Source organism: Iodobacter fluviatilis, from assembly GCF_900451195.1.
Lineage (GTDB): Bacteria > Pseudomonadota > Gammaproteobacteria > Burkholderiales > Chitinibacteraceae > Iodobacter > Iodobacter fluviatilis.
Genome location: NZ_UGHR01000001.1, coordinates 2,073,500 through 2,304,185, shown reverse-complemented (window position 1 = coordinate 2,304,185; position 230,686 = coordinate 2,073,500). Strand labels below are relative to the sequence as shown.

Annotated in this window: 209 protein-coding genes, 4 tRNA genes and 2 pseudogenes (2 of these 215 cut by a window edge); 123 read left to right on the top strand and 92 right to left on the bottom strand. The window is 49.1% G+C overall.

Annotation, left to right across the window (positions count from 1 at the left end; all coding sequences use genetic code 11):
- From DYD62_RS10550 to frdA, 6 genes are all read right to left on the bottom strand, one after another.
- Positions 1-1,195, bottom strand: the 5' portion of a protein-coding gene (locus tag DYD62_RS10550; RefSeq protein ID WP_115227299.1) for a phospholipase D-like domain-containing protein. It extends 629 nt beyond the left edge of the window; only the first 1,195 of its 1,824 coding nucleotides appear in the window; its start codon is at positions 1,193-1,195; its stop codon lies beyond the left edge, outside the window.
- A complete protein-coding gene (locus DYD62_RS10545) occupies positions 1,192-4,158 on the bottom strand; it encodes a type VI secretion system Vgr family protein (RefSeq protein WP_115227298.1) in 2,967 nt (988 codons plus the stop codon). The genes DYD62_RS10550 and DYD62_RS10545 overlap by 4 nt, the downstream gene beginning before the upstream one ends.
- Before the next feature lie 254 nt (positions 4,159-4,412).
- Positions 4,413-4,778: a fumarate reductase subunit FrdD gene (frdD, locus tag DYD62_RS10540; protein ID WP_115227297.1), complete on the bottom strand. Its 366-nt coding sequence runs from the start codon at positions 4,776-4,778 to the stop codon at positions 4,413-4,415.
- Positions 4,778-5,182, bottom strand: a complete 405-nt coding sequence (locus tag DYD62_RS10535) for a fumarate reductase subunit C (protein WP_115227296.1) — start codon at positions 5,180-5,182, stop codon at positions 4,778-4,780. Before DYD62_RS10535 ends, frdD begins: the two co-directional genes overlap by 1 nt.
- Positions 5,179-5,931, bottom strand: a complete 753-nt coding sequence (locus DYD62_RS10530) for a succinate dehydrogenase/fumarate reductase iron-sulfur subunit (RefSeq protein WP_115227295.1) — start codon at positions 5,929-5,931, stop codon at positions 5,179-5,181. Before DYD62_RS10530 ends, DYD62_RS10535 begins: the two co-directional genes overlap by 4 nt.
- Positions 5,928-7,706 carry a fumarate reductase (quinol) flavoprotein subunit gene (gene frdA, locus DYD62_RS10525; protein WP_115228270.1) on the bottom strand — a complete coding sequence of 593 codons (1,779 nt, stop codon included), beginning with the start codon at positions 7,704-7,706 and terminating at the stop codon, positions 5,928-5,930. Before frdA ends, DYD62_RS10530 begins: the two co-directional genes overlap by 4 nt.
- Positions 7,707-7,945: 239 nt before the next feature.
- Here frdA and DYD62_RS10520 point away from each other — a divergent pair, with 239 nt between their 5' ends.
- Both DYD62_RS10520 and DYD62_RS10515 read left to right on the top strand, forming a co-directional pair.
- Positions 7,946-9,082, top strand: coding sequence for a glycerophosphodiester phosphodiesterase (locus tag DYD62_RS10520; RefSeq protein ID WP_115227294.1), 1,137 nt, complete (start codon positions 7,946-7,948; stop codon positions 9,080-9,082).
- 237 nt (positions 9,083-9,319) lie between these two features.
- Complete coding sequence (locus tag DYD62_RS10515) at positions 9,320-10,462, top strand: glycerophosphodiester phosphodiesterase (RefSeq protein WP_115227293.1); 1,143 nt, start codon at positions 9,320-9,322, stop codon at positions 10,460-10,462.
- Positions 10,463-10,736: 274 nt separating this feature from the next.
- Here DYD62_RS10515 and DYD62_RS10510 read toward each other — a convergent pair whose 3' ends face one another.
- Positions 10,737-11,897: an iron-containing alcohol dehydrogenase gene (locus tag DYD62_RS10510; RefSeq protein WP_115227292.1), complete on the bottom strand. Its 1,161-nt coding sequence runs from the start codon at positions 11,895-11,897 to the stop codon at positions 10,737-10,739.
- Between the two features lie 183 nt (positions 11,898-12,080).
- On the opposite strand from DYD62_RS10510, the gene DYD62_RS10505 reads away from it, so the two are divergent.
- Both DYD62_RS10505 and DYD62_RS10500 read left to right on the top strand, forming a co-directional pair.
- A complete protein-coding gene (locus DYD62_RS10505) occupies positions 12,081-12,494 on the top strand; it encodes a nuclear transport factor 2 family protein (protein WP_115227291.1) in 414 nt (137 codons plus the stop codon).
- Between the two features lie 204 nt (positions 12,495-12,698).
- Entirely contained in the window at positions 12,699-12,962 is a 264-nt protein-coding gene (locus tag DYD62_RS10500; protein ID WP_207916373.1) for a hypothetical protein, read from the top strand.
- A gap of 107 nt (positions 12,963-13,069) precedes the next feature.
- On the opposite strand, the gene DYD62_RS10495 is transcribed toward DYD62_RS10500, so the two are convergent.
- Both DYD62_RS10495 and DYD62_RS10490 read right to left on the bottom strand, forming a co-directional pair.
- Complete coding sequence (locus DYD62_RS10495) at positions 13,070-13,531, bottom strand: hypothetical protein (protein WP_115227289.1); 462 nt, start codon at positions 13,529-13,531, stop codon at positions 13,070-13,072.
- 42 nt (positions 13,532-13,573) lie between these two features.
- Positions 13,574-15,934, bottom strand: coding sequence for a serine/threonine protein kinase (locus DYD62_RS10490; protein ID WP_115227288.1), 2,361 nt, complete (start codon positions 15,932-15,934; stop codon positions 13,574-13,576).
- 67 nt (positions 15,935-16,001) lie between these two features.
- On the opposite strand from DYD62_RS10490, the gene pnuC reads away from it, so the two are divergent.
- The 9 genes from pnuC to DYD62_RS10445 all read left to right on the top strand — a co-directional run bounded on the left by pnuC (position 16,002) and on the right by DYD62_RS10445 (position 24,334).
- Positions 16,002-16,571 (top strand): nicotinamide riboside transporter PnuC, encoded by a 570-nt coding sequence (gene pnuC / locus DYD62_RS10485; protein WP_165928626.1) that lies wholly within the window; start codon positions 16,002-16,004, stop codon positions 16,569-16,571.
- Entirely contained in the window at positions 16,568-17,080 is a 513-nt protein-coding gene (locus DYD62_RS10480) for an AAA family ATPase (RefSeq protein ID WP_115227286.1), read from the top strand. Before pnuC ends, DYD62_RS10480 begins: the two co-directional genes overlap by 4 nt.
- A gap of 101 nt (positions 17,081-17,181) precedes the next feature.
- Complete coding sequence (locus DYD62_RS10475; protein ID WP_115227285.1) at positions 17,182-17,826, top strand: LysE family translocator; 645 nt, start codon at positions 17,182-17,184, stop codon at positions 17,824-17,826.
- Between the two features lie 80 nt (positions 17,827-17,906).
- Positions 17,907-18,515 carry a membrane protein insertase YidC gene (yidC, locus tag DYD62_RS10470; protein WP_172476490.1) on the top strand — a complete coding sequence of 203 codons (609 nt, stop codon included), beginning with the start codon at positions 17,907-17,909 and terminating at the stop codon, positions 18,513-18,515.
- Positions 18,516-18,759: 244 nt separating this feature from the next.
- Positions 18,760-18,924, top strand: a complete 165-nt coding sequence (locus DYD62_RS23610; protein WP_172476489.1) for a hypothetical protein — start codon at positions 18,760-18,762, stop codon at positions 18,922-18,924.
- Positions 18,925-19,029: 105 nt separating this feature from the next.
- Positions 19,030-20,958 carry a RecQ family ATP-dependent DNA helicase gene (locus DYD62_RS10460; protein ID WP_115227282.1) on the top strand — a complete coding sequence of 643 codons (1,929 nt, stop codon included), beginning with the start codon at positions 19,030-19,032 and terminating at the stop codon, positions 20,956-20,958.
- A gap of 113 nt (positions 20,959-21,071) precedes the next feature.
- On the top strand, positions 21,072-21,638 hold the full coding sequence (locus tag DYD62_RS10455; protein WP_115227281.1) for a thymidine kinase: 567 nt from the start codon (positions 21,072-21,074) through the stop codon (positions 21,636-21,638).
- A gap of 239 nt (positions 21,639-21,877) precedes the next feature.
- Positions 21,878-23,482, top strand: a complete 1,605-nt coding sequence (locus tag DYD62_RS10450; RefSeq protein WP_115227280.1) for a methyl-accepting chemotaxis protein — start codon at positions 21,878-21,880, stop codon at positions 23,480-23,482.
- A 183-nt stretch (positions 23,483-23,665) separates the two neighbouring features.
- Positions 23,666-24,334, top strand: a complete 669-nt coding sequence (locus DYD62_RS10445) for a peptidoglycan DD-metalloendopeptidase family protein (RefSeq protein WP_233702904.1) — start codon at positions 23,666-23,668, stop codon at positions 24,332-24,334.
- Positions 24,335-24,364: 30 nt separating this feature from the next.
- Here the strand turns inward: DYD62_RS10445 and DYD62_RS10440 are convergent, their stop codons facing one another.
- Entirely contained in the window at positions 24,365-25,333 is a 969-nt protein-coding gene (locus DYD62_RS10440) for a hypothetical protein (RefSeq protein ID WP_132038627.1), read from the bottom strand.
- A 104-nt stretch (positions 25,334-25,437) separates the two neighbouring features.
- Between DYD62_RS10440 and DYD62_RS10435 the strand changes: the two genes are divergently transcribed.
- On the top strand, positions 25,438-27,345 hold the full coding sequence (locus DYD62_RS10435; RefSeq protein WP_115227278.1) for a UvrD-helicase domain-containing protein: 1,908 nt from the start codon (positions 25,438-25,440) through the stop codon (positions 27,343-27,345).
- A gap of 125 nt (positions 27,346-27,470) precedes the next feature.
- Here the strand turns inward: DYD62_RS10435 and DYD62_RS10430 are convergent, their stop codons facing one another.
- Positions 27,471-28,241, bottom strand: a complete 771-nt coding sequence (locus DYD62_RS10430; protein ID WP_165928624.1) for a substrate-binding periplasmic protein — start codon at positions 28,239-28,241, stop codon at positions 27,471-27,473.
- Positions 28,242-28,475: 234 nt separating this feature from the next.
- Between DYD62_RS10430 and DYD62_RS10425 the strand changes: the two genes are divergently transcribed.
- From DYD62_RS10425 to DYD62_RS10360, 14 genes are all read left to right on the top strand, one after another.
- Positions 28,476-30,101, top strand: coding sequence for a DUF2138 domain-containing protein (locus DYD62_RS10425; RefSeq protein ID WP_115227276.1), 1,626 nt, complete (start codon positions 28,476-28,478; stop codon positions 30,099-30,101).
- Positions 30,102-30,543: 442 nt separating this feature from the next.
- A complete protein-coding gene (locus DYD62_RS10420) occupies positions 30,544-31,185 on the top strand; it encodes a DUF1175 family protein (protein ID WP_207916371.1) in 642 nt (213 codons plus the stop codon).
- Complete coding sequence (locus tag DYD62_RS10415) at positions 31,113-35,642, top strand: alpha-2-macroglobulin family protein (protein ID WP_165928623.1); 4,530 nt, start codon at positions 31,113-31,115, stop codon at positions 35,640-35,642. Before DYD62_RS10420 ends, DYD62_RS10415 begins: the two co-directional genes overlap by 73 nt.
- Positions 35,623-36,144: a DUF2300 domain-containing protein gene (locus DYD62_RS10410; protein WP_207916369.1), complete on the top strand. Its 522-nt coding sequence runs from the start codon at positions 35,623-35,625 to the stop codon at positions 36,142-36,144. The genes DYD62_RS10415 and DYD62_RS10410 overlap by 20 nt, the downstream gene beginning before the upstream one ends.
- A 217-nt stretch (positions 36,145-36,361) precedes the next feature.
- A complete protein-coding gene (locus DYD62_RS10405) occupies positions 36,362-37,138 on the top strand; it encodes a YfaP family protein (RefSeq protein ID WP_115227272.1) in 777 nt (258 codons plus the stop codon).
- A 119-nt stretch (positions 37,139-37,257) separates the two neighbouring features.
- A complete protein-coding gene (locus DYD62_RS10400; protein WP_115227271.1) occupies positions 37,258-37,920 on the top strand; it encodes a hypothetical protein in 663 nt (220 codons plus the stop codon).
- 15 nt (positions 37,921-37,935) lie between these two features.
- Positions 37,936-38,691, top strand: coding sequence for a hypothetical protein (locus DYD62_RS10395; RefSeq protein ID WP_115227270.1), 756 nt, complete (start codon positions 37,936-37,938; stop codon positions 38,689-38,691).
- Positions 38,666-40,207: a YiiX/YebB-like N1pC/P60 family cysteine hydrolase gene (locus DYD62_RS10390; RefSeq protein WP_115227269.1), complete on the top strand. Its 1,542-nt coding sequence runs from the start codon at positions 38,666-38,668 to the stop codon at positions 40,205-40,207. The genes DYD62_RS10395 and DYD62_RS10390 overlap by 26 nt, the downstream gene beginning before the upstream one ends.
- 65 nt (positions 40,208-40,272) lie before the next feature.
- Positions 40,273-40,974, top strand: a complete 702-nt coding sequence (locus DYD62_RS10385; protein ID WP_115228268.1) for a glutathione S-transferase family protein — start codon at positions 40,273-40,275, stop codon at positions 40,972-40,974.
- A 63-nt stretch (positions 40,975-41,037) separates the two neighbouring features.
- Positions 41,038-42,255 carry a DUF1615 domain-containing protein gene (locus DYD62_RS10380; protein ID WP_233702903.1) on the top strand — a complete coding sequence of 406 codons (1,218 nt, stop codon included), beginning with the start codon at positions 41,038-41,040 and terminating at the stop codon, positions 42,253-42,255.
- Positions 42,256-42,929: 674 nt separating this feature from the next.
- Positions 42,930-43,454 carry a hypothetical protein gene (locus DYD62_RS10375; protein ID WP_115227268.1) on the top strand — a complete coding sequence of 175 codons (525 nt, stop codon included), beginning with the start codon at positions 42,930-42,932 and terminating at the stop codon, positions 43,452-43,454.
- On the top strand, positions 43,451-45,067 hold the full coding sequence (locus tag DYD62_RS10370; RefSeq protein ID WP_115227267.1) for an ATP-binding protein: 1,617 nt from the start codon (positions 43,451-43,453) through the stop codon (positions 45,065-45,067). The genes DYD62_RS10375 and DYD62_RS10370 overlap by 4 nt, the downstream gene beginning before the upstream one ends.
- Before the next feature lie 335 nt (positions 45,068-45,402).
- Positions 45,403-45,846, top strand: a complete 444-nt coding sequence (yiaA, locus tag DYD62_RS10365) for an inner membrane protein YiaA (protein WP_099397744.1) — start codon at positions 45,403-45,405, stop codon at positions 45,844-45,846.
- Positions 45,847-45,931: 85 nt separating this feature from the next.
- Entirely contained in the window at positions 45,932-47,356 is a 1,425-nt protein-coding gene (locus DYD62_RS10360) for an alpha/beta fold hydrolase (RefSeq protein WP_115227266.1), read from the top strand.
- 9 nt (positions 47,357-47,365) lie between these two features.
- Here the strand turns inward: DYD62_RS10360 and clsB are convergent.
- From clsB to DYD62_RS10340, 4 genes and pseudogenes are all read right to left on the bottom strand, one after another.
- Positions 47,366-48,409 (bottom strand): annotated as a pseudogene (gene clsB, locus DYD62_RS10355) (cardiolipin synthase ClsB); the annotation flags it as partial.
- A gap of 365 nt (positions 48,410-48,774) precedes the next feature.
- Positions 48,775-49,584: an endonuclease/exonuclease/phosphatase family protein gene (locus DYD62_RS10350; protein WP_115227265.1), complete on the bottom strand. Its 810-nt coding sequence runs from the start codon at positions 49,582-49,584 to the stop codon at positions 48,775-48,777.
- 133 nt (positions 49,585-49,717) lie between these two features.
- The gene (locus DYD62_RS10345; RefSeq protein WP_115227264.1) at positions 49,718-50,989 is read right to left on the bottom strand and encodes a Y-family DNA polymerase; all 1,272 of its coding nucleotides are present in this window, start codon (positions 50,987-50,989) and stop codon (positions 49,718-49,720) included.
- Positions 50,989-51,429 carry a LexA family protein gene (locus DYD62_RS10340; RefSeq protein WP_115227263.1) on the bottom strand — a complete coding sequence of 147 codons (441 nt, stop codon included), beginning with the start codon at positions 51,427-51,429 and terminating at the stop codon, positions 50,989-50,991. The genes DYD62_RS10345 and DYD62_RS10340 overlap by 1 nt, the downstream gene beginning before the upstream one ends.
- On the opposite strand from DYD62_RS10340, the gene DYD62_RS10335 reads away from it, so the two are divergent.
- The 3 genes from DYD62_RS10335 (at position 51,428) to DYD62_RS10325 (ending at position 54,015) form a co-directional block, all read left to right on the top strand.
- On the top strand, positions 51,428-51,613 hold the full coding sequence (locus DYD62_RS10335) for a hypothetical protein (RefSeq protein ID WP_115227262.1): 186 nt from the start codon (positions 51,428-51,430) through the stop codon (positions 51,611-51,613). The two genes, DYD62_RS10340 and DYD62_RS10335, sit on opposite strands and share 2 nt — an antisense overlap.
- Positions 51,614-51,668: 55 nt before the next feature.
- Positions 51,669-52,757 carry a glycerol dehydrogenase gene (locus DYD62_RS10330; RefSeq protein ID WP_115227261.1) on the top strand — a complete coding sequence of 363 codons (1,089 nt, stop codon included), beginning with the start codon at positions 51,669-51,671 and terminating at the stop codon, positions 52,755-52,757.
- Between the two features lie 508 nt (positions 52,758-53,265).
- Positions 53,266-54,015, top strand: coding sequence for a substrate-binding periplasmic protein (locus DYD62_RS10325; protein WP_115227260.1), 750 nt, complete (start codon positions 53,266-53,268; stop codon positions 54,013-54,015).
- Positions 54,016-54,050: 35 nt separating this feature from the next.
- On the opposite strand, the gene DYD62_RS10320 is transcribed toward DYD62_RS10325, so the two are convergent.
- On the bottom strand, positions 54,051-55,448 hold the full coding sequence (locus tag DYD62_RS10320; RefSeq protein WP_115227259.1) for a pyridoxal phosphate-dependent decarboxylase family protein: 1,398 nt from the start codon (positions 55,446-55,448) through the stop codon (positions 54,051-54,053).
- 7 nt (positions 55,449-55,455) lie between these two features.
- A complete protein-coding gene (locus tag DYD62_RS10315; protein ID WP_115227258.1) occupies positions 55,456-56,253 on the bottom strand; it encodes a 2OG-Fe(II) oxygenase in 798 nt (265 codons plus the stop codon).
- Between the two features lie 307 nt (positions 56,254-56,560).
- On the opposite strand from DYD62_RS10315, the gene DYD62_RS10310 reads away from it, so the two are divergent.
- Positions 56,561-58,027: an alanine/glycine:cation symporter family protein gene (locus DYD62_RS10310; protein ID WP_115227257.1), complete on the top strand. Its 1,467-nt coding sequence runs from the start codon at positions 56,561-56,563 to the stop codon at positions 58,025-58,027.
- A 67-nt stretch (positions 58,028-58,094) separates the two neighbouring features.
- Here DYD62_RS10310 and DYD62_RS10305 read toward each other — a convergent pair whose 3' ends face one another.
- Positions 58,095-59,234: a pyridoxal-phosphate-dependent aminotransferase family protein gene (locus tag DYD62_RS10305; protein ID WP_115227256.1), complete on the bottom strand. Its 1,140-nt coding sequence runs from the start codon at positions 59,232-59,234 to the stop codon at positions 58,095-58,097.
- A gap of 409 nt (positions 59,235-59,643) precedes the next feature.
- Between DYD62_RS10305 and DYD62_RS10300 the strand changes: the two genes are divergently transcribed.
- The 6 genes from DYD62_RS10300 to DYD62_RS10270 all read left to right on the top strand — a co-directional run bounded on the left by DYD62_RS10300 (position 59,644) and on the right by DYD62_RS10270 (position 67,378).
- A complete protein-coding gene (locus tag DYD62_RS10300) occupies positions 59,644-60,447 on the top strand; it encodes an arylamine N-acetyltransferase family protein (protein WP_115227255.1) in 804 nt (267 codons plus the stop codon).
- 387 nt (positions 60,448-60,834) lie between these two features.
- The gene (locus DYD62_RS10290) at positions 60,835-62,451 is read left to right on the top strand and encodes a flagellin N-terminal helical domain-containing protein (RefSeq protein ID WP_115227253.1); all 1,617 of its coding nucleotides are present in this window, start codon (positions 60,835-60,837) and stop codon (positions 62,449-62,451) included.
- A gap of 302 nt (positions 62,452-62,753) precedes the next feature.
- Positions 62,754-63,827 (top strand): diguanylate cyclase domain-containing protein, encoded by a 1,074-nt coding sequence (locus DYD62_RS10285; protein WP_115228266.1) that lies wholly within the window; start codon positions 62,754-62,756, stop codon positions 63,825-63,827.
- A gap of 445 nt (positions 63,828-64,272) precedes the next feature.
- A complete protein-coding gene (locus DYD62_RS10280; RefSeq protein ID WP_115228265.1) occupies positions 64,273-65,205 on the top strand; it encodes a dihydroorotate oxidase in 933 nt (310 codons plus the stop codon).
- A gap of 153 nt (positions 65,206-65,358) precedes the next feature.
- Positions 65,359-66,426 carry a type II asparaginase gene (locus DYD62_RS10275; RefSeq protein WP_115227252.1) on the top strand — a complete coding sequence of 356 codons (1,068 nt, stop codon included), beginning with the start codon at positions 65,359-65,361 and terminating at the stop codon, positions 66,424-66,426.
- A gap of 178 nt (positions 66,427-66,604) precedes the next feature.
- Positions 66,605-67,378, top strand: coding sequence for a type 2 periplasmic-binding domain-containing protein (locus tag DYD62_RS10270; protein WP_115227251.1), 774 nt, complete (start codon positions 66,605-66,607; stop codon positions 67,376-67,378).
- Positions 67,379-67,407: 29 nt separating this feature from the next.
- On the opposite strand, the gene DYD62_RS10265 is transcribed toward DYD62_RS10270, so the two are convergent.
- A complete protein-coding gene (locus tag DYD62_RS10265) occupies positions 67,408-68,235 on the bottom strand; it encodes a LysR family transcriptional regulator (protein ID WP_115227250.1) in 828 nt (275 codons plus the stop codon).
- 165 nt (positions 68,236-68,400) lie between these two features.
- Here DYD62_RS10265 and DYD62_RS10260 point away from each other — a divergent pair, with 165 nt between their 5' ends.
- Positions 68,401-69,123: an SDR family oxidoreductase gene (locus DYD62_RS10260; RefSeq protein WP_115227249.1), complete on the top strand. Its 723-nt coding sequence runs from the start codon at positions 68,401-68,403 to the stop codon at positions 69,121-69,123.
- A gap of 423 nt (positions 69,124-69,546) precedes the next feature.
- On the opposite strand, the gene DYD62_RS10250 is transcribed toward DYD62_RS10260, so the two are convergent.
- A complete protein-coding gene (locus DYD62_RS10250; protein ID WP_115227247.1) occupies positions 69,547-70,446 on the bottom strand; it encodes a LysR family transcriptional regulator in 900 nt (299 codons plus the stop codon).
- A 128-nt stretch (positions 70,447-70,574) separates the two neighbouring features.
- On the opposite strand from DYD62_RS10250, the gene DYD62_RS10245 reads away from it, so the two are divergent.
- Both DYD62_RS10245 and DYD62_RS10240 read left to right on the top strand, forming a co-directional pair.
- Entirely contained in the window at positions 70,575-71,111 is a 537-nt protein-coding gene (locus tag DYD62_RS10245; RefSeq protein ID WP_115227246.1) for a carboxymuconolactone decarboxylase family protein, read from the top strand.
- 490 nt (positions 71,112-71,601) lie between these two features.
- The gene (locus tag DYD62_RS10240; RefSeq protein ID WP_115227245.1) at positions 71,602-72,009 is read left to right on the top strand and encodes a DoxX family protein; all 408 of its coding nucleotides are present in this window, start codon (positions 71,602-71,604) and stop codon (positions 72,007-72,009) included.
- A 35-nt stretch (positions 72,010-72,044) separates the two neighbouring features.
- On the opposite strand, the gene DYD62_RS10235 is transcribed toward DYD62_RS10240, so the two are convergent.
- Positions 72,045-72,929 carry a LysR family transcriptional regulator gene (locus DYD62_RS10235; RefSeq protein WP_115227244.1) on the bottom strand — a complete coding sequence of 295 codons (885 nt, stop codon included), beginning with the start codon at positions 72,927-72,929 and terminating at the stop codon, positions 72,045-72,047.
- 70 nt (positions 72,930-72,999) lie between these two features.
- Between DYD62_RS10235 and DYD62_RS10230 the strand changes: the two genes are divergently transcribed.
- From DYD62_RS10230 to DYD62_RS10215, 4 genes are all read left to right on the top strand, one after another.
- Complete coding sequence (locus DYD62_RS10230; protein WP_115227243.1) at positions 73,000-73,683, top strand: glutathione S-transferase family protein; 684 nt, start codon at positions 73,000-73,002, stop codon at positions 73,681-73,683.
- Between the two features lie 202 nt (positions 73,684-73,885).
- On the top strand, positions 73,886-75,463 hold the full coding sequence (locus tag DYD62_RS10225; RefSeq protein WP_115227242.1) for a 2Fe-2S iron-sulfur cluster-binding protein: 1,578 nt from the start codon (positions 73,886-73,888) through the stop codon (positions 75,461-75,463).
- A 26-nt stretch (positions 75,464-75,489) separates the two neighbouring features.
- Complete coding sequence (locus DYD62_RS10220; protein ID WP_115227241.1) at positions 75,490-76,104, top strand: glutathione S-transferase family protein; 615 nt, start codon at positions 75,490-75,492, stop codon at positions 76,102-76,104.
- A gap of 24 nt (positions 76,105-76,128) precedes the next feature.
- Positions 76,129-76,602 carry a nuclear transport factor 2 family protein gene (locus DYD62_RS10215; protein WP_115227240.1) on the top strand — a complete coding sequence of 158 codons (474 nt, stop codon included), beginning with the start codon at positions 76,129-76,131 and terminating at the stop codon, positions 76,600-76,602.
- A 302-nt stretch (positions 76,603-76,904) separates the two neighbouring features.
- On the opposite strand, the gene astE is transcribed toward DYD62_RS10215, so the two are convergent.
- From astE to astA, 4 genes are all read right to left on the bottom strand, one after another.
- The gene (gene astE / locus DYD62_RS10210) at positions 76,905-77,927 is read right to left on the bottom strand and encodes a succinylglutamate desuccinylase (RefSeq protein ID WP_115227239.1); all 1,023 of its coding nucleotides are present in this window, start codon (positions 77,925-77,927) and stop codon (positions 76,905-76,907) included.
- A 212-nt stretch (positions 77,928-78,139) separates the two neighbouring features.
- Entirely contained in the window at positions 78,140-79,477 is a 1,338-nt protein-coding gene (astB, locus tag DYD62_RS10205) for an N-succinylarginine dihydrolase (RefSeq protein ID WP_115227238.1), read from the bottom strand.
- A gap of 69 nt (positions 79,478-79,546) precedes the next feature.
- Positions 79,547-81,007: a succinylglutamate-semialdehyde dehydrogenase gene (gene astD, locus DYD62_RS10200; RefSeq protein WP_115227237.1), complete on the bottom strand. Its 1,461-nt coding sequence runs from the start codon at positions 81,005-81,007 to the stop codon at positions 79,547-79,549.
- Positions 81,008-81,009: 2 nt separating this feature from the next.
- The gene (gene astA / locus DYD62_RS10195; protein WP_115227236.1) at positions 81,010-82,029 is read right to left on the bottom strand and encodes an arginine N-succinyltransferase; all 1,020 of its coding nucleotides are present in this window, start codon (positions 82,027-82,029) and stop codon (positions 81,010-81,012) included.
- A gap of 696 nt (positions 82,030-82,725) precedes the next feature.
- Here astA and DYD62_RS10190 point away from each other — a divergent pair.
- The 7 genes from DYD62_RS10190 (at position 82,726) to DYD62_RS10160 (ending at position 90,428) form a co-directional block, all read left to right on the top strand.
- A complete protein-coding gene (locus tag DYD62_RS10190; protein WP_165928622.1) occupies positions 82,726-83,043 on the top strand; it encodes an STAS domain-containing protein in 318 nt (105 codons plus the stop codon).
- 48 nt (positions 83,044-83,091) lie between these two features.
- A complete protein-coding gene (locus tag DYD62_RS10185; protein ID WP_115227234.1) occupies positions 83,092-85,287 on the top strand; it encodes a chemotaxis protein CheA in 2,196 nt (731 codons plus the stop codon).
- Position 85,288: 1 nt separating this feature from the next.
- Positions 85,289-86,860, top strand: a complete 1,572-nt coding sequence (locus DYD62_RS10180; RefSeq protein ID WP_207916365.1) for a methyl-accepting chemotaxis protein — start codon at positions 85,289-85,291, stop codon at positions 86,858-86,860.
- Positions 86,861-86,896: 36 nt separating this feature from the next.
- Positions 86,897-87,466, top strand: coding sequence for a chemotaxis protein CheW (locus tag DYD62_RS10175; RefSeq protein WP_115227233.1), 570 nt, complete (start codon positions 86,897-86,899; stop codon positions 87,464-87,466).
- Positions 87,467-87,484: 18 nt separating this feature from the next.
- Positions 87,485-87,952, top strand: coding sequence for a chemotaxis protein CheD (locus DYD62_RS10170; RefSeq protein ID WP_115227232.1), 468 nt, complete (start codon positions 87,485-87,487; stop codon positions 87,950-87,952).
- Positions 87,953-88,053: 101 nt separating this feature from the next.
- A complete protein-coding gene (locus DYD62_RS10165; RefSeq protein WP_115227231.1) occupies positions 88,054-89,208 on the top strand; it encodes a protein-glutamate methylesterase/protein-glutamine glutaminase in 1,155 nt (384 codons plus the stop codon).
- A gap of 5 nt (positions 89,209-89,213) precedes the next feature.
- Positions 89,214-90,428 carry an EAL domain-containing response regulator gene (locus tag DYD62_RS10160; protein ID WP_233702901.1) on the top strand — a complete coding sequence of 405 codons (1,215 nt, stop codon included), beginning with the start codon at positions 89,214-89,216 and terminating at the stop codon, positions 90,426-90,428.
- A 36-nt stretch (positions 90,429-90,464) separates the two neighbouring features.
- Here DYD62_RS10160 and DYD62_RS10155 read toward each other — a convergent pair whose 3' ends face one another.
- Complete coding sequence (locus tag DYD62_RS10155) at positions 90,465-91,937, bottom strand: DNA recombination protein RmuC (RefSeq protein ID WP_115227229.1); 1,473 nt, start codon at positions 91,935-91,937, stop codon at positions 90,465-90,467.
- A 68-nt stretch (positions 91,938-92,005) separates the two neighbouring features.
- On the opposite strand from DYD62_RS10155, the gene flgA reads away from it, so the two are divergent.
- From flgA to DYD62_RS10050, 21 genes are all read left to right on the top strand, one after another.
- The gene (gene flgA, locus DYD62_RS10150) at positions 92,006-92,680 is read left to right on the top strand and encodes a flagellar basal body P-ring formation chaperone FlgA (RefSeq protein ID WP_165928621.1); all 675 of its coding nucleotides are present in this window, start codon (positions 92,006-92,008) and stop codon (positions 92,678-92,680) included.
- Positions 92,681-92,822: 142 nt separating this feature from the next.
- Positions 92,823-93,776 carry a bifunctional riboflavin kinase/FAD synthetase gene (locus tag DYD62_RS10145; protein WP_115227227.1) on the top strand — a complete coding sequence of 318 codons (954 nt, stop codon included), beginning with the start codon at positions 92,823-92,825 and terminating at the stop codon, positions 93,774-93,776.
- Between the two features lie 67 nt (positions 93,777-93,843).
- Positions 93,844-96,711 carry an isoleucine--tRNA ligase gene (gene ileS / locus DYD62_RS10140; RefSeq protein WP_115227226.1) on the top strand — a complete coding sequence of 956 codons (2,868 nt, stop codon included), beginning with the start codon at positions 93,844-93,846 and terminating at the stop codon, positions 96,709-96,711.
- Positions 96,704-97,198 (top strand): signal peptidase II, encoded by a 495-nt coding sequence (lspA, locus tag DYD62_RS10135; RefSeq protein WP_115227225.1) that lies wholly within the window; start codon positions 96,704-96,706, stop codon positions 97,196-97,198. Before ileS ends, lspA begins: the two co-directional genes overlap by 8 nt.
- Complete coding sequence (gene ispH, locus DYD62_RS10130) at positions 97,195-98,118, top strand: 4-hydroxy-3-methylbut-2-enyl diphosphate reductase (protein WP_115227224.1); 924 nt, start codon at positions 97,195-97,197, stop codon at positions 98,116-98,118. Before lspA ends, ispH begins: the two co-directional genes overlap by 4 nt.
- A 248-nt stretch (positions 98,119-98,366) precedes the next feature.
- Positions 98,367-100,772: a heavy metal translocating P-type ATPase gene (locus DYD62_RS10125; protein WP_115227223.1), complete on the top strand. Its 2,406-nt coding sequence runs from the start codon at positions 98,367-98,369 to the stop codon at positions 100,770-100,772.
- On the top strand, positions 100,773-100,979 hold the full coding sequence (gene ccoS, locus DYD62_RS10120) for a cbb3-type cytochrome oxidase assembly protein CcoS (RefSeq protein WP_115227222.1): 207 nt from the start codon (positions 100,773-100,775) through the stop codon (positions 100,977-100,979). It begins immediately after the preceding gene.
- Between the two features lie 209 nt (positions 100,980-101,188).
- A complete protein-coding gene (gene ccoN / locus DYD62_RS10115; protein ID WP_115227221.1) occupies positions 101,189-102,610 on the top strand; it encodes a cytochrome-c oxidase, cbb3-type subunit I in 1,422 nt (473 codons plus the stop codon).
- A 30-nt stretch (positions 102,611-102,640) separates the two neighbouring features.
- Positions 102,641-103,255 carry a cytochrome-c oxidase, cbb3-type subunit II gene (gene ccoO, locus DYD62_RS10110; RefSeq protein ID WP_099397746.1) on the top strand — a complete coding sequence of 205 codons (615 nt, stop codon included), beginning with the start codon at positions 102,641-102,643 and terminating at the stop codon, positions 103,253-103,255.
- Positions 103,256-103,261: 6 nt separating this feature from the next.
- A complete protein-coding gene (locus DYD62_RS10105; protein WP_099397690.1) occupies positions 103,262-103,429 on the top strand; it encodes a cbb3-type cytochrome oxidase subunit 3 in 168 nt (55 codons plus the stop codon).
- A gap of 19 nt (positions 103,430-103,448) precedes the next feature.
- On the top strand, positions 103,449-104,357 hold the full coding sequence (gene ccoP / locus DYD62_RS10100) for a cytochrome-c oxidase, cbb3-type subunit III (protein ID WP_115227220.1): 909 nt from the start codon (positions 103,449-103,451) through the stop codon (positions 104,355-104,357).
- A gap of 150 nt (positions 104,358-104,507) precedes the next feature.
- Positions 104,508-105,944, top strand: a complete 1,437-nt coding sequence (gene ccoG / locus DYD62_RS10095; RefSeq protein WP_115227219.1) for a cytochrome c oxidase accessory protein CcoG — start codon at positions 104,508-104,510, stop codon at positions 105,942-105,944.
- A 1-nt stretch (position 105,945) separates the two neighbouring features.
- Positions 105,946-106,449: a FixH family protein gene (locus DYD62_RS10090; RefSeq protein ID WP_115227218.1), complete on the top strand. Its 504-nt coding sequence runs from the start codon at positions 105,946-105,948 to the stop codon at positions 106,447-106,449.
- Positions 106,450-106,730: 281 nt separating this feature from the next.
- Positions 106,731-107,474, top strand: coding sequence for an acetoacetate decarboxylase (locus DYD62_RS10085; RefSeq protein WP_115227217.1), 744 nt, complete (start codon positions 106,731-106,733; stop codon positions 107,472-107,474).
- Positions 107,475-107,657: 183 nt separating this feature from the next.
- The gene (locus tag DYD62_RS10080; RefSeq protein ID WP_207916362.1) at positions 107,658-108,413 is read left to right on the top strand and encodes a sterol desaturase family protein; all 756 of its coding nucleotides are present in this window, start codon (positions 107,658-107,660) and stop codon (positions 108,411-108,413) included.
- The gene (locus DYD62_RS10075) at positions 108,403-109,272 is read left to right on the top strand and encodes a fatty acid desaturase (RefSeq protein WP_115227216.1); all 870 of its coding nucleotides are present in this window, start codon (positions 108,403-108,405) and stop codon (positions 109,270-109,272) included. Before DYD62_RS10080 ends, DYD62_RS10075 begins: the two co-directional genes overlap by 11 nt.
- Positions 109,272-111,131 carry a StlD/DarB family beta-ketosynthase gene (locus DYD62_RS10070; protein ID WP_115227215.1) on the top strand — a complete coding sequence of 620 codons (1,860 nt, stop codon included), beginning with the start codon at positions 109,272-109,274 and terminating at the stop codon, positions 111,129-111,131. The genes DYD62_RS10075 and DYD62_RS10070 overlap by 1 nt, the downstream gene beginning before the upstream one ends.
- Positions 111,132-111,515: 384 nt before the next feature.
- Complete coding sequence (locus DYD62_RS10065; RefSeq protein ID WP_115227214.1) at positions 111,516-112,382, top strand: DUF6999 family protein; 867 nt, start codon at positions 111,516-111,518, stop codon at positions 112,380-112,382.
- A gap of 463 nt (positions 112,383-112,845) precedes the next feature.
- Complete coding sequence (locus tag DYD62_RS10060) at positions 112,846-114,171, top strand: M23 family metallopeptidase (protein ID WP_115227213.1); 1,326 nt, start codon at positions 112,846-112,848, stop codon at positions 114,169-114,171.
- Between the two features lie 42 nt (positions 114,172-114,213).
- Positions 114,214-115,308: an anhydro-N-acetylmuramic acid kinase gene (locus DYD62_RS10055; RefSeq protein ID WP_207916357.1), complete on the top strand. Its 1,095-nt coding sequence runs from the start codon at positions 114,214-114,216 to the stop codon at positions 115,306-115,308.
- A gap of 172 nt (positions 115,309-115,480) precedes the next feature.
- A complete protein-coding gene (locus tag DYD62_RS10050; protein WP_115227211.1) occupies positions 115,481-117,361 on the top strand; it encodes an MFS transporter in 1,881 nt (626 codons plus the stop codon).
- Between the two features lie 51 nt (positions 117,362-117,412).
- Here DYD62_RS10050 and DYD62_RS10045 read toward each other — a convergent pair whose 3' ends face one another.
- The 14 genes from DYD62_RS10045 to rpoE all read right to left on the bottom strand — a co-directional run bounded on the left by DYD62_RS10045 (position 117,413) and on the right by rpoE (position 129,696).
- A complete protein-coding gene (locus DYD62_RS10045; protein WP_115227210.1) occupies positions 117,413-119,119 on the bottom strand; it encodes a cyclic-di-GMP receptor FimW-related protein in 1,707 nt (568 codons plus the stop codon).
- A gap of 11 nt (positions 119,120-119,130) precedes the next feature.
- The gene (locus DYD62_RS10040; RefSeq protein WP_115227209.1) at positions 119,131-119,505 is read right to left on the bottom strand and encodes a SpoIIAA family protein; all 375 of its coding nucleotides are present in this window, start codon (positions 119,503-119,505) and stop codon (positions 119,131-119,133) included.
- A gap of 317 nt (positions 119,506-119,822) precedes the next feature.
- Positions 119,823-120,542 (bottom strand): DNA repair protein RecO, encoded by a 720-nt coding sequence (gene recO / locus DYD62_RS10035; RefSeq protein WP_165928620.1) that lies wholly within the window; start codon positions 120,540-120,542, stop codon positions 119,823-119,825.
- Between the two features lie 5 nt (positions 120,543-120,547).
- Positions 120,548-121,474 (bottom strand): GTPase Era, encoded by a 927-nt coding sequence (era, locus tag DYD62_RS10030; RefSeq protein ID WP_099399359.1) that lies wholly within the window; start codon positions 121,472-121,474, stop codon positions 120,548-120,550.
- Positions 121,471-122,238, bottom strand: a complete 768-nt coding sequence (rnc, locus tag DYD62_RS10025) for a ribonuclease III (RefSeq protein WP_115227207.1) — start codon at positions 122,236-122,238, stop codon at positions 121,471-121,473. Before rnc ends, era begins: the two co-directional genes overlap by 4 nt.
- A gap of 2 nt (positions 122,239-122,240) precedes the next feature.
- The gene (locus DYD62_RS10020) at positions 122,241-122,615 is read right to left on the bottom strand and encodes a DUF4845 domain-containing protein (RefSeq protein WP_115227206.1); all 375 of its coding nucleotides are present in this window, start codon (positions 122,613-122,615) and stop codon (positions 122,241-122,243) included.
- Positions 122,616-122,626: 11 nt separating this feature from the next.
- Positions 122,627-123,586: a signal peptidase I gene (gene lepB / locus DYD62_RS10015; RefSeq protein WP_099399362.1), complete on the bottom strand. Its 960-nt coding sequence runs from the start codon at positions 123,584-123,586 to the stop codon at positions 122,627-122,629.
- A gap of 20 nt (positions 123,587-123,606) precedes the next feature.
- The gene (gene lepA, locus DYD62_RS10010) at positions 123,607-125,400 is read right to left on the bottom strand and encodes a translation elongation factor 4 (RefSeq protein ID WP_115227205.1); all 1,794 of its coding nucleotides are present in this window, start codon (positions 125,398-125,400) and stop codon (positions 123,607-123,609) included.
- 67 nt (positions 125,401-125,467) lie between these two features.
- Entirely contained in the window at positions 125,468-125,713 is a 246-nt protein-coding gene (locus DYD62_RS10005; protein ID WP_115227204.1) for a glutaredoxin family protein, read from the bottom strand.
- Entirely contained in the window at positions 125,710-127,119 is a 1,410-nt protein-coding gene (locus DYD62_RS10000; protein ID WP_115227203.1) for a DegQ family serine endoprotease, read from the bottom strand. The genes DYD62_RS10005 and DYD62_RS10000 overlap by 4 nt, the downstream gene beginning before the upstream one ends.
- Positions 127,116-127,589 (bottom strand): SoxR reducing system RseC family protein, encoded by a 474-nt coding sequence (locus DYD62_RS09995; RefSeq protein ID WP_115227202.1) that lies wholly within the window; start codon positions 127,587-127,589, stop codon positions 127,116-127,118. The genes DYD62_RS10000 and DYD62_RS09995 overlap by 4 nt, the downstream gene beginning before the upstream one ends.
- A 9-nt stretch (positions 127,590-127,598) precedes the next feature.
- Positions 127,599-128,570, bottom strand: a complete 972-nt coding sequence (locus DYD62_RS09990) for a MucB/RseB C-terminal domain-containing protein (RefSeq protein WP_115227201.1) — start codon at positions 128,568-128,570, stop codon at positions 127,599-127,601.
- On the bottom strand, positions 128,571-129,056 hold the full coding sequence (locus tag DYD62_RS09985) for a sigma-E factor negative regulatory protein (protein WP_115227200.1): 486 nt from the start codon (positions 129,054-129,056) through the stop codon (positions 128,571-128,573). It lies immediately after the preceding gene.
- Between the two features lie 28 nt (positions 129,057-129,084).
- Positions 129,085-129,696, bottom strand: a complete 612-nt coding sequence (rpoE, locus tag DYD62_RS09980; protein WP_505712073.1) for an RNA polymerase sigma-E factor — start codon at positions 129,694-129,696, stop codon at positions 129,085-129,087.
- 153 nt (positions 129,697-129,849) lie between these two features.
- Between rpoE and nadB the strand changes: the two genes are divergently transcribed.
- Entirely contained in the window at positions 129,850-131,433 is a 1,584-nt protein-coding gene (nadB, locus tag DYD62_RS09975) for an L-aspartate oxidase (protein WP_115227199.1), read from the top strand.
- Between the two features lie 41 nt (positions 131,434-131,474).
- On the top strand, positions 131,475-131,690 hold the full coding sequence (locus tag DYD62_RS09970) for a DUF1653 domain-containing protein (RefSeq protein WP_115227198.1): 216 nt from the start codon (positions 131,475-131,477) through the stop codon (positions 131,688-131,690).
- Positions 131,691-131,777: 87 nt separating this feature from the next.
- Here DYD62_RS09970 and DYD62_RS09965 read toward each other — a convergent pair whose 3' ends face one another.
- The gene (locus DYD62_RS09965; RefSeq protein ID WP_115227197.1) at positions 131,778-132,197 is read right to left on the bottom strand and encodes a hypothetical protein; all 420 of its coding nucleotides are present in this window, start codon (positions 132,195-132,197) and stop codon (positions 131,778-131,780) included.
- A 483-nt stretch (positions 132,198-132,680) separates the two neighbouring features.
- A complete protein-coding gene (locus tag DYD62_RS09960) occupies positions 132,681-133,475 on the bottom strand; it encodes an outer membrane protein OmpK (RefSeq protein WP_115227196.1) in 795 nt (264 codons plus the stop codon).
- A gap of 596 nt (positions 133,476-134,071) precedes the next feature.
- On the opposite strand from DYD62_RS09960, the gene purT reads away from it, so the two are divergent.
- The 3 genes from purT (at position 134,072) to DYD62_RS09945 (ending at position 137,553) form a co-directional block, all read left to right on the top strand.
- On the top strand, positions 134,072-135,268 hold the full coding sequence (gene purT / locus DYD62_RS09955) for a formate-dependent phosphoribosylglycinamide formyltransferase (RefSeq protein WP_115227195.1): 1,197 nt from the start codon (positions 134,072-134,074) through the stop codon (positions 135,266-135,268).
- A 2-nt stretch (positions 135,269-135,270) separates the two neighbouring features.
- Complete coding sequence (locus DYD62_RS09950; RefSeq protein ID WP_115227194.1) at positions 135,271-135,660, top strand: group II truncated hemoglobin; 390 nt, start codon at positions 135,271-135,273, stop codon at positions 135,658-135,660.
- Positions 135,661-135,921: 261 nt separating this feature from the next.
- Positions 135,922-137,553 (top strand): methyl-accepting chemotaxis protein, encoded by a 1,632-nt coding sequence (locus DYD62_RS09945; RefSeq protein WP_115227193.1) that lies wholly within the window; start codon positions 135,922-135,924, stop codon positions 137,551-137,553.
- A gap of 69 nt (positions 137,554-137,622) precedes the next feature.
- Here the strand turns inward: DYD62_RS09945 and DYD62_RS09940 are convergent, their stop codons facing one another.
- On the bottom strand, positions 137,623-137,820 hold the full coding sequence (locus DYD62_RS09940) for a DUF3460 family protein (protein WP_115227192.1): 198 nt from the start codon (positions 137,818-137,820) through the stop codon (positions 137,623-137,625).
- A gap of 33 nt (positions 137,821-137,853) precedes the next feature.
- Positions 137,854-138,630 (bottom strand): inositol monophosphatase family protein, encoded by a 777-nt coding sequence (locus DYD62_RS09935; protein ID WP_115228262.1) that lies wholly within the window; start codon positions 138,628-138,630, stop codon positions 137,854-137,856.
- Between the two features lie 348 nt (positions 138,631-138,978).
- Between DYD62_RS09935 and bfr (DYD62_RS09930) the strand changes: the two genes are divergently transcribed.
- The 3 genes from bfr (DYD62_RS09930) to DYD62_RS09920 all read left to right on the top strand — a co-directional run bounded on the left by bfr (DYD62_RS09930) (position 138,979) and on the right by DYD62_RS09920 (position 141,183).
- On the top strand, positions 138,979-139,449 hold the full coding sequence (bfr, locus tag DYD62_RS09930; RefSeq protein ID WP_115227191.1) for a bacterioferritin: 471 nt from the start codon (positions 138,979-138,981) through the stop codon (positions 139,447-139,449).
- An 11-nt stretch (positions 139,450-139,460) separates the two neighbouring features.
- Positions 139,461-139,928 (top strand): bacterioferritin, encoded by a 468-nt coding sequence (gene bfr / locus DYD62_RS09925; protein ID WP_115227190.1) that lies wholly within the window; start codon positions 139,461-139,463, stop codon positions 139,926-139,928.
- 193 nt (positions 139,929-140,121) lie between these two features.
- A complete protein-coding gene (locus DYD62_RS09920; protein WP_115227189.1) occupies positions 140,122-141,183 on the top strand; it encodes a GGDEF domain-containing protein in 1,062 nt (353 codons plus the stop codon).
- Positions 141,184-141,258: 75 nt separating this feature from the next.
- Here DYD62_RS09920 and dut read toward each other — a convergent pair whose 3' ends face one another.
- The 6 genes from dut to DYD62_RS09890 form a co-directional block, all read right to left on the bottom strand.
- Complete coding sequence (dut, locus tag DYD62_RS09915; RefSeq protein WP_115227188.1) at positions 141,259-141,708, bottom strand: dUTP diphosphatase; 450 nt, start codon at positions 141,706-141,708, stop codon at positions 141,259-141,261.
- A gap of 4 nt (positions 141,709-141,712) precedes the next feature.
- Positions 141,713-142,894, bottom strand: coding sequence for a bifunctional phosphopantothenoylcysteine decarboxylase/phosphopantothenate--cysteine ligase CoaBC (gene coaBC, locus DYD62_RS09910; RefSeq protein ID WP_115227187.1), 1,182 nt, complete (start codon positions 142,892-142,894; stop codon positions 141,713-141,715).
- Positions 142,895-143,122: 228 nt separating this feature from the next.
- A complete protein-coding gene (locus DYD62_RS09905; RefSeq protein WP_172476488.1) occupies positions 143,123-144,220 on the bottom strand; it encodes an agmatine deiminase family protein in 1,098 nt (365 codons plus the stop codon).
- 236 nt (positions 144,221-144,456) lie between these two features.
- Complete coding sequence (locus DYD62_RS09900) at positions 144,457-144,870, bottom strand: protein YgfX (RefSeq protein ID WP_115227186.1); 414 nt, start codon at positions 144,868-144,870, stop codon at positions 144,457-144,459.
- The gene (locus tag DYD62_RS09895) at positions 144,867-145,577 is read right to left on the bottom strand and encodes an SIMPL domain-containing protein (protein ID WP_115227185.1); all 711 of its coding nucleotides are present in this window, start codon (positions 145,575-145,577) and stop codon (positions 144,867-144,869) included. The genes DYD62_RS09900 and DYD62_RS09895 overlap by 4 nt, the downstream gene beginning before the upstream one ends.
- A 354-nt stretch (positions 145,578-145,931) precedes the next feature.
- A complete protein-coding gene (locus DYD62_RS09890) occupies positions 145,932-146,291 on the bottom strand; it encodes a hypothetical protein (RefSeq protein WP_099396899.1) in 360 nt (119 codons plus the stop codon).
- 122 nt (positions 146,292-146,413) lie between these two features.
- Here DYD62_RS09890 and DYD62_RS09885 point away from each other — a divergent pair, with 122 nt between their 5' ends.
- Entirely contained in the window at positions 146,414-146,758 is a 345-nt protein-coding gene (locus tag DYD62_RS09885; protein ID WP_115227184.1) for a hypothetical protein, read from the top strand.
- Positions 146,759-147,253: 495 nt separating this feature from the next.
- Here DYD62_RS09885 and rnr read toward each other — a convergent pair.
- A pseudogene (gene rnr, locus DYD62_RS09880) lies at positions 147,254-149,737 on the bottom strand (ribonuclease R); the annotation flags it as partial.
- Between the two features lie 135 nt (positions 149,738-149,872).
- Here rnr and DYD62_RS09875 point away from each other — a divergent pair.
- The 7 genes from DYD62_RS09875 (at position 149,873) to DYD62_RS09845 (ending at position 155,864) form a co-directional block, all read left to right on the top strand.
- A tRNA-Leu gene (locus DYD62_RS09875) sits at positions 149,873-149,957 on the top strand.
- A gap of 89 nt (positions 149,958-150,046) precedes the next feature.
- A tRNA-Leu gene (locus tag DYD62_RS09870) sits at positions 150,047-150,131 on the top strand.
- Between the two features lie 70 nt (positions 150,132-150,201).
- Positions 150,202-150,286 (top strand) — tRNA-Leu (locus DYD62_RS09865).
- 70 nt (positions 150,287-150,356) lie between these two features.
- Positions 150,357-150,441, top strand: a tRNA-Leu gene (locus tag DYD62_RS09860).
- A 269-nt stretch (positions 150,442-150,710) separates the two neighbouring features.
- The gene (locus DYD62_RS09855; protein WP_115227182.1) at positions 150,711-152,357 is read left to right on the top strand and encodes a response regulator; all 1,647 of its coding nucleotides are present in this window, start codon (positions 150,711-150,713) and stop codon (positions 152,355-152,357) included.
- Between the two features lie 104 nt (positions 152,358-152,461).
- Positions 152,462-153,589, top strand: a complete 1,128-nt coding sequence (locus DYD62_RS09850; RefSeq protein ID WP_115227181.1) for an ATP-binding protein — start codon at positions 152,462-152,464, stop codon at positions 153,587-153,589.
- 667 nt (positions 153,590-154,256) lie between these two features.
- A complete protein-coding gene (locus tag DYD62_RS09845) occupies positions 154,257-155,864 on the top strand; it encodes a methyl-accepting chemotaxis protein (RefSeq protein ID WP_115227180.1) in 1,608 nt (535 codons plus the stop codon).
- Between the two features lie 281 nt (positions 155,865-156,145).
- Here DYD62_RS09845 and DYD62_RS09840 read toward each other — a convergent pair whose 3' ends face one another.
- Together DYD62_RS09840 and DYD62_RS09835 are read right to left on the bottom strand one after the other, a co-directional pair.
- Positions 156,146-157,123, bottom strand: coding sequence for an ankyrin repeat domain-containing protein (locus DYD62_RS09840; RefSeq protein WP_165928619.1), 978 nt, complete (start codon positions 157,121-157,123; stop codon positions 156,146-156,148).
- Positions 157,124-157,452: 329 nt separating this feature from the next.
- Complete coding sequence (locus tag DYD62_RS09835; RefSeq protein ID WP_115228260.1) at positions 157,453-157,932, bottom strand: aminoacyl-tRNA deacylase; 480 nt, start codon at positions 157,930-157,932, stop codon at positions 157,453-157,455.
- A gap of 136 nt (positions 157,933-158,068) precedes the next feature.
- Here DYD62_RS09835 and DYD62_RS09830 point away from each other — a divergent pair, with 136 nt between their 5' ends.
- The gene (locus DYD62_RS09830; RefSeq protein WP_115227178.1) at positions 158,069-159,517 is read left to right on the top strand and encodes a protein adenylyltransferase SelO; all 1,449 of its coding nucleotides are present in this window, start codon (positions 158,069-158,071) and stop codon (positions 159,515-159,517) included.
- Positions 159,518-159,671: 154 nt separating this feature from the next.
- Complete coding sequence (locus DYD62_RS09825; RefSeq protein WP_373280369.1) at positions 159,672-161,093, top strand: inorganic phosphate transporter; 1,422 nt, start codon at positions 159,672-159,674, stop codon at positions 161,091-161,093.
- A 33-nt stretch (positions 161,094-161,126) separates the two neighbouring features.
- Here the strand turns inward: DYD62_RS09825 and DYD62_RS09820 are convergent, their stop codons facing one another.
- Entirely contained in the window at positions 161,127-163,157 is a 2,031-nt protein-coding gene (locus tag DYD62_RS09820) for a hypothetical protein (protein ID WP_115227176.1), read from the bottom strand.
- A gap of 273 nt (positions 163,158-163,430) precedes the next feature.
- Entirely contained in the window at positions 163,431-164,363 is a 933-nt protein-coding gene (locus DYD62_RS09815) for a histone deacetylase family protein (RefSeq protein WP_233702900.1), read from the bottom strand.
- Positions 164,364-164,568: 205 nt separating this feature from the next.
- On the opposite strand from DYD62_RS09815, the gene DYD62_RS09810 reads away from it, so the two are divergent.
- The 7 genes from DYD62_RS09810 to DYD62_RS09780 all read left to right on the top strand — a co-directional run bounded on the left by DYD62_RS09810 (position 164,569) and on the right by DYD62_RS09780 (position 173,045).
- Positions 164,569-165,480, top strand: coding sequence for an AAA family ATPase (locus DYD62_RS09810; protein ID WP_115227174.1), 912 nt, complete (start codon positions 164,569-164,571; stop codon positions 165,478-165,480).
- Between the two features lie 74 nt (positions 165,481-165,554).
- Entirely contained in the window at positions 165,555-166,448 is an 894-nt protein-coding gene (locus tag DYD62_RS09805; protein ID WP_165928618.1) for a DUF58 domain-containing protein, read from the top strand.
- Positions 166,445-168,385, top strand: a complete 1,941-nt coding sequence (locus DYD62_RS09800; RefSeq protein WP_115227172.1) for a transglutaminase TgpA family protein — start codon at positions 166,445-166,447, stop codon at positions 168,383-168,385. Before DYD62_RS09805 ends, DYD62_RS09800 begins: the two co-directional genes overlap by 4 nt.
- A 28-nt stretch (positions 168,386-168,413) precedes the next feature.
- On the top strand, positions 168,414-169,514 hold the full coding sequence (gene hemH, locus DYD62_RS09795) for a ferrochelatase (protein WP_115227171.1): 1,101 nt from the start codon (positions 168,414-168,416) through the stop codon (positions 169,512-169,514).
- Positions 169,515-169,581: 67 nt separating this feature from the next.
- The gene (locus tag DYD62_RS09790) at positions 169,582-170,280 is read left to right on the top strand and encodes a response regulator transcription factor (protein ID WP_099396974.1); all 699 of its coding nucleotides are present in this window, start codon (positions 169,582-169,584) and stop codon (positions 170,278-170,280) included.
- 49 nt (positions 170,281-170,329) lie between these two features.
- Positions 170,330-171,655 (top strand): sensor histidine kinase, encoded by a 1,326-nt coding sequence (locus tag DYD62_RS09785; RefSeq protein ID WP_233702899.1) that lies wholly within the window; start codon positions 170,330-170,332, stop codon positions 171,653-171,655.
- Between the two features lie 100 nt (positions 171,656-171,755).
- Positions 171,756-173,045: an ImmA/IrrE family metallo-endopeptidase gene (locus DYD62_RS09780; RefSeq protein ID WP_115227169.1), complete on the top strand. Its 1,290-nt coding sequence runs from the start codon at positions 171,756-171,758 to the stop codon at positions 173,043-173,045.
- Positions 173,046-173,058: 13 nt separating this feature from the next.
- On the opposite strand, the gene gspK is transcribed toward DYD62_RS09780, so the two are convergent.
- The 8 genes from gspK to DYD62_RS09740 form a co-directional block, all read right to left on the bottom strand.
- A complete protein-coding gene (gene gspK / locus DYD62_RS09775) occupies positions 173,059-173,979 on the bottom strand; it encodes a type II secretion system minor pseudopilin GspK (RefSeq protein WP_115227168.1) in 921 nt (306 codons plus the stop codon).
- On the bottom strand, positions 173,976-174,575 hold the full coding sequence (gene gspJ / locus DYD62_RS09770) for a type II secretion system minor pseudopilin GspJ (RefSeq protein ID WP_115227167.1): 600 nt from the start codon (positions 174,573-174,575) through the stop codon (positions 173,976-173,978). The genes gspK and gspJ overlap by 4 nt, the downstream gene beginning before the upstream one ends.
- Positions 174,562-174,933, bottom strand: coding sequence for a type II secretion system minor pseudopilin GspI (gene gspI, locus DYD62_RS09765; protein ID WP_165928617.1), 372 nt, complete (start codon positions 174,931-174,933; stop codon positions 174,562-174,564). Before gspI ends, gspJ begins: the two co-directional genes overlap by 14 nt.
- Positions 174,926-175,432, bottom strand: coding sequence for a type II secretion system minor pseudopilin GspH (gene gspH / locus DYD62_RS09760; protein ID WP_115227165.1), 507 nt, complete (start codon positions 175,430-175,432; stop codon positions 174,926-174,928). Before gspH ends, gspI begins: the two co-directional genes overlap by 8 nt.
- Before the next feature lie 37 nt (positions 175,433-175,469).
- A complete protein-coding gene (gene gspG / locus DYD62_RS09755; RefSeq protein ID WP_115227164.1) occupies positions 175,470-175,895 on the bottom strand; it encodes a type II secretion system major pseudopilin GspG in 426 nt (141 codons plus the stop codon).
- Positions 175,896-175,945: 50 nt separating this feature from the next.
- Entirely contained in the window at positions 175,946-177,142 is a 1,197-nt protein-coding gene (gene gspF, locus DYD62_RS09750) for a type II secretion system inner membrane protein GspF (protein ID WP_115227163.1), read from the bottom strand.
- Positions 177,143-177,296: 154 nt separating this feature from the next.
- The gene (purU, locus tag DYD62_RS09745; protein WP_115227162.1) at positions 177,297-178,148 is read right to left on the bottom strand and encodes a formyltetrahydrofolate deformylase; all 852 of its coding nucleotides are present in this window, start codon (positions 178,146-178,148) and stop codon (positions 177,297-177,299) included.
- Positions 178,149-178,230: 82 nt separating this feature from the next.
- The gene (locus DYD62_RS09740) at positions 178,231-178,593 is read right to left on the bottom strand and encodes a hypothetical protein (RefSeq protein ID WP_115227161.1); all 363 of its coding nucleotides are present in this window, start codon (positions 178,591-178,593) and stop codon (positions 178,231-178,233) included.
- Between the two features lie 90 nt (positions 178,594-178,683).
- Here DYD62_RS09740 and trmL point away from each other — a divergent pair, with 90 nt between their 5' ends.
- Entirely contained in the window at positions 178,684-179,148 is a 465-nt protein-coding gene (gene trmL / locus DYD62_RS09735) for a tRNA (uridine(34)/cytosine(34)/5-carboxymethylaminomethyluridine(34)-2'-O)-methyltransferase TrmL (RefSeq protein ID WP_115227160.1), read from the top strand.
- 69 nt (positions 179,149-179,217) lie between these two features.
- On the opposite strand, the gene oppF is transcribed toward trmL, so the two are convergent.
- The 22 genes from oppF to ndk form a co-directional block, all read right to left on the bottom strand.
- Entirely contained in the window at positions 179,218-180,207 is a 990-nt protein-coding gene (oppF, locus tag DYD62_RS09730; RefSeq protein ID WP_115227159.1) for a murein tripeptide/oligopeptide ABC transporter ATP binding protein OppF, read from the bottom strand.
- Complete coding sequence (locus DYD62_RS09725) at positions 180,200-181,192, bottom strand: oligopeptide/dipeptide ABC transporter ATP-binding protein (protein WP_115227158.1); 993 nt, start codon at positions 181,190-181,192, stop codon at positions 180,200-180,202. Before DYD62_RS09725 ends, oppF begins: the two co-directional genes overlap by 8 nt.
- A gap of 92 nt (positions 181,193-181,284) precedes the next feature.
- Positions 181,285-182,184: an ABC transporter permease subunit gene (locus DYD62_RS09720; RefSeq protein WP_099396929.1), complete on the bottom strand. Its 900-nt coding sequence runs from the start codon at positions 182,182-182,184 to the stop codon at positions 181,285-181,287.
- Positions 182,185-182,198: 14 nt separating this feature from the next.
- A complete protein-coding gene (gene oppB, locus DYD62_RS09715; RefSeq protein WP_099396930.1) occupies positions 182,199-183,119 on the bottom strand; it encodes an oligopeptide ABC transporter permease OppB in 921 nt (306 codons plus the stop codon).
- Between the two features lie 133 nt (positions 183,120-183,252).
- A complete protein-coding gene (locus tag DYD62_RS09710) occupies positions 183,253-184,860 on the bottom strand; it encodes a peptide ABC transporter substrate-binding protein (protein ID WP_207916354.1) in 1,608 nt (535 codons plus the stop codon).
- A 124-nt stretch (positions 184,861-184,984) separates the two neighbouring features.
- Positions 184,985-186,013: a porin gene (locus DYD62_RS09705; protein WP_115227157.1), complete on the bottom strand. Its 1,029-nt coding sequence runs from the start codon at positions 186,011-186,013 to the stop codon at positions 184,985-184,987.
- 757 nt (positions 186,014-186,770) lie between these two features.
- Positions 186,771-188,066 carry an adenylosuccinate synthase gene (locus DYD62_RS09700; protein ID WP_115227156.1) on the bottom strand — a complete coding sequence of 432 codons (1,296 nt, stop codon included), beginning with the start codon at positions 188,064-188,066 and terminating at the stop codon, positions 186,771-186,773.
- 102 nt (positions 188,067-188,168) lie between these two features.
- The gene (locus tag DYD62_RS09695) at positions 188,169-189,329 is read right to left on the bottom strand and encodes an ATP phosphoribosyltransferase regulatory subunit (RefSeq protein ID WP_115227155.1); all 1,161 of its coding nucleotides are present in this window, start codon (positions 189,327-189,329) and stop codon (positions 188,169-188,171) included.
- A gap of 89 nt (positions 189,330-189,418) precedes the next feature.
- Positions 189,419-189,604 carry a DUF2065 domain-containing protein gene (locus DYD62_RS09690; protein ID WP_115227154.1) on the bottom strand — a complete coding sequence of 62 codons (186 nt, stop codon included), beginning with the start codon at positions 189,602-189,604 and terminating at the stop codon, positions 189,419-189,421.
- A complete protein-coding gene (gene hflC / locus DYD62_RS09685) occupies positions 189,601-190,470 on the bottom strand; it encodes a protease modulator HflC (protein WP_115227153.1) in 870 nt (289 codons plus the stop codon). Before hflC ends, DYD62_RS09690 begins: the two co-directional genes overlap by 4 nt.
- A gap of 12 nt (positions 190,471-190,482) precedes the next feature.
- Positions 190,483-191,646 carry an FtsH protease activity modulator HflK gene (hflK, locus tag DYD62_RS09680; RefSeq protein WP_115227152.1) on the bottom strand — a complete coding sequence of 388 codons (1,164 nt, stop codon included), beginning with the start codon at positions 191,644-191,646 and terminating at the stop codon, positions 190,483-190,485.
- Entirely contained in the window at positions 191,633-192,757 is a 1,125-nt protein-coding gene (gene hflX / locus DYD62_RS09675) for a GTPase HflX (protein ID WP_115227151.1), read from the bottom strand. The genes hflK and hflX overlap by 14 nt, the downstream gene beginning before the upstream one ends.
- A 135-nt stretch (positions 192,758-192,892) precedes the next feature.
- Positions 192,893-193,162, bottom strand: a complete 270-nt coding sequence (hfq, locus tag DYD62_RS09670; RefSeq protein WP_115227150.1) for an RNA chaperone Hfq — start codon at positions 193,160-193,162, stop codon at positions 192,893-192,895.
- Between the two features lie 254 nt (positions 193,163-193,416).
- Positions 193,417-194,811, bottom strand: coding sequence for a ribosome biogenesis GTPase Der (gene der, locus DYD62_RS09665; RefSeq protein WP_115227149.1), 1,395 nt, complete (start codon positions 194,809-194,811; stop codon positions 193,417-193,419).
- Positions 194,812-195,942, bottom strand: coding sequence for an outer membrane protein assembly factor BamB (gene bamB / locus DYD62_RS09660; protein ID WP_115227148.1), 1,131 nt, complete (start codon positions 195,940-195,942; stop codon positions 194,812-194,814).
- Positions 195,942-196,574, bottom strand: coding sequence for a YfgM family protein (locus DYD62_RS09655; RefSeq protein ID WP_115227147.1), 633 nt, complete (start codon positions 196,572-196,574; stop codon positions 195,942-195,944). The genes bamB and DYD62_RS09655 overlap by 1 nt, the downstream gene beginning before the upstream one ends.
- Positions 196,575-196,577: 3 nt before the next feature.
- Positions 196,578-197,858 carry a histidine--tRNA ligase gene (gene hisS / locus DYD62_RS09650; protein WP_115227146.1) on the bottom strand — a complete coding sequence of 427 codons (1,281 nt, stop codon included), beginning with the start codon at positions 197,856-197,858 and terminating at the stop codon, positions 196,578-196,580.
- A gap of 215 nt (positions 197,859-198,073) precedes the next feature.
- Entirely contained in the window at positions 198,074-199,351 is a 1,278-nt protein-coding gene (ispG, locus tag DYD62_RS09645) for a flavodoxin-dependent (E)-4-hydroxy-3-methylbut-2-enyl-diphosphate synthase (protein WP_115227145.1), read from the bottom strand.
- Between the two features lie 23 nt (positions 199,352-199,374).
- The gene (locus DYD62_RS09640; RefSeq protein WP_115227144.1) at positions 199,375-200,262 is read right to left on the bottom strand and encodes a RodZ domain-containing protein; all 888 of its coding nucleotides are present in this window, start codon (positions 200,260-200,262) and stop codon (positions 199,375-199,377) included.
- A gap of 13 nt (positions 200,263-200,275) precedes the next feature.
- Complete coding sequence (pilW, locus tag DYD62_RS09635) at positions 200,276-201,013, bottom strand: type IV pilus biogenesis/stability protein PilW (protein WP_115227143.1); 738 nt, start codon at positions 201,011-201,013, stop codon at positions 200,276-200,278.
- Positions 201,013-202,170 carry a dual-specificity RNA methyltransferase RlmN gene (rlmN, locus tag DYD62_RS09630; RefSeq protein WP_099396947.1) on the bottom strand — a complete coding sequence of 386 codons (1,158 nt, stop codon included), beginning with the start codon at positions 202,168-202,170 and terminating at the stop codon, positions 201,013-201,015. The genes pilW and rlmN overlap by 1 nt, the downstream gene beginning before the upstream one ends.
- Positions 202,171-202,312: 142 nt before the next feature.
- Positions 202,313-202,738: a nucleoside-diphosphate kinase gene (gene ndk, locus DYD62_RS09625; RefSeq protein ID WP_099396948.1), complete on the bottom strand. Its 426-nt coding sequence runs from the start codon at positions 202,736-202,738 to the stop codon at positions 202,313-202,315.
- Between the two features lie 360 nt (positions 202,739-203,098).
- Between ndk and DYD62_RS09620 the strand changes: the two genes are divergently transcribed.
- Entirely contained in the window at positions 203,099-203,839 is a 741-nt protein-coding gene (locus DYD62_RS09620) for an SPOR domain-containing protein (protein ID WP_115227142.1), read from the top strand.
- On the opposite strand, the gene DYD62_RS09615 is transcribed toward DYD62_RS09620, so the two are convergent.
- Positions 203,799-204,161, bottom strand: coding sequence for a GNAT family N-acetyltransferase (locus tag DYD62_RS09615; RefSeq protein ID WP_165928616.1), 363 nt, complete (start codon positions 204,159-204,161; stop codon positions 203,799-203,801). The genes DYD62_RS09620 and DYD62_RS09615 overlap by 41 nt on opposite strands.
- An 18-nt stretch (positions 204,162-204,179) precedes the next feature.
- Positions 204,180-204,335, bottom strand: a complete 156-nt coding sequence (locus DYD62_RS23605; RefSeq protein WP_165928615.1) for a hypothetical protein — start codon at positions 204,333-204,335, stop codon at positions 204,180-204,182.
- A gap of 492 nt (positions 204,336-204,827) precedes the next feature.
- Between DYD62_RS23605 and DYD62_RS09605 the strand changes: the two genes are divergently transcribed.
- From DYD62_RS09605 to DYD62_RS09595, 3 genes are read left to right on the top strand one after another with little or no spacing between them, the layout of a single operon-like run.
- Positions 204,828-205,841 (top strand): phospholipase C/P1 nuclease family protein, encoded by a 1,014-nt coding sequence (locus tag DYD62_RS09605; protein ID WP_115227139.1) that lies wholly within the window; start codon positions 204,828-204,830, stop codon positions 205,839-205,841.
- Between the two features lie 53 nt (positions 205,842-205,894).
- Positions 205,895-207,205 carry a peptidylprolyl isomerase gene (locus tag DYD62_RS09600; protein WP_115227138.1) on the top strand — a complete coding sequence of 437 codons (1,311 nt, stop codon included), beginning with the start codon at positions 205,895-205,897 and terminating at the stop codon, positions 207,203-207,205.
- Position 207,206: 1 nt separating this feature from the next.
- Complete coding sequence (locus tag DYD62_RS09595; protein ID WP_115227137.1) at positions 207,207-207,731, top strand: hypothetical protein; 525 nt, start codon at positions 207,207-207,209, stop codon at positions 207,729-207,731.
- A 10-nt stretch (positions 207,732-207,741) separates the two neighbouring features.
- Here the strand turns inward: DYD62_RS09595 and DYD62_RS09590 are convergent, their stop codons facing one another.
- The 5 genes from DYD62_RS09590 to DYD62_RS09570 all read right to left on the bottom strand — a co-directional run bounded on the left by DYD62_RS09590 (position 207,742) and on the right by DYD62_RS09570 (position 213,260).
- Positions 207,742-208,263, bottom strand: coding sequence for a GNAT family N-acetyltransferase (locus DYD62_RS09590; protein WP_115227136.1), 522 nt, complete (start codon positions 208,261-208,263; stop codon positions 207,742-207,744).
- Between the two features lie 45 nt (positions 208,264-208,308).
- Entirely contained in the window at positions 208,309-209,082 is a 774-nt protein-coding gene (locus tag DYD62_RS09585) for an SDR family NAD(P)-dependent oxidoreductase (RefSeq protein WP_115227135.1), read from the bottom strand.
- An 80-nt stretch (positions 209,083-209,162) separates the two neighbouring features.
- The gene (locus DYD62_RS09580) at positions 209,163-210,200 is read right to left on the bottom strand and encodes an ABC transporter ATP-binding protein (RefSeq protein WP_115227134.1); all 1,038 of its coding nucleotides are present in this window, start codon (positions 210,198-210,200) and stop codon (positions 209,163-209,165) included.
- A gap of 221 nt (positions 210,201-210,421) precedes the next feature.
- On the bottom strand, positions 210,422-212,017 hold the full coding sequence (locus tag DYD62_RS09575; RefSeq protein ID WP_115227133.1) for an ABC transporter permease: 1,596 nt from the start codon (positions 212,015-212,017) through the stop codon (positions 210,422-210,424).
- A 256-nt stretch (positions 212,018-212,273) separates the two neighbouring features.
- Positions 212,274-213,260, bottom strand: coding sequence for an extracellular solute-binding protein (locus tag DYD62_RS09570; protein WP_373280362.1), 987 nt, complete (start codon positions 213,258-213,260; stop codon positions 212,274-212,276).
- A 540-nt stretch (positions 213,261-213,800) separates the two neighbouring features.
- On the opposite strand from DYD62_RS09570, the gene DYD62_RS09565 reads away from it, so the two are divergent.
- The 20 genes from DYD62_RS09565 to DYD62_RS09465 all read left to right on the top strand — a co-directional run.
- On the top strand, positions 213,801-214,118 hold the full coding sequence (locus DYD62_RS09565) for a c-type cytochrome (protein ID WP_115227131.1): 318 nt from the start codon (positions 213,801-213,803) through the stop codon (positions 214,116-214,118).
- Between the two features lie 44 nt (positions 214,119-214,162).
- A complete protein-coding gene (locus tag DYD62_RS09560; RefSeq protein ID WP_115227130.1) occupies positions 214,163-215,404 on the top strand; it encodes a molybdopterin-dependent oxidoreductase in 1,242 nt (413 codons plus the stop codon).
- Between the two features lie 8 nt (positions 215,405-215,412).
- Complete coding sequence (locus DYD62_RS09555) at positions 215,413-215,736, top strand: hypothetical protein (protein ID WP_115227129.1); 324 nt, start codon at positions 215,413-215,415, stop codon at positions 215,734-215,736.
- 96 nt (positions 215,737-215,832) lie between these two features.
- Entirely contained in the window at positions 215,833-216,858 is a 1,026-nt protein-coding gene (locus DYD62_RS09550; protein WP_115227128.1) for a YncE family protein, read from the top strand.
- Positions 216,859-216,938: 80 nt separating this feature from the next.
- A complete protein-coding gene (locus DYD62_RS09545; RefSeq protein ID WP_115227127.1) occupies positions 216,939-217,358 on the top strand; it encodes a nuclear transport factor 2 family protein in 420 nt (139 codons plus the stop codon).
- A gap of 9 nt (positions 217,359-217,367) precedes the next feature.
- Positions 217,368-217,874: an RNA polymerase sigma factor gene (locus DYD62_RS09540; RefSeq protein ID WP_115227126.1), complete on the top strand. Its 507-nt coding sequence runs from the start codon at positions 217,368-217,370 to the stop codon at positions 217,872-217,874.
- 8 nt (positions 217,875-217,882) lie between these two features.
- Positions 217,883-218,698: an anti-sigma factor family protein gene (locus tag DYD62_RS09535; protein WP_115227125.1), complete on the top strand. Its 816-nt coding sequence runs from the start codon at positions 217,883-217,885 to the stop codon at positions 218,696-218,698.
- 244 nt (positions 218,699-218,942) lie between these two features.
- On the top strand, positions 218,943-219,851 hold the full coding sequence (locus tag DYD62_RS09530) for a recombination-associated protein RdgC (RefSeq protein ID WP_115227124.1): 909 nt from the start codon (positions 218,943-218,945) through the stop codon (positions 219,849-219,851).
- A 590-nt stretch (positions 219,852-220,441) separates the two neighbouring features.
- Positions 220,442-223,021: a TonB-dependent receptor gene (locus tag DYD62_RS09525; protein ID WP_115227123.1), complete on the top strand. Its 2,580-nt coding sequence runs from the start codon at positions 220,442-220,444 to the stop codon at positions 223,019-223,021.
- Between the two features lie 524 nt (positions 223,022-223,545).
- A complete protein-coding gene (locus DYD62_RS09520) occupies positions 223,546-224,049 on the top strand; it encodes a lecithin retinol acyltransferase family protein (RefSeq protein WP_115227122.1) in 504 nt (167 codons plus the stop codon).
- Complete coding sequence (locus DYD62_RS09515) at positions 224,049-224,444, top strand: hypothetical protein (RefSeq protein ID WP_115227121.1); 396 nt, start codon at positions 224,049-224,051, stop codon at positions 224,442-224,444. Before DYD62_RS09520 ends, DYD62_RS09515 begins: the two co-directional genes overlap by 1 nt.
- Positions 224,445-224,558: 114 nt before the next feature.
- Positions 224,559-225,008, top strand: a complete 450-nt coding sequence (locus tag DYD62_RS09510) for an SMI1/KNR4 family protein (RefSeq protein WP_115227120.1) — start codon at positions 224,559-224,561, stop codon at positions 225,006-225,008.
- A 96-nt stretch (positions 225,009-225,104) separates the two neighbouring features.
- Positions 225,105-225,533 carry a hypothetical protein gene (locus DYD62_RS09505; protein WP_132038624.1) on the top strand — a complete coding sequence of 143 codons (429 nt, stop codon included), beginning with the start codon at positions 225,105-225,107 and terminating at the stop codon, positions 225,531-225,533.
- An 81-nt stretch (positions 225,534-225,614) separates the two neighbouring features.
- Complete coding sequence (locus DYD62_RS09500; RefSeq protein ID WP_115227118.1) at positions 225,615-226,118, top strand: DinB family protein; 504 nt, start codon at positions 225,615-225,617, stop codon at positions 226,116-226,118.
- A 73-nt stretch (positions 226,119-226,191) separates the two neighbouring features.
- Positions 226,192-226,599, top strand: coding sequence for a hypothetical protein (locus DYD62_RS09495; RefSeq protein ID WP_115227117.1), 408 nt, complete (start codon positions 226,192-226,194; stop codon positions 226,597-226,599).
- Positions 226,600-226,667: 68 nt separating this feature from the next.
- Positions 226,668-226,916, top strand: a complete 249-nt coding sequence (locus tag DYD62_RS09490) for a hypothetical protein (RefSeq protein ID WP_115227116.1) — start codon at positions 226,668-226,670, stop codon at positions 226,914-226,916.
- A 208-nt stretch (positions 226,917-227,124) separates the two neighbouring features.
- Positions 227,125-227,364 carry a hypothetical protein gene (locus tag DYD62_RS23430; protein WP_132038623.1) on the top strand — a complete coding sequence of 80 codons (240 nt, stop codon included), beginning with the start codon at positions 227,125-227,127 and terminating at the stop codon, positions 227,362-227,364.
- Between the two features lie 624 nt (positions 227,365-227,988).
- Positions 227,989-228,528, top strand: a complete 540-nt coding sequence (locus DYD62_RS09475; RefSeq protein WP_115227113.1) for a GNAT family N-acetyltransferase — start codon at positions 227,989-227,991, stop codon at positions 228,526-228,528.
- Positions 228,529-228,575: 47 nt separating this feature from the next.
- Complete coding sequence (locus tag DYD62_RS09470; protein ID WP_115227112.1) at positions 228,576-228,929, top strand: peptidylprolyl isomerase; 354 nt, start codon at positions 228,576-228,578, stop codon at positions 228,927-228,929.
- Positions 228,930-229,659: 730 nt separating this feature from the next.
- Positions 229,660-230,686, top strand: partial view of an EAL domain-containing protein gene (locus DYD62_RS09465; protein ID WP_115227111.1) — the start only. Its footprint extends 2,828 nt past the window's final position; only the first 1,027 of its 3,855 coding nucleotides appear in the window; the start codon lies at positions 229,660-229,662; the stop codon falls past the right edge of the window.

Sequence of the window (230,686 nt, the reverse complement as noted above, 5' to 3'; positions counted from 1 at the left end):
TTTCATATGTTTTAAGCGTCCCCGGCCCAACGCCTTCATCACTCGAATTAGTAATTACAAACAGATATAGGTAATCATGCTCACTCGGGTCACGACCAAAATCAGCCTGAGCTTTTGCAGCCTTTTTAATTGCTTCTGCAAAGGGTGGCCAGCGAAAATATTGATTCTCAATATAAATAAAGCTGCTTGCATTATTGATTGCTTGCAAGTAAATCTTTTCAATATCGCGCTTATTATCCTGAGCTTGAGTACGTAATATCTGAGCCATAAGCTGGGTTTCCCCATCATCAGATCTAGGGGTAAACAACAAAGCAGTCTCTTTTGCCCGACGCAAGCTCAACAAATCTTCTTTTGTTTCCCTTTGCCAAGCCGTAGCAAAATTATGATGTAAATGTTCTAAAATTGGGCCATTTACTTTACTAGAAATATCCTGACGTGGTTTACTGCCATTAGCCCCTAAATGGCCGGGAAAACGCTGTACGCTATGTGTGCTGTTATCCCAGTATTCGTCAAGCATATTATGCCCCATTACAAAACCGACGGCAGTCTCAGGACTTTCGTAATCAATTAACACCATTTTTTGATGATGTGTAGCTGTTGAGGCCAATACAGCACTCATTGTCTTGCTAATTTTATGATCGAGACTATTTGTACGTGAATAATTAAAAATCTCTGCGCGATCCGATGCATCAAATCCACGCCCAACAAAACGCAATGAAATATCCTTGCGAGCCTCAGAATATTTGCTAAACCATTCCACATCTGTAGCATAAACTTCATCACTTGTTTGCTGCATAGCCCGGTCACCCAAGCGAATTTTTTTATACCCTGGAAGATTAGACTCCCCTCCTAACCCAGATACATTTACCCCTACAGGAACCATGCTCCAACCCAACACTCTTACTTGCACTTTATCCTCTTTAGCCTTTTTCTCAAGCAAAGCGCCAATCGAGAGATGTTTACCATCACGAATAAAATGCATAGATGGCTGAAACCCCCAGCAAACAATATCAATTGATTTAACTGCCTTCGCTATTTCTTCGTAAACAGCTTTGAATGTTTCCTCCCCATTAATCAGCGGCTGATAAGCAGCAGGCACAGGGTGGTATTCAGTCTCTTGTACAAACCATGGAGAAGTTAAAGTAGCAGTACTTGTATTTGTTGTAGAAAGAGGAACCACAATTGGTTTACTCATTTTGCTGTTCCTTTAGTGGTAGTTATCCCTTTAATTAGATCGGTATAAATCTGACGATGATCCGTATGTCCTTCGGGCTTATTCACATCGGAGTCTGTTTTCGAACGATGGCTTTGAAAACCTTTGTTCGCCAAAACCCCTTGTTCAGGATTGCGATATTCACTTGGCACAGGAAGCTGATAAACAATTCCATTTGCCAGTTCAATCTTATAATTTTGGGTCACAATCTCATGTTCGACAGGAAGTTGACCTGAAGCATCTAATACTCCATGTTTAATAGTCACCCCGTCAGCGTATAATTTATAGGGCATACCAGCCCAACCAAAACCATTCGCGTTCGGCGCTTGCTGTATTTGAAATATTAAACTTTGCTTTGGCACTCCCTTTGGAAAGGCTGGATGCTGTGCTGTCATCTTATCCGGACCGCTCACATCATGATTAGCGCCTTTCACCGTAACCGTCCCTGGGCAATGGATCTCGATATTGCCGCCTTTTAGCCGGATATAGCCGCCCCCAGCGGTGACCAGAATTTCGTCTTTAGCAACGACGTGGATGCTTTCTTTGCAGGCGGTGATTTTTAAATCTTTGTCACCGGTAATTTCAATATCGTCGCTTTGCGCCTGCAGCTGGATTTTGCCTTTGGCGGCGATTAGTTTGAGGGCGACTTGGTCTTTTACCCCAGCCACAAACAGGCTGATGTGTTGACCAACGTTATGTATCCAGCGGCGGCCGGAGGTTTGGTTGGTGTCTCTTTGGGCAACCAGATCTAGGTTGGTGCCTGCGGCAAGGGTCTGGCTTTGCGGGCTGGTGATCGCTACGCCGTCTTCCCCGTGCAGCAATATAATTTTTTGTTGGCCAGCCTGATCTTTGGATTTGCTCTTGCCGTCTTTATCGGTGTTGCTGCCCGCTTCAAAGCTTTTGCTGGCGTGCACATGGTGGTGCAGATGGCCGGTGGTGGCTTTGTCGCCTGCACTGTTGTCGGGCTTAACGGTTTTATCGCCTTCACCGGTTTCTATGGTGTCGGCGAGCTGATTGGTGGCCGTTTCACCCAAGCTTTGGGCGAGTGCCAGCGCGGATTCCAGCTGGCTTTGTGCGGGGCTGTGGTCGAGCTGTTTGCCGCTGGCCCCGCCTTTGGCTTCAGTACTGATGAGTAAGCCATTGGCGCGGATTGCGCCCTGGTTATCGGTGCACAGCTCGAAGCCTTCGCCGCGTGGCTCACCCTTGCCGTCGGCTCTTGGGTGGATTAAGTAGCCGAGGTTGAGCTGGGTTTTGCCATGCTCACTGGATAATTTGGTACGGACTTCGCCCTTGGTGTCGTCAAACAGCAGCTCGCCATACTGGCCGCCTTCATGCTCTTTGGTTTTGATACCGGATAGGGTTTTGTTGGCGGGCAATGCACCTGCGCCGCTGAATGCGGGTACGGGGTGGCTGCCGTTATAGACCACGCCAGTGATGATGGGCCGGTCGATGTCGCCTTCGATAAAATCGACTAAAACTTCCTGGCCGATGCGCGGGATAAACTGGTGGCCCCAGCTTGCGCCTGCCGATGGGTAGGCGACGCGGATCCAGCAGGAGGATTTGTCATCCAGATTGACACCAAACTCGGGATGCTCTGCGCCCCGCTGCCAGTGGAACTGCACCTTAATTCGGCCTTGTTCGTCGGTATGCACCTCTGCACCAGCGGGGCCGACCACGGTGGCCGTTTGTACGCCACGGCTTTTGGGTTTGCTGTGCTCGATATGGGCAAAATCAGGCGTAATCGGCTGGCCGCGCCTTTGAGCGGTGAAGTGGGCTTCATAGGGTTTGGCGGCATCGGAGGCCAAAAGGCTGGGCGCGACCAAGCCCAGTTGCTGGCTTAAATCCACGGGTAGATTATTTTGCGCGGTGAATGTCAGCCCGGTAACGGCAAATTCGCGCTGCTCGGCGCTGTCCCACTCATGTGCGGGGTGGTCTTCCAAGCGGAACCACTGCCCGGCCTGCAAGGCACGCAAAGTGCCAGAGCCGGTAAAGGATTTCTTTTGCCCATCATGCGCCTGCTGACGCAATTGGGCGTAGTGGCTGAGCCCTTCGGCATCACTAGCGTAATAAAGGGCTTGCGGGTCGTAATCTTCAAAACTGGCCTGCAGCTGCTGGCCGCCATCGCCCTGGTCGATACGGCTTTCATCAAAGCTTTGGCTGGTGCTGGTGGCTTTGTAATCAAAGCTCGCCAAAGATACGCTGCTGCTGCCCACCTGGCGCTGGCTGTTCCACTCGGTGAGCGCGTCAGATTCTTCTGTGGCATCGGCGCGGTGGAAGCGCACCTGCATTTCTTGTGCTTCGGGTAGCGCAAAAGCATCGTCAAAAATGACCAGCTGCACCTGCGGATTGTCGCCCGGCAGATGTTCGAATCTCCATGCCAAACCTTCCTCGGCTAATAATCGCGTCAGAAAATCGAAATCGGATTCACGGTATTGTAAGCAGTAAGAGCGCGGGCCGTGTGTGCCAGAGAGTTTGAAATCCAGCGTTTGCACGGCGGCAAACACGGGGTTTTTAGCCTGGTGTTCGGCTAAAACTTGTTTAACGATATCGGGGACGGATAGGTCTTGAAATACGCGAGAAGTGCGGCGGTAGCGGAGTAAGGCAAAAGGCGGTTCTGCCGTCAGTGCGTATTTAGCAAATCCCCCATCTGAGCCCAACAATTGCGCTTGCGAGATGACACCACAGCGCTCAACCGCATCGCCATTGGCATCAGCCACCGATAAAACAATGGGTAAACCGAGTAAGGATTTAAGCTCTAAAGCGCCATCAGGGGATAAGCAATCGATCTGATAGCGGTAAGCCTGGTTAATCCCTTCGCTGCCATCCACCCGCTGAGGTAAAAGCTGCTCACCCCATGCGGCACCATCGCCCAGCTGCAGAGAAATAAGCCGCTGGTTTTGTGAGAAAGCAGCGGCAAAGGAGGCGAGCAAATCATTTAGGTTCATAATGAATCAAGGGCTTACGCGAAGTTCACAATATTACACGAAACTTTACTTCGGCATGCACATGTATTATTTATGCCTTACCCTAAAAATAAATAGCTCACCCTATTGATAAAAAAGACGCCAGATTTTGCGCCAAATAAAAACAACTTTTATAGGTGACGTGGCTCACACATGGCATTATTTACCCCAAAAACCATCAGAGTAAGGCTGCATTTCCAGCCACAAAAGAGCGCAACTGCAACACCACCCTGCCATCAAAAACCGATAGCCAATATCGCCCACAGTGTTGCCACTGTACCGACAAAGGCAATACCGTAGCAAAGCAGCCGCGCCACGGGGCCAGCGTGAATACCAACATCGTGCAGGCTATGAAAAATACGATGTACCGCATGCCATAAAAACAGCGCAATAATAGCCAGAATCAAAGCTTTGCCCACAAGGTGCTGGGCAAAGCCCTGCATATTTGCGTAAGAAAAGAGTTCTGCAGGCAGCAAGCCTAGCGGTACCGCAAAGCTGGTAATGAAGACCAGCACGGCCCCAATCAGCGCAGACAACATACCGCCCGCACCAAAAAGCAGCCAGAAGATCGGCTCGTTAGAGCGCTTTAAATTGGCTTTCATCACATTCCCCTCGCTAAAAACCACAGCACTGCAAACACCAGCGCACTCGCACCCACAGCAGCAGCAATGCCTGCCGCTGTAATAGTGGCTGCTGCGACTTTTTGTCCGCCAATTTTCATCGGCGGCAAGGTGCGCGGCATGATTTTGAACCATGTGTAGCCGTGGTAAAGCATCGCGGCAAAGATTGCCAGATTAATGATCAGTATCGGCCCGCTCGCCATAAAGGCACGATAGCTATTCCATGCAGCCTCGCCTTGTGTAAGGCAAATCAGCCCCGCGAGTAGCTCCAGCGCGTAAGCCAGCACAAAAAAGGCCGTGCCTTCGTGCACCATATACTCAATAAAAAAAGGATTGCGCTGCCACCAGCCGGCCATAGGGCGGATATAGGGTTTTCTGGCATTCATTTGCAGCCGCCTTTTTGATCAGGTGAAGGCAAAAAGCGAAAGAAAAAGTCGCGTGCGCTTGCCATCTTATTGATATTCACCGCATTGGCCGGGTCAACCATTTTTGGGCAGACCTCGGAGCAATACCCCACGGCAGTGCAGTTAAATACGCCGACTTGCGAGTTAATCAAAGCCATGCGCTCGTCTGCACCGCCATCACGCGAATCTAGGTTGTAGCGCTGTAACAGCGCAATGGCACCGGGGCCGATAAAGTCGGGATTTAGCCCCACCTGCGGGCAGGCTGCGTAGCACAGCATGCAGTTAATACAGCCTGCAAATTGCGAGTACACATCCATTTCGGCAGGCGTTTGCAGGTATTCCCCTTCCTGCAAAGATTTGGCTTCTTTCGGGATAAGGTAGGGCTTCACGCTTTCCAGCTTTTCGATAAAGCTGTCCATCACCACGACCAAGTCTCGCTCGATCGGGAAATGCGCCAGCGCTTCGATTTTGACGCCCTTTGGGTAATCCCTCAGAAAGGTTTTACACGCCAAGGCAGGCTTGCCATCCACCATCATGCCGCAGCTGCCGCAAATGGCTTGCCTGCAAGACCAGCGAAAGCTTAATGTGCCATCCAGCTCGTCCTTGATATAGTTCAGCGCGCCCAGCACAGATAAATCATCGCTAAAGGGCACCGCATAATCTTGCCAGACCGGATGCTCGTCTTGCTCCGGGCGGTAGCGAAGGATGGATACGGTTACTTGGGTATTCATGCGTTTTTCTCCATCTTTTCGGCGGCTTCCCCAGCCGCGCCATAGGCACGCACTTTGGGTGCTGAGCGGGTGATTTTTACATCGCTATAAGTGAGTGTTGGCGCTGCGCTGCCTTGGTAATGCGCAAGGGAATGCTTCAAGAAATTCACATCGTCGCGCGCTTCATAGCCATCAAGGCGCTGATGCGCGCCGCGTGATTCTCGCCGGTGCAGCGCTGAGTGCGCCATGGCTTCGGCCACATCCAGCTGATAGCCCAGCTCGATGGCCAGCAGCCATTCGCTATTCCATACGGTGGATTTATCTTCAACGCGGATATTTTGATAGCGCTGTTTTAGCTCAGCCAATTTATGGCAAGTGGCTTGCATGCTGGCTTCTAAGCGATAAATCCCGCAACCGTCTTCCATGGTTTGCGCCATTTCACGGCGAATATCGGCCGCACGCTCGCTGCCCGTCTGCTGACGGATTTGCAAAGCAGGCAAGGCAGCCGCTTCGGCTAATTTTAGTAAGGCATTGCTGTTTCTTGGCCCTGCTGATTGGGCATAGCGCGTGGCGGATTCGCCCGCTACTTTGCCAAAAACAGAAAGCTCGGCAAGGGAATTAGAGCCAAGACGATTCGCACCATGAATCCCCACGCTAGAGCATTCGCCTGCAGCAAATAGACCGGGCAGAGATGCCGCACAGTGGATATCCACCGGAATGCCGCCCATGGTGTAATGCACCGCAGGGCGCACAGGAATCGGCTGAGTTACTGGGTCGATATCCATAAATTCGCGCGCCAGCTCGCAAATTTGCGGCAGACGCTCGTGCAGTGTTTTTGCGCCCAAGTGGCGTAAATCCAGATGCACTACCGCGCCATAGCGGCCTTCAATGGTGCGATTCTTTTGCATTTCATGCCAAAACGCTTGCGAAAGCCTGTCTCGCGGGCCAAGCTCCATCGCCTTATTGCGCGGCTTATCTTCGGCGGGGCCTAGGCCATAATCTTGCAGATAGCGATAGCCCTCTTTATTCACCAGTAAGCCGCCTTCACCACGGCAGGCTTCGGTAAACAGCAGGCCCGTGCCGGGCATACAGGTAGGGTGGTATTGCACGAATTCCATATCGCGCAGCGGCACGCCGTGGCGATAAGCCACTGCCATACCGTCACCAGTCACAATCCCACCATTGGTATTTTCGCGGAACACCCGCCCAGCACCACCGGTAGCCATCACGACCGCGCCCGCTTCGATCAGAATAAATTCACCGCTGGCAATTTCGATCGCCAGGATGCCCTGCACGCGGCCATCGGCCACGATTAAATCGACCAAAAAATACTCATCAAAACGCGTAATTGAAGGGTATTTCATCGAGGTTTGAAACAGCGTGTGCAGCATATGAAAGCCTGTTTTATCTGCCGCAAACCAAGTGCGCTCAATTTTCATGCCGCCAAAGGGGCGCACATTGATATGGCCGTCTTCCTTACGGCTCCACGGGCAGCCCCAATGCTCCAGCTGCACCATTTCGCGTGTGCATTCGCCCACAAAATAATCGACCACATCCTGCTCGCACAGCCAATCACCACCAGAAACCGTGTCATTGAAATGATGCTCAAAGCTATCATGCGCCTGCACCACGCCAGCCGATCCGCCCTCTGCCGCCACCGTGTGGCTGCGCATGGGGTAAACCTTAGACAGCAGCGCCACCGTTTGAGTTGGGTCGGCCTCTGCCGCAGCAATCGCCGCCCGCAAACCAGCACCACCTGCCCCTACAATCACCACATCAGCTTTAAATACCCGCATATCACTTCGCTTACGCCATGCTTGGCGAATCAAATCAGAAGCCATCAATGTAAGGGAGTTGTACTGAAAGCGGCTTGATCCTGATCATCTGCAAGACAAGTCGCAATTGTCATAGTACTGAAAGAGCCGTGACAAGCAGAGCTAGTGCAAAAGTGCACTACCCTCGTAGGGAATGAAAGCCTTAGAATCCTTTTAAAAACACAGCACGCTGACTTCTTAATTACATGGGTTAAATATTGATGAAAAAGTACTTGGCACTCGCCGCCATCATAGCCGCGATAAGCGCCGCCTATGCAGCGCCCACCCTGACAGGCAAAGCGCCTTTAGTGATTGGACATCGCGGTACATCGGGTTATTTGCCTGACCATACGCTGGCAAGCTATCGTATGGCGATCGAAATGGGCGCAGATTATATCGAGCCAGATTTAGTCTCAACCAAGGATGGCATATTGATTGTGCGGCACGAAACCACGCTAAAAGACAGCAGCGATGTGGCATCCCGCCCCGAATTTGCCTCCCGTAAGCGCAAATTCAAAATCGATGGCATTGAAAAAGAGGGCTGGTTTACTTTTGACTTTACGCTGGCAGAAATTAAAACCCTCAGGGCTATTCAGCCCCGCTCAGACCGATCTCAGGCCTATAACGGGCAATTTCAAATCATGACTTTTGATGAATTACTCACGCTACGAGAGGAAAAATCCAAAGAAACTGGCCGTGAAATTGGTATTTACCCAGAAACCAAACATTCCACCCTGCATCAGCAACTAGGCCTGCCGCTTGAAGAAAAGCTCGTTGCCGCACTGACTAAACACGGTTTAAACCACAAGGATGCGCCCGTTTTTATTCAATCCTTTGAGACGCACAGCCTTAAAATATTACGCAAACTAACCCCCGTAAAATTAGTGTTCTTAGTCGATGGCCACGATGTGCGCCCGGATGGCAGCATTGCTGCAAACCGGCCCTACGATTATGTAATCAGCGGCGACCCGCGCAGCTACGCCGAGATGATGACGCCAGCGGGGCTGCATGAAATAAGGCAATTTGCAGATGGCATAGGCCCGTGGAAAGCTTATTTAATCGGGTGGAAATATAAAACAGGAGCCGATGGCAAAATCATTGATTTAAATGGCGATAAAGAAATTGATCAGCGTGATGCCGTGCTCTTAGCACCCACCAATCTGGTGCATGAAGCACATAAGGCCGGGCTGCTGGTCCACCCCTTTACTTTCCGTAACGAGGCGGGGCTTTTAGCCTCCGATTACAAAGGTAAGCCTGAAGCAGAATACCTTGCTTATTTTGCACTGGGTGTTGATGGCGTGTTTTCTGACTTTAGCGATACGGCCGTTGCGGCCAGAAAGCACTTTTTAACGCACTAAACAACGCCAGCCTCTACACCGCTTTAGCCTGAACGTTTTGCCAGAAAAACCTTTAAGGCTAAAGCTCTTTCACAAAAACAGCCCCCGGATAGAAACAAGACTAATCCCTGACATTCCCCAACGGATACAGACCTCCCTCATTGTGGATTTAAGCAATAGCCTCCTTTCATAAAAAACACAACACTGTTGCTTTGCGTTGTTTTTTGTTGATTTATTGTTTTTTAAACGGGGTAAGCAATGAAGAAATGGTCTGTTTTAGCCATCATGATCGCAGCAAGCGGAGCCGGGCAAGCCTTTGCGGCCCCCACATTAACGGGCAAAGCGCCCCTTGTACTGGGGCATCGAGGCGCAGCAGGATATTTGCCTGACCACACGCTAGCCGGATATAGCAAAGCCATTGCCATGGGCGCTGATTATATTGAGCCTGATTTGGTTTCCACCAAAGATGGTGTACTCATCGTGCGCCATGAGCCCAATATTAAAGACACCAGCGATATTGCATCGCACCCTGAATTTGCTGCACGTAAACGCAAATTTAAAATTGATGGCGTAGAGGAAGAAGGCTGGTTTGTTTTTGACTTTACCCTCGCCGAAATCAAAACACTCAGAGCGATTCAGCCACGCGCTGACCGCTCTGCCGCCTATAACGGCCAGTTTGAGATTGTGACTTTTGATGAGGTACTGGCCTTGCGCGCCGCCAAATCAAAAGAAACCGGCCGTGACATCGGTATTTATCCAGAAACCAAGCACCCCACTCTGCACCAGCAACTCGGCCTGCCGCTAGAAGAAAAACTGATTGCGGCACTCAAAAAACACGATCTCAACCACAAAGATGCCCCCGTTTTTATTCAATCATTTGAAACCAGCAATCTTAAAACACTACGTAAGCTCACCCCCGTCAAGCTGGTCTTTTTAGTCGATGGCAACGAGGTGCGCGCAGATGGCAGTATAGATTCGGGCAAGCCTTACGATTTTGTCGTAAACGGCGACCCACGCAGCTTTGCCGATATGCTGACCCCGGCAGGACTCAAAGAAATCAAGCAGTTTGCAGATGGCATCGGCCCTTGGAAGCCTTATTTGATGAGCTGGAAATTTAAAACGGATGCAGAGGGCAAAAAGATCGATGTAAACGGCGATAAAGAAATCGACCAGCGTGATGCAACACTTCTACCACCATCTAGTGTGGTGCAGGATGCGCACAAAGCAGGGCTATTTGTACACCCGTTTACTTTTCGCAATGAAGCCAAATTATTAGCCTCAGACTTCAAAGGCAACCCTGAAGCAGAATACGAAGCTTACTTCGCACTGGGTGTAGACGGCGTATTTTCTGACTTTAGTGATACAGCCCTTGCCGCCAGAAAACACTTTCTAGCTAAGTAAATCAGCACATTTTTCAAAGCCTTGATCGTAGTTTAAGGGGCCGCCTCTGCTGTAAAACAAATCGATCAAGGCTCTCTGCAATAGCACACAATCCGAACTAGGGTTCAATAAATTTACTCATGATCTAATCGCTTGATTACAGTGTTTTACTGATAGAGCCGAAGCACGTAAAACGAGGCGAATAAGGTAATCAATATCTCTTTGACTTCCTTAGCCGCCTCAATATTCACTTCAGTTTAAGATGTAATGCAATTGCACAACACATCATTACGCCCTAACCCGCCGCCCGCACAATCGCCATACAATCGGCCAATGTCAGCCTGCCACGCTCCCCCAGCGGGAAAGCCTTATGCTTAGGCAGTAAATCACCAACAGCCAGCGCCACTTCATCTGCATTCAGCCCGTATGCTGCCAGATGCGTGAGCAAACCCATACGCTCAAAGAAATCGACCGTGGCATCAATCGCAGCATGGGCCACTTCGTTGTCACTACCAGTCAGCCCCCACACGCGGCGGCCATATTGGGCGAGTTTAAGTAATTTATCGTCAAAGCAATATCGCAGTAAGCTTGGCAGCACCACCGCCAGCGTCTGGGCGTGATCCATATCGTAAAGCGTAGTCAGCTCGTGCCCGATGGCGTGACTTACCCAATCCTGTGGCTGCCCAACGCCAACCAAACCAAACAAGGCTTGATTGGCACACCACATATAGTTAGCCCGAGCGTCGATATCTTCGGGATAAGCCAGCGTGGTCGGCCCGACCTCGATCAGCGTGGATAAAATTCCTTCGGCCAATCTATCCTGTAAACGCGCTTCGGCTGGGTAAGTCAGGTATTGCTCGGTCGTATGGATAAACGCATCGACTACGCCATTACTGATCTGGCGCGGAGGCAAGCTTTGCGTCAGCGCCGGATCAAGCACCGCACAGCGCGGGAACACCATGGCATTTTTAAACGACATTTTATCTTGCGTAGCACGGCGTGAAATCACCGAAGCAAAATTACTCTCAGCCCCTGTAGCAGGTAAAGTCAGCACCACAGCAATCGGCAAGGCGCGCCGGACCGGGGTGCGATTACCCACAATCAACCAAGGATCAATCTCCTTCTCCAGCAACGCGGCTGCCGCAATAAACTTAGCGCCATCGATAACCGATCCCCCACCCACGGCCAGTACCCAATCCACTTCAGCGTCTTTCGCCTGAGCCACCGCCAGCATCAGCGTTTCGTACTCTGGGTTAGCCTCAATACCTGCAAATTCAAAGATTTCATGCTGGTGCAAAGCCGCAATCACCTGCTGATAAACGCCATTTTTCTTAATGCTGCCACCACCAAAAACCAAAAGCACCCGACTGCCCGCAGGAATCTCCCCCGCCAGTTGCGACACCTGCCCCTGCCCAAAATGAATACGTGTGGGCGCGTAGAAACTAAAATTCTGCATGATGATCCTCCCAAGCCAAGTGCAAAGCTTACACCCACTCTAGAGCGCAGGCAGCATATTGGCAGGAATGCCGCAAGCAGGGCATAGATTAATCGTTCACCGTACCATCACAGACATTACAATGACATCAGCACGCAATATGATCAGATCTAAGCTATCGCATCTCACTCACGAGCCCCTGCCATGACTACTCAGAACGTTGCCAACCATATTCGTCAAACAGAACACGCCCGATTATCCGCCCTAGTTCAGGGCCATATCGAAGCGGCTAGCGCCCTGCATGCGCCGGATTTTCAGCTGATAACCCCTGTGGGCGACACGCTGAGCAAGGCCCAATATTTGGGGGCAATTGCTGGCGGGCAAATCAAATACCTAAACTGGGAACCATCCACAATCGACGTGCGCGTATTTGGCTCTGCCGCCATCATCCGCTACCGCTCCAGCCTGTCAGTTATTTTTGGTGGCTATACCGTGCCGCCTGCACAATACTGGCATACCGATTTTTACGAGATGCGCGACGACATCTGGCAAGTTGTCTGGTCTCAGGCGACTGAAATTCGCCCTGTCAGCTCAAGAGGCGAAGTGCTTACGAGCTAAGGCCACTGAGTGGCATGCGTATTCAAGCAGGCCTGAGCTGCGTAAACTGCGCGGCTCAGTAAAATTAAGGCGTTGAACATGTCACTCAAAGCAACCTAGTATCAGGACAAGCTGAAGAAAAAAGCCAAACGCGGCTTTCAAGGCTATCCCATCGCAACCGTTACTTTTTATGGACCTGACAATCAGCTTGCCAGCAAAGTTTCTGTGGGCATTATTCAGGAAGAAGGCGGCGAAGTAACAGCAATGGAGCGCTGGCTAGATGAGGAGAGTGATATTCGCAAGAATGGCGCCGTTATTGCAGAAGTACTGGCCTTCATCGCCAGCCACGATGCGTTTTCAGTGATCTCGCCTGAGCGCATTTTGGGCTGCCCGCACGAAGAAGGCAGCGATTATCCCGCTGGCGAAAAATGCCCGAAGTGCGATTATTGGGCAAACCGGGACCGGTTTACGGGTAAGTTGCTTGCTTAATTAATATCAAGGGGAGCACAAAGCGTGTTCCCCCTAAAGCATATAACGCTTACAAATTGATAAAAACAATTCAAAAAATATAAACAAAACCTGTAAAGACATCTTAATCACATAAAATTCAGCCCGCCATGACAACGCTGAACTTGAAAAGTCTCTTGAGAAAAACCACGCTCAGTCATGCATCGGTCAAAAAAGAGACCTTCAGCATATTTTTTTGAACGCTGATTTAATTGCTCCCGCTCTTCGCCCAAACATTTTTCATAAAGTCTTGATCGAAATGCAATTAATTGAGGACTTTGATTATCCAGGACCTTTCCTGAGCGGGAAACAAAGGTCATTTGTTCCTTGCTGTTTATCTCAGCACAAAGTTGTTCCTGCGTTTTTAAGTTATGTTTCTTCTCCTCTTGCTCCGCAAGCTGCAGTGCCTCGCTCTGGCATCGCAGCTCTGCTCTTGCTAAAGGCTCACTTGCACGATCAGTCACCCATCGTGTTTCGTTAACCGTTGTTTGATAGCTGCAACACCCGGAAAATATAAAAACAATACTTATAAACAATAGATATTTATACATTTCATTCCAGAAAAAATTCTAATCTAAATTTGATTTTACCTGCTATAGCCCCATCTGCTTTTGCCTGATCGCAAGCAAAGCCTGGTTTCTAAGCGTTTTGAGCAAATTTAATTCCTTACCCGCTATTTTTAAATTGCCCGCCTTGGTTTTGTCGGCATAAAGCAAACCAATGGTGCGTTTCTCCAGCACAAGGGGGAAAATAATAAAGGTTTGCGATGTTAGCGCACTGCGATACCAGGACGGAATACGAGTTTTGATTGAATCCATATTGATATCTTCAATAAAAATATCTGCGTTTCTTTCCATTGCCACCTGAAAAACATCCACGGCCTTATCTAAATCTATTTGAAAACGCGGAATAATTTCGCCGATATCTGTACCAAAACCAAAACGCCCTACGATCTGATTTTTTTTAGGATCACGCGTCGCAATTAAAACATGCTCAAAGCCCATACTCCGATACATGGTTTCTAAAATCATTCTTAATAAATCATTTAATTTAAAACTCGTCACTAGCGTGTTTGTAATATCCTGCACTCCCGCTGATAAAGATTCCGCAGCAGGCCGTATGGATTCATCCGGCGTCACCGTTTCTGAATTGGAATCAAACTGGCCTGTGCGTAATTGCGCTCTTTCTAAGGTATCTGCCACCTGCGGCGCATTCTTTTTATCGGTCAGTACGCCCGTCAGCATGCGCAGCTGATTGGCAAAATCACTTTGCTGAATATCTACCCCTAAAATACCCAAATACCCCAAATAAGCCGATGCCGAATCCTTCAGTAGATCGCCCAATTCACGTGCACTCCAGGCATAGGCGGGCCTGATCCTTTTCTCAACCTCATGGAGGCCGCGCTCTGCAGCAGAAGGGGGCAAGTGGATCAAAGGCACAAGCGCCGCACCAATATTGGCAAATAAACGCAGCCGTTCGGTTTGATTTTGCGGCGGTTTCACCGGCCCTTCAGGCAGATGACGCATACTGACCAGCATACGCTCAGGGAAATTCCAGCTTTGCGCCACACCCATGCCCAGCTCTCTGAAGCTTAAGCCCAGCACCTGCACCGATGCGTGCTCTTCGTTACCACCTGCCTGCACCCGTTTATTAATTTCAATATTTTCTTCATGAAAATAATAAACCGTCAGCAGCTTACCCAGCGCCGTAAACATGCCGCAAATCAGGGCTTCTTCTACATCCCGCGCGCCGCTTTTTTTACCCAGCTCACGCGATAAAACGCCACCAAAAAAGGCACTCAGCACGGCATCTTTCAGCGTAATAGCCTGTGCCTTATTGTGCATATGCTCAAACAGCAGCAGCGTAATCGCTAAATTACGAATGGCATCAAAACCCAGAATCACAATTGCTCTGGAAATCGTGCTGATGGTGCCGCCAAAATGCCCAAAGCTGGCAGAGTTCACAATTCGGAGTAATTTATTGGTCAGCGAAAAATCCTGCAAAATCACCTCAGATAAAACCTGTAAGCGCTCTGCATCGCCCTCGTTAATTTTATTGATGGCCGTTACGGCTTGCGATAAGGCAGGAAAATCAGCGGTATGGCGCATGCGCCTGAGCAAAAAATCCAGCGTACTGTTGCCGCTGCCCTCGCCGCTTTCAGGCTGATTCTGCCCACCCAGCCATTCACGCAGCGCCAGCAACATCGCCTTGGCATCGTGATAACGCTCTTGCGGGTTTTTAAACAGGGCCACCATCACGAGGTGATCCAATTTTTCATCCACGCTGTCTTTCAGACTGGATGGCGGCACAAACGGCTCGTTGGCCACACGGTGTAAAATGGTATAAACCGACTCCCCTTCGGCTGCCGATCTGCCCGTCAGCATCTGGTACAGCGTCATCCCCACCGCAAACACATCAGCTTCGGCATCTACGGGCAAATTCTGCATCATCTCCGGCGCCATATAGCCGGCTGTGCCTATCATCTCGCCCGGCTCTTTATTACCACGCCTGGCGGCAATCCCAAAATCCATCAACCGTGGGCGGTTCTGCTCATCGAGCATCACATTGTGTGGCTTGATATCACGGTGAATCAGCCCTTCGGCATGGGCATAGGCCAGACCTTCCAACAGACCGCAGATGATTTCCACGGCTTGCACCGGCTGCATGGCCCCTTCTTTAGCCAGAAGCTGAGCCAGTGTCTGACCATGAACATACTCAAACACCAGACAGGGATGACCATTGCTGATCAGGGTATCGTAGAGCGCAACAATATTGGGGTGCTGCAAGCGGCTGACTATTTTGGCTTCGTCAACGCTTTTAGCAGAATGGCTATGCAATACTTTAATCGCAACCAATCTATCCAACTGCGTATCATTCGCAAGAAACACCAAGCCCTGCGCACCTTGCCCCAGCTCTTTAACGACTTTAAACCGGCCCCCTCCAAATTCTTTCATAACGACGCTTTCCTTTTTCTTCTTAGCAATATAGCCTTAGCGCGCTTAAATCTGGAGCCTATTGTCTGTGTCTACACTAGAAATCATTGGTTTTATCGCATCTTTACTTGGAATCTGGCTGGCAACCCGCAGCCATGTGCTGACCTGGCCTCTACAGCTGATCGCCAGCTTACTGTATGTATGGCTTTTTTTTGATGCTAAGCTTTTTGGCGAAAGCCTGTTGCAATTTGTCTATGCCGCTCTGGCCCTTTATGGCTGGTGGATGTGGAAACGCAGTGCAGCGGATCATTCACTGCCCATCAGCAAACTCAGCCGCCGCGAATGGCTACTGATTAATGGCGGCGGCCTGCTGCTCACACTACTGGTCACCCGCTTTCAAGTGCAGTTTTTACCTACCGATTTACCCCTACTTGATTCAGGCATCTTTGTGTTTGGCCTGATTGCCCAGTGGATGCAGGCGCGCAAAAAAATTGAAAACTGGCCGTATTGGATTGTCCTTGATCTGATTGCCTCGGGTGTTTACGCCTATAAAGGCCTGCACCTCACCGCCGTGCTCTATGTGATTCTGACCGCCCTGGCCATCTCTGGCTGGATAAGCTGGCGTAAAGAGCTCGTAAACAAGACGGCCAGCGTATGAGAATCGCCATTGTCGGCCCGGAATCCAGCGGAAAATCCACTCTGGCGCAAGATCTGTCCATGGCGCTCAGTGCGCCATGGGTGGCCGAATACGTACGCGAATACTTTGCCCAAAAAGGCAGCAATGATTATCAGCTCAGCGACATCATCGCCATTGCCCAGGGCCAGCTTGCCGCCGAAGCCGCCTGTGGTGATGCCCCGCTACTTATCTGTGACACCACGGCACTGGTGTGCAGAATCTGGGCAGAGGTGCGCTACGGCCACTGCCCTAACGCACTCACCACCCTCTACCGGCCCCAAGACTACGCTATCCATCTGCTCACCCGCCCGGATATCCCTTGGGAGCCAGACCCCCTACGCGAAAATCCTAATGACAGAGATCAGCTATTTGATCTTTACGAAGCAGATTTAAAAGCAAGCGGCGCAAATTATACGGTGGTGGCAGGCGCAAGAGCTGTGCGGCTGACAATGGCGCAGGAAGCGATCAGGGCACTTAAAGAAACGGATTAAACGCCCAATAATCAATCCACACTCACTCGCAGCAGCCCTTGCTACACGGCCACCTGCTGCAATAATATGCGCGCCTTAATTTAAAAAATTAAGGCGCGCATATGTTTGGCATTCACGATCTGGGCTTGTTTATTGTTTCCGGTCTTTTACTGAATATGGCCCCGGGGCCAGATTCTTTGTTGATTGTTTCACGCAGTGCAGCGCAGGGCTGGCGATCTGGCTCGGCCGCGGCGCTTGGAATAGGCAGCGGCACTTTGGTGCACATTTTTGCTGCAGCACTGGGGCTCTCTGCGCTATTAGCTACATCGGCGATGGCATTTACGATGGTGAAATACATCGGTGCAGCCTATTTAATCTATATGGGTGGCAAGCTTTTATTAAGCAGGCCAGCCGCGCCAGCGATCAGCCAGCCAGTGCAAGTGCAAGTGCAAGTGCTGGCTTACCGGGCGGTTTTTCTGCAAGGCTTCTTCTGCAATTTACTTAATCCCAAAATCGCACTCTTCTTCCTCGCCTTTGTGCCGCAATTTATTTCTGATCATTCCCCCTCCAAAGCTCTTGCATTTATCTTACTTGGCTGCATATTCAATGCGAATGGCATGCTGTGGTGCCACTTTTTAGCCATCTCATCGGCAAAAATTAGCCAGCGCATTCGAATCAGCAACGCTTTTACTTGCTGGACAGACAGAACCATCGGGGCGATTTTTATTTCTTTTGGAATCAAACTCGCTTTATACAGCCGCAATTAAAACCAGCCACTCAATACATAATGGAGATAAAAATGGACCTTTGGGCCTTATGGACGAATGTATTTACAACAAGCATCAGCATGTTGACATCCCATCTAGGTATTTCTGAAGCATTCTCCATTATGCTGCTGACGCTCTGCATGCGCGCCGCCATGATGCCGCTGTCGCTCGCCTCGGCGCATCAAATGCATAAAAACAAGCTGGCTATGGCTGAACTCAAACCCATGCAGGCCAAACTCAGCGAGCAGCACAAGAGCAATCCAAAGGCACTCATCAAGCAAAGCATGGCCTTGTATCGTGAGCATGGCATTTCATTTATTACAAAGGCAATGCTCGGCAATATGGCCACGCGCAGTGTATTTGGCATGGGGTTGTTCCACGCTTTAAGCAGCATAAGCTTTACATCAAAGTGTCTATGGCTCGCCAGCTTAGCCAAGCCAGATTTTATTTTGAATCTCTTGACAGGCGCGCTCATGTTTTCAGGCTTGATTCTCATGCCCGGCGCAGCAAGCGATACCACCAGCATGCTCGTTCTAATGATTCCGGTGATTGTTTCTATCATCGCGCTGAGTTCCTTACCCGCCGCGATCGGCATCTATTGGGCAAGCACAAATGCAGCGACGATTGTGCAAGCCTTATTACTCAGAGGCATGATCAAGCGTGCGGAGCAACGTTTGTCAGCGCTCTAAAAAACTCATCACTGCCGATTAAAAATTCAAATCAATCAAAGCACACCTACTCTTCATTTATTTTTTAATAATTCAATTAAAAGCGACTTAAGAAGCAATGTGTTCTCATTTACCAGCAAGACTGATCTGCTTTTCCATCCCTGCAGCGCTTGGAGTCTACCGGCTTAGTCAAGGCATTAATGATCACCGCATTGAGCTCATCCTGCTTGGGACAGGTTTTTTGCTCTTTGCGATTTTTTATTTTATGCAGCCCATTTTATTCAAAAAAAGCCTATTCTTTGGCGCCTTAAGTAAAGCCGCCCATCAAACCGAAGCCACTGCACTGGGCCATCAAAAACTGAGGCTTGGTTTACATTACACTGCACTGGCTTTCATTATTGCCAGCGGTCTATTTGGCCTCGGCATTTAAACCCCCATCGATAACTCGGCAAAAATCTTACGCCTCTGTTAATATTCGGCCCCGCCACACTGAAATGTTTCAACTTGTTATCTTGCACTCTGGAATCAAAGTCTTATGCTCAACGCCGTACCGCTTTCTGAACAACTTCAACATTATTTCGGTTTTAGCCAGTTTCGCAATGGTCAGCGTGAAGTCGTTGAAGCACTGACAGACGGACATTCGGCAATGGCGATTTTTCCTACCGGGTCGGGCAAATCATTGTGTTACCAGCTTGCAGCATTACAGATGCCCCACCTTACACTGGTGATTTCCCCCCTCTTGGCCCTGATCCGCGATCAGCTGGCATTTTTGCAAAGCAAGGGCATCGTATCGGCCGCTATTGATTCCAGCCAAAGCCGTGAAGAAACGCAGCAAGTCATGAAAGATGCGCAGGAAGGCAAGCTGAAGATTTTAATGGTGTCCGTTGAGCGTTTAAAAAACGAGCGGTTCCGGCGTTTCATCGCACAAATCCCCGTATCACTGATGGTGATCGACGAGGCGCACTGCATTTCCGAATGGGGCCATAACTTTCGCCCGGATTACTTAAAACTACCCGATTACAAGCGCGAATTAAAAATCCCACAGGCGCTATTACTCACGGCCACAGCCACACCGGCGGTGATTAAAGACATGGCCGCCAAATTTGCCATCAGCGACCAGCACGTCACTGTTACGGGCTTTTATCGCGCCAATTTACACCTGCATATCCGCCCCACCGAAAGCGCTCAAAAAGACGCCACTTTGGTCCATGTGCTGGGCAAAACGCCCAACGCCCCCTGTGTGGTGTATGTCACGCAGCAAAACACGGCCGAAGTGGTAGCCGCCATGCTGCAAAACAAGGGATATAAAGCGACGGCCTATCATGCCGGGCTGGATAATGTGGTTCGCCAGCAAATCCAGGATGATTTTATGCGGGGCGAGTCACAAGTGATTGTGGCGACCATTGCCTTTGGCATGGGCATTGATAAAAGCGACATCCGCCAAGTAATTCATTACGACCTGCCTAAATCAGTAGAAAACTACAGCCAGGAAATTGGCCGCGCCGGGCGGGATGGCGAAAAATCGCTTTGTACCCTGCTGGGCAGCCAAGATGGATTAAATCTGCTGCAAAACTTTGTTTATGGCGATACGCCAGAGCGGGTGTCTATTGCCAGTGTTTTACAAAACATGGCTGAAAACACAGAAAATGACCAATGGGAAATGACGCTTTACGATTTATCATCGCAAAGCAATATTCGCCAGCTGCCTTTAAAAACATTATTAGTCTATTTAAATATGCTGGGCATTATTCAGCCGCTTTACAGCTATTACAGTGAATACCGTTTTGTATTACAAATGAGCGAAGCCGATTTACTGGGCAGCTTTAAAGAAGAGCGCCGCGAATTTATTGCCTCGTTGCTCAAGCACTCCAGACTGGCACGCACATGGTACAGCTTTGATTTTGATTCTTTCCTTTCAGCGTTTCCTGATCAGCGCCAGCGTGCCGTTACTGCATTGGAATACCTTGATGAAAGCGGATATCTGCGCCTTGAAACCAAGCAAATGACCGACGTTTATCAAGTACTCGCCACCATTGATATTGAGCACTTATCTGCACAGCTTTATCGCCAATTTAGTGACAAGGAACAAAAAGAGATTGGCCGACTAAGCCAGATGCTGTCTCTTTTTGAAAGTAAAAAATGCCTGAGTCATACCCTGGCGGTGTATTTTGGCGACGAAAACGCACCCGCAGCCTGTGGCCATTGCAGCGTATGCCACGGCAAACCTGCCACCCTCCCCGCGTCGCCAGCGTTGGTTCCGGTTAATGATTTAGATCTGGAAGCCATGTGTGCAGATCTATTGAATAAAGCGGGCAAACCACTGAGCGCGCATATATTAAGCTGCTTTCTTTGCGGTATTACGCTGCCCATCCTGACCAAATACCGCGCCAGCAAAATGGCTTACTTTGGCAAGCTGGCAGATTATCCCTTTGCCGAAGTCAGGGCGGCGTTTGCTGCTATTTGATTACATTTAAGCAGCCGTAAGCTGTGCAGGCTTGCGGCTAAAACATCGTAAAGCCTGCTCGCAAGCACGCTTTTTACGGCGTAGAATGCGGCCTTTTTGCCGAGACCCCGCCCATGGCCAAATTATATTTTCGCTACTCCGCAATGAATGCGGGTAAATCAACGGCCATGCTGCAAGTTGCTCATAATTATGAGGAGCGTGCCATGAATATTGCGCTCTTCACCGCAGCAATTGATGACCGGCACAGCGTTGGCACGGTGGCATCCCGCCTAGGGGTTACGCGCCAGGCCGACATATTCAGCGCCGAGACCAATTTCAGCCAATTATTCGAGAATAGAAAAGTCGCCTGCATTTTAATAGACGAAGCGCAATTCTTAAGCCCCGATCAAGTCAGGCAATTACATATTCTGGCGCATCAGCATAATTTGCCTGTAATTTGCTACGGCCTGCGCGCAGACTTCTTAGGCATGCCCTTCCCTGGCTCGGCCTTTTTACTGGCCCTTGCCGATGATTTGGAAGAAATGAAAACAATCTGCCTCTGCGGCAAAAAAGCCACCATGAATGCGCGAATTAATGCTCAAGGCTTCAGAGAGATATCAGGCGAGCAAATTGTGATTGGGGGCAATTCAAGATATTTAGCCATGTGCGCTAAATGTTATTACGCTGCAAAAACAGTTTAACTATTCAATATCCACCTTGCGTGCTTTACCTCATTAGAAAGTAGTCATTTTAGAGAAAGCAAGGCGCAATAGACCCCTCGGCACCTCTTTACAGGGGTGCTGTTTTTTTATATTTCACATAAGTTAAAATACTTATACAAATCATACCAGTAACAATAATCATTGTTATTTATATGCCATTTTTATGCACTTAGGGCTATGATCCGCCCCTCGTTTGGCATAAAACATAAAAGACCGGTATGACGATTTCTAAAAGACTCATTATTCTTATTGCGCTGGCCCTCAGTGCTTCATTACTCATTGCCAGCATCGCTTGGCAACTATTAAATGATGCAAATCAATCCATACAAACCATCGCCGAGCAGAATATTCCTGCTATTAACACACTAAACCAAATTAGCCTGTCATTTAAAGAACGGCGCGTGCAGCTTTATCAGCACGTAATGGCTCACGATGCCGAAAGCAAAAAGAAACATGAACCCCGTATTCAGGAATTAACGCAGGAAATTGACGAAGCTATTCAGAAATTAAAATTAAATCATTGGATAAACAACACCACCGCACTCAGCGCTGCACTGGATGCCTATTACCCGGTATTTACTGAAGTACTGAAGCTTTCAAAAGAAAACAAGGAAGAAGAAGCCCAAGCCTATGTGCAGCAATATGGCACCAGTGTGGGCATGCAAGTAAATATCGAATTAAAAAAATCAGCCGATGAAAATGCCCGGGCCATCGCGCAAGCGCGTGAATCTTTTAATAGCCAGCAGCAAAAGGCTAAAATCGTTTTTTTGAGTATTGTGATCATCAGTTGTATTTTATTACTTGGTTTTGGCAGTTATATTTACTTGCAAATCCGCAGGCCATTGCAAGATACCGTCAATACCATGCAAAATATTGCCAGCCATTTAAATCTTTCCTTGCGTATTCCGCAGAACAGCCACGATGAAATTGGTGAAATGGTCAGAACCATTAATCAGGTATTCATTCATATCCAAGGCTCTTTCCAGCAAATTCAAAAAAACAGCAGGGATGTTAATCAGGCAGCAACGGCACTTGCACAAATGGCCGGGCAGCAGTCTGTTAATGCGGAAACAGCCAGTGAAATGGCCTCTTCGATGGCTGCCAATATTGAAGAAGTCAGCAGCAGCATTAGCCTGATTGCCGGGCGCAGCCATATCACGCATAGCGTAAGCCAGACAGCGCATGCACAGGCCGAGATGGGCATTACCATCATCGACAATACCGTTGAGCAAATTTATGGCATCGCGGCCCAAGTGAATGAAGCCTCACGCGAGCTTGGTGAGCTGCAGGAGAGCAATAAAGAAATCCAAAGCATGGTGCAAATCATTAAGGAAATTGCCGATCAAACCAGCTTACTGGCACTGAACGCGGCCATTGAAGCGGCCCGCGCTGGCGAAGAAGGCCGAGGCTTTGCCGTAGTAGCCGATGAAGTACGTAAACTAGCAGAGCGCACAACACGTTCTACCCGGCTGATTGTGGATTCTGCAGACCGCATCCATCAGGGTGCAAATCGTGCCGCGGAGCGAATGCTGGATGTGGTGGGCCGGGTTGATCAGGGCGTATCACTCGTGGGCGAAGCGGGCGATGCCATGCGTGAAATTCGCAGCGCCGCGCACTTGGTCGTGGAGCAGGTCAGTGATATCGCGCTGGCCATCAATGAGCAAAGCGCAGCCAGCAACGCCATGGCCTTGCAGGTTGAGCGCAGCGCCAGCATGGCAGAAGAAGCACATGCTGCAGCAATACACGAGGCAGCATCAGCCAAAGAATTACGCAAGCTGGCAGACACCATGCAAAAAGAAGTCAGCCGCTATCGTTTAAGCTAGTGCCTAGCCGGGCTCACAACCTCGGCGACGATGGGCATGAAGGTGTAGCTAAGAAATACTGATTGAGAATCGGGCATCTGCAGAAAGCGCCGGATGCCCGGCTGAGCACCAAGACAGTATTAGGCAAGCCCCTTGCGTATTCCAATTAATACCCTGAGCAGTCCTTACACAGGATGTTAAAATATGCGCATGCCTATCTGCCCATCCCTTTCCTCCTGCCGCGCTCTATTGCTGCTTTTGCTCATCAGTGCCTGCGGCACAGCCCCGCTTGGTGACGGCTTATACCAAGTTAAATCCGGGGATACGCTCTATAGCATCGCCAGAAGCACCGGACGCAGCGTCAGTGAGCTTCAGCGCTTAAACCAGCTGAGCGATAACACCATTCAAATTGGGCAGATTCTTAAAGTGGGGTCTGGCAGCCCTGGCCCCCAAGCCAGCACCCCGGCAAAACCCAAACCTACGCCCCCGCCTGCAGCCCCTCCCGCAAAGGCACCTGCTATAGAGCTGGCTTGGCCCAATAAAGGCCCCGTCTTGCAGGGTTTTAATGGCAAAACAAATAAGGGGATTAATATTGGCGGAACCGCCGGATCAGCTATTTACGCGGCCGCCAGTGGAAAAGTCATTTATGCAGCGCAAGCGCGCGGCTATGGCAAGCTATTAATTATTAAGCACAATCAAGACTACCTGACCGTTTACGCCCACAATCAGCAGATTCTGGTAAAAGATGGCGAGAGCATTAAGCAGGGACAAAATGTCGCCCAAATGGGCAATACAGACAGCGATAAGGTGATGCTACATTTTGAATTGCGCTTTAAGGGCACTGCAATCAACCCCTCACCTTATCTACCCTAAGCAAACAGCAGCATTTCTGCTGCTGTTTGTTTAAAACGAATAGCCCAGCCCCAGCAAAATAACGTCAGTGTCTTTATCATACGAAGTTACCGTGCGGTTCCACGCCACACGGGCGCGCCAGTGATCACTGAACCGGTAGCTTGTTGCGAGCGTAATCAGGCCTGAAACTGCTTTTTTCTCTTCATCCGGGCGATTATTCCGGTAGCGTTTACCCAAAGAAAAATAAGGCCCCACCCCTAGCCCTACGCTGAACTTATCGTCAAAAAAACTGGGCTCATACCATGCCTGAAAGGCAACACCGCTGCGACGCAAACGATTCGTTTCACCTTCTTGGATGAACTCAGCCGAGGCTTTTACCCCCGGCGCAAAAGCATAGCGATATTCTAAAGCAGCGGCATCGGCCACTTCTGAACCAAAACTGTTTACAATGGTCTGACCCAGATAAAGCACTACCTCCTGCCTACCCCTAGCACCAGGCCAGCTGATATCGTCAAAAGCCATGGGAGTCAGCTGATACCCCATCCCCAGCATGATTGAATTGGTATCAATGCTATGAGGGGTTTCAATATGATTAAAGCGCAGCTGATATTGCCAGTTACTTTCACCTTGCCAGGTCGCCTGCAAACTAAAAATGCCCCCCCAGCCATGCTCGTTTAAATAACCACGGCTTTCTGAGGTTCGCCGCGTGGTATCAAAATAACGATAGGGGCCTAAGCCTGCCGCCAGCATGACATTGGGATGCAGCGCCTTGGTTTTTCCCCACAACTGAAAGGTATGCCCGTCTCGATGATGATCATCCACATGGCCTTCATTCAGCCAGGAAAAACTAAGAGCAAGGTCTTCGTTCAGATCATGCATATAAGACAACGTCCATGCATAGGATGTCTGATCACTTTGAGCGCTCTTCATCCCCCCAGCAAGAACCGACAAGTTGTCTGCCTGAGCACATGGCACACAGAACGCCACAGAAGCAAGACTGCATTTAACCCAATTACGCATATCCATCCTGATTTATCATGCAGGCCAGTGTAAAAAACACTTGCGCCCAGCGAGTATTATTTTAAAATCCCGCGTATTTTACGCAGCACTTACAGAAGAACATCATGCACGAGTTGGAATGGGATAGTGAACATCAGGCCATTTTTAATTGGCTAGAACACCCTCACCCCTCCTGCGGACTCATTTGCGCCCGTGCAGGCACAGGAAAAACCACCACACTGGTCGCTGCTTATAAAAAACTGCACAGCCAAGGCCATAGCCCGCTGGTACTTACTTTTTCCAACAGCGGGCGGGATACCTTTATCAAACGCTGCCGCAGCCATTTTCCAGAGCTGCCACCGCCGCAATCCTATACCTTCGATGGCTACGCCCTGCGGGTGTTTGCACAGCACTCCGGCCGCTCCAGACTCAGACCGAGGCGACAGCGGCCCGATGTGCTCGCCAATTTAATTGACCTAGCCATGAACGAAGCTATCGGCATCCTGAACGATAGTCTGCTTGAGGACGAAGTGCGTATCCCGAGCGACAGCCAGTCTTTAGCCATGCTGCATCAGTTTATCGACGATGCAAAAGTTAGTCTGTCATTTAATACCCCTCCTTTCGCGTTGTGGGGCGAGCTGGACGAGGAAGAAGATGAATTCGATGTGGACGATGCGCTGATGCGCCTTGGCCTTAGCCGTCAGCGTTACCGTCTGTTTAAACGCTTTGAAAATGCCCGTGAGCGTTTAGAATTTCTGGCCCCCGGCGATGCCGCATTTGATTTACTGCGGGAGCCAGAGATGATAGCCAAAGACCTGAAACAGCTTGGCATACGCTGGGTACTGGTGGACGAATTTCACGATACCAAGCCAGTGCATGAGCAAATCTTGCGTCATATGCAAGCAGCTGGCGTACGCATGCTGATGGTGGGAGATGATGCACAGGATATTTACGAATGGCGCGGCCTGACCACGTTTTCGGCATTTAAAGCATGGGAAGCGCAATCCACACCCTTTGGCTTATCCCGCTCATTTCGCTTTGGCCGCCCCCTTGATCAGATTGCCACCCGTCTGATTAAACCACTGGGCAGCCCGATTGAAGTGCGCTCCAAAGCCAGCCATTACACGCGCCCCAAGCTGCGCAAAACTGAGCATGAAGCCGACGCCAGCGCACTTCTGGAAGATTGGCAGGCCACTGGCCGCAGCCTCAGCGAATGCGCCATCCTTGTGCGTGAAGCCGATGCATCCAAGCCCATAGAAGATGCGCTGTTTAAAGCGGGCATCGCCTACCGGATGGAAGGCAGTCGCCCCTACTTTTTGCGCCAGGCAGCGCTACTTTGCCAAGCCCTCTGCTACTTGGCCAGCAGCACACCCATCGTGCATGACAGCAGCGATATCGATGCGTTTTTAGCACTGATCCAATCGCCAGCATGGGAAATCAGCGAAGAGCAAATCAGCAACTTTCAAAAAGAACTGATCAGCACAGATCATGAAAACAAACCCCTGTACCGCCTGGACTGGCTGCCCGATGCCTACGCTATTTTAAAAGGACTCATCCCCGCGCCAATGGCGCACCTAGCCTTTGTCAGAATCAAAGAAGAAAAAGTGCCTTTAGCCCAGCGCCTTGAAGAACTCTCAGAGCAGCTTAATTTAAAGCCGCTCGTCGCCCTTACCGCCCCTACAGCCCGTGCGGCCAAAGCACGTCTGCATCTGCTTAAAACACTGATCGCCGAGCTAGGTAACGCTGGCCCGGCGGCATACTGTAAAGAGGGGCTGAAGCGCCGCCAGCGCTATCAGCAATTTAATAAGCAGCGCGTGGTGGTCAGTAGCGTGCAGCAAGCCAAGGGCCGCGAATGGGCGCATGTGATTTTGCCGCAGCTGGGTGATTGGGTACTGCGGGACAGTGCAGATGCCGCCAATGAACGCAGGCATTTTTATGTAGCCATCACCCGTGCGCGCGAATATTTAACGCTGCTGGCCAATGAGCAAAGCCTTGCACAAAGCCCTTGGCTGGCAGAAATAGGGATTAAATAAGCGAAAACACAAAGTGGCAAAGAAGCCTGGCGATAAAAGACGATGTATTTAATATTTGAGAGTCCTGCGCCCGCTTTTATCTAACGCCAATCAATCACAAAGGCATCAAACATCCAATTCACTCCTTAGCGAAACTGAGAAACTTTTCTTTTAAATTCAGAAGATTCCCGCACTTTAGCTAACGTGAGCCAGATCTGTTGCGATAAGCTGGTGTTGTTTTTATAAAAATCATGAGACAACACCAGATAGTAATTTTTTTCAATTAAAGGCGGCATAATTCTTTCTATCCGCTTAGAGAAATCTGCTTTTAAACTCAGCTCCATATCACCCTCATTCGTATGTAAGGCGACGGCAGCCAGCCGGCCGGCTATTAATTTTTTAAAATTGACTTCAGCACTGCGTGACTGGTCATCCACAGGCACACCCAACTCTTTTAATTGGGTAATAATCGTAAATCCGGTTTGCGCACCAATCACCCCTCCATTTAAATGGCTGATTTTTTCACCATTCCAATTCACGGCACTGCCTTTTATTTTATAAAGGCTATAGCTGTCTGAATGCAGCCTTTGTGCAATATTGGGCTTATCTTCCAACATAGGGTACTGGCCAAGCACCAAACGATCCGTACTGAAACTCAGCTTAAATGCACCATCAACATGATTGTTTTTTAATTCATGCAAGCAACGCACCCAGGGCAAGGGGCGCATTTGAAGCTTTATATTTAATTTTTTAGCTACCTTATCTAATAACACCAGATCAAGCCCGAGCCGGTCTTTCAAAATCCAAGGGTAAGAGTCTTCTTCTTCGTGGCACAAAACCATCGTCGCTACGGTGGGCTCCGCATAACACACGAGGGCCAGCATCCATAGCATTATCAGCGTTATCAGCGGCTTCATCTCCATCCCCTTAGCAGCAGTGATCAGTCATCATAGGTGAGCTCGCCTGAGACATGGGACTAACCTTGCTCTGGCACCGCCTCAATGCAGCTTTAAGTCCCACGCGTGGCTTTTGTCAGGTTCTAGGGTATTTTTTTACAAAACAATACTGACGCACATATTTCACCCTATAATAATTAGCCACCAAACAGCTTACAATAACCCAGCGCACATCGGACCTTACTCATACCCATCATGAAAAAAATCCACATCAAATGGCTCCTGGCGCTTGGGAGCATCTCTGCTGCAGCGGCAGTCTGGGTTTTCAAACCCAGCAAAGAAATCCCACCCAAACTGGACACCCCCATCCTTGCACTGGCTGCTGGGCTTACCCCACCAGACTTGGTTGTGGCCACACCAAACCTTGCTTCTTTACCCGCCACACTGATGCAAGTGCCGCTGTTTAAAAAGGTGCTTACCGAAGATGCGGTGGATTATTACGAGCATCATCCGGACAAACTCGGCCTTGAAGGCTCGCTGAGGCGGATTGCTTTTGAGCACGAGCTTAATCTGCAAGACCGTTTTATGAATGCACTGCTGGCGGAACCCGCCGAAATGGCGATGTGGAAAAGCGACGATGGCCGGCCAGGGCATTGGGTGCTGCGGATCACAAAAAATAATTTCGCCAGCCTGCTGCAATGGGTGGCTAAGGCTTCATTAAGCGACAGCCAGCTCAGCGTCGATGGCAGCATCGCCAAAGTGCCGCTATATAAATTGCAATATGGCCATGACGATGCCATCTGGTTTTTTAGCCAGAACAATAAACTGGTGGTGCTGTCCGATAAAAGCTGGCTAGAAGGCAAGCAGGCTGTGGCTTGGACTAAAATACTCGGCGGTCTCACTGACGACTCCACCAACCCTTTACTCCAGCATTACGGCGTGCAAGCCGCCAGCAGTGGCCATGCAGTAGTGGCCAATATGAAATATCTTTCATTTGGCTATCAAAGCCTTTTTGCTAATGTAAAAGCGCTGCGTTTGGATGTCAGCAAAGAAAACGGCTGGTTTAGCCATGTGCTGCTTAATCAGCAAACCAAATGGGACGGCATGGCGCTTTGGCAATCCGCCCCCGATGGCGCGGCACTTTGCCTGTCTGCCCCTGTGGATTGGAAAACACTCAAACCCGTCAGCAAAAAAGCCAACATCCCCGCCGAATGGCTGGCGCAGCTTGAGCCTGCCGCAGGCGTGTGCTGGTACCCGGATTCATCCATCTACACCCCGCTACTGCTAGCGCAAACCCGCGAGCCCAAGCAATTTGCCAAGCAGGCCCCAAAACTATTTGACTGGCTGATTGGTGCAAGTGAAGCGGGCTTACGCGACGAAGAAGCATCACGCCTACCGGTCAGAAAAAGTAAAAAAGACGACACCCTACTCCTGCAACGCGCAGTCAGTGCCGACGATGGCAACCTGAGCAAAGACGCCAAAGACGCAGCGCCTGATGTCAGCAAGCTCACGCTGGGCCGCTATTTTGACGTCAGCATGGCGCAAAACGGATCGTCCATCGTGTTCTCGCCAGACAGCAAACTCGTCAGCACCGCCATGACCGTACAACAAAAGCGCTACGCCGCACTGGCAGACAGAATGGAAGGCCCGAAACAAGGCTATATCGCCCCGGAAGCATTATCCAAACTGCTGACGACCGCCACCATGGCCACCCTGCCGGGCAAGGCACAGCCCTTACTACAAAACGCCGCCGTCACCTACCTGATCCCGCATATCACCGCGATCGGCGAGTTCTCCAACACTGGCCTACAACTCAGCCCCAGCGCAGATCAGCGCAAAGATCAGCACTGGGAACGGCTGGAGTGGAAAAGTCCGAAGTAATGACAAACCCACACATTGAACCGCGGAGTGCACGGAGAACGCGGAGTTTCACGGAGAAAACAGAGCTTGAGAGTAGGTATTTAGTATTTCAAAACCCAGCGACCGGTATTTAGATCGCGGCTTGTGGCACGGGGCTTAAATCTCCCCTTGAAACACGCCGGAGCGAGGAACAAGCGGGGCGGGGTTTCGGCAAGGGAGCGAGGAACGAGCCAATCCCGCCCGCCGCCGACTCGATTGTCCGCAGCGTAGGGGCCTTCGTGTTTCGTGGGGTCGCCTTCTTTGCTTACTTTCTTGGCGAAGCAGAAATTAAAGACTTCGCGGGGATCCCGCACCTAAACACCGTGCCGAAGGCACTGATCTTTTTGAATTTGTTTAGCTCCAAAACAACGGCGGGTTGCACCCGCCCTACAGATCACCCCCAACACAAGGAAACCGACCTTCTGTGTTTTTAAGTAAATATCTCTGCACCGGCCTTATCTTGCTCAGCACCGCCAGCCTTGCCGCAGAACCGATCCTCAACCCCGCTCAAACACAGGCTTTTCGGGGCTGGTTTGTACGGATTGTGAACGAGCAACTTAGGCAAGGGCCGAACCCGCGCTGGCAGCATCGAGATTGCGCGGGATTGGTGCGTTTTGCGGTGGCAGAAGCCTTGCAAAAACACGATGCGGCATGGCTGCAAAGTAATGGCATTAGCCGAATGGGCTTGCCGCCAGAAGTAGATTTAAGCCCGGCCAGCCGAGAGGCCTTGCGGCATAACTGGAAGCAATCAGACGGCAAACGCGCCGCCTATGTACCGGCTTTTGGGCTGGTGCAAAACAATGCCCGCCTAATTGGTAAAGATATTAATCAGGCAGAGGCGGGTGATTTACTTTTTTTTGACCAGGGCGACGATCAGCATGTGATGGTCTGGACTGGTCGTTATATTGCCTACCACACCGGTACGTCTCACCCAAAAGACTCGGGTTTAAGAGCCGTAAGAATCGATCAATTAATGCAATGGAAAGACACGCGATGGCAGCCACGCAACGACAATCCCAATTTTATCGGCATCTATCGCCTGGCTTTCTTGCCCTCTGCTTCTTAATTTTCAGTCTATTTAGCAGCCCCAGCTTTGCTGCCGATTACGCTGTGCGCGGCAGTACTTTTTATTTATTGTCTGATTCTGGCTTTGCCAGTACTGACGAGGCCACGGTGCGGCTGGAAGCCTCCACTTACGATGCGCAAAGCTATGGCGGCGTTGATATTCTGGTTTACCGTGTACCTAAGCCGCTGGATTTTCTGAAGCAGCAAAAAGACCCGCATAAGCTCGATTTGAAGGGTAACTATCAGGGCGAAGGCGCGGCCAATGCCTTGCGCTATCTGTGGGACCAATGGTATGCCCGCTCACGTAAAGCGTGGCAAAGGGTGTTTTCTGCCCCTGCCCGTGGTGCCGTCACCCAAGCTGCACCCGCACTCAAAACCCCACCGCCCACCACCACCCGCTATACCGCAGTGCGCCAGTATCAGCCGCTTAAAGGCTTTGAGCTGGTGAATGAATTTCGCTACCCGCTGCATCTGGCCAAACCAGAGGCCGCCAATAAAGCAGGGCGATTAGAAGGCAGCAGTAGCGAGCGTGGCGTCACCCCAGGCAATGTACGCGTGCCTTTGGGTAAGCTATCCCCTGGCTTGTATATTGTTGAAGGCTATCTGGGCAGCTACCGCGCAGCCACCCTGCTGTTTGTCTCTGATACCGCGCTGATTACCAAGGTATCTAGCGAGCAAATGCTGGCATGGACGGCGCACAAGCAAAGCGGCGCAGCCGTAGCCGACAGCGAGCTGGTTTGGAGCGATGGCAACGGCACTTTAAAATCTGGCGACACGGATAAAGAAGGCATTACCATCTTTAAAAAAACAGCACCTGAGCAAAGCTATGTTTACGGCGTAGACAGCAAGGGCGGCGCAATGATTTCGGAGAGCTTCTACTATCCGGCCGAGGTAAACAACAGCAAGCTGTATATTGTGACCGACCGCCCGCTCTACCGGCCTGGCGATGAAGTCAATGTGTCTCTGGTTGGCCGGCAATTTGAAAGCGCCCGCGAAAGCAGCCGCCTTAAATCTGAAACCGTGCAACTGATGCTGCGTGATCCTGCTGGCACCGAATTATCGCGTCAGGAAATCAAAATCAATAGCGATGGCGCAATTGCCCACTTTACCCTGCCCGATAATGCCGTGGCAGGGGGTTATGATTTGCGACTTGTTTATCAAAACACCCCCTATGCCGCGCCGTTTCGCGTCTCTGAATACACCAAGCCGCATTACGACATCAGCATTGATCTGGATAAGGCAGCGCTTAAAACCGGCGAAGAAGTCAGCGGCAAAGTCAGCATGCGCTACCCCGATGGCCGACCTGTAGCGGGAGCCAGCGTAGAGCTTGTACTGCGAAGCCAGCGTGTATCTATGGTGAATGCCGAAGTCCAGTACCAAGGCTTGTTTCCTCTTAAGGTAAAACAAGACACGCTTAAGCTCGATGCCAGCGGCAATGCCCGCTTTAGCCTGCCTGCTGCCGCCGACCCTAGCCGCTATGTATTGCGCGTGATCGGCAGCCAATCTGGCGCTTACCCTGTTACCGCCAGCCGTGAAATGCTGATCGACAGTGCCGCCAGCCGCTACCGCATTGTGCCGGACAAGCAGTTTTCAGCCCCCAATGAAACCGCCCGCTTTAAGCTGATCAGCGATTGGCCTGGGCAAAACAAACCCGCCAGCTGGAGCGCCCAGCGGCTGGAAGATCGCAGCACACAAAGCGGTACACTCGCGGGCAATGTCCAGCAGTTTGATATTCAGTTTAAGCAGGCCGGTAATTACCAGATTAATTTGCTGGATGCTGCGGGTAAATTGCTTGGGCAAAGCAGCTTTATTGTGAGCGGCAAGGGGCTGAATGTAGCGCCAGGCTCGATTTCACTGCTATTTGATCGCGAAAGCTATGCGGTAGGTGAAACCGCTGAGGGCGTATTGAGTTTTCCTGAAGATGTAAACGACGCCCTGCTTACCTTAGAGCTGGAAAACGTACAAGAAAAAGCCACGCTGGCTCAAGGTGGCAATTGGCTTAAGCTGAATAAAATCAACGCCCGCCAGTGGAAAATCAGCCTTCCTATCGTCAAAGACTATCGCCCGAATATGACTTTCTCGGTGCTGTATATCAAACACGGCAGCCATACTTTCCAAAACCGTGGCCTAGCGGTGATTCAGCCCAAAATCGACATCGCCATTAAGAGCGATAAAAAAGAATACCAACCCGGCGATATGGTGACACTAGAGCTCAGCAGCAGCGTGGCGGGTAAAGGCGCTTCAGCTCAGCTTAGCTTGGGTGTGGTCGATGAAATGATTTATCTGCTGCAGCCTGAAATCACGCCTGATATTTATGACTTTTTCTACCACGCCCGCCGTAATGCGGTGCGCACCAGCGCCAGCTTAAATTTCTATGGCTACGATATGGCATGGTCGCCCCGCTCAGGAGCGGACGATGAAATGCGCTACAGCTCGCGCTCGCAAAAAATGCTGGTTCGCCCGCGGCGCGATAATATGGATACCGCCTACTGGAACGGCGCGCTGAAGACCGATGCCAATGGCAAACTTAAAATCCAGTTCCGCATGCCCGACGCACTTAGCCGCTGGCGCATTACTGCGCGTGCGATCGATAATGATGGCGTGGTCGGGCAAAAAACCCACTATATCAACTCAAATAAAGCCGCCTATGTGCAATGGGCCGCAGCTAAAACCTTCCGCGAGGGCGACACGCCCAGCTTGCAAATTGCCGTAACCCAACAAACCGACAAAGCCCAATATCAATTGGTAACGCGGGCGGGGAATAGCGTGCAAAAAGAGCAAACGCTCAACCTCACTAAGGGCACCAGCTATATTCCACTAGAGGTTGGCCCGCTGCAAAACGGCCAATTGATTATTGAATTAAAACAGGGTGGCAAGTTGATCGACCGCTTGATTACCGATCTTAGCCTGCAAGCTGCGCAAGAAATGCACACGATCAGCCAAAGCATTCAGCTTAAAGAGGGTAAGGCCGATATCAGCCTGCCTGCTGATGCACAGGCGGTGCGCTTGCAGCTTTTAGAGAGTGGCGACGCAGCGTTTCGCAGCGTGATCGATGATTTAATCGACTACCCCTATGGCTGCGTAGAGCAAACCGCCAGCCGCCTGCTGCCCTTAAGCCTTGCTTACCAAAAGCTCAGCGATGCACCCGCACCGATGCGCGCTGCCTTGCGCCAGCGTATCGAAAACGCACGCTTACGCTTACTAAAAATGAGCGGCAGCGGCGCGGTCTTCAGCTGGTGGGGCGATAGCACGGCAGGCGACCCGATGCTGACCAGCTACGCCCGCCTTGCCGAGGCACAAGCCAGCCGTGCGCTGGGCCTAAGCCCAAGGCTGGCCAACAGCAAATCTTTTCAAGCACTGTATGCTAATCAAGTAAAATCCATGCCGCCGCTGCATCAGGCACTCACACTATGGATGGCGGCCGATACGGGCGAGGCGATTCGCACCCAGCTCTCTGGCCTTGTCGATCAGCTGGCAAAAATCAGCCCATCGCAGAACAATGCCAAGGCCAATATCATGAACGCGCCCGATTCGGCACAGGGCCAGCAGGCCGCGCTGGTCTTGCTTAGCAAGCTCGCCAGCCAGCACAAGCTTGCGCTGCCGGACGCCATCAAAGCATCGGCCAAGGCTGCCACACTTAGCCTTAAAAAATCCAAGGAGCCATGGCTGCAGGCACTGGCAGCATGGAGCAGTGGCGACTCAGCCGACACCGCACAGCTGCTGGCCACGCTCAGCCAGAACACACCGACGCTGGAACGCTCCCTCGCCCTGCTCTGGTTGCAAGACGAGTGGAAAACGGCCAAGGCCAGTGCCCTTACACCACAGGGCAGCTGGCGCAGAAATACGGGCAGCAGCGGCGGTATTGAATGGCGTTTAAGCGGCAAAACTGCAGAAACATTGGCGATTCAAGTTGCTAAAGCACCCGCTTTACTCAATGCCACGCTGAAATACGACAGCGCCAGCAAAGCAGTAAACGCCCTGCCAGTCAGCATTACGCGGCAGCTCTATGTATTAGAGCCCAAAGGAGAGGCAGGCTTTACCGCCAAGCCTGTGCCTTGGACCAGCAAGCTGGCCACCGACAAACTGTATATTGATGAAATTGTGCTGCAATCGAAAAAAACCTATCGCTACGGCCTGATTGAAGCGGCTCTGCCACCGGGCGCGATGGTTGAAGAGCAGCACTGGGGTTTAAATATCGACAATCTGCCAGGGCAAGATAAATACGAAGATTTAGAAGGCAATGAGCAAAACACCCTTGCCGTCCAGCCCATGCAGCAGCGTGCCTTAGGCTACGCCCAGCCTGTGGCAGTCCTAGATGGCAAAGTTGTGCAGCGGCAGATTATTCGCTTCACCCAAGCAGGCCGCTTTACCCTGCCCGCAGCACGCTACTTCAGGATGTATCAGCCAGACGAAGCCGCGCTAGAAGAAGGAGCTGTCCGTGTTGTGGAGATACGCTAGCCGCCCGAAATCCCCCCTAGCCCCCCTTTTTCAAAGGGGGAAAGCAAGCTGTGCAGCACGCTGGGGAGATGTTTACCTTGAGCAAAACGGCGACAATAAGCACCACGCCACCCCCTTTGAAAAAGGGGGATTGAGGGGGATTTTCCTGCTCATCCTGCTCATCCTGCTCTTCAGCAGCCACTACGCCACAGCCAGCCCCCCCTGCCAACCCTTGCCTGAAATCCAGCAACGCCTCGGGCAGTTTGCTCGTGGTTGGCATAGCAAACTTGCGATGGAAACCGGCTATGCACCGCCAGCACGCTATACCGTTTGCCAGTTAAAAAGTGGCCTACCCTTTGCAGATCACCGGCTCAAGCGCATTTATATCAGGGGGCTGGCCAGCGAAGACGATGAAATCACCCTCGCCCATGAATACCTTCATCTGGCCTTCAGCCACCATCCGCGCGGCCACGACGAAGTGTTTATCGAAGCCTTGGCAAGACGCCTGGTGGGGGTGCCGTGATTGGGCCAACAAACCCAAATCTTGAACTTCAGAGAAAAAGGAGCACACAGAGAAAACCAAGGTCTTGCCTCGCTATCTCGGGGATGACAGTTTTGATGTGGTTGCTTTTCTCCGTGCATCTCAGTGTTCTCTGTGGTTCAAGATTTGGGTTTTGAAGCCTAATCACTCAAGACAGGCCTTAATTTCCGTACTAACGCGCACTATCCGGACCAATACCATGAAGCCTTTAGCCCTGTTTCTCTGCCTTTTGAGCCCCTTTGCCACTGCCGCAGGTTTGCAAATCGATGCCCCCGCTGGCGGCTGGCGTAATACAACAGGCAAGCCTGAGCGCTACACACAAAACGTGCAGTATCCGGCCACGCTGGTGAATACGCCTGAAAACCAGGGCAAGATGGCCCTGATTCGCGGGCATATTGGCAAAACGCCAAAGGTACTCCCTAAGGGGGAAGATAATCCGCCTTACCGGTTGATCGTCAACGGTGTGCCTATGCCGCTACGCGTTGATGCGGATGGCAGCTTCTCCCGCCCCTATTCTTTTGGTCGTGGTGCTAATAGCGTAGAAATTCAAAGCCCGGATGGTAAGGAGCGCGCTGCTACACAATTTTTTGACAGCAATAAAGACCGCCCGCAAACCAAATTGCGCGTGGTGCTGTCGTGGAATACCAATAATACCGATCTGGATTTACACGTCATCAGCCCGGATGGTGAGCACACTTATTATGGCAATCGTGTCAGCAAAAACGGCGGCGCACTGGATGTGGACGTCACCTCCGGCTACGGACCAGAAATCTACGCCAATCCCAGCCCGCCCAAGGGGCGCTATCTGGTCTATGTAAATTACTACGGCGGCTACGATGCAAAACCCGCCATGACCATTGCCCAGCTTTCTATCATCAATAACGAAAATACCCTGCACGAGAAACAACAGCTATTTAACGTCCCCATGCGTAAAACGGGGGATTTAACGCTAGTGGGCAGCTTTGTTTATCCATAGCCTGATATCTGCAGAACAAGCCCAATAAAAAACCAGCGCCTTATCACGGCACATGCAGGCAGGGCTGGATAAAAACCACTTAAGGCTAAGCACCCTCATTTTAAATTGGACTGGAAGAAATGAAACATCAGCTCAAGTTAACAGCGATTTTAATGTGTATTTTATCCGGCCCGATCATGGCCAAAGACATTGAAATCTCTTGCGATCAGGATGATTATCAAAACCCACACGTCTTAGCACAAGCCCCAAGCGGAGCAAAAAGAATTAAACCGCACACCCTGCAAGTTAACTGGCAGGCTGGAAAACATTTATTTAAAGACAAACCCCCTTTTGATGAGCCACTTTCTGGTCGGGCATGGCATTACTGTACTTTCAATCCACAAACAGGGCAGCACCTGATCCTGGCAGAGGATGAGGGCATGTTCTCTGGTGAACTACTGAATGAGCGCACAGGGAAAATCCTTGCTGCAGGCAAGAGCGTGCGTGTTACACCTGATTTATCTCTGTATTTTTCCAGTCAGCAGCCCAGTGGCTTTGATGGTGAAGAATGGAAAATCTTTAATGCAGAGGGGAAAGTGCTTTGGCAAGGATTATCAGTCGTTGAAGACAATCACTCCATTACCGCTGAATACAATAAGCCTCATTGGAATAATGCCAATAAACTTCAGGCTCTTCATAGTTGCACCATTAACAATCCACTACTGAAAACGACCCTTGTTACTCTAGAAAAAATAAAAAACAGCTATCAATGGCTCCCTCAAATCAAATGCCCTCGTTCTTAAGCACAAAGACCTTCAATGACCCACCAAACTCATACCGCTCTAAGCCGTTTCAAGCCCGCTTTATGGATCATTGCCACGCTGGCACTGCTGATGCTCTGGCATGGCCCCATTGCCCAGCATGCGCATTACCATGATTTTGCGGATCAGCGCGCTGGCTTTGGCGTGCCTAATTTATCAGATGTGCTGTCTAATCTGGGCTTTGCCATCATTGGGATATGGGGCTTAAAACTCAGCGGAACTCAAAGGGGGATCAGCCGCGCAGGCTGGTTTTTAGGATTTTTTAGCCTCATTCTTACCGCACTGGGCTCAGTCTGGTATCACCTTGCCCCAGATGACACACGGCTAATTTGGGATCGCCTGCCCATTGCACTGGCTTGCGCAGGCTTTTTAGCGGCCCTTGCCAGCCAATTACACGGCCAGCTGAAAAGCCAGTGGTTTGCAGTGCCGCTGGCCTTCTGGGCGGCGGGTTCTGTGGGCTACTGGGTATTCACGCAGGATTTGCGCCCCTATTTATTACTGCAAGCCTTACCCTTGATCCTGCTGCCTCTGTGGCAATGGCAAATCAGCGGCAGGCACCGCGCTTTTTGGCTCATGTTTTTTGCAAGCCTTTGCTATATTTTAGCCAAAATCACCGAGCTGCAAGACTTGGCCTTATTTAATGCGCTGCACCACATTATTTCCGGCCATACACTGAAGCACCTGTTTGCCAGCCTTGCCTGTCTGTTTATTTTGCGATCGAGAAAATATGAAACCGCGCACTTCCCTGCCTGAATCTTTGATCAAACGCGCCACCCGCTGGTTGCCCCCCCTGCTGGCCTCCCTTTTACTTAACCTGCCCGCACAAGCAGCCAGCAGCCTGCAGGATTTTCAAAGCCATATCAGCGAGCTGATCAGTATTCGCTCTGAGGCCTATCGCTTTGCCGAGCTGCACCAGATTATCAGCAGCAGCGACACCCCTAAATTAAACCGCCAGCAAAGCGAGCAATTACGCAGCATCATTCAACGCTATCTGGCTGCGCGTGCACTTTTAATGCCCGAGGTAGAGCGCGTAGCGCCTTGCTTTTCACTCACCTCGCCAATCCGTCTGAATATTCAGAGGCCAAGTACCGCAGGCCTGCCCGAGCTGTGCAATACCGCACGCAGATGGGCTCCCTCGCTCAATCCCTATGATGACGTGGGTAAAAACACGCTGCTGGATATCGAACGCGGGCTGGCTGCCGCGCTGGTCTTGATGGACAGCTACCAAATTGCCATTGAGCCCTATGCGCAGAACTCTGAAATCCGCTATTTACTCAATTACGATGTCAGAAACACCGTGCAGATTGATCAGCTGATCCATCAATACCGCTCTGGCGATGTGCATGCCCAATTACGCCTTGCCAGTGATTTAGTCGACCAGTATTTTAAAATCCAGCGCGAAAACGGCGTTACTCCCAATGCCACCGAGCAATATCTGTATACGCTCAGTCAAAGCACCATCTGGTATGTTAATCAGCGCAAAACCGCATGGATCAACCCGCTGCAAATGACCGGCTTTATGCTGGAAGACTTTAACCAGCAAAAGAAAGTGGCTTTGAATACGCTCAGCTTTGGCTTAAGCCTTGGCTTTGGCCAGATGGTGGGGCTGGTACAAACCCGCAGTGGCAAGCTGCGCAGCTTGGATAAAGATGCCTTATCTCAGCTTGAAGCTGAAATGAAACCGCTCGATATCCTGCTGGAGAAAACCCCTTTCCGCCTGACCGATAAAATGATTCCCGGCCATTACGGCCATATGGCGCTGTGGCTGGGCAGCGAGGCCGAGCTAAAAGAAGTCGGCGCTTGGGAAAGCATTCCAAACCAGTGGCAGGAGCAGGTACGCCAAGGCAAGCGAATTGTTGAAGCGCTGCGTTCAGGCGTGACCCTGAGTACCCTTGATCACTTTATGAATATTGATGATCTGCTTGTGTTGCGCGATCAGCGCCACACCAATAAAGAATACCAACGCAATGCCGCACTCACGGCCGTACAGCAACTGGGCAAAGAATATGATTTTAATTTTGATGTAATGACACACGAGCGCATTGTGTGCTCTGAACTCGCCTACGTGGTTTTCCCCGATCTGGATTGGCCTCTGGCACAAACACTGGGCCGCTACACCATCAGCCCAGATAATGTTGCCCAGCTCTCCATCGGCGAAGCCCCCATCTTCAGCCCGGTGATTATGTTTCATGATGGCAAACGTGAGCCGGATCAGCTGCAGGAAAAGCTCCTAGCACTGATCAGCAAGGGAAAACTGCAAACAGAGTGAAATTGACAATTGTCATCAGAACACTGGCAAAATAGCTTTCCCATCTTTTGATTGGTGCTGACGTGATGATGACTCTTTACACCTTTGGCCCGGCTTTTGGCTTGCCCGATATGAGCCCCTTTGTAACAAAAACGGAGCTGCTACTCAAAATGGCGGGCTGCGATTACCGTTGCCAGACGGGGGGCTACGCCAAAGCCCCCAAAGGAAAGATGCCCTATCTGCAAACAGAAGACGGGGTCATTGATGATTCCACGCTGATTCGTTTTCACCTAGAACAAAGCCACCAGATTAACTTTGATGCTGCACTTAGCCCCGCCGAACGCGGCATTGCATGGGCATTTGAAAAAATGCTGGAAGAGCATCTTTACTATATTTCGCTCAGAGACCGCTGGGCCATTGATGCCAACTTTAATAAGGGACCTAGGAATATTTTCAAACGCATTCCGGCCTTGATCCGTGGCTTTGTCATCTGGAAAGTGCGGCGAAAAATGAATACCAAGCTACGCATTCAGGGCATTGCACTGCATAAAGAAGCCGATATTATTCAGCTGGCAAAAAAAGACCTGGATGCGCTGGCTGATTTCCTAGCCGATAAAACCTATTTAATGGGCGACACGCTGTGCGCCGCCGATGCAACGGTTTATGCCTTTATGCGCAGCGCACTTTGCCCGCTTTTTGATTCTGCCACACACGAATACGCGCTCAGCAAGCCCAATCTGATCGCTTACTGCGATCGCATCAGCAAAAAATTTTACCCGGAAAGCTAAATATATTGGCGGGCGAAGGGCTTTTGTCCTAAGCTCGCCCTTTTGCATGAATTGGCCCCAGCCGTGCTGCCCCGTAAACTCACCCCTATCTTGCTTTGCACCCTGCTTGCAGCCTGTGCCAGCGCACCGATTCCACCTGCGCCCGTCATGACCCCCGCACCGGTCAGCGAGCCGGTCGCACCGCCCGCAGCAACGCCAATCCCCACCCCTGCGCCCGTGCAGGCACCTCCTGTGATCGTCGCACCTCCCGTTGCGGCAGTTAAATCAATCAGCACGCTTGAAGCCCAAACGCTGGTTGGCAAATTGCTCCCTGCTAAAATCAGCGAACGTAATGGCTGGAAAAATGATTTAGTCGATGCCTTTACCACGCTGAAAATTCCTTATACACCAGAGTATTTTTGTGCGGTGATGGCGGTCATTGAGCAGGAATCCAGCTGGCAGGGTGATCCGCCAGTACCAGGATTAGGCAAGATTGTCTGGAAGCAAGTCGAAGAAAAAGCGGGCAAATATCATATCCCTCTGATCGCGGTACAAACCGCCCTGCTTAAAAGCTCGCCCGATGGACGCAGCTACAAAGAGCGCATCGATAAGCTGCAGACCGAAGCGCAAATGAATGCCGTATTTGAAGATCTGGCGAATGACGCCAAGCGGCTAAGCCTGCCTTTTAATATGAGCAACCCCATCCGCACGGGTGGCCCTATGCAAGTCAGCGTGGAATTCGCCGAAGGCCATGTGCGCGCATGGCCCTACCCCTATGCCCGCCGCAGCAGCGTCAGAAACGAAGTATTTACTCGCAAGGGTGGCGTGTATTTTGGCACCGCCATTTTGCTGCAGTACCCAGCGCCTTACAGCAAAATGATTTATCGCTTTGCCGACTTTAATGCAGGGCGCTATGCCAGCCGCAATGCGGCTTTTCAGGCCGCCGTGAATAAGCTGTCCGGAGAAGAAATGGATCTGGATGGTGATTTACTGCGCTATGAAAGAGGCTACCCCATGATCCAGAGCAGTGGCACAGAAAAAGCCCTGCAGAAGCTGGGCAAGCGATTAAACCTAAGTAATGAAGAAATTCGTCGTGATCTTTTATTAGAAAAAGTCACAGGATTTGGTCAAACCACACTTTACCAGCGGGTATTTAACTTAGCGGGCAATCCAAGCCGGGAAGTCATGCCGCAAATTGATTTGCACAGCCCTAAAATCACCAGAAAGCTCACCACAGAATGGTTTGCCAAGCGAGTCGATGGACGCTACCAAACTTGCCTAAACCGTGCTCCGGCGATTTAAAACTAAAAAGCCAGCGGATGCTGGCTTTTTTAATGAAGGGTAAACGAGCTTAAAAGCCCGACCCAGATATCAGCTGTACCGCAGCTGTAGCGGACGCAGGTAAGGCAAGAGGGAAAAATAGATGGCAGGTAATCACCATCCAAACCACAATCACAACCAGCGAAACAAGCAGTTCAAACTTTTCTGAAAACACGAGGCACCTCCTGTCCATCAGGAAACCCGGCTTTGCACTTTTTCTTACCTAACGCTCATCATTATTTTCTTAAAAGCATTGCCGGCCAGCTTAATCTTTCAATCTCTTTATGCACATCATTATTGGTATTGTCTGAATATGGATTACTCCTGAAACAATCTGTTTCAACCGTATGCCAAAATTCTAGTCCTCTTCATCCATCTAATTCTTAACAAAAATCAAGTAACTCGTGTAAGTTATATACAAGATAAGTCTAAGACACAGGCGTTTAGGAGAGAAAAGCAATAGCGCCTGACAAAGAAGTGATAAAGCTAGGCATGGACATGTTGAGCTACCGCCTGACAAACGTGATACTTACGAGAAACAGCAATAAACCTTATTCAAATACAACACGTATGCAACAGATTTTTGTCTTTCCTACAGCAATGCTGTCAGCATTAAGAAAAGCATTTACGATGGAGGCTTGTCAGTATGACGGGGCATGACATTGAATAACCTTAAATTTCGTACATCTTGTGCCTGTATTGCCATTATTTTATTTGCTGTTTTTTTGCTTATCCTGAATTTTGAGCATCAGGCACAATTATTAATTACAGAATTTAACTCCCCTGCGCAGCGCAAAATATTAAAAGAAGTCCGGTCCGCCAATAAAGAATACAGCTTTGTTGAAAAAGCGATTCAGGATTATGAAACAAGCCCGGACACCTCCAATCTGCAAAATATAAAATTACAATTTCATGTTTTTTCTGAGCGCATCGAAAAATACCATAATGGCACATACGCAAGCCTATCTGAAAACAATAGACTATTTCAGGAAAATCTCCCTCCTTTGCTAAGATGGGTTGAAAAATATAAGAACATATTTAATAAAGAAGAAAAAATAAACATTAATGTACTGCAATCTTCAATGACTAAAGTAGCTCCGCATTTAAGAATAGTAGTAAACGCTTTAGATGAAAGAAATAATGAATTATTAGAAAAAACAAAGAAAAATTTTCATCCATGATTCAATCCAGGGTCTTACTGAATACCCTGCTGTTTTGCCTGATGCTTGGTTTTGCCCTGCTCGCTTTAAGAACCATCTGGCGCAATGAAAAAAACCTTGCCCAATTAAAAAATGCAGAACAAAAAGCACTGGCGGCCAGCGAGGCAAAAAGTTTGTTTTTAGCCAGCATCAGCCATGAAATGCGTACCCCTCTCACGACCATTCTGGGCTACACCGAGCTAATCAAAAATGCAGATATATTGCCCGAATTAGAAAGCAAATACCTGGATCACACTATTCATTCCAGCCGCCATTTACAAAGCCTGTTGGGCAATGTTTTGGATATGAGTAAAATCGAGGCAGGCCATATCTCCTACAACGAAGAAAATCTGAACCTGCGCGCTTTAATCATTGAAATTGAAGCCATATTTCAACCATTAGCACAAAAAAAAGGGCTGACACTCTCAATCGAAACCACTGATCCTATTCCGGAGTGCTTGTACTTTGACGGCGGTAAATGGCGGCAGATCATGCTGAACCTGCTCAGTAATGCCATTAAGTTTTCTGACTCAGGAAAAGTCAGTGTGTTTATTTCTATTGAGCAAATAAACGACGGGCCTTTCCATTTAAAAGCGGTGGTTAAAGATCAGGGAATGGGCATTGACAAGAGCGAATCAGATCTTATTTTTAAGCCTTTTGTTCAAACCCAAAGTGGTTTGAAAAAAGGGGGCACAGGCTTAGGATTGGTTTTAAGCAAGGAATACGCCCGCCATATGGGCGGTGATTTATCCTTTATCAGCAGCCGTGGTACAGGCAGTGAATTCACCGTCACCATACAGGTCAGGCAAGGAAAAAACACACCAGCAATGCCGGAATTTAACAAAGCCGATTTATCGCACCTGCATATCCTGCTAGTAGAAGACCAGGCGATCAATCGTGAATTAATGCGTTATATTCTGTGTGATGCTGGGGCGCATATTATTGAAGCAGAAAGCGGCTCGATTGCTCTCGATTTATTGCACAGAAACCCCCTGATTAATGCCCTGATTATAGATAGAAATATGCCGGAGCCTGATGGTTTACAAACCATGGCTTTAATGCGGGACAATGGATTTTTCTTACCCACTTTAATGGTGAGCGCAGGTTTACCCCCCAGTGAAGAAGATATGCAGCGGGTTGGATTAAAAGCATGGCTTAGCAAACCATTCCAGGCCCGCGATTTAGTGAATTCAATTTTCAGGGTTTACCACCATTTAAATGAACAGGCCCAGCCCGCTGGCCCCATTTCACACCCCTTACCCTTATTTAATCCGGCAGCCCGCTCACTGCTTGATTTCAGTGCGGAGCGTTTTTCATCTCTCTGTCAAAAAGGCCTGATCCGTATTGAAGAGCTATTGCATGAGCTAACAGAAAATAATTTTCAGCATAACCGCCTCATTGCTCATACAGGCAAAGGGATTGCATTACAAATTGGTGCTGAATCGATTGCTGCGCAGCTTGCTGATATTGAAAACACCCAAGGGCAATGTAAAGCAGATCAAATTTCAGAATTAAACATTTTATTAGTTAATACGCGTATGGCAATGCAGCATTGCCATTACAGCAGCCCATCTGATCAATCTGTTTCTTTATAATCCCATTATAATCTGTAAAAACACGATCCATGATTCATGGATTAAAAAGCTTAATTTTTATCTCACCCTGACTTGAGCCGGATCGCACCGATAAATCATTAATCACGCGATTCTTACCCGGGATCGCCTCCGCTCAGCTTTTTAATTCCATTTTACTTGCTATTGCTCAGCGATTAATTTAATCTTCAACTGACTTTTTCTGACAGCAATCAATTTAGCAATCTGATCTGCGTATTTATATTTTTAAATCCATAGATAAAAACCCCAATCCCGCTTTATCCGAATGCTCAGCATTCAGCATGGCTTGATCATTTAAAAGTAAGCAAAGGACAAATATGAAAGCAAAACACAGTGGCCCATCAGGTGCCTTTATTGGTGCATCTTGGCTCGCCCTCTTTATTGGAACGCTGACGTATTCAATCGGTCTCTGGAATGCCACTATGGCACTCAATGAAAAAGGCTATTACTTTACCCTGCTGTTATACGGCTTGTTTGCCGCTATTTCATTACAAAAGTCGGTACGTGACCGACTAGAAGATATCCCGGTCACCGGGCTTTATTTCGGGCTTTGCTGGGTTTCTATTGGTGCCGCCTTATTATTGCTTGCTGCAGGTTTATGGAATGCAACGCTTACCTCCAGCGAGAAAGGCTTTTATGCAATGTCGTACTTGCTAAGCCTGTTTGCATCGGTTGCCGTGCAAAAAAATGTACGGGATGTGGCTTTGTTAAAACCAGAGTTTGCAGAAACTGAATCAGCAGACCTCAATACTTTCAAATAAAAATTCCAAATAAAATTGCGGTGGCAGGCCTCAGTCACCGCAATTTTCCGCTTCAACATCAAGCTATAAACACTTATCTGAATCCATGCTGAAATTCGCGGCCTGCCTTGTACTGACTTTATTGATCAGCAACCCTTTGTATGCAGAAACAACCTTTCTTTCTGGTAAGCCGCTTGATATTCCGGCACCGGCAGCTTATCCGCCTGAATGGCGCTACCATTTGCAGGACGCGCCATTTTTTAACAGCAAAGTTTTTGTCATACAAGCTGGAAACCCGCAACACCCAAGCATTGTGCTGGTGCATGGCCTTGGAAACCAGGCCAGCCGGGACTGGCTAACTCAAATCCCTAGGCTCGCCCGTAACTATCATGTGGTGGCTTTTGATCTGCCAGGATTTGGCTTATCGGGCAATAATGTGGAACGGCTTTCACCTGCCCATTATGGCCAGCTGATTGATGCTTTAATTCAGCAATACACTGCGGATCAGCGCGTCATTTTAATTGGCCATTCTTTAGGCGCAGCAATCAGCTTACGCTATACCTACAATCACCCGGAAAAAGTCCACCATCTGGTACTGATTGATGCTGCAGGTATTTTGCAAAAAACGGTTTATTTAGATTATTTAAGCAAACTTAATTTTGAGCGGGCAGAAAGCAATTTACCCAATATGCTCATTAATTTTGCCACCCGCAAAGTGAACCGCTTACGCTCCAGCCTGATTGAAACAGCAGACGACGTACTGCCCGATCCAAGCAGCCTGCTACATCACTCCCCGGTCAGGGAGCATCTTTTTAAAAATATGCACACTTTTAATGCAGCGCTTTCCCTGCTGGATGAAGACTTTACTGAGGCCATCAGCCATACCCAAACCCCAACCGATATTTTCTGGGGAAAAAACGATCCTGTTGCCCCGCTCAGAACCGCTTATTTGCTTGCGGGCCGCATGCCCAATGCCCGTCTAAACCTGTTTGAGAACACCGCTCATGTACCTATGGCCGAGCGCCCTGATGAATTTGCCGAGCGGCTAAATAGTGCGCTCACGATTCCTATTCCGGAAAAAACCACCGCACCTGTAACCAGCAGCAGCCGGAATCATCTTTGCAATAAAAATAATAATCAGCGATTAACTGGTGCTTATGACCGCATTGAGCTGAACGGCTGCAAACAGGTGTACTTATATCATCTCAGCGCCCGCTCTTTGCTCATCAACGATTCCAGTGTGTGGCTGGATAATGTGCAGATCAGCAATCCAGACGCGGCGGTGATCATCAACCGCTCTCAGATTACTGCCACCAACAGCCGCATAGAGGGCCAGCCTGCGCTGTCTGTTGATTCTGGCAATCTGGATTTTGCAGGCGTCTCTGTTCACAGCCAGACGACTCCGATTCAGGTGCGCGGGCGCAGCAAATTGTATTTTTCAGTCAGTGATATGAATAAGGGCGGAATACAGCGCGTGCTGCATCAAAAAATCAATAGCACCGCAAAAGACTTTCAGGCACTGCCAGAGTAAGCATCGGGGCTATTCCAGATAACGGCGTCCGCCATAGCCGCTCACCCCCATCATCAGGCGCACCACGGCATGGCAAAGCCAGGGTAAAACCCGGTAAACCCAGCGATCCCGTTCAACATCGCTTTTTTTAATTTGTACTGCGTCCTCTTGCAATGCACGCATCAGATCGGCACGCAGCTCGCCGGCGAACTGCTTCTCACGTACAAAAACATTGGCTTCGCGAGCCAGAAGCAGGCTGAAAGGATCAATATTGCTTGAGCCAACCGTCGCCCAAACACCATCAATCGCCGCCACTTTGGCATGCATAAAGCCTTTTTGGTATTCGTAGATTTCGATGCCCGCACTTAAAAACTGCTGATAAAACCCCCGGCTGGCATAGTGCAGTAAAGCGTGATCCACCCTTCCCTGCACCAGCAATACCACATTCACACCGCGCTTAGCCGCATGAATCAGTGCATGACGTAAGCGATATCCGGGCAGGAAATATGCATTGGCCAAGATGATTTCGCTTTTAGCATGCAAAATAGCACGCAAATATTCGCGCTCTATATCACGCCGGTGACGTAGATTATCCCTGTACAGAAACGAGCCGCGAGCACGCCCCAGCGTCATCACAGACGGCCTAAGTGCGCTTTTTTTTGCCCAGTTCTGCTTAAGCTGCACCCATGCGGTATGCCGCCACAGATGATCCACCGATTCATGCACCTGAGCCACCAGCGGGCCCACCATACGCACCGCATAATCATAGCGCGGTGCCAGCTCTGGCTGCCCAGGCTCAAAATCAGACAGAATATTAATCCCGCCTATAAACGCTACATTGCCATCAATAACAGCCAGCTTTCGGTGCAGGCGGCGTAAACGCTGCCTGTCGAGCGAGAGTATTTTTACTTCTGGCCTGAAAAACAAAACCCTCACGCCTGATGCGGCCAGCTTCTTCTGCCAGAACAAAGGCAAATGCCCGGCTCCAAAGCCATCAATCTGTACGTTAACCCGCACACCGCGCAAAGCAGCCGCGATTAAAGCCTCCATCACCGCCGTCCCTACTTCATCGGCCTCGAATAAATAGCTTTCTAAAAAACTTCTTGTTGTGCCAGATTAATCGCATCGATCAGCGCAGGAAAATAATCCTGCCCGTTAAAAAGTAATTTAAAGCGATTTCCAGCCACATACATAAGTCAGCCTCATCTGCCTGTTTCACATTATTCAGCGCTACGGTGCACGCCATGGCCAAGCCCAAGGCCCAGCACAACAAGACCGCACTGAATCATCTTGTCAGTACGCCCCTGAAGCAAGACAAGATGCTCCGCTGTCCGTAGTTTGATTTTTATCCTAGATTTGACCGCACTTTTTCACGCCGTTCAAAAGCCACAAGGACAAGCATAAAATAACACCGCAACGACTCAGACCCGGCTGATCACTTACAGTTCAACACCCGCCGTCCCAAGCCCACCCTCATTACGGTGTAAGACGGTATAGAGTGGCGCATGATCCGACAAATCAGACCAGGGCACTCCGCCCAGCACATTGGCCACTTGCACCGTAAACCCCCGTAAATACACCCGATCCAGAGACAGGATAGGTAAGCGGGCAGGAAAGCTTTTAGCAGAAGTACCGTGCAAAGCATTAAAGGCCTCGATCAAACCCAGCTCGCGGGCAAAATGCAGGGTGGCCTCGCCGCGCCAATCATTAAAATCGCCAGCCAGCACCAGAGGCGCATGTTCAGGCACATCACTGAGTACCCGTTCGATCAGCATTTTGACTTGTTTACGCCTGTCCATTGCCCGCAAATTGAGGTGCACACAAAGCGCATGCAGTGGCTGATGCCAGCCCGGCACATCCAGCTCGCAGTGTAAGACGCCACGCTGCTCAAAACGGTGCAGGGTTAAATCATGATTATGCCAGCGCAAAATAGGGAACCGGGATAACAGTGCATTACCATGGTGCCCCAGCTTATAACGGGCATTTAAGCCATAAGCCACATGTAAATCGCCCGCCAGATATTCATGCTGCGGGGCAACTGGCCAGTTAGAAAAACGCTGTATTCGCTGGCTGTGCGCGCCTTGTACTTCCTGTAAAAAAATCAAATCTGGCGACAAAGCCTGCAAGGCCTCACGAACATCATGCACAACCAGCCGCTGGTTAAACAGCGACAGCCCCTTGTGAATATTGTAAGTAGCCACTTTTAAAGACAAATGATTATTCAAAGCAAAATCACCCACAGAGGCCATGAAAAAAGAGTTGTTTCAAGCCGCCCATTGCAGTTTTTAAAACCACAGGGACTTCTTTTAGCCTACCCCTAACATTACCAAAATGTAAGGAAATTGTACGAATGGCGTGCGACATCAACGACTTTCATCTCTTTTAAACTTCCAATAACTCATTCCAGCAAGTGGTATAACGCGGTGACCGCCACTGCTGATTCATGTTGCTGGCGTGGCTCATCAGCTCTGCTGCACTGCGCAGGGTATGCCTGCCAAAATGTTGATTGATTAAATCCAGAGCCGCCATCAGCTTTGCCCGCTGAGGGGGAGGACTATCGGCAAACAAATCCAGCTGTTGCTCTGATTCCCCCACTACGCCCGCCAGCATAACGCCTGCTTTTTGATACAAAGCGCCCTCCGTAAATAGTGTTTTTAAACCTGCCAGTGCTGCTTTTTGCAAGAGCAGGGTGTCATCTGTCGGCGCACTTAAAGGCAATACAACAGAGCGGTGCACGGGGGGATGGCTGTAATCAGAAGGCTGGCTGCGTACAAATAAAGTAAGCTGGCTGGCAAGAGACTGCTGTTGCCTAAGCTTAGTGGCCGCAGAAGAAATATGCAGTGCCAGTGCGGCCTGCACCTCGCTGAATAAACAGGTTTTACGGCCAAATGAACGGCTGACCAGAATATGCTGCCTTGCCGCCGGAAGATCTTCCAGCTCTAAGCAGGCTTCGCCATTAAGCTCTGCAATGGTTTGCCCCACTAAAATGCCATGACGGCGACGCAGCAATGCAGGCGACGCTTTTTTTAAATCATAAACCGTAGAGATGCCATCAAATTCTAATTTGCGGGCAAGCCGGCACCCTATCCCCCACACCTCTCCCACAGGCAACTTTTGCAAAATGGCATCCCAAGCCTGAGGCTCAGTTTCATAGAAATTAAACACCCCATTTTTAGCCCATGGCTGCATTTTTTTAGCCAGCATATTGCACAGCTTTGCCAGTGTTTTACTAGGTGCAAGCCCTACACAAACAGGAATGCCCGTGCGCTGCTTAATATCATTTTTTAGCGTATGACAATACGCCGTCACCCTGCTGAAACCCGTTAAATCCAGAAAGCTTTCATCGATAGAATAGATTTCTTGCAAGGGAGAGTAACGCCCAAGGATAGACATCACCCGGCGGCTTAAATCGCCATATAAAGCGTAATTACTGGAAAGTACCACGACGCCATGCTGTGCAATTAAATCCCTGATCTGAAACAAAGGCACGCCCATAGGAATACCCAGCGCCTTGCTTTCATTGCTGCGGGCCACCACGCAGCCATCGTTATTTGACAGCACGACGATGGGCCGTTGATTTAAAGCGGGCCGAAATACCCGCTCGCAAGACGCATAAAAATTATTGCAATCCACAAGCGCAATTTGCCGCTGCATTACACACGCCTCGCAAGACCTGTGAGCACGCCAAACAGCGAAAGCTCCTGCTCTGGCCGCACAAAAATGGGCTGATATGCCGGATTTTCCGGCTGCAAGATTACCTGCTGCCCGCGCAAAATCAGCCTCTTCAAAGTGAATTCACCATCTAGAGCGGCAACAACAATATCGCCAGATACCGCCTGGCGGCCCCGGTCCACAATCAGCCAGTCTCCTGCACAAATATGCGCATCAATCATCGAATCCCCCTTGCAGCGCAGCAAAACGGTTGATTCCTTATCCTGAATAAGGTGCTGATCAAGGCTGAGATACTCTTCTAAATATCCCTCTGCAGGGCTGGGAAAACCAGCAGCAATCGGGGTACTGCTATAAGGCAGGTAAACAGGCACGCAGCCTGCTGCTGGCAAGCGGGCCCCCTGAGTAGTATAAAAATCCGACATGGGCAATACCAATATAGAACGATCGTTCTATATTGGGCGTAAATATATCGCCGGTAAAGATAAAAATGACAAACGCCTCAAAAAAGCCTCCATGGATGCGCCCTCTCTTCGTAAAGATGCGCTGGCCATGCATTTGATCCAAATCAAACCCCAGCCAATCGCTTCGGACTATCCCCTTAAATAATGAACTTATCCCGCATTGGCACGGCCATACAAGAATATGAAACAAGGAGCACCGCATGGAAAAGATCATTTCAAGCCCAGGCAAATACATCCAGGGCAAAGGCGTACTGGCTTCTTTGGCTAAATACAGCCTGCAACTGGGCGATACAGCGCTGATTATGAGTGGTGGCATGGTAAAGAGCATCGTCACCCCTATCATCAGCAAGAGTTTTAGCGATGCGCACGCCGCGTTTTATATGGAAACCTTTGAAGGCGAATGTTGCCGTACAGAAATTGATCGCCTTGTCGCCATCTGTAAAGCAAAGCAGATTAAAGTGGTGATTGGCGTGGGCGGTGGCAAAACACTGGATACCGCGAAAGCCGTGGCTTATTACCATCAAGTGCCAGTTGTGATTGCGCCAACCATTGCCTCTACCGATGCGCCCACCAGCGCCTTATCGGTGATTTACACCGAGGCAGGGCAATTTGAATCTTATTTAATGCTGCCCAAAAATCCTGATGTAGTGCTGATCGACAGCCAAATCGTTGCCCGGGCCCCGGCCCGCCTGATTGTGGCAGGGATGGGGGATGCACTGGCCACCTATTTTGAAGCCCGCGCCAATGGGTGCTCTGGCAATCCAGCCATGTCTGGCGGCATCCCTACCCTGTCGGCGCTGGCGCTAGCCGAGCTTTGCTATAAAACGTTGCTGAAAGATGGCCTGAAAGCCAAATTAGCGGTCGAAAGCCAAGTAGTTACGCAGGCAGTAGAAAATATCATTGAAGCCAATACTTACTTAAGTGGCATTGGTTTTGAAAGTGGCGGATTAGCGGCTGCCCACGCCGTGCATAATGGCCTGACTTTACTCAGCGAATGCCATCATTTATTTCACGGCGAAAAAGTCGCTTTCGGCACGCTGGTGCAATTGGCTTTAGAAAACGCCCCCTTAGAAGAAATCAATCAAGTACTAGCTTTCTGCCACAGCGTGGGCCTGCCCACCTGCCTCGCTGATCTGGGCGCAGGCGATGTCAGCAAAGAAGCACTGATGGCCGTCGCCAAAGCAGCTTGTGCTGCAGGTGAAACCATACACAATATGCCGTTTAAAGTAGACGCCGATGCGGTGTATGGGGCAATTTTAGTTGCAGATCAATTAGGCAAGCGGGTTTAACACCATCCTGCCAGTGAAATGCCCCGTCACTCAGCAGCAGTTTTTGCCGTAAATCCGTTTTAGGCGGATTTTTGCGGCAAAAGCCGCTTCTCTAAAAACATTTGTTACTGTTTTTACCTGAATTAGCGAGGATAAGTTTTAATTAACTTAGCGCTAAAAAAACAGATCGCTGAATTAAAATACAAATTACCATTTTTAATTAAAACACATCTTCATTTGCCATTTAAAAGGACTTGCCGCTGCTTCCCTTGCTCTATACACCATCACCGTTTATTCAGGGTAAAACCAGCCCCACTTTGCCCATAAACAATCAAGCAGCAATGACCTGTTTACCCCCTGCAAGGTGCTGAAGAAACCTCTGCTCGAATCAAAGCCCCTTGATCGACACACAATTAAATCAATCACCTACAAGTGTCTAATGTGCGAAAGAAGTATTTGTGCAGAGGTTCCTTAAGCACACCAATGCGGCCAGAAATTACTGCTATATTGATTCAAAAGGGGGCGGGCCTTGCGTGATTTTCTCACCATTTTTCTCTTTATCATCTCAGCGGCCAGCGCACAATGCGCTGAGGTACGTGTTCGGATCGCCAGTGGCGAGTTTCAGCCCTATCTATCTGAATCGCTGCAGGATGAAGGATTTATCAGCAAAATAATCAGAGAAGCATTCAGGCAGGAAAAGGTGGCGGTATCTATCGCTTATTACCCATGGAAAAGATCATACGATATGGTCAAAAAGGGCGAGGCAGACCTCACCCCTTATTGGGTTAAAACACCGGAGCGCAGCCAGCTTTTTATTTTCAGCGATCCGATTGATGTTGTTCAGTATGGTTTTTTTTATTTAAAAGATAAAAAAATAACGCAACTGGATTTGAGTAGTTTAAATAATTACAAAGTAGGCGTAAGTATTGGCTACAGCTATGGTGCCGCCTTTGATACCGCCAGAAAAAAACAGCAATTTATATGTGATGAAGCCCCCAGCGATGAAATCAATATCAAAAAATTAATTGCCAAACGAATTGACTTATTTACTGCAGATAAAACACTGGGACAATACCTTATCTCTACCACACTCCCCCCTAAAGATGCAGAAAGAATCACCTTCTTCCCCAAAAACTTTGCCGAAGAGCCTGTTTATTTGTTAATTTCTAAAAAAACGCCCAATGGCGCAGAAATTGCCGATAAATTTAATAAAGGCCTTAAAAAATTAAAACAGAGCGGCGAGTATCAGCGCATCATGCAAGAAGCAAAAAATCAATAAAAAGGGGCTTTGTTTTACTCAAAACCCCTTTTTATTTACATTAAATCTTTTGCCAAGTTTTTAATCAGCTGCCAGGCCTCCCAAACATGCCGCTCATTCACTTCAGTTTGGCCAATCACCATTCTGAGAGCCAGCTGATGGTTGATTTTGGTATGCGTCATAAACACTTTGCCACTGGCATTGATGCGGCGCAGCAGCTCCATATTAATCTCGTCACTGGCTTTTAAACGAAAGCAGAGCAAATTAAAATGCCGCTGAGCAAGCACTTCAAAATGAGGCTCTTGCCTTAGCCACTGCTCCAGCCTGGCGCTTAAATCAAGGTGATGCGTCACTAAATCCCTTAAACCGTTTGTGCCGTACCAGCGCAGCACAAACCAAAGTTTTAAAGCCCTGAATCGCCGCCCAAGGCCCACACCCCAATTCATAAAATGAGTCTGACCGGTGCTATTGGGGGATTTCAGATATTCAGGAATCAGGCCCAGCGTAAAGGTTTTAAGCAGGCTTTCTTTATCGCGAATAAAAAACGCTGAGCAATCAAAATTGCAAAGCAGCCATTTATGCGGATTCACCACCATGCTATCGGCCTCGGTATACCCTGCCGCGAGTTGCCGCACCTCGGGCAACATCAGCGCCGATCCGGCATAGGCTGCATCGATATGAAACCAGATTTGCTGTGCCTTGGCGATTTTGGCCATCGCAGCAAGATCATCAACGGCCGTGCTGCCTGTCGTCCCCAAGGCGCCCACCATAAAAAACGGCGTAAACCCTTGCTCAATATCCTCAGCAATGGCTTGTTGCAAGAGATCAATGCGGATAGATTGATGCTCGTCTACAGGGATTTTTCTTAGGTTTTGCTGGCCGATACCGGCAATTTTGATCGCTTTTTCAATAGAGGTATGTGCTTCAGACGAGCAATACGCGCTTAATTTATACCCTGCCACACCCGTTTGATTTACTTCAAACTGTGTCGCTTTTTCCCTGGCCACCAAGAGCGCAATCAGGGTAGAGCTGGATGCGGAATCCTGAATTACACCCGAAAAAGCCTCAGGCAAGCCCCATAAATCACGCAGCCATTCCATCATTCTGATTTCTAATTCTGTAGCTGCAGGTGAGGTGAGCCAGCTCATGCACTGCACCCCCAGGCTGGCCACCAGCATTTCGGCCAATACAGAAGGCGGGCTGGTATTAGAAGGGAAATACCCCATAAACTGCGGGTGCTGCCAATGCGTTATCCCCGGCACAATAATCTTTTTAAAATCGGCAAAAATCTCAGAGAAATGCTCGGCATTTTTGGGCGCAAAATCAGGGATCTGCTGCAAAATCTCGCCGCCTTTTAATGCGGTCACGACCGGATAATCAGCAACATTCTGCTGATATGCATTCATCCATTCACTGACATCGGCCAGCGCCTGTTTAAAGTCTTGTTGCATCATATCGCCCCTAATTCCAAAGCAGGAGTGATTTTTCCTGCTGATAGCCGATAAACATTTGCGTTGTGATTCTGTCTTCACCCAAAAATGCGCCAATGGCATGCGGTTTACGGCAGTTAAAAATAAGCAAATCACCCTGGCTGGGTTTTATTTTTACCGGATCAGGTAATTGGGCCCGCCATTGCTCCGGGGCTTGGGTCAAAGGGGTCAGTGCAGGGATATCCCATATTTCCAATTCACCGCCTGCATCCGGCACTTTTAAATAAATATTGGCGGCAAGCTGGGCATCTAATTGAGCATATTCAGGAGGTAATGCATCAAAGTGCGGCTCTGATGCACTTAAATAGGATTGCTCTGCCCTGCTGATGCGCACAATTCCGGCCAGCATTTTTTTATGCTCAAAATGGGCAACGGTTGCCCCCGGTATAAACAACTCATCTAATTCCAGTCGCAATTTATCAATGGGCGATAAAAAGTGCTCACAATACCCGCGTAACCGTTCAATTTGCACACTGGCATTGCGATAGTATTCATGGATGGCTTCAGGATTAGCGGTATTGTAAGTGCTATTAAACGGAATCCCGATACGATCAACACCAAAATACTTTTGCAGCAGTTTTTCATCTTCAATCACTTCATGGGTATAGGGATCTATATCCTGGCTGCTCAATATATTATGACTGAGTAAATTGCATAAATGCGCCGGGTAATAGCCTTCTATACGGACAACAGCAATTTCATCATGAATCAGTTCATCAATTAAATCTGCCGATAACTTCTTTGCAACTCTGACTATTCTTTGCCCCATAAGACACTGCTCCCATGTATTGAAATACGAAGTCGCTTTAAAAAAGTGGATAACCACGCTCTGTCAGTAAGAAGAAAAACCCGCCATGAGCTATGCGGAGACTAGCACGCACAACTTAAATTAGTAATAAGAATCATTGTTATTAAAAGCGCTAAAGAAATAACCGATTCACCCATTCATTTGACATATGCATTACGCATAACTGACTACTTAGGGAGAAGCCCCAGTAATCAAAGTGTTGCATTGTGCTTAACAATGGTCCCCCTTTGATCTATTTCGCATTTCAGATGCGTCAGGAGAGAACACCATGCAAGAATGGGTGAATGCGATAAACAGCTGGATCTGGAGCTCTGCCCTGATCTATTTGTGCCTGGGCGTGGGGCTGTATTTTTCGATTCGCACCCGCTTTATGCAAGTTCGCCATATCCGCGAAATGATTCGACTGATGTTCAAAGGCAAAGCCTCTGCTGCCGGTGTTTCGTCGTTTCAGGCGCTGTCTCTCTCGCTTTCCGGCCGGGTAGGCACAGGGAATATTGCAGGCGTCGCCACCGCCATCTCTTTTGGCGGGCCGGGTGCTATCTTCTGGATGTGGGTAGTGGCATTCTTAGGCGCCAGCACGGCCTATATTGAATCGGTGCTCGGGCAGATTTATCACGAAAAACACGAAGGCCAGTACCGGGGCGGCCCCGCTTTTTATATTGAAAAAGGCCTAGGCTGGAAATGGTATTCCATGCTGTTTGCCTGTGTCACCGTCATTGCCTGCGGGGTACTGATGCCTGGCGTGCAAGCCAATGGGATTGCTGCTGGCTTAAAAACGGCTTTTGGGTTGAGCCCCGAAGTCACTGGTGCAATCGTGGTGCTATTACTCGGCATGATTATTTTTGGCGGCGTAAAACGCATTGCCAATGTAGCGCAAGTGGTGGTGCCCTTTATGGCGCTGGGCTATATCCTGATTGCCTTTGTGGTGATTCTGCTCAATATTCAGCAATTACCCGATGTCTTTATGCTGATTGTCCGCTCTGCTTTTGGTACCGAGGCGGGCATGGGGGCCATGCTGGGGCTGGCGATTCAATGGGGGGTAAAACGCGGTATTTATTCAAATGAAGCGGGCCAAGGTACCGGGCCGCATGCCGCCGCTGCCGCTGAAGTTAAACACCCCGCCCAGCAAGGCTTGGTGCAAGCGTTTTCGGTCTATATCGATACGCTTTTTGTCTGCTCTGCCACAGCCTTTATGATTTTAATTACCGGCAAATACAATGTAGTGGCCCCCGATGGGCAGGCTATTTTCACTGGCCTAGCAGGCATGACGGCAGGAAGCGATTTTACTCAGGCCGCGGTAGAGCAAGCCCTACCGGGCTTTGGCTCCATGTTTGTCGGCATTGCCCTGTTCTTTTTCGCCTTCACCACGATTTTGGCTTACTACTATATTGCCGAAACAAATGTCGCCTTTTTAGCACGAAAAACCCCTTCAGCCGGACTATTTTTTGTTTTAAAAATAGCCATTCTCGCCGTATCGTTTTATGGCTGCATCCGAACAGCAGAGCTGGCATGGGGCTTGGGCGATATGGGGGTTGGGCTGATGGCTTGGCTGAATATCATCGCCATTTTAGCGTTACAAAAACCGGCACTGGCCACGCTAAAAGACTACGAGCAACAGCTCAGCCTTAAGCAAGATCCGGTATTTAACCCAAGGGCTATGAGGCTGAATGTTGCTAAGCATTGGCATGCTAAGCACTCAGAATCTGAAGCAATACCCGAAGCGCCCAAAGCTTAGTCATAAAAAACCGACCCTGTGCTTAGGGTCGGTTTTTAAACCGGCGAGGGAAAACCCACAAATCAACTTAGCGCAGTACCGTCGCCAAAGCATGTACACACACAGCAATATTTTCACGTCGTGCGCCATACCCCATCAGGCCAAACCGCCATGCTTTACCAGCCAGCGCGCCTAGGCCTGCGCCAATTTCAAGGTTGTAATCTTCCAGCAGCACCTTGCGCACCGCAGCATCATCAATGCCTGCAGGAATATGCACGGTATTGAGCTGAGGCAGGCGGTAAGCTTCTTCCACTACAAATTCCAGCCCCAAAGATTCCAGACCATGGCGCAGCAGCTGATGCATATCACGGTGGCGCTGCCATGCTTTTTCTAAGCCTTCATTCGCCAGCAAGCGCAAAGATTCATGCAAGGCATACAGCGTATTCACCGGCGCGGTGTGGTGATAGCTGCGCTTTGCGCCTCCTGTGGCATCGCCCCAATAGCCCATCACCAAGCTTTGATCTAAAAACCAGCTTTGTACCGGCGTTTTGCGTGCTTTTAATTTAGCCACGGCCGCATCAGAGAAAGACAGCGGCGAGAGGCCAGGCACGCAGGATAAACACTTCTGGCTACCTGAATACACCGCATCAATACCCCAATCATCCACGCGCAGCTCAACACCACCAAGGGAAGTCACCGCATCCACAATCGTCAGGCAATCGTATTTTTTAGCCAGTGCACAGAGCGTTTTGGCATCAGACAAAGCCCCTGTGGAGGTTTCTGCATGCACAAAGGCGAGGAACTTGGCTTCTGGATGAGCTTTGAGTGCATCTTCTACTTGCTGCGGATTAACCGGCTCGCCCCATGCGTTATCTACCAGTACGGCAATTGCGCCTAGGCGCTCAACATTCTGGCGCATACGCTCGCCAAATACGCCGTTGCGGCAAACGATGACGGTTTCACCCGGCTCAACCAGATTCACAAAACACGCTTCCATCCCTGCAGAACCTGGCGCTGAAACCGCCATGGTGACTGAGTTTTGGGTCTGAAATGCGTATTGCAGCAGCGTTTTAATCTCGTCCATCATGCCCACAAACAGCGGGTCTAAATGGCCCACGGTGGGTTTGGACAATGCCGCCAGCACAGAAGGATAAATATCAGAGGGCCCCGGCCCCATCAAAATACGATGCGGAGGGAAAAAAGGCATAATCATCGGTGGCGTAAGCATGGAAGTCTCCGTAGTGAGTCATTGCATTATCGGACTTTTTAGTCCGACTTACGGCGGTGGAAAACACTTATGTTGCTGCAGTGCAAAAAGACCATCCTGATTAAACGAGGTTTTAAGCAGACTGTCATCCGGTGAGCGTACACTTACACTGTCTTTACTGAAGATGCCTCTTATTCAAACTCCGTATCAAAACCATAAGGGGGGCTGCGTCTTGTGCTGCGCAGTATTAAGCCGCAGTTTTACCCCAGCACTGCAGATTAAGGGAACTTATAGATTTGGTGAGCGTCTGCCCGTTTGGCGGGATGACCGCACACTTCTTAGTGTGTCTGAATATGGGCTGATACGGCTTGATCCGCTCCAAAAGTAAGCGACAACGCCCCTGCAAAGAGAACCCCTCCGAGGATAGCGAATGCTAAACAATCAGGAAATCAGGTTTTATCTGGAACGAATCAATTACTCCGGTAGCATTGCCGCCGATCTGCCTACGCTCAACGCCCTGCATCAAGCCCATATGCGGCATATTCCTTTTGAAAATCTAGATATTCACTTGGGTATTGCGATTGATTTAAGCCTTCCCGCCCTGTTTGATAAAATCATATTAAAAAAGCGGGGTGGATTTTGTTATGAGCTGAATTATCTGTTTCTTGCCCTGCTTTCATCGCTGGGCTTTAGCACCCGGCTGATTTCGGCCCAAGTATTTAATGGCAAAAGCTATGGACCAGCATTCGATCATCTGCTTCTGCTAATTGCCCTAGATCAACAGCAATATATTGCCGATATTGGTTTTGGCGATTCATTTCAAACGCCTTTACTTGTTCACGCGCAAAAAAATAACAATGCGGCTTACCAGATCGTGCAAAGCGATCAGATTTATACCGTGATGCAGAAAAAAAATAATCATGAATATAAACCGCAATACCAATTCACATTAAATGCATATGGCATTAGCGATTTTGCAGAGATGTGTATTTATCAGCAAACCTCCCCTGCTTCACATTTTACGCAAAAATCAGTTTGCTCAATCGCAACGGCTGAGGGGCGCAATACCATTTCAAATGATTGCGTCATTCAAAGTAAAAATGGCCACCGCACACTGCACCATATCGAAGACACAGCAGAATATCGCCAGTGCTTACTGCAACTATTTCAAATGCAGCTTCCCAGCAATGCAACGGTTGCTGCCCTGCTGGCCCCCCGAAAAGTCAGCAGCTAGGTGGGTAATTAACATTGCACCTTAAACCGAATCCAGCCCCATGCCGCTGCATTGAACAGCACACTGGCCCTGAATCATCTTCATCCGTTGATGATCTACAGAGATCACGCCACGCTTCTGCTAAATGAACACGAAAAGCGCAATCATCTGGCAACGTTTCGCTATGGCAGCGGCGCTTTTCCAAACCAACAACAGCGATCACGCAACAAAAACCCAACCTTACACCGCAAAAGAGTGAATTTTCGCAGCAAAGAATTGATTCCAGCCTTGAGGCTAAAAGATAGCCCACTTCATACTTAAAACAGCAGACAGACAACCTAAAGCTTTAAGCTAAAGTGCCGATGCATTAGTCCTGAGGCAAGCTTAGCCAAAACTTCAGGATTGGCCTTGCAAATCATCAACACCAATGTGGCCGCGCTGATGGTGCAGCGCAATCTGGAAAAAACACAAACGGCGCTGAATACCTCTCTCCAGCGTTTATCATCCGGCCTGCGTATCAATAGCGCCAAAGATGATCCGGCGGGGCTATTAATTTCTGAAAGAATGAGCGCCAAAATTCGGGGCTTAACGCAGGCCAAGCGTAATGCCAGCGATGCCATTTCGATGGCGCAAACCGGCGAAGGTGCGCTCACCCAGCTGATCGATATTTTGCAGCGTATCCGGGAGCTAGCGGTGCAATCGGCCAATGCCAGCAACTCGGCATCGGATCGGCGGGCGATGAATACCGAAGTCACTCAGCTCGTCGACGAGCTAGGCCGCATTGCCCAAGACACCGAATTTAACAGCCAAAAGTTGTTCGATGGCTCGTCCTCCCTCATGTCTTATCAGATTGGCCCCAATGCCGGGAACACCCTGAGCACCCGTTTAACTAATCTGCGCACAGATCAGTACGGTGCTTACACCATTGGCAGCCGCACGCCCGCATGGAGCGAGGCCAGCACCGGCACGCTCAACTACACCGATGGCATGGCAGGTACGATCAGCACCGTCAGTGGCGCGGTATTTAGCAGTGGCACGCTGCAACTCAACGGCCATAGCATCCGCTTAAATGAGGCCGATTCTGCCCGAACTATCGCGGCCAAAATCAATCTGGCCAACACCGGCGTGATTGCCAGCGCCCGTACTGAAACGATTTTATCGCTGGGTTCGGGCAGCTATGCATTAACCGTGGCATCCAAATCCAATAACTTTAGTGCCGTTAATTTTAATGTGGTGGATGAAAACAATAATGGCGTTATTGATCGCGATGAATACGCCAGCGCCATCAGCGCCTTTAATGCTAAATCATCGAAGACGGGCGTTCTGGCTCAGCTGATTGATTTTAAAAACGCCAGCGGCAATGCGGCATGGGGAATTAAATTAAATAACAGCGATGGCAATCATATTGTACTGGCATCCAACTCAGGTGCGGCTAGCGGCTTTGGCGGCACAGTTTCTGTCTGGAATAACGACCCTGCTACATCATTGGGTAACAGCCCGCGCATGACGGAATCCTTACTTGGCAGCCCACCCTACAACTTATCCAGCTCAGGCAGCATCAGCTTCGCCGGCCAGGTGGCTTTAAACAGCAACACGGCTTATTCCTTACAGACAGACAGCACGCTATCAATCAGAAATGGCGTCTTTTATAACGGCGGCAGCAGCGGCACACTGCCCCCCGCCAACATACTCAGCCCCCGACTAAGCGCAGTTTCCAGCATGGATGTCTCTACCGTCCACAACGCAACTATGGCGATGATAATTGCAGACAAAGCCCTAGATACACTCAATCAGCAGCGCTCCAGTCTTGGCGCATTTCAAAACCGTATCGCCTTTACCATTGCTTATATCGATAACAGCATAGAAACCACCAGCGCCGCCCGCAGCCGGATCAGAGATGCCGATATGGCCGCAGAAATCGCTGCTTTTACCCGCTCGCAAATACTGATGCAGGTTGGCAACGCCATGCTAGCGGCTGCCAATGCCGTACCAAATTTAATCCTGAGTTTATTGAAAAGCTTATAAGCACACCATGTGGCTACCACTCAAACCTAGATGATTTCTAAAAAGTGCGCCTCTTCATTTAGAAACAACGGATTCATATCAGCGCTTGGCCCTGCGCAAGTATTAAACATATTACGAAATAGCATGGTTATACGTCAGTTTAAAAATGGAGTGACCAACAACGGTACTTATACCGCCTGACGCTTTAATTTCTTCAGAAATATAAAGTGCAATATAAAACGCTATACTGAATGCTGATCATGCCTCAGAGATTAAAACAAGCAGATTACAAAACAGAACCATCCGCAGCTGAGGGAAATTTCATGAAACAAACAGAACAGACTCTGCTTGAACAAATGCGGATCACTGATTTTGATATTGCCAATCGAAAAGAGTTACTTTCTCTGAATGAAGACGACTTCAAAACATTACAAAATTTTCGCCCTGTGATTGAAAGTAAAATTGATGTACTGGTGGATAAATTTTACCAATTGCAAACCAATGTGGCTGAGATTTCATTATTAATTGGCGACGCAGATACATTGGGACGCCTGCGCACGGCACAACGCCGCTATGTACTGGATTTATTCAGTGGGCTTTATGATTTGGAATATGTAAATAATCGTTTACGCATTGGCTTGGTTCATAAACGCATAGGCGTAGAGCCTAAACTCTATCTTTCTGCCATCAGCACCCTGAAAGCGCTGCTTCATGATGTGATTTACACATCACTCACGGAGGAAGCAGAGCGTCGTGCCACGCTAACAGCATTATCCAAACTCTTTTTATTTGATATTACCCTAGTCTTTGAAACTTACATCCGCAGTTTGGTTTCAGAAATTGAAATTTCAAGGGAAAAATCCGAATCCTACGCCAGCATTTTGGAAGAAAAAGTAAGGGATCGCACCTGTCAACTCGAAGAAATGAGCCGAACCGATCCTCTGACTGGCTTACTTAATGTACGCGGTCTTACAGAAACGCTGACTCGAATTCTGCGCTCTGCACAGCGCCGCGCAGAGCCCGTTTCCATTGTCTACCTAGATATCAATGACTTTAAACTGATTAATGACAATAAAGGCCATCAATATGGTGATGAAGTCTTACGCGCAGTTGGCCATGCTATCAGCGCCATTGCGCGAATGGAGGACTGCTGCTTTCGATATGGAGGGGATGAGTTTTGCTTAATTTTGCCCAATTGCTTCTTACAGCAAGCAACCGATACTTATGTTCATCGCTTAAACGGCGAAATTAACCAGCGCTTAGACAAAATCACACTCAGTGCAGGCATTGTGCAGGCGGGGCCCGTATCCTACGAAGAGCCGGAGATGCTCATTCGTATCGCCGACGACAGAATGTACCAAGCAAAAAAAGAATTTAAAACTCAACACTCTTTATAAAACAGCCCAGAATGAAATATAAGTAAATCATCATAAAGATTAATCAATCACAAATAAGCCATCTCAAACAGCGTATTGGCCCTATTCTTTTTATTTAACAGTGTATTTATCAAGCCGATTATTTTTTCTTACATCAAAATCTTACTTCCTTAAATGCAGACCCATCACCATCCCTATGTCATACTCCTTGAAACGCACATTTTAAATTCAGCAAAATCAATTCAATCCATTTTCGCCACACCCCCCAGCCTCAACACACCGTGATCCACATCATAAAAATGACTTTCCCTCGTTTTAATTGTTAACAATTAACAAAACAGCTAAAAACCTGGCCGCCGCCAATTAAAAACAAGCGCAATTCGCCACATTTCTTGATATCGCGCACACTCTTTATCAAATCCCTATTTTATGATTGCTCTGACATAAACACCTGCGGATGCCGACCATGCTCGACCTCTCAACCTTTTTCCTTGGACGCCCCCTGACCGCACCGCTCATGAACGCGTCTGGCGTTTGGTGCAATGTAAACAGTCAGCTTCATGCGCTCGCAGAAAGTGAAGCTGGCGCAATGGTTACTAAAAGCTGCACCTTATTGCGCCGTGATGGCAACCCTGAGCCCCGCTACCATACTCTGACCATGGGCAGCATTAACTCTATGGGGCTGCCCAATGAAGGGCATCAATATTATCTGGATTATGCCGAGCGGCATGATTATGAAAATAAACCACTCTTTTTTTCTGTGGCCGGATTAACGCTGGATGACAATTTAACGATTGTTGCGCAAATACAAGATGCCTATACCCCCGCATTATTAGAGCTAAATTTAAGCTGCCCTAATGTGCCAGGCAAGGCGCAAATAGCCTACGACTTTGATGCACTTGATGTGGTTCTGGCAGAAATCAGCTCGGCTTATTCACGCCCATTTGGGGTAAAACTTCCACCGTATTTTGATATCGCGCATTTTGATGAAGTGGCCGATATCCTGAACCGTTATGAAAAAGTCAATTTCATTACCTGCATTAATTCAATTGGTAATGGCCTGATGATTGATATGGAAAGCGAAACCGTACTGATCAAACCCAAACAAGGCTTTGGTGGTATCGGCGGTGAATACGTTTTACCAACGGCACTGGCCAATGTAAACGCGTTTTACCAACGCTGCCCTAAAAAATCAATTATTGGCTGCGGGGGTGTCAATACCGGTGAACATGTCTTTATGCATTTATTAGCGGGTGCCAGCATTGTGCAGATAGGCACCGCTCTGTATGAGCAGGGACCAGAAATTTTTGAACGCCTGAAAGCCGAGCTGGCCCTGATCATGCAAGAAAAGGGATACAAAACAATCCGGGAATTTCAGGGAAAATTAAAGACACTTTAAACGTCCATGTAGTAGATTTCCCTATCAGGTATTCTATCCATATACGCTTGCCTCTTTACCAGAGCATCATCATCAACCACTGTAAATCTGCAGTAACTTATCAATGGGTCAGCGCAGTCAAACACTTGGCTGCGCCCCAGTCTGGAGAAAGGCATGCTTAATCAATGCGTTAAAACGGGTCTTACCCTTACCCTTATTTGTGCCGCTTTTACTGCCAATGCAGCAGACAAACTTCCCAATGTCATGATCCTTGCAACAGGCGGCACCATCGCAGGTACGGGTGCAACCAGCACCACAACTGTGGGTTACACCGCAGCTAAAATTGGTGTGGAACGCCTGATTGAAGCCGTGCCAGAATTACAAAAAGTAGCGCAGGTAAAAGGCGAGCAAGTTTTCCAGATCGCCAGCGAAAACATGAGCAATGAGCACTGGCTGAAGCTTGCCAAGCGCGTAAATGAAGTACTGAAAAAATCCGATGTAGACGGCGTGGTCATTACCCACGGCACCGATACCATCGAAGAAACGGCTTATTTTCTGAACTTAGTTGTTAAAAGCAAAAAACCTGTGGTGATCGTGGGTGCAATGCGCCCTGCCACAGCGATCAGCGCAGATGGCCCGATCAATCTTTATAATGCAGTGGCACTGGCAGGCAGCAAAGAAGCCGTTGGCCAGGGTGTCTTGGTATCCTTGAATGACGAAATTCAAGGCGCACGCGATGTCACCAAAACCAACACCATGACAGGCAATACCTTCAGAGCACCAGAGCTTGGCAGCCTAGGCTATATGGTATCGGGCCAGGCTAAGTTTTACCGTAGCAGCACCCGTAAGCACACCAGCGAAACCGAATTCGATGTAAGTAAGTTAGAAACACTGCCTGCCGTGGATATTGCTTACGGCTCAGCCAATGCCAACACCCTTGCAATTGATGCCTTTGCCGCTGCTGGCGACGTGGGTATTGTTTATGCAGGCACAGGAGATGGCAGCTTATCCACTCCGGTTCGCACCCGTCTAACCGAGCTGCGTCAAAAAGGCATCCACATTAATCGCTCATCTCGCGTGGGCAATGGCCCGACTGTACGTGGCGGCGAAAATGACGATGACAAAACCGATTTCACCGTATCGGATACCCTCACCCCGCAAAAAGCCCGCATCCTGCTAATGCTGGCGCTGACTAAAACCAAAGATAGTAAAGAAATTCAACGCATGTTTTACACCTACTAAGCAAATAGCCTCCGCTGCATTTCATGCAGCGAAGCTTATTTCTAAGTATAAAAATGCGGCCTTCAAGGCCGCATTTTTTATGGGCAAGAAATAAAAACCATCCACTTTTAAAATGACAGATTAAATAAACCGGCATGATGCACTAAGATCAATCAGGACAACGACTGAGGGTGCTACCATGATCAGAATGCGATTTAAAATAGGCCTGCTTGCAATAGGATTAGCAGCAGGATCAGCCTTTGCCTGTAATGGCACAATCACACCGGACAGCTTGCCGATCAACAACCCTGATATCCATGGTGTGGCGGTTTTTTTGCCCGAAATTTTAGAAAATGCAGAGACCGGCCCATTCCCTGATTTATTAAAAACCATCAATAAATATTATCCAGAAGGCAAGATCAGCATCAGCATTGAGCCGGTGAAACGATTTTATCTTGATACCAACAATAAAAATGCCGACTTTCGATTCCCAATTATGAAAATCAGCGAAGGCGCAGATAACTTTACGCCCTATCAGTTTTCAAAAGAAATGCTAGGAAAAGTCAGCTTTGTGCTTTATACATTCGGCAAAAAACCACTGACCAAAGAAGATATTTTAAAAGTAGCCAATCTCGCCAAATATTCAATTGAAGCGCCCCCCGTGAATTGGGGATTCCCAACGAAAAGCGTCGTTAATTTAGAACAATCTCTCAAAAAACTAAATGCCGGGCGAATTGATTCACTCATCTGGGCGCAGGAAGAAGCAGATTACATTATTAAAAAATTCAAACTCAATCAAATCCACCGCGCCCATTTTGATGATTATCCAGATGTACTGTTTTTATCCTGCAATCAGCGGGGCGATTTTGTAAACAATGCAATAAGCAAAGCCATCGCCGCCGCTCGTGCCAGTGGTGAATTACAAAAAGCTTATGTCAAAGTCCATAAGCCCTATCAGGACTGGCAGCCCTAGCGTGCATGGGTACGCCGTTATTATTTTAATTAATCACTTTGTAAAAAAGCGTGTAATGCCTGCACCGCAGGGATTTCTAAAGCTTGCGCTGCGTAGCACAAGCCCACACGCCGCGTTAAAGAGGGCCCTGTGATGGGGCGAATGCAAATCCGAGGATGATCCACAAGCAAGGATTCAGGCAAGAGCGCCACTCCTACCCCTGCAGCAACCATACGAGCAGCTAAGGTAAGGCTTCCCGCCTGCGCCGCAAAGCTCAGCCCTAGGCTGTTTTCCCCATGTAAAGCCAATAACCTTTGGTGTGATGAATGCGTCGGGCAGCTAATCCACCCGACTTGCGCCAAATGCGCCATTTCCAGCAAAGGTGCCGCCAGCAAAGGATGGCGCTCTGGCAGCGCCAAAACAAAGGCTTCTTCCCATAGCGGCAAAAACAGCTCATCTTCACAGCGTGATTCCTCCGCAGCCAGCCTGGCATCGCCACAGCAACCCGCTTGAATATTAAGCAAAATAGCCGGTGAGGCTTGCGCCGCTTTACTCAGAAAACGCTCAATCTGGCTCGCCCCCAAATCATCATCAATCCCCAGCTCCAGCGGCATGCGCTGCTGACGCTGACGAAATTGCCCGCTGAGCGCCGCGGCCTGATCAACCAGACGCCGGGCCTGAGGATACAAAAGCCGCGCCTCTTCCGTAGCCTCTACACCGCGGGCTTGCCGAATAAACAGCACCGCGCCCAGATCGTCTTCCAACTGGCGCAAGGTGGCAGATAAAGTAGGCTGGCTAAGGTATAAGCGCTGAGCGGCCTGCGTAATATTGCGCTCTTCAAACACCACAATAAACGCTTTAAGTTGACGGATATCCATAGAAAATACCGATAGCTGAGAGAGGAATTAAGTATTTTTCATTCTAACAGGCCCTGACTAAACTAGCGTCATTGCATTGCTTACCTGCCTAAACAAGCCAGTTACACACGATAATTGAGTTGCTGAAGCAAGGAAGCCATCTACTTTACCGATACGAGGCAAAACATGACAAAAGCTCTGATTATTATTACTGGCGCAAGCTCCGGCATTGGTGCAGCCACGGCACGCTTACTCTCCAGCCAGGGGCATCCGCTCTTATTGCTGGCGCGTCGTCTGGATCGCCTGCAAGCATTAAACCTGCCCAACACCCTATGCAAAGCAGTAGATATTACCGATCGCGCCGCGCTGCTGGCTGCAGTGCAAGAAGCTGAAGCAGCGTTTGGCCCAGCCGACGGCATTATTAATAACGCAGGCATGATGTTATTAGGCGAGATGAGCAAGCAAAACCCGGCAGAATGGGACAGCATGTTTGATGTCAACGTGAAAGGACTGCTTAATGGCATTCATGCGGTGCTCGCAGGGATGGTGGCACGCAAGCACGGTACCATTATCAATATCAGCTCGATTGCTGGCCGTAAAACTTTCCCCAGCCACGTCGCCTATTGCGGCAGTAAGTTTGCTGTACACGCCATCTCAGAAAACCTGCGTGAAGAAGTGGCCGGTAGCGATGTGCGCGTAATAACTATTGCACCGGGTGCCGTTGAAACCGAGCTACTCAGCCACACCACGGATGAGGCGATCAAGGCCGGTTATGAAGAATGGAAAGACGGCATGGGCGGCGTACTGGCCGCAAATGATATCGCCCAAGCAATCAGCTATGCTTATCATCAGCCTCAAAATGTATGTGTACGGGAAATTGTATTAGCAGCAACACGCCAGCCTGCTTAAGTTAATCACTGCTTTAAAACTAAAGGCCACCACCTAATCCGGGATAAAAAATAGATAAGATATAAAAATAATGGCCGAATTTATCTTAAATTGGGACATTATTTTCGCTTTATATTTTCGTATCTATACGGCGATTTTAATCCTATTAATCAAGTTTACTTCTGCATTCATGTGGCACTATGGCAAGCAGCAGAAACTAGCGGTATTAAAGATTCAATGCCTCCCCATGCTCAAATCATTGCCAGCGTGGTCAATGATGTGAGCTCCCCTTCTGGCAGGCATTTTCACTCCTCAAACCAAGGCTGAAATATGCCTGCCATGGCTGATCTATCGGTACCGGCTTTTAAAATCAAAAGGCTGTTAGCCATCAGGTATTGGACTTCATCAGATTAGATGACCTCCTGCAATCATCACAGCAGCGCATCAATTTAATGCACTATTTTCTTTTAAGGCTTGCGCCATGAAGTCGACAAAGGCACGAATCTTGGCTGAACCATGCCGGCCTTCACGATGCACAATATGAATCGGTAAGGGTTTGGCCTCAAACTCGCCAAGCACGGTTTTTAATTCGCCACTTTGCAATAATCCTGCCACTTGGTACGACAATAAGCGGGTAATCCCTGCACCATGGCGCACTGCGGCAATCGCACCATCGTTACTCGTCACCGTTAGCCGCGGTTTGATGCGAATCGCCTTATTAGCGTCATCGTCGCCAAATTTCCATTCGATGGTTGGGCTTATGCTACTGGCCGCTACAATTTGATGTTTGAGCAAATCAGCCGGCGTATTAGGGATGCCCTGTTGCGCTAAATACTCTGGCGATGCGCACAACACTCGCCGCACTTGCCCCACCCGTATTGCCCGCATCGAGCTATCTGGCAAGGGGCCGATACGAATGCCTACATCCACGCCTTCTTCCAGCATATTCACCACTCTATCCAGAAACAGCGCCGACACATCTACATCCGGATAACGCCGTAAAAACCCCACCACACTTGGCATTACAAACTGCTGGCCAAACAAAACAGGCGCTGTAACCACCAAATGCCCACGCGGCTCCGCATTCACCCCAGCGGCAACCTCATCGGCCTCTTGCACTTCAGCCAAAATCCGCCGTGCATCGTCCAAATAGCGCAAACCGGCATCGGTTGCCCTCACATAACGCGTGGTTCGATTGAGTAACTTCACACCTAAATCATCTTCCAGCGCCGCAACAGCCCGCGTAACTGCCGGTGGCGACATGCCGAGTTTACGCGCTCCGGCAGCAAAACTTTCCGTTTCAGCGACCGCCACATACACGCTCATTTGGTGAAATCGATCCATCGCATTTATTCCTAATTTAGCAACAATCTATTGTGATACATGGCTATTCTTCTCTCAAGTGATTTTCTGCAAAATGCACTCATTCGCTCAACACCAAGCGAAACTCTAAAACTAAATGGAAAAAAATCATGAGCCGCATCCATGTTGTCACGACTGAAACTGCCTCTTCTGAACAACAAGCATTGTTCGACGCAATTCACGCCCAATTGGGCGTGGTGCCAAACTTCTTAAGAGTATTTGCTAATTCACCGGTTGCCCTGACCTCCTTCCTCGGCCTACATGGCATTGCCAAAGGTGGCAGCCTAGATCTGCAAACCAGAGAGCGCATTGCATTGGCTTTAGCGCAGCAAAACTCTTGCGAATATTGCCTGTCCGCCCACACCGCGCTTGGTAGCAAAGCCGGTTTGAATGGCGATGAAATCGCGGCCAACCGTGCCGGAACCAGCCAAGATGCCAAAGCTGCCATCGCAGTGAAATTAGCGCGCTCACTGGCCGAGCACAACGGGGATATCACCACCGCCGAGCTCATCGAAGCGCGCAATGCAGGCTTTAGTGATGGCGACATCGTCGAAATCATTACCCATGTCGGTATGAATATCTTGACCAATATTTTGGGTAAAGCCAGCCGCCTTGAAATCGACTTTCCAAAAGTCACATTGGCTTAATTTTTATAGTCATGCGGCAATGCATCCCTGTGCAGATGCCGCATGACTGAGTAAAACGTTAGGCATCACTTGATACCGCTAAGCTTAAACCTCCAACGCACCGGCCGTGTGTAAGTGTGCTGCGCTTTCGATGCCACACCTAGCCATGACAGGCTTTGAGGCTGGGGCCCTGCAGACGTTGAAGTTCCGTCTTACCTCTGATTCTTTAGCAATAGATGAAGCTCGATTGCCTAGCCTAGCAAGATGGTGAAGCAACAACGAGAACATTACTAAATTCCCCGTGAGCATGTAAGACATTGAAGCCACTGATATCCTTTGACGATCAATCCACTTGCAATGGACTCAGTCCTTTTCCAAGCCCCATCAAATCATAAACACGCTTAATCTTGATGATTGCGTCATTGCAATGCATGCTTGTCTTTTTGCCTATATTTGGTGCAATAATGCAATGCGATACTGCAATTCCACACCCAATCTATGGAGATTTGCAATGCATACTCAATCACAACTTCTTGGTAACAGCCTATTACGCATCAGCTTTGGCATCATGTGGATTGCCCATGCATTACTCAAACTATTTGTATTTACCTTACCGGGCACCGCGCAGTATTTTGCAAGTCTTGGTTTGCCTGCAAACCTTGCGTATCTGGTCTTTACCATAGAATTATTTGGCGGGATTGCGCTGGTGCTCGGCATTTATGCGCGGCAAATCGCACTGCTGTTATTGCCGATCATGGCCGTGGCAACATGGGTACATCTTCCCAATGGCTGGGTTCACACCAGTGCAGGTGGGGGCTGGGAATATCCATTATTTCTATGTTTGGTATCCATCGTTATTTATTTGCAGGCCGATGGTGTATTAACACTTAAACGCAGCCATCATTTTCTGCTTCACTGATTCAGTGACAAGCATCCGCTAAGGCACGAAATGAATCAGTCCAGCTGAATATTTTGCGCCAAATGACTAAACACCGTAGCGACGCGGCGCAGATGGCGGGATTCTGGATGAGTGAGCAGCCAAAGATCGGTCGCACATTCATCCAGAACACCCGTTAATGGGCGCAAACCAGGCCGTGACGCCGCTAAAAATGTCGGCACCAAACCCACCCCCATCCCGCGCTCAATCAATTCCATCACAGTAAGGATGCTGTTAACGCGATAGCGCGGCATCAGTTTTGGATAGTGTTTTTTCCGCCAAACCACGGATGGATGATCGGGTAAGGCATCGTCTGGGGCAATCCATGCCGCATGGTGATAAATGGCGGCAGCCAAATCCTGCCAGGGGCTGCTCTCTGCTACATACAACGCTATTTTCAGGGTGCCGAGGTGCTTGCCAACTAAATGCAGAGGTGGCTTGCGCGTAGCGCGAATGGCGATATCGGCATCGCGCCGGCTTAAATTGGCCAGCTCATTACCCGTATGCAAATCAAAACTCAGCCGCGGATGTAGTGTTGCCAGCGTATTGAGCGCGGGCGCGACTAAACCATGCAAAATCGAATCGGTGGTGGTAATGCGTACGCTGCCAGCAACGTCTTCGGGCTGTAATTGGGCTGCCGAGCGCGCTGACTCCAGCGCGATTTCAAGTTGCTCAGCGTGCCCCGCCAAGATTTGTGCCATTTCAGTTGGGAAATAGCCCGTTTTACTGCGCTCGAACAAGCGTTGACCAAGGCCTTTTTCGATTCTTTGGATGGTACGAAACACGGTTGAGGCATCAACGGCCAACCGTTCTGCCGCCGCAGCCAAGGTACCGCCCCGCGTGACTGCAAGTAAAAATTCCAGATCTTGGCTAGCTAAGTGATATTGCGTTTTTGCATTCATCGTCTGCAATCATGCCTATTTTTAATGCAATTTAGCAAGTCTACACTAGATAAATTACAAGGAATTCATCATGCCTCAGTCACTCACTTTAGTCAGCCATTTATTGTGTCCGTATGTGCAACGCGCGGCGATTGTTTTATTAGAAAAAGGCATTTCTTTTCAGCGAAAAAACATTGATTTGGCCAATAAACCGGAGTGGTTTTTAGCCATCTCCCCCCTAGGGAAAGTGCCGGTATTACAAGTGGGAGAGGTATCTATTTTTGAATCGGCCGTCATTTGTGAGTATCTGGATGAGACCCATGCGCCGCACCTACATCCGCAAGATCCATTGCTGCGTGCTCAGCATCGCGGCTGGATGGAGTCAGGCTCGGCAATTTTGACTGATATTGCAGGATTTTATTCGGCCAAGGATGAAGCCGCATTGCAGCAAAAAGCGACCCAACTGCAGCATAAATTCTCTCGAATCAACGCGGCACTGGGCAAAGGCCCGTTTTTCGGGGCTCAAGATTTCACCATGGTCGATGTGGTATTTGCGCCAATTTTCCGTTATTTGGATGCGTTTGATGCAATTGCTTATCCCGACCTGCTGGCAGGACTCCAGCCGATTCAAGCATGGCGGCAAGCCTTAGCATCGCGCCCCTCCGTGCAACACGCTGTGGTCGCGGAGTATCCACAGTTGTTGAGTACTTTTCTTAAAAACAGACACTCTGCGTTAAGCTTACGCATCAACGATAGGGCGTTGAGCACAGATTGATCCCGCATCAAACAATGGGGTCTACTTCTAAGCTACGCATTCAAATACACAGAAGAAAACCCCTGCAGTTATCAATGAGTTCATTTGATTCATTCCACTTAGCGAAACAATAAATTCAAGATCGTGGTGATTCTCCATTTATGCTGACCAAGACATACTCATGACATCAGATCGATGTTTGCGTATGTAGAGGAGTTTCATCATGCCACGCGCTTTTGCCGCCATTACTTTTACTGACAGTGTCAAAGCTGCACAAACCCGTTATCAAAGCCGTGATAGCAATCGTGGATTTGAGCTGGCCGAAGATACGCGCAGTGAGATGACAGAACGCGAAGCTGAGTTTATTGCAGCGCGCGATAGTTTTTATATGGCGACGGTCAGTGAGAATGGTTGGCCCTATGTGCAGCATCGCGGCGGACCGGCGGGTTTTCTGAAAGTACTGGATGCCAATACGCTGGGCTTTGCCGATTTTCGTGGCAATGTGCAATATTTGTCGGTGGGCAATCTGAATGCTAACGATAAAGTTTCGATCATCCTGATGGACTATGCCAACCGCCGCCGCCTGAAAATCTGGGGACGGGTCCGCATTGTGCATGAAATAGATAAGCCTGAATTGATCGCCGCGCTGGAAGATCCTGCCTACCGTGCTCGGATCGAACGGGCAATGGTGATTGCAGTTGAAGCGTGGGACTGGAATTGCCCACAACACATCACGCCGCGCTACACCGATGCCGATATCGAGCAACTGATCGCGCCTTTACAAGCCGAACTGAAAGCGTTGCAGGCCAAACCCGCTGCATCTGCGCCAATCACGAAATTGGGCGAAGGCCCACTGGAGCTGATCATTAGTGGCATTCGCCAGCTAACGCCACAAGTGCGTGCGTATGAATTGCGTCACCCAGCAGGTGAAGATTTGCCTGCTGTCACTGCCGGCTCGCACCTGAAAGTGCCGGTGATATTGAAAAATGGCCAAACCAGCGTGCGTCATTATTCGATTGCATCAAACCCTGCCCGCCGCGATATCTACGAGATCGCAGTGCTACGACAAGACCATGGAGATGGCGGATCAAGCTTTGTACATCGGCATTATCAACTGGGTATGACGCTGCATTGCGGCCTCCCACAGAATGATTTCACCTTGATCGAAAGTGATGCGCCGGTGGTTCTGATTGCCGGAGGGATCGGCATTACGCCGATCAAAGCCATGGCACAAACACTGAAAGCGCAAGGTCGTGTATTTCATTTGCACTATGCCGCCCGCAGCCGCCGCGAGATGGCCTATGGCGATCGTTTGCAGCGCGATTTGGCGGGGAAAATGACGCGTTATTTTCAAGACGAAGGACAAGTCCTCGATATTGCCCAAATACTGAAATCGGCCAGCGATACATCCCCAGTGTTTGTATGTGGGCCATCCGGTTTAATGAGCGCAGTGCAAGAGACTGCCGCCCAGCTCAATATGCCCGCCGGGCGAATTCACTTCGAGCGTTTTGCAGCGGCACCACACGCACACAACACGCCATTTGAAGTGCTACTGCGCCGCTCGCAGCGGATTATTCCGATTGCGGCCGATCAAACCGTATTAGCCGCAGTGCAAGCGGCCGGTATTGATACGCTATCGGATTGTGGCGTGGGTAACTGTGGCACCTGTGCAGTAAAAGTACTGAGTGGCGACGTTGACCATAGAGATAGCGCGCTGAATCAAAACGAGCGTGAACGCGCCGGGCTGATGTGTATTTGCGTATCGCGATCAAAATCGACGCGACTGGAGCTCGATTTGTAATTTCAATCATTCATCTAGGAAAAATCATGATCAAACTCTATGAATTTGCCGCATCGGGCAATTGCCACAAAGTTAGGCTTTTATTGTCTTTGATGGATATACCTTATGAATCCATCATGGTAAATGGCGCAACACGCGAACATAAATCAGCGGACTATCTGGCGATGAATCCGCTTGGCCAAGTGCCCGTGTTAGTTGATGGCGATGTGATCTTGCGTGATAGCCAAGCGATTTTGGTCTATCTGGCGCGGCAATATGGCGCGAAACAAGCGGATTCCTGGTTACCGAACGAGCCTGCAGCTTTAGCACAGGTAGTCGCATGGCTGGCCACTGCCGCAAATGAAGTCACTCGCGGACCCAATGCATTACGTTTGCATCACAAATGGGGCCGCGCAATCAATCTCGTTGAGGCCGAAGCCATTACCGAGCAACTATTCACGATGCTCAATCAACACTTAGCACAATCTACATGGTTAGCGGCCGCGCATATCACCATCGCCGATATCGCCCTCTACCCCTATATCGCCCTCGCAACCGAAGACAAAGTCGATCTACTTGGCTTTCCGGCTATCGTGACTTGGATGAAGCAAATCCAAAACTTGCATGCTTACGTGAGCATGGCTGGCATCGACACTTATTAATTCAATTTTGATCAAGGATTAACCATGCCCCCCGAACTACGCCCACCACTCCCCCCATTCACCCGCGAAACAGCAGCGCAAAAGGTGCGTATGGCTGAAGATGGCTGGAATTCGCGCGACCCGCAACGCGTTGCCTTGGCCTATACGCCCGATACGATTTGGCGCAATCGCCATGAATTTCCAAGTGGCCGTGAACAGGTCATTGAATTTCTCACTCGCAAGTGGGCGCGTGAAGTGGAATATCGCCTCATCAAAGAGCTCTGGGCGTTTGACGCCAATCGAATTGCAGTGCGTTTTGCCTATGAATGGCTAGACCACAACGGCCAGTGGTTTCGCTCTTATGGCAATGAAAATTGGGAATTTGATGCCCAAGGCTTGATGCATCGCCGCTTTGCCAGTATCAACGATTTAGCCATCGCCGAATCTGAACGACTATTTCATTGGCCCCAAGGTCGTCGACCTGACCACCACCCAAACTTAAGCGAATTGGGTTTATAGCAAATTGAATGCGTAGCAACGCTCGGGCAAACTGAGGTCAATCACTAAGCAAAACGGTGAGATGGAAGACGCCGGCATGAGGCGGAAGTAGCAATGGGAATACATCGGGATTTTTTACCATCGCTAGCGACGCCACACGCGCCTTGGCAATCTGTACCCTGCCAGATTGCCACCAAAATTCAGCAGGCAAGCGGTCGAAATTTGAGCGAGTGATGTCTAAATTTGCTCGGGCAGATCACCATGCCACTGACGTAAAAAAAAGCGAAAGCATTGCGCTTTCGCTTTTTTATCGACCAGCCTATTTAACGCGAATAACCTTTTGCCGGAACAATCACAAGGCCCGCCCGCTGCCCTATTTCAATATAGGGATTAGGGAAAATCATCCGGGCCTCGTCTTCATTAACCACATGCTGAATATCGCCATCTTCTGCCAATACGGTGCCAACTGGCAGTGGCGTAAAGTTATCCATTTTGGCATCAACGCGTAAAACAAAAGCATCGCTTTGCTTAATGATTTCACGGGAAACTTTATACAAGCCAAGATGAGCCGGTACTTCGTCGCAATCAGGTAGCTCGCCGCTGATTAAGCCCTCTAAATAGGCCTGCATTTTACTTAAATCAACATGGGTGTTCTGGCCAAAAGGCATGGCCCTCCCCAGCTCAACGGTAAATGCGGCTGCGCCACAATGCTGGCTGGAAAAAAACGAAAACGTCGTTGACGTTGTTGATTGCAACAGCACCGCATCCACACCAGCACAGGCCAGACGTGCAACCTGTAAAGGATCAAAATCGCGGCCATGCGGCGGCAGCGGATAGATAGCAAATTTTTCAATCAGTGAGCCATGAATCGCCGTATGTAGATCGTAATGCAAGCGGGGTTTTCCATCTTGGATCGATCGGGAGAAAAAACGCATCAGCTGCATTTCCAGCATAGCGGCCCGGCGGGCTTCATCGCCATCTTCCACATCCGGCAAGCGGCAAAAGAGGCGATTCATATCTTGGGCCACACAGCGTACACCCTGGCGCATTGCCTCTACATTACCAAACACAAAGAGCACCCTTGCGCGCACTCTGAGCTGGCCATCTAGGATCTGGCTGATCAGCTGATCAAGCAACTCTACAGGTGCTGTTTCATTGCCATGAATGCCGCAGCTCAATACCACATCCAGCTGCCTGTCTCCCGGATCTTTAGGCTCGAAACGGATCACCCCTTCATCCATTACCTGTACATGTGTGCCATTAGGCAGGCAATAGGGTAAGGAAATACAGGTTTTTCCTGCGAGAGCCTGCGCTAAAAAAGACGGTTCTATAGAAAAGTTACTCATTTCTGGTCTGATTCTTTTGGGTAGTTTATTAGTCTAGCAGATTGTTACAGCGGGCATGACCGCCTGTCACCGCCTGCTGATTGCCCCCAGGCCAACAGAAAGCCTTATAAAAGCAAAGGACAGGCATGCGTAAGCAAAAGTCACAACATATAACAACCAAACTGCTTCCAGAATGAAAAAAGGCGCATTAAGCGCCTTGTTTCATTTTTTTATCAAGCCAGCTGGCAAGGATAAATAGAGCCCAAATGTAAAATCTGAGTCAACTCATCCAGCGCAGTGCGCACTTCAACAATCAGCTGAGGATCGGCTAGGTCAGCCTCCGTGAGGCGATCCCGATAATGCCGGTCTACCCAAGTATTTAATTTGGCAAACAGTGCATCATTCATCCAGATATGCGGGTTAACCGCAGCCAGCTCTTGCTGCTGCAAGGCCACACGCAAGCGTAAGCAAGCTGGGCCGCCACCGTTTTGCATGCTTTGCTTTAAATCGAACACCATCAGTTCGGCAATCGGGCCATTGCTGGCCAGCAAGCCTTGCAAATACGCCCAAACAGCAGGTGTCGCGCGGCATTCATCCGGCACCACCAGATTCTGGCGACCATCGGCACGAGCCAATAGCTGGCTGTTAAAGAGGTAAGACTTCACCGCATCAGCCACACTGACCTGTGCCAGAGGCACTTCAATCACTTGCAAACCGCCACCCAGCTTTGCGTCCAGCTCGGCATAAACAGCCGCCTGCTGTAAAAACGCCGTTTCATGGGTAAACAGCACATTCTGATTACCCACCGAAATCACATCATTATGAAATACACCCGCATCAATAACGGCAGGGTTTTGCTGAGCAAACACCAGCTTATCCGCGCTTAAGCCATGCAAACGGGCAATCGCTTCGCCCGCTTCTCTAGTCTGACGGGCCGGGAATTTTTGTGGCTCTACCGAGCCGCCCCACTGCTGACGACCATAAACAAAAAATTCAACACCAGACTGACCATAGTCATGGCAAAAACGGGTGTGATTTGCCGCCCCTTCATCGCCAAAGACAGCCTGCATGGGCAGCGCATCATGATGGGCAAAAACCGCATCATGATTAAACATGGCTTTGAGGGTGCGGGTGGTTTGAGCATGCTCAATGGCACGGTGAAACTTATTTTGCAAATTGGCTGCCGTAAAATGTACGCGGCCATCCGCCGTATCTGCGGAAGGGCTGACGGTTGCTGCATTGGCAGTCCACATGCTGGATGCAGACGATACATTAGCCAAAAGGCCAGGCGAAGCCTTGGCGACTGCAGCAAGCACGCTGGCATCATCCCCGCTAAAACCCAAATCACGCAACAGGCCAATGGCCGGGCGCTCTTGTGGCACAAACACGCCCTGCTTATAGCCCAAATCGGCCAGCGCTTTCATTTTGGCAAGGCCTTGCTTAGCCGCTTCACGCGGATTGGCCGCTTTATTGGCATTGGATGTGGAGGCCACATTACCAAAAGAATGGCCGCCATAATGGTGGGTTGGCCCCACTAAACCATCAAAGTTAGCTTCAAAACTGGTCGACATTTTTCTTCCTTCTAATGACAAAACACAGGCTGTTGGCTAATCGCTGCTACAACCGTGTTTGCTGATCCATTAATCAATAACCATACCCGGCGGCAAACTCGTGGGCATCGCCAGTAATTCTGTTTCTAAAGAGGCAACAGGGTAAGCACAATAATCTGCTGCGTAGTAAGCGCTGGGCCGGTGATTGCCACTGGCCCCGATTCCGCCAAACGGCCCGGCACTGGAGGCTCCGGTCAGCGGTTTATTCCAATTCACAATGCCTGCACGAGATTCGCGCCAGAATGTTTTATAACGCTCACCGCTATCAGAAAGCAGTCCTGCCGCCAAACCAAAACGACTGCTATTGGCCATGCGAATGGCCTCATCAAACGGACCATAGCGCTGCAACTGCAGCAAGGGGCCAAAGTACTCTTCATCTGGCAGCCCTGCGATATCGCTTACATCAATAATCCCTGCGGTCAGCATCGCCGAATCAGCGTTTAAACGGCACATTTTCAGCAAGACTTTGCCGCCCATCTCCATCAGGGAGGCCTGTACTGACAACATTTTATCTGCCGCTGCCATGGAAATCATGGCCCCCATAAAGGGCGCAGGCTCTGCATCCCACGGACCTACTCTCAGCTCGGCGCTCACATCGGCCAGACGTTCTAAAAATAAATCACCCCACTCGCCTTTGGGCACAAACAGACGCCTAGCACAGGAGCAGCGCTGGCCAGCAGAGATAAACGCAGACTGAATCACATGATGGATTGCAGCCGGCATATCCTGCACCTCATCCACGACCAGCGCATTATTGCCGCTCATTTCCAAAGCCAGAATTTTATCGGGTCGGCCAGAAAACTGCTGATGCACTGCAAAACCAGCCGCCGAGCTGCCCGTAAAAAACACGCCATCCAAATCAGCATGTGCAGCAAGCAAAGCGCCCGTTGCAGCACTCCCCTGCACTAAATTAATCACACCAGCGGGCAGACCCGCAGCCAGCCAGAGTTCTACCGTTTTTTGAGCGGTCATTGGTGTGTATTCAGAAGGCTTGAAAACCACCACATTACCCGCCAGCAGCGCCGGCACAATATGGCCATTTGGCAAGTGGCCCGGAAAATTATAAGGGCCAAGCACTGCCACCACACCATGCGGGCGATGGCGCAAAATCACACTGGCATCACCCTGGGTGGATTCTCTGCGAAAGGTGCGCTCTTCAAAAGCCCGGATCGAGATCTCCACCTTGCTCACCATACTGGCCACTTCCATCGCGGCTTCCCAGCGTGGTTTGCCGGTCTCAAGGCCAATGGTTGCGGCCAGCTCGTCAGAATTAGCCTGCAATAAATCAGCAAAACACCGGAGCACCGCAATCCGGTTACTCAGTTCTGTATCCCGCCATAATGGAAACGCTGATCGTGCCGCCGCAACAGCCGCGTCCACTTCCTGAGCACTTGCTGCATTACCCACCCAAACCGCCTGCTGGCTGACTGGGTTACGTGATGTCCACGCCTCCCCCTTCCCCACAGACCAACGCCCATCGATGAGCTGCATGGCTACTCCTTGGCAGAGAGCGGTACTGCGCGCACGCTGTCTCCCGCTGCAATACCCAGCCGATCCAGCACAGACTGAGTCAGCTGCAGGCCATTTTCTGTTTTCTGCCCGATGGCCATCACGCAGCGAAAACCGACCAAACGACGGTTGGACACCAGCCACGGCACACCGGCCTCTGAGCCGACCAACTGCGCTTCGAAGCAGCCGCTTGCCCTTACCGCACGCACCTGATCCAGCTCACACTCAAGGGTTGGGCCTGCATCAAAAATATCAACATACCCTTGGTAATGAAAGCCTTCAGCTTCCAGCATGGCCCGGGCGGGACGTGTAGCCGCATGAACTTCGCCAATGGCAAGACGAGCTTCCTCCGGCAAGAAACAGGTGTAAATCGGATGCTGAGGCATCAGCTCCGCAATAAATGATTTGCTGCCTACATAGGACAGAAAATCGGCACGCGCAAAATCCATACGGAAAAAATGGCGTCCAAGGCTCTCCCAGAAAGGAGAACGCCCCTCTTCATCTGAAATGCCGCGCATCTCAGCAATAATGCGGTGAGAAAAGCGGGCACTGTGCTCGGCCATAAACAAAAAGCGCGCTTTTGATAAAAGGCTGCCATTGCCGTCTTTACGATAATGGGGCAACAAAAACAGCGAGCAAAGCTCGCTCGACCCAGTCATATCACTGTTTAAAAACAGCGTTTCCAGCTGCTTATAAATACCCAGCTCGCGCGAAGCATGCACATTAATGCCCACCCGGTAGTTGTACCAGGTTTCATGCATACCCACCGCAGCTTCAATGGCCGATGTCCCTACAATTTTGCCGGTGAGCTCGTCTTCAAGCACAAACACATAGCTAGCATCTGCCGTATCAGGGGCTTCAGCGTTGAGTGAGGTTTCACTTGCTAAAATTCGCGCAGACAGACGTTCAGGATTGGCTTGCAGCGTGGTCACCCCCACCCCTGCTTCTTTTGCCAGAGCCAGCAACTCAGGTAAATCTCCAGTCTCAATCGGGCGAATCAACATTCACAAAACTCCTTTTTATATCAGACAGCCTGCCGCGCCAAAGGCTAAAAACACACAATGCGGGCATATTTACAGCAGCAGAATCAGACCGGAAAAACACGGCAAAACGCCTTATAAAACAACGCTATTTTTATTTAATACGCGCAGAAAAAACCACCCAAAGCACTTTAAACCTGGCCCTTAATCGCCGCACGCTCAACCCGAAGGGAGCATGCAAGCACCTTACCCACCCTCCGCAGATACACCAGCAAATGAAGAGGATAAAGTTATACAGACAAAAACACGGCCAACTGATTAAAGCGGCTACTGCGATATTTTGATTATTCCTAATCCTATTTTTCAATCTAACAAAGCAGGCCATTCATTACATCGGGACAAGCCCCAACTGTTGAGTATGCCCTTGTAAACAGACACTAATTTAATGAGTGGCTTTCAAGTTTGATCAAGATTGACTATGAATAAGTTACCGATCAAGTCAATAAAAGCCTTAAAAATGAAGCGTGCGCCTGTATTACGCAGTACAAAAACAACCCAGAGCTGCATTTTCAACCAGCAGCCAGGACATAAAGCATATAGCCGCGGAGTGTTACTCCTCAACGCTGGCCACTCACTGCAAAGCAAAAACCTTTCAGCCCTGACGTTACTGTCAGCAACTTAAAGCGCGCTTTCTCAGGCCAACACCGCAGGATGAATGCAATGCCCATCACTCACAAAATTCAAAATGAGTTATGCACCATTTCAATCAGTGGTGAAATCTCCATTTACACCAGTAAATTAATGCAGGAAACCCTGCTCGAATTATTACAGACAGAACACACCATTTATATCGATTTATCTGAAGTCAATGAAATAGACAGTGCAGGCATTCAGCTTTTAATCAGTTTAAAAAAATATGCTCACGATAAAAAAATAACGCTGCAATTTCAGGAACACAGCCAGTGCGTACTTGATGTCATCGATCTTTATAATATTGCCGCCGAATTGGGTGATCCATTAGTACTGACCCTGCGTTAGCCTCGGCAAAATCTGAAAATGGCTCAGGACATGACCCGGGAGTAGCAAATGGATTTAGACAGCGCCAGAGGAGCCCTTATCGAAGAAGCGAGAGATTTGCTTAACTCGATGGAATCCGCACTCCTGACCATTGAGGGCAGCAACGTCAGTAGTGAAGAAATAAATTCGCTTTTCAGGGCCGCACACACCATAAAAGGGTCCGCAGCGCTATTTTCGCTTGAGCATATTGTTGTTTTTACCCATAGCATGGAAAGCCTGCTGGATCAGGTCAGAAGCAATGAAATCGCTATTGATGAAAAAATGATTTCTATTTTACTTGAATGCAAAGACTATCTCAGCCTGTTAATTAATGCCGTTGAAAATAAAACAGAAAACATTGATCCAGATCCGGAAAACCGAGCAAACCTACTCAGGATGCTTGATGGTTTTTTGTTCTCACCGAGCAGCGTACAAACCATAGACCCCACCGGCTCCATCGAAAAAGATGAACACAAACAAACCGGCGACAGCCATTGGCATATCTCACTACGCTTTAATAAAAATAATTTAATGAATGGCATGGATCCGCTGGAGTTTATTCGTTATTTAGCCACATTAGGTGAAATAAGTTACATCTGCACGCTGACCGATAACATACCCGCATTGGATAAAATCAACACAGAAGACTGTTATTTAGGCTTTGAGATTGATCTTGAATCGGATAAAGATAAAAAAACCATCGAAGGCGCATTTGACTTTATCCGTAAAGACAGCACGATCCGTATTTTGCCCCCGCACGCAAAAATTCAGGAATATATTGATCTGATTCACTCACTGCCAGAGCCACCGCAGCTTTTAGGAGAAATTATTTTAAAAGGTGGATCAATCACTCCATTAGAGCTTGAAGAAATTCTGCATATTCAAAGAACAGAGCCTGACCGACAATTAGGCAGTATTTTTATTGAAGAGAAAATAGTTGCGGCCCCGGTCGTCGCTGCTGCATTACAAAAACAGAAACAAGTCGAAGACAAAAAAAACAATGAATTAAAATATATAAAAGTAGAAGCAGGCAAACTAGATGCCTTAATTAATATGGTCGGCGAGCTGGTTATTGCGGGTGCTGCAGCTAATTTAATTTCTAAAAAAACAAATGATCCTGCCATGAATGAAGCATGTGCCAATTTGTCTGAGCTGGTTGAGCAAATCCGGAACAATGCACTCAACCTAAGAATGGTACAAATCAAAGAGGTATTTGAACGATTCCCAAGGGTTATACGTGATTCGGCCAGAGACTTAAACAAACAAATCAATCTTAAGCTTATAGGAACAGATACAGAGCTTGATAAAAGCATGATAGAAAAGTTAAGCGACCCGCTAATGCACATCGTCAGAAATGCAGTTGATCATGGCATTGAGTTTCCACATGAGAGAATTGGTAAAGAAAAACCTGCGGCAGGCGAAATCATTCTGAATGCCTTTCACGATTCAGGCAGTGTTGTCATTGAAATAAGTGACGATGGTGCAGGTTTAAATAAAGAACGCATTTTAAACAAGGCTATTGAAAAGAATCTAATCAGTAAAGAGGCTGTTTTAAGCGAGCATGAAATTTATCAGCTTATTTTTGCCGCTGGATTTTCCACAGCAGAGAAAGTCACTCACCTATCCGGCCGGGGTGTAGGCATGGACGTGGTAAAACGTAATATTGAACAATTACGCGGTGAAGTAGAAGTTTTGTCTGAAGAGGGCACGGGGAGTATTTTCAGAATCCGCCTTCCGCTGACCATGGCCATTATCGATGGATTTCAAGTCATGGTGGCCGATGCTACTTTTGTTATTCCACTTGATCTGGTTTTGGAATGCGCCGAGCTGACACCAGATGACGAACAGCATAATTTTGTTAATTTACGAGGAAAAGTTCTTCCTTTTGTACGCTTACGCAGCCTTTTCGACTTCCCTGAGAACAAAAGCAATAAAGAAAATATTGTTGTTATTCAATATGGCCAGCACCGTGCAGGATTAGTCGTTGACAAATTAATTGGCGAGTTTCAGGCCGTTATCAAACCTCTGGGACTGCTGTTTAAAGAATTAAAAGGAATCAGCGGCTCCACCATTTTAGGCTCAGGCCAAGTTGCGCTTATTCTGGATGTCGCTCAGCTGATTCAGTTTGCGCATAAAAAATCTGATTACTCTCACCATTCCACCAACAAGGCAATGCCGCTGAGGGAACATATATCCATGATAACAAACAGCAACTTTGGAGAATAATATGGATTGGATTAACCACTCAAAAATCGGGAACAAACTGCTTATTTCATTCCTGATTATTGCAGGAACCTCCCTTCTGACCGGGGCAATCAGCATTTATAAAATAAAACAGCTCAACCAGCTTGTAAATAATATGTATACCGATCAGCTCATTCCGATTAAAGACAATGCAAAAGCCAATTTACACGCTGTTTATATTGTAAGAAAGCTCAATTTTTATCTTTTAGCCAAAAATGAAAAAATGCAAAAAGACCTGATTACAGAAATGGATGGTTATGAAAAAACAATGATGGATCTCATTACTAAATTTAATAACACGCAGCAAAACGAGGAGGCGCAAAAACTCATCCAGGCGCTACCTTCTGATTGGCAGGCATTTAAACTGGCCCAGAAAAAAGTCATTGATGCTGTTAAACAGCAACAAGATATCGACCTTATTAAAGAAATCGTTATCAATGAAGTTCGGCCCAGTTTTCAAAAATTCGACGATGCCTTATCTGCCCTTCAGGATATAAAAGAGGTACAAAGCAAGCAATTCTTTAACTATGCCAACGAGATTTCAGAACAAATAACCCTACTGATAAGCAGCATTATCATCGGCTCATTTTTACTTTCGCTACTCATTGCTTTATTTATCAGCAGGCAGATTGTGCGGCAAATCGGTGGCGAGCCCAGCCTTGCTGTTGATATTGCAGAACAAGTGGCATCAGGCAATTTATCAATTAATGTCGCGCTGGCTCATGAGGATCAATCCAGCATTATTTTTTCTTTAAAGAAAATGGCCGGCACGCTTAATCAAGTGATGGGCGAAATTTATGCCACAGCAGATGCACTTGCCAGCTCCTCCGAACAAGTAAGCGTTTCATCACAGAATTTATCTCAAAATGCATCCGAGCAGGCCGCCAGCATCGAAGAAACCAGCTCATCTCTTGAGGAAATTACCGCAACCATTTCGCAAAACAATGAAAACGCCAAGATTACCGAAGGCATCTCGGGTAAAGCATCGGTTAAAGCCGTTAAGGGTGGGACAGCGGTAAAAGAAACCATATGTGCCATGAAACTCATCGCGGGCAAAATTAAAATTATCGACGATATTGCTTATCAAACTAATTTACTTGCCCTTAATGCCGCCATTGAGGCTGCGCGTGCGGGGGAACACGGCAAAGGATTTGCCGTTGTGGCAGCCGAAGTACGAAAACTGGCAGAACGCAGCCAAATTGCGGCACAAGAAATCAGCGAGTTAGCTGATAGCAGCGTGGGGCAAGCCGCCAGCGCAGGTGAGCGTCTGGAAGAGATCGTGCCGTTAATCCAAAAAACAGCAGATTTGGTTGAAGAAATTTCAGCCGCCTCAGAAGAGCAGTCCAGAGGCATAGAGCAAATCAGCGGGGCCATGACGCAAATCTCACAAGCCACTCAAGGCAACGCAGCTGCGGCTGAAGAACTTAACTCAACCGCAGAAGAGCTGTCTGTTCACGCCAAACACCTGCAAGAAATGATATGTTTTTTCCGTACAGAACACGCCACAAAAACAGCAGGAAAAACGGTAGCACTCCGCCATACCCCTTCTGCCTAAGCCATACTTTTCTGGCGTTCACCAAGGAACAAATCCATGAATATCCGCAACCTGAGGAAAAACAAAGAAGAAAGCCTTACCCCTGCGCCCGCAGAAGAAAAGCAATACCTTACCTTTACCTTAAACCAAGAGATTTTTGCTGTCATCATTCATAATATTAAAGAAATCATTGAATACGCTGGCGTAACCGAAGTGCCGCTTATGCCGCAATTTATGCATGGCGTGATCAATATGCGTGGCGCGGTGGTTCCGGTGATTGATTTAGCAGTGCGTTTTGGCAAAGGCAGCAGCAAGATTGGCCGCCGCTCTTGCGTCGTTATCTTGGAAGTCTTTTTTGCCGAGGAATATCACGATATAGGGGTACTGGTTGACTCAGTCAACGAGGTCATTGAGATTCCCGCATCCAGAATAGAGCCACCTCCCGAATTCGGCGCAAAAGTACGCAGTGAGTTTATTGCGGGAATCGGCAGCATCAACGATAAATTCGTCATTATCCTTGATGTAAACCATGCACTTTCCTTAGGCGAAATGGCTGATCTTGTTGACGAGAACGTCAACCTCAGTCTGGAGCACCATGCCAATTCCGACTCCCGCGAAATACAATAAACGAGCCACAACGCCGCCATGCCGGTTAAGCGCATTGTCCTACTCCCTGGCGAAGTTCACTTCTCCCAGGCCCCAGACCAGCTTTACACCCTGCTGGGTTCCTGCCTCGCCATTACGGCGTGGCATCCACAGCGTCAACTTGGCGGAATGTGCCATTTTTTACTTCCCGATTCCAAGCACAATGCCGCATTAGACGGGCGCTATGGCAGCGATGCTTTTAATTTGCTATGCCAGTTTATGCAGCGCAATACCACCTCTCCCGGCGAATACCGCTACCATATTTACGGCGGCAGCCATATTTTACAAGCAGAAGCCAGATCCTTATCCATTGGCGGCCGTAATATTGATGCCGCAAAAAGAATATTACTAAACGCTTCGCTCACAATTGATTTTGAAGATACGGGCGGACGTCACTCCCGCAGAGTTTTACTTGACCTGAGCACTGGCAAAATTATCGTGCATCGACTATTACACCAAGCCAAATAGCACAAAACAACGGCCAGACCAAGCAGCTAAATCAACTCCAAAAGCACAATCGGTATTAACCCCCTATAACTAAGATTATGCTCATAATGCAAGGCTAAACCATGACCATTAAAGTCATGATCGTTGATGATTCTGCTGTTGTGCGGCAAGTCATGCTCGACACACTTTCAAAAGCCAGCGACATCGTGGTGATCGGCTCAGCCCCTGACCCCATTTTTGCCCGCGAAAAAATGGAAAAAGACTGGCCTGATGTGATCGTGCTGGATATCGAAATGCCCCGCATGGACGGGCTGACCTTTTTGAAAAAAATCATGGCCGAGCGCCCGACACCTGTGGTGATCTGCTCTTCGCTCACAGAAAAAGGGGCTGAAATCACTATGCAGGCCCTTTCGGCAGGCGCGCTGGCCATTATCACCAAGCCCTCTCTTGGGGTGCGTGATTTTATTCAGGACAGCTCGGCCGATCTGATCCATGCCATTCGTGCCGCATCCATGGCAAGACTGCAACGGCTGCGCCCAGCCGCCGCACCGCAAACACATCACAGCAGCCCGTCCGCGCCCCCTCCCTCCAGAACACATTCGGCCCCAGCATCATCGGCTAGCATCATGCAAGAAAGAATGAGCTCGCCCAAGCTGTCGGCTGATGCGATTTTGCAGGCTGCTGGCAGCCAGAGCACCATTCAGACCACGCAAAAAATCATCGCCATAGGCACGTCAACCGGAGGCACACAGGCACTGGAAAGCATTCTGCCTGAGCTACCTAAAACCTCACCTGGCATTGTGATTGTTCAGCATATGCCCGAAAAATTCACTGCCACATTCGCAGCCAGGCTCAACAGCCTTTCGCAAATTGAAGTGCGGGAAGCCAAAAACAATGATCGTATTTTACCTGGGCTGGCACTGATTGCACCGGGGGGGAAACATATGCTGGTTAAGCGCAACGGCACCCAATACCATGTGGATGTCATTGACGGCCCAATGGTCAGCCGGCACCGCCCGTCAGTGGATGTGCTATTTCGCTCTGTTGCCAATGCCGCAGGCCGGAATGCAACCGGCTTTATTCTGACGGGCATGGGGGATGACGGCGCCAGAGGCATTAAAGAACTTCATGACACCGGTGCACGCACCTATGCACAAGATGAAGCCAGTTGTGTGGTTTTTGGCATGCCCAAAGAAGCCATTAAACTGGAAGCATGCGATGAAGTCATTGCTCTTGAGCGAATTCCTGACGTGATTGCAAAACTTTCCAACCGGTGATGATTATGCCCTTCGAACTCAATGTTTTTATTGTAGAAGACAGCCTCATTCAAAGAATGCATGCCGCCGCACTCTGCACAGAGCTAGGGCTTAGAGTGATGGGCGAAGCATCTGATGGTAACGAGGCATTACTCCTCTTGCAAAACTCCCCGCTTCCGGATGTCATGCTGATCGATCTGGAAATGCCTGGCATGGATGGCATAGAGCTGATCCAGGAGTTAGCACACCGGGAAATTGCAGTCTCAGTGATTGTTTCCAGCGCCAAAGAAGACGCTCTGATTTCGTCGGTTGAAACCATGCTGCAAGCTTATGGCCTGCCGGTGCTTGGTGCGATAAAAAAACCACTGACACTTCCGCAACTCAGCAAGGCACTCGATCACTTCAAACCCATCAGCAAAGAGAGTCCGCAATCTAGGCCGGAAGTCGTGATGGCGGCTTCTGAAATCACCAAAGCACTGGTTGAACATCAGTTTATTGCCTATTTTCAACCCAAAATTTCTATCAAAACCGGTGTTATAAAAGGAGTGGAAACCCTTATTCGCTGGCAGCACCCCGAAAAAGGGCTGGTCATGCCTTCGCAATTTATTTCCATTGCAGAAGAACAAGGGTTAATAAACGAGCTGACAATGGAGATTCTGGACCTAGCCCTTCAGCAATGCCGCCACTGGCATGAGCGTGGATTAAAAATCACCGTGGCGATTAATTTATCCATGCTGTCCTTATCGAACTCCACTTTTGCCGAGCATATCGCCCAGAAAGTAGCCAGCTACGCCATCGACCCCAGCTTTATTGTGCTGGAAATCACTGAAACAGCAGTAATGGGCGATGTAGGCAATGCGCTGGGCACGCTGGCCAGACTCCGGCTCAAAGGTTTTGGCTTATCCATTGATGATTACGGCACTGGCTTTTCATCGATGCAGCAGCTCTCCCGCATCCCATTTACCGAGTTAAAGCTAGACCGCTCTTTTGTTGATGGCGCACATGCCAAGCCTCATCTGCGTGCCATTTTGGCCAGCGCCATTGAGATTGCTAAAAAACTGGATCTCAGAAGCGTAGCTGAAGGCGTTGAATGCGTAGAAGACCTGGCCGTATTACAAGAGCTAGGCTGCGATATAGTCCAAGGCTACCTCACTGCCAAACCCATGCCGGGCGATGAAATCGTTCCTTGGCTAAAAAGCAATAATCAGCGGCTAAGAGAGCTATGTAAAACAACCCCGTAAAGCACCATAAAGAAACGCCACCGAAGTGGCGTTTCTTTACTCAATCAAAACAGGTTCCGGCTCACCTTCTAACTTCACCTGTTCGATCTCAACAAAGCGGCGCGAAATTTTATCGCTGGTGATGCTCACCTGCTGCACGTCGTCGTTCACCTGGCGAATATGCGTCGCTAATTTTTTCATCCGATCATCAAAACGAGTGAACTCCTGCCCCAGCTTACCCAATGCCTCTTTGATGATGTGCACTTGCTTACGTGTTTCCACGTCTTTAATCACGGCCCGCGCAGTATTGAGTACCGCCATCAAGGTGGTGGGCGAAACAATCCATACCCGCTTCGCCATCGCATGCTGCACCAGCTCGGGGTGATAGGCATGGATTTCAGCGAACACCGCCTCCGCAGGGATAAACATCACGGCGCCATCGGCTGTTTCATTCGGGATAATATATTTGCTGGAGATATCGTCGATATGCTTTTTAATATCCCCCCTGAAAGCTTTAGACGCCACCGCCTTATCTAGCGTGCCATCAAACATCCGATGATAGTTTTCAAGCGGGAATTTAGCATCCACCGCCACCGTTCCGGTTGGCTCTGGCAACCGCAAAATACAATCAGCGCGTGTACCATTACTTAAAGTCGATTGAAATTCGTACACCTGATTGGGCAACACATTGCGGATCAGGTGCTCTAACTGCACCTCGCCAAATGCGCCACGGCTGCGTTTATCACCCAGCAATTCCTGCAGGCTAACCACATTGGTGGTTAAACCATCAATTTTCTTTTGTGCCTCATCAATCGTCGCAAGGCGTGCCATCACGCTGGCAAACGTTTCATTGGTCTTTTTAAAACCCTCATCTAGGCGTTCCGTGACTTTCCCTGAAATCTCGCCCAATTTTGCATCGGCGGTTTTGGTTAACTCCCCCACGGCAGCAGTCAGCTGCGTTGTGGTCAGCGCCAGCGCGCTTTGAATCTGCTCCATTTCACGCACCGATTGCTCGGCCAGCATTTGGGAAAGTTTCAATAAAATTTCTTCCCGCAGAGCATCTTGCTTACCCGTCAGCTGGCTGGAAATATCGCTTAACTGCTTCACCACCAACTCGCGTGTTTCAGACAAAGTAGTCGTCAAAGACAGGCGCATGGTCGAGAGCGATTCGGTCTGCGCGGTTTGCAAGCGCGTCAGCGATTCACGCGTTTCTTTTAATTCACTGCCCACACCACTGCGTACCCGCTCAAAGGCTTCGGTCATGGTGTCGCGCAGGCGCTCGCCTGATCGCGTGACCGCATCAGACAGTTGCGCGCCCTGCTGTGTTAAGGCTGCATGCGTGCTTTCTGTTTGCCTGCTTAAGCCCTGATGCAAATCAGAGAGCATTTCTCTGTGCTTGGCCTCCATATCCTGTGTCAGCGTATCCAACACATCTCTTTGCGACTGTGCCAGCTGCTGCAAACGCGCAACCACCAGAGCGCCCGCCAGCAAAACTACCAGCGTTGTAATTCCAAACAATAGATCTAACATGGCTTTCCACTTATCCCGCGACGCCACGATTGTAGGCGATGTACGGCAGTACGCCTATAATCACTTCTATGAGACCTCTGCTATTTACACTATTTGCACTATCCACCAGTGCCATTCATGCCACAGATATCACCGCCATTCAGCGTGCGGCGCAACAATGGCTTGATCAGTCCCTCGCCAACAGCAATGGCGTACCGAGCTATCAGCTCAGCCAGATTGATAAACGCATCCAGCTCGCACCCTGCAAGCAATACGATGTAGGGCTTCCCAGCGGCTACCGCCTTTTAGGCAACACCATGCTCAGAATTCAATGTGTGGACGGTGCCAGCTGGGGCATCAATCTGCCGGTAAAAGTATCTCTACTGGTGACCTACTACACGGCCGCGCGCCCTCTTTCTGGTAATCAGGAAATCGGCACGGGCGATCTATCTGCTCAGCAAGGAGACCTGGGCACTCTTCCCGGGTCTGTGATTATGGATCCATCCCAAGCCGTGGGCCGCGTACTCAACACCGCCGTTGCTTCAGGCAAACCCTTGCGCAGCGAAATGCTCAGAGCCGCCATGGTGATCCAGCAAAACCAAAAGGTGAGGGTTATTTATCGCGATGACGTCATTGAAGTTGCCAACGAAGGAATTGCCATGAATAACGCTGCCGAAGGTCAATCGGTGCGCGTGCGCGTGGGCACAAGACAGATCATCCAGGGCATCGCCACAGCAACGGGCAGCGTAGACGTGAGCCATTGAAATGGTCTGCAAAATGAACGCGCCAGCGTGCTCGTCCGCGCAAAAATCCAGCAATAATCACCCATCTTCATATGCGAACTGACAAAACGCTCGCCAGCCGCTACAATTTACGGCTTTGTAAAGTCAGCCTAAGCGCTTAAGCATGCAAGTTTTCAGAAACGTTTCCGACGCGCACCTTCCTCCTGCGGCGATCACCATCGGCAATTTTGATGGCCTGCACGCTGGCCATGAAGCCATGCTGGCCGAATTAAAATCGGCAGCGTCAATGCACGGGCTCAAAACCTGCGTACTCACCTTTGAGCCCCACCCGCGGGAGTTTTTTGCACCTGATTCAGCGCCCGCCCGCCTCACCAGCCTGCGGGAAAAACTGGAGCTACTGGCAGCAAGAAAAATTGACTACGTGGTAGTGCAGCGCTTTGACCGCAAGTTTTCATCGTTAAGCGCGCTGGATTTCAGAGATCAGATTCTGGCTAAAGACTTAAATGCCCGGCATGTGATTGTGGGCGACGATTTTTGCTTTGGTGCAAAACGCGCAGGCGATTTTGCCCTGCTGCAAGCCAGCCCTGATTTCAGCACCTGTAGTCTTGCCACCATTGCAGATGGTGGTCTGAGAATTTCATCCACCGCCGTGCGCAATGCCTTAGCCGCTGGCGATATGAATTTAGCAGCGCACTATTTAAACCGCCCCTACTCGATTTCCGGGCGAGTTGTTGATGGTGATAAAATTGGCAGAACGCTTGGTTTTCCAACGGCCAACATTCAAATAAAACATAATCGGCCGCCTTTATTTGGCATTTTTGTAGTGGAAATCCACGGGCTTGAAAAGCCATATCAAGGCGTAGCAAGCTTGGGATTTCGCCCCACCATCCACGGCGGCGACCTCTACCCTAAATTAGAAGCGCACTTATTTGATTTTAACCGGCAGATATACCGTCAGCATCTGCGTGTAGACTTTTTGCATAAACTGCGTGACGAAGAAAAATATATTGATTTACCGACTTTAGTGGCACAAATCGAAAAAGATTGCATCGCAGCCAAAGAATGGTTTGCGGTAAACAGAAATGCCTCACGTCATGAAGACGTCCGCAATAAATAAAAAACCAGAGGTCGTTGCAAAGCATCGCCCCTTACTTTGCAACCACATCGCTATTTAAGAGATCACCATGTCGACCAAACCCGTAAATAAGTACCCTGTCAACTTACTCGACACGCCATTTCCTATGCGTGGTGATTTAGCTAAACGCGAACCGGGCTTTTTAAAAGACTGGCAGGATAATGCGCTTTACCAAGCCATTCGCAATAAAGCAAAAGAAGAAAACCGTCCTAAATTTATGCTGCACGACGGCCCGCCGTATGCCAATGGGGACATCCATATTGGCCACGCCGTCAATAAAATTCTGAAAGACATCATTATCAAAGCCAAAACACTGGATGGCTTTGATGCGCCTTATGTGCCGGGCTGGGATTGCCACGGCCTGCCAATTGAGCATCAAATCGAGAAAATCGTTAAATTTGATAAGCAGGCAGTGGCAGCCAACCCGGGTATTTTTGAGCGTGTGCAGGAATACCGTAAGGCCAATGGCCTTGATCCTAAAGAAACACGCCTGCCAGCGGCGTTTACCCGCGAGCTGTGCCGTGATTACGCAGCCATCCAAATTGAGCGCCAGAAAGCCGACTTTATCCGCTTAGGCGTTTTAGGCGACTGGAACAATCCTTACCGCACCATGGACTTCAAAACCGAGGCGGATATTGTCCGCACCTTAGGCAAAGTGCATGCCAATGGCTATCTGATCCGTGGCCAAAAGCCGGTTCACTGGTGCGTAGACTGTGCTTCTGCTTTAGCTGAAGCCGAAGTCGAGTACGAAGACAAAGTCTCCCCCGCCATCGATGTGGGTTTCCGTGTTAGCGACAACGCAGCGCTGTCTAAAGCCTTTGGCGGCGTCAGCGTGGGCGATGTACCCGCTTTTGCCCTGATCTGGACCACGACACCTTGGACCCTACCAGCCAACCAAGCCGTATCGGTTCACCCTGAGCTGGTTTACGATCTGATCGCTACACCGAAAGGCCTGCTGATTCTGGCCCGAGATCTGGCCGAAGCGACCATCAAACGTTACGACATCGAAACCACCGAAGTCATCGCCCAAGCCAAGGGCGCTGCGCTGGAATTTCTGCAACTGCAACACCCCTTCTTAGAGCGTGTGGTGCCGGTTATTTGCGGCGACCATGTCACAACCGAAGCGGGTACTGGTCTTGTGCATACTGCGCCCGCACACGGCTTGGAAGACTACGTGGTGGGCTGCAAGTACAAGATTCCAACGGATAACCCGGTGGGTAATGATGGCCGCTTCTACAGCAATGTAGAATTCTTTGCTGGCAAAACAGTTTGGGAAGCCAATCCGCTGGTACTGGCTCTGCTAGAAGAGCGTGGCGCTTTGTTTGCCAGCAAAAAACTAGAACACAGCTACCCGCACTGCTGGCGTCATAAAACGCCGATTATTTTCCGCGCCACCAGCCAGTGGTTTATCGGCATGGAAACCGCAGGCACTGAAGGTAAAACACTTCGCTCGCAAGCCAATACAGCGGTTGATTCAACAGAATTCTTCCCAGCATGGGGCCGTGCCCGTCTGGAAGCCATGATTAAAAACCGCCCAGACTGGTGCGTTTCCCGCCAGCGTAACTGGGGCGTGCCAATGACGTTCTTTGTGCACAAAGAAACCGGCGAACTACACCCGAACTCGGGCGCGCTGCTCGAAACCGTAGCTAAGCGCATCGAAGCTGAAGGCATCGAAGCGTGGTTTAAGCTCGACGCAAGCGAGCTTTTAGGTGACGACGCGGTTTATTACGACAAACTCAAAGATACGCTGGATGTGTGGTTTGATTCTGGCTCCACCCACTACGCCGTATTGCGCCAAAGAGAAGAGCTCACCTGGCCTGCCGATTTGTACCTGGAAGGCTCAGACCAGCACCGCGGCTGGTTCCAGTCGTCCCTGCTCACAGGCTGCGCCACAGAAGGCCGTGCGCCCTACAAGCAATTGCTCACCCACGGTTTTGTCGTGGATGGCAAGGGCCTGAAGATGTCCAAATCCAAGGGCAATGTGATTGCGCCGCAAACGGTGATTAATCAACTGGGCGCGGACATGCTGCGCCTGTGGGTGGCATCAACCGATTACTCGGGTGAGCTGTCAATTTCAGATGAAATTCTGAAACGCACGACCGACTCATACCGCCGCATCCGCAATACCCTGCGCTTCTTGCTGGCTAATATTTCTGATTTTACTGAACAAAATCTGCTGCCCGCTGAAGAGTTGCTGCAACTTGACCGCTACGCCCTGGTTGAGCTGACTTCATTCCAAGAGAAAATCACTGCGCTATACGGCAAATACGAGTTTCACCTTGCCGTGCAGGAAATCCACGCTTACTGCTCGGAAGACCTCGGCTCTTTCTACCTAGATATCATTAAAGACCGCCTCTATACCATGGGCGCAGACAGCCAGGGCCGCCGCTCGGCGCAAACCGCGCTCTGGCATATCACCCAAGCCCTAGTGCGCTTACTTGCGCCGATTCTGTCTTTCACCGCGCATGAAGCATGGGGCACACTCAATAACGAAGAAAATGTGTTCCTGTCTGCATGGCACGCGGTGCCTGCCGTCAGCGATGCAGAGCAGCTGAATGCCCGCTTTGTACAGATTCGTGAAGTACGCGCGGCGGCACAAAAAGAAATCGAGTTGCAACGCGCTGATGGCAAACTGGGATCGAGCTTACAGGCTGAAGTTGAAATCACTGCGGCAGGCGACACTTATGCTGCTCTGGCTGATTTAGGCGACGAGCTGAAATTTGTCCTGATTACTTCTCAAGCCCGACTGGTGAAAGGCGATGCAACCCGCATCAGTGTGAGTGCGTCAACGGCCGCAAAATGCGATCGCTGCTGGCATTACACCGCCAGCGTAGGCACCCACAGTGACCACAGCACACTGTGCAGCCGCTGTAACGACAATCTGTTTAAGCAAGGTGAGGTTCGTGCTCATGCTTAAAAGCGGGCTGGGGCGCTGGCTTGCCATTGCGCTGCTGGTTCTGATCTTTGATCAGGCCAGCAAACATGCGATTGAAGCGCTGTTTCAGTTTGGCGAGCAGCGCGCCATCATTCCGGGCTTTTTTAACCTGACGCTGGCTTATAATCCCGGCGCAGCGTTCAGCTTTCTGGCTGATGCGGGTGGCTGGCAGCGCCATTTCTTTACCGTGCTGGCGCTGGGGGTTTCTGCGTTTATCGTGTTTTTGCTTAAAAAACATCATGCCGAAACCCGTTATGCGCTGGCTTTAGCCTTGATTTTAGGCGGTGCGCTGGGCAATGCCATCGACAGAATGCTGCTAGGCCATGTGATCGATTTTATTCAGATTCACTACCAGCAGCGCTGGTATTACCCGGCATTTAATATTGCCGATTCAGGCATTTGTATTGGTGCAGTTTTAATGGTGATCGATTCATTCCGCCGTGAAACGCCATCGGAGAAAACAGTATGATCATGAATATTGTTCTGGCTCAGCCACGGGGCTTCTGTGCGGGGGTTGACCGCGCCATTGCCATCGTAGAAAAAGCACTGGAAAAGTTCGGCGCCCCAATTTATGTGCGCCACGAAGTGGTTCACAATAAATTTGTGATCGAAGATCTTAAGCAAAAAGGCGCGATTTTCGTCGAAGACTTAGCCGATGTGCCTGCAGGCAATACACTGATTTTCTCTGCGCACGGTGTTTCACAAGCCGTGCGTGCTGAAGCGGCTGAACGGGGCCTGACCATTTTTGACGCCACCTGCCCGCTGGTAACTAAAGTCCATCTCGAAGTAAAAAGACTACGTGAACAAGGCTTTGAAATCATCATGATCGGCCATAAAGGCCATCCTGAGGTAGAAGGCACCATGGGCCAGGCTCAGGGCGGCATGTATCTGGTTGAAGAAGTCAGCGATGTTGCCACTCTGGCTGTTGAGAGCGATAAGCTGGCTTATGTCACCCAGACCACACTTTCTGTGGATGATGCACAAATTGTAATTGACGCCCTGCGCACGCGTTTTCCCAATATCGTTGGACCTAAAAAAGACGATATTTGCTACGCCACCCAGAATCGTCAGGATGCCGTTAAGCATTTAGCCAAAGAAGTCGATGTGGTGGTCGTGGTTGGATCACCCAATAGTTCTAACTCAAATCGCCTACGTGAAGTCGCCGCCAACTTAGGCATCGACTCTTATATGGTCGATAACGCCAGTGAGCTAAAAGCAGAATGGTTTACCGGCAAAACCAATATCGGCGTGACAGCAGGCGCTTCTGCGCCAGACATCTTGGTTCGCCAGGTGATCGCGCAGGTAGAAAGCTTTGGCGCGGGTCATATCCGTCAAATGGATGGCATAGAAGAAAACGTCATCTTCTCGCTACCTAAGGGCTTGGTGTAAGCCAAGACTCAATAAGAGCTTACATTTTTCAAAAAAGATCTGCAGGCACAGCACGAAATAAGAATACAGAACGCACAGAGAAAAGACTTAAGGTAGCGCAAGGCCGATCTTTACCTCTGCGATTGTTTGTAAACGGCAACGCATCGCCAAGCAAATTCTCGCCCATTTCTCTGTGTCTTCATTTTTCCTTAGTATTCTTTGTGTCTGCAGAGCTTAGGCTTTATCCTTTCTAAGGCTGTCAACGCCGCATGATCTCCCGCACCGACTGCTTCCACTGTGGCGAAACGCTTAGCCCAAACGAATCCTTCCCGATTATTTACCGCCAAACAGAGCAGCCCACCTGCTGTGCCGGATGCCAGGCCGTAGCTAATACCATTATCCAAAGCGGGCTGGACAGCTATTACACTCAGCGCGACAAACCCGCAGACCGCGTCAAACCACTACCTGACGAGCTACTGGCCCAGCTAAAGCTATTTGATGATGTCAGCTTACAAACCAGCTTTGTACTCAATATTGATGCCGATGTGCGCGAAGCTGCACTAATCTTAGAGGGTATCAGCTGCGCAGCCTGTATCTGGCTGAATGAGCGTCATCTCCAGGCCTTGCCCGGTGTGCTTTCAGCCAGCATTAACTATAGCAACCATCGTGCCCGTGTACGCTGGGATGAAAAGCAGATTCAGCTGTCCACCATTTTGCAAGCCATTGCAGCCATCGGTTACCGCGCCCAGCCCTATGATCAGGCAAGGCAAGAAGAAGGCTGGCAAAAGCAGCGCAAAAGTGCACTCTTCCGCCTGTGGGTAGCGGGCTTATCCATGATGCAGGTCATGATGTTTTCAGTGCCCATCTATATGTCTAAAGCTGGCGAGATTGCCCCTGAATGGCTCAATCTGATGAACTGGGCTAGTCTGGCCCTCACCCTGCCCGTGGTTCTTTATTCTGCAACGCCGTTTTATATTTCAAGCTGGCGCGATTTAAAACGCCGCCGCACCGGCATGGATCTGCCGGTGGCCATTGGCGTACTGGCGGCTTTTACAGCCAGTTGCTATTCGTTGATCACAGGCCATGGCGAAATCTATTTTGACTCGGTATCCATGTTTGTCTTTTTGTTGCTCACAGGCCGCTATCTGGAGATGGGTGCAAGGCGAAAAGCCGGTGCAGCCACCGAGCAACTGGTCAAACTGATTCCCGCATTTGCCCACAAAATAGATGAACAAGGCACAAGCGAAGTCACCGTCAACAGCCTAAAAATTGGCGAGCAGATTTTAGTTAAGTCTGGTGAAACCATCCCGGCAGACGGCATTGTCCGCCAGGGCAGCGGCGAAGTCAGCGAGGCTTTGCTGACTGGCGAAAGCCTCGCTGTCCCTAAAACAGCAGGCATGAACGTAACAGGCGGCACGCTCAATCTGGCAGCGCCCTTGCATATTGAAATCACCCAAATCGGCGAAAACACCCGACTTGCCGCCATTGTGCGCCTGCTGGATCAAGCGCTGGCACAAAAACCCCGCCTTGCCTTACTGGCAGAGCAGGTATCGGGCTGGTTTATCAGTATTTTATTAGTGACCGCAGCACTGGCATGGCTGTACTGGCATTTGCACGACCCTATTCATGCCCTGCCCATTATGGTGGCCGTACTGGTGATTTCATGCCCCTGTGCGCTCGCACTGGCTACCCCGGTTGCCCTGACTGCGGCTACCGGACACTTGGCACAGCTGGGGCTCATGGTGGCACGCAGCCCGGCGCTGGAAACGATGTCGCAAATCACAGATGTCATGCTCGATAAAACCGGCACCCTCACTCACGGAGAGCCGCGAATTCAACACTATATTGCCAGCCAGAGCACCGAAGACAAGGCCCGCCAGATTGCCGCTTCACTGGAATCAGCCTCGGCCCACCCACTTGCTCGTGCCTTTGTGCAGGCCAATGCGCCACTGGCTCAAGAGATACAGACCTATCCTGGCGGGGGTTTAAGTGGCGCAGTGAATGGGGTGCTTTACTTTATTGGCCATCCGGAATTTGTAAATCGCCAGTGCGCCATGCTGATGCCCGATGCCATCCGGCATGCAGAAGGCAGTTTGGTTGCCATCGCCAGTACAACAGAATGGCTAGGCGCTTTTATTGTGGCAGATACTTTAAGGGCCGATGCGGCGGATGCCATTGCCGCCTTAAGCAAAGCAGGCTTACGCCTGCACCTTGTATCGGGCGATAACAACGCTACCGTGCAAGCTTTGGCTTTAAACATGCATATTGAAAACGCTGTTGGCAGAGCAACGCCTGGGGATAAGCTCGCTTACATCAATACGCTTCAGCAGCAGGGCCGTTGTGTATTAATGATTGGTGATGGCGTCAATGATGCACCCGTTTTAGCACAGGCCAATGTATCGATGGCCATGGGAGCAGGTGTGGATGTTGCTCATGCTGCCGGCGATATGGTTTTACTCAACAATCAGCTGGACCGGCTTCCCAAAGCACTGGCCCTCGCAAAAAAAACCCGCACAATCATCCGTCAGAATTTAGCCTGGGCCATTATTTATAATCTGGCCGCCCTGCCTCTGGCGGTATGCGGCCTGATTACCCCCTGGATTGCAAGCCTTGGCATGGCATGCAGCTCACTCTTGGTGGTGCTTAATGCGCTGCGCCTCAGAGGAAAAAACTAAATGGAAAGCCTTTATTTACTTATTCCACTATCGGTCTTGCTGGTTTTTTTAATTGGAATTCTTTTTTGGTGGTCGGTTAAAGGAGGGCAATTTGATGATATGGAGGGGCCTGGCTGGCAGATTTTGCAAGATGATGACAGCATGCTAATAGAGAAAAGTTCCTCTGACGAAAGAAAAAACAAAGAATTAAAGTCTGACGGGGTGTAAAATGCCGCGATCTGACGAAAGGCATTGATGTTCGTCAATAAGACAGCCCGCTGAAGCAGCTAAAGTTCAGTTGGCATAATTACATAAGAAATATTCACAACTAGCAAAAAGCCAGTCATTCCTTACAACTGGCTAAATGCAGACAGGTTGTACATTTTTCAAGTCCAAATTTTCAAAGTCCAAGCTGTTGGAGATCAATCGGAGCTCGCATGGAACACCAAGGTACATACAACTACAAAGTGGTGCGGCAATTTGCCATCATGACAGTCATTTGGGGGATTGTCGGGATGCTGGTTGGCGTGATCATCGCTGCCCAGATGTACTGGCCAGAACTTAATTTTGGCCCCTACTTTCACTTTGGCCGCTTACGTCCTCTGCATACTAACGCGGTTATTTTTGCGTTTGGTGGCTGCGGATTATTTGCAACGTCTTATTACGTGGTTCAGCGCACCTGTAATGTGCGTTTGATCTCCGACAAGCTCGCCGCCTTCCATTTCTGGGGCTGGCAGCTGGTGATCGTTTTAGCCGCCATTACTTTACCTATGGGCTTAACCCGCGGTAAAGAATATGCCGAGCTGGAATGGCCTATTACATGGCTGATCGCAGTAATCTGGGTAGCCTACGCAATTGTGTTCTTTGGCACGATTGCCAAACGCAAAGTGAAGCATATTTATGTAGCCAACTGGTTCTATGGCGCATTTATTCTTGCTGTAGCGTTGCTGCACATTGTGAATGGTCTGGCGATTCCTGTATCGGCAACAAAGTCTTACTCCGTTTACTCTGGCGCAATTGATGCCATGGTGCAATGGTGGTACGGCCACAATGCCGTAGGCTTCTTCCTGACCGCGGGTTTCCTCGGCATGATGTACTACTTCGTGCCAAAACAAGCAGGCCGTCCGGTTTACTCCTATCGCCTGTCCGTCGTTCACTTCTGGGCACTGTGCTTTACCTATATGTGGGCGGGTCCTCACCACCTGCACTACACCGCACTGCCAGACTGGACACAGTCGCTAGGTATGGTGTTCTCCCTGATTCTGCTGGCACCAAGCTGGGGCGGTATGATCAACGGGATCATGACGCTGTCGGGCGCATGGCATAAGCTGCGTACCGATCCAATCCTGAAGTTCTTGGTTACTGCGCTGTCGTTCTACGGTATGTCCACTTTTGAAGGCCCGATGATGGCCATCAAAACAGTGAACGCACTGTCGCACTACACAGACTGGACCGTTGGTCACGTTCACTCAGGTGCTTTGGGCTGGGTGGCCATGATTACCATCGGCTCGATTTACTACCTCATCCCACGCCTCTTTAATAAAGAAGAAATGTACTCGGTCAAACTGATCGACACCCACTTCTGGATTGCAACGATTGGCGTCGTGCTTTACATCTCATCCATGTGGATTGCCGGTGTAACGCAAGGCTTGATGTGGCGTGCAGTGAATACTGACGGTACTTTAACGTATGCCTTTATTGATTCGGTTAAAGCATCGTACCCGTATTACTTTATCCGCTTCTTAGGTGGCCTGTGCTTCTTGTCGGGCATGTTATTAATGCTTTACAACGTGCTGCGTACCGTTTTCTCGGGCCAAGCCGTCGATGCCAAAATTCCGGCCATCGCTCAACACGCCTGATCGAACGGAGAGAAAACCATGAAAAACTTTATGAACCAGCTGCAAAAGCGGGTTGAAGAAAACGTTGCGTTCTTAATCATCCTCACCCTGATTACGCTCAGTATCGCGATGCTGGTTGAAATCTTACCGCTGATGTTCAGCAATTCAACCACTAAGCCTATTGATGGCGTTAAACCTTACTCTGCACTGGCTTTAGCCGGGCGTGATGTTTACATTCGTGAAGGCTGCTACAACTGCCACTCACAAATGATCCGCCCTTTCCGTGCAGAAACCGAGCGCTATGGTCATTACTCGGTTGCAGGTGAATCCGTTTACGATCGTCCGTTCCAATGGGGCTCTAAACGTACAGGGCCTGATCTGGCTCGTGTAGGTGCGCGTTACTCGGATGAATGGCATCGTGCTCACTTGATGAATCCGCGCGATGTAGTGCCTGAATCCAATATGCCTGCTTTCCCGTGGCTTGCTGCCAATAAAGTAGACGCGGCCATTATGCCCGCCAAACTTAAAGCACTTAAGACACTGGGCACTCCTTATACCGACGCAGAAATTGCAGATTCTGTCAAAGCGGTAGAAGGCAAAACAGAAATGGAAGCAGTGATTTTCTACCTGCAGGGTTTGGGTCTTGCGCTCAAAAACAAAAGGTAATTCATCATGGAAATGCTCAACGATCTGCGGGTTTTATCGACCGTAATCAGCTTTATCTGCTTTGTAGGTATCCTCGTTTGGGCCTGCAGCAAAAACAGCAAAGCATCCTTTGATGAAGCAGCGCAGCTGCCATTCCTTGACGATGATCTGCCCTCATCAAACAAAACCTCCTGATTTCTAGAGGATATAAAAAATGACAGATTTTCAAAGTATCTTTTGGGATTATTGGATCGCGATCATTGTGATCGGCGGTATTGTAGCAATGACTTTGCTCTTAATGAGCCAAGGTGTTGTTAAGCTTAAAAAAGGTGAAAATGCCGAAGTAACCGGCCACAAATGGGATGGTGATTTAGAAGAATACAACAACCCGCTACCTGGTTGGTGGGTCATGATGTTCTATATGACCATTGTTTTTGGTGCAGTTTACCTTGTGCTCTACCCTGGCATCTGGGGCGGCTTGTGGAAATGGACCTCTGACAATCAGTATGGCAAAGAAGTGGTACAGGCTAATTCCAAGTATCAGGGCCTGTATGACAAGTACTCCAAAATGCCGATCGCCGCTGTTGCACAAAATCAGGAAGCCAGAGACATGGGTAAACGCCTGTTCTTGACTTACTGTATTCAGTGTCACGGTGCAGATGCACGCGGAGCCAAGGGCTTCCCTAACCTGACTGATGGCGACTGGCTCTACGGTGGCTCACCAGAAAAAATTCTGGAAACCATTGCTAACGGCCGTCATGGTCAGATGCCGGCATGGGGTGCTGTATTGGGCGAAGAGAAAGTAAAAGACGTCGCTAACTATGTCTTGCAACTTTCTGGCAAACCACGTAATGAATTGCGTGCCACACGTGGTGCCGAAACCTTCAAGCAAACCTGTGTGGCTTGTCACGGTGCAGAGGGTAAGGGCAATCAGGACTTGGGCGCGCCTAACCTGACTGACAATACTTGGCTCTATGGCGGCTCTGAAGCAGCAATCATTGAAACAGTGACCAATGGTCGCAGCAATGTGATGCCTGCATGGAAAGAGTTCCTAGGCGATGCCAAAGTGCATTTATTGGCTGGCTATGTTTATGGCCTTTCTAATAACGAGAAAGCAAAATAAACATGATGGTCGGGGTGTCCTTGCAAAATATCGCAAAGACACTCACAAAACACCATTAAAACGGGCGGGGATATCCCGCCCGTTTTTCCTTGATCGAAATATTTTGCATAAAGGCTCGTGCAAAACGTTTTGCCAGGAGTAGGTAAGGAAATGAGTAAAAAACTACGCGATATTCCTGTCACCGTTATCAAAGACGATGGCGAATACGAAGAAATCCACCTTTACAGCAAACACAAAAAAATCTACCCGCGCTGGGTAAATGGCCTGTTTAATCGTTGGCGTATTCTGTTTGTGGTGATCACTCAGCTTTTCTTCTACGGCATGCCGTGGCTGCAGATGAATGGCCGTCAGGCACTGCTCTTTAACATCACCGAGCACACTTTTTATATTTACGGCTTTGTTTTCCTGCCGCAAGATTTTATTTATCTCACCGCCCTACTCCTCGCCAGCGCCATTGGCCTATTTGCCTGGACAACCGCTGGCGGGCGGCTTTGGTGTGGTTATGCCTGTCCACAAACCGTTTATACCGAGATTTTTCTTTGGATAGAGAAATGGGTAGAAGGCGACCGGATGGCGCGTATCAAGCTTGATAACGCCCCCACTACCGCACATAAAATTCGCTTAAAAGCCATTAAGCACAGCATCTGGATCATCTTGTCGCTCTGGACTGGCTTTACCTTTGTTGGCTACTTCACGCCAATCCGCACACTCTGGAGCGAAATCACCCAGTTTGGCCTTGGCCCATGGGAAACCTTTTGGGTATTTTTCTATGCCTTTGCCACCTATGGCAATGCAGGCTGGATGCGTGAACAAGTATGCAAGTACATGTGCCCCTACGCACGCTTTCAAAGCACCATGTTTGATGCCGACACCCTGATTATTTCTTACGATGCCGAACGGGGCGACGCACGGGGCAGCCGTAAGAAAGGTACAGATTATAAAGCCGCCGGTTTAGGCGATTGCATCGATTGCACCGTCTGCGTACAGGTGTGCCCTGTAGGTATCGATATCCGTGATGGTTTGCAATATGAGTGTATTGGTTGCGCGGCCTGTATTGATGCCTGTGATGAAATCATGGATAAGATGCAATACCCGCGCGGGCTGATCCGCTACACAACCGAAAACGCGCTGGAGCACAAATATCCTGAACGCGACATTATCAAAAAAATAACCCGCCCCAGAGTCATCATGTATCTGCTGGTCTTGCTGATTGTACTGGGCACAACCATTGGCTCTTTAATCTTACGTAAACCAATTAAAGTAAATATCTCACGGGATCGGGTTGCCATGGTAAGGGAAGCCGAAGATGGCTGGCTGGAAAACAGCTACCGTTTACAAATCCAAAACGCGGATGAAAAAGCCCATAGCTATATCATCACCACAGATGGTCTACCCGGATCAAGAACTATTATCGAAGGCACGGGTCAAATTTTTGTACCTGCCACTGGTAGCCAGGATATAGGCGTACGCATTCAGGTAGATCCTGGCAAAGCAGGCCCTGGCGGGCATGAAATGCACTTTATTATTACCGCCAGCGATAACCCCGCCATTCAAACGCGCGAAAAATCAAGCTTTATAGGACGATAAGATGCAAAAAGACCCAATGGAAAATCAGCCTTGGTATAAACATCGCCATGTTTGGCTGCTGATTCTTTTTCCTGTTGTTGCCGTTATTGGTGGCATCAATATGTTCTATCAGGCGGTCAAAACAGATGATGGCTTGGTGAGCGATGACTATTACAAAGAAGGCCAGGAAATCAACAGTCAGATTCATCGGGACACCAAAGCCACTACACTAGGCCTGAGCGGCCAGCTGATGCTGGGTGAAGATGGCAAATCCATCCGCATCCAGCTCAATAAAGCGGTTAAAGATGATCTGGTGCTTAAACTTATGCATCCTACCCGCGCAGGTAAAGACCAAACCATTATCCTGACCAAACAAGCGCCACAGTTTTATGTGGGCAAGCTGGAAAACGCGCTCACCCAACCCCGCTGGCAAGTTGAGCTCAGTGACACTACCCGACAGTGGCGCTTAAAAGCAGAGTGGAAAATCAGTGATGCCGAGGCATTGCAGCTTACCCCCGCACTGTAAGATACGCCCCTCGAAAAGCCCGTTGTTTAGACGGGCTTTTTTATGCCCGTCGTCATGCTTTTACAAAGAATAAATATTTTTTAATTACAGTCATCGGAAATATAAAACATATTTGGTGTAAATTAAAAACTGAGCAATATACACTTAACCATCAGCCTGCTGTCATTATCTTGCGCAAATTGATGCCTCCGTTTCAGTAGCATAAAACGACCTGCTGGCTATTTCGAGCCGCCTGCTTATTGCGTGCCCCTCTCTTCGCCTTACTTGCTTCAGGAGCAAATATGAATATTGCAGACATCCGGCGCAAGGCGTTTGCCATGCCACTGACTAATCCCGCCTTCCCACCCGGGCCTTACAAATTTGTAAATCGCGAATACCTGATTGTGACCTACCGCACGGATCCAGATGCGCTGCGCGCCATCTTGCCTGAGCCGCTCTGCTTTGATGTACCCGTTGTGAAATATGAGTTTATCCGCATGCCGGACAGCTCTGGTTTTGGCGACTATACCGAATCGGGCCAGGTGATCCCGGTTCAGTTTGAGGGCAAGCCAGGTGCTTATGTGCATTCAATGTATTTAAATGCAGAAGCCCCCATTGCCGGTGGCCGCGAGCTGTGGGGCTTTCCTAAAAAGCTCGCCTCACCTGCGCTCTCCGTTGATAAAAACACTTACCTTGGCACTTTGGACTATGGCCCTGTACGTGTGGTCACCGCCACCATGGGCTATAAATATCAGGCTTTAGATCATGCCAAAGTACGGGAAAGCCTGCTGGCGGCCAATTATCTGCTAAAGATTATTCCGCATGTAGATGGCAGCCCGCGAATTTGCGAATTAGTTCGCTACTACTTGGAAGACGTGACCGTCAAAGGCGCATGGACCGGCCCTGCAGCCATAGAGCTGGCACAACATGCCCTAGCTCCCGTTGCACAATTGCCCGTGCTTGAAGTGCTCAGCGGCACCCATATTCTGGCGGATCTCACCCTAGGAATGGGCAGCGTGGTATACGACTATCTGGCGGCTCAGTGATGCTGCTACGGCAGAAACAGGCCAACCCCATACTAAAAACAAAGGTGTTAAGTAAGTAAATTGCAAGGTATCTAACAAAAAAACGATCGATAAGTAACAAGCGTACACAGAAAATCAGCCGCTTCAGTGTGAATGGCCAGCCAATTGGCATACAATCATTTATCACTTTTCCTTTGTCACAATGTGCGCGAATATATTCTGACTACTCAGTGGCATGAAATCATGGGCGTTGGCGTGCTGTTTTTTGCCGCGCTGTATTTTGGTTTTGGAGGGCTAACCTGGTTTTTAAGTCACTGGCTGCTGCCAAAAATCGCCTATGGCCATGTACTTGATCCCCGCCCACAAGGGCATGAGCAGCTGCGCCGCGAGCTGCGCCTTTCCCTACTGACCATTTTTTTATTTGGCACGGGCATGGTTTTCCCATGGGGCATGTTGCAGCTGGGCTGGGCGCATTTGGCCTTGCAGGCGTCGGCGACACAGCTAACCATCGAGATCAGCGCCTTAATCATCTGGAATGAAATCCATTTTTATATCAACCACCGCCTACTACACACCCGCTGGCTAAAGCATTTTCATTTGCCACACCATCGCTCGATGGTCACCACACCTTGGTCGACCTATAGCTTTCACCCCATCGAAGCCATCATGCTGGGCAATGTGATTATGCTGCCGATGCTGGTGCACGATTTCTCGATTTACTCACTCGCGGCTGTCCCTGTTTTCAGTATTATTTTCAATAATATCGGCCATTCCAATTACGATTTTTTACCTGATGCCCATCATGACCGCTGGTGGCTTAATGGCGCGCGCCGCCATCATTTGCACCATGCTTGTTTTCACGGTAATTACGGCTTTATGTTTCCGTTTATGGACCGCTTATTAAACACCGCCCTGCCACCGGACGCCGCTGACAAGCAGATTAAACGCCATGCTGCGTAATCAACGCGACTGGCAAAGCTTGAGCTACTTAATTCTGCAACCGCTGCTGGTGGCATGGCTGTGGCGCACCGGGCTGAATACTTTAATCAACCTTGCTCTTTTCGCCCTGATGCTTTTTCTCACCCTAGGCATCAGCGTTATTCACCACAATCACACTCATCTGCGGATGTGGCGCAGTAAGCAGCTCAACCGGATCAGCGATTTCTGGATCACGCTCTTGCAGGGCCACCCGACTTTTGTGTTTTATCCGGCGCATATCCGCAATCATCACCGCTATCGCCACGGCCCCAAAGACGTGGCGCGTACCTATCGCTTTAGTGGCGACAGCAACAACCTGGCCGGCTATCTTTTACACCCACTGCAAGCCACGATCGTACTCTACCCGCTGTTTATAAACTGGCTCTTGGGCTTAAGGCAGCGACATAGAGGCGTATTTTATTACTGCCTGCGTCAATATGCCGCCGTGCTCTTACTCTGGGGTATTCTGGCTTGGCTGAACTGGCAAAAGTTTATGATCTTTGTTTTACTGCCACAGCTCTATGGGCTGCATTGGCTGCTCGCCACCAATTACCTGCAACACGCCCATGCCGATGGCAACTCGCCGATTAACTTTGCCCGCAATTTTGAAGGCTGGGTCAACCCGCTGCTGTTTAATATCGGCCTACATACGGCGCACCATCGCCACCCCCGCGCGCACTGGTCTGCCCTCAATCAGCTCCATCTGCAATACCGTGATCAGATCGATCCCCGCCTTAATGCGGGCCCACTACTCTGGTATATGTGCCGCAGCTATTTTCTAAGCCCTATTTTCCCGCGCTGGCGTAGCTATAGCCTGATGAAACCCACTAAGGAATCTTGATGCCGATTCAGTTTGAACATGTATACCTTGCCGCAGCGGGGCTGCATCTGCCCGGGCCAGCCGTCAATAATGAAGAAATGGATGCCTATATTGCGCCCATCAACCGTATTTCCATGCGTATCAAAAGCCGGATTTTGGCTGAAAACGGCATTCAAACGCGGCATTACGGGATTGATGCAGAGGGCCAGACCGTAGAAAACCACGCCCAGATGGCCGCTACCGCAGTGCATCAGTGTTTAGACAGAGCACAAGTATCACTCGATAAAGTGAGCTTACTGGCCGTAGGCTCATCAGGGGGGGACGCACTGATGCCGGGCTTTGCCAATATGATTCAGGGTGAGTTGGCCGCGCCGCCGATGCAAACCGTATCCTGCCAGGGCGTATGTGCAGCAGGCGTCAGCGCCATTGAATTTGCTGCGCAAGCCATCGAGCTTGGTGCTCATCAGCAAGCGCTAGCGGTGGCCGCCGAAATGCCATCACGCATGTTCAAAAAAAGCCGCTTTGCCCCGCGCGGCTATCAAAGCGATTTTGACGCACATTTCTTGCGCTGGATGCTATCCGATGGTGCAGGCGCGCTGCTACTCAGCCGCCAGGCCAAGGCAGGGCTGAATATCAAGCTGAAATGGATCCATCAAAAGAGCTTTTCTGGTGATTATCCCGTGTGTATGCAGCTGGGGCTGACGGAGGATCGCAGCCAGTCTTTTCTGGACTTTGCTTCTTCCGATGAAGCTGAAGCCGCAGGGGCGATGTCGCTGCGCCAGGATATCCGCATGCTGCCGCAGCTGTTTGATGTGTGTATCCATGAATACGTCAAACTGGTTAATGAAGGCTGGATTAAATCGACCGACATTGACCATTTTCTTTGCCATTACTCATCGGCCAAATTCATGCCGGTAGTGGAGGATTTACTCGCAAAAGCAGGCCTGAGCATCCCGCCCGAGCGCTGGTATAGCAATCTGGCAACGCGCGGCAATACCGGTGCGGCATCCATTTTTATTATGCTGGCCGATTTCTTACAAACCAAACCACTTAAAGCCGGTGAAAAGATTTTCTGCTTTATTCCGGAATCAGGACGAATCAGCGCGGCGTATATGCTATTTGAAGTGGTAAAGGGTGAAACCAGCAGCCCAGCGATTGCTCCAGCGATCACCACAAACTCCTTCGAGCCCAACATCCCTGCGCCACATCAAGCCGAGAATGCCCCGCTTGCGCTGCAACCGCTGCTCACTCAGCTCGCCAGCCTGTGGCAAGATTATCGCTCGCAAGTCTGGCGCAGCCCTGTGATTTCACAACTGGTGAGCCAGCGTTTTGATGTGGCAAGCTACCGCGACTGGACCGCCGCATGGGTGCCGCAAGTACGTGAAGGCAGCTTGTGGATGAGAGAAGCGGCAGCCTCCCTGAATGGTGATTTTGCCCCACTCGCCAGCCTGATTGAGCTGCACGCCAATGACGAACAACATGACTTTGAAATTCTCTACCAAGACTACCAAGCCGCCGGTGGCGAGCTGCCGCTGACCGCACTTAAACGTAACCCCGGTGGCGAAGCGCTCAACAGCTATCTGCATGCTCTCGCCGCAACCCCCAACCCAATCGGCCTATTGGGCGCAATTTATATCATCGAAGGCACCGGCCAGCGCATCGTGCCTGCGCTCCTGCCCATGCTACGCCAGCAAGTGGACCTGCCACCACAAGCATTTAAATTTTTGGAATACCATGGCACCAATGACGAACACCACTTGGCTCGCTGGCTGGCCGCAGTAGAAATCACCCTCGCCATCGATCCAAAAGCAGCTCACGCCATACTCAACACCGCCAAACGCTGCGCGCAGCTTTATTTAATGCAGTTTGAGCATATTTAGTAAAAACAAAATCTTGAAACACGGAGTTTCACGGAAAAAAGCTGTCTTTGAATTTAGGTCTTTTCTATTGGGTTTTTAAGAATTTTTAAAGCCCAGATAATCTGAACTTTAATCACGGCTAGTAGCATGGGTCTTAAATCTGCCCTTGAAGCACGCCGAAATAAGGAACAAGCGGGAGGGGTTTCGGCGAGGACTGTCTGAGCGAAGCGAGCTCCGCAGCCGCCGCTGTCCGCAGTAAGGGGCCTTCGTGCTGGTCGGGGCGGCCTCTTTGCGTACTATGATTTCTGGCCGTTCAGAAATTAAATACTTCGCGGGGATCCCGCACCTAAATCAACGTGCCGTAGGCACTAAATATCGCAGTCTCATCAACATATTGAGCACCCCATGCCTAAAGACGATTTCTTGCAAGCCGCCCACGACCCACGCGACCCTAATCCCTGGCTTGCCATGTATCTGGATCAAAGCACACCGTTACCCGATCATGTTAAACGTGCATGGCTAAGCGAGCTGGCATCGCCTTCCCGCCAGTATCTGCTGCCCTTTGTGCGACCACTGGCCCGGCTTTGCATGATTTTGATTCAGATTTTAAAAGTCATTCTGCCCAAGCACTGGTCTGCATCCAAAATGCTGCACCGCATACTGGTCTGGGGCTTAAAGGGCTTTGTGTCCCCCGAGGCCAACTGGCTGATCCTGCGGCACTTTCATTTAGGCGCGCAGATTATTGAATTTATCGAGCGCAATGCCCCCGTCAGCGTGCCGCTTTCATCGCTGCGACCACTGACGATCGATGATTTGACCGATGAATTATTTCTGAAACACGATTTAAACCTGTTCAACTTTATCATCCGGCTAAACCAAGCCTTGCGCAATGAAGACAAAACGCTCGAGGCCGTTGCAAATATCGATTTCAGCATGATCGGCGAGCCGCCACTGGCACTGACATCCATGCCACAGGGACGCTCAAACTGGATTGATGTACAAACAGCGATCGAAATATTCACACCGGTTTACCAGTTATTTCTTACAGATAACGACTTCTGGCGCGCGGCCAACTCGCTGCAAATGGATGAAACCATGGGTGTCTACGTCGCCACCCTGCTTAATACGCCGCAGCATTTATTACTGTTAAATAATAAACACCCGCTGGTTCCGCTCTCTACCTTACACGCAGGCCACCGGCTGGTATTGCATGGGCTATCAACTGAAATGCTGCATTGCCTGCTTAGCCAGATGAAGCACGCTCAAACCTGAGTGCATGATACTTTTCATTGCTAACGTCATTATTTCTCACGAAGCAAGCCACAACATGGGTTAAAGAACATGCTCTTTGAAAATGCTGGCAGCCAAATGAAAGGGATTACGTCACCATGAGACATCTTTTTAATATCATTCTGGAAACAAAATTCAGTTCATGTTTTTAAGTGTAATTATTACGCTAAACCGATGTTAATAAAGGAAGTTTGACGAAAATTAGCATTCTGTTATGCTGGCGACCGGTCGGATTTAAGACTGTTCTGTAACGAAAATCAGATAAAACCTGTCTGCCTGCGTTACTCCAGCCATTCACCCTTGCAGCCTGCCGCCATTAAGCTGTTGATGCGATGCCAAGCAGCCTGACAAATGCATGATACCGGATCAAACCGCCCTTTCTTCTTATAACGAACGCTCTGCTACCCAGCTAGCCAGCTAGCCAGCGCATTTTATCGGTCATCCTATGCCTCGAATGATTCAGGATTTTGTTAAAAGAATAAGTACCCGCTCTGCCAGCATTACGCCCCGCTTTATTTCCCGCAGTTGGCTGATTGTATTGATTCCTTCCTGCATTACCCTTACCGCCTATGGTGTGGCAGAGTTTGGGCCAAAGGAAGAAATCAGGCTGAATACCCAAACCGAGCCGATTGCAACACCGCCTTTATCATTCGCCCAGAATGACAGCCCCATCTGGCACGAAGACGTCATTCGCGCCGGCGACACCTTGTCTGCGGCGCTGAACCGGCTGAATGTGGACGACAAGGACGCCGCCCAATTTATCAAAACCGACCCTATCGCCAAATCGCTATATGAACTGCATACCGGGCGCACCCTGCGCGCTAAAACAGAGCGCTCTGGTGCCTTGCTTGAGCTGCATTATCTCAACAATAAAAGCCAGGAAATCAAAATCACCCGGCAGAAAGACGGCTTTAAAGCCAGTATTGATGAAGCCACTACCCAGCAGCACACGGTCGTTAAATCCGGCACGATTAATAGCTCGTTTTACGCCAGCACCGATCAGCTGAATATCCCTGACGATGTCACCAAGCAGTTAATCGATATTTTCTCTGGCCAAATTGATTTTCACCGTGGATTACAAAAAGGCGACCGTTTCAGCGTAGTCTATGAAAGCTTTACCCACGACGGCATTGAGATTAAAACAGGGAAAATCCTAGCCGCTGAATTCAGCGATAAAAACAAAACCCTGCAGGCACTCTGGTACACCCCGCCCGGCAGCACAGAAGGCGCGTATTACACACCGGATGGTCATAGTCTTAAGCAATCTTTCCTGAAAAATCCGGTTGAATTCTCCCGAATCAGCTCAGGCTTTAAGCTACGCTTTCATCCCGTGTTAAAATCATGGCGCCAACATAAAGGGATCGATTTTGCAGCGTCCACCGGCACCAAGATTATGTCCACTGCTGATGGGGTAATCAGCAAAATCACCGAGGACAATAGTGGCTACGGTAAGCATATTGAAATTAACCATGATGGCAAATACAGCACGCTGTATGCACATATGTCGGCATTTACTCCGGGCTTAAGGCAAGGCTCCAAGATCAAGCAAGGCGAAGTAATTGGCCTTGTAGGGGCCACAGGCCGCGTGACAGGCCCGCACCTGCATTACGAATTTAAAATAAACGGCCAGCAGGTTGACCCGGTCGCGCTGAAATTGCCCACCGCAAAACCCATTGAAAGCCGCTACTTAGCGCACTTTCAGCCCATCGCCACTCAAACGAGGAACCAGCTGGCTTTCTTGCAGAGAATTGAGCAGGCCCGGGCTGAATAAGTTTGCAATTTACGTTAAAGAACACATAACAGAGATCATAAATTGAACGGGCAACGGCTATTTATAGGTTTAATGACAGGCACCAGTCTCGATGGCATTGATGTCGCTCTGGTCGATTTTTCCAGCAAGCCGCCCCGTTTGATTGCAGCCCAAGGCACGCCATTAAGCGATGATCTGCGCAGCCAGTTGCTTAATCTGCAATCCCCTCAACCCAACGAGCTGCACCTGGCTCAGCTGGCCGCCAATGCGCATTCCGATGCCTGCGCCGATGCCATTCATGCCTTGTTAGCGCAGGCGTGCTTTGCTGCCAGCGATATCGAAGCCATTGGCAATCACGGCCAGACCATCCGTCACCGGCCGGAATGCGGTTACACCCTGCAAATTGGCAACCACGCCCGCTTGGCTGAAAAAACCGGCATCAGCGTGGTGGGGGATTTCAGGTCTCGCGATGTGGCTGCGGGCGGGCAAGGTGCACCGCTGGTGCCCGCATTTCATCAAGCTCTGTTTGCCAGCCCTCAGCAAAAACGTGCTTTGGTCAATATCGGCGGGATCGCCAATATCTCACTACTCATCCCTCACCAGCCTGCATGCGGCTTTGACACAGGACCGGGCAATGTACTGATGGATTTATGGATTCACCAGCACCAAGGCCTGCGTTACGACAAAGACGGCGCATGGGCGGCCAGCGGGCAAGTCTTACCGGATTTACTTGAGCAATTTTTGCAAGACCCCTACTTTGCCCTCAAAGCACCCAAAAGCACAGGCAGGGATTTATTTCACCGGGACTGGCTGAAAATGAATCTGAGCCAGCGCAGCGATGCTCCCTGCGACGTACAAGCCACGCTCTGCGCCCTCAGCGCCCGCAGCATTGCCGATACGCTCCGGGCAGATGAGATCAGCACACTTTATGTATGTGGTGGCGGCGCACACAACCCAACGCTGATGCGTATGCTTGCCCTTGAGCTGCCACAAACCCAAATCGCCACCACAGCGGCACTGGGTGTTGCGCCAGACTGGATGGAAACCTACGCCTTTGCATGGCTGGCAAAGTGCTGCCTAGACCGACAACCAGCCAATCTTCCCGGTGTCACCGGCGCTCGAGGCTTACGCATACTCGGGGCGATTTGGCCTGCATAAGCATAACACCCCATTAGCCCATCAGATTCAATGACTTAAGCAAGGTATTACTCGCTACGCCATGCATAAGGTGACATAAAAAGAGCAGATTCAAACCACAGGCAAAAAAAGCCATTCTATAAGTACCCCTTCTCGGTTAGACTTGGTCGAAATTCCCTGCGGATAAGATTTTATGCACCAGACAAACCAGTTCGATCTTCTGAAGTCACGTCGTTTCCTGCCCCTCTTTATTACGCAATCCCTGGGCGCATTTAATGACAATTTATTTAAAAACGCCTTATTGGTGATGATCACATTTCATGGATTATCCGCAGCAGGGCTAAGCGCTAATGCGCTAGTCAATGCCGCTGCGGGTATTTTTATTCTGCCTTTCTTTCTATTCTCTTCATTTGCAGGGCAATTAGCAGAAAAATACGACAAAGCCCGTGTTGCACAATGGGTAAAGCTGCTTGAGATTGCCATTATGCTGGCCGCCGGCATTGGCTTCTGGCAAAAAGATGCGGCCATCCTGATGGGCTGCTTATTTATGATGGGCGTGCATTCAGCACTATTCGGCCCATTAAAATACTCCATATTGCCGCAATATTTAAAAGACCAAGAATTATTAGGCGGTAATGGCCTGATTGAAATGGGCACTTTTGTGGCTATTCTTTTGGGGCAAATTGCCGGCACCATGATTATTCAACACCAGCCACATGGTGAATCTTTAATTATCTGGGCCTGCCTTGGTGTCGCTATTTTAGGCTGGATCAGCAGCAGAAGCATGCCTGCAGCCCCCGCTCCTGTTAAAGACCTTAAAATCAACTGGAATGTATTTGCCGAAACATGGCAAATTATTAAACATGTCAAAGCGAATAAAACGGTATTTAACAGCTTATTAGGAATCTCATGGTTCTGGTTTTTTGGTGCGGTTTATTTAACTCAGCTTCCCAGCTTATCAAAAAATATTTTAGGCGGTGATGCAGCTGTTTATACCCTGCTAGTAGCCCTCTTTTCGATTGGCGTAGGTTTAGGCTCTGTGCTTTGCGAACAACTTTCTGGGCGAAAGATTGAGCTAGGCCTAGTACCATTTGGCTCTTTAGGGCTTTCATTCTTTGGCATTGACCTCTTTTTTGCTATTGGGCAACCCTCAACAACGCATTACTCATTATCAGAATTTGTCAGTCTGGCATCGCACTGGCGCATTATGGCCGACATCGCCCTGATGGGCGTATTTGGCGGTTTATTTATTGTGCCGCTTTATGCTCTGGTGCAAATGCGCACAGAAAAAGAATTCACATCACGGGCTATTGCCGCCAATAACATTCTGAATTCGCTATTTATGGTGGTGGCTGCAGGCATCAGCATTGCCCTGCTAAGCTGTAACGTATCCATACGCGGATTATTATTAATTGTTGCGCTGATGAATATCGGCGTATCCATTTATATCTACACACTGATTCCTGAATTTATGATGCGTTTTCTGGTGTGGGTCATGACTCACACGCTGTATCGCGTCCGGCATCAGGGCCTAGATAACATTCCAGAAAAAGGCCCGTGTGTATTGGTCTGCAATCATGTCAGCTTTATGGATGCCATGATTATTGCGGGGGCCATACGTCGCCCTGTGCGTTTTGTGATGGATCACCGCATTTTTAAAATCCCGGTACTTAATTTTATATTCCGCACCGCAGGCACCATTCCTATTGCCCCCATGCGTGAAGATCCAAACATGAAAGAGCAGGCTTTTAATAAAGTAGCTGAATACTTAAATGATGGTGAAATCATTTGTATTTTTCCTGAAGGAAAAATCACTCATACAGGTGAAATCAATACCTTCAAGCCCGGCATTGACGAGATTATTAAACGCACTCCAGTCCCCGTTGTGCCCATTGCATTACAAGGTTTATGGGGCAGCTTTTTCAGCCGCAAAGATGGCGCTGCGATGATGAAAATGCCACGTAGCATCTGGGCCAAAATTGGCTTTATGGTTGGCGAGCCCGTACCCGCGGAATTGGCAAGCCGCCAATATTTAGAACAACAAGTTAGAACATTACGCGCCGACTGGAAATAAAAAAACAGCCAGAGAAATTCTCTGGCTGTTTTTTTTATTTAAAATCTATGATTATTCTTGGCTAATCACAAAGACAGTCACCCAAATCCAATCCACGCCCTTTTCAATCACAGAGCCAAGACGCACCATAAACACCCGTTCACGCGCCTGTACACGATAAATTTTATCTGTACCATAATCAGCAGAATGCAAAATCAGCGTATTCACATTTTTGCCATCCATTTGATGTGGCAAATAAAGTGCAGTACGCACATGCGGCAAATCCGCCACACCCAAAGTGGAATCTGCAGCTAAAGAGATGTGCTCGCGGCGCTCTTCTTTCTCCAGATATAAACTGACCGCAATGGGGGTGACCGCAAGCGACTGAATGCCCACATAAACCTCATCATCCCCTAGGCGATTTAAACGGCGAATCACGCCTAAATGCCAATTCTCATTTCGCCCTAAGCGATTAGCCAATAATAAACCCGGCCTAATCCACTCATTTTCAGAAAGATGAACAACGGCACCATAGCCCCCCACACTTTCATTCTCGATATTCCAGACCTGCCAATCCTGCGGTTTATTCTCTACCGTTTTAGAAGGCGCACCCTTTTCTTTTGTACGGGTAGAAACAAAACCATAGAGACGCATATCCATAATTTCATCGTAATCGACCTTGCCACGATCATCACCCGCATTTCTGCGCATATTTTTATCGTTATCCAAACGCACATGCGCAATGATTGAATCAAGCCCGGAAATAATATCGGCTATCTTTGCAACCTTTTTACGCTCACTTCTTTGGACCACGCTATTACGGATACTCATTAGCCAGAAAAGATCGAGGTGTTTAAGTAATTCAACAGCAAGTGGCGCCGGGCACTCCTTCCCCATACCCAGATCACGGGGCGTAGCACCATTTTCTAGGCGGCGTAAAGTATCTTCTAATTCATGCATTAAATCATGCAAACCCCAGTATCTGAATGGCTCGCCTTCGCTTTCTGCCTGAATTTTTTGCACGCCTTCTGCTGCCTGCAAATTCACACATAAATGATAGCGGCCTTCCTGGAATTTCCGTGACAATTGAATTAATTTAGACCACTGATTAAGCCAGTGATCCACCCAGTCAATTTGCCTGACTGATAAATTATTATTGGATAAAGAGCCCAGCATTAACATCTGGATATATTCATCTGCGCATGAAGTCACTTCATTTGCATGGGATGGATACAAAGGAAATGGATTGCTGTCACAACCTTCGATTTCAGAAATACGATAAAGCTGATGAGAAAGGGTCCATAATTTGGGAGGAACCTTTTCAAAACGAAAATAATGCCATTTTGCCTGAATGGATAAATAATGCAGGCTGCGTGCCAATACTTTAGGCATTAACAAAGCCAATTCAGCTTTTTTGCTGCCTTCCATATCTGACTGAACAAACAGCTGATATACCGAAGACATATCCGCAGCAAAACTGGTAATTTGCTTCCATAACCGGCTTTCGATGTCTTTAGACATCCGAGGATTAGCAATATATTGGTAACAAACAGCATCATACGAAGATTGTGCCGCATCATCAATCAGCAACAAGGCCTGCAAGCCATCTGAAGTTGCAGCCCTGCCTTCGTGGATAAAAGCAGTCACTGCATCATGAATTTTTAACTGCTGGGATTGCGTATCAATTTCTTGCAGGCGTTTGCACCACGCTGTAGCTGCTTTCGCATTTACAAATGGCGATTTATCTTTGGAAAAAATAGCAGAGAGAATATTACGCATAAAATCGCCTGTCAGGCTGGAGTCGCCCCATTGAGGTCGGTTTCTTCCATCAACCAAGTTTTAGCATCGTCACTTTCGGTAAACATGCCAATTTCTGCATCCGTAAACAGACGGCTTATCCATGCTGACCACGTTACCCATTGATCAGAGCTCACGACCGCCACCCGTTGAAATATTTGCCCGTGCTCGCGGACAAACTTAATTTCTTCCAAAGCCATGTCAAGCGTATAGCTCAGCATTTCATGTAAATCAAATAACAAAGCAACTGGCCCGTGAAATTCAGACTGGTAAAGAACGGCCTGCTCAAATTCACGATAATCCTGCAGGGTAAATTCACCAAAAACCACGGTCTGAATATAATCATTTTCATGTGAAATGCTAATCATCACGTACTCCCCTCAAGGAAAACTTACGAATACATGCCAGCTCTTAAAATAATAGCCTCTGCTTAGTTTACTGAGCTTCCCCCTGCTTCGACAAGGGTTACATTTATTTTAATTATTTATACCATCTATTTACAACTTTACCCGCCTTTATCATTTACTTTCCCTTGTCTTGTACATTTAGCATGCAATATTAATTGCAAACACGCATTCTGAATTTGAATTTTTGACTATAGGTAATTGATTATATTGATGGTCATCAATTGATAACAGAATATAAAACAACCGCTTCGGGTGCGTAATGGCAAGTGCTTTGACTTTTATAGCTTTTGTAAATCAATTAATAGCTGGCGGGTATGCAAAGGCGCATCACCCAAAATCGCAGAAAAAGCCTGCCTCATTAATAATTTACCCTGGGCTGCCGCTCGTATGTAATCACCCGCAGCAAAAGCCAATAAAGCACTGCCATCGTATTGCGGATAATTCATCCGCGCAGGGACAATGCCTTCAGTAGGATCAAAGCTGTATCGCCGCCCGGCCTCAAGCGGCTGATCAATGCAATGCATCCAGTCTGCGCCATAGCCCATTTCATCCAACAGGATGCGCTCAAACTCACGCAGCACTGGCTCTACACCCGCGCCACTGGCAGGCAAAACCGAGAGCGCTCTGATCGCCTCGAAATAACTGGCAAACAGCAGAGGATGGGTTTCATCCCGAGGCAAAAGGCGTAAGAGCAGCTCATTAAGATAAAAGCCGCAAAGCAGAGGCAAACCACTCAGCTGCGGAACTCCCCCCTGCCAGTCTGCCGAGTGCAGCGTTTTAAGCTCACCCACGCCAAACCAGGATAAAAGTACAGGCTGAAAACCAAGGAGAATACTGCGAAGTTGTGAACCAGGGCGCTGGGCACCCCGGGCCACCATCATGATGCGGCCATGATCCCGGCTGAACACATCAAGCAGGCGGCTGGTTTCTTTGTACGGGTACTGGTGCAGTACAAAGGCCGCCTGATGATCAATGCGTAGCTTAGTAGGTCTTGCCACAGTGCTTATTCGTAGCCGTACTGACGGACAAGACGTGTATCATCTGCCCAGCCACTTTTCACTTTAACCCAGACTTCCAAAAACACCTTGGCATCAAAGAGTTTTTCCATATCCTGACGTGCTTCGGTGGCGATGCGCTTGAGTTTTTCACCATTTTGACCAATCAGCATGGCTTTTTGCCCGTCACGGTCTACCAAAACAGCGGCATGGATGCGACGCAATTCACGCCCATCCCTCGTTTCATCGTCTTCAAATTTTTCGATTTCAACGGTCATGGAGTAAGGTAACTCTTCACCCATCAGGCGAAAAATCTTTTCACGAATAATTTCAGCGGCTAAAAAGCGCTCATTGCGATCGGTCACCTGATCGACATCGTACAGAGGCACTGATTTTGGCAAGAGTGGCTCAACCACTTTCAGCAAGACATCGATACTCAGATTTTTTTGCGCGGAAATAGGCACAATCGCATGAAATTTAAAACGCTCATTCATCGCTTCAATAAACGGGAACATTTCGTTTTTATCTTTCAGCTCGTCAATTTTATTGAGCACTAACAACACAGGGCGATTATCAGGCAATAGCTTTAATACTTCTTCGTCCGCAGCACTGAAATATCCCGCCTCAATCACGTATAAAATCACATCGACATCAGCCAAAGTGCTGGTGACGCTGCGATTCATCGCCTGATTAAGCGCATTTTGATACTTGGTTTGAAACCCTGGCGTATCAACAAATACAAACTGAGCGGTATCAGAGCTATGCACACCCGTAATACGATGGCGCGTTGTCTGTGCTTTACGTGAAGTAATACTGATTTTCTGACCAATCAGCTGATTCAACAGCGTTGATTTACCCACATTAGGGCGGCCCACAATGGCCACAAAGCCGCAGCGAAAATCAACAGCTTCGTTTTGGATATCCATCTCGCTCATACACGTTTACCTTTTGCTGCCGGTTTAGCAGCGTGTTTACTTTTTAACGGGGCGCTGTCCGGGCTTTTATGTTTACCCGGAAACTGCTCCCTCAGAATGGCAAGAGCGGATTCAGCCGCCAATTGCTCAGCAGCGCGGCGGCTGGTGCCCACGCCTTTAGTCAGCAATTTGGCCTCCGCAATGCAGCAACTCACTTCAAAAATCTGATCCGGCGATTCGCCGTCCTGCCTGAGAATAGTGTACGCTGGTAGCGTATAACGGCGGGCCTGCAGCCACTCCTGCAAGCTGGTCTTGGCATCTTTTGCACCAAGCAGCGGATCAATGGCAGCAATCCTAGAGGCAAACAAAGCATTGACCACGGTATCTGCCGCATCAAAACCACCGTCAAGCCAGATTGCACCCAAAATAGCCTCAAGTGCATCGGCCAGAATTGAAGGCCGGCGATGCCCGCCACTTTTCAGCTCGCCTTCACCAAGCCAGATAAAGTCACCCAAATTAAGCTCGCTGGCAATACTGGCCAGTGCTTCCTGGCGAACCAAGCTGGCCCGAAGACGCGATAAATCACCCTCGGGAAGTTTAGGAAACGTCAGATAAAGCGCACGGGCAATCAGCGAATTTAAAATGCCATCGCCAATAAACTCCAGCCGCTCATTATGCGTAGAAGAAAAACTACGATGGGTTAAAGCTTGTTTAAAGAGTTTTGGCTCTTTAAAAGTATAAGAGAGCACCCTTAAAAGGCGCTCTGGGGGAAGAACAACACTCACGACTAATTACCCGCAGCTTGCTGCGTATTCGATTTTTGGATATCAAAAGCGAACAACAGACTCATATTACCCACGATGGGGACAACCCGCTCGTAGCTTAAACTTACCGTGGTATCACTGCCTGCCTGAGTAACTTTTAATTCAGCAGCACTGATATCCCGAATATTATCAACCGAAGCCTGGCGCATAAAACCCTCGCGAATTGCTGCGGGTTGCTGTGCACCATATTCTCTTACCGTACGCTCAATGGCTTTTTTTACAGTAAAGAATTCCATATAAGTCGGAACAACTTTTAATGCTGTAATTGCAATCACGGAGCCCACAATAGCGAGCATTAAAAAAGAACCGAAAGACACACCACGCTGGCGATTAAGCATGATTTATTCCTTTAGCGAATCGAGGTGCCAACGCGCCCCAGATCTTTAAAATTAAGCCAAATAAGAAAAGCTTTACCCACCACGTATTTATCAGGAACAAAACCCCAATAACGGCCATCGGCACTGTGATCGCGATTATCGCCCATCATAAAGAAATGACCTTCAGGTACTTTGCAGCTGAAACCTTCTTCATCATAGCGACAATTTTCTCTGTATGGAAAATCGCGCACTTCGCCCAAATTAACCGATGGCACATCAGCCATTGCTAAGGTTGAATAATCATGCGTACCCAGTTTTTCATTAAACTGTTTATTATTAATCAGGTAAGTGCCCTGCTCAACATACTCATGATCGGGCAAATCGGCAGTTGGTACCGCCTTGCCATTAATGGTTAATTTTTTATTCCGATACTCAACGGTATCGCCCGGTAAACCGATGACACGCTTAATATAATTAAGCGAAGGATTTTCCGGATAATTAAATACCATCACATCGCCATGCTCTGGCTTACCCACCGGAATCATCACATTATTAATCACGGGAGTACGCAGGCCATAAGCGAATTTATTCACCAGAATAAAATCGCCCACCACTAAACCCGGGCGCATTGAGCTGGATGGAATTTGAAATGGCTCAACCAGAAAAGAGCGCAATACAAATACCGCAAGCAATACCGGGAAGAAACCTCGACCATACTCAACCCAGTCTGCAACCGGTTTTTCACCGCGCTTCTTCCCCCAGACAAACCGGTCCAGCCCCCAGATCACTCCCGTCACCAGTACAAAGATCAGCATCGCCGCAGAAATCGAGCAATATTGCACCAACACAATAAACAGCCCCATGACCACACAAAGATAGCCGTATTGCACTAAAGAAGGCGGCTCACTGCCTTTACGCTCATGTTTGGCGCCAATACCCACCAGGACCGGCCCTAAAATGACGAAAACAATCCCGAGAAACAACCAGTTCATCCGTTTTCCTTTTTATCGTGTTACTTATCGCTCACTTGCAAGATCGCAAGGAAAGCTTCTTGTGGGATTTCAACGTTACCGACTTGCTTCATGCGTTTCTTACCCGCTTTTTGCTTGTCCAGCAGTTTACGCTTACGCGAAACGTCACCACCATAACATTTTGCCAAAACATCTTTACGCGTTGCTTTAACTGTTTCACGCGCGACAATCTGGCTACCAATGGCTGCTTGCACGGCCACATCGTACATCTGACGCGGAATCAGCTCGCGCATTTTCGCCACCAGCTCACGGCCACGGTACTGGCTGCTGCTGCGGTGAATAATCAGGCTCAGAGCATCCACACGTTCGCCATTAACCAGCACATCAAGCTTAATCAAATCAGCGGCTTGGAATTCTTTGAAATCGTAATCAAGCGAGGCATAGCCACGGCTGACAGATTTAAGACGATCAAAGAAATCCATGACCACTTCTGCCATCGGCAGATCGTAGCTCAGCATGACTTGGCGACCCATATACTGCATATTGCGCTGAGTACCGCGCTTTTGATTACACAACGTCATCACTGCGCCCACGTAATCCTGAGGCACAAGAATCGTTGCTGTAATAATCGGCTCACGAATTTCTTCGTATTTAGAAGGATCCGGCAGCTTGGACGGGTTTTCGATATGAATCACTTCGCCTGATTTCAGCAACAGCTCATAAACCACTGTGGGAGCAGTGGTAATCAGATCCATATCAAATTCGCGTTCTAAGCGCTCCTGCACGATTTCTAAGTGCAATAGACCTAAGAAGCCACAGCGAAAACCAAAGCCCAAAGCCTGTGAAACTTCAGGCTCATAATGCAGGGAAGCATCGTTGAGCTTGAGCTTTTCCAAAGCATCACGCAGTTTTTCATAATCATGGCCTTCAATCGGGTACAAACCCGCAAACACCTGTGATTTTACTTCTTTAAAACCAGGCAAAGGCTCGGTTGCCGGATCTTTAGCCGTGGTGATGGTATCGCCCACCTTGGCATTAGCAATTTCTTTAATACCCGCAATGATGAAACCCACTTCACCGGCTTTCAGTACGGTTCTTTGTACTGTTTTTGGCGTGAATACACCGACTTGTTCGCAAAGATGCTGCGACTTGTTCGACATAAACATGATTTTTTCTTTCGGGCTAAGCTGGCCGTCCACCACACGCACCAGCATGACCACACCAACATAATTATCGAACCAAGAATCGACAATTAGTGCCTTCAGCGGGCCATCCGGATTACCCTTAGGTGGTGGTACTTTGGTAATCAGCGTTTCCAGAATATCTTCGATACCAATGCCGCTTTTGGCAGAGGCATGCACAGCATCCGTCGCTTCAATCCCAATAATGTCTTCAATTTCTTGAATCACACGCTCAGGATCGGCAGCTGGCAAGTCGATTTTATTTAAAACCGCCACCACTTCCACACCTTGCTCCAGCGCGGTGTAGCAGTTAGCCACGGTTTGCGCCTCAACACCTTGCGAGGCATCAACAACCAAGAGCGCGCCTTCACAAGCAGCCAGAGAACGGCTCACTTCATAAGAGAAGTCAACGTGCCCTGGGGTGTCGATCAGATTAAGATTATAAATCTCACCATTACGGGCTTTATAAGACAGCGCAGCAGTCTGCGCCTTAATCGTGATACCACGCTCTTTTTCGATATCCATCGAATCGAGCACTTGCGCGCTCATCTCCCGCAGCTCAAGGCCGCCACAGAATTGGATAAAGCGATCAGCCAGCGTGCTTTTGCCGTGATCGATGTGAGCGATGATCGAGAAATTACGAATATGATCCATTGGCCTGCCAGATATTTCACGAAAAAGGGGTACGCGATCGTACCCCAAATATTAATTTCCACTGATTTTAACGGAAATTAGCAATATAGGCATCAAGAGCCGCTTGATCGAGGTGGTAATGGCAAATTTCCACTCCGTCAGAACCCGCCAAAACGGGCACCCATTCACCATATTGCGCCTCCAGATGATCGATATCATCGATATCAATCCACTCCAGCTCAAAGCCTGCAGTCTGTGCCTGCTGCTGCAAAAGATCCCGCATCACAAGGCACAGACTGCAATATTCCCTTCCGTATAACTTAAGCTGAATCATTTAGCAGGCGCACGCAAAGTCAGAAACATAGAGGCATCGCCACGGATCACACGCAGTGCCGTTGCTTCATTGGGTTTTAAAGCGGTGAGTGATTGCTTAAGCTGAGCAAGACTGGTCAGCTCCTGATTTGCAACGCCTACAATTAAATCCCCTCCCTGCAGACCCGCCTTCGCTGCGGAGCCACGTGCAGCCTGCACCAACACTGCAAACTTCAGCCCCATCCCCTTCAGCTGAGCGGGATCCACCGACTGCAGCGACAAGCCAAAGCGCCCGCCCTCGTCATTCTGGCTACCACGATATTCACGCTCAGCGGTGGTGCGATCAGATTGTTCCAGCACACCAATCGTTACACTCACTTCACGCATGGCTTTATCGCGCCAGATTTGCACCGGCACTTTTGTACCAGGGCGCACAGCAGCCACATATTTAGGCAGATCACTGGCTGATGCAATGGTCTGGCCATTAAATTTCAGAATCACATCACCCGGTTTTAAACCGGCCTTATCCGCTGGGCCATCTTTCTCTACACTTGCCAGAAGTGTGCCGTTGATTTTGCTCAGACCAAAACTCTTTGCCAAATCATCATTTAACTCCTGAATGGCCACACCAATCCGGCCCCGTGTCACTTTACCGGTAGCCTTCAGCTCATCAGCAACCTTCATCACCACATCAACCGGAATCGAGAACGACAAGCCCATAAAACCACCCGAACGGCTGTAGATTTGCGAGTTAATCCCAACCACTTCACCGGCCATATTAAAGAGCGGGCCGCCGGAATTACCTGGGTTAATCGCTACGTCGGTCTGAATAAAGGGCACAAAGGTTTCATCTGGCAGGCTTCGGCCCTTAGCTGAAACAATCCCAGCGGTCACCGTGTTTTCAAAACCAAAAGGCGAGCCAATCGCCACAACCCACTCACCTACTTTTAATTTATTCGCATCGCCCAGCGTCACTTTAGGCAGACCTGTGGCATCAATTTTCAGCAAGGCCACATCGGTACGGGCATCTGCACCGATCACTTTTGCTTTAAAGGTGCGCTTATCTGTCAGCTTTACGGTAATTTCATCGGCCTGAGCAATCACATGGGCGTTGGTCAGAATGTAACCATCCGCCGCCATAATAAAACCGGACCCCAAGGATTGGGCCTGACGCTCGCGGGGCTGCTGTTGCTGGCCATTTCGCGGCAGCATCCGCGGCACAGGGAAACCAAAACGACGGAAGATATCCATGCCGTCTTCATCACCCATCTGCTGTGGCTGCTCTTTGATCGTAGAGGTCGTCGAAATATTGACCACTGCCCGGCCTTCTTTCTCAACCAGCTGAGTAAAATCAGGCAAATTAGCGGCCGCAATGGATGAGACAGAAACAAAGCCTAAAGTAAGGCTTAACAGTAATTTTTTCATCATGGTTTACGTTTCATTTGACAAGGACTAAGAAACGGCGGGCCAGCTACGGCTTTGCCCGCCACAATGACTGGCTCGGCCGAAGCCGCCAGCTGGTGCTGCTGTTTCAGCAGCACGAAACCTGCTACAAACCCAAATACACCACCCAACACCGCACTGACAGGAGACTGAGGCACAAGCCACTGGCCCGCTGCAGCGCCGGCAATCAGCAGCAGCAGCGGTACGCCATAAGCCCACACAGCGCTTTTAAGCAGCATTTGTTCTTCAACAGCAACGATCACCCAATCCCCCGCTTTAAAAGACAAAGGATTTTTAACCTTGAAGCCATCTTGCGACTGAGCAAACATTCGGCTTAGCGCCATAGCCTTGCAGCCAGTTTCTGGATCGCACCGGCCACAGGGCGTATGTGGTTTTATTTTTACCCATGCATGAGCGCCATCCAGCCGCTGCACCTGTGCCTCTGTTTCAATCATTGTTTTTCACTAGCGGGGTTGAAAAGCAAGAGCAAACGCCTTCACTGTTTCAGCAGGCACTTCACCCAATACGGTGACCATTTTTCCATCAATTTGCCGCACCTGCATATGCATCGCTCCCTGATGCGAAGCCCCTTCTCTGGCTTCTGCTACGGCGGGCTCCAAAAAGACCGACACCGTAACAAGGCCATCACTGTACAAATGCTGCACCACGGGCATTTCTTTGCCAATCAGCGTGCGCTGAATACTTTTCATAAATCGAAAACCGCGAGGGAGATGATCAATCATCCACGCAGGCTCAACTGGGGCACTGGCCACGCCCTGATTTGATTCAATAACGACTGGGCGTAAAGGATTAACCGGGTTCAATAATGCGCGATCAACCTTGCCGAGGGTGAGCGCAGAAAAAACAAAGAGCTCAACAGGCTGAGAATACGGCCCCAAGCGTTCGGACTTTAAAACTAGCCCACTATCAATATGCATCCATAAACGCAGCGGAAAACGGTAAACATCCCTGGGTTCCAGCTCATAAATTTGTGCATTTAAGCCTGCAACCCGTTCCATACCGCCTTTTTTAAGCTTGTAATTCAGCAGCACCGAATCGGCGTTTTCCGGCAAATGCTGGGGAAACAATTTGGAGCTGAAACGCCGGTCTAAAGAGACTGTCCGCTTAGATGGCAAATAAATACTGACATGATCACCCTTGCGATAATACTCACGGCGCGGGCCGTCTAGCGACTCACGGCGCTCAACCTCCACCGGCTCACTGCCCACATGCACAATTCTGAATGTTTCCGTGGAATCACCATGCTGATGCGTGAAGAGTCCCTGAAAATCATTCTGTTTAGCTGCAGCAGACATCCGGTTCAATACAATCACGGCATCTGAATTATTCAGCTCTGCTGCGGCCATGGCGCCCGCAGGCAAAAACAAACTGATGCACAGCACAAATGGCTTTAATCTACCCAGCAAGTCGCTCATCTAGCGCATATTCTCCGTGCCAAAATCTGCATAAACAATATCCCGCTCCGCCAGTACATTGCCAGATTCCTGGCTATGCGCAGCCAAGTAGGCGCGTATAGCGGGTGGCTTTTTATCAACAGGCTTCGCATTTTGTACTGCAACCATTGCCGGCGCAGTATTAAAGTTCGTTTTAGTCTGCCATGCTGCCACGCCCACAAAGGCGATTGATGCAGCAGCAGTTAAAGGCACTAATAATTTCTTCATTACCGAGCTGCGTTTCAAGCGCTGCGGCGCCACCACCGTTGGCTCTGCTGCCAAGCGCGCAGAAAAGCGCGTCATAAACTGAGGAGAAAGCAAGGGGTGTTCCTGCATATTATCGCTGAGCTGATGCCAATCATACCAATCCTTACTCAGCGAGGCATCGCGCTTCATTTCAGCAAGTAAACCATCGATGTCTGCCACATCAAGCTCGCCATCCATCAAGGCGGAAAGTTTTTCTTTCATCACATTACCCTCTCATATCCTTCGAAGCTTACCAGCGCTTATCTTTTCCGACGACATCCAATAAAGGCCTCAGCTTATTTGCGATAGCCTCACGAGCGCGAAAAATCCGAGAACGAACCGTACCAATGGGGCAATTCATCACGGCGGCGATATCTTCATAACTTAAACCATCCATTTCGCGCAACGTAATTGCCGTTCGCAACTCGGAAGGTAACTCATCAACCACTGCATTCACTGTAGAGACAATCTGCCGGTTAGAGAGTTCAGTTTCAGGCGTATGGTAATCCGGTATTTGTGCAGCAGCATCCAGTGACTCCCCTTCCTCGTCTTCATAAAGACTTGCCAGCTGCGGGCGGCGGCCAAGGGTAGCCAAATGGTTTTTAGCCGTATTAATAGCAATACGATATAACCAGGTATAAAAAGCGCTTTCGCCACGAAACGATGGCAAGGCACGATAAGCCTTGATAAACGACTCCTGAGACACGTCCTCAATCTCTGACTGATCGCGAATCAGCCGCGACAAAAGACGTGCGACACGCCGCTGGTATTTCACTACCAACAACTCAAAGGCTCGCTTATCTCCCGCCTGAGCCCGCAGAACAAGCTCCTGATCGATATCACGATCGGTTCGCTGAATCAAAGATGTCTCCAAAAGATATTTACACTCACATGGGGTTGACCATGATTTTTATCAAGCCAGCACATACAAAAGCTGACAGATTTGGCTTTATACACGGCGTAGACGGTCTGGCCTCTGTTAATATTCCATTTTTCTGGGAATGGAACACCTGCAATGCGTGAATTTGATGCATTAATCATCGGCAGTGGCCTTGGCGGAATGACCATGGCGCTGCACTTAGCTGACCACATCAAAGTGGGCCTGGTGACCAAGCGCGAGTTGCGGGATGGCGGCAGCGGCTGGGCGCAGGGCGGCATTGCAGCAGTGCTCGATGGCACCGACAGTGTAGAGCTGCATATTCGTGACACCCATGTCGCCGGCGCGGGCCTGTGCGATCAGGAAAGCACGCGCTTTATTGTTGAGCATTCCAAAGAAGCCATCGACTGGCTAATCCAGATGGGCGTGCCCTTCACCAAAGACACCGAAGGCGATAGCGCCTATCAAGGCTACCACCTTACCCGGGAAGGCGGGCACAGCCACAGGCGCATCATCCATGCGGCAGACGCCACCGGCGCAGCCGTGATCGACACACTAGCGCATAAAGTCGCCGCACACCCCAATATCACCGTACTTGAATCACATATTGCCGTTGATTTAATCACCGATCAAAAATTAGGCCGCGAAGGCAAGCATTGCTACGGCGCCTATGTTTACGATAAAGAAACCGACCGCGTTGAAACCATCGTGGCAAAGTCCACCGTCCTTGCCAGTGGCGGCGCGGGCAAAGTTTATCTTTACACCACCAACCCAGATGTAGCAACGGGCGACGGGATTGCCATGGGCTGGCGCGCTGGCTGCCGTGTGGCCAATATGGAATTCATTCAATTCCACCCTACCTGCCTTTATCACCCGCATGCCAAATCATTTTTAATTACCGAAGCCGTACGCGGTGAAGGCGGCATCTTAAAGCTACCTGATGGCACGCGCTTTATGCCCCAGCACGACGAGCGCGCCGAGCTGGCACCCCGCGATATCGTGGCCCGTGCGATCGACTTTGAAATGAAAAAAGGCGGTTTTGACTGCGTTTACCTAGATATCTCATATAAGCCTGCCGCCTTTATCAAAGAGCACTTCCCTAATATCTATCTGCGCTGCTTGGAGTTGGGCATCGACATCACTAAAGAACCCATCCCTGTCGTACCGGCTGCGCACTACACCTGCGGCGGCATTGTCAGTGATACCGCTGGCCGCACTGATGTGGCCAATTTATATGCGGTAGGCGAGGTGGCCTGCACCGGCCTGCACGGCGCTAACCGACTGGCTTCCAATTCCTTACTGGAATGCATGGTACTTGGCAAAGCAGCGGCGGCCGATATTTTACAAATCACACAGAGTGATCGCCCCGATATTCCGGAGTGGGACGAAAGCCAGGTGACCGATCCAGACGAAGAAGTGGTGATTTCACACAACTGGGATGAATTACGCCGCTTTATGTGGGATTACGTCGGGATTGTGCGCACCAACAAACGCCTAGAGCGCGCCCTGCACCGCATCGAATTGCTACAACATGAAATCGACGACTACTACAGCAATTTCCGCGTCTCTAACGATTTGATCGAGCTGCGAAATCTGGTGCAATCTGCCGAGCTGATCGTACGCTGCGCCATGGCACGACAAGAAAGCCGCGGCCTGCACTACAGCCGCGATTATCCCGGCATGTTGAGCGAAGCAAAAAGCACCATCCTGAATCCTGACTAAAGTCTTCCCTGATAACTTGGAAAAAAAGATTGGATAAACCCATGAAAACGATTAAAAACGGCATTTATCAGCATTACAAAGGCCCGCTTTATCAAGTCACCGGCGTCGCCAGACACAGTGAAACAGAAGAAGAAATGGTGATATACCGCTGTCTCTATGGTGACTTTGATCTTTGGGTGCGGCCGCTGGCAATGTTTACTGAAGAGATCACCCATAATGGTGAAACCATGCCACGCTTTCGCTGGCACTCCCAATAAGCCCAAGTGCGAATAACAAGCGTCTTTACACAAAAAAAAGGAAGCGACACGCTTCCTTTTTTTGTGGGCCATTCAGGCCGCGTACAATCATATGCACTTTAAATTACTAACAACCGCTTTGCTGATCAGCTCACCACGATCTTTAGCAATTTGTTTGAACGATGCTTTAAATTTAGCACGCTCACCCGACTTGTAACTTTTTGACATTGCCATGCTATTACCCAAGGCAGATCCATTTGCACTATAAAACCGAACATCCATGGTTAAAAAAGAATTGCATGACTTTGTATACGTTACGTAACCATTTAAATCAAAACGATCATCCAGCGAGGCTTCCAACTTTAATTCTTCCAAATTTGCTACTTTAGTAACCTCTGGCGCCACTTCAATTTTAATATCCTGAAATCCATTCCGCACCGAAGTGCGCAGATTATTGATGCCATCCCGAACCGGGTTAGCGCAGCCAAATAAAAAACATAGCGACAAAAGCGGTAAAACTTTTTTCATACCCACCCCTCTAAATCAATTATAAATAGATAAAGTGTAAGCAATACGCAATACACCTTACCAAGCCACTACGCCGATCTGAATAAAGCCCCAAATTTCAAGACAAAAGCATATCAAAGTTTGTCTCATACACGAAGAAACTTTAAATACCGCATTCTGACTACGTGTAAAACCACAGAAAGAAACCATCACCCCTGCAAGCCATTCTTACATTTATGTTTTTCATGTATGTGGCGAAAACAAACAAGTTTGACCAGCAGTGCAAAAGCATCAGCGCGCAAAATTAATCAATGTTCAGTCACCACGAAACACATATTTTGTTGCTAAAACAGCAGCAATTTTTAATTGAGCGTGCAGCGCTCCGATACTCAAACCTCCCCTTGCATATGATTTTTTGTAAGCCCGCATTTTTCATGACGATAAAACAAACAGGCAAATAAAAACCCGCCGCAGCGGGTTTTTATTTGTCACATTAAATATCAATTAAAAATTGTATTTAGCAGTGTAAATCATCGCATTTTGATATGAAGCCGAGCCTAACTTCTGATCCGCATAGCGGTACTGAACGCCGGTTGTGAATTCTTTGCTGACATTCCACCACAGCGACACGGCACCGTTCTGGCCTGTTGCATTACCCTGAGTCACACCGCCAGCCGGGCTACCCATGGTGAGGAATTTATCATCGCGGTTGAATTCTGTTTCATGCCACTGGGTTGCCATAAAAGACTGGCCGAACATTTGGAAGCTGTAACCCGCGACGTAGCCCGCCATCACACCATTGGCGTGCGCACCGATATTACGATCGAATTGCTGATGGCCGCCAATAAAGGGCTTAATCCAGAAATTGCCATTTGAAAGGCTGGTACCCAAGCCTAAAACGCGGTTTTGGCTAAAGAAAGTGCCATGATCACGTGCATCATAAAGATGAACATAGGCCTGTACAGGCACGCCACCCAATTGCACCAAATTAAAACGGGCAATGGCTTTTGCTGCATAGCGGCGCTTGTCACGACCATCGGTTTCGCTCGCACCCTTAGTTGGGTTTTCAACATCGAAGAAACCGTATGCTTCACCCCAGTCGCCACCGAAGCCGCCTTCAACCTCTAAAAAAGCAAAGTCTTTTTTGCCGGCAAATGCACCCGCATTGGTGCGGGTTTCAGTACCACCAGACCAATCAAGCCAGTTCACGCTGACGTTTTTAAAAGACCAGTCGTTGCCGGCAAATGCAGCTGGAGTAGCAATAATGCTGGCTGCGACTAAAATATTGCGTAGTTTCATATTAAGCTCATCATTTTATTATTTAATTCGGTAAAAATCTGTAAACCTTCTTCCCTCAACCGACACAAGGGAGCGCAGCATAACGAGTTTATTTACGCCAGTAAATAAAATACGTTTAAAAAGCAGATTAATGGATTTGAACGGTAATATTATTGATTAACCTTAAGAAAATCGTACTCACTCTAAATAATACGATGGCAGGCCATGCTGTTTTTATGTCATACAAATACACAATAAATTAATACCCCTACAGTTAACATATACAGCGCCAATTAACCCGCCATTAAAAATGGTCAAATAAAATATCATGACCCTGCAATAGGGCGCTCAACTAAACACACAGCAATCTCATTTAATAGCTCATTCCTGCGTTTTTCCCTAAAAAACAAACACGCCAAAATGGCCGGCCCTTTACCCATTAAAAAAGCGAATCAAATCAGACCGCCCAAAAATCAAAGATCAGGCGCCAATACGATCAAGAATCTGCACAAATAATGCACATATCCTTCACACCAACCAGCCTCATACCTACTCAGCCATGCCGCTGATCATGTTAAAATTTCCCCCTCACATATCGACTTGCTCAGGGAAATCTTATGCGTATCGGCACACCGCTCTCCGCCTCTGCCACCAAAGTAATGCTGCTAGGTAGCGGCGAGCTGGGCAAGGAAGTGATTATTGCGCTGCAAAGACTTGGCGTTGAAGTAATTGCCGTTGATCGCTATGCAAACGCGCCTGGTATGCAAGTGGCGCATCGCAGCCATGTGATTAATATGGCAGACCCCATTGCGCTACGGGCCTTGGTGGAGCTTGAACGCCCGCATTTAATCGTTCCCGAGATCGAAGCCATTGCAACATCCGCCCTATTAGAAATAGAAGCAGACGGCCTTGCTGTGGTCATTCCAAGCGCCCGCGCTACACACCTCACCATGAATCGGGAAGGCATCCGCCGCCTAGCTGCTGAAACACTGGGCCTACCTACATCCAGCTACCAGTTCGCTTCGTCACTGGACGAAATGCGGGCCGCCATCGAAACCATCGGGCTGCCCTGCCTGATAAAGCCGGTGATGTCGTCTTCCGGCAAAGGCCAGTCTTTTATTCGTGATACAGCAGACATTGATGCTGCGTGGGATTACGCCGCCAGCGGCAGCCGTGTAGATCAGGGCCGGGTGATTGTGGAAGGCTTTATCGATTTTGAATACGAGATCACGCTGCTTACCGTTCGGGCATTAGGCCTGTCCGGCGAAATTGAAACCTTCTTCTGCGACCCCATCGGCCATATCCAAAAAAATGGCGATTATGTAGAAAGCTGGCAACCCCAAGCAATGCGCCCGCTGGCATTGGAGCGCGCCCGTGATATCGCCCAAAAAATCACACAAGATTTAGGTGGTCGTGGCTTGTTTGGGGTAGAGCTATTTGTAAAGGGCGATGATGTTTGGTTCTCTGAAGTCAGCCCGCGCCCGCACGACACCGGTCTGGTTACCCTTGCCAGCCAGCGTTTTTCTGAATTTGAGCTGCACGCCCGAGCCATCTTAATGCTACCCATTGATGCCACACTGCGTGAACCCGCAGCCAGCGCCGTCATTTATGGCGGAATGGAGGAAAAAGGCATTGCTTTCGAAGGGCTAGCAGAGGCGCTTGCGGTGCCTCGCGCCGATCTGCGCCTATTTGGCAAACCGGAGAGCTTTACCCGCCGCCGCATGGGTGTGGCACTCGCAGCTGGAGCTGATACGAATGAAGCACGCAGCCGCGCCAAGCTGGCAGCCAGCTTAGTCAAACCAGTAAAAGGCTAAATATGCAAGAAGTAGCAGAAATGACGCCTTACCAGCTTTTGGGCGGCGACGCAGTATTGCGTCAATTGGTCGATCGCTTTTACGACATAATGTATAGCGACCCGCGCGCCAGTGGCATCCGCGCCATGCACGCAGGGGATAGCACAGTGATTCGCGATAAGTTTTTTGATTTTTTATCCGGCTGGCTAGGCGGGCCGCAGCGTTTTATCGAAAAATACGGGCACCCAATGCTGCGCGCACGCCACATGCCTTTTGCTATTGGTGAAGACGAGCGTGATCAATGGCTGATGTGCATGTTTCAGGCTATGGAAGAGATTCCCATGGAAGCAGCATTACGTGATCACCTAGAAGATGCGTTTTTTCGCACAGCCGATTTTATGCGAAATAAATAATGCAGCATTAATTCAAACACATTAAACGCTGTCTTTTATTGTAATAAATATAATTAACTCGATCGGCTGCAATTAACACCCGATTGACGCAATACCCCCCTGCCCATACCGTATTCATGCAATTGAATACGGTATTTTTTTGCGCATAAAAAATAAAAAATCCCCCTTGGCCTGACTCTTTATCAGCCTTCTGCGCTTTCTGCTAGCAATACGCTAAATCAACTCTACAATCTATTACAAAGCTTCCCTTTGGAGAATCCCATGCTATCAAAGTTTACAATTGCCGCAAGGCTAATAGGAGGATTTGCCCTCCTTCTGCTTTTACTTATCAGCGTGGGTGTACTCGGGCTATGGGGGCTGAATCGGCAGGCCAGCCTCACAGAAAACATGTTACAGCATGATTTAAACTACTCACTTGATCTGATCGAAGCCCGCCATCAGGTTACAGATTTAAGACGTTTTGAAAAGGATATCTTTTTAAATTTTGAAAGCATTGAAAAGGTCAAAGAATACGATCAAAAATGGCATATTGCTCTTGAAAAAGCGAATGCAGCAATAAAAAGCGGCTTGACCAATGCCAGTTCTGGAGATGTTCAAAAATTAAATGATCTGACTCAGCACCTTAAAGTTTATGCCGATGGTTTTAATCGCATATCAGATGAAGTAGAAGCAAAAAAATACCTGAAAGCCGCAGATATCAATGCCGAGTTTTCAAAATACAAAGAACCTGTTCGTTCAATGCAAGATGGGCTGACCACCCTGGCCGATGACGCCATCGCAAAAGCAAAAGGCATGGAAAAAACGCTGGGCACCATTACCACAGCAACAATCAGCATCTCTATTACACTGATGTTTTTTGCCATTTTAATCGGCGTTGCCAGCGCACTAATGATTATTCGCAGCATTCGAAAACCTTTGGCGGCTTTACAGGCGGTGATTACTGAGATTGATCAGACTGGTAATTTAGCGCTCAGGCTTAACCAAGCGGGGATTGATGAAATCAGCCAGTCATCAGCAGTCATTAATCGCCTGCTAATTAATATGAGTAAAGTAATCAGTGAATCTCGCAAAAATTCCAGCCAGTTGCTAAGCTCCGCCGAAACACTCTCAACGGCAGCAAGGCAAATGACTGATTCATCAGAAATTCAGTCTTCCGCCTCAAGCGCTACAGCAGCAGCCGTTGAAGAATTATCTGTCAGTGTAAATATGATTTCATCCAGCGCAGAAGGTTTAAATGCGGAAGCAAGGCAAGGCGCTTCAACTGCCGCCGAAGGTGCCCTTTCTGCCAACCGCACCGCCAGTGAGATTCGCCAGATTGCTGACAACATCAATAGCTCCGCTGCAGTCATCGATCAGCTTAACCAGCGCTCAGGCGAAATTGGCAGCATTGTGATGGTGATTAAAGATATTGCAGACCAGACCAATCTGCTGGCTCTCAATGCAGCCATTGAGGCCGCGCGCGCCGGAGATTTAGGCCGTGGCTTTGCGGTAGTTGCGGATGAAGTCAGAAAGCTGGCCGAGCGCACCACACAAGCCACCACCGAAATCACCAGTAAAATTGAATCGGTACAAAGAGACACCGGCACGGCATCTGAGGGCATGCAACACGCCAGCCGTATGGTAGAAAGCGGCGTACGCAATACGCAGAGCGTAGCCGAATCTTTAGCCCACCTTGAGCAGCAATCTAAAAACACCGTTAGCGATATCGCCCAAATGGCCGACGCCATTGGCGAGCAAAGCTCCGCAAGCCAGGATATTGCCAACAATATCGAGAAAATAGCCCAGGCCAGCGAAGAAAATCACGCCACAGCCAGCAGCACCAGCGAGCTTTCCGAAGAGCTGCGCCAAATCGCAATGACGCTCAACACCATAATCAGCCAATACCACACCTGATACCCATCGCTTGATGCATAAAAAAACCGCTGTTGATATCAACAGCGGTTTTTTTACAAAGCTAATAAATTAATCAGCTTGGTAAGGATAAGGTTTTTGCTGAACCTTTGATTCAGCAGCGCGTACCCGCTCGTCTAAATCCAAGGGTGCTTTATCCCACAGCAGTGCACGGCCCTCAAGCTGGCCTTGAGCCACCTCGGGATTGTCCACCAAATAGCCTTGCATAAATTGGGTGAATTCTGAAACGTATTGTGTGTTCTTAAACATGGCATTCCACGTTAGATGTGACGAATAAAGCCATTATACCGCGTTCAGCAGAAATGGCAGTGCTGCCGCGTGTAATACAGGGTTAGCCGCTGCTAAAACCCGCCCTTCACTGTGAATATCCAGTGCCTTTCCCTGCCAGTCAGTCATCAGGCCGCCCGCCCCATTGACGACAGGAGCCAATGCGGCAAAATCATGCAATTTTAAGCCCTCTTCCACCACCAGCTCCAGCCAGCCACTTGCCACCTGCGCATAGAGGTAGCCATCTCCCCCATAACTGGTAAAACGGCACTCCGCAGATAAACGCGCAAAAGCTGCCGCACCTGCAAGCAGATACTGAGGCCCGGTTGTTCCCAGCCTTGCCGCCTGCAGCTGATCAATTTGATTTGCCACAACCGGCTCGCCATTGAGCCATGCGCCCTGGCCGCCAATCCCCAGCCAGCGCTCATTCTGCACAGGCTGATTAATAATGCCCAATACCGGCTTGCCATGATGCAAGAGGCCAATCAGCGTCACAAACAAGGCCCTGCCCACCGTAAACGACTTGGTGCCATCAATCGGATCCAGCACCCATACCCACTCTGCATCTTCACGCTCCCGGCCAAACTCTTCGCCGATAATGCCATCTTGCGGGCGCTTTTGTAGGATCAGCTCGCGCATTACACGCTCGGCTTCTTTGTCTGCAATGGTGACTGGGCTGTGATCATTTTTATCGTCAATCGCCAGCGGGCTGCGAAAATAAGGGCGTATGACCGCAGCACTTACATCGGCCAGTTGATGTGCCAGGGCAATGATTTCATCAGGCAATACCATAAACACTCCTAAATCACGATTATCTTCCACAAAAAATAACATAAATAAGGCACAAACAATAATAGTTTTTATTCTCTGCCAAAATAATTAAGCATACTTATCCAATGAAGTCCTTTTCATTTTTAAATACAATTTCATTAAGAAAACAAGAACCATTCTTAATAAAACAATATAAAGCGCTCAATGGTAAATTATGGGCTGGCAATAAATAATAAAAAGAATAGAATAACAGCTGATAAATCAGGGAAACTGCATTTCAATTCCCACATAGAAAGAAGGGATTTAAAACTGACAAATACCCCGCCACTAATCAATTAAAAATTAGACCGGGTCCATGGAGAATACACAATGCAAGGTAGCAAACTCGTCCTTAACTCGCTCAACAGCGTTCTTGGCAATGAGCTGGTCGCCATCAATCAGTTTTTCTTACATGCGCGGATGTATCGCAACTGGGGCTTAAAAAAACTGAATGATGCGGTGTATCACGAATCGATTGATGCCATGAAACGTGCAGATAAACTCATCACCCGCATCCTGATGCTGGAAGGCCTGCCAAATTTGCAGCAGCTTGGCAAATTATATATCGGTGAAAACACCCCGGAAATGCTGGATTGTGATTTAAAGCTGGTCAGCAGCCACCTCACTACTTTGCGCCAGGCGATTGAAACCTGTGAATTGGAGCAAGACTACGTCTCCCGCGACATTTTGGAAGATCTGCTCGAAGACGAAGAAGAATACGTTGACTGGCTGGAAACCCAGGCCGAATTACAAGTGTCCCTTGGCCTTGCAAATTACCTCCAATCACAAATCGACGCATAAGGAAGATCACCATGCAAGGTAAACAAAATGTCATTGCAGGCTTAAAAGAGCTGCTCGTTACCGAACTCACCTCGGTTGATCAATACTTTGTGCATAGCCAGATGTATCACAACTGGGGCTATAGCAAACTTTATGAGCGCATCGATCACGAACGCCAGGATGAGATTGGCCACTCCACTCTGCTGATTGCCCGTATTTTATTTTTAGGTGGCATCCCCGATGTAGCCGGGCGTGACGCACTGCGTATTGGCGCAGATGTCCCTGCCATGCTGCAAAATGATTTACTGACTGAATACGATGTAGCCACCGCACTGAAACGTGTTATCGCCATTTGCGAGCAGGAGCAAGACTACGTTAGCCGCAACATGCTGGTTAAACTTCTGGACGACACCGAACAAGATCACGCTCACTGGCTGGAACAACAGATTGGCCTGATTAAAGCAATAGGCCTGCCAAACTATTTACAAACACAGCTCTAAGATTTTATTGCGTTAAAAACAGCCGCTCACTGCATCGCATGAGCGGCTGTTTTTTTGCCATGCCGCCCAATCTGATAAATAGTTCACCTTTTAACCGCAGCCATCCAACAAACTGGCCATACAGCATAAGCCGTCAGCTATAAAGCAAAGCGCATTTTATAAAAACGCTGATCCAACACGCGGGAGTCTGTTTATGCCCCTCAAGCCTTTTATTATGCTGGATGCAATGGCCGACCTCACCAGCCTAGATGACAGGGACGCGCTTTTAATCAGCCTTGGCATCAGCCTGCAAGAAATATTCGATTTAGAACGGGTCGATTTTTATCATTGCCGCCCCAGTACTGAACACCCGCAAGCCGTCTGGCAAATCAAAAAAACACTGAGCCTTGCCAACGGAGAAATTCAACAAGCGTGGCAATGGCGGCCCCAAAACACCCTAAACAGCGATTCTGCTGACTTTGACCCTATCCTTAAAAGCGCCCTTTCCGATTTAAACACAGCGGAGAGCATCCACTTCCGTCTGGTACGCACGCTTAAAATGAACGATCAGCCCCATGTTTTAATCGACTGTCAGGGCAAACATCTTTTTAAACAAACAGATTTAAGGGCCCTGCAAGGCATGACCCGCATCTATGAAAACCATATATCCCTGCTTAAATACAGTGAAACAGATACGCTCACAGGCTTACTTAATCGAAAAACATTAGAGCGCCATTTCCAGAAAATCATGGGCTCACAAGAAAAAACGCACGCCATCAGCATCGAAGACGCCTCTGCGATAGAAGAAAATAATCGCCGAAGCCAGCAAGAGGATGATTCCTATTTCCTAGCCGTGATGGACATTGACCACTTTAAGCGTATCAACGATCAATTTGGTCATATCTATGGCGATGAAGTGCTGCTGCTGATTGCACAGCTTATGCAGGCAAGCTTTCGCAGTGGTGACTACTTATTTCGTTTTGGCGGGGAGGAATTTGTGATTTTGATGGGCCCGCAGGGTGAAAGCAGTGCCATTTTTGCAGTTGAACGTTTCCGGGAAAGAGTGGCGCAGACAACATTCCCCCAAGTAGGCCAAGTGACCATCAGCATAGGCTTTACCCGGCTGCTGCATTCCGAAGTTCTCAGTACGGTACTAGGGCGTGCGGATGAAGCGCTCTATCAGTCAAAAAGTAATGGCCGCAATAAAGTCACCATTGCCCCGGTTGATACGCTCAATATTCATCACCCCGTAAATGGAAGCATTGAGTTATTTTAAGCATCCGGCCTGATTTAATCAGAAAACGCAAAACGGAGGCCTCAGCCCCCGCTTTTTTGGCAAAACTTAAGCAGCTTAATGCTTGCCTGTACTACCAAAGCCACCTTCGCCACGGTCTGAATCGACAAACTCATCGACCAGATTAAATTCCACCTGCACCACAGGCACAATCACTAACTGAGCGATGCGCTCCATAGGCTGAATCGTGAAAGGCACTTGGCTGCGGTTCCATACCGAAACAAAAATTTGCCCCTGGTAATCTGAATCAATCAGACCCACTAAATTGCCCAACACAATGCCGTGCTTATGGCCAAGGCCAGAGCGTGGCAAAATCATGGCGGCAAGGCCCGGGTCATCCAGATGCAGCGCCATGCCAGTTGGCACTAGCTGAGTTGCACCAGGAGCCAGCTCCATCGGCACATCAAGGCAGGCGCGCAAATCAAGGCCAGCTGAGCCTTTGGTGGCGTATTGCGGCAGATTTTCTTTCAACCGACCATCTAAAATCTTTACATCAATCTGTGACATTTTCTTACCTTTTTTGATAAAGCCGAGCGATATGAGCAATTAAACGGCGTGCTACATCGAGCTTGGGGGCGCGAGTTAAACGGGTTTCGCCGTCATCATCAAGCAAAATAATTTCATTTTCATCCGCACCCATTGCGTTCTGCACTAAATTTGCAGCCAGCAGCGGTAGTTTTTTACGCTTACGCTTGGCTTCCGCATACTCCAGCAGGTTTTCAGATTCAGCAGCAAACCCCACACAAAAAGGCGGATTTTCCCTTGCCGTAATATTGGCCAGAATATCCGGATTCGGGCCAAGCTCTAGGGTAAGAATGTGCGCGTCTTTTTTAATTTTTTGCTCAGAAGGATTAAGCACATAGTAATCAGAAACGGCAGCCACACTGATAAAGATATCTGCTTCTTCTACTTCGGCATTCACCGCCTGCAGCATTTCCTCGGCGCTTACCACATCAATGCGGCGGCAGCCCAGCGGCACAGGCAAGGCGGTTTCACCCGACACCAGCACCACATCGGCGCCAGATTCCCAAGCTGCACGGGCAATGGCGTAGCCCATTTTTCCTGAGCTACTATTGGTAATGCCACGCACGGCGTCGATACGCTCAAAAGTGGGCCCGGCAGTAATCAATACGCGTTTGCCAGACAGTAATTTCAGCTGAAAAAATGCATCAATATGCTGCAGCAACGCTTCAGGCTCCAGCATCCGGCCAAGGCCCACTTCACCGCAAGCCTGCTCACCCTCGCCAGGACCCAGAATATGCACCCCATCAGAAATCAGCTGCGCCAGATTGCGCTGATTGGGCGGGTTTTCCCACATCTGCCGGTTCATCGCAGGCGCCAATAACAACGGGCAATCTCTGGCGGCAACCAAAGTAGACAGTAAATCATCGGCAAAGCCATTGGCCACTTTCGCCATAAAATCAGACGTGGCCGGTGCCACCACGATGGCATGTGCGCCACGGGTTAAATCAATATGCGCCATATTATTCGGCGCGCGGCCATCCCACAAATCAACAAATACAGGGCGGCCCGATACCGCTTGAAAGGTAACCGGCCCGACAAATTTTGTTGCGGCCTCAGTCATCACCACTTGAACTTCATAAGACGCTTTGATTAATAAGCGAACCAGTTCAACTGATTTATACGCGGCCACGCCACCGGTTACCCCAAGTACGATGCGTTTTTGGCTCATTGCTAAGCGCTCTCTTCATTTAGTCACAGACGATAGTTTAACTGAGGATAGACCATAAGTACTGTTGGATAGGAGTAAGCCGGCACAAGGCATTTGGGGAGAATAAACTGATCGTTCCTGACATCACCCTAGTGCAGCGGCAATCCACTCCTTTTTTAAATCTGCTAAAGCTTTCGCAAATGGCTTGCAGCGCCTTTCTCGGGCGTTGACATTCAGAAGATAAATCCATTAAGCAGGCTGCTGCTGAGTGGTGCAATGGATGCCTCCGCCACCTGCGGCAATGGCATCGATATTCAGTTGCACCACTTCGCGCTGTGGGAATAGATCACGCAGAATATCCCGAGTATTACGGTCGGCTTTTACATCGCCAAATTCAGGGGCAATCACGGCATGGTTGCACACATAAAAATTGATATATCCCGCCGCAAAATCTTTATTTTCAAACTTTGAGCGCACAGATGATGGCCCTTGCAGCACCACCACTTTTAATTTTCGCCCCTTGGCATCGGTGGCTTTACGCAGTATTTCTAAGTGACGCTTGGTCACCGCATGGTCATAAGAAGAAGGATCGGCATCAAAACCTGCCACCACCACACCGGGGCTTGTAAAGCGGGCATAAAAATCAGTATGCCCGTCAGTAATATCGCGCCCAGCAATACCGGGTAGCCAAATTATTTTATGGATACCTAACAGGCGTTTCAGCTCGGCTTCACACTGTGCCTTACTCACTTTGGGGTTACGATTGGCATTTAACACACAGCTTTCAGTGATAATGGCAGTGCCTTCACCATCCACCTCAATCCCCCCTCCCTCCAGTACCAGCGAGGTTGTAAGCATTTCTTGCTGTACAGCACCAGCCATAAAACCCGCAACTTTTGCATCTTGCCCATGCGCCTGCTTATTTCCCCAACCATTGAAATTAAAATTCACCGCTGCACGCTGGCCTTGCGCATTTTTTACAAAGACCGCCCCTGTATCCCGCAGCCATAAATCATCCATCGGCCGCACAATCAGCTTTACTCCTGCCCCGCATTTTTTAGCCGCAAGTGCATAATCCTCCTCGCACACCAGCATGTTAACGGGTTCAAAAGCCGAAATAGCAGAGGCTATCGTTGCCAGATTATCCTGCGCACCCGCCTGCAAGCGCCTGCCCCAGATTTCTTTATCTGGGCCAAAACCCATCCAGGTAGCGACATGCGGCTCGCCTTCCTCCGGCATGCGCCAGCTACTTTCACCTGAGGTGACAAAGGCACTCAAGGCGCTTGTACCAGCCAGCGCACCATACACCAGCAAGCTTTGCTTTAAAAAATGACGTCGTGTTGTCACTTTACGGTGTCCTTTTTATATAAATGTGCAATTAAGCTTTTGCCGGTTCAATGAATACGACCCACTTGCCACAATGGCTTTCCGTAACAGACACCATCACAAGTCCTTATGCAGTGGCTTCTCATCTGACACCACCAAGTGAAAGCCGCTGTTAGAACCGTCTCAGAAACAGCACACGATTCATCTTCAAGATACCAAGCTTAACCACTCTGCCTTCACAGCATAATGCCCACAGATCACCGGCTTGGCCTTTGCAACACCGGCCACTGCCAGCGCAGCCAGATCCGCCACTGACGCAGGCAATCAGCCGGAGCGCTGTCAGGCCAGAGCACCAGATTAATTCGCTGCCCTTCCCCCTTAAGATGCAAAACAATCAGTGCGCCCATCACTCGGCTGGAAGGCAAAAGAGAGGCATCCACCTCTTTGCCATCCTTCATGGTCAGCCTGAGCTGCCCGTCAGGCAAAGCCATCACGCTGCAAGGCGCAAGTGGCTTTCGATAAAGGCTGTAATACAAAGAAAAAGCCACCACAAGCGTGATGGCCCATAACCAAGGAGAAAAAACGCAGGCAAGTGCTGCAGCTGCGTGGCTTATGTATACGCAGCGCAGCTCCCAAAGGGAGGGAGTCAGCACAAGCGGCGCGGGGCTCATTCGCTGATTTGAATACTGCCTGAAACATTGGCCGTTAAGCGGCTGTCACCCGACTCAATCGGCGCATCCGCCCTGCCGGACATTTCCATCATCGGGCTGGCTTTCATCATCATGACAGGCTGCGGACGATGACCGCCTGAAGTATTGACATTCACATTCATCATCTTCCATGCCTTAGCAGAAAACCCCTTCTGAATCAGGTCAGCACGTTGCTTAAAAGCCTGCAGGCCTTCCGCAATCAAGCCTTCTTCGGCCTTTGCCCTTGCCTCATCCGAAACACCATAGCTAACATTGGCCAACTGCATTGGCAAGCCCCCTGCAAGTGGCTGCTGCAGCTGCGCCAATAATTTAGACAACACAGCAAAATCGCGGGATGAAATACGCAATTCACCACGGCTGCGCCAGCCTTCTTGTTTATTGGTCTTGCCATAAAGCGGATAAGTTGCATAAGCCGTACCACCGCTTTGCACCACACTTTGCTGCTTAACCAGTTTTAAGCCCGCACCCAGCGTTTGATTGACTTTCTCACTTAAACGAGCCGGATCAGTATCTGTAAATTCAACAAATAAAATGGCACTCGCCAAATCATTGGGCACTTCGCGCGTGACGCTGGCATCCAGATTTACAACATTAAATACCGGTGCTTCGTTTGCTGCCATTGCGGATGTCATTGCCGCCAGCATTGCCGCAGAAAGAAAATATTTCATTTCAAACCCTCTTCATAACTTACAAGATCAACCCAAGCCCTGCACTTTAATCAAAATAAACAAGAAAGGTATAAGTAAAAAATCACACCAAAACGATTATAGCTTGTCCTGAAAAACCAAGCCGCCCACAATACTTACTCCATCTTTTCTTGATCCATGCATTTTAGCCCTAAGCTTCATGCATCTGCCCACAAACGTTTATTTGCAAACTTACTAAGCAGCATGGGTTGACTTGCAGCAAAATGAGAAAAACAAGGGTGTATTTAAATGCTGCTGCAAAATAAAAGGGCGATAATTCGCCCCTTTATTACACTCAATAAGTAAATATACCTAGCAAAAGCTTTATACTAGCGCCTAGTGGTAGCCATGATCTGTAGGGGTGTTGTGAATATCTTCTGCAACCGCATCCATAACACCCAGATGCACTTCAACATCAAACCATTCCCAGAATGTTTTGAGATTACGCTTCTCTGGCCAGTGCTGCTCTTCAGCAACCCAGGAAGCAAGCTCCATTTCGAATAATTTTTCAGCAATTTCATCAATGAATGCGATGCCGTCTTCAGTTTCATTCGCTTCAGGGATCAAAATAGAGGTACAGTCACAACGCACTTCTTCTAAAGTCAGCTGGATGTCATTTCCAGGTAGCTGATTGAGCCAATCGAGAAAAGGTTGCCGTGGCTTAATGATAGCAACCGAGCGATCGACGATAAACATGCAGAACTCCTTGGTTAAAAGTATATCTTTACCGCAGTGCGGTATTCAGGCACAAGGTTAGCACGACGAGTGCTACGCTGTATTTTCAACGGCAAATAAATCTGCCCATTTTGATAAGCATCATGAATCAAACAACTGATACTCGTTCTCGTAAAAAAGTAAGCTGGCGAGCGGCCATGGTCACGGCTCCCAGTGTTCCGCCTGTCTATGGTATTGCTGTAGAAGTGGCCGAACACAACCTCATCATCCTTGCAGATAAAGAAGTCAAAGTAGGGACTTCCTGCCATGTTTATCTGGATATTCCAGGCACACAAGTCAATAAAAAGAACTACGTCGACTTCACTGGCAATATCAGCTGCACCTCACTGATGGGGCAAGTCAGTATGTTCCGCCACATTGTGCAAATTAAAGAGATCAACTCCATACAGCGTGAAAACTTACTTAAAGCACTTAAATCCACCTCATAGCCCAGCCAGTAAACAGCCCGCCGTCAGCGGGCTGTTTTGCTTTTAGTCCATGGCTTACTTTGGTTTACGCTTATTCAGCGCTGTATCGCCCCCATCTATCGTTACCTCCTTAACAACAGCAGGCTTTACCCTAGGTGCACGCGGTTTTTTTACAGCGGGTTTTACAACCTCAGGCGCATAAGGCGGCGTTTTCTGAACCACCTTAGCCACAGCTGACTGGGTGACAGCGGGTGCTTTAGTAACCTTAGGTGCCACGACCTTTTTTACAGGCACAGCCTTCGCGGCTGCGGGCTGATTGGCTACGGGTACTTTAGTAACCTTAGGCGCCACGACCTTTTTTACAGGCACAGCCTTCGCGGCTGCGGGCTGATTGGCTACGGGTGTTTTAGCAACCTCAGGTGCCACGGCTTTTTTTACAGGTACCACCGTCTTGGCAACAGGAGCGGAAGCAGCCTCCAAATTACCCGGCCCGGAAACCTGACGAACAACCGCTTTTTTTCGTACATTCTTTGCTGCAGTTTTCGTCACCGCTGGGCTTGAAGCCACGGCTTTCGGAGTGGCCGCTTTAGTCTTGGCCACTCCGGTTTTTTTAGCAGATAAATCAGCAGTGGGTTTAGCAACGCTCTTGCTGGTTTTTCTTACACCCGCAGCCGGCTTAGCTGCGGTTGCCGTTTTTGCCGCAGGTGCAGCAACCGGCTTGCCACGCCTTGGAGCCGGGCTGCGCGGTGGTGCATTACGGCGGCCAGCGGCCACTTCGGCTACAGGCTTATCGCCCCACATGGGTTTTTCTTCAACCAGCATAAAATCAATCTTGCTGGTTTCTAGGGAAACACGCGCTACTTTGATTTTTACACGACCAGTAATACGATAAACCTGCCCCGTGCGCTCGCCCTTCAGTTCTTTGCGGACTTCATCAAAGTGGAAGTAATCTGTACCCAGCTCGGAAATATGCACCAAGCCTTCTACAAACACATTGTCCAGCAGAACAAAGATCCCAAAGCCGGTAACAGCGGAAATCACGCCTTCAAATTCTTCACCGACCTTATCCTGCATGTAATAGCACTTCAGCCAGTTTTGCACATCGCGGCTGGCGTCGTCCGCACGGCGTTCTGTCATTGAGCACTGCGTGCCCAAAGCTTCCCACTTCATGGCTGGGGTGTATTTTTTTCCTGCCAGAATAGCCTTGATTGCGCGGTGCACCAGTAAATCAGGGTAGCGGCGAATCGGTGAAGTAAAATGGGTATAGGCATCATATGACAAGCCAAAATGGCCTTTATTATCAGGGCTGTATACAGCCTGAGAGAGCGACCTGAGCAGCATAGTTTGCAGCAGCGGCGCATCTTCGCGCAGCTTGATTTTCTCCAGCAGCACAGCGTAATCACCGGCCGTTGGATCCTCTTCACCATCCAGCGTTAAACCCACGCTCTTGATATAAGTGCGCAGATTTTCCAGCTTTTCTGGTGTTGGCCCTTCATGTACGCGGTAAACGCAGTCGTGCTCTTTTTTCAGCAAAATATCTGCCGCACATACATTCGCCGCCAGCATGCATTCTTCGATTAATTTATGTGCATCATTCCTAACAACAGGCACAATTTCACTGATTTTGCCCTTATCATCAAAGCGCATTTCTGTTTCGACGGTTTCAAAATCAATGGCACCGCGCAAGGCACGTGCAGCAGAAAAAGCTTTAAACAGCGCATAAAGTGTATCGATTTGCGGTAATACATGCTGATATTGCTGGGCCATTTCACCTACAGGGTGCTGAATCATATCCCACACTTTGGTGTAAGTCAGGCGCGCTTTTGAATGCATCACAGCAGGATAAAAGCGATATTTTTTAATCTCGCCCTTAGCCGTAATCTGCATATCACACACCATGCAAAGGCGCTCTACATCAGGCATCAAAGAGCAAATGCCATTTGAAAGGGCCTCAGGCAACATCGGAATAACCCGGCGCGGGAAATACACCGAATTACCACGCTCGATTGCGCCCACATCCAGCGCATCCCCTGGCAATACATAGTGACTGACATCGGCAATGGCTACGATTAAGCGCCAGCCCTTGCCCTTTTTCTCTGCATAAACGGCGTCATCAAAATCTTTGGCCGTTTCACCATCAATGGTTACGAGCGGCAAATCGCGTAAATCTTCACGCTCTACCGTATCCAGTACTTTCTTCCAATCTTTTTTACGCACTTTGGTGGGCGTATCTTCACCCTGCAAAATGGCCTCGGCAGAAAATTCATGCGGCAGATTATGCTTACGCAGGGCAATTTCAATCTCCATACCCGGGTCAGCATAGTTACCCAGCACCTGAACCACCCGACCTACCGGCTGTGAATAGCGCGAAGGCTGCGTCACCAGCTCAACCATGACCACCTGACCAGATTCAGCGCCCATCGTGCCATTGGGCTCTAATAGAATTTCATGGCTAATCCGTTTATCTTCAGCAGTGACAGTAAACACACCGTGTTCACCGTGTAAGCGGCCCACTAATTTTTGAGTAGACCTCACCAGCACTTCAACAATACTGCCTTCACGACGCCCGCGGCGATCCAGCCCCATTGGCCGTACTAAAACACGATCACCATGTAAAACCTTAGCCATTTCCTTAGGGCCAAGGTAAAGATCGCTACTGCCATCGTCAGGCACTAAGAAGCCAAAGCCATCTGCATGCCCTTGTACCCGCCCCTGTAAAAGATCGAGTTTATCCGGCAGGCACAGCGCCCCTTTCCGGTTAATCATCACCTGACCTTCGCGCTCCATCGCCGCCATTCTGCGATGAAACTGTGTTTCTTCTTCTGGAAGGATGGATAACATGCTCATTAATTCATCAACAAAAATCGGTGCGCCATGCTCGGTGAGCACTTGAAGCACAAATTCTCGTGAAGGAAGAGGAAATTCATAGCGTTCGCGTTCACGCTCCAGAAATGGGTCAGACGCGCGTATGCCTTTGATTTTTTTGGAACGGCCGCTCATCGTCGGGGCCTCCTGTTTGGGGATAGTGGAAATTCTTAAAGATTTCTTCGGTATATTTCTTGACATGGAGTCCGCTTTTAACAATAATCGCCTCCTCTTAAGTGAGGCGCAGCAACATTCTAACGCTTTTAGAGCGCCCAGGTGGCGGAATTGGTAGACGCGCATGGTTCAGGTCCATGTGCCTTCGGGTGTGGAGGTTCGAGTCCTCTCCTGGGCACCACGTTCTAATTGTATTAAATGTGTCTTATCAAAAACGGTTTAATCCGCATTGACTAAGCAGCAGTCACTTTTGAAAAAGAAGTAAGTATTGCCCAGATGGCGGAATTGGTAGACGCGCATGGTTCAGGTCCATGTGCCTTCGGGTGTGGAGGTTCGAGTCCTCTTCTGGGCACCAGTAATATGTAGTAAATGAGTCAACTTTATCAGTGACTCCGTATTAAATAGTAAGCTTTGCTTTAAGTATTGCCCAGATGGCGGAATTGGTAGACGCGCATGGTTCAGGTCCATGTGCCTTCGGGTGTGGAGGTTCGAGTCCTCTTCTGGGCACCAGTAATATGTAGTAAATGAGTCAGCTTTATCAGTGACTCCGTATTAAATAGCAAGCTTTGCTTTAAGCATTGCCCAGATGGCGGAATTGGTAGACGCGCATGGTTCAGGTCCATGTGCCTTCGGGTGTGGAGGTTCGAGTCCTCTTCTGGGCACCAGTAAGATTAGACCATTGCCTAGCTTTAATAAGCTCAGGCATTATGGCAAAATATTCAGGCATTTTACTGGCAAGCTAATAAACCGCCGGTAGCAAAACAACCCAGCCAAGCTGGGTTTTTTTACGCCTATTCATCCTTCTCAGTCCTATCCGCCATGCCCGGCAACCAGCTGGCGCTCAAAAACCCTTCTTTACATCCATTACGCCCACGCTTTCCCCATAATCAGGTAATGGTTAATATACACGTCAATTTCCTCTTGCCAAACTACGATGACCGACTTAATTAGCAACGCACGCGCACTTATCGCCGATGACGCGCCAACTGTTCGTCAGTCTTTACGCATGACACTTGCGCAAGTGGGTATCACCCGCGTAGACACCTCGAGCAGTGTAGGGGAAACCCGCCGTCGGCTGCGTAATGCAGAATACGACGTTATTTTGTGTGACTACGATTTTGGCGAAGGAATGAACGGCCAGGAGCTGCTTGAAGAAATTCGCAGAAATGGCGAGCTGCCGCTCAGCACGGTGTGGTTTATGATCACCGCAGAAGCCTCTTATGAAAAAGTGGTGGCCGTTGCCGAAGTTGGCCCTGACGACTACCTGATTAAGCCTTTTTCCGGCTCTCAGCTGATAGACAGGCTGAATATTGCATGGAAAAAAAAGAAAGCCCTGCAGGTTATTTATGACTGCATTGCTGAAGACAATATGCAGGGCGCCATTGACGCTGCCCGTGGTCTTCTGGCCAAACCCGAAGTCCCTTATAAATCAGATCTTCTGCGCCTGTTGTCTACCCTTTTACTGGAAACAAACCAGCTGGAAGAAGCGCGTATTTTATTTGAAGAAATTCTAGCGAGTCGCCTTGTTCCATGGGCAAAACTGGGGCTGGCCAAGGTTTACAATAAGCAGGGCAACAAAACCAAAGCCGATCAGCTACTGCAAGCCTCTATCGTGCAGCACAGCCAATATGTTGACGCTTACGAAGAGTTGGCCAATATGTATATGAATGAGGGCCGCCTTGACGAAGCCATGGTGGTCTTTGATAAATGCCTTGCAATTACACCCAACAATATTAATCGCCTGCAAAAAGCAGGCAATTTAGCCAATATGCTGGGAGACAGCGCCAAGGCCAAAACGCTGTTAAGCAGAGCAGTAAACTGTGGGGGCAACTCCACGGCCCTTTCTGCCAACACCATTTTGCAGCTAGCGATTGCAGCAAAAATTGAAGATTCACTCGCTGATGCCGAAAAATACCTGCGCATGGTTCAGGAAAGAGTCCGTAAAGACGACTCCCACCAGAATAGAATTTCCGCACAGCTCGCCTCGGCTATTTTTAGCGGCAAAACAGAAGACCTCAGCAAAATAGAAACCGCCATGGTGGATGACGACTTCAGCATGGAGCTGGCCATCAGCTTCATCATGACCGCGCATTTAATTTGCCCCCCAAGCAACGAAACAGAAACCGCCAACTGCAGTGCTCCACCCTACCGCTGGCTGTCTATCCTCTCCAAACGCTTTGTGACGACCAAAAATATGTCCGGCATACTAGAAAGCACAGCCAACCAAAGACCAGCGTGGAAGCAATTCATTCAAACCACAGGACAAGAAATCACCGATGTTAATAATACCGGCGTGCAACTCATGCTGAAATCGCGCTTTAATGAAGCGGTTGCCTTGCTTGTCCCGGAAGCACAAAACACTCGCAACTCGCGCCTCACCCTGTCTGCAGCCCACGCCAGTGTTAAATACCTTAAAGCTGACGCCCCAGCCGAAATGCGGCCATCTCTTCTGAAAACCGCCAACGAACTTATCAGCAGGCTGCGCGGGCATGTTGATGAAAGCGTTTATCTCAGCCTGCGCAATGATCTGGATGAATTACTCAGCCCTTCCAGCAAGCCCAGCAATGAAACCGCCGAATAAGACGTAAAAAACCACAATATCAAGACACTTCAAGCCATAGATGGACTCATTTACCTATATCTATATAATTAAGACATGTTTAATTACTATAGATATTGATAAACATGAGCGAAAAGAGCGCGCCTGACTGGCACTTTCAGCGCACGGAGCTAGCGGACTACTATCTTAAAAGCTTTGCATTAAAGCTCAGCAACAGCAGGGCCCTGTTTGCACGGCGGCGCATGGGAAAAACTGAATTTTTACTGCAAGACCTTGCCCCGCTCGCCAGCAGGCAAGGCTACCGGGTAATTTATATTAATTTATGGGAGTGCCGGGACAACACCAGCGAGGGTGTTGCAACGGCCGTAATTCACAGCCTGCAAAACAGCGATGGCTTACTTGACCGCCTAAAAAAAATGAGCAGCAAAAAAATGGGCTCCATCAAGCTCAGCGCCAAAAGCCCGCTGGCCGAAGGCAGCTTGGAAACCCGCTTTGAAAGCGACGCGGCCACGTCCAGCCTGATCAGTAAGATGTGGCAAAAAATAGACCAAACCAATGACACCATTTTGCTGCTTATCGACGAAGCGCAAATTTTAGCCAGCGCCAGCAATAACGATTTAGCCGCTGCGCTGCGCGCCGGGCTGGATATTCGTAAGCAGAGAATTCACGTGATATTTACAGGCAGCAGCGAGCATACTTTGCGCGATATGTTTGCCAAGTCCAATCAGCCCTTTTACAACTGGGCGCCAGTAGAACCCTTCCCCCTGCTGGATAATTTATTCGTCCAATATATGATCAATGTAAGTAATCATATCCTAGACAGTAACTACCACCTGAGCATTGAGGACGGCATATCTGCATTTAATAGACTCAAACAAACCCCCGAATTATTCCGGCGCTTTTTAGAGGAATATTTAATTCGCCCCTTTTATGGCTGCGAAGCGGCTATAGAAAGAGCGCTGGCGAAAACATATACCGATCAGGGTTTTGACAGCCTCTGGAATGAATTACTTCCTGTAGATCAAATCATTCTGCAATACATTGCAGCAAGACTAACCGGATTAAGCAGTAAAAGCACACGGCAAAAACTAGGCGAACACTTAGGGCTTGGCGAGCTTGCTAACCACACAGTCAATAATGCGCTGGCCCGCTTATTTGAAAAGCAGCATTTATCCAGGGAAGACCGTGGCATATACCGTTTTGAAGATGATCATTTCGAAGAATGGATACAAACCGAGCACCCTTTTACATAAAAACAGCGTGCTGAACGGTAAAACCGTTTACTTAAGCGATTTTGCTTAATTCCCCCCTTTGAAAAAGGGGGGCCAGGGGGGATTTGCAGTAGACACTGAGCTTTAATAAGCAAATAACCAAAGGCAAATCCCCCTCAATCCCCCTTTTACAAAGGGGGAAGCAAAACCAATACCTTAAGTGAACGGCACTAGGGCTGAACGGCATGTTTTTTACCCATCACACAGAGGATTGCCACGCAAACGGGCAATCTTCTCTTAATAAAACACTTACAATTAAATAAAACAGTCATTTTACTTGTAAAAAAACATAGGGAAAATCACTCGTTATTCACAAACACTCAGTTTTAAGAATAATGATGGCGTGCAACAAAAAAATACATCCGCAGCAAATCAAGCAACAAAACACACAATAGCAAATAGAAACCGATCACTTCAGATCAAAAAACACAGGTCCAGACTTGACCACAGAAAACCAACAAAATATATCCTTACCGAAAAACTTTCTGAAAAAGCAAAAGCCCCCCTGCCCCGCAAAAAAGAACAATAATTTATTAAAAATACAACACAAAAACATGCATCTTTTATTCCATACAAAAAAAATAGAAAAAAATACTAATCTATTTAAAAATACCCCACATAATGTTTAGAGAACAACTGGGGGACAGCCATGTCATTACGCTTACGTTTAATCCTCATGAGTGCATTGGGAATCATTGCCATAGTGATTACTAGCCTAATTGGGCTCAATGGTATTCACCAAGCAAACCAAACCATGAATAGTATTTACCAAGACCGCGTTGTGCCATTACGCGATCTTAAAAGCGTAGCAGACCTCTACGCGGTGAATATTGTGGATACAAGCCATAAAGTACGAAATGGTAGCTTGGCGGCAGAACAGGGCATTAGCCTGATCAATACGGCAGAAGCAGGCATCAGCCGTGATTGGGGCAATTATATGGCCAGCAAAATGGACGGCAAAGAAAGTAGCCTCGCTCATGAAAATGAGCAGCTGATGAAACGGGCCAATCAAATCAGCACCAAACTTAAACAGGCCATGCAAAACAAAGACACGGCCGCATTAGATCAATTGGTTGTTCATGATATGTATCCAGCAATAGAGCCGGTATCCGACAAAATATCAGAGCTCATCACCTTGCAGCTTGATGTGGCCAAACAAGATCACGAGGCCTCTGAGCAGGCCTATCTCTCCACTCGCATGTATAACATCATGCTGCTTGCCGCAATCACTCTCATCTTGGTTGTGATATCAGCATGGCTCATCCGTGATATCAGCCACGCCGTCCGCAGCACCACGCTCTTTGCCAGCATCATTGCCTCAGGCGATTTAAGCAAAGACAAGCCCAGTTCAGGCAAAGACGAGCTGGGCGCATTACTCGACAGCCTTGGAAATATGCAGAGCAGTCTGCGTAGCGCCGTCCAGGAAATCGCCAAAAGCTCGAGAGCCATCGGCAGTGCATCGAATGAGCTAAGCCTAGGCAGCACACAAACATCTGCGGCCATTGATTTACAAAATCAGGCCTCAGCCTCTCTGGCCTCCTCGGTAGAAGAAATGACGGTCAGCGTCTCCATCATTACTGACAACTCAGAAGATGTGAGCACTTCAACCAATATTGCACTGGCAGCCACCCACACCAGCAGCGAAGTAATTCGGGCTACGCAAACCGCACTATCACAAATGAGCGACACCATAGGCTCGGCAACAGAGCGTATTCTGCAGTTGCAAGACCGCTCCAACGCAGTAGGCCAGATTGCGCGGGTGATCCGCGATATTGCAGATCAGACTAATTTGCTGGCGCTGAATGCGGCCATCGAAGCCGCACGCGCAGGAGATATGGGCAGGGGCTTTGCGGTTGTTGCGGACGAAGTCAGAAAACTAGCCGAACGCACTACCCAATCCACGCTGGAAATTAACGAAACCATTAATGCCATTCAGACAGGCACCACCGAAGCCGCAACCATCATGAATCAGGCTCTGGGCGAAGTGCAGATTGGGGTGCAGCACGCAGGCGAGGCCGCCCAATCAGTGCAAAACAGCCATGATGCGGCCCAATCAGTCCACACCGCTATTCATGCCATTGTGGATTCACTGCGCGAACAGCGCCAAGTCTGTAACCTGATCAGCCAGAATATCGAGCGTATTGCCCAGGCAAGCGAAGAAAACAATCTTGCGGTACAAGCCAACACAGATACCGCAATGGAGCTCGATAAACAAGCGCTCATGTTAAATACGGTGGTTGCCCGGTTCAATCTGTAAGCTTTTACTTGGAATTAATCTAAAGATTCACGCGCATAAAAGGAGACTGCATAAGCGGTCTCTTTTTTCGTCATTAACGGCGCTTGCTTACACACTACAGCAAGGGCGAATTTCTTTCAAAAATGGCCCATTCCAATCAAAGAGCCAGAGCCCCCCCCCTTTTAATAACGGCTAAATTCAATCGGATACGGATGACTTGATGCGTTGCAAGAATTTAAATAGATACATTTGCAAAAAACGCCACAACACATTTGCTGCGTTTTGATTTGCAGGGTAGCCATTTACTTTGCAGCATGACGATCGGCCCATTCGCTCAGTAAATCGTACAAACGATGCTGATTGAGTTCAAGCGCCAATGAACAAGCGGATTCGCCACGCTGATTGCGTAAATAGGGGTCGGCGCCGTGCTCAGCAAGCCAGAGCGCAGCACTCACTTTTTTGTTCACCGCCGCCTTATGCAGCGCGGTCCAGCCCTCCTTACACTGAGCGTGAACAGCCAGCATGCCGCACTTTGCAACGAGGAGTTTCATTACCGCAACATGATCGCCAGCGGCCGCCTGCATCAGCGGCGTAATTCCTTTACTGCTCGTTTGCTGCGGATTTAAATCATAATTCATTAAGAGCGCAACAAGATCGGCATTGCCATTTAGCGCAGCCCAATGCAGCAAAGTATATCCATAGCAATCTGTAACCAAGAGATTGGCATTGAGCGCAATCAGCTCAACGACGATATCAAGTCTTCCGGCAAAACAGGCGTGCATAACGGGCGTCCAGCCCGCATCGTCTGCCAGCTCTACCGGCATTCCCGCACGGACAAATTGCGGCAGCAAGTTATAGTGGCGTTGCTCAATCGCCTGATGCAACCCTTCGGAACTTACACTAAATCCATATTGAGCCAGAATAGCCTGGGCATCCCTGCGTATTTGAGCTTGCAGAGCGGCCTTAGACAGAGGATAAGCCTTGACCTCTGGATTAACCTTGGCTTCCGGGATATCGCCCCATAACTCCAGCGTTTTCTGAGGAACGGCATCGAGTGCAACTTGCAGACGAAAAATCTCCAGAACGATTTCCCCGGGGAATTCATCCTGCTTTTGCTGCCCCTGGAGCAGTAAATCATTAAAACAAGCATCGAGCTGATCCAGCTCCCAGCTATTCATTATTTGCGCCAAAACGCGTGGATAACGCGCCTCCAGCTGAATGGGAAAGTGCTCCGGACTTATATTTTTTCTGAGTTGGTCAATGAGGAACTGAACATTCATGACGCGGCACATTTAATAGTTAACACGGCAACATTTAAACATTGATCGCGCTTCAAAATTAATACCGGTCACTCCACACAAAGACAGGTTGACATTACTCTCTAATATACGAGGAAATAAGCCCTACTCCTCAATAAGCAATAGAAAGAAATCCATCCATGCTATTCCACCCAAGCGAGGCCAGATCAGGCACAAACCGCAATACCTAGCAAGGGCCGGTACTTTTTAACCCTGCAGAGGCATTGATTTCACCTCACGCAGGCAACTTGTAGCCAAGGGGAGAAAGAAACAATCTCCCCTCCTGAATAAACCCAAAGACTGGCTTTAACTCAACGGAGTGCAGCTTCAACAATGTGCGCTTTAAGTATTCGCATTAATTCTGCAGGACACAGCGAGACCAAATAGCCCCGACGCCCGCCATTGATATAAATCAGAGGCAAATCAAGAATTGTTTTCTCAATATAAATTGGCATTTTTTTCTTAGTTCCAAAGGGGCTCGTCCCCCCCACCAGAAAGCCGGTATGCCTATTGGCCACCTCAGGCTTGCACGGCTCAATTTTTTTGCAGCCAACCTGACGCGCCAATTCTTTGGTCGACACTTTGCAATCGCCATGCATAAGCACAATCAAAGGTTTTCCTGCTTCGTCTTCCATAATCAAAGTTTTTACTACACAGTTTTCTGCAACATCCAGCTCACGCGCAGAAACCTTCGTGCCCCCATGCTCTTCATAAGCATAAAGATGGCTGGCAAAAACAGCCGCATGTTGCTTTAAAAACAGGGTTGCAGGGGTTTCAGGAAAATGTCGCATTTTGGTTTTCTCCAATATTTTTATGTTTAAGCAAATCATCAAACTGGCTGGCGTTTTTTACTTATTTCCCGCCTCAAAACGAGGTGTAAGCGTTATAATACCCGACTAAATTACTCAAGCTTAACGCGGTTAATCCATGACAAAACTTACTTTTGATCAAATTTTACTCACACCGCGTTTTGGCCGTCTACCCGGACATTTTTACACTCGCATCCAGCCAACGCCTTTGCCCTCCCCATATCTGATTGCATGGAATACCGAATTAGCGGATGAGATGGGTCTTGCCAGTGAAGCAGAGCCCACAGCCAGCCTCGCGGATTTTCTCTGCGGCAATCGCTTACCTCAGGGCAGCGAGCCGATTGCCAGCGTGTATTCTGGCCATCAGTTTGGCGTCAATGCAGGCCAGCTGGGCGACGGGCGAGCCATTTTGATCGGCGAGTACCTAGCGGATAATGGCCAGCATTGGGAAATGCAGCTCAAGGGGGCAGGACCTACGCCTTATTCCCGCCGCGCAGATGGCCGAGCCGTGCTCAGATCATCGATTCGTGAATATTTATGCTCTGAGGCCATGCATGGGCTAGGCATTGCAACCACCCGTGCACTGGGAATGGCCGGATCAGCACAGGGCGTATGGCGGGAAAGCATGGAAACCGCCGCAGTTGTATTGCGAGTTGCGCCCACTTTTGTGCGCTTTGGTCATTTTGAGCACTATCGAAATGATATTGATTCACTCAGAGAACTGGCCGATTGGGTGATACAACATCACTACCCGGCATGTGCCTCTGCCCTTAATCCTTATGTGGCCCTGCTCGAAAACGTCATTGAGCGCACCGCTGTCATGATTGCAAAATGGCAGGCCACCGGCTTTTGCCATGGCGTAATGAATACTGACAATATGTCGATTCTGGGTCTGACGCTTGATTACGGCCCGTTTGGCTTTATGGATGGCTTTGATGCGGGGCATATTTGCAACCACTCCGACGACAGTGGCCGCTACGCTTACAAGCAGCAGCCGGAGATGGGCCTATGGAATCTGCAGGTACTGGCGCAGGCCTTACTTCCTCTAATGGACAGAGAATCAGCCCTACATGCCCTGCAGCAGTATCAGGGGCATTTTGAAAGCCACTTCGCCGATTTACTGCGCCAAAAGCTGGGCCTGCTTTGCTGGCAGGAGAGCGACTGGGGGCTAATTACCACCCTATTTGAGCTAATGCATCGCAGCCGCTGCGACTGGACTTACTTCTGGCGCAATCTGCCACAGCTTGGCGCAAAGCTGCGTGACCACTTTCAAGACAGAGGTGCCTTTGATATTTGGTATGCTGATTATCAAATTCGTATCAGCACCGAAAACCGCGACCCACTCGAACGGCAAGCCGAGATGAACCGGGTTAATCCCAAATATGTTTTACGCAACTATCTGGCCGAGATCGCCATCCGCAAAGCAAGAGACGAAGGTGACTTCAAAGAAATCAAAGCCTTACAGCAATGCCTGATGCACCCCTTTGATGAGCAAACCGATTTTGAACATTATGCAGAGCTGCCGCCAGAGTGGGCGGCACAGATCGGCGTTTCTTGCTCGTCCTAAAAGCAGTAAATATTTTATAAAGAATATTTACTGCAATACGGCTGAAATCAAAGCAGGTTAGGGCCTTTTTGGGGCATAATCGCGCCGTCATCACTCATTTACCCCTACCATGCCCGATATTTTTAGTGGCCTTGACTATGGCGTTGCCATCAGCCTGGTTCTGGCCCTTGGCTTTGTACTTACCTACGAATTTATTAACGGCTTTCACGATACGGCTAACGCTGTTGCCACCGTCATTTACACCAAAGCAATGCCTCCGCATCTTGCCGTGGTTGCATCGGGCATCTGTAATTTCTTTGGTGTATTACTCAGTGGCTTAGGCGTTGCCTATGCCATTGTTCATCTGCTACCTGTTGAGCTTTTACTGAATGTAGGATCCGGACAAGGCCTTGTGATGGTCTTTGCGCTGCTGGCGGCAGCCATTATCTGGAATTTGGGCACATGGTATCTGGGTCTGCCTGCATCAAGCTCGCATACGCTGATTGGCTCTATTCTGGGTGTGGGTATTGCCAATGCATGGATGACCGACATTCCTCTACTTGAAGGCATCAATACCCAGAAAGCCATCGACATTATGCTCTCCCTCCTGATCTCCCCTACCGTGGGTTTTCTGGTCGCTGGGGGCCTACTGCTGCTGCTGAAAAAATTTCGCGCTGATTCGCGCATGCACAACACGCCGGACGAACGCAAAGCACTGGATGGCAAAAAACATCCTCCGTTCTGGACTCGCGTTGCGCTGATTTTATCTGCACTGGGCATCAGTTTTGCCCACGGCTCCAACGACGGGCAAAAAGGCATTGGCTTGTTAATGCTGGTTCTGATCGGCATTGTACCGGGTAAATTTGTGGTGGATATGAGCAGCACTACCTACCAAATTGAGCGTACTCACGACGCGGCACTGCATTTGCAGCAATTTTACAGCCGCAACAGCTACCGCCTGAACGACTTCATTGATCAAAACGCACAAGACCCGCTGCCACCACAATTTAAATGCGACTCCAAGCAAACCATGCCAGCCAGTAATGAGCTGGTGACCAAGCTGGCTGGCATTCATAACTACGAACAACTTTCTGAAACAGAACGTATTCGTGTACGCCGTTTGCTGCTCTGTCTTGACGACACCGCAAAAAAAGTAAGTAAGCTGCCCAGCATCACCTCAACTGAAAAAGCAGATCTAGATCGCTTGCGTAAAGATTTATCCGCCACCACCGAATATGCACCGCAGTGGGTCATCGTAGCCATCGCCTTAGCACTTGGCCTTGGCACCATGATTGGTTGGAAGCGAATTGTACTGACCGTTGGTGAGAAGATCGGCAATAAGGGCATGACTTATAGTCAGGGGATGGCCGCGCAAATCACCGCCGCATCTGCCATTGGTATTGCCAGCCTCACCGGCATGCCTGTTTCAACTACCCACGTCTTGTCTTCTGCAGTAGCGGGGACCATGGTGGCCAATCGCAGCGGCTTACAAAGCCAGACCGTAAAAAACATTCTGCTGGCATGGGTACTGACCCTGCCGGTATCAATGGCGCTCGCTGGCGGGATGTTTATTGCCGCTAGTCACTGGATTAAATAGCAAAAAAGCCATGTCATCTGACATGGCTTTTTTTTAATTCAAGGGCACACTTTGTGAGGTTTCAACCCCACTGGGAAACTTCACTTTTACAACCAGTTGCGCATCAGCAGGAATCGGGCAGGCCACGGCCGATAAAGTACCAGTAAATTGCGGAACAACCGCAGTACTTGGCACCGTAAAACTGCTCAGGCCGGTTAACTGTGCGGGGTTATTAATTGCGTTCCCCAGAGCATCCACCAAAACTGTCTGTGTTATTTCCAAATCAAGTTGTGTTTTAGCCGGTAAAACATTGCCGTTCGCATCCCGCAAAGCTAAAGCAAACTGGCTAATCAGGCTGCCTGACGCACAAAGCCTGCCTGCACTCAGAGGATAAGTCAGCACATTACTGCCAAGGGCGCTTGCCGACCAGATTACCACTCTGCTGCTTGATACATGGATGGTTTTAGCAACTGAGCTAGGAATGCTTGCCGAGCGCAGCACGCCGTTATATTGCCCGTCCGGCCCGTTATAGACGCCATCGCCATTAAAATCGATAAAAGGCTCAACATAGCCAGCGCCATCAACGGCCAGCAGTGTCATGGGCGCAGCGTGTGCGGTTTCATCGGCGTTTAAAAAAGCCTCGCCCTGATCCGACCAACTTTCCCCCGTATCAAACACCCCGTTGCCATTCAGATCATTAAAGCTCTCTTCCCCCACCATATGCGCCAGCACGGTCATTCGCCCGGCACCCACTAATTTTTGCCGGTTTCCGGAGCTGACTAAAGTGACGCTGCAAGCCCCATTTACCATAGTGCAGCGCGGCGTAATCGTCCCGATACCGCCCTCAGTCATAAAGCTCACCGCAGAGCCATCGGGCACAGGATTACCAAAGCGATCCGATGCCCTAGCTGTCAGCACAACGCTATTGCCATCAAGGGTATAAAACTCTGGGTTCACAATATCTGCAGATAAACTAAAGCCGTTCTGATGCGGCAAACCAGTTGAAATCGTCAGCGCATTAGACTGGCTGCTGATTGCTGGATTAGCACCCCGCAGCGTAGCCGTTACCCGTACCACCGTGCTCACCGCACCGGCATTCACCACCACTTGTACGAGCCCTGTGCCAGGCTGGCTTTGCGCGGCACTTTGCACCAAGGTGATGCCACCCACCGTGGTATTCAAAGCAAAATCGACCCATTGCCCACCCAAGGGGCTGCCTTGTAAATCTTTCACCTTAAATTGCACCACAGCACTGGTATTACCGCCTGTTCCCGGCAAAGAAATCAGCTCAGGAACAGCACTTACAAATTCAATATTGCCCGCCAAGGCAGCCAGCACAGACAGTGTTGCTTTAGCAGACCTGCTCACGCCCCCAAGCGTGGCCGTTGCAGTAATTTCATCACTACCCGCACAGGATTTATCCTGATAAGTACTGGATGCCACCGCCGCTTTTACGCCATTAACCGTACTCACCACCGACAAAACGGGTGAAGACATCAAGGCCTTGCCTGCATCGGCACAGGGCGAGCTAAAACTCACGTTCACAGGCGTTTCCAAAGCCAGCCCTGTATCACTATTGCTCAGATTGACCGATACCCCCACGCTGCCGCCTGCCGATACGGTACTCAGATCGAGCTTGGGCGTGCTCAGTGCAAAATTAAGCGATCTGACGCTGTAATTAAACGCAGCGCTATACGATTTGCCATCTACATCAATACTGGCATTAATCGAATCTGCACCCGTATTATCGTTACTTATCAGCTGAGACTGCGCCCGCCCTGATGCATCGGTTAACACCGTATCGGGGCTGATTTGACTGAGGGAAGAGGTGCTTACGCCAAGTTTAACAACGCGGTTACTCAGGGGCTGCCCCTTTGCATCACTCAGCGTTACCACCAAGGCAGAGATGGAGTTTGCATAAACCGTTGCGGAGGTCTGCCCGGCACTATCTTGCAGCACCACAGAAAGCTGGGCCGCACCACTGGCCACAGCAACCGCACTGGCGGCCCCGCTGCTTACATCGCTCGCCCCGCCGCCACAGGCGGCCAGCACAGCAAACAACAGAAGTAAAAGTAAGCCCCGCATCTTGCTGTCCACTTATTGTTATCTCAGTGGCATTTATAGCAAAGGTGAAGCACAGAAGCTTGTCAGATTATCGCAAGTAATAAATATAAACACACCTCGGCTGGGTATCCGCTTCCCGCTTAATCGCCCCCGGCCGCTTTTTATGTTTTTAAAGGACGCACATCCACGACAAGCGCGCCATCCGATGCTTTATCGGCACGGATACTTTCAGGCGGGGCATTGCGCTCTGCCCCTTCCCGCCCCGGCGAAATGCCGAAAGAGCGACAATAGCCCCTAAATATCAGCCAGCTCTTTAATATGAGCCGCCACACTGCGCCCCAGGGCCGAAAGATCATAGCCGCCTTCCAGAAAAGACACGATGCGCCCGTCTGCATATTGATCAGCCACCTTCATAAGCTGCTTAGTCACCCATGCATAATCCGCCTCCACGAGGCCCATGGTCGACATTTCGTCTTCTAAATGCGCATCAAAACCTGCGGAAATCAAAATTAACTGTGGAGAGAACTCATTTAAAATGGGCAGCCATTTTTCCAAAACCAAGTCACGGAACTGTGCGCCCGTTGTGCCACGGGGCATCGGGAAATTACGCATATTCGCACCACGAGGCACATCCCCTGAGTACGGAAAAAAAGGATGCTGAAAAAAACTCACCATCATCACCCGATCATCCTCACAGAAAATATCTTCAGTGCCATTCCCGTGGTGAACATCAAAATCGACAATCACTACCCGCTCCAGACCATACTGATCCAAAGCATGGCGCGCAGCGACCGCCACATTATTAAAAAAACAAAAACCCATCGCGTTATTTCTTTCTGCGTGATGCCCTGGCGGGCGCACCCCGCAAAAAGCATTGGCCGCCTTGCCCTGCATCACCGCATCGACCGCTGCAATACCCGCCCCGGCCGCGTGATAAGCCGCTCTCAGGGTAAATGGATTCATCGCCGTATCCGGGTCCGCATGTACAAAGCCATGTGTAGGGGAAATCAGCGCAAGGCGATCTAGGTATTCGGTGCCGTGCACCCGTGCCAACTGCTCCCGCGTGGCAGCAGGCGCATCAATATGCCATAAGAAATCCCATATCCCTGCCGCCATCAAACGATCTTTAATGGCCTCTAAGCGCTCCGCGCACTCAGGATGCCCCTTACCCATATTGTGCATCGCACAGGCGGGGTGACTAATATAAGCGCTTGGACCACTACTCACCGGCACTACCCCCTTCAAGTCAGGCTGCCTTCGCCACCTGTTTAAACCACCTTGATTCAGCCAACAACAGGCTGCATCAACCCTTAGTACACGCTATTCTGACTGTTAGTTTACGCCTTGGGCAAATACACTGGCAACGAAAGCGAATAGACAGTTTGCGATTCATGGTCAACACTGAAGTGAACAATAAACAGGAAGCCATCCCATGGCCCCACGCCTGCCTGCGGTACTCAAGCAACTTGAAGCCATTATTCTGGGCAAACCTGTACAAATCCGTCAGGCGCTTTCCTGCCTGCTGGCACAGGGTCATTTGCTGATTGAAGACCTTCCCGGTGTAGGCAAAACCACGCTGGCCCATGCGCTTGCGCGTACGCTTGGGCTAAAATTTCAAAGGGTTCAGTTCACCAGCGACCTGCTCCCTGCCGATCTGACGGGGGTTTCTATTTATGACAGAGAAAACCAGCGTTTTCAATTTCACCACGGCCCGCTCTTTACGCAACTGCTGCTCGCAGATGAAATCAACCGGGCCTCACCCAAAACTCAATCCGCCCTTTTAGAGGCCATGGAAGAAGGCCAAGTCACAGCCGATGGCACCACATGGCCCCTGCCCGAGCCTTTCTTTGTGATTGCCACACAAAATCCATCGCATCAAATCGGTACATTTTTGCTTCCCGAATCCCAGCTAGACCGGTTTTTAATGCGCATTGAGCTGGGCTACCCCGATACGCAAGCCGAGCGCGCCATGCTGGCGGGATCAGATAGACGTCATTTAATAGAATCATTGACAGAAGCAATCAGCAGCAGCGATTTACAAGCCAGCCAGCAAATCGTACGGGATGTTTATATCGCGCCCGCGCTGCTTGATTATGTGCAAATGCTGATCGCGGCATCGCGCCAGCCAGGGCGCTTTATGTGTGGCCTCTCACCCCGTGCCGCCTTAGGGCTGCTACATGCAGCCCAAGCATGGGCTTGGCTGGATGGCCGTGACTTGGTTTTACCAGAAGATATTCAGGCCGTTTTTCTACCGGTAAGCCAGCACAGGCTAGTGATGCCGGGCAGCGGCAAAGCGGCCATTGAAATGGTCAGGGCATTAATCTTAGAAACACCCATCCCTTAATAATGCTTAAGTTTCTGAGGCAAAGCCGGCAACGCTGGTTTAACAAACGGCACCCAGCTCAAAGCAGCGCACTCGTGCTGAAGTATGATCGTATCTATATCTTACCTAGCGGCTTTGGTTACGCCTTTTGCTTTACTGCCATCCTGATTTTGATCGGGGCGATCAATTACCAATTGAGTCTTGCCTATTTATTTGCTTTTACCCTACTGGGGCTGGGGCATGCAGTACTCCTGCGAACTTTCAGAAATTTACTTAAATTGCGCTTACAGCTTTTTGATGCTCCGGCCGTTTTTGCCGGTGAAGTGGCCTCGTTTCCGCTTCATATCAGCCACCACAGCAGCTTAAGCCGCCACGCCCTTATTTTTCAGTTTTCAAATCAAAGCAAAGTAGTCCTTAACACGGTGGAGCACGAGGCCGAGCTGGCCATTCCTCTGCTCAGCCATGAGCGCGGCTGGCTTCTTGCTCCTACTCTGCATTTATCCAGTTTTTATCCCGTGGGCTGGTGCCACGCATGGAGCTACCTCAACAGCCCTGCACGCTGCATCGTCTGGCCCCGCCCAGAAAATGACCCGCCTCCATGGCTTGCCGAAAACAATCAGGGCAACAGCACAGGGCGCAGCGAAGAAGACTTTGCAGGCCTGCGCCCCTACCAGACAGGCGATTCACTCCGCAGAATTGCATGGAAACAAGCCGCACATAGCGAATCGCTTCCTGTTAAATTTTTTGACTCGCAAGGCGCAGCCTCTCAGGTGTTTAGCTGGGAGCAACTCACCGGCATGGAAACAGAGGCACGTTTATCTAGGCTAAGCGCATGGATCTTAGTGGCCCAGCAAATGGGCACGCCTTTTGGCCTGTCACTGCCGGGCGTGCATATAGCCCCGGCACTGGGTGAATCGCATCAAATCAGTTGCCTGAATGCGCTAGCCCTGTTTGATGAACAAGTACCCCGCAGCGTTGGGCCATCATGAATACGCCGCTTGCACGCAAACCCATGCAATATCTGATTGCCACCCAAGCCTTGGTGCTGGTGCCGCACGGATTGCAATTCAGCCCATGGCTGACGCTGGCACTAGGGCTGCTTTTGCTCTGGCGCGCATGGATTGCCTATAGCGGGAAAGCCCTGCCCCCGACCTATTTTGGCCTGATTCTTTCTGTGGGCTTATTTGCATTAATCTGGCTGGATTATCAAACCTTAATCGGCAGGCAAGGCGGTGTAGCCACGTTGGCCAGCCTTGCCACCGTCAAGCTTTTTGAAACACGCACACCAAGAGACATCAAAGTAGTCAGCCTGTTAGCCTATTTTTTGGTAGGTGCAGGTTTTTTAAGTGTGCCTGCCAGCTGGATATTGCTCTGGGCCAGCCTTTCCATGCTGGCCATCACCGGGCAATTAATGCAGTGGCAAAGCCTGCAAACCGGGCAGGTACTGGTAAAGCAGCTCTTTTATATGCTGTGTGAAGCGCTACCCTTTGCCCTATTCTTATTTGTTTTTTTCCCACGCCTGCCCCCGCTCTGGAGCATGCCCGACGAGCAGCCCATTGCCCGCACAGGTCTAAGCGATGAAATGCGGCCCGGCGATTTTAGTAAACTTTCAAGAGACGAGTCCGTCGCCTTCAGGGTGGAGTTTGAGGGCCCCATACCTAAACCGCAGGCAAGGTACTGGCGCGGCCCGGTATTTGATCTCTTTGATGGAGAAGCCTGGCTGCAAGTCCCTGTCACAGTTGCCGGCGGCCCGTCCATCACCCCCCTTGGCCCGGCCATTAACTACACCATGACCATGGAGCCGCATAATTTAAACTGGCTGCTGGCACTGGATATCCCCGGCACACTTCCAGACAGCGCGCTGATGAGTAATCGCCTGCAGGCGGTCAACAGCGCACCCGTTAGCCAGCGCCAGCGCTACCACTTAAGCAGTCATTTAATCTGGCGGACCAGCGAGGACGACACCGTACAAAGTGCATTACAACTGCCACAGACAGGCAATACCCAAACCCGTGCACTGGCAGCAAGCTGGCGTGCGCTCCCCCCTCCGGAACGCGTCAGGCAAGGCTTAAATTTTCTGAAGCAAGGCGGTTTCAGCTACACCCTGCAGCCCCCGCTCAATAAAGGCCCTAATGCCATAGACACTTTTCTGTTTAAACATAAGCAAGGTTTTTGTGAACACTACGCCAGCAGCTTTACCTTTTTAATGCGCGCAGCAGGCATTCCCAGCAGGGTAGTAGGCGGCTATCAGGGCGGGGAATGGAATAACAACGGCAAATACCTGATTGTGCGGCAAGCCAATGCACACGCATGGAGCGAAATATGGCTGGCGCAAGGCGGCTGGCAGCGGGCAGACCCCACCGCCATGATTTCGCCTTCGCGCATCAGTAACGGGCCGGATATCAGCTTAAATCAGGCCGACAGCCTGCCTTTTATGGAAGGCGCACCCCCAGAGTGGATCCACCATCTGCGCTTAAACTGGGACAGTCTGGTGAATGGCTGGAATCAGTGGGTGATAGGTTACGATTCACGCAAACAGATGCAGCTATTCAAGAAACTAGGCATACCCGATGTATTGTCCAGCGAATTTATCCTGCGCATGGCCCTTGGAAGCAGCATCGTGCTTGCACTGCTCTTTTTACTTGCCACCCGCAGCACAGCAGCGAGGCGTGATCCCGCAAGCCGTGTATGGCAAACCTTTTGCCGTCAGCTTGCCCGCAAAGGCTGCCGGCCCCTTCCCCATGAAGGCCCGCTTACATTTGGCCAGCGTGCCAGCTTGCAATTACCCCAGCATCACGAGCAGATTCATTACATCACTCAGCAATACATTGCGGCCCGTTATGGAAAGGATACTGATGCGCTATTAAAGCTGCAGAAAGCAGTGCGTTATTTCTCGTGTAATCAAATTAAACAGAGCCTGTTATGATTCAGAAAAACAATCCGAGCCTATTCCTATGTCTTCATTTCTGCCTGAACCACCATTTCGCCATGATCAAGCCAGCAGGATCGGCGTACTGCTAGTCAATCTTGGCACCCCCGAGGCACCTGTACCCGCAGCGATTCGCCCCTATTTACGCCAGTTTCTGTCTGACCCCCGCGTGGTAGAAATACCAAGACTGGTGTGGTTGACCATTCTGAATGCCTTTATTTTGCCTTTTCGCCCCAAAAAAACGGCTGCAAAATACGCAAGTGTATGGATGAGCGAAGGATCACCCCTAAAAGTCTGGACAACAAAACAGGCTAAGCTTTTAAAAGGCTGGCTGGGCGAGCAAGGCCACCCAGAGGTTTTGGTCGACTATGCCATGCGTTATGGGCAGCCTTCAATTGCAGCGCAGATGAACAAACTGAAAGCTGCAGGATGTGAAAAATTACTAGTCCTGCCGCTCTACCCCCAATATTCAGCCAGCACCAGCGCCACTGTCATTGATGAAGTGGGCCGGATACTCGCCACCTACCGCAACCAGCCCGCGCTGCGGACTGTGCGCAGCTTTCATGATGACGAAGGCTATATTAAAGCGCTGGCAGGGCAGGTTCGCGCTTACTGGCAAACCAAAGGACGCGGCGACCATTTGCTGATGAGCTTTCACGGCGTGCCGCGCTACACTCTGGACAAGGGCGATCCTTACCACTGTTATTGCCGCAAAACCGGCCGCTTGTTGGCAGAAGAGTTGGACCTTGCCGAATCTGAATACACCGTGGCCTTTCAATCCCGCTTTGGCCGCGCCGAATGGCTGCAACCTTATGTAACAGCCACCATAAAGCAACTGGGCAAGGCAGGTACAGGCAGGCTGGATGTAGTCTGCCCCGGCTTTGTAGCTGACTGCTTAGAAACACTTGAAGAAATAGCCATCGAAGGAAAACAAGACTATTTACAGGCCGGTGGTAAGGACTACCACTTCATCCCCTGCCTGAATGATTCCCCTCTTTGGATAGATGCTTTAACCGCGCTGACAAAAAAAGAGCTTTCTGGCTGGCTACTTACTGACAACACTGCTATAGACAATACACAACAATGCACATTGAGCAGGGCCCGGGCTTTAGGTGCACAAAATTAACTTGGGTATTAAAGAAATTACAGTTAAACTGCCGGTAAGCTTATTCTTACAAAACGAGGTTCAGAACATGAGCACAAAGCTCTTTCTCGCTGAAGACGACCTAATTCTCGCTGACGCTCTGAAAACCAGCCTGTCTCAGGCTGACTTTCAAGTTGATTGTGTTAACGATGGCGCTCTAGCCTTACAAATTTTACTGCACAATGACTACGAAGTTGTGGTGTTGGACGTTGGCCTGCCAAACATGGACGGCCTGCAAGTTTTAAAAAACGTCCGTCAGCATAAACCTTCCCTGCCTATCCTGATCCTGACGGCTCTTGATGGCCTGGAAGATCGCGTAGCCGGCTTAGATGCAGGTGCCGATGATTATCTTGCTAAGCCTTTCGAGTTCTCCGAACTTGAAGCGCGTTTGCGTGCCCTGCTTCGCCGCAGCAAAATCCTACCGCAGTCCGTGCAGCAACTGGGCAATCTGCGTTTGGATCGCGCTGGCCAGCGTGCATGGTGCAATGACACACCGCTTGATTTGTCTGCGCGTGAACTCACTGTATTGGAAATCTTAATGTCCAATATTGATCGAGTGGTCACCAAAGAACAAATCGTGGGTGAGCTGGGCTCAGAAAATGCTGAAGTAGGCCTGAATGCCATCGAAGTTTACGTACACCGCCTCCGCAAGAAGCTAGATCCTTGCGGCGTAGTGATCCGTACGATTCGTGGCCTTGGCTATTTACTTGAGAAGCAACCTAGTCAAGCGCAGGATGTTGAGGGGTAAATTCTCAATTAAGCGTCAGCTCCTCCTGTGGTTACTCATACCGCAGGGGGTGCTTTGGCTTGCCGGTGCATTCTTAAGTTATAACGTGGCCCGGCATTATACCAATATGGCGATCGACGATAGCCTGCTGCAAACAGCACGCTCGATTGGCCGGCAAATCAAGCCCCAAGACAATGGGCTGATTATTGATTTTCCCCATGCTCTTCAGCTTTTACTGGATGACGACTCAGACGAGCGCCTGTTTTATACGGTATCGCTCAATACAGGCGGCATTATTTTCAGTAATAGCGAGCTGCCCGCACTACAAAGCCATTTAAAGCCCGACAATCAGATTGTTTTTTATGATGCCCGCCTTCAAAACGAATCGCTGCGCATTGTTTCGCTCTATTTTCCTGTAGAAATTACCCAGCAAAAAAAATGGATGCATGTGCAGGTGGGCAAAAGCACCGAAGCACGCAGCCAGCTTTCTAAAGAAATCCTGATTGCCATTGCCGCGCCACTGGCCCTCCTGATTTTTGCCATGAGTTTTCTGGTTTGGTGGGGTATAAACCGTGGCCTGCGCCCCTTAGCCCGCCTGCAGCGCCGGGTTGAAGAACACTCAGGCCAAGACCCATCCCCTCTGCAGCTAGATAATGAACCTGAAGAAGTGGGCGCACTCACTTCGGCACTGAATCAGTTATTAAGCAGCACCAATGAAAGTGTGGCCAGACAACGCCGTTTTATTGCCGATGCTGCACATCAGCTCCGCACCCCGCTCGCCGGCTTAAAATCGCAAACCGAGCTGGCCATGCGCGAAACCACGCCAGAAGGGCTAAGCAACCGCCTGACCATGGTGCACACCAGCGCCAATCGCAGCATTCACCTTGTTAATCAGCTCCTGACCCTTGCCAGATCCGAGCCGGACAGTGCAAAGGGCATGCCGCGCGTTCCGCTTGATTTGGCCAAACTGATACGCGAGCTGACGGCTGAATGTGTGCCACGCGCCTTGGCTGCCGGAATGGATCTGGGCTGTGACACCGATATATCCGAAGCGCCCATGCACGGCAACTCTGCCCTGCTGCGCGAGCTGTTTACCAATCTGATCGAAAACGCCATTAAATACATCCCACGCGGCTGTAATATCACCGCCCGCCTGAGTATCGAAGGCGAGCATTACGTGGTTGAAGTAGAAGACGATGGCGCAGGGATTCCAGACAGCGACAAAGAGCGCGTGTTCGAGCGCTTTTATCGCCGCGAACAAACAGGTAATGGCTGCGGACTAGGGATGGCCATTGTTAAAGAAATCACCGAAAGGCATCGTGGCAGCATCCGCTTACTTGATGCCCAGCCACACGGGCTGATTGTGCGGGTTCTGCTGCCAATTAAAGCGGAATAAACCAGACAAGCCATAGTTTTGCCCGCATTCATTCACAATAGCAATAGTACAGTCATACCCTTATTTCACAGCGCGACAACTTCAATTTCTCTACACAAAAATGAAAGAAAAAATAAATACAACGCAAATTGGAGACAAACTAGAAGACCAAATCTTTAATTATTTTAAAGAAAAAATTGACTCGGACAGTTTTTACGTAAAACGAACCAACTGCCAGATTTTTAAAAAGAAAGGTTACTATTCGAAAGACCGTGGAAGCAATATTATTTTCGATATCTCTATAGAGATTTTTTATTCCGATCCAGATTGCTATACATCACTTATATTAATCGAATGCAAAAACTACTCTCACAACGTACCTGTCGATGATACTGAAGAGTTTTTTGCCAAAGTACAACAAGTTGGCCCAGCAAATAGTAAAGCAATAATAGTAAGTACTGCCGCATTCCAATCTGGCGCTCAAAATTTCGCAAGGTCAAAAGGGATGGGCCTAGTAAGATACTTCCCTTCAAATGAAATAAAATGGATACTTCACCGCACACCATCTCAACTCATCACTCAAAAATCAATTGATATAACACAGAATATATTATCCCACTCAAACAATAGAAGCCAATTCTTTAATTTTTACATACAAACCCCGTTAAGACTAACAACAGCACTGTGCGATTTGATTGAAGATTTAACAATCGACTCATCACTTGCTCATGAACAAACTCATAACGCTACGAAAAAAGTACGGATTCAAAACAATTCAATTCATTACATAACAAAAGATGTATTAGAAGAAAAATGCACAAAGATTCTAAATCATATCAACTACTACAATGGGGAGGTATCGCTTGAAAAAATATGCCTCCTAGAAGAAGACAACTCAAATTTAAAAGTACACATCTATGATGAATCCTCGCCAATATCCGACTCAATCTTAGGCCAGATAACATTCTCACCACCTGAAATAAAAATATACAAGAAGTCCTGTAATAACCATGGTCAACTGCGATTCACACTCGCCCATGAGTTGGCACATCATTTACTAGAACACAAACAATACATGCTCAGTGAAACGTGTGAAGAAAATGATTTCTCTACGAATAACTCATGCATTAGTGATGATGAAATAGAACGTTTGGAATTTCAAGCAAACCACTTTGCAGCATGTTTACTAATGCCACAAAAAAACATAGTGAATGATTTTTATAAATTAATTGAGCACATAGGCGTGAAAAACAAGGGATTCGGCATGCTCTATGTAGACGACCAACAATGCAATATAAAAAATTACAACTTCATTACCAATGCATTAGCAAATAAATACGGAGTATCACAAGCGGCCGTTTCTATTCGCTTAAAAAGTCTTCAGCTGCTTTTCGACAAAAGATTTCAATAGCAATATAGACAATCTAACGCCTTCTCAGCCAGACAATCCTTGGGATTTGATCGCCTTTACGCTCCAGCAGCGCTTGAAAGCTCATATTAACCCGGCCAAAATGCGCGTCCACTTCACTGATAAAATAACGGCTTTCTATAGAGATGGCATCCAGAGATACGGTGGCTTGCAAGGCTTGGGGCAAGGCCAGTTTGAATTCTTCAATGCTTTTAAAATACTTACCTGAGCGTTTGGCTACAACACCTTGCGCTGCAGACACCGGCAGGCCCGGAATAATCGCCGCCAATACTTCCGGCCCGGCAAAATTGACATTCACAGGGGTTGCCTGCGGTAAAACACTGATCAGGGGTTCAAGCCTGGCGATCACTTCGGGTGTAAAGCCGCGAATACGGGACAAACCCTGAATATCCAGTAAAACGCGGTTTGCTGCTCGGTAGGGCTCGGCCATCGCCAGATATTCAACATCTTCTGCACCGCCCGGATAGCGGGTCAGATTATCCGCATCCAGCCAGTCGACCAGCGCATTGGCGATATCCGGCGGCAGCCCCAGCGTTTGCAAAAGGCGTTGAAAAGCCGCGAATGCGGACTCATTCAATACCCCGTTTTGCACCACATTGTTTAAATTAAAACGCCCCTGCTGCTCTAATAAACGCCCACCCACCTTGCCGGTTTCAACTGGAATCGCAGGAATCGGGATATTCCATGGCTCAAGCTGATGATCAATCTGATTATTGCGGGCGTCATCTCGCAGGGTGAGCCTTGCTAGGTTAATTGAAGCGCGGGCAATGCCGCGTGCCTCGGCCAGATCAAACTGATTTTCCAGTTGCCGGAACCATAGCTGCTGCCGCCATGCAATGGCCACCGCCAAGGTGGTGACCAACGCGGCGGTCAGCACGGCGGTAATGATGGCAACGCCTTGTTGTTTGCGCATCATGGCAGGGTGTATATCCTTTCTACGGTGGTGTCATCAGCGAGCGTCAGCTTAATTTTCACCCCCCTTGGCGGCACTTTGCTATTGCCTGCGAGCGGCCAGCTGGGCTTCCACATGCTAGAGGCATCTAAAAAGTTCACTTCAAATCCGCGGATATTTTCCAGCAGGGTGTGCACCTGCGGCTCTTCACGCGGCCCCAAATCAAGCGCATTCCATAACAGCAGCTCTAAGCGCCCATTATTCAGGCGATAGGCCACATGAAAAGCATCCCGATTACGGTCTAGGCGAATCAGTTCCAGCGGCTGATCATCTTTACGCTCCGGCTTATTCGTGCCACGCATTGCGGCCTGCTCTACCCCGCCCTGATCCCGCCAAGGGCGATCAACCGCTTGGCTCACATCTTCTTCCATGCGATCAAACACCAAAGACAAATCGCGCCAGCGCTTAGCCTCCGCATCCAGAGCAGAACGCGTTTGCGCCACGGACTCTAGGCCTTTATATGAAATCAAAGTCACCACGCTAAACACGGCCAGCGCGATTAAGATTTCCAGCAGGGTAAAGCCTGCGTGCCGGGGTTTAAGCACTTTAATGGGGAACATGAGCAAGATAACTTACCAAGGTCGCTGCCGCGTGCTGATCATCACCGGCAGAAAATACTTTTATTTCGATACGGCGAAAGCTGCGGTTGGGGGAACCGCCGGTTTCTACGCGCCAGACAAAATCCATGCCGGCCTGAGATTCTTTACCCTCAGTCGAGCCAATATCGGGCCATGCACCAAGGGCCGCCAGCTCGTTTAAGCGGTTTTGCGCCACCCAGCCTGCTGCTGTGCGGCTTTTTAGCTCGATCGCATTATTAGTACTTGCCAAGGTCGCTTTCATCGCTGCCCCCATAGCAATGGCAATCACAGCCAGTGCAACCAGCACTTCAATCAGGGTAAAACCTGCATTTTTACGCATGAGGCAAGGCCGCCGGCGCCGAGGCATCTGCCTGGTGTACTTCAACCCGCCCCATCACATCACCCTGCAGTTCTAAGCGGCTGTTATTTAAGCGCAGCTGCAAGCGAAAGGGAGCGTTTACGCCTGAAGGCTCAAACACCAAACGTTCCCCCAAGCGCTGCTCACGCAAATTAACAGCAAAACTTTCCACCCGGACTTCTTCTAAAACACGCGGGTTAAGCAAATCGTGCGTAGCAATCGACTGCCAGTTGTTTTGTGCATCCTGCAACCAGAACTGATACCCTAAGCCATCCGATGACCATGCAATGGCCTGCCCGCTGGTAATGGCTTCATCCCGGGCGGATTCAAACAAAGACGCTAGGCGGCTGGCCTCGCGCTCCACCCTTTGCCCATCTGATAAATCCAGACGAACCACGGCCAAGCCCATAATGATGCCGATAATACTGAGCACCACAAGGATTTCGATCAGGGTAAAGCCACGCTGAACCATCGCTTTCATCGCCCAGTGCAAGCCATTATCTGTTGCTTAAAGTGCATCAGTTATCCCAGGAGCCAATATCAGCATCCGTGCCTTCACCACCCTGCTGGCCATCTGCACCATAGCTCATCACATCAATTTCACCCTTAATACCCGGGCTGAGGTAAAGATAATCACTGCCCCATGGATCTTTAGGTAGCTTTTCTAAGTAACCGCCGGTTTTCCAGTTATTTGGCACAGGTGCAGCACTTGGCTTTTCTACCAGCGCTTTTAAGCCCTGCTCGGTGCTTGGGTAACGGCCATTATCAAGCTTATAAAGCTTGAGCGCCTGAACCACAGAACGGATATCTTGTTTAGCGGCCACAACGCGCGCCTCATTCGGGCGATTCATAATTTTAGGCACCACCAAAGCACCCAAAATAGCCAGAATGGTAATCACCACCAAAATTTCAATCAGCGTAAAACCGCCTTGCCTGCGTTTCATTTCATACTCCCCTTTATGAAAGCCATTACGATTCGTTCGTACTCAGCTTTTTATTTAACCAATTGATTCATTTCAAAAACAGGCAATAAAATCGCCAATACAATCACAAGCACCACGCCGCCCATTAACAGGACCATCAGTGGACCAAGCAACCCGGTAAAGGTCGAAACGCGATTTTCTAATTCTTGCGTTTGCTGTGCCGCGGCTTTTTCCAGCATATGCTCAAGACGCCCCGTGGCCTCACCGCTGCCAATTAAATGAATCAGCACGGGCGGAAACATTTTGCTGGCCGCCAGCGCACGCGACAAGGTCATCCCTTCGCGCACTTGTCTGGCTGCTTCAGCCACCGCATCGCGCAGGGGCAAGCTGCCCAGCACACCGCTCACGGCCTGCAAAGCATTCAGAAGTGGCACACCGCTCCCAACCAGAATCGCCAGTGTAGAGGCCAACTGCGCGGTATTTGCGGTACGCTCAAAGCGGCCGATCAAGGGCAGCTTTAAACGCCATGCATCAAACTGCCGTCTTAGCGCTTGTTTTTTAAGGGCATGCCAGCCTGCTACCGAGGCAATCGCCAGTAGCACAAAGAAAACCAGCCCCCAATCACGTACAAACTGACTGGCCCAAAGCAAAAGGCGTGTGAGCAGCGGCAGCGTTTGCTTGGCACTCTGAAATACCGTCACCATCTGCGGCACTACCCAAGTCAGAAGCCCAACAATCACCAAGGCAGAAACAAACATCACCACGGCAGGGTAAATAAAGGCCAGCCCGACTTTAGAAGCTAAAGACGCACGAGATTCAAGATAATCGGCCAGACGCTGCATCACCGCAGCTGCTTTGCCCGATTCCTCGCCCGCGCTAACAATCGTACGATATAACTCGGGAAACACTCGGGGATGGCGGGTAAGCGCCTGAGAAAGCGAGGAGCCAGCCAGAATCTCGCTGCGCAGCGCAGCAACCAGCTGCTTCTCGCGCTCGACTTCACTTTGCTCAATCAAAACAGAAAGCGCCTGCTCAATAGGTAAGCCAGCATCCAGCAAGGTGGCCAGCTGGCGCGTGAGCAAGGAGAGCTTTGCCGTCCCTAAGCTACGCTCACCTTTTGCTCCGGCAGAGGCGATTTCTTCCAGCTCTGAAACCCACAAACCCTGCTGACGCAACAAACCCTTGGCTAAGCGCGACGTTTCCGCCTCGATCACGCCACGCGCAGCTTTCCCGCCCTCGTTTACAGCGCGGTAGCGGAAAGCGGTCATACAGAAATACCAGAGAGATGAAGTGCCCAACAAATGATCATTTTTATTATTTTGTTCAGGAGTGGTTAATTAAACTGAGGGTTTTATGATTCATACAAAAGCCGCCTCGATTTTATACAAAAAATCAAAAGCGGCCCTCATTCTCTTTAAATTATTAAGAGAAAATCACCGTTTTCTTTGCATAAACCAGAATCCGGTTTTCAAGATGGGCCCGCACTGCACGTGAAAGCACCATTCTTTCTAAATCACGGCCTTTTTGAATCAGCATATCAATATCATCACGATGCGAAATACGCATCACATCTTGTTCGATAATCGGGCCGTCGTCCAATACCTCGGTTACGTAATGGCTGGTTGCACCAATGAGCTTTACGCCACGAGCAAATGCGCGGTGATAAGGCTTTGCTCCTTCAAATGCCGGTAAAAATGAATGATGAATATTAATCACACGCTGTGGATAAGACGCGGTAAATTCGTGGCTTAAAACCTGCATATACCGGGCAAGCACAATTAAATCAATCTGGCAGGCTTCCAGTAATGCACGCTGAGCCTGTTCTGATTCGGCTTTATTGTCTTTGGTTACGGCAATCACATGATAAGGAATGCCATAGTAATCTGCCAGACCACGGCAATCTTCATGATTAGAAATAATCAGCGGTATATCGCAGCGCAATTCGCCACTTTTATGCCGGTGCAATAAATCAACCAAACAATGATCATATTTAGAAACAAATATAGCCACCTTAGGGCGGCAGGCCGATAAGGCCACCGACCATGTCATCTGGAAACGATCAGCAATAGGCTGAAAAGCGGCAGCGAACGCGCTCATATCCAATGAAAAGTCGGTAACATCCCACTCCACCCGCATCAGAAAGAGATTTTCTGTCTCATCCTGATGCTGATCGGCGTGAACAATATTAGCGTTATAGGTATACAGAAAATTGGCAATCGCAGCAGATAAACCTTTTCGATCCGGACAACTAATGAGTAGTGTTGCGGTATTCATTCAGTGACTCTAGTAAAATCTATTCCTAATTCTAACAGCAACACCCGCCTTAAGGCATTAGTCCGGCCATGGCAAAATACGCTCAAAGATGATTCAGCACAGAGAGACAGTCTTTTTGTTTCTGACGACACTGCTCAACCATCCGCTCTCCATCTGTTAACAACTGCTCAAAGGGGGTGCTAAAACGATGTTTAGGTATCTTTGCCCGCCAGACAAAGCCTTCTTCTGGCACGTCCAACAGATCAAGCGGGTAATTAAACATGGCTGCATAAATCGCAGAGCCCACACCAGAAATACGTGCGGGGTTGAAAGATCGGCCATCTGGCCCCATCATCTCGTGATCGAGAGACCTTAAAGCAACCGCTACGGTTTCTTCAGGAGACAATTTATCCTGTAAGGCCACACGTACAGCAGCAAGTAAAATTTCTTTTTGAATCAAGTCCATCACTCCCCCAAAATAGTTACTATGTTGTTTTATTCTGGGTTTCTATCTGTTTAATACAAGGCGTTTCGCCTGCCACCTGTCAGCCCACATATGTTCCATATTGTCTTATTTCAGCCTGAAATCCCGCCTAACACAGGCAATGTTATCCGCCTCGCCGCCAATACGGGCTGCAGCCTGCATTTAGTCAAGCCACTGGGCTTTGAATTAGATGATAAGCGCATGCGCCGCGCCGGACTGGATTACCACGAGTTTTCCAGTATGCAGATCCACGAATCATGGGCCGATTGTCAGAAATCTTTAGCTGGCCATCGTTTTTTTGCCATGACCACAAAAGGATCGGCAAGGCACGACCGCATTATCTACGAGAAAGGTGACGTTTTTGTGTTCGGTCCAGAAACACGAGGCTTGCCAGAAGAAATTCGCGCAGAATTTGCTGCAGATCGCCGCATTCGCCTGCCGATGATGCCGGATAATCGCAGCTTAAATTTATCAAACGCCGTGGCTATCACTGTTTATGAAGCATGGCGACAAATGGATTTTTCTGGGGCCAGCTAAAATATCATTTCTAAAAAAAAGGCAGCGTAAAAGGAAAAACCTTCTGCGCTGCCTTTTTTAAACCCAACATCAGGCCAATAAACAGGCCGCTTGTGTTTGCTCAGTCAGCGACCGCAACTGAGGAATTTCTTTAGAACACTGATCTGATGCCTTAGGGCAACGGGTTCTGAATACGCAACCAGATGGTGGATTAATCGGGCTGGGTAAATCACCCTGCAAGATCTGAATCACCTTGTTTTTTTCGCGCTCAGGATCAGGAATAGGAATCGCTGACAAAAGCGCCTGGGTGTATGGATGGCTTGGGTGCGAATAAAGCGCTGCTTTTTTTGCCAGCTCCATTTCATGCCCAAGATACATCACCAAAATCCGATCGCTGATGTGCTTTACTACCGCCAGATCATGGGCAATAAAAATAAGCGCCAAGCCCATTTCACGCTGCAACTCTTTAAGCAGATTGACAATCTGCGCCTGAATCGACACATCCAGTGCTGAAACAGGCTCATCACAAACGATCAGCTTAGGTTTCATAATCAGCGCACGTGCAATACCAATACGCTGGCACTGCCCGCCCGAAAACTCATGCGGATAGCGATTAATTTGCTGCTCACGTAAACCAACCCGCACCATAATCGCTTTGACCTGAGCCATCACCTCGGCTTCAGAGATATGCGGGTAATGGGTCTTGAGCGGCTCTGCAATAATCTGCGCCACGGTCATGCGCGGATTTAAAGACGCCAGAGGATCCTGAAAAATCATCTGAATATCTTTGCGCGCTTCCAGCCAGTCTGCGCTGCTGGCGCCACTCATTTCCTTACCCATCCAAACAATACTGCCGCTGGTGGCCGGAATTAAGTTCAGTACAGCACGTGCCAGAGTCGACTTACCACAACCCGACTCACCCACCACGCCCAACGTTTCACCCGCATAAAGATCAAGCGATACACCGTCCACGGCTTTCAGCGTTTTACTTGCTTGCCACGGCCATTTCACACCCTGACGAACAGAAAAATGAACTTTTAAATCACGAATAGACAGAATCGGTTGGCGTGTATCAGACATGAGCCTCCTCCAGCTTGGTTTCTTCTACCGGCTTATGACAAGCACGCAAAACACCACCTGCGCCAACAGGCAGCAATAAAGGCAATTCGCTGTGACAGCGTGCTATCGCATGATTACAACGCTCACTGAATGGGCAGCCAGGTGGCATATGCGCCATATTCGGCGGGTTACCTGGAATTGAAATCAGGCTCTCACTATCATCATGATCAAGACGCGGCAGCGCCCCAAGCAGGCCAACGGTATAAGGGTGCGTTGCATGATAAAAAATATCATTGGCATTGCCCTGCTCCATGACTCGGCCACCGTACATTACCAGCACTTTTTCACAGAGGCCGGCCACCACACCTAAATCATGGGTAATCATCACAATGCCGGTACCAAAATCACGCTGCAAGTCTTTTAATAGCGCAATAATTTGTGCCTGCACCGTCACATCCAAAGCGGTTGTCGGCTCATCTGCAATCAGCAGCTCCGGCTCACATAAAAGCGCCATTGCAATCATCACCCGCTGGCGCATCCCGCCAGAAAACTCATGCGGATACATCATCACACGGCGCGCTGCTTCAGGAATTTTTACCGCATCGAGTAGCTCAATCGAGCGTTTTTTTGCATCGCGGCGGCTCATTCCCTTGTGCAACTCCAGCACTTCGGTCATTTGACGCTCAACCGTAAGATAAGGATTCAAGGATGTCATTGGGTCCTGAAAAATCATCGCCACACGGTTACCGCGAATCTTATTCAATTGCTGAGCAGGCATCGTCAGCAAATCCTGGCCATCAAATAAGGCACGCCCCTGGGTCTTACCGTTTTTAGCCAGCAAACCCATCAGGGCCAGCACGGTCTGGCTTTTGCCCGAGCCAGACTCCCCGACAATGCCCAGCGTTTCGCCGCGATTCAGCTCAAAAGACACGCCATTGACCGCGCTGACCGAGCCATCATTGGTGGCAAACTGCACACCGAGGTCTTTTACAGATAATAAACTCATGATGCAGCCTTTAATCCAATTTGGACGCGCAAATCATTACCGCCCAAATAATGAACACCCACAGATAATAAACACACGATATTGGGCTCCGCTTACCGATCTTTCGGGTCAAGCGCATCGCGCATGCCGTCACCAATATAATTGGCACAATACAAAGTGGCAGATAGCATGGCCGCCGGGAACAGCAATAACCACGACGTGGTTTCCATGACACTGGCGCCATCATGAATCAACACACCCCAGCTGGTCATCGGCTCCTGAATGCCCAAGCCTAAAAATGACAAGACCGACTCAGTCAAAATCACACCTGGCACGGTTACTGTCGTGTAAATCACCACAATACCTAAAAGATTTGGCACCACATGACGGAAAATGATTTTCCATGTTGGCACACCAATGGCGTGAGCCGCCTCAATATATTCTTTTGATTTAATGGCTAAGGTTTGCCCGCGAACCACACGAGCCATATCCATCCAGCCAAATACCGTAATGGTTAAAACAACCAGATAAAATTCACGACCTAAAAGAGTAACCATTAAAATGGCAATCAGCAGATAGGGAATTGCATACATCATATCGACAATACGCATCATCACAGAATCCACTTTCCCGCCAAGAAACCCAGCAGTTGCTCCCCATATTACGCCGATCGCAACCGAAGTTAAGGTAGCCAGTACACCAATCATCAGAGAAATGCGGCCACCAATTAAACTGCGGACTAATAAATCCCGGCCCAATTCATCTGTACCAAACAAATGCCAGTTTTGTAATGTGGGCGCCAAACCCATTGCACCAAAATCAGTATCTTCATAAGAATTAGGCAATACAAAGGGCCCTAAAATACAGGCAATTGTAATCAGCATTAAAATAATGGCACTAATCACTGCGGCTTTATTTTTAAAGAAACGCCTGCGAGCATCCGCCCAAGGGCTGCGGCCTTCAACAGGCAAGCTTTCCAGCGTAGCGGCGAGTTTTTTATTTCTGAATAACATGACAACCCCGCCTGTTAGTAACGAATTTTAGGATCGAGCAGCGCGTAGGCTAAATCGACTAATAAATTAAGCAATACAGCAACCACGGTCACCAACACAACCAGCCCTAATACAAGGGTGTAATCACGATTACTTGCCCCATTCACAATTAACTTACCAATACCCGGCAATGAAAACACTGACTCAGTAACAACCGCCGCAGTAATAGATGAAATAGCCAATGGCCCCAGCACAGATACAACAGGCAATAATGCCGGTTTTAATGCGTGACGAAACACAATCGTTTTTAAAGGAAGGCCCTTAGCGCGTGCTGTACGAATAAAATTGCTGCTCATCACTTCAATTAAGCTACCACGCATCACTCGCGCAATGGTCGAAACATTAATGAACGTCAACAAGGAAAGGGGTAAAACAATAAAGCGAAGATTAAATTCATCCCAGCCGCCAGCAGGTAAAATCGGAACCCAGATAGCAAATATCAGGATCAATACCGGCCCTAATACAAAAGAAGGAATCGTGCTGCCAATATTACCAATCAGCATCACAAAATAATCAATAAAACTATTTTGCTTAAGTGCCGCGGTAATACCCAAGCCCACGCCAATAATAATTGACAATAAAATTGCACCGCCGCCAATGGTCAGGGATACAGGCAAAGCCGCAGCAACCAGATCATTAACACTCCAATCGGCATAGCGAAAAGAAGCGCCTAAATCACCATGCAATAATCCCTTCAGATAATATAAATATTGCTGCCAAAGCGGCAAATCCAAATGATATTTAGCCTGTAAATTAGCTAAAACCGCTTCAGACACCTTGCGCTCGGTATCAAACGGGCCGCCTGGCGTTAAATGCAGCAATAAATAGCAGATAGTAATTACTGCCAGCATTGTAGGTATCGTCGCCAAAATACGGCGGAATGTATAAGCCCACATCGGCATTCCTTCCCTGGTTCTTATGTTTAATCAAACTAATTTCAGTGTGAGCGCTCTTTGGCTACGCTACACAGACAAAACAACGCCGCTTTGAGCAATAGCCCAAAGCGGCAACGCATCACGAATTTAAATCTTAATGCTTAATAATATAAAACTCTTTGCTCAGATACCGATCAACAGGGTTCTTAGTTGAATAGCCACCCACATAAGATTTAACCAAACGTGGCAGGGTATATTGCAGTAATGGAATCATTGGATAATCATCCATGATCATTTTTGCAGCCTGAGTCAGCAATGCTTTACGTTTAGCCACATCCTGCTGCTCATTGCCCTGCTTAATTAATTCTTCTGCTTTTGTATTGCAGTTTGAATTATCATTTTGTGAAGAACCACACTGAACCAAAGTCAGGAAAGTAGTGGCATCATTATAATCAGCCAACCAACCATTACGTGCAATCTGGAAATCACCATCATGACGCTTCTTTAACAGCACTTTAAATTCTAGGCTGTCTAATTCAGTATCTAAACCAAGTTTGGTTTTCCATTCTGAAGAAGCAAACAAAGCCATTTTCTTATGGTAATCATCAGTGTTATATGTAAATTTAATTTTTGAACCTGGTTTTACGCCCGCTTCAGCCAATAATTTTTTAGCTTCTTCCACGCGTTTTGCCATTGGCCACTTGACCCAGTCATAAGTGGTTACATCAGCGCCTTCCAGCCCTTTAATCGTTACACCATATGCAGGAATCTGGCCATCAACCGTTACTTTTTGCGCAAGAATATCGCGATCCAATACCATAGACAGCGCCTTACGCACGCGCACATCTTTCATCATTGGATCTTTATTATTTAAAGAGTAATAACGCAAGCCCAAGATAGGGCCATTCTGGATTTCCTTAGGGAAATCTTTTTTTAGCTTTTCGTACTGACCTGCAGGCAATTGGTAAACAAAGTCGTTATCGCCCGATTGATAGAGTTTTAATTCTGCATTGCCGGCTTCAACTGGCAAATAGGTCACACGTGTCAGCTGTGCATTTTTTGCATCCCAATATTGGGCATTTTTTTCCAGCACAATTTTGCTGTTCACTTTCCAATCTTTTAATACATAAGCACCATTGCCTACCATATTACCCGGCTTGGTCCAGTCTTTACCAAACTTGTCCACCGTGGCTTTGTGCACAGGCGCAAATTGTGAATTAGCCAATACACTTGGCAAATAGGCAATTGGATTCGGTGTTTTTACTTCAAGAGTGTATTTATCAATGGCTTTAACACCCAAAGTACTTGGTGCTTTTTTACCCTCTGCAATTTCTAAGCCATTCAATACAAAAATGCCATATACCGTGCCGTAGGTTGATGCAATTTTTGGATCAAGGAAACGTTGCCAGCCATATACAAAATCAGCCGCTGTAATCGGGTCACCATTAGAAAACTTAGCGTCTTTACGCAAAGTAAATACCCAGGTCGTTGGGTCTTTTTGCTTCCAGCTTGTTGCTACACCTGGCTGTAAGCGCCCTTCATTATCACTGGTGGTTAAACCTTCAAACAAATCACGGGTAATGTTATTCGCACCAACGGATTCAGCAAGATGAGGGTCCAGCGTTTCTACCTCAGACCCATTATTACGAATCATTTCTTGCTTGTCGCTCAGCTTAACGCCTGCAGGCACAGTTGCTGCGAATGCTGCTCCGCCTAAGGCAAGTGAAAGCGCGAATGTCACTGATTTCATAGTCCAGCTCATTGTGTCTCCTTAAAGGGCGATACCCGTTTATTGTAAGATAAATAAGCCACTCCTTCGATCTGAAGAAGTGGCTCAAATGAAGATACACGGCTTAAACCCGTGCTACATCAGATAAAACGACTACTTAGAATAAAAGAATCATACCCGCGCTGATTACTTTTGGCGTTTTTGTCAGGCCTTTGCTAACGCTGGTTTCAAACGCATTTTCATCTTTATTCTGAATTACAGTACCTTCTACATACAACAAGGATGATTTAGACAAGTTGTAATCAGTACCGATTTCAAAGTGACTAGCCTTAGCAACAACCTTATTGCCGCCTTGTTTTCCTTCACCTTGGTACACATAGCCTACACGTGGAACCCATTTACCAATTTCGTATTGAGCCATTACCAAGGCGCTATCACGCTTGAACTCGCCACCAGCAAATGCAACATCTTGCTTTGTGTTTTGATACAGAGCACCAATTTGCAGGCCTTCAACCGGGAATACTTTAGCACCCAACAGATACGAAGTAATTTTGGAATCCGACTTAACTACCGTGCCACCTGTTACACCTGCACGCGCAACGTTTTTCAAGCTATTCGTACCACCGTAAATTGCAAATTTAGGATGTGTATAGCTTGCTGTCGCATCATAGCCTTTCTGGCTACTATCTAATTTTGAAGTACTATCAATAACTGCATTCACACTTGCAGAAAAACCGCCCCATGTTGGCGTTGTGTAATGAACCGCATTTTCATGACGAGCATTGTAAGTGCTGTCGTTAAAGGTGTTTGCTAGGGTTGTATTGCTTTCAAATAAGTCGAATGTCTCGACCAGCAAGTCATAAGCACCTTTGCTTTTACCAAAACGAGCAGTACCTAATTCTTTCGTTTCAATCCCAATCCATGCTTCACGGCTACCAAATGTGCTTAAGCCAGATTCAATTTTCCACAGCAAATTCGCGCCATTATCCAGCTTATCTGTGCCCTTAAAGCCAACACGGCTACCGATATCTTCAAGAGAGAATTTATTAGCTTCATCGCTACCGCTTACAGAATTACCATAATCAATCGATTTTTGAGCAATACCGTAAAGTGTTACATCAGCTTGGGCATAAGAAACAACGCACAAACTTGCTAACGCTACAGCCAGAATTTTCTTAACAGTCATTTTTAATTCTCCTTAAGGTCAATAAGACCACCATATGTGTAAAGAACAATATGCTTTTTCTTTACCTGATGACTAGCCCCTGCCTTGTCGCGTTTTCCAGCTGCAGCGCCAGAAAGAAAATTAAAAATGAAACCACTAATTGCAATCAGCCTGATTTTCCAGTTGTAAAACGTCGCCCCATTAAGTTCGCACTAAAATAGTGCATAAATAAAAACACCATCACGCCTGCCTCACAAAAACGCTCACTTTCTTGCATGTCTAACAAGGAACAATTCACATTAACACCGCCTTAATAAAAAATGATGCATTTGCAGCAAAAACCAAAACCCGCACCAAAACAGTGCGACCTCAACACAATTCATCCCTCAATAAGCAGGTGAATAATTTACAAACACACCAAAATGTCGAAAGAAATAAAAAAAACACCATAAAGAACAAACACGCCACACCTCAAACAGACCGCCAATCAGATTTTTACGTCTCACACTGAAATAATAATCACAAAAAATACCAAAAAATACAAAAAAACCCTTAGATAAATATCGAGTCTTTTTTACAACAAAAAATATAGTTTAAATTTTTACAACTAAATCAAGCAACAAAATACCATAAAAAAACATATCCATCACCAGATAAAACCATGAAAGCGCATAAATTTAGTACTATGATGAAGAGAAATTCACAAAAATTTATCATTAATTAACCGTCCATAAAAAAAACCCGCATAAGCGGGTTTTTTTTATGGAAACAAAAAGCATCAGCCGTTATAAGGATGGCGCAATACGATTGTTTCTGTACGATCCGGGCCAGTAGAAATGATATCCACTGGTGCACCACACACTTCTTCAATGCGCTTCAGATATGCACGGGCATTGGCTGGAAGATCTTCCAGTTTTTTAACCCCGAAAGTAGACTCAGACCAACCCGGCATTTGCTCATAAATGGGCTCACAACGTGCAATCTGCTCTGCGCCAACCGGCAAGATGTCGATCATTTCGCCATCCAGCTTGTAACCAGTACAAATACTGATCGTTTCAATGCTGTCCATCACATCCAGCTTGGTCACACACAAGCCAGACACGCCGTTAATCTGGATAGAGCGCTTTAATGCAGCCGCATCAAACCAGCCACAGCGACGCGCACGACCGGTCACTGAACCGAACTCATGACCGCGCGAAGCAAGGCCAGCGCCTACATCATCAAACAACTCTGTAGGGAATGGACCAGAACCTACACGCGTAGTGTAAGCCTTCACAATGCCCAATACGTATTGCAGCATTTGCGGCGCAACGCCCGCTCCCGCCGATGCAGCACCGGCGACGCAATTGCTGGAAGTCACATAGGGATATGTACCATGATCAATATCCAGCAATGTACCCTGTGCACCTTCAAACAACAGCGGCTGACCTGCTTTATTCATATCATAAAGCGTACGTGAAACGTCACCCAGCATAGGCTTAATACGTTCAGCATAAACCAGCGCTTCATCGTAAACCGTTTGGAAATCAACCTCTTCAGCCTTGAAGTAGTTCTTCAGGGCAAAGTTGTACCAATCCAAGTTTTCTTTCAGCTTGGCGGCAAAACGCTCAGGGTGGTACAGGTCTTGCAAACGGATTGAGCGACGGGCGATTTTATCTTCGTACGCAGGGCCAATACCACGACCCGTTGTACCAATCTTCATCTCGCCTTTAGCCGCTTCACGCGCCTGATCAATGGCAATGTGATATGGCAAAATCAACGGGCAAGCTTCTGAAATGCGCAAACGGCTTGCAACATCAATACCTGCAGCTTCTAGCTCATCAATTTCTTTCAGTAGCGCTTCAGGTGAAATCACCACGCCATTGCCGATAAAACAAGCCTTGCCTGCATGCAAGATACCCGACGGAATTAAACGCAGAACGGTTTTTTTACCGCCCACCCACAGTGTATGACCGGCATTGTGACCGCCCTGAAAACGAACCACGCCTTGTGCGTGATCGGTTAACCAGTCAACGATCTTACCCTTACCCTCGTCACCCCACTGGGTACCAATCACGACCACATTTCTGCTCATGCCAAACCTCACTATTAAAACCAACGTAACCAAAACACGCGATATCTGAGTACCACGTAATGCACTAAGCGGCGCACTCCTTCACAGAAGCGCCCCAGGAAATCAATCACTATTAGCAGCAGACAGCGGCAACACCTGCCACTGACCATCTGTCCATTTAAGCTCGCGATCAACACTCACTTCGGATGCATTTACACCCAAATCAACCATGACAATTTCACCCGCACTGCGCAACAAGCGAATTGCCGCAAGCAAGCCTACATCGTCTCCAGCCGGGGCCAACACACCAGAACGCAAAGACGGAAAAGGCAAAGAAGAAAACTCACGTAAATCCATACTAAACCCTGTAGCCGGGCGGGAGCGGCCAAACTTCTCACCCACACTATCATAGCGCCCGCCACGCGCTACCGCATTGGTAAATCCATGAGCGTAGGCAGCAAAAACAAGACCCGTATGATAATAGCAGCTGCGTAATTCTGCTAAATCGAAGTGCACCACAATACCGCGCAATTTCAATGCAGCAGTCAGTTGATCAAGACTATCAAGTGCTGAGCTGATACCTAGCAAGTCAGGAAGCTCAGCACGGGCACGAACCAGCACCTCACTACCACCATAAAAAGAAGGCAGCAGCAATAATGCCGCCTGTAATTGAGCAGCAATACCCGACGTTGTTTCACGAATGGTCGGCAAATCTTTTTGCTGCAGAGCAGCAAAAACTTCTGCACGACGATTTCCTGCAAGCCCTGCCTCATCCGCTAGGGCATGAAACAAACCTATATGCCCAATATCTAAGCGCGGCGACTGCAGGCCAGCCAGAGAAAGGCTTTCAAACATCAGCTCAATCGCCTCTACATCTGCAGCAACACTGGCACAACCGTAAATCTCAGCACCAATCTGACGCGGCTCACGCGTGGACAACACCCCTTCCGGCCGAGTATTCACCACTGAGCCTGCATAACAAAGCCTCGCCACGCCTTGGCGATTCAAAATATGAGCATCAATACGGGCGACCTGGGGCGTAATATCTGCACGCAAGCCCATCTGACGGCCTGTTAATTCATCCACAAGTTTGAATGTTTTTAAATCAAGGGCGCTGTCATCTTGTGTGAATAATGATTCCACATACTCAATGAGGGGAGGTGCAACCTGCTCGTAGCCATAACAAGCAAAGAGATCAAGCACTTTACGACGCAAAGCCTCTATTTGGCGCGCTTCGGAAGGTAAAACATCAGAAATATACTCAGGGAGAATCCAGTTGCGCATAGTCATTTGCTTTAAAAACAAAGCCCTTCAAACAAAGGCCCGCCTGTGCAAATTGCACAGTGCGGGCACACACTTCTTAAAGAGATAGTTTAGCGGGACAATAATGCCAGCACTAAACCTGCGAACAAACACCCCAAACCCATTAAACGAATTTTAAAGTCATCCAACTCTGCCATTTTCTGCATTGTACTACGCCATACAGCAGGAAACGCAAAAGGCATGATTCCTTCAAAAATGAGCATCAGTGCAAAGGCTGCAAGCAAGGAATCAATCACTTCGCTTTCGGGTTTTTCATATATTTAAAGAATTCTGAGCTAGGATCTACCACCATCACATCGCTCTTCTTCGCAAAACTTTGCTTATAAGCATCCATGCTCTTATAAAACGCATAGAACTCGGGATTACGGCCATAGGCTTCGCCATAAATAGCGGCCGCCTTTGCATCACCCTCACCCTTAATTTGCTGGGCTTTATTGTACGCATTTGCCAAAGTCACTTCGCGCTGACGATCTGCATCCGCCTTAATTTTTTCAGCTTCTGCGGAGCCTTCTGCACGCATCTGATTAGCAACCGCTTTACGTTCAGACTGCATGCGCTCGTAAACAGAATTAAGCGTGCTGTCTTCAAGCTCAACGCGCTTGATACGCACATCAATCACTTGCACACCAATCCGTCCGGCATCTGCATCGGCCACTTTACGCACGGTTTCCATGACTTCATCGCGCTTACCAGAAATCACATCCTGCACGGTACGCTTACCAAACTCATCGCGCAGCATATTGTTTACCGTATTGCGTAAGCGTTCAACGGCTTTACGCTGATCCACACCCACAGCTTTGTAATATTTCTCTACGTCGATGATTTTCCACTTGATAAAACTGTCTACTTTTACGTTCATTTTTTCGATGGTCTGAATACGCGCAGGCGTTTCTTCATCAATCGTTAAAATGCGCTTATCAAAGTAGCGAACTTCCTGAAGCAAAGGTACTTTAAAATTAATACCTGGATTTTTAATCACGCGCACAGCTTCAGAGAACTGAAACACCACGGCATACTGGCGCTGATCTACTGTAAAAAAAGAAGCAGAAAAAACAAATAAAGCCAAAAGTACCAAGGCTAAAGTAGAAAGAATTCGATTCATATTGCTCTCCCCTTAGCGGCCGTCGCGCAAAGTAGCGCGAACGTTACGATTAACAGCTGCTTCGGCAGCAGGCTCAGCCGCTTTTGCAGCTTCTGCAGCGGGTGCAGGTGCAGCCGCTGGTGAAGTCATTTGCATCAATTTATCCAAAGGCAGATAAAGCAAATTGCCATTCGATTTCTGATCGATCAACAACTTGGTTGTGTTCTGGAAAACCTGTTGCATCGTGTCAAAGTACATCCGGTCACGCGTCACTTGCGGTGCTTTTGCATATTCTGCAGCAACCTGTTTAAAGCGGGACGCATCCCCTTCAGCCTGGGATACAACACGGGAACGATAACCCTCTGACTCCTCTGAAAGACGTGCAGCCATACCACCCGCTTTCGGAATAACATCATTCGCGTAAGCCGTCCCTTCATTAATCAGACGTGCTTTATCCTGACGCGCTTTAACGGCGTCAGAGAAAGCGGCCTGAACCTGATCTGGCGGCTGTACATCCGAGATATTTACACGCGACACGGCCACGCCCACGCCGTAGCGATCAAGCAGGTTTTGCACGATTTCCTTGGTGTCTTCACCAATTTTGCCGCGCCCTTCGTTCAGCACGTAATCAACTTTATTCTTGCCCACAACCTCACGAATCGCCGTTTGTGCGATTTGCTTCACCAAATCCTTAGCATCGCGATCAGTTGTGCGATTAAAAAACACAAAATCATGCGCTGATTTAAGGTTGTATTGCACTTCCAGGCGCACTTCGAGGATATTCTGATCCCCGGTCAGCATCATGGATTCGTCACCCGCACGGCCTTCGCCACCAGAGCTGCCTACTTCCAGACTGCGAATTTCAGTCATGTTCACGATTTCACGTGATTCTACTGGCCACGGCAAATGCCAATGCAAACCGGGTTTTTCAACCGTTTCAACATAGCGGCCAAAGCGCATAATGACGGCATTTTCGCGCTCATCAACAACATAGAAACCAGATGCTGCCCACAACACAGCCACTGCGACTGCAACCACCACAGCAGCACCAGTGCCGCCCCGGCTGTTTCCTCCAGCAGGAGGCGCACCATCACCACCTAAAAGGCGGGATATTTTGCCAGTGATATTACGAATAATTTCATCCAGATCAGGCGGGCCATTCCGGCGACCACCCCATTGCGGGTCATTTTGACTCATTAGTTAACTCAGCTGTTTTTAGTGGATGGCTTAAAGCCTCAAGCAGCGCGGCGCGAAGTGCATCGAGCCCTGTCCCTTGGGTAGCACTCAAACGCACAGCGCAAATTCTACCATACTCGTCGTGATCAACACTCGGAGGCATGTCGCGCAGATCAATCTTATTATTGACCATCAATTGTGGAATACGTTCCGCACCAATCTCACTTAATACTTTATTCACCTCAATAATTTGCATATCGCGCAATGGATGATTGATATCCACCACATGCAAAAGTAAATCGGCCTGAATCGTTTCTTCTAAAGTAGCATGAAATGCGGCAACTAAAGTGTGGGGCAATTGGCGAATAAAACCAACCGTATCCGACAATACAATCGAATGTTCCGGATCAAGAAACAGCTTTCTGGATGTTGTATCTAAAGTTGCAAACAATTGATCCGCAACATAAATCTTTGATTTAGTTAATGCATTAAATAAGGACGATTTACCAGCATTGGTATAGCCCACAATTGCAACACTAAACTGCCTGTTGCGCTCACGCGAACGGCGCTGTGTCGCCCGCTGCTTTTGCACTGTAGCCAGCTGATCCTTCAGCCGTTTAACACGTCCGCCCAATAAGCGGCGATCCGTTTCAAGCTGCGATTCACCCGGACCCCGCATACCGATCCCGCCTTTTTGCCTTTCAAGGTGAGTCCAGCCGCGAATCAAGCGTGTAGAAATATGCGACAGTTGCGCTAATTCCACCTGCAATTTGCCTTCTGCAGTTCGTGCACGCTGCGCGAAAATATCTAAAATCAGCGTCGTTCGATCCACAACCCGGCACTGTAAAACCTTTTCTAAATTGCGCTCTTGCGATGGTGAAAGCTGATGATTAAAAATAACCAGCTCCGCCTCATGAACCCGTACTACTTCAGCAATTTCCTGCACCTTGCCTGTACCCGCAAAATAGGCACGATCGGGACGGCTGCGCTTACCCTCAACCGTTGCAAGAATTTGGGCCCCTGCACTTTCTACCAGCTGAACAAACTCTTCCACACCATCCTGATAATCCACCTCACCAAAATCAAGGCAAACCAAGACGGCTCTGTCTCCACCCTTATGGCGCTCAAACATGCATGACCTTTTAATCAACAAATACCGTGCAAAGCTGTTTTAGCCCAACACAAAAAACCCCGAAAGACCCAGTCCATCGGGGTTTTTAAACCGTACTGCTTTTACTGAAACCATTTCAATGAAATCAACAATTCCTCAGGCATCAAGCACAACATCAGTCACAGGAGGCAACTGGCCTGCGTGCTCATGCGGAATAGATACCGGACGTGAAGGCACTACAGTCGAAATTGCGTGCTTATAAACCATCTGCGTCACATTATTACGCAGCAAAACAACGTACTGGTCAAAAGACTCAATTTGCCCCTGCAACTTAATCCCGTTTACAAGATAAATGTAAACAGGCACATGCTCTTTACGCAGTACATTCAAGAATGGGTCTTGCAACATTTGCCCCTTGGTGCTCATTATATTTTTCTCCAAATTCTTGTTATATCTTGATAGAGACAGATGGGTCTTACGCTTGTCAGTCCATTGAAAAGCAAAATCAGCACCGAGGCTATAGTAAAAAATGCTAAAAAACAGGCTTTTTCATAGTAAAACACTGTTGTTTCAATATTTTTTCCCAGTCTTAGCGCATTACTTTGCATTTCGACGGACTGTTATAGTACAAAACGCATTCTATGCCAAGCGTGAAAATTCCGAAATACTTTCAAGCTTTATCAGCGTTTACCGTATTTTTTTGGTTTCGCACCTTTCAAGTGAACCATAGGCATTGCCTTGCCCCCACTCACTTGCTTTTTGTGCTCAAACGGATTGACGTTCTTTTTAAACTGAACCCGCAAAGGTGTGCCTTGCAAATTGAACATCTTCATAAAGTGATGTTCAAGATAGCGCCAATACGAGTCAGGCACTTTTTCTAGCGCATTGCCGTGAACAATCACCACAGGTGGATTAGTGCCACCTTGGTGGCAATAACGCATTTTAGGGCGAATTTTACCTGCAATAGGCGGCTGCTGACGCTCAAGCGCAATTTCCAGACCACGAATCAGCTTAGGCGTAGGGATTTTAATCATCGCTGCAGCATAGGCTTGGTCGATAGAGCCAAATAATTCGCCCACGCCCTGACCTTGCAATGCAGAAATATAATGGAATTTTGCAAACTCCAAGAAACCCAACTTCCGGCTAATTTCGCGCTTAATCATATCTTTCTGGAATTGATCAGCAGATTCCCACTTATTAATGGCAACAACCAATGCGCGGCCTGTTTCAAGCACAAAGCTGGCAATACGTGCATCTTGATCTGATACTTCTTGTGTGGCATCCAGCACCAGCACGGCCACATTTGCATCTTCTACTGCCTGCATGGTTTTAATGACCGAGAATTTCTCGATCACATCGGTCACCTTGCCGCGCTTGCGTACACCGGCTGTATCAATAATCGTGTAATTACGGTCATTACGATCAAACTCAATATAAATTGAATCACGCGTCGTGCCCGGCTGATCAAACGCAATCACCCGCTCTTCACCCAAAATAGCATTTACCAATGTAGATTTACCTACATTCGGGCGGCCAATAACGGCAAACTTAGGGTGATCCGCGTCTTCTTCTTCTTCAGGCTCTGGGAAGTCTTCCAGAATCTCATTAAAGAGCAAACGCACACCCTCACCATGCGACGCAGAAATCGCTACGGGATGACCTAAACCCAGCTCAAAGAAGTCCGCGCATACAACCGAGGCATTCATCCCTTCAACTTTGTTTACCGCAACCCAAACAGGGCAAGTCGACTGACGCAAACGATTAGCAATAATTTTATCTTGCGGAGTAATCCCATTACGGCCGTCCACAATAAAAACGATGCAATCGGCTTCATCAACGGCCTGCAAAGTTTGCCTTGCCATTTCAAACATAATGCCTTCATCGACAACGGGCTCAAAACCACCCGTATCAACCACCAAGTAAGGCTTCTCGCCGACCAGACCGTGTCCGTAGTGACGGTCACGCGTCAGGCCGGGAATATCGTGAACAAGAGCGTCGCGCGATTTGGTCAGTCGGTTAAAGAGCGTGGATTTACCGACGTTGGGACGACCAACCAGCGCAATTGTAGGTTTCATTTATTTACTTAAGCCTATTGAAAAAACATTGCCGGATAGCGTTTGCACCAGCAAATGCTCTCCAACCACTAAAGGACTCACCGCGATGCGCGCACCATCTGTAGCCTGCTGCGCGGCAAAGCTGCCGTCTTCTGTATTTAAAAAGTGGGTGTAGCCTGCAAAATCAGCCACAACCAGATACTTACCCAATACTGCCGGTGCAGTCACTGAGCGGGCGGCAAGTTTGTCCTGACGCCAGACACTGCGGCCACTTTCACGCTCGAAAGCGTTCACATTTCCCGCTGCATCTACCGCATAAACATAGCGATAATCCATCGCCAAACCTGACCAGCTCGATAATTCACGCGTCCAGGCAGCACTACCGCTCACTGCATCGAAACACGCAACACGTCCCTGATAAGCAACAGCACACACTAAACGCCCATCAACAACAGGCGGAGCCACCACATCGGTAACCCGTTCAAGCTCAGTGGCACCGTGCGGAATAGCGACAGGACTATCCCACAACACACGGCCGTCTTGCAGTGATATAGCCACCAAGCGCCCGCCTGATAAACCAGCATAAACCACATTGCCAGAAATAGTGACGGCAGCATAATTACGCAAAATCAAGGCAGGTAATTGTTTTTGATATTGCCACAGTTGCTTTCCATCAGCGGCAGCATATGCGCTTACCCGGCCATCGCCGGTTTTAACCACAACAATTCCTTTGGCAACAGCAGGCGGGGCCATGATTTCACTCGATGCCTGAGCACGCCAGAGAAACTTGCCGCCGCGATCATACGCTAAGACCACGCCCTTTACCGAGCCAACAGCAATAACATCATTCCCCAGCCCCACTCCACCCGCAATCGCCTGCTCAGTTTTGATTTGCCAGCGGCTATTGCCACTGGTGGCATCAAGCGCCTGCAGCTTATCAGGAGAGCCCGCTACAACAATCAAATCACCATCCACCGCAGGCACAAAACGAAACAATGTTTTATCGCCAACCGAAGCACGCCACTGGCTGGAAACAGACAGGCTTTGTGAAATCACCGGCAAGGGCGATGGTTCCGGCGCATTGCTGACCGTACTGCAAGCCGATAAGCCCAATAAAGAAACAGCAACAACTAAGCGATAAAGATCTTGCATTAAGAATTCCCCAGGGCTTCCAGTTTCACTTCCACAAACTTCACGTTAGGTGCTTCTTTTGGCAATTTAGCCACGGCTTGCTTATATGATTCACGGGCAGCGGCCTTATCACCCTTAATCAGCAATACATCGCCTTTCGCTTCAAAAAACAAACCTGCAAAACTTGTTTCTTCGTTTGCCTTCAGCGTGGCCAGTGCATCATCAAACTTTTTCTGATCCAGCTGCACTGCGGCAAGACGTAAACGGGCCACGTCACGCAAGCCAGCCTCTTTGGCATTCGTAATCACCCACTGCAACTGGGCCACAGCAGCAGGCACATCATTGGCCTCGACACTGGATTTAGCTAAAAGTAAGGCCGCACGAGGGGCAAAAGCAGTGCCTGAATAGTCTTTCTTTAACTGCTCGGCCGCAGGCTTCATCTTCGCAAGATCTTTAGCCTGTGCCTGCTTATCCAGCTCTGCATAAATAACGCCTGCTTTAGCAGATTGCGAAGCCAGATAAGTATTCCAGCCCTTCCAGCCAGCATAGGCCACCAGAGCAGCCAGCAGGCCCAAAGAAATCAACTTACCCCAACTGTCCCACCACGCTTTGAATTCCGCAATTTGTTCTTGTTCTTGTAGATCGAAAGCCATGTTTTACTTCCCTTCGTGTGTATTGGAGATAATCATTGCAAGTTCAGCAAGGGCAACTGTACGTTGTTCGCCCGCGCCTTCACCATTAAGCGTTTTAAGATTTGCAGACTGTGTTTCTGCCTCTGTTTCACCAATAACCACAGCATACCGCGCCTGGCTGGCGTCGGCTTTTTTAAACTGAGATTTAAAGCTACCACCACCACAATGCAGAACCACTTTCAGCCCTGCAGTACGCAATTGCTGCGCGGCAGCAAAAGCCAAGCGCCCAGCCGCATCACCTAGATGAACGATATAAGCATCAGGCGCGGCAAGAGGCACAACCACCGCCTGCTCTTCAATCAGGAGTAGGATGCGCTCAATACCCAAACCAAAACCAACGGCAGGGCAAGGCTTACCACCCAACATTTCAACAAGGGTATCGTAACGACCACCGCCCGCGATTGTGCCTTGTGAGCCAAGATCGGTGGTGACCCATTCAAATACCGTACGGTTGTAGTAATCCAAACCACGCACCAGCCGAGGATTAACGCGATAGCTAATACCAGCCACATCAAGTAAAGCTTTCAAACCCTCAAAGTGCTGGCTTGATTCTTCACCCAAAAAGTCACTCAATTTTGGCGCATTTTCAGCCATTTCCTGCAAAGCAGGATTTTTTGTATCTAGGACACGCAGCGGATTTGCATAAAGACGGCGTTTACCATCCTCATCCAGAATATCAACAAACTGCTCCAGATAGCGGATCAGTGCTTCGCGATGCGCGGCACGCTCTTCTTTATCACCCAAAGAATTAATTTCTAGGCTGACATTTTTTAAGCCAAGGCGCTGCCAAAGATCGGCCAGCATCAGTACAATTTCAGCGTCCACATCAGGCGTAGCCATACCAAAAGCTTCAACACCAATCTGATGAAACTGGCGATAACGGCCTTTTTGCGGGCGTTCATGGCGATACATCGGACCCATATACCACAGACGCTGGGTTTGATTGTAAAGCAGACCATGCTCAATACATGCACGTACGCAACCTGCAGTCCCTTCAGGACGTAATGTCAGCTTCTCACCATTTAGCTTGTCTTCAAAGGAATACATTTCCTTTTCAACAATGTCTGTATGCTCACCCACGCCACGAACAAACAAATGGGTTGATTCAACAATCGGCATACGAATGTTTTTATAGCCATAAGCCGCCAGCCAGTCGCGCGTTACTTGTTCAAAATAAAGCCATACTGGTGACGCATCCGGCAGAACATCGTTCATGCCTCTGATACCTTGGATTTGATTAGACATTTATTTTTTCTTAATTATGGTTTACTTGAAATGTAAAATACATCACCTGACACGGGTCAAAACAAGGCTAGGCAATCCGACACGCCCGCCCGTTTATCGCTGAGCCCCTGATCCTATTTGGCTTTGACCTACAACTCATTCTTCTTTTAATTCTGGCTTACACAGCACAGAAAATCCTTTGCCTGCCCTATAAAACAGGCAGCAGCCACGCAGGCTTAAATCGCTTTCAGGGGAATAACTTTTGGGCGTAATTCCTGGCGCTTTGCACCGCCTTCGCCATAACGAGTCTGCACATAATCCAGCACAATAGACTGGAAAGACTCGCTGATCTGATCGCCCTTCAGCGTCACGGTTTTTTCACCATCCACATAAACAGGACACACAGGAATCTCGCCTGTACCTGGCAATGAAATCCCCACATCTGCCAGTTTGGATTCGCCCGGCCCATTCACCACACAGCCCATCACTGCCACAGTCATATCGGCCACACCAGGGTATTGCAATCGCCACACCGGCATTTGCTCACGCAGGAAAGACTGAATGCTGGAGGCCAATTCCTGAAACACGGTTGAAGAGGTGCGTCCACAGCCAGGGCACGCCGTCACAAGGGGTGTAAACGAGCGCAAACCCATGGTTTGCAAAATTTCCTGCGCCACAACAATTTCTGTACAGCGGTCACCACCTGGCTCTGGTGTCAGCGAAATACGAATTGTATCGCCAATCCCTTCCTGCAAAAGCACCGACAAGGCTGCAGTCGAAGCCACAATCCCTTTCGAACCCATGCCCGCCTCAGTCAGCCCCAGATGCAAAGGATAATCGCAACGGGCAGCTAAAGAACGGTAAACCGAAATCAAATCCTGCACATGCGATACCTTGCAGGACAATAAAATCTGATCCGGGCTCAGCCCCCAGCTGATGGCCTGATCCGCTGATTCCAGCGCCGATACAATTAAAGCCTCGCGCATCACCGCATCTGCAGGCAATGGCTTATCCAGCTTCGCATTGGCATCCATCAGCTTTACAACGACAGCTTGATCGAGAGACCCCCAATTCACCCCGATGCGAACCGGTTTTTTATATTTAACAGCCTGCTCAATCATAAACGCGTATTTTTCATCGCGCTTACTGCCCTTACCTACATTACCTGGGTTAATCCGGTATTTGGCCAGCGCCTGCGCACAATCTGGATAATCGCGAAGTAGCCGGTCACCATTAAAATGGAAATCCCCCACCAAAGGCACATCGCAACCCATAGCATCCAGACTTGCGCGAATGGTGGCCACTTGAGCCGCCGCCTCAGGGCTGTTAACCGTAATACGCACCAACTCTGAACCTGCTTTCCACAGCTCATAAACCTGCTGTGTTGTTGCTGCTGCGTCGGCAGTATCAGTGTTGGTCATGGATTGCACCACCACCGGATGATCACTGCCCACCCATACATTACCAACCTGAACTTGGCGTGTTTTACGGCGGGGGATTGAAATCGTTGTCATGGTCTGCTTCAGCTAAAAGGGTTTTATTTCAACTCGAAAGTCGCTACATCACCACGGGTATAAGTGGTTAAATCGACAATTTGATTGCGGAAAGTCAGTTTGGTGTGTGGTGCATTGCCGATTTTTAAACGATAAGGCGGAACACCCGACACGCTCCTAGACATGCCCGGCCTGAGCAGCTCGCTGACTAATTTAGCCCCGGTTGAATCTTGCACCTGCACCCAGGAATCCAACTGCACAGCAATTGTCAGCTCACCCGGCACAAGCGCCTGCACTGCGCTTGCTGGCGCTGCAACAGGCGCACTGGCAACTGGCTTAGCAATGGCCACGGCACTTGCAACACTGGCGGGTTCAGCCAATACAGCACTGGCCTGTAAACTGAGTACCTGGCTTGCTGACTGAGCGGCTACTTCACTTGCCTCATCCAGCACCACCACCTTGGGCAATGACGCCGTCGCCGAGGCAAGAAGCTCTGGCTGAACAGGCTGCTGCAAATACCAAACTACGCCCGCAGCACCAACCGCCACACCAATAGTCACCACTGCGCCCAGCAGAAAGGTATTCGCCTTAGCACCCGACCCCAGCAAAACAGAAGCGTCTTCGTTTACTCGGGGCAAAGCAGCTTGCTGTCTTTCCTGAGGTAGGCAGGTTTCTAAATGCGCCAGCAGCGGGGCCATAGGCAAATCAAGAAAGCGGGCGTAATTACGCACAAAACCACGGACAAAAGTATTGCCCGGCAATTCATCAAAACGCTCGCTTTCTATCGCTTCAATTTGGCGGGGAGTCAGTTTTAGCTGTGCCGATACTTTATCAAGTGAATAACCCAACTCAAGCCGGCGTGCCTTTAAAGCAGCACCGGCAGTATGGACAACACTCTGTGGCGCTGAAGAGGAATCAATTATTTCGGTCATACACGTCCGTTAATCAATCATAGGAACCGCTGGATAGGCGGGCCATTTCTTGCGAATCGGGGAATTTCTTGCGTAATTGCTCTGCCAGTTTATTTTCTAACTCTTTATTACCTGCCTGATGCTCAAGCTGAATACCCAGCCAGAGCAATTCTGCGCTGGCCGGGGCCAGCCTTTGCAGCTCAGAATAATATCGTTTCGCCAGCGCCAAATCTTTTGTGCGCATACCGTATTCAACCAATTTGGCTCTGGCCGCTAAATTGTCCGGGCGGATGCGTAATGCGCGTTCAAAATAAATGCGCGCATTGGCTTCATCACCACCTTTTAATGCACATTGCCCTGCGGACAATAAGGATTTATCCGGCGTGCTGTAAAGCGCATTTTTTTGAGTTGCTAAAAGAAACTGTATTCCCTCGGCATACTGCCCTTTCTGACACAAATACCAGCCATAATTATGATTAATATCCGCATCATTAGGCGATAACTGCACTGCACGGGCAAAAGACTGTCTTGCTGCTTCATCCTCACCCAATTCAGCATGAATCAGGGCCATGACATTATGAGCGGGCGCATAAGAAGCATTTACCGCAAGCGCTTTATTCACTTCATCAATCGCTACTGCGTACTGCCCCCGTTTTAAATACTCCGCACCCAATTGCGTTCGCAAAGAGGCTCTGTCTTCCTCACCTTCCGCAGCACCGGCAAAAGAAGTAATAAGCAGAGCGGCTGTCATTACGAACACAGGTAATTTCATCAGAGATCGCCATTTTGAGGGTGGAAAATAATGGCCTGGGCATCACCTGCCAGGCGTTTTTCAACGCGGCGAGTTTTATCTAATACCTGCCCGGCAAGCTGACCACAGGCTGCATCAATATCGTCACCCCGTGTTTTACGCACGGTGGCCACATAACCCGCGTTAATCAAAATATCACGAAACCGCATAATGGCATCCCGCTGCGAGCGCTTATAGCCCGAATTGGGGAATGGATTAAACGGAATCAAATTAAATTTACATGGCACATCACGCACCAATGCAACCAGCTCACGCGCGTTTTCTACGCTGTCATTAATACCATCAAGCATCACATATTCGAAGGTAATAAAATCACGCGGCGCTTTTTCCAAATAACGTGTACACGCTGCCAATAACTGGTTCAGCGGATACTTTTTATTGATCGGAACAATATCATCACGAATTCTATCATTAGGCGCGTGTAAGGACACCGCTAATGCGACCGGACAATCTTCACGCAGGCGATCCATCGCAGGCACAATACCCGAAGTTGAAAGCGTTACGCGGCGACGAGATAAACCGTAAGCATTGTCATCGAGCATCAACTTCATGGCAGCAACCACATTATCGTAATTCGCCAGTGGCTCGCCCATACCCATCATCACCACATTAGACACAATGCGGGTATCACCATTTCTGTTGTCTTCCAGACCTGCATCACCCAGGCGTGACGCATCCAGCGACATACGACGATTGGCCCACCACAGCTGACCAATAATTTCTGCAGTACTTAAATTACGATTAAATCCCTGACGGGCAGTAGAGCAAAAACTGCAATCTAAAGCACACCCCACCTGACTGGACACGCAAAGCGTACCGCGATCGTCTTCAGGAATAAACACCGCTTCAACACCATTACCAGTACCCACATCCAGCAGCCACTTGCGCGTGCCGTCTTTGGCAATTTGCTCGGCCATCAAAGCAGGCGGCGTAACGGCCGCATCTAAAGCCAGTTTTTGCCGGAACGATTTGGCGATATCGGTCATTGCATCAAAATCCGGCTCACCACGCTGATGAATCCATTTCATCAGCTGCTTGGCACGAAACGGCTTCTCGCCATATTGCGCCATCAGGCCGGCCAAACCGGCCGCATCATAGTCCAACAAATTAACTGACATTACTTTCTACCCAATATAAAAATCACTACCCAGCCACTACAGCTGCAAGATGTGCCAAGCAATTTACTTTGCAGCTTACTGCTCAGCACATTACTCACCAGCCAGCCACCAGACATAAATCATGCCTGGCAGGCTCAATTAATTAGCGGCTGTAAACTTCGGATGAGGCAAAGAAGTAAGCGATTTCGATCGCTGCATTTTCAGCAGAATCAGAGCCGTGTACTGCATTTGCATCGATAGAATCAGCGAAATCAGCACGGATTGTACCGGCCGCTGCTTCTTTAGGATTAGTTGCGCCCATCAGATCACGGTTTTTCAGGATCGCGCCTTCGCCTTCCAGAGCCTGAATCATGACAGGACCAGAGATCATAAAGTTCACGAGATCGTTAAAGAAAGGACGAGCAGCGTGTACAGCGTAGAAGCCTTCAGCTTCAGCGCGGGACAGTTGTTTCATCTTTGCAGCTACAACCTTCAGGCCTGCTGATTCAAAACGATCGTAAATCTTACCAATTACGTTTTTAGCAACTGCATCAGGTTTAACGATAGAAAGTGTGCGTTCGATAGCCATGTAATTCTCCAGAGGGTGGTTTTATAAGCAAAACATTTGCAGCGTATAAAAAACTCGGCTAGCCTGCTTGCAAATCATGCAAGCTATACCGGAAGTCAGATCCATTTTTTATACATAAATTCAATTGCCCGCAGGTAAAACAGTGTCTAGACAACCCTGCTTTACCCAGTAAAAATTGGATTAGCCGAACATTATAACAAATTCAGGCAAAACCGGCTGATGAACTATCCGCTTCCGTACAAGCAAGTTAAAACTTAAATACACGGGCAGAGGCAATATCAATAAAAAAACACGCCTGCCCTGCAGCAGCTGCACTGCGATTGAGTAAACACAAATAATAACTCCAAGTGAAATCGGCCAATGAACGACGTTCTCGACCCCATCCTTCAGCAAGAAGCCCAACGAAAATTAAAAGTCCAATTAGCATGGCGGCTCGGTATTGCCGCCACATTAATTGTGCTGGCTCTGTTTGGCATTAACTGGCTTGATCGTCAGAAAGACCTGCCTTTGCCTGCCCGCACGCCAGAGCCCATTGCTCAGCCCACAGCAGAACCCAAACCGGAAAAAATCGCGCTGCCAACACCAGTAGCCAGCGCAGCGGTGGAAGCCAGCAGCGCTTTAAGCATCAGCACACCCATTGCATCCAGCTCGGATTCCGGCGTAATTGCGGGGGCTACACATAAAAGCCCACCCACACCCAGCCCAGCCCCTAGCAACAAACCCACACTAAAGCTGGAACCTGTAACACCAGAGCCAGGCAGCAAACCCGCCCCTGTCATCCAAACCACCCCGCTTCCTGTTAAAGCACCCACACCTGATGCTGTGCCCCCCGCTACAGCAGAGCCTGCACAGCACACTGCGACACCACAAACCGCCTATCCTGCAGCACAGCACACGCGTGACGGCTATACCGTGCAAGCAGGCGTTTTCCTGCAAGCACAAAACGCGAACAAACTGCTCAGCCAGCTCAAAGCCGCCGACATTCCAGCCTATACCGAAACCCGAGTGCAAATTGGCCCGTTCAAAGATAAAGCCAGCGCAGATGCTGCGGCCGCAAAACTTAAACGACTGGGCATCGAGCCCATTGTGCGGGGCAATTAGCACACGCTTCATTTATAGCCGGATACTGTGGCGAGCCACTGCACCAGTGGCTCGCCATCTTCATCAACCCGGCAAGCTCCCCGCTCAAAACCCAGCTTTTCACCACGCAAACCGAGGCGATATTTTCCGGATTAATTTGCGCCAGTACCTCGTCCGCCTCCCCGCTTAAAAATGCAAAGCGTAACAGCGCTGCCACCGACGCCGTTGCAAAGCCCTGTCCCTGATACGCAGCCAGCACAGCGTAGCCCATTTCCACCCGTCTATGCTGCGGTGCCTGCTTGAAACCACAACCTCCCACGGCAAGTAGATCACCAGGGCGCAATATATAAAACGGCCTAGCCTAGGCGGCTGCCACACCCGCCTGCAGCATCTGAGCAGCACGCTCAGCCACAAAATCAGGCACAGGAACCGCAGTTTCAAACCCTAGCATGCCCGGGCTTTGGTTCCTGGCAGTCTGCAGATCCGCATCAGTCAGCGGCATCAGTTGCAATGTCATTCACTCCTCTCTTTTTATTTATATTGCATAAATTATTTTGCAAGCCTGGGGTAAGCCCTCAGTTCAATACACATTGCGCCCTTCTACACTGATGTTTGGGTCTGTTGACGTTTCATTCACAATTGCGCTGAGCCGGAAAACGGCCAGGCACAAGGCATGCGACGAAGGCAATAACTGGTTATTTCCGAGGAGCATAACGCAGTGAATTGCCGTTTTCCGGCTCAGCCCTTCGGGTTTAGCCCATTTTTGGGGCTGCACTGCGTTAAAAATCGCTAATGGTACTCGTACCATGTCGCAATTTTCTCCTTGTTCAGCCCCAAAACTGGGCCAAACGCAGCCGTGAATGAAACGTCAACAGACCCTAACACCCAATTCATTTCGTCATAAATCTTACAAATAAACGCAATCATTGCTTGCTACGCTGCGCCACCGCTTCAGACCCGCCCCCACCCACCACCATGACGTCCGCTTGAGTCAGTTACGGAGCAAAAGATGAAATTTGTTTTAACCGCATTCGCCCTCGCCTGCTGTTTATCCGCCCCTGCTCAAGCCTGGGATCAAACCACCCACAAGCGCATCGTCCTTGATGCGATGGCCTTTATTAAAAATAACCCCGGCAGCAATCAATATCAAAAACTAGCCACGGGCATCAGCAAGGCAGGCTTTACTTGGGAGCAGTTTGCCGACACAGTGGGCCAGGGCGCTTACGATGTGGATGACTTTGCGGACACTTATCTCTGTGGCGCCACTACCGGCAGCTGTCAGATCTCACCGGTCTACAGCACATTAAAAATCGCGCAATACACCTCTTACTGGCACTTTCAAAACCACACCTCTGGCCCCGATGTACACGGCAATCAATTTGGCGGCTACAACTACGCCAAGCTGACTGTGGCAGGTGATATCGACAAGCTGGCTAAAACCTGGTTAATTGGGGATTACCTCGACGATGGCGCAGGTGGCCTGAAAGGCTGGTTTGGTGACAGCTCTAAATACAATAGCTACGGGCTGACTGAAGCGCACTACCGCCTGGGTGGCAATTCATCGGCCAATATGTACGCCGACTTTGAAACCATGCCCTTTCAGCCCATCGACAACTTGGGCCAATATTGGTGGCAACAATTTCTAGCCAAACCCAGCGCGCAAACACTGGGCTTTGTCATGCATACCACCGATTTGCTGCAGCCCCACCATACTTGGACCACCTCGGCCAACAACCATTCTGGCTGGGAAACTTGGGTTAAAGATTATTACGACTCCGAACAACTAAATAACCCAGCTCTAATCACCGCCGCCTTAAAAGACTTTAGCCCACTTAAAGCCACCGATACCGATATCCGCACGCTGCTTACAGAAGGCGGCACTTACTCGTATAAAAACGGCGGCATTGTTTTATCGTCTACCGATCATGGCGACCGCGTTCGTGTTGCCAAGCAAATGATTCCGCATGCCATTGCCATGGTGGTGCATCTCTTAAACCGATCAGCAGAACGCCTCGCTCAGTAATTTAATACCAGGCAACACGGCCCCGGCCGTGTTGCGCACCATGGATATTCTCTATGTTTAAACATATCGTCTGGCTGATACTGGCGTTGATCAGCAGCAGCCTCCATGCGCAAATCAGCCACCCGCCCAGCCGCATTGCAGCAAAACTGAACGGCGAGGCGCTGTTTCAATTCAGCCTGAATAATATGCAACAGCTGAGCAGCAATTCCCCGCTTAGCGCGGCAGATCAGCTAAGCCAAATGCTGCGCCAGCGTTTACTGGCCGCCGAAGCACGCCGTCTGTATTCGACCGAAGCCCTTCACCCCGCCAGCCGCATTGCCTTTGCCCGCGACACCGCCATCGAAGACAGACTGGCCTCCTCATTACGCGCCCTCTACGGCAAAGAAATTGAACAAGCAGTCAAAACCCTACCCGGCAGCTCACTCAAAAGCCTGTATATCGAAGAAAACACCCTAACTGCAGCACAACAGCAAGCCGTCTTTGGCCCCAAGCAGCAAATCAATCTGGAATACGCCTTAAATTCTGAGCAAATCAAACAAGCCAAAGAAATCACACTATTGCGCTATCAGCTCACCACTCAAGACAGCCTCACCCTATACGATATTTACCACCGGCAAAATGTACAGGGCCGGATCGAGCTATACGCCAAGAATCAAGAACATTTAAATCAGCAAATTCAAATTGCCTTTGCCAATTTATTTACAATTGACTGGGCAAATAAAAAATTTGGCTCAGAAGCCGTCAATGATTACCGCCGCAGCTTAAAAGACCAAGAAGACACCGAAGCGCTGATGAAAATTTACGGTATAGGGGATCAGCACGATCGCAGTGATCACCTGGAACAGCTGGCTAAAAAAACCAACCCTGCTGAAATAGCCGATTATTATCGCAAGCATAAAAATGAATTCAAGCGCATCGCCAAAGTGAAAGCCCGGCATATCCGCGTGAATAATGAAGCACTGGCCAAAACACTGATTCTGCAATTAAAACTGGGCGAAGATTTTGCAACCATCGCCCGGCAACACTCAATTGCCAGCGATGCAGACAAAGGAGGAGATTTAGGCTGGATTACGCATCAGGGCGCATTAAACTGGGTTGAGCAAATTGCCTTCAGCCAGACCGAATTATCCCAAGCCTTTCGCGCGCCCGTGGGACCGAATGAAAAAGCCACATGGGAAATCATTAAAGTAGAGCAACGCGTTGAAGATTATCAGGCTGCAGATTCAGAATCGGTGCGCTATGCCGCCAGCGCACAAATTGCACTGCAAAAATCCAGAGCGCAATTTAAGCGCCTGATGAATCAGCAATGGCAAAATGCAAAAATTGAAGTCAACCCATCCATAGGCAAAATCAGGCTGAATTAAAATGAAATATCTTATCTTTACAGCCAGCCTGATTGCCGTTTTTTTCTGGCTGCAAAACAAGGATGAAAGCGATAAACCAGCCACAGTCATCACCTCAGCCAGGGTAAACGCTTCGGCAGCATCTGAAAGTAAAAAACACTGGCTAGCCCGTTTTTACCCGGAAGCGGGCACCGCCCAGGCCGCAGAAACGCCCGCCGCTGAAAGCATGGCAGAGGCCCGTATCAACGGTGAATCTCGCACCCCGCCCATCATCAGGCAAGCGCAAAACATCGCAGCGACGTCTGCAGAGCTGACCGATCACGCCGCCTACCAGCAATATGAAGCACGGCAAAATATGCAGGAGCTGATGGCCTTCAGCAAGGCCGTGCCTGCACAGGTCGCGCAGCTACAAGAAGATATTCGAAAAGGCAAAGCCCTAGGTATCGCACCCGAGCTTATCGCCCAGCAGGAAAGAAAAGTGGCCGAGCTGCAAGCCATGCGCCAGCAATTGTTAACGGCGCACCCTGAAATCAATACTGGCCAATAAGCCGCTTATTTTAGTTTAACTGCGCCAACCTGCCCGGCACATAAAGCACCAGATGCGCCTCATGAATAAATACCCCATCCACCAGCATGGCGTTTTTCTCTAGGCCGTACTGCTCAAACCCCATAGATTCATACAGTGATTTTGCATTGTCATTTGCTGTATTCACACTCAGGGTGATTTGCACAATCGAGGGGTCTGAATAAGCATCATCGAGCAGCGTTAATAATAAACGCCGGGCAATGCCTTTTTGCCTTTGAGAGGCTTGGGTATAAACGCCAAATATATTTGCTTTATGCTTTAATTTTGCTGCGCTATTTCGCCTTAATCCGGCAATTGCAATTAAATCATCCTCTATAAAAACACCATAAACGGCATCTTGCGGATCACTCAGCAGCTGCGCAAAGCTTTCAACACTTCGGGCGCGCACTTCTTCTGCATTGGGCATAAATGAAGTAGGGGATTCCTGCACTGCATCTAGGCGAATTGCCTTAAGGGCAGCAGCGTCAGTGGGAATCAATTTTCTAATTAGCATGGCCAATCCTTATGAAGCGGCAGAAGCAAGAAAACAGAAAATGGGTTAAAGCGTTCTGGTTTGCCCGCCATCCACATCCAGCACACTGCCCTGACAGTAATCAGAAAGTGGCGAGGCTAAAAAAGCCACTGCGGCGGCAATTTCTTCAGGCCTGCCAAATCGTGCCACCCCTAATTTTTGAGCCATCGCCAAAGCAGCTTCTTCATGGCTGATGTTTTTTTCAAGCGCTGTGTTTTTGATTCTAAGTTGCAATCGATCCGTGGCAATTGAGCCGGGATTAATGGCATTCACTTTTACGCCTTCAACAATGCCTTTATCAGCGAGCACCTTGCTTAAATTAAGTAGGCCCGCATTCACCGCTCCGCCAATTGCAAATTCGGCACTGCCAGTGCGGCCACCTACGCCAACAATATTAACAATTGCGCCTTGATGCCTTCTTAAATGAGGCCATGCGGCTTTTGAACAGCGCACCGTGCTAAAAAACTTTAAAGCAAAACCATCCTGCCAATCGGCCTCGCTTAATTGCAAAAAATCACCACGTTTGGTGGCACCGGCGTTATTAACCAATAAATGAAGCGCCCCGAATTGCTCAATGGCAAAATCAATTAAAGCCTGAGGGGTGGCTTCATTACGTAAATCTGCGGGGAAAATAAGTGCTTCAGAAACACAGGAATCCGCCAGCTCTTGTAATAATTGCGCCGATCTGGCGGCCAGAACCAGCTTTACTCCCTCTTGAGACAGGCGCTCGGCGATGGCACGGCCAATTCCACGGCTTGCTCCGGTAACAATGGCTACTTTGCCGGCTAGTTTTAGATCCATAAACGCCTCTGTGCATTCCCCTTAGATGCACTCATTATTTCACACAAAGTAAGCTTTTTCATAGCCCCGACAGGCCCAAGCTAGCCCCGCTTAAATGCAATAACGTGGTCAATTTCCAAGCGAATGCCAATATCCTCGCCTACTGCATGATTGTGGTGGCTTGGCACCAGCGATAATACTTTTTGACCTGATGGCAGGGCTAAGGTGTAAAGAAATTGTGCACCACGAAAAGCCTTAGCCAGCACAGTGGCTTTTGTACTGCTTGCATCGTCATGCAACACATCGTCAGGGCGAACCAGCACATCCGCCGTGCATCCTAGGCAGCAATCCTCCGGCATAGAGCCATCAATCACGCCCAGCTCAATTTTCACTTTACCGCCCTCAGCCACTACGCCGGGCAGCAGCACCCCTTCGCCCACAAAATCAGCTACAAAACGATCAAGTGGCCGGTGGTATAAATCATAAGGCGTGGCCCATTGGCGAATTTTACCTTCAGCCATCACCCCTACTTTATCGGCCACGGCAAAGGCTTCCCGCTGATCGTGGGTGACTAAAATTGCCGTCATGCCCGCAGCCTTTAATATAGCGCGCACTTCCTGCCCCAGCCTTTCGCGCAGCTCCACATCTAAATTTGAAAAAGGCTCGTCCAGCAATAACAGCTGCGGGCGCGGGGCCAGTGCACGGGCCAGTGCCACACGCTGCTGCTGGCCACCTGATAATTCATGCGGATAGCGATGTTCCACATGACCCAGGCCCACCAGTTGCAAAGCATCGGCCACGCGTTTGTCTTGCTCTGTTTTGCTTTCGCCCCTCAGGCCAAAGGCAATATTGCCCGCCACAGTAAGATGAGGGAAAAGCGCGTAATCCTGAAACACCATGCCAATCTGACGCTGCTCCGGCGGCAGCATTTTCGCTGCGCTACTGACTTTATGGCCTGCCAGCGTCATCTCGCCCGCAGCCGGTTTTTCAAAACCTGCAATCGCTCTCAAAACGGTGGTTTTACCACAGCCGGAAGCCCCCAACAGACAGCCAATTTCGCCCACTTGTAAATGCAGAGACAGATTGTCCACCACGGTGCGCCCGCCAAGGCGAATCGCAAGATCAGATATTTTCAGCATATAAACCCTTAAAACAGACCAGACCAAACAAAACCTAAGTTCTGTAGACACGGAGAACACAGAGCAAAACAAGAGAGGACACGGAGAAAAACAAAGAGGGCTTCTGTACAAATGAAACTTACATAAAATCCAGGAACATCTTTCACTCTTTCGTTTTTCTCTGTGTGCCTTTTGTTCTCCCGCCTTTCTCTGCGTCTAAAGACCTTTTTAACTTCCCTACATCAGTCTTCCGTTTTTCTGACCAGCAGAATGACCGGAATCAGGCCCATTAACACAATAAAGAAACTCGGCAGGGCTGCGCGCTCCCACATACCTTCCGAAGTCATTTCAAATACACGCACCGCCAAAGTGTCCCAGCCAAAGGGGCGGGTCATCAGGGTAATGGGCATTTCTTTCATTACATCGACAAAGGCAATCAGTAAGGCCGTTAGCAGACCGCCACGCAGCAGCGGCAAATGCACGCGTCTTAATACCTGCTTTGATGACAAGCCTAAAGATCGGGCGGCGTCTTCCTGATTACGGGTAATCCGCTGCATGGCGGTATCGATGGGCGCAAAAGCCACAGCCATAAAACGCGCGGCCAGCGCCAGCAACATCACCGCCAGAGTGCCTTTTAAAACTTGCGTCGTCACAATGCCAAAGTAAGCCAGAAAAGGGATTAACAGATTATCCAGCCAGGCAATCGGAATAAACACCCCCACCGCCAGCACCGTACCCGGCACGGCATAGCCCAGCGTAGCAATGCGGACCAGCCAACGTGTCTCATGGTAGCGGCGCTGCGCATAAACCAAGATCAGGCCCAAACCCGTGACCAGCAATGCCGCCATCCCGCCAATGGCAATCGAGCGCAAAATAAACCAAGGGTAGCGCTCGTCAAAATCAATCGCCCACACGCTTTTTACCCAAACCAGCAGCTGAATAAAAGGAATCACAAACGCAATAAGCAGCACCACGCTGCACCAGGCCAGCGCCAGATAGCGCCCTGCTCCGCGCAAAATAATCCGCTCTGCCGATCCGCCGCGCACCGCATAATGCCTGCGGCCACGCCCCCATTGCTCGGCCAAGGCCAGCCCCAGTACAAACAGCACCAGAATGGATGCCAGCTGTGATGCAGCAGGCAAATTAAACAAAGAGAACCATGATTGATAAATCGCGGTGGTAAAGGTGTCGTAATTAAAAATAGAAACCGTGCCAAAATCGGCCAGCGTTTCCATCAGCACCAAGAGCACTCCGCCAATCAGCCAAGGGCGCGCCATAGGTAAAGACACCCTAAAAAACGCCATACGTCTGGACATACCCAGCATTTGCGCAGCCTCTATTCCGCGCTTGCCCTGGGTTAAAAACGCGTTTCTTGCCAGCAAATAAACATAGGGATAAAACGCCAGGGTAAGCACCAGAATCACCCCGCCAGTTGAGCGGATACGCGGAAACCAAGACGAATCCCCTGTCCACGCCCTTAATAGTGTTTGCACCGGCCCGGTAAAATCCAGCAGGCCCACCTGCACAAAAGCCAGCACATAGGCAGGCATGGCCAGCGGCAGCATCAGGCTCCAAGCAAAAAACCGCCGGAAAGGGAAATCACAGACAGCTGTGAGCCATGCAAGAGAAACGCCCAGCAGCAACACACCTGCCGTTACGCCCAGCATTAAAACAGCGGTGTTTTTAAGAACACGGGGCAAAACATATTCGGAAAGATGCTGCCAGACTTCTGGCTGCGGATGCAGAAAGGAAGACAACACCACCAGCAGGGGGATAAGGGTCAGTAAAGCGATCGGCAGCGTGTACAGCGACCCTTTAGAAAACAATTTTTGCATCATTAATAAAACCCAAATCCTGAACCACAGACCGTACTGCACGGAGAAAACCAAGAAAAATACGCAGATTCATCATGGCTCAGGTATTTATCCTAGATATCTGCTTAATCTTCAGTGAAGCGGGCCGTTCCATTTTTATGAAGTGAAACGGGCAAGACAGAAAATCTGCTTGCCCGTACTATGCAACGGCTCACGATCACTTACAAGGAACAAACCCCATTTGCGAGCCTGGTGTTATTTAATTGTAACGAAGATCCACTTAGCGATAACCGGCTCTGTCCATCAGACGGACCGCCGTTGATTGCAGCTCACCCGCTTTAGATACATTAATCACATTGGATTTAAACGGCCCCCAGCTTGCAACCAGAGGGGAAGCCTTAATTTTTGGATTAGCCGGGAATTCCATATCTTTATCTGCGTAAAGATTTTGCGCTTTATCTGATGACAGCCATTCAAGCAGCTTAATCGCACCTGCCTGATTTTTAGCATAACGCGTAACCCCCGCGCCAGACACATTCACATGCACGCCTTCAGCCTGCTGGTTTGCCCAGAAAATACTGACTGGTAAATTAGGCTGCGCCTCAATCAGGCGGCCAAAGTAATAAGTATTAGCAATACCCACATCACACTGGCCCGCTGCAATCGCTTTTAGCATGGCGGTATCGTCCTGGAACACATCGGTCGCTAGGTTATCTACCCAGCCACGGACGATTTTCTCGGTTTTAGGCTCGCCATACTGGGCAATCATCATGCCCACCAAAGACTGGTTGTACACTTTTTTAGATGTACGCAGGCACAGCTTGCCTTTCCACTTTGGATTTGCCAGATCTTCATAGCTGGATAAATCGGTGGCTTTTACTTTGTTCTTATTAAAGAACATCGTCCGGGCGCGTACCGACAGGCCATACCATTCGCCTTTGGGATCGCGTAAATGCGCTGGGATATTGTCATTTAAGGTATTGGATTGAATCGATTTCAACAGCCCCATTTTGGAAGCCTGCCACAAATTACCTGCATCCACGGTAATCAGGGCATCCGCCGAGGTGTTTTGCGCTTCTGCACGCAGACGCTCAAGTAAAGGGCCTTCTTTATCGGTAAGCAGCTTTACTTCAATGCCCGTTTCTTTCGTGAATGCATCCAGTAAAGGCTTTAAGAGCTGTTCATTGCGGGCCGAATACAAAGTTACGCTTTCAGCATGAGCAAGAGAGGTAGCAGCAAGCAGGGAGGCAAGTACAAGACGCTTCACGGGAAATCCTTCTTTAAAATGTAAACAACACCACAGATGATTAGAAACCATTCTCAATTCGCAGCAAGAATGACATAGACGCGCAAAGAAAGGAAGACACAAATCACTTAAAAGACGCGGCCTGAGCCAAGTTTTCGCCCTGTAACGGATCAAAACTTACACGTTTTCATCACACCGGCATGGGTTCAGCCGCCCCCAGCGCGATCTTTTCCTCACAATTTTAGGAAAAGCCCGCAAACCATGCCGAAAAAGATGCACTTTGATCAGGCCACAAAGCCCACGCCACAAGCGCTTCACAGCCCTCTGCTGGCTGCAAAACGGCTGAAGCAGGCCGGATAACCCTGCTCCAAACCCTTACTGTCATTCACTTTATCTATACGTTTAATTCAAATCATTTAGATATGTTAAATGATCAGTTCAGGCTACGCTGCAGACTTGCTGGCTCACCGGCTTAAAAGCGGTAGCAACTGATTGGCACTTCAAACACAAATTGATTTGCACTTTAAACACAAAGAATAATTACTACACCACGGGATATATATGAACTTACTCCAACAAAGCGCATTCGTTTTATCAATCGGCATGCTGTCGGGCTACTCTTTTGCTGCAGATGGCATGGCACTGGCGCAAAAAAACAATTGCTTGGCCTGTCACTCGGTGGACAAAAAAATAGTCGGCCCTTCTTATAAAGACGTCGCGCTTAAATATAAAGGCAATGCTGGCGCTTTAAATATGCTGATGACCAAAGTAAAAAATGGCGGCGGTGGCGTATGGGGATCAATGCCTATGCCCCCTAATCCACAAATTAATCCAGAAGATATGAAAACGATTGTGAGCTGGGTTTTAAAACAAAAATAAGCTGAAGCAATTCACAGCAGGCTATTTATCACAAGGCGCTCATTATGAAAAAAGATGAACATTCATTTTTCAGCAGAAGAACCCTTCTTAAAGGGGGGCTTGCCTCTGCCGTATCTGCAGGGCTGCTTTCCATTCCCAATAAAGCATGGGCACTGTCATTACTTGATCAAGGGTTTGAGAACGGGATAAGGGAATTAGTCCCCTATCCGCAAAAATACCCATTACTCAGAATAACCACCCGCCCCGTTCATTTAGAAACCCCTTTTTCTTATTTTGATCAGAGCCTGATTACGCCCAATAAAGCGGTATTTGTACGTTACCACCTTGCTAATCATCCGCTGAATATTGACGAAAGTGCGCATATTTTAAGCATTAAAGGAAATGTAAACCATCCGCTTAAACTCAGTATTGCAGACTTAAAACAGCGATTTAATCAGGTTTCATTTAATGTTGTACTGCAATGCGCAGGCAATGGCCGGGCCTTATTTTCACCCCGCGTGCCGGGTGCACAGCTCGGCAATGGCTCTATGGCCTGTTTTAAAGTCACAGGTGTTAGATTGGCCGATGTTTTAAAGGCAGCAGGTATTGGCCCAAATGCCAGGCAGATTAAATACCGAGGGCTGGACGAGCCTGCCTTGCCTGTTACACCCGCTTTTATTCGCGCCTTGGATATTGATAAAGCATTATCTGAGCATGTTTTAATTGCATGGGCCATGAATGGCGAGCCTCTGCCCATGCTGAATGGATTTCCTATTCGTTTAGTTGTGCCCGGCTATTTTGCCCCCTACTGGATGAAGCATCTTTCAGAAATAGAAGTGATCAACACCGAGTTTGATGGCTGGTTTGCAAAAGAAGCCTATATGGTTCCGGATACAGAAAACAATGGCATCGCCCCAAATACACCCATTAAAAACAAAATCCCGCTAACCAAACTCAAAGTTCGCTCATTCATTACCAATATCGAAAATGGCAAGAAAATAAAACTAAATAATGGTGAATTAACGCTGCGGGGAATTGCTTTTGACTGTGGCAGTGGTATTCGTGCTGTGGATTGCTCTGCCGATGGCGGGAAAACGTGGCTTCCAGCCGCGCTGGGCAAAAACATTGGCCACTATGCCTTCAGACCATGGATCATCACCTTGAAGCAATTAAAAAATGGCCCGGTTAATTTAATGGCAAGGGCAACCGCCAATAGTGGGGAAACACAACCATTAGAGCAGCCATGGAATCCTGGGGGCTATGCTCGCAATGTGGTTGAGCGCGTTCATGCGCAGCTTGAATCATGAGGTCAATCATGAAATATATTGGCCTGACCATCGCTTTGTTTACTTTTATCAACCCGGCATTGGCGCTAGAAATAAAACTCCCGGCCGAAACCAGCATGTATCCCGCCAATGCCAACCCGGCTTATGTAACAACACTGCAAAAATGCTTAATTTGCCACTCGGCCGATTACGCTTTATATCAACCCAATTTATCTGAAAAAGAGTGGTTTAAAATCACAGAAAAAATGCGTCTCTCCTTTAAAGCGCCCATTACTCAGCAGGAAGCATCACAGATAGCAGCCTATCTTTTTCAAACTCAACAAGATCGTGTCAGGCCCGCCAGGCAAAAATAATTCACAAGTGATGGAATAAAAATCCGGTGCCATACGTCCACCTTTGTAAGAGGCGCTTTGTATACCGCAAGGCCCTTTTCTTTTGACAGGATCTATATGAAGCACCCATTTCGTACCACCGCAGCCCAACTGTGTACAGCCCTTTTATCCCTGACTTGCAGCTCTGGTGTATGGGCCGCTGACATCAGCCCCGTAAAATTTGACAGCCAGATCCGTAACAATTCGCTGGCCCTAAGCCCAGATGAAAGCACGGCGGTCGTGTCTTATAGCGAGCGCCCAGAGCTACTTGTTTACGATCTTAAAAAAGGGGAGCTTCGCCAAACCTTGCCGGGTTATATCACGCCCAGAAATATTGTTTTCGCTCCGGACGGCAAATCGTTTTATGTCTCCGACAGCAGCCTTGGTGAAATCGTAAAAACAGACACCGCCACCCTGCAAATCCAATCACGCATGGCCGCCGGTCCTGGTGCCTTTGGCACGGCGATCAGCAAAGATGGCCAAAATTTATATCTGAATAACCAGGCCTCAAACACCGTCACCCGCTTTGATACCCGCAGCGGTTTAGCTCGCAGTGTGATCACCGGCTTTGCTCAACCACGCCAGGGTGTAAAGCTAAGCCCCGATGGCAGCAAACTCTATGTCACCAATTTTCTAGGCGACAAAGTCACTATTGTTGACACTAAGACCGACAAAATTGAAGGGGAAATCAAAGACTTCAGCAAGATTCGCGCAATTTCAATCAGCGCAGACGGCAAGACCCTGTTTGCAGCCAATAGCGGCACACACACTCTTGCGGTTGTCGATATTGCCATGCGGGAAATCAAAAACCTCGTTGCCGTTGGCCGCGAGCCTTACGGTGCAGCGCTCTCGCCGGATGGCCGTTTTATTTATGCAGGCAACCTAGCCGATCAGACAGTTTCGGTGGTTGATGTTGCCACTTTGCAGGTAGCTGCAACCATCACCGGCTTTAAGCAGCCGCGCCAGGCCATTGCATTTACCCGCGACGGCAAACTGGCCTATGTGCTCAATGAAGATCTCAGCATTGCCAAAGTTGACCGGGATAGCCAAAAAATTGTGCAGCACATCACGGCAGCCCCCAAAAACATCTCTGCCCCTCTTTAATAACGCAGATTGAGCAAAGCGGGCTTCGCCCCGCCCAGCCGACTGTTTCCACGCCCGATAACACAAAGGATTAATCCGCCATGCTTAAACGCGCCCTTTTACCTGCAGCCCTCATTTTGCTGAGTACCCACGCTTTTGCCTCCCCCGCAGAGGACAGCCGCGCACACTTTCAAAGCATCGCGTCTGGGGAAGTTGTACAGCTCATGCAAAGCTACACCGAGCAAGCCCAATTCAACTGGGTAGGTGGCCCTATTGATGGCCTTTATGCAGGCAAAACAGCCATCAGTACGGTATGGAGTAAATTTACCCAGGCGCAAGGCACGCAAAAAGTCAGCATAGAGAAACTGGAAGAGTCACTCAACCCCAAAGGGGCAACCGTCACGGCCAATGTTTTCTTTGAAGGCAAAGCCAAAATCAAAGTCCGCTATGTACTGACCTGGCGTGAAGGAAAAATCATCAATGAAACATGGCAAATTGATCCACAATTAAATTTTAACTAAGCGTATTCCATGCGGCTCGACGAGCACGAACTGCTAAATATGCTGCCCCGCCTGCGCAGATATGCGCGGGCGTTGGTGCGGCATAAGGAGGAGGCCGACGATCTGGTGCAAGACACACTAGAACGCGCATGGCTGAAATCCAGCCTGTGGCGAGGGGTTGCGGATATGCGCGGTTGGTTATTCAGCATCATGCATAATCTGCACGCAGATGGTGTACGCCGCCCGCGTATTCATACGGTTGAGCTGGATAACAACACCCCGGAAATCCCTATTGCCGCCCGGCAAGGAGAACAGCTGGCGATGCGTGATTTACAAGCGGCACTCAATCAACTGCCCGATGAGCAAAGAGAAGTATTATTACTGGTGGCGCTGGAAGAAATGGCTTACGCAGATATTGCTCAAACATTAAATATTCCTATCGGCACAGTGATGTCCCGGCTATCGCGAGGCCGTGAACGCTTACGCATCGTGCTGGAAACACAAGCTAAACCTATCCGCTTAAAAATCGTCAAATGAGCCCCCCGATGAATCCAACGCACGCGGTGACTGAAGCAGAACTCCATGCCAGTATTGATGGACAGCTTTCCTCAGAGAGGCAACTTGAAGTCGAGGCTTATCTGATAGCGCATCCAGAAGAAGCACGGCGCATGCAAAGCTATCAGGCGCAAAAACAAGCTTTGCGTGATTTATACAACCCCGTACTCAATGAAAAGCTATCCGCCCGCCTGCAATATGCCGCCAAAGCGCCAAGACAGTGGCATTTGCAAAGGATTGCCGCCGGCATCGTGATCGCAATCAGCAGCGCCGGATCCGCATGGGTGGCAAGAGGGATGGCCGATGAACACCTGCTACAAACCGCCTATATCCAGCCCTCTGACGGTGATGATGCACCCCATAAGCTGGCCGGTTTTGCTCAGCGTGCTGCCGTGGCCCATGTTGTTTACAGCCCAGACACCAATCGCCCCGTTGAAGTTGGCGCGGATCAAGAACAACAACTGGAAAACTGGTTATCACGGCGCTTAGGCTCCGCAATCAAGCCACCCAGCCTGCAATCTGTCGGCTATACCCTGATCGGCGGCAGGCTCCTGCCGGGCGAGCGTGGGCCCGTCGCCCAATTGATGTACCACGATGCATCTGGCAAAAGGCTCACGCTTTATGTTACCCAAGAAATCTCATCTCAAGCCAAGGCCATATCCGCTTTTCAATTTGGTCAGGACGGGCCGGTAAACGTGTTTTATTGGGTAGATAAAAACATGGGGTATGCAATTTCCAGCGGCGATGCACGGCCTGATTTATTGCGTGTAGCAAAAGCGGTTCATCAGCAAAAAATAATGATGTAAGCCCGCCTAAGCAGCAAACACTCAACGCCTGCCTTTGGCGGCATGCTCTCAAGCATCCCCAAAATAACACGTCGCCATTTATGCCCCCTTGCTGCAGGCAAATTTTTGGCTGGACAATCGTCCCGCTAACGCTTAATTTATCGCCCATTGAATACCGTAAAATATCAGCTCTGATCTCTGAGCCGCTTTAGCAAATGCTCAGTAAGCAATCACTCCCCTCACTGCCTTTAATCGAGTTTCTGCCATGCTCTGGTTTCGTAATATTCAGCTCTACCGTCTTAGCCCCGAACATGCCCTTTCGGCCGAATCGATCGCCGAATGCTTGATGAAAAAGCCATTTTTCCCCTGTGGCAGCCATGATTTGATGAGCCAAGGGTGGATTCCGCCTGCACCGCATGTGCCGGATGAGTTTATTTTTGCCCGCCAGGATATGGTTTTAGTTAGCTTAAAAACCGAAGAAAAAATCCTGCCTGCTGTAGTGGTCAAGCAGGAAGCGGAAGAGCGTATCCGCCATATTGAGGAAGAAGAAGCGCGCAAAGTGGGCCGCAAAGAGGCCAAAGATATTCGCGAACGCGTAGCAGAAGAACTACGCCCGCGCGCCTTTACCCGTATCAGCACCCACCGCGCCCTGATTGATTTAAAACTCAATTTAATTCTGGTCGATAGCGCCGCAGCCGCCAAAGCAGAAAACCTGCTGGTCAGCCTAAGGGACGCACTGGGCAGCCTGCCAACGCGATTGATTCAAACGCAAATCACCCCGCAAACCGCCATGACCAGCTGGCTAGAAAACGAAGTGCCGGTGCCCTTCGAGCTAGATGCCGATTGCGAATTGAAATTCCCAGGCGACGATGGCGCAATTGCCCGCTTTGTTCGCCAGGATTTACACAGCGATGAAGTCAAGCAGCATCTTGCTACCGGTAAGCTGGTCAGCAAAATGGGCATGGCGTGGAATGAGCGCATTGCTTTTCAGCTGACTGAAAAGCTAGAAATCAAGCGCATGAGCATGCTGGATGTATTAGAAGACGAGCTGAAAGACGCCGATGTGGATACGCAAGACGCGATGTTTGAATCAAGCTTTGCGCTGGCTACCGGTGAATTACGCCAGTTTATTCCTGAGCTGATCACTGCGCTGGGTGAAGAGCTGGCCAGCTAAGCACCCTGCCCAGACCCAAACGCCGCTCATTTAAAGAGCGGCGTTTTTTTTGTGCTTGAAATGAGCCAGGGCCTGAAACTGATCCGCCGCACTAAGAAGACCTTGAAACAAACCGAAAAATCACTTCATCGCGGCTCTTCTCTGCAAATCGCGATGCTCACATCTGAATCAAGCATTCAAACCTTTACGCCCCCGTTTTAAACTCAAGCACTTTGATCGTCAGGCAAGCGTTTGATTCGCAATCAAAAAGCCTCAAACACTAAAGCATATTCTCCCTCATTAGCATACTTCCCTGCCATTATCTGCCCCAGTTTCTTCCTACTCTTATCTTTATATTCCAAATAAATATATATAACTAATTTTATATTCTTTTTGGTAATTTTAAACACTCGTTATAGTGCTTACACCTTACTAAGAAAGCAATGCCATGCAAGCAAATCTCTTCCCCCTGATCGCCCTGCCCAACAGCCACTGCTGCTGCCGCTCTCTTTAAACCTTATCCCTGCATAAAAAAATGCGCCTTGCTCAGACAAGGCGCAGGGACAAACTTTGCCTTTTTTCCAGCACTACAGATATGTACCGAGGATAGTATGTTTAAACCATTAGCCATCGCGCTGGCCATTAGCGCTGCTTTTCCCGCTATTGCAGCAGAAACCACACCCAATAAAGTAGAACGCGTGACCGTAACCGGCTCTAATATTCGCGTCAGCCAAAAAGCGGGTGCAACCGCTGTGCAAGTGATCAGCGCCAAAGAAATTGCCGCCAGTGGCAAAACCAGCGTCTCCGAAGTGATCCGCTCTATCTCTGCCAATAGCGGCAATAGCTATAACGAGCAATTTACCGGCAGCTTTTCGGCGGGCACCTCCGGCGTTTCCTTACGCGGGCTTGGCCAAAAAAACACCTTGGTGCTGATTAATGGCAAGCGCATCAGCAGCTATGCCACGGCACAAAACTTACAAGAAACCTTTGTTGATCTGAACAGCCTGCCTATGGCGGCCGTGCAAAGAATTGAAATCTTAAAAGACGGCGCATCGTCTGTTTACGGCTCGGATGCCGTGGCGGGCGTGGTTAATATTATTTTGTATTCAGAATTTAAAGGCACCGAGCTGAGCGCCGAGCTGGGCTCATCCACCGAAGGCACAGGACAAACCGAAAAGAACTTTTCGATCAAAACCGGCTTTGGTGATTTTAATGAAGACAACTTCAATGTCGTATTTTCTTTAGACGGGCAAAAGCGCGATCAGCTTGACCAAAGCGATGTGAGCTGGATGAAAGAAGGCGATTTCAGAAACCAATCGGGTGGCAGCCTAAACCGGGTGATCACCAATTACTATGATGGCGACCCGACCAAGCTACTGGGCGGCCCGCAAGGCCCTATCAAGCTTACTGATTACGGCAGCATTACAGACGGCAAAACCGGCCAAGTTTTGGCGTATAACAACGCCCCCTACAGCACGCTGATCCCAGGAATTGAGCGCTATCACGCCTTTGCCCGCGCCAATTTGCGGATTAACGATGATACGCAAGCCTATGCAGAATATTTATATGGTTTCTCTCGTGCCAACCTGACTTTTGCTGCTCCACTCACTGTTAGCAGCACTTTGCGCGCATGGAATAATCAAAAACAAGCTTTAGACACCATTAATAATAAATTGCCGGTAGGCCACCCCAACAACCCTGGCACCACGCCGCTGGATTTCACCGCCACGCTGTTTGATTTGGGTAAACGCCTGAAAACCGATGAAGTGACCCTGCATCGTGTTTTATCCGGTATCAAAGGCACGGCCTTGGGCTGGGATTGGGATGCATCGCTTGGCTATTCACAAAGCACGCTGGAAGAAACCGTACAGAATTTTGTAAACCGCTATGAATACGAAAAAGTATTAAAAGACGGCAGCTACAACTTTGCCGATCAATCCAAAAATAGCGAAGAAGTCCGTAACCGTCTGCGCCTCTCTACCCTGCGCCCGGCAAAATCGAGCTTGATTACTGCTGATATCAGCGCATCCTCTGCCGAATTGTTTGAGCTGCCTGCTGGCAGTGTAGGCTTTGCCACTGGCGCGCAGTTCCGTCAGGAAAAAATGGATTCGCGCACCTCCGATGCCGTGCTTTCAGGCACCGAGCTGCGCCCGGCGATTAATATTATCGATGGCGAACGCAAAGTCTCCGCCGTCTTTGCCGAGCTCAACATTCCAGTGATTAAAGACTTAAACGTCAACCTAGCGGCAAGAGCCGATCATTACAGCGATTTTGGCAATGCTTTCTCGCCTAAAGCCAGTGCCCGTTACCAAGCTGCAGACTGGCTGTTGCTGCGCGGCTCTGCATCCCGCGGCTTCCGTGCGCCTTCTTTGCCTGAGATCACCCAAAGCTCGGCCGTCAGCTACGGCGCTGTGGTTGATCCGCGTGATCCAATTGCACCAACCAAATCACGCGGCGTAACCAACATTATCGCCGCCAACAAAGATCTGCAGCCAGAGCGCTCGAACAACTTTAATCTGGGCTTTGTGCTCTCGCCAACAAACGACAGCAGCATTGGCCTTGATTACTACAACATTAAGCAAAGTGGCCTGATTGGCACGCAAAGTGGCGCGGATATTATCGCCAACGAAAGCCGTGATCCCAGCAAAATTGTGCGCGATGATAAGGGGCGCATCAGCACGCTTTATCGCCAGTACAGCAATATGGGCGATCGCGAAACATCGGGCATTGATCTAGATTTACGTCAGCGCTTTAACAGCAAAGACTATGGCAGCTTAAAACTGGGCAGCCAGATCAGCCATGTTTTAAGATTTGCCGAGCCGCTTTCCACTGGCGAGCCGCTCACCGATGGCGCAGGCAGCAATCAATTTGGCTCGATTCCAAAATGGCGCGCCGTCAGCGATGCCACATGGGACATTGGCGCATGGTCCACCACCCTGACATGGAGCTATGTTGGCGGCTACGATCAAGCTTCTGCCAGCGCCACCGACACCACCAAATATGTTGACTCATTCAACACCTTTGATCTGACCGCCAGTTGGAAACTGGCCAAAGACACCACGCTAACCGCCAAAGTCATCAACCTGAGCAATACCCGCCCACCGTGGGATTCTTCAACTGATTTCTTTGACCACACCCAAGCAGACCCGCGCGGCCGCTTTGCCTCGGCCAAGCTGACTTACAAATTCTAAAATAATCCTTTTCTGACTTAGCGCTAAATATATGCCCCGCATAATTTGCGGGGCATATAAAGCGTTAAACCTTTCAATATTTTACTTAAACCTTTCAACAACAAAACCCGGCCCCAGAGACCGGACGCCGCTCACTGACGGCGCTGGTTTTGCATCCCCTTAGAAGAAAGAGAGATTGAGGGTAATGCCATTCACTTAAAGTGTTGATTTTGCTTCCCGCTTAGGAAAAGGGGGATTAAGAGGGATTTGCCTTTGGCTTTTTTACTTTTAAGCCCAATATCAACTGCAAATCTCCCGCCACCCCTTACGCCGAACATCAATAAATCAATAACAAACCTGACGCAACAATAGCGCACGGTGGAAACATCCCATCAATCGGGTGTAGTATATCGGCATAAAACACATCAGGCCGCACCCCGCAAGGCACTTCAAGGGAGCGCGACCTTTTTATACACCTAAGATGGTGGCTTTTTTGCCGTTTTAGGGTGTCTACATCTTGTTATACGAATAAGGAGGCACAAGTAATGTTTGGTATTTTCGGCAAAGGATTATTAGGTAATCTGGTGGAGAGTTTTGTTGATAATGTTATCAGAGATACTGTGTATCCAATAAAAGGAAGTATTGTTTACTGTGATTTGGCCTTTGGCAATGCAGAACACTCCGGTATATATGTTGGGAATAATAAAATCGTTCATCTTGATGGCTCTGGCGATATTGAAATTGTTTCACCCAAGATATTTCTGGATAGATTAGGTGGATTTAATTCAGCTATAAGTATTTACGTTTCTTGTGATGGCGATTCACCTGTAGGTAGCAATAAGACCGCTAAAAGGGCTAAGGATATGGCCGGGAGTTGTAGGGATTACAATTTCATTTTAGATAATTGCCATCAGTTTACTTCGGGGTGTATATCTGGAGATTTTGAAAATTCAGATAACTTTCTGTGGATGCTAAAAGATACTGCAAAATCAGAACTCAATGCAAGCACATGGAGGGTCTGGGAAACTGTAGACGGGGAGTACGTCTAATGAAGCATATTGGTAGTTTTGGTGAATATGTAACACTGTCAGAATTGTTACGACGTGACATAGAAGCGTACCCAGCTATTTTAAAAAATCAAGAGGATTATGATATTACAGTCATAGTTAGTGCCTCGAAAGTTGTTAGATTACAAGTTAAAACAACTGAATTACAAAACAATAGTACAAACAACTCGGTTAAAGGAACTGACAAAAACTATGATTTTCTTGTCCTTGTTGTGATTGATAATGAGAATGTAAAATTTTACGTTATACCCAAAAAGAAGGTGGATGATATCAGGTTTAATTCTGTAGATTTATCGGTCTCTCGGAAAAATGGAAGCTCATATTGTGTTAAAAACTGCTTTAATGATTTTGAAAACAAGTGGGATCTAATTAAGTAATGAATTACAAATCGTATAACAATCACATGCACTCGGACAAAAAAAAGCGCCACTCGTTCCTCGCGCTGCTTTTTTCTGCCGGTGATGTGAAGCGTTAGCCGTCTTGTTGCGCATATGAACACATCTGACCAAATCTCCGCTACACAAGCCGCCGGCCATGAAGTTTGGTGTGCTGGCCCTTCTTCGGAGGAATCAGTGCGTGTTCTCGAAGCCACGCTTGGTGTAGTTCTTCCACCAAGCTACCGTCAGTTCTTGTTGAATACCGGCGCACTCGCAATTTACGACTCAACTATTTCTGGAGTAATCGACGACAACCCAACAGATACGCCAAGCGGTTCCCTATACGGCGAGACCTGTCGTTACAGGGAAGACCATAACTTGCCGGAACACTTGCTCGTTATTCAGCCAGATGAAGAGGCTCCATACTGTCTGGATTCATCTGCTGTGGGTAAGAACGGCGAGTTTCCGGTCGTATGCTTCGAGCTTGCTTCACGCCATTCCGGCGTAGTTGCGCCTTCGTTCAGTGAGTGGCTTGAAAAGTTCTTCTTTCAATGGGCGAGCTGACGGCTAACATGGCGCTCAACCTCGCTCCTTTCAGTCGCTGGACGCTGCGCGATAAAGCCGCGCAGCGCCGGTTAGCTCTACGTTGGGCGTCAAAACATGCCAAGCACTGAAGCACCTTCTTTGATTGCGTGGTGGGGAGCGGGTCTCTCCACACTCCTTGCCATAGTTAAGCTTTGGGAGCTGTGGCGTGATCGCTTCCGCCTCGAAGTCGGGTACAACTTTGCAGAGAATATAGAGATCGGAAACACCATCCTGATACGCAACCTCTCCGGAAAACCGATAATCCTTTCGTTCTGTGAGGTTCTCTACGGCTCCGGTTACTGGCCTCGCCGGAAGTTTGAAGATGTCGCTTATCCAGATCACGATTCAGGCGATCGAAGAATTGAACCCCATTCAACTCTCGAGTTGCATTTCGATGAGCATGACTATTTCTCATGGGGGCATAAAGCGTTAAAGGGAAGAAAGATTTTTATCCGTCTTCACATCGCTGGTCGAAAGCCAATCCTCAAAAAGGTATATCCATGAAGACGCCCAACACCGCAATCCACCGGACCTCCGGCAAGCTGCGCTTGCCTGCGTCCGGTGATTTACAACGTTAGGCATCAAATGGAAATGTCACTGCTACGCAAGGCACTTGAATATAAATGCTGGGCCGATCGAAGAACGCTGAATGCGGTGGGAGCACTTGATCCCGTCCAAGGCGGCACATCTCTCGCGTTTGCTCGACAACAACTCAATCACATGGTGAGAGTAGAAGAGAATTTCAGGGCGCGGCTCCAATCGAAAACTATTCCGCACATATCTACAAACACCGAAGTAATACCTGAGCTCCAAGAACTTGATCAACGACTGACAACCTCAAATGAGTGGTTGGCAATCTATGCTGTGGGACTGCAAACAATACAGATTCACCAGACACTGAACTTCACATTTGTCGATGGCTTGCGGGGATCAATGACACCAGCAGAAATTCTGTTTCATATAGTCAATCATGGAACATATCATCGTGGGGCCATCGGCCATGCGCTCGATCTGGCCCGCGCAAAGCGGCCCGCCGATACCTACACCGTATTCATTCACGCACTCGAGCCACAGCGCCGTGATGCCTAACCCATTACTCAACCGGACCCGAAACGGCAAGCTGTCGCGGGCCGGCTGGCTAAAACGTTAGTGTTCACAAGAAATGGTAACGAACTCGATTGCTAAAATCATTGAAACAACAGCTACACGGTTATCTATGCAGGCTGGCGCTCAGCTAGGCACTAAAACCTCGCCAGTTGAGGCTATTATTGCGAATTACGGCAACTTTTATACTTCCCTTGCTTACGCTGGTTTCTTCTTCCCAACCATTCGCTTAGTTAAGGGCATACCGTTTGCTACTTTTCCTACATCAGAAACAGAAATATCCATTGATTGCGTTCATGTTGATTTATTGCATCACACTACAGCGGCAGGTAATGAACCAGAAATTATTAATGCTTTAGGGCTTTGCCTTACTCAAATCTGGAGTCAAAATCTGATTGCAAGCTCAATCCTAGGCAAGTTCGTTTATGAGAGTTCGGAGGGTTGCGCTGTTATTTATCAACCCTAACCCATCATTCAAGCGGGACGCGCTAAAGCGCGCCCCTTAATTCAAACGCTAGGGTTTTAGGAATTGAAATGAAAAAATGGAAGATATTTTTATTGGCGCAATTACTACCTGCTCTAAGTTTCGCCACCACGACTGCGGCACCGAATAATGCTGCGACAACAGGGCTAGGCAAAGTAATCGGCATGGCCTTATTTGGTTACATAGTAATGAAGGTTATGAATCGCAACAAAGAAGAAAACGAAGACCGCCCACGTGGCACACGTAAAATCCTCGTTGGTGTTTTGGCGCTAGTAATTTTGGCGGCAATTTTTCACTAATCACGGTGCCTTTGCCCCCCTAACAAGTCATTCAACAGGACTGGCTGGAACGTATAGCATTTCTTTCTAAATGCAGCGTTCAGCCCATCAGGTTAATTTCAACGTTAGGTCTCTTCGAGATGTAACCTCACCCGGGTCAGCGTCCAAAGCCTGCCTTGGCGCTTCATTCCTGCACACCGATCATTGACTGAAGAACTGAGAAATCGAAATGAATCAAGAGAAATCCGATGAATACCAAAAGGCCGAAGGCAAGATGGCATTGGTCATCTTTGTAGTTTTCTGCGTATGGGGCGGTACGTACCTCTTCTTCGTGCGTCCTTTGCTGAACGAATTCCTCGGCGAACACAAAGTAGCAAGCTATCCGGCCATACTGCATTTGATCCCGATTCTTGGCCCTGTAATTATTCTGGCCATGCTCTTGGGCCGCGCGCTTCCCTCGAAACATTGAGACGCGAGACAACACCGCGGCCAGCGAAAGGCTCGAGGTGCAGGGACCGCGTATTGCGGACGGCTTGCGCAATCGGATCAGTCCGCGAGAATGCTGCGGTGGGGCAGCGCTGCTGCTCACGGTTTCGTGCCGCCCGCGCAAACTCAATAGCACAAATAGCCTCCGTCATCGTTGCGCTATTTATGCTCCTTGGTATTCCAATCGGCACGCTCATCGGCATATATCTACTTCGTAATTCACGCTGGGAAAAACAGCTTTGCAACAAGGGCGAAGCTTAACTCATCGGTCAAGCAAGTCTGACCAGAACGTATGGACTTTTGATCCAATTGCAGCGTAGACCCGCTGCTGTGTTTAACCTTAAGTTTCAGGCATAGGTCTTCTTTTGGCTTTCGCCGGATCAGCACCAGATCAATGCTGATCAAATGCTTGTCGCTCTTAAAAGCGGGCTGAAAAACGCTTGGCCATTTTGTGAAGTTGCCTTTCCATGCCGCTAGATCGGCCGGCGGCGCTGGGCGAGCATGGCCCATGCAGCTCACAGTGCACTGAGTCCTGAACGCTTTCTATCAGCAGACTTGCCTGCGGTGTGCGCTTAAATCAAACTTTAGCAATCTGAAGGAATTCTACGTGAAAGTTGAGTTAGCCGATCCCGAGTCTTCAGAAGCTCAGCAGCTTTTGTCCAGCCTCTCTCAAACGCTACAGCAGATCACGGGCAGCAGCGGTACGGCGTCATTCTATCTAAGCGACGTTAAGGTTGAAGGAGCTTGCTTCGCCATTTGCCGCTTATCCACCGGCGTTCCGGTTGCATGCGGCGCTCTTCGTCCGCTGCAGCCTAGTGTGGCCGAGCTTAAGCGCATGTTTGCTATGCCAGGCTCTAAAAGTGCAGGCAGCGCTGTTCTCGCGTTTCTTGAGCAAATGGCAAGTGAGTTTGGCTATGGCGAGATTTGGCTGGAAACGCGAAGGGTTAATCAGCGGGCTGTTTCGTTCTATGAGCGTCATGGCTACCGCCCAATCCCCAACTTCGGCCGCTACATCGGCAGAGCCGAAGCCATCTGCCTTGGCAAGCGGCTGCCTTTCGCGCCTTTGTTGGCAGAGCCACCACAGCCTGCCACCCAATCTGCCCAAGGGGCGTCTTATGGCAAGCCACAAAGCGGTCCTTATGCCTGAGTTTTTTCCCACTTAAGCCATTAGCAATTTGAATATAGGTAGAAAAAATGAAAATTCTGTCGTTTCTGTTAAGCCTTTTTATCCTCGCCTCTTGTGCATCGACTGATACAAGACCCAAGCAATATTTAGTCAGCCACATCATGTGCACCACTGAACAAGAGGCCAATCAAGCACTCCTGCGCGTGCAGGCCGCAGAGCCATTCGAGGATGTGGCTAAAGCCATGTCGACCGACCCGGGTACAAAAAACAAGGGCGGGCGAATCGCCCAGTGGTCCGCCGCAGATGCCTTTTCTGCAAATTTTGCAAATGAGGTAAAGCAGCTGAATATTGGCCAGATATCAGCGAAGCCCGTTAAAACGGAATTTGGCTGGCATATAGTAAGGGTGGACGCCATTCAGTAAGCTTATATGTGTGCCCATCGCAAGCCGCGAGCAAAATCTAACAGATCCGGCGGCCCACTTTCCTGAATGGGCCGCATTATTGAACACAGTAATGAGCAGGTGATCCTGGATTTGCCATCATCAAATACAAGAGATCCTTCTTTTACTTTCGGCCACAAGATAATTTAAACCAGAGTCAAACCAAGCAGAATCAGCACACATTTACAGCTTTTAACTTAACCATCAATTTGAATAATATATTCACTGTGTAAACCAATAAAAAACAATGTTTAATCAAACAATAGTGCCGCACAAATAAATAAGATCACTTTCCAAACCATTCAATTCTTTATCTTAAAAATCAACAAAACCAGCAATAAAAATAACAAACCATTTTTTATTAAAACCGACCCTCTGCAAGCCACACGGCAAGCTCCGCCTCTCCAAGCTTTTTACAGCTCTAAACACGTTTTTCAGGGCTTATCTCCTTACAAGATGCCGAAGCGGTGTATTGTCGGGATGCTTTTCATCACGGCATTTGTTTTTTTGCAGCATCAACCAAAGTGCACAATTTTACTTAAATAGCCTGCTTCATATAGAATCGCGAAGTATTAAAAGCCGTTGCGGGTGATTACATAAAATTGTAATCGAAAACCCATATACAGCTGATTATCAATATTGTGATTAATCTGGATTATTAATCGTCATTAGTTAATAAAAAAACGACCCTTCACATGGCATCGAGCCTATTTTGAATATTCTGTCTATTTATCGCCCGGCTGATTTACCCCGTATCGCAGCCCTCAGTTGTTTGCTCTTTTTATCCACCCAGCTGACCCTGGTGTACCTGAGCTTTGATGGCAATGCCTCTGTTTTCTGGATTCCATGCGGATTTGGCTTAGCTATTTTATTAATCAAGGGGCAAAAATACTGGCCTGTGCTGTTTATCGGCGCGCTGGCCAGCGATTTGTACCGGGGCACACCTGCACTGGCCTCGTTCATTATTGCGATCACCATCTTGCTTGAGGCCTCGTTGATTGCGGTGCTGCTGAATAAATTAAGAATAAAAAACACCTCATTCAGCCCCCTGCTTGGCCATAGCCGTGATTATATTTATTTACTACTGATTGCCGCCCCCTGTGCTTTATTAGGAGCATTCAGTGGCGCGAGCACGCTCTGGTTAAATGGGCTGATCGAGTCACATCAGCTTTTCAGCAGCATGCTGAACTGGTGGCTGGGTGATGTGCTGGGCATTGCTACCATCTGCCCCCTGCTTTTGGTATGGCAACAGCGTGCCAGCATGTGGCACAAGCGCAAAATTGAAGCATCCCTTTGTTTTGGCCTGGCCTTTTTGCTGGGGCAAATTGTTTTTGCAGGCTGGTGGGGCACCGCGCTGGGCCATATTGCTCAGTCTTACTGGGCTTTTCTGTTTGTGATTTGGGCCGCCACGCGCTTTGGCCGTCATGGCAGCTTATTGCTGGTTGTGATGACCACCACGCAGGCCTTATTTGGCGCGTTGCACGGCATTGGTTTTTTTGCTGCCGATCAGTCCCAGCACAGTTTTCTTAATGTCTGGCTCTATGCCATGGTGCTGAACCTTGTAGGCGTATTGCTGGCCTTGCTGATTAATGAACGCAAACATGCTGAAGCACTGGCGCAAGAAAGCGAACAGCGCCACCGCACTTTAGTGGAGTGGTCACCGGAAGCCATTGCCGTACACCGCCGCGGTACGCTGATTTATATGAACCCGGCCGCCATTGCGCTGGCTGGTGCCAGAG

Bases quoted from the DNA above. Each gene is read 5' to 3' on its own strand.
- DYD62_RS10450 (WP_115227280.1), top strand. From the start codon at position 21,878: ATGACGATTTCTAAAAGACTCATTATTCTTATTGCGCTGGCCCTCAGT.
- DYD62_RS09830 (WP_115227178.1), top strand. From the start codon at position 158,069: ATGACAAAACTTACTTTTGATCAAATTTTACTCACACCGCGTTTTGGC.
- frdA (WP_115228270.1), bottom strand. From the start codon at position 7,706: ATGCGGGTATTTAAAGCTGATGTGGTGATTGTAGGGGCAGGTGGTGCT.
- gspH (WP_115227165.1), bottom strand. From the start codon at position 175,432: ATGAAAGCGATGGTTCAGCGTGGCTTTACCCTGATCGAAATCCTTGTG.
- astB (WP_115227238.1), bottom strand. From the start codon at position 79,477: ATGTCGACCAGTTTTGAAGCTAACTTTGATGGTTTAGTGGGGCCAACC.
- bfr (WP_115227190.1), top strand. From the start codon at position 139,461: ATGCAAGGTAAACAAAATGTCATTGCAGGCTTAAAAGAGCTGCTCGTT.
- bamB (WP_115227148.1), bottom strand. From the start codon at position 195,942: ATGCAAGATCTTTATCGCTTAGTTGTTGCTGTTTCTTTATTGGGCTTA.
- DYD62_RS10415 (WP_165928623.1), top strand. From the start codon at position 31,113: ATGGCAGCCACGCAACGACAATCCCAATTTTATCGGCATCTATCGCCT.
- DYD62_RS10175 (WP_115227233.1), top strand. From the start codon at position 86,897: ATGAATATCCGCAACCTGAGGAAAAACAAAGAAGAAAGCCTTACCCCT.
- DYD62_RS09935 (WP_115228262.1), bottom strand. From the start codon at position 138,630: ATGGTATTGCCTGATGAAATCATTGCCCTGGCACATCAACTGGCCGAT.
- DYD62_RS10185 (WP_115227234.1), top strand. From the start codon at position 83,092: ATGGATTTAGACAGCGCCAGAGGAGCCCTTATCGAAGAAGCGAGAGAT.
- DYD62_RS10005 (WP_115227204.1), bottom strand. From the start codon at position 125,713: ATGATTCAGCTTAAGTTATACGGAAGGGAATATTGCAGTCTGTGCCTT.
- DYD62_RS09845 (WP_115227180.1), top strand. From the start codon at position 154,257: ATGTCATTACGCTTACGTTTAATCCTCATGAGTGCATTGGGAATCATT.
- DYD62_RS10270 (WP_115227251.1), top strand. From the start codon at position 66,605: ATGATCAGAATGCGATTTAAAATAGGCCTGCTTGCAATAGGATTAGCA.
- DYD62_RS10180 (WP_207916365.1), top strand. From the start codon at position 85,289: ATGGATTGGATTAACCACTCAAAAATCGGGAACAAACTGCTTATTTCA.
- DYD62_RS10215 (WP_115227240.1), top strand. From the start codon at position 76,129: ATGCCCCCCGAACTACGCCCACCACTCCCCCCATTCACCCGCGAAACA.
- DYD62_RS09720 (WP_099396929.1), bottom strand. From the start codon at position 182,184: ATGTTATTCAGAAATAAAAAACTCGCCGCTACGCTGGAAAGCTTGCCT.
- DYD62_RS10545 (WP_115227298.1), bottom strand. From the start codon at position 4,158: ATGAACCTAAATGATTTGCTCGCCTCCTTTGCCGCTGCTTTCTCACAA.
- DYD62_RS10285 (WP_115228266.1), top strand. From the start codon at position 62,754: ATGAAACAAACAGAACAGACTCTGCTTGAACAAATGCGGATCACTGAT.
- DYD62_RS10395 (WP_115227270.1), top strand. From the start codon at position 37,936: ATGACCCACCAAACTCATACCGCTCTAAGCCGTTTCAAGCCCGCTTTA.
- DYD62_RS09945 (WP_115227193.1), top strand. From the start codon at position 135,922: ATGCTATCAAAGTTTACAATTGCCGCAAGGCTAATAGGAGGATTTGCC.
- DYD62_RS10070 (WP_115227215.1), top strand. From the start codon at position 109,272: ATGCCGATTCAGTTTGAACATGTATACCTTGCCGCAGCGGGGCTGCAT.
- gspI (WP_165928617.1), bottom strand. From the start codon at position 174,933: ATGCGTAAAAATGCAGGTTTTACCCTGATTGAAGTGCTGGTTGCACTG.
- DYD62_RS10245 (WP_115227246.1), top strand. From the start codon at position 70,575: ATGAGCCGCATCCATGTTGTCACGACTGAAACTGCCTCTTCTGAACAA.
- DYD62_RS09705 (WP_115227157.1), bottom strand. From the start codon at position 186,013: ATGACTGTTAAGAAAATTCTGGCTGTAGCGTTAGCAAGTTTGTGCGTT.
- hflX (WP_115227151.1), bottom strand. From the start codon at position 192,757: ATGTTTGAGCGCCATAAGGGTGGAGACAGAGCCGTCTTGGTTTGCCTT.
- DYD62_RS09890 (WP_099396899.1), bottom strand. From the start codon at position 146,291: ATGTTTATCGTCGATCGCTCGGTTGCTATCATTAAGCCACGGCAACCT.
- DYD62_RS10145 (WP_115227227.1), top strand. From the start codon at position 92,823: ATGCAAGTTTTCAGAAACGTTTCCGACGCGCACCTTCCTCCTGCGGCG.
- DYD62_RS10440 (WP_132038627.1), bottom strand. From the start codon at position 25,333: ATGCGTAATTGGGTTAAATGCAGTCTTGCTTCTGTGGCGTTCTGTGTG.
- DYD62_RS09500 (WP_115227118.1), top strand. From the start codon at position 225,615: ATGGAAATGTCACTGCTACGCAAGGCACTTGAATATAAATGCTGGGCC.
- DYD62_RS10435 (WP_115227278.1), top strand. From the start codon at position 25,438: ATGCACGAGTTGGAATGGGATAGTGAACATCAGGCCATTTTTAATTGG.
- DYD62_RS10360 (WP_115227266.1), top strand. From the start codon at position 45,932: ATGCTGAAATTCGCGGCCTGCCTTGTACTGACTTTATTGATCAGCAAC.
- DYD62_RS09550 (WP_115227128.1), top strand. From the start codon at position 215,833: ATGAAGCACCCATTTCGTACCACCGCAGCCCAACTGTGTACAGCCCTT.
- DYD62_RS10460 (WP_115227282.1), top strand. From the start codon at position 19,030: ATGCTCAACGCCGTACCGCTTTCTGAACAACTTCAACATTATTTCGGT.
- DYD62_RS10060 (WP_115227213.1), top strand. From the start codon at position 112,846: ATGCCTCGAATGATTCAGGATTTTGTTAAAAGAATAAGTACCCGCTCT.
- DYD62_RS10425 (WP_115227276.1), top strand. From the start codon at position 28,476: ATGAAAAAAATCCACATCAAATGGCTCCTGGCGCTTGGGAGCATCTCT.
- DYD62_RS10000 (WP_115227203.1), bottom strand. From the start codon at position 127,119: ATGATGAAAAAATTACTGTTAAGCCTTACTTTAGGCTTTGTTTCTGTC.
- DYD62_RS10305 (WP_115227256.1), bottom strand. From the start codon at position 59,234: ATGCTTACGCCACCGATGATTATGCCTTTTTTCCCTCCGCATCGTATT.
- DYD62_RS09510 (WP_115227120.1), top strand. From the start codon at position 224,559: ATGAACACATCTGACCAAATCTCCGCTACACAAGCCGCCGGCCATGAA.
- DYD62_RS09900 (WP_115227186.1), bottom strand. From the start codon at position 144,870: ATGAGCCCCGCGCCGCTTGTGCTGACTCCCTCCCTTTGGGAGCTGCGC.
- DYD62_RS09985 (WP_115227200.1), bottom strand. From the start codon at position 129,056: ATGAAAGAAAAACTTTCCGCCTTGATGGATGGCGAGCTTGATGTGGCA.
- DYD62_RS10375 (WP_115227268.1), top strand. From the start codon at position 42,930: ATGACATTGAATAACCTTAAATTTCGTACATCTTGTGCCTGTATTGCC.
- DYD62_RS09850 (WP_115227181.1), top strand. From the start codon at position 152,462: ATGAGCGAAAAGAGCGCGCCTGACTGGCACTTTCAGCGCACGGAGCTA.
- DYD62_RS23430 (WP_132038623.1), top strand. From the start codon at position 227,125: ATGAATCAAGAGAAATCCGATGAATACCAAAAGGCCGAAGGCAAGATG.
- hisS (WP_115227146.1), bottom strand. From the start codon at position 197,858: ATGTCTAATCAAATCCAAGGTATCAGAGGCATGAACGATGTTCTGCCG.
- rlmN (WP_099396947.1), bottom strand. From the start codon at position 202,170: ATGTCAGTTAATTTGTTGGACTATGATGCGGCCGGTTTGGCCGGCCTG.
- DYD62_RS09640 (WP_115227144.1), bottom strand. From the start codon at position 200,262: ATGACCGAAATAATTGATTCCTCTTCAGCGCCACAGAGTGTTGTCCAT.
- ccoS (WP_115227222.1), top strand. From the start codon at position 100,773: ATGGAAAGCCTTTATTTACTTATTCCACTATCGGTCTTGCTGGTTTTT.
- DYD62_RS09970 (WP_115227198.1), top strand. From the start codon at position 131,475: ATGAAAACGATTAAAAACGGCATTTATCAGCATTACAAAGGCCCGCTT.
- DYD62_RS10310 (WP_115227257.1), top strand. From the start codon at position 56,561: ATGCAAGAATGGGTGAATGCGATAAACAGCTGGATCTGGAGCTCTGCC.
- DYD62_RS09575 (WP_115227133.1), bottom strand. From the start codon at position 212,017: ATGATGCAAAAATTGTTTTCTAAAGGGTCGCTGTACACGCTGCCGATC.
- pilW (WP_115227143.1), bottom strand. From the start codon at position 201,013: ATGAAATTACCTGTGTTCGTAATGACAGCCGCTCTGCTTATTACTTCT.
- DYD62_RS10350 (WP_115227265.1), bottom strand. From the start codon at position 49,584: ATGGCCTCTGTGGGTGATTTTGCTTTGAATAATCATTTGTCTTTAAAA.
- astD (WP_115227237.1), bottom strand. From the start codon at position 81,007: ATGCAGCTCATCGATGGGCGTTGGTCTGTGGGGAAGGGGGAGGCGTGG.
- DYD62_RS10155 (WP_115227229.1), bottom strand. From the start codon at position 91,937: ATGTTAGATCTATTGTTTGGAATTACAACGCTGGTAGTTTTGCTGGCG.
- DYD62_RS10230 (WP_115227243.1), top strand. From the start codon at position 73,000: ATGCCTCAGTCACTCACTTTAGTCAGCCATTTATTGTGTCCGTATGTG.
- ispG (WP_115227145.1), bottom strand. From the start codon at position 199,351: ATGACAACGATTTCAATCCCCCGCCGTAAAACACGCCAAGTTCAGGTT.
- DYD62_RS10320 (WP_115227259.1), bottom strand. From the start codon at position 55,448: ATGATGCAACAAGACTTTAAACAGGCGCTGGCCGATGTCAGTGAATGG.
- DYD62_RS09605 (WP_115227139.1), top strand. From the start codon at position 204,828: ATGAAATTTGTTTTAACCGCATTCGCCCTCGCCTGCTGTTTATCCGCC.
- ccoG (WP_115227219.1), top strand. From the start codon at position 104,508: ATGAGTAAAAAACTACGCGATATTCCTGTCACCGTTATCAAAGACGAT.
- DYD62_RS09820 (WP_115227176.1), bottom strand. From the start codon at position 163,157: ATGCGGGGCTTACTTTTACTTCTGTTGTTTGCTGTGCTGGCCGCCTGT.
- purT (WP_115227195.1), top strand. From the start codon at position 134,072: ATGCGTATCGGCACACCGCTCTCCGCCTCTGCCACCAAAGTAATGCTG.
- DYD62_RS10315 (WP_115227258.1), bottom strand. From the start codon at position 56,253: ATGGGGCAAAGAATAGTCAGAGTTGCAAAGAAGTTATCGGCAGATTTA.
- DYD62_RS10235 (WP_115227244.1), bottom strand. From the start codon at position 72,929: ATGAATGCAAAAACGCAATATCACTTAGCTAGCCAAGATCTGGAATTT.
- DYD62_RS09725 (WP_115227158.1), bottom strand. From the start codon at position 181,192: ATGAGTTTATTATCTGTAAAAGACCTCGGTGTGCAGTTTGCCACCAAT.
- DYD62_RS09490 (WP_115227116.1), top strand. From the start codon at position 226,668: ATGAAAAAATGGAAGATATTTTTATTGGCGCAATTACTACCTGCTCTA.
- DYD62_RS09840 (WP_165928619.1), bottom strand. From the start codon at position 157,123: ATGAATGTTCAGTTCCTCATTGACCAACTCAGAAAAAATATAAGTCCG.
- DYD62_RS10090 (WP_115227218.1), top strand. From the start codon at position 105,946: ATGCAAAAAGACCCAATGGAAAATCAGCCTTGGTATAAACATCGCCAT.
- DYD62_RS10495 (WP_115227289.1), bottom strand. From the start codon at position 13,531: ATGTATAAATATCTATTGTTTATAAGTATTGTTTTTATATTTTCCGGG.
- der (WP_115227149.1), bottom strand. From the start codon at position 194,811: ATGAAACCTACAATTGCGCTGGTTGGTCGTCCCAACGTCGGTAAATCC.
- purU (WP_115227162.1), bottom strand. From the start codon at position 178,148: ATGAATACCGCAACACTACTCATTAGTTGTCCGGATCGAAAAGGTTTA.
- era (WP_099399359.1), bottom strand. From the start codon at position 121,474: ATGAGCGAGATGGATATCCAAAACGAAGCTGTTGATTTTCGCTGCGGC.
- hflK (WP_115227152.1), bottom strand. From the start codon at position 191,646: ATGAGTCAAAATGACCCGCAATGGGGTGGTCGCCGGAATGGCCCGCCT.
- flgA (WP_165928621.1), top strand. From the start codon at position 92,006: ATGAGACCTCTGCTATTTACACTATTTGCACTATCCACCAGTGCCATT.
- DYD62_RS10480 (WP_115227286.1), top strand. From the start codon at position 16,568: ATGAGAATCGCCATTGTCGGCCCGGAATCCAGCGGAAAATCCACTCTG.
- astE (WP_115227239.1), bottom strand. From the start codon at position 77,927: ATGAGTAACTTTTCTATAGAACCGTCTTTTTTAGCGCAGGCTCTCGCA.
- astA (WP_115227236.1), bottom strand. From the start codon at position 82,029: ATGTTGATTCGCCCGATTGAGACTGGAGATTTACCTGAGTTGCTGGCT.
- DYD62_RS09580 (WP_115227134.1), bottom strand. From the start codon at position 210,200: ATGCTGAAAATATCTGATCTTGCGATTCGCCTTGGCGGGCGCACCGTG.
- DYD62_RS10105 (WP_099397690.1), top strand. From the start codon at position 103,262: ATGGAAATGCTCAACGATCTGCGGGTTTTATCGACCGTAATCAGCTTT.
- DYD62_RS10260 (WP_115227249.1), top strand. From the start codon at position 68,401: ATGACAAAAGCTCTGATTATTATTACTGGCGCAAGCTCCGGCATTGGT.
- DYD62_RS10405 (WP_115227272.1), top strand. From the start codon at position 36,362: ATGAAGCCTTTAGCCCTGTTTCTCTGCCTTTTGAGCCCCTTTGCCACT.
- DYD62_RS09555 (WP_115227129.1), top strand. From the start codon at position 215,413: ATGAAATATATTGGCCTGACCATCGCTTTGTTTACTTTTATCAACCCG.
- DYD62_RS10430 (WP_165928624.1), bottom strand. From the start codon at position 28,241: ATGAAGCCGCTGATAACGCTGATAATGCTATGGATGCTGGCCCTCGTG.
- DYD62_RS10475 (WP_115227285.1), top strand. From the start codon at position 17,182: ATGTTTGGCATTCACGATCTGGGCTTGTTTATTGTTTCCGGTCTTTTA.
- DYD62_RS10445 (WP_233702904.1), top strand. From the start codon at position 23,666: ATGCGCATGCCTATCTGCCCATCCCTTTCCTCCTGCCGCGCTCTATTG.
- DYD62_RS10520 (WP_115227294.1), top strand. From the start codon at position 7,946: ATGAAAAAGTACTTGGCACTCGCCGCCATCATAGCCGCGATAAGCGCC.
- DYD62_RS10340 (WP_115227263.1), bottom strand. From the start codon at position 51,429: ATGTCGGATTTTTATACTACTCAGGGGGCCCGCTTGCCAGCAGCAGGC.
- ileS (WP_115227226.1), top strand. From the start codon at position 93,844: ATGTCGACCAAACCCGTAAATAAGTACCCTGTCAACTTACTCGACACG.
- DYD62_RS09515 (WP_115227121.1), top strand. From the start codon at position 224,049: ATGAAGCATATTGGTAGTTTTGGTGAATATGTAACACTGTCAGAATTG.
- DYD62_RS10510 (WP_115227292.1), bottom strand. From the start codon at position 11,897: ATGCAGAATTTTAGTTTCTACGCGCCCACACGTATTCATTTTGGGCAG.
- DYD62_RS10330 (WP_115227261.1), top strand. From the start codon at position 51,669: ATGGAAAAGATCATTTCAAGCCCAGGCAAATACATCCAGGGCAAAGGC.
- DYD62_RS09950 (WP_115227194.1), top strand. From the start codon at position 135,271: ATGCAAGAAGTAGCAGAAATGACGCCTTACCAGCTTTTGGGCGGCGAC.
- DYD62_RS10280 (WP_115228265.1), top strand. From the start codon at position 64,273: ATGCTCGACCTCTCAACCTTTTTCCTTGGACGCCCCCTGACCGCACCG.
- DYD62_RS10390 (WP_115227269.1), top strand. From the start codon at position 38,666: ATGAAACCGCGCACTTCCCTGCCTGAATCTTTGATCAAACGCGCCACC.
- frdD (WP_115227297.1), bottom strand. From the start codon at position 4,778: ATGAAAGCCAATTTAAAGCGCTCTAACGAGCCGATCTTCTGGCTGCTT.
- DYD62_RS10040 (WP_115227209.1), bottom strand. From the start codon at position 119,505: ATGATTAGCATTTCACATGAAAATGATTATATTCAGACCGTGGTTTTT.
- hfq (WP_115227150.1), bottom strand. From the start codon at position 193,162: ATGAGCACCAAGGGGCAAATGTTGCAAGACCCATTCTTGAATGTACTG.
- DYD62_RS09620 (WP_115227142.1), top strand. From the start codon at position 203,099: ATGAACGACGTTCTCGACCCCATCCTTCAGCAAGAAGCCCAACGAAAA.
- lepB (WP_099399362.1), bottom strand. From the start codon at position 123,586: ATGAACTGGTTGTTTCTCGGGATTGTTTTCGTCATTTTAGGGCCGGTC.
- DYD62_RS10125 (WP_115227223.1), top strand. From the start codon at position 98,367: ATGATCTCCCGCACCGACTGCTTCCACTGTGGCGAAACGCTTAGCCCA.
- DYD62_RS10335 (WP_115227262.1), top strand. From the start codon at position 51,428: ATGGGCAATACCAATATAGAACGATCGTTCTATATTGGGCGTAAATAT.
- DYD62_RS09695 (WP_115227155.1), bottom strand. From the start codon at position 189,329: ATGCGCAACTGGATTCTCCCTGAGTATATTTCTGATGTTTTACCTTCC.
- DYD62_RS10225 (WP_115227242.1), top strand. From the start codon at position 73,886: ATGCCACGCGCTTTTGCCGCCATTACTTTTACTGACAGTGTCAAAGCT.
- hflC (WP_115227153.1), bottom strand. From the start codon at position 190,470: ATGAATCGAATTCTTTCTACTTTAGCCTTGGTACTTTTGGCTTTATTT.
- DYD62_RS10400 (WP_115227271.1), top strand. From the start codon at position 37,258: ATGAAACATCAGCTCAAGTTAACAGCGATTTTAATGTGTATTTTATCC.
- DYD62_RS10535 (WP_115227296.1), bottom strand. From the start codon at position 5,182: ATGAATGCCAGAAAACCCTATATCCGCCCTATGGCCGGCTGGTGGCAG.
- DYD62_RS23605 (WP_165928615.1), bottom strand. From the start codon at position 204,335: ATGACATTGCAACTGATGCCGCTGACTGATGCGGATCTGCAGACTGCC.
- DYD62_RS09520 (WP_115227122.1), top strand. From the start codon at position 223,546: ATGTTTGGTATTTTCGGCAAAGGATTATTAGGTAATCTGGTGGAGAGT.
- DYD62_RS09790 (WP_099396974.1), top strand. From the start codon at position 169,582: ATGAGCACAAAGCTCTTTCTCGCTGAAGACGACCTAATTCTCGCTGAC.
- DYD62_RS09545 (WP_115227127.1), top strand. From the start codon at position 216,939: ATGCTTAAACGCGCCCTTTTACCTGCAGCCCTCATTTTGCTGAGTACC.
- DYD62_RS10490 (WP_115227288.1), bottom strand. From the start codon at position 15,934: ATGAAAGAATTTGGAGGGGGCCGGTTTAAAGTCGTTAAAGAGCTGGGG.
- DYD62_RS10190 (WP_165928622.1), top strand. From the start codon at position 82,726: ATGCCCATCACTCACAAAATTCAAAATGAGTTATGCACCATTTCAATC.
- DYD62_RS09920 (WP_115227189.1), top strand. From the start codon at position 140,122: ATGCCCCTCAAGCCTTTTATTATGCTGGATGCAATGGCCGACCTCACC.
- DYD62_RS09565 (WP_115227131.1), top strand. From the start codon at position 213,801: ATGAACTTACTCCAACAAAGCGCATTCGTTTTATCAATCGGCATGCTG.
- coaBC (WP_115227187.1), bottom strand. From the start codon at position 142,894: ATGAGCCAAAAACGCATCGTACTTGGGGTAACCGGTGGCGTGGCCGCG.
- trmL (WP_115227160.1), top strand. From the start codon at position 178,684: ATGTTCCATATTGTCTTATTTCAGCCTGAAATCCCGCCTAACACAGGC.
- bfr (WP_115227191.1), top strand. From the start codon at position 138,979: ATGCAAGGTAGCAAACTCGTCCTTAACTCGCTCAACAGCGTTCTTGGC.
- DYD62_RS09995 (WP_115227202.1), bottom strand. From the start codon at position 127,589: ATGATTGAAACAGAGGCACAGGTGCAGCGGCTGGATGGCGCTCATGCA.
- DYD62_RS09590 (WP_115227136.1), bottom strand. From the start codon at position 208,263: ATGCTAATTAGAAAATTGATTCCCACTGACGCTGCTGCCCTTAAGGCA.
- DYD62_RS10385 (WP_115228268.1), top strand. From the start codon at position 40,273: ATGATGACTCTTTACACCTTTGGCCCGGCTTTTGGCTTGCCCGATATG.
- DYD62_RS10455 (WP_115227281.1), top strand. From the start codon at position 21,072: ATGGCCAAATTATATTTTCGCTACTCCGCAATGAATGCGGGTAAATCA.
- DYD62_RS09540 (WP_115227126.1), top strand. From the start codon at position 217,368: ATGCGGCTCGACGAGCACGAACTGCTAAATATGCTGCCCCGCCTGCGC.
- DYD62_RS23610 (WP_172476489.1), top strand. From the start codon at position 18,760: ATGCAGCCCATTTTATTCAAAAAAAGCCTATTCTTTGGCGCCTTAAGT.
- ccoO (WP_099397746.1), top strand. From the start codon at position 102,641: ATGAACCAGCTGCAAAAGCGGGTTGAAGAAAACGTTGCGTTCTTAATC.
- DYD62_RS09855 (WP_115227182.1), top strand. From the start codon at position 150,711: ATGACCGACTTAATTAGCAACGCACGCGCACTTATCGCCGATGACGCG.
- DYD62_RS09600 (WP_115227138.1), top strand. From the start codon at position 205,895: ATGTTTAAACATATCGTCTGGCTGATACTGGCGTTGATCAGCAGCAGC.
- yiaA (WP_099397744.1), top strand. From the start codon at position 45,403: ATGAAAGCAAAACACAGTGGCCCATCAGGTGCCTTTATTGGTGCATCT.
- oppF (WP_115227159.1), bottom strand. From the start codon at position 180,207: ATGTCTGATACACGCCAACCGATTCTGTCTATTCGTGATTTAAAAGTT.
- ispH (WP_115227224.1), top strand. From the start codon at position 97,195: ATGATCATGAATATTGTTCTGGCTCAGCCACGGGGCTTCTGTGCGGGG.
- DYD62_RS09595 (WP_115227137.1), top strand. From the start codon at position 207,207: ATGAAATATCTTATCTTTACAGCCAGCCTGATTGCCGTTTTTTTCTGG.
- yidC (WP_172476490.1), top strand. From the start codon at position 17,907: ATGTTGACATCCCATCTAGGTATTTCTGAAGCATTCTCCATTATGCTG.
- DYD62_RS10345 (WP_115227264.1), bottom strand. From the start codon at position 50,989: ATGCAGCGGCAAATTGCGCTTGTGGATTGCAATAATTTTTATGCGTCT.
- DYD62_RS09895 (WP_115227185.1), bottom strand. From the start codon at position 145,577: ATGAAATATTTTCTTTCTGCGGCAATGCTGGCGGCAATGACATCCGCA.
- nadB (WP_115227199.1), top strand. From the start codon at position 129,850: ATGCGTGAATTTGATGCATTAATCATCGGCAGTGGCCTTGGCGGAATG.
- DYD62_RS10045 (WP_115227210.1), bottom strand. From the start codon at position 119,119: ATGCGTAATATTCTCTCTGCTATTTTTTCCAAAGATAAATCGCCATTT.
- ccoN (WP_115227221.1), top strand. From the start codon at position 101,189: ATGGAACACCAAGGTACATACAACTACAAAGTGGTGCGGCAATTTGCC.
- DYD62_RS09585 (WP_115227135.1), bottom strand. From the start codon at position 209,082: ATGGATCTAAAACTAGCCGGCAAAGTAGCCATTGTTACCGGAGCAAGC.
- hemH (WP_115227171.1), top strand. From the start codon at position 168,414: ATGTCTTCATTTCTGCCTGAACCACCATTTCGCCATGATCAAGCCAGC.
- DYD62_RS09990 (WP_115227201.1), bottom strand. From the start codon at position 128,570: ATGAGCGACTTGCTGGGTAGATTAAAGCCATTTGTGCTGTGCATCAGT.
- DYD62_RS09535 (WP_115227125.1), top strand. From the start codon at position 217,883: ATGAATCCAACGCACGCGGTGACTGAAGCAGAACTCCATGCCAGTATT.
- DYD62_RS09530 (WP_115227124.1), top strand. From the start codon at position 218,943: ATGCTCTGGTTTCGTAATATTCAGCTCTACCGTCTTAGCCCCGAACAT.
- gspG (WP_115227164.1), bottom strand. From the start codon at position 175,895: ATGAAACGCAGGCAAGGCGGTTTTACGCTGATTGAAATTTTGGTGGTG.
- DYD62_RS09800 (WP_115227172.1), top strand. From the start codon at position 166,445: ATGAATACGCCGCTTGCACGCAAACCCATGCAATATCTGATTGCCACC.
- dut (WP_115227188.1), bottom strand. From the start codon at position 141,708: ATGTCACAGATTGATGTAAAGATTTTAGATGGTCGGTTGAAAGAAAAT.
- DYD62_RS10075 (WP_115227216.1), top strand. From the start codon at position 108,403: ATGCTGCGTAATCAACGCGACTGGCAAAGCTTGAGCTACTTAATTCTG.
- DYD62_RS10370 (WP_115227267.1), top strand. From the start codon at position 43,451: ATGATTCAATCCAGGGTCTTACTGAATACCCTGCTGTTTTGCCTGATG.
- gspK (WP_115227168.1), bottom strand. From the start codon at position 173,979: ATGATGCGCAAACAACAAGGCGTTGCCATCATTACCGCCGTGCTGACC.
- ccoP (WP_115227220.1), top strand. From the start codon at position 103,449: ATGACAGATTTTCAAAGTATCTTTTGGGATTATTGGATCGCGATCATT.
- DYD62_RS09560 (WP_115227130.1), top strand. From the start codon at position 214,163: ATGAAAAAAGATGAACATTCATTTTTCAGCAGAAGAACCCTTCTTAAA.
- DYD62_RS10275 (WP_115227252.1), top strand. From the start codon at position 65,359: ATGCTTAATCAATGCGTTAAAACGGGTCTTACCCTTACCCTTATTTGT.
- DYD62_RS09940 (WP_115227192.1), bottom strand. From the start codon at position 137,820: ATGTTTAAGAACACACAATACGTTTCAGAATTCACCCAATTTATGCAA.
- oppB (WP_099396930.1), bottom strand. From the start codon at position 183,119: ATGTGGGCTTATACATTCCGCCGTATTTTGGCGACGATACCTACAATG.
- DYD62_RS10065 (WP_115227214.1), top strand. From the start codon at position 111,516: ATGCCTAAAGACGATTTCTTGCAAGCCGCCCACGACCCACGCGACCCT.
- DYD62_RS09885 (WP_115227184.1), top strand. From the start codon at position 146,414: ATGAATCAAACAACTGATACTCGTTCTCGTAAAAAAGTAAGCTGGCGA.
- DYD62_RS09835 (WP_115228260.1), bottom strand. From the start codon at position 157,932: ATGCGACATTTTCCTGAAACCCCTGCAACCCTGTTTTTAAAGCAACAT.
- gspF (WP_115227163.1), bottom strand. From the start codon at position 177,142: ATGACCGCTTTCCGCTACCGCGCTGTAAACGAGGGCGGGAAAGCTGCG.
- DYD62_RS09700 (WP_115227156.1), bottom strand. From the start codon at position 188,066: ATGAGCAGAAATGTGGTCGTGATTGGTACCCAGTGGGGTGACGAGGGT.
- ndk (WP_099396948.1), bottom strand. From the start codon at position 202,738: ATGGCTATCGAACGCACACTTTCTATCGTTAAACCTGATGCAGTTGCT.
- lspA (WP_115227225.1), top strand. From the start codon at position 96,704: ATGCTTAAAAGCGGGCTGGGGCGCTGGCTTGCCATTGCGCTGCTGGTT.
- DYD62_RS09495 (WP_115227117.1), top strand. From the start codon at position 226,192: ATGGTAACGAACTCGATTGCTAAAATCATTGAAACAACAGCTACACGG.
- DYD62_RS10220 (WP_115227241.1), top strand. From the start codon at position 75,490: ATGATCAAACTCTATGAATTTGCCGCATCGGGCAATTGCCACAAAGTT.
- DYD62_RS10165 (WP_115227231.1), top strand. From the start codon at position 88,054: ATGACCATTAAAGTCATGATCGTTGATGATTCTGCTGTTGTGCGGCAA.
- DYD62_RS10300 (WP_115227255.1), top strand. From the start codon at position 59,644: ATGCTAAACAATCAGGAAATCAGGTTTTATCTGGAACGAATCAATTAC.
- DYD62_RS10020 (WP_115227206.1), bottom strand. From the start codon at position 122,615: ATGCTTAATCGCCAGCGTGGTGTGTCTTTCGGTTCTTTTTTAATGCTC.
- DYD62_RS09505 (WP_132038624.1), top strand. From the start codon at position 225,105: ATGCCAAGCACTGAAGCACCTTCTTTGATTGCGTGGTGGGGAGCGGGT.
- DYD62_RS09740 (WP_115227161.1), bottom strand. From the start codon at position 178,593: ATGGACTTGATTCAAAAAGAAATTTTACTTGCTGCTGTACGTGTGGCC.
- DYD62_RS09470 (WP_115227112.1), top strand. From the start codon at position 228,576: ATGAAAATTCTGTCGTTTCTGTTAAGCCTTTTTATCCTCGCCTCTTGT.
- DYD62_RS09710 (WP_207916354.1), bottom strand. From the start codon at position 184,860: ATGAGCTGGACTATGAAATCAGTGACATTCGCGCTTTCACTTGCCTTA.
- DYD62_RS09655 (WP_115227147.1), bottom strand. From the start codon at position 196,574: ATGGCTTTCGATCTACAAGAACAAGAACAAATTGCGGAATTCAAAGCG.
- DYD62_RS10170 (WP_115227232.1), top strand. From the start codon at position 87,485: ATGCCGGTTAAGCGCATTGTCCTACTCCCTGGCGAAGTTCACTTCTCC.
- DYD62_RS09960 (WP_115227196.1), bottom strand. From the start codon at position 133,475: ATGAAACTACGCAATATTTTAGTCGCAGCCAGCATTATTGCTACTCCA.
- DYD62_RS10160 (WP_233702901.1), top strand. From the start codon at position 89,214: ATGCCCTTCGAACTCAATGTTTTTATTGTAGAAGACAGCCTCATTCAA.
- DYD62_RS09525 (WP_115227123.1), top strand. From the start codon at position 220,442: ATGTTTAAACCATTAGCCATCGCGCTGGCCATTAGCGCTGCTTTTCCC.
- lepA (WP_115227205.1), bottom strand. From the start codon at position 125,400: ATGGATCATATTCGTAATTTCTCGATCATCGCTCACATCGATCACGGC.
- DYD62_RS10530 (WP_115227295.1), bottom strand. From the start codon at position 5,931: ATGAATACCCAAGTAACCGTATCCATCCTTCGCTACCGCCCGGAGCAA.
- DYD62_RS10085 (WP_115227217.1), top strand. From the start codon at position 106,731: ATGAATATTGCAGACATCCGGCGCAAGGCGTTTGCCATGCCACTGACT.
- DYD62_RS09965 (WP_115227197.1), bottom strand. From the start codon at position 132,197: ATGAAAAAAGTTTTACCGCTTTTGTCGCTATGTTTTTTATTTGGCTGC.
- DYD62_RS10250 (WP_115227247.1), bottom strand. From the start codon at position 70,446: ATGGATCGATTTCACCAAATGAGCGTGTATGTGGCGGTCGCTGAAACG.
- gspJ (WP_115227167.1), bottom strand. From the start codon at position 174,575: ATGTTCCCCATTAAAGTGCTTAAACCCCGGCACGCAGGCTTTACCCTG.
- DYD62_RS10265 (WP_115227250.1), bottom strand. From the start codon at position 68,235: ATGGATATCCGTCAACTTAAAGCGTTTATTGTGGTGTTTGAAGAGCGC.
- DYD62_RS10515 (WP_115227293.1), top strand. From the start codon at position 9,320: ATGAAGAAATGGTCTGTTTTAGCCATCATGATCGCAGCAAGCGGAGCC.
- DYD62_RS10240 (WP_115227245.1), top strand. From the start codon at position 71,602: ATGCATACTCAATCACAACTTCTTGGTAACAGCCTATTACGCATCAGC.
- DYD62_RS10050 (WP_115227211.1), top strand. From the start codon at position 115,481: ATGCACCAGACAAACCAGTTCGATCTTCTGAAGTCACGTCGTTTCCTG.
- DYD62_RS10505 (WP_115227291.1), top strand. From the start codon at position 12,081: ATGACTACTCAGAACGTTGCCAACCATATTCGTCAAACAGAACACGCC.
- DYD62_RS09780 (WP_115227169.1), top strand. From the start codon at position 171,756: ATGAAAGAAAAAATAAATACAACGCAAATTGGAGACAAACTAGAAGAC.
- DYD62_RS09810 (WP_115227174.1), top strand. From the start codon at position 164,569: ATGGCCCCACGCCTGCCTGCGGTACTCAAGCAACTTGAAGCCATTATT.